Origin of the sequence: Vagococcus penaei, from assembly GCF_001998885.1 — a bacterium.
GTDB lineage: Bacteria > Bacillota > Bacilli > Lactobacillales > Vagococcaceae > Vagococcus > Vagococcus penaei.
The window spans coordinates 1095758-1326443 of the sequence record NZ_CP019609.1; the positions used below are offsets into that span (position 1 = coordinate 1095758).

The following is a 230686-nucleotide window of genomic DNA, read 5'->3' on the forward strand; positions in this document are numbered from 1 at the left end:
ACCTCCTTTTGATTTTCACACGTTTCTAGTTCAACCCGAACAATTTGGTCTTCTTCACTAAAAGTGATTGTTTTAACATTTGTCATGATGACATGATGCCCTGGTGTTCGGCGTAAAGAATGACTTTTAGGATACAAACTAATCGTTACCTCTTCATAAAAATCTGCTCCCTGTTTAGCTTTTCTAAATTTTAAGTATTTCTGATCAACGTCAATGAGTGGCATTGATTGAATCAAACGCTGTAACTGAACCTTACCTAAACGATAATCAATATTAGCTTGAGCATTTACACGATTATTTAATTTCGGTAATTGTTTAATTAATGGCGATATAAATAGTAACAAGCTTATTAAAACTAGTAAGGCTATTAAACACTCAATTAACGTAAACCCTTGATTATTCTTCATAAATTAACAACTCGCCATACATATTTTTTACTTCTAAATAACTGGTTTCACTCTTTAAATAAATAACCTGGTATCTTTTTTGCTCTTCCTTTAACCAATTATTATACTTAGAAGACTGATTCATCCTTTGCCAGTCATAACCAAAATTAGTTAATTCAGCTAAATGCTTAACTCGATCCTCCTGCTTAACTTGCTGTAAAACAGTCAAACTTAATAACGCTAAACAAGTCATTAATACACCAAATGTCACAAGACTTTCCAGTAATATATATCCATCATGATTTTCCATCGACTCGTACCAACTTTCCACTCCCAATCTGGACTTGATATGTGATTAAACGGACTGGGGTTTGTGTGCGATCTTGAAAGTTTAATTGACAAATTTTTGTTAGACTACCACTTTCTAAAAACATGACCATCTGATTATTTAACAATCGTAAATCGGCTGGTAATGTTAATTTCTTCGTGTGTGTTTGCTGATTTTGATAATAAGTAAAAATAATTTCTTGTTTTAAATCACTAAATTCAATTTTCGTTTGACGCTTAGTTAAAACGGCGCTTTGCTGTGTCCGGTGATAGTAACGTTCAAATTGATTCAAACAATGAGTCACTTGAGTCCCTTTTTGCCACTTTGAAAGAATGACAACTGGACAAATCGTAAAAAAGGACAACACCATAAGTACCAACAACATTTCAATTAAAGTAAAACCTTGGTGATTTCTCATACACTCACCACTACTTATCTATTTGAGGGATTTTTAGTTCCATAATTTTATACTTTTCCGCTTTTTTGACTTGTTCTTCTGAAAGATAACCATGTGAGCTTAAAGTCGCAATATCAGAGGGATAACTTCCATTTTCTAAATAATACATTTCAACCTGCGTTTCAATCACTTTCGTTAAACCGGCTTTTTCTTTTTCACTAATCATACTACGTTGCTTGGTAACATTCGGAATAAATAAAATAATCAAGACTGTAACAATTAGTAGCACCACTAGCATTTCTAATAAAGTAAACCCTTGATTCTTTTGCTTAATTATCATTTTTTTTGATGTTTCAATCATATAAATTCCTCCATTCCTTGATAAATTGGCAACAATAAACCTGCATAGATAGATACAATTAAAAGCGCAATCAATAAAAATGCCAATGGTTGTAAGTAGACAACGCCCTTGTCAATACGTTCCAAATAGCGTTGCCACTCTGTTTGTCCATAGATGACGAGCTCTGCCCCTAATTCGCCTTTCATTTCGCCATGTTGAATAATCACTGCTAGTTCAGGAGCTAAAAATTGCCATGTTACTAATGGCTTTTTCAACGAATACCCTTGCTCCAATCTGACTTGGATTTGACTCGCCATCGCTTGCATGAGCGGGGTATATCCGGTGTCCGTCATAATTAAAATAATGTCACGAAATTCCATTCCCATTAGGAGCAATTGTCCCCATTCTGTAGCAAAAAGGGATGTGTAATAATCTCTCAAAAACCCTTTAACTACTGGAATCCGACATAATTGATTCGCGCAACGAATAGGTGGTGATTTACTTAAATAGTAGCGTCCCAATAGATAACTGAGACTACCAAAAACTAAAAGACCTAATATTAAATAGGGAAAATTTTGGATAAAGCGTAAGCTAAAATTAGCCGGTTGCTGATTAGTGTATAAATCAGCTAATTGTGGCAAAACGAACCAGCGCATCCCAAACAACATACCTAATAAAAAAAGTAATAAGAGTAGCGGATAGGCCAACGTTTTTTTTAGCTTGTCACGTTGTTTCCTACGATCCTCTAAGTGATGTGCCATTCTCTTCAGTGTGGTATCAAAATCACCATGAATTTCAGCAAATTGTAACTGTGCTACCTCACGAGCCTGAAAACCTAGGTCTTTTAAACATAAACTCAATGGACGCCCATGAATAAGACCAGTATCAATTTGCTTGAGCTTCCCAGTCCATTCAGGGTGCATTTGACTTAAAAAAGTCAAACTATGTTGTAACGTAAAGCCTGCTTCAAGTGCATCACTCAATAAGCGAATAAACGTTAACTTTTCTTTAGTTGTAAACTGTCTGTGTCGCTTACAAATACCGACTTTTAATTTTTTCGGTAATCGTCCCGTTTTGCCAACTTTTTTGTAAACTTTTTTCCCACGTACTGACATCCTTTCCACTTAACGTCATATCATATAACACACCGTAATGACCAGAGACACACGGTAGCAAACGTTGATAAATAACTCCCTCAAGGCATTCATTCAACTCCGGTTCTGCCACTCCCAAATCTAATAATCGTTGACGAACACTTTGTTTACTTCGGGCATGAATACTTGAAAACACTAGATGCCCTGTCAAAGCGGCTCGAATCGCCATTGTGGCTGTCAGTTGATCACGAATCTCACCAACTATCAACAAATCAGGCCGATGTCTCAAACACACTTTTATTAATTCATCGTACGTTAATTGGATTGCTTCATTAATTTGACACTGTAAAAAACTCGTGTCAGTAATTTCCACTGGATCTTCAATTGTAATGACTTGCTTACCATGTGTTTGTTGTAGATATTTAGCTAATAAATACATGGTTGTTGATTTTCCAGCACCTGTTGGCCCTGAAAATAGATATAGACCAGTTTCTCTAGTCATCGATTTCAAGGTCTCCCACTGCTCTGGTAATACATGACTAATATTGTCTGTTTCACTAGCATCATAAAGTAAACGGATAACTAAGGTTTCTAAATTCATAAAATTAGCCACCGTAGATAACCGGATCCGACAGACTTTACGTTGTGATAGGCGAATCACGCCACTCCCAACTTGGACTTTTCTTTTTTCTGATACATCCATGCCACCTAGATATTTAAAATACAAAATTAAGCGTTCGCCCTCCTCAAATGTTAGTCGTCTTTGATCTGTAATCTGGTCATGACGACGAAAAGATAATTGATAATATGTCGTACCAAATGGCAATATATAGACATCACTGACATGCTGAGCCATTCCATTTCGTAATAACTCACGAGCTAGTTGTTTAATCGACACCTCAAATTCACCTCTTTCTAACTCCAAGATTCGAAAAAATGATCTAATATTTTTAAGTCCTTCCTTTTTTCAAGATTTACCTTAAAAAATAAAAAAGAGCATCCTTTTAAATAAGGATACTCTTTTAGAAAATTAGCTATATTTACATGTTCGCTGAAGTGAATACTTCAGATACATCATCATCTTCTTCTAATGCATCAATAATCGCTTCAAGTTGCGTTTGTTCATCATCTGCCACGTCAATTAATGTTTGGGGTACCATCGTTAATTCAGCTTGAGCCAAAGTTAGTCCCGCTTCTTCTAACGCATCACGGACATCAGTAAACTCATGTGGTTCAGTATAAACTTCAAACACTTCGTCCGATATTTCCAAATCTTCACCACCAGCGTCTAAGACTGTCATCAACATTGTGTCTTCATCCATATCTAAACCTTCACGTTCAATAGCAATGTAACCTTTACGATCAAACAGATAAGCCACTGAACCAGACTCGCCCATTGTTCCTCCATTTTTTCTAAATGCTACGCGAACATTGGTTGACGTACGATTACGATTATCTGTTAATGTATGAACTAAAATTGCCACACCAGCTGGTCCATACCCTTCATAAACGACTTCATCATAGTTTTCGCCTTCATTTGATGATGTCGCTTTTTTAATTGCTCGTTGAACATTATCATTCGGCATATTAGCTGATTTTGCTTTATCTAAGACTAAACGTAAGGCAGGGTTAGTTGACGGATCAGGACCACCACTTTTTGCTGCCATATAAATTTCACGTGATAACTTTTGAAATACCTTGCCACGTTTTGCATCTTGTGCGCCTTTGCGCCCTTTAATGTTGTTCCATTTTGAATGTCCCGCCATTCTAAATCCCTTCTTTCTTCTAATCTATCTCTCTTAAATTCTAGCATAGATTAACAAATAAAGTAACTCCAACTACCGACGCTGTCCTTTTTTTCCCGATTTTAACCATGTGATTAACACAATAAGCACACACGCTGTCAAAGCACCAATACTATCAAGAGCAACATCTTGAAATAATGGCGTCCGACCACCTGTCAACATTTGATGGAACTCATCGAGCGCAGCATAGCCAGTCGCACTTAACCAACCAAATAGTCCAGCTAAAAATAGACGCTTTGTTTGATAGTAAAGCACAAAATAGAAAGCTCCACCTAAAACAAAAAACGTAAAAAAATGTGCCGCTTTACGAATAAAAAATTCAATAAATTTAAAATAGCCATCTGCCTCGATACTGACTGGTGATCCACCGTAAGTAAAGACAATTTTAGATAGAGACTCTTTAAATGGTTCATTTTTTAATAAACGTTCTAACAATGACACTTGGGATTGCTGTTCATATGTTTGAGCCGAACTAAAGAATAAAATCAGCATTACACCAATAGCTACTAGTAAAAATAATTTTTCTTTTGGAATATTTTTCATCGAGTCACTCCTTATAATAGTCTAATCTTACCTTTTCAATGCAATTATTTCAATAATGCGCACAGATTAAAAAAAATCATGTATAATGATAACTATATTAGAAAGGGGTTATATATTCATGACATATTCAATTACTTGGGATTTAGACTCATTATTTGATGGTGGTGTCGATTCTCCTGCTTTAGCTGAGCGTTTAACTTTATTAGACACACAAGTCGCTGATTTTTCACGATTAGTGTCTACATGGCAACCAGAAGCTGATGCACCTGACTTTGTTCACTTTACAAATTTAATGACTGTCAAAGAGCAAGCTCAAAATGGCTTTTCACAAATCATTAGCTTTGTAAATGCCATTCAATCAGCCGATGTAACGAATAAAAAAGCCGGCACGTTATTAGCAAGTGTCTACAATAAATTAACTGACTACAATAATATTGGAGTCATTCTAACAAAAAAATTAACAGCTATGCCTGAAGTAACTTGGGACGCACTCCTAGCCACTCCATTGTTACAAGAACAAGGAGTTGCCTTTAATTTAGAAGAAATCCGCACACAAGGAAAACGCTTATTAAGTGAGGCCGAAGAAGCAATCATCAATCAATTAGCCAATGATGGTTTAACTGGGTGGAGTACACACTACGATACTATTGTTGCCCAATTGACGATTCCTTTTACTGAAGAAGATGGCACAGAATTTGAATTATCAGCAGGCCAAGCTTTTAACCGCATGATGGGTGATGCTAATCCTACTGTTCGTAAAGAATTATTCGAAAAATGGGAAGCCGCTTGGGCAAAACAAGCGCCAATTTTCGCGGATACTTTAAACCACTTAGATGGCTTCCGTTTAACAGCCAACAAAATCCATGGCATTACGAATCATTTAGAGATTCCTTTAGAGTATAATCGGATGTCACAAGAAACACTCGATGCTATGTGGGGAACAATTGCTAAAAACAAGCAACCATTTGTTGATTTCTTAACGCGTAAAGCCAACTTATTTGGGAAAGAAAAAATGGAATGGCAAGACCAAGATGCACCAGTCTTAATTGGTGATTTTGAAGAAAGACGGTATACATTTGATCAAGCAGCCGACTTTATTATTACTAACTTTGCCGATTTTAGTCCGAAAATGGCCGATTTCGCTAAAGCGGCATTTGAAAAATCTTGGATTGAGGCAGAAGACCGACCAGGAAAACGTCCAGGTGGCTACTGTACTGGTTTACCTGAAAGTGAAGAATCACGTATTTTCATGACTTATGGTGAATCAATCAATGAAGTGGCAACATTAGCGCATGAACTAGGCCATGCTTTCCACTCGCATGTGATGTGGGACTTACCAGCAATTAGCCAAGATTACGCAATGAATGTTGCCGAAACAGCTAGTACATTTGCTGAATTAATCGTTGCAGATGCAACTCTTCAACAAGCAACGTCAACGGAAGAAAAAGTTAACTTACTTGATATCAAAATTCAAAACGCAATTGCAATGTTTATGAATATTCATGCCCGTTTTATTTTTGAAAATAACTTCCACAATAAGCGCAAAGATCATTTATTAACAGATGAAGAAATATCGGAATTAATGATTGCTGCACAAAAAGAATCTTACTGTGATTCACTAGCCACTTACCACCCTCATTTCTGGGCTAGCAAATTACACTTCTACATTGATTCTGTGCCTTTCTACAACTTCCCATACACATTTGGTTACCTATTCAGTTTAGGTATCTATGCCTTTGCGAAAAAACAAGGCACTAACTTTGAGGATGATTATATTGCCTTATTACGTGACACAGCATCTATGCCAACAGAAGAATTAGCGAAAAAACATTTAGGTGTTGACTTAACACAAGCTGACTTCTGGCAAGCAGGTATCGATATGATTAAGCAGGATGTTGAAGAATTTATTGCTTTAACTGACTCACACGTTAAATAAAAAAGTTTTTGGCTCTATAATTTAAAGGACTGATGAATCAAAATTTGATTCATCAGTCCTTTCAGATTGAAGACAAACCAGTTGCTCATAAAGGGTAATTGGTTTGTTTTTTTGTATCTTATCATTATTTTTGATAAAATTCCCAAAATAGATAAAAAAATAGAGCCCTTCAGGTCTCTTAATTTAAGCATTTTTGCTAATTTTTTAATGTTAAGGCATGCGAAAGTGAGCCCAATTTTCATGTGCATTTTTTCTTTCCCAATTAAATTAGTGTAACGTAAGCCATGAAATTCTTTTGCCGTTCCAAATAATCGCTCAATTGTTTGTTTTCGATTATTATATATAGCTTTCATTCCAAGGGAATGACGTATGTCTTCACAACGTTCCATATCATTTTCCCATAAATGTCGTTGAATTAATTTCCTCTTTTCTTTTGACTCAGTACAATAGGCAATCAAAGGGCATTGACTACAATCAGACGTATTACTTTTGTATTCACGATATCCGTCTCTGTTAGTTGTTGTATAGCTTAAAATTTTCACATTAGGGCAGATATATTGATCGTAGTATTCATCGTAAACATAATCATGTTTTTTATAAAATCCTTTTTTGGTCATAGGTCTTTTATATGGAAAAATAGGTGTTAAATTATTTTGAAATAATAAATGGGCTATACCAGGTGTTTTGTATCCAGCGTCCATTACTAATTTATCTAAGGTAAAGTGACTTTGTAATTTATTATAGATATCGATGAATGTCCGACTATCATGTTGATTACCAGGATGAGTTGTATATCCTAAAACCCAACCATTCTTGTCACATGCTACTTGTGCAGCATAAGCAAAAACCTGTTTATGCTCTCCTTTATGGAACCAACCACTCTCATCATCTGTTTTACTAATTTTTTTATGTTTTACCTGATTTTCACTTTCCTCTCTTCTTTTTAAGGGCTTTTTTAATCTTTTTTCTCTATCTATTTCAACTTCTTTTTGTAGTGATTCCACATAAAAAAGAGTTTCTTCAGTAACTTCGTTACTTTCATATTTTTTATTATTTGCATGTGCTTTTATATGAGTACCATCAATAAATACTTCAGAAGTATCCACTAATTCAGCTTCAATACACTGTTCTAATATGCCGTAAAATATTTGTTCAAAGATATCTGTACCACGAAATCTTCTAGAATAATTTTTGCCAAAGGTTGAGAAGTGAGGAACAGCATCTTCGATATCCAAACCTAAAAACCAGCGATAAGCCATGTTAACCTCAACATCTTTAATAGTTTGTCTCATACTTTTTATACCATAAAGATACTGAATCAACGGAAGTTTAATTAATAGAACCGGATCTATACTAGGGCGGCCATTTGATTCATCGTATTTATCTTCAACTAACTTATAAATAAAATTAAAATCTACATATTTATCAATATCTCTTAATAGATGTTCCTTGGGAACTAAATCTTCTAGAGAATAAAAACCAATTTGATTACGTTTGCTCATATCTTGTTTTTTTAGCATGGAAGCAACTCCTTTTCTCTATTTTACCAAGAAAAAAAGACAAAGTATCAAATTTTTGATACTTTGTCTACAGTCTGAAAGGACTGATGAATCAAAATTTGATTCATCAGTCCTTTTTAGTTTATTTTATTTAATCAATTTTAAGTAGCAAGGCATTTATAGCTACAATGACTGTACTAAGTGACATGAATACCGCTCCGACTGCCGGGCTTAAGATAATTCCGACTGGTGCGAGAATTCCGGCAGCAAGTGGAATAGCAATAATATTATAACCGGCTCCCCACCAAAGATTTTGTTTCATTTTTCGTGATGTCCGCTTAGCAAGTGTAAAGAATTTAACAATATCTAACGGATTACTTTTAACCAAGATGACATCCGCTGAATCAATCGCCACGTCAGTTCCAGCACCGATAGCCATTCCCACATTAGCACGTGCTAAAGCTGGTGCATCATTAATACCATCTCCAACCATCATTACTTGCTGACCTTTATCGCGGTAATCTCGAATCATGGATTCTTTATCTTGGGGTAACAATTCCGCATGGAACGTTGTAATACCTAATTCTTTAGCAACAGCTTGAGCAGTTTGTTGATTATCTCCCGTTAACATAATCGGTTCAATCCCCAACTCTTTTAGCTGCTGAACTAATTGCTTAGACTCTGGCTTAATTTGATCGCCTTGTGCAATCAATCCAACATTTTTTTGGTTCACTAATAGATAACTTACAGTATTTCCTTGAGACGATAAATCGTCAAATTGCTTCGTATCATAATCAATCTGATGTTCCTTTAAATAACGCGGGTTGACGATTTGAACTGTTTTTTGTTGAATAGTGCCTTGTGGACCAACCCCTGAAACAGTCGTAACATCATCGATTGATTGTAACTGAATATTTTGCTCCTTAGCATAAGCCACAACACTAGCAGCTAATGGATGATTGGAATGTGTTTCAATTGATGCAAAGTATCCAAGTATCTCTTGATCCGTGTAATCTTGTGTCAGTGATTGGTAATGATTCACTTTAAAGTGACCTTCTGTCAAAGTCCCAGTCTTATCCATCATGACACAATCAATGTGTTGAGCAGTTTCTAAGGCTTGGCGATTTTTAACGAGTAAACCGTTTTGAGCGCCTAAAGACGTTGAACGTGCTGTAACTAAAGGAATAGCTAACCCTAAAGCATGTGGACACGCAATAATTAAGACCGTTACCATTCGTTCTAAAGCAGTTCCAAATGATTTTGTGATGAGAATCCAAACAATAAAAGCAATTACACCCACGCTAACAGCTACATAGAATAACCATTTAGCAACTTTATCGGATAAACTCTCAACACGTGATTTTTCTTGTTGAGCTTGACTCACTAAATTCATGACTTGTGACAGATAACCTGACTCACCTGTCCCGGTGACTTTTATCGTAATTGTCCCATCACCATTTGATGAGCCCCCGATAACCGAATCACCAACTTTTTTTTGGACAGCTTGAGCTTCACCAGTTACCATCGACTCATTAACTGATGTTTGACCTTTTATAATCACACCATCTGTTGGGATATTTTCACCTGATTTAACCAATACTTTTTGTCCTTCGCGAACTTCTTGGAGTGACATGGTCATTGTTTGACCATTATCCATCACAACAGTTGCCTGATTAGGTAATAACTCTGCCATTTTTTGCATCGCATTACCAGCATTACTGACAGCGCTCATTTCAATCCAATGACCTAGCAACATAATTAAAATTAACGTATCTAATTCCCAAAAGAAATCCATCGCTTGATTTGATGGGTTGATTAAATTTAAAACAAAAGCATACAAACTATAAAAATAAGCAACTGAAATCCCCAAAGAAATCAGAGTCATCATTGCTGGATTTTTTTGTTTTAGTTCACTTTTAGCACCCATCAAAAAAGGCTTACCACCATAAAAATAAATAATTGTTGCAAAAATTAAGACTATCCAGTTAGATCCAGGAAAATTTACTTGAAAAGGTAAGGCCATTCCCATCATTGGTGATAAAGCAATAATCGGAATGGAAAAAATTACCGACCACCAAAAACGTTTTTTAAAATTCATCATGTGCCCAGAATGTTGATGTGACTGATTATGGTCATGATGTGTCATGTGCTCCATGTTATGTTCGTCCATACTACATTCCCCTTTATTTTTTTGACTTCTACAATTACAACATATCACAAACAACGATTTAATGCACGATTTAAACGCTATTAGTATTTTAAATAACAAAAAACACACCTTATGAATTTCGGCTCTATAATTTAAAGGACTGATGAATCAAAATTTGATTCATCAGTCCTTTTTTAGTTTATTTAAATATAAAACATGTCGTCTATCTAGTAAAATTTAAGTACCACCAAAAATCTAAGATAGAAAGGACGACATGTCGTGAATAATCATATCAAAAAAATGCTACGAATTACAGATGAACATTTATATTTAACAAATACGGAGGAAGCTAAAGTTAAAGGAAAGAACTCTTTAATTATCTTTGGCATCTATTCTCCCATGCCTTCGGCTTGTAAATCCTGTGGGTCAACTGTTGTTGATAATGAAGGAAAAAGTGTGGTTGTTAGGAATGGAAAAAAAGAAGTAACTATTCGATTAGATTCTTATCAAAATATGCCTACTGTTTTAAAACTAAAGAAACAACGATTCCATTGTAAAAACTGTTCTCACAATTGGACCGCACAGTGTTCTATTGTTGAAAAAAATTGTCATATCAGTAAATTTATTACTTTGAAGATTTTAGAATTATTAACTGAGAAAATCTCTATGACAGTTATATCTAAACAATGCCAAGTTTCTTTAACTACAGTTTTAAGAGTTCTTAAGTCCGTTGAATCACAGCTCCCACAACAACTTAAACCTCGATCTTTTCCAGAAGTTTTAATGGTAGATGAGTTTAGATCTCACGCTAGTTATGAAGATAAAATGAACTTCATATGTGCTGATGGGAAAACAGGTGAATTAGTGGACGTTTTACCTAGTAGGAAATTAGAGAAAATCATTCCTTACTTTAATCGCTCTTCATTGGAGGAACGGAGAAAAGTTAAATTTTTAGTAACAGATATGAATGCAGCTTACTTTCAATTGACTAAAACAGTCTTTCCTACTGCTAAGCTAGTCATTGATCGATTTCATATTGTAAAGCATTTGAACACTGCTTTTAATGATTTGAGAGTACGAGAAATGAAGACATTAGTTGCCAACAAGAAAAATTCAGAAGCCAATAAATTAAAATCAAACTGGAAATGTCTTCTGAAAAATCAAACAACTATTTCCATTTCAGAATTCAAAACCTGGAGAAGCTTTCCTTCTCCAAAGCATCCTCTTTTAACGGAATCTATGATGATTGATCGACTACTTTCATTCTCTTCTAATCTAAAAGAAGCTTATGATATCTTTCATTTACTAATGTATCACTTTAGAAACAAAGATGACCAGTCATTTTTCGAACTATTGAAAGATTTACCCGATAGCTTGGATAGACAATTTAGAAATAAAATAGACAATCTGATTTCCTACGAGGAAGGTATTCGAAATGCCCTAAAATATAATTTTTCCAATGGAAAAATCGAAGCTAAGAACACTCATATAAAAACTCTTAAAAGAGTTTCCTACGGGTTCAACTCCTTTACGAATATGCGCATAAGAATTTTCTTGATAAACGGCCTTATTAAAATTAAATAACTAAAAAAGATGATAAATCTGAGAATAATCTCAAATTTATCATCTCATATATCCGACTCATCAGTCCGATTTGACAAAGAGCCTGAATTTCTAACTCAAAGTCATAAGATGTGTCGATTTGATTTTTTTATTGGTGTGCACTTAGTTCTTCAAGATGACGACTTAATAACGCATAAGCTTTCACGCGATTATAAACATCTTCATCCATTTTATACTTCCTTGATAAGAAACGTGGAGGTTTAACAGAACTATCTAAATCACGATAAAAACGACCAAAGCGTTTCATTTTCGGCTCAGCCCACTTTTTAAAGGCTAATTGATCTGATGTTGTCCATTTCGCCTGCTTCCAACGTTTCGATAGGGCTTCTAACTGGTCTTCACATGCTTCATACTCAGCACGAGGAATTTTAATTTTCTTGCTACTATAGGTATCATCAAAGTAGTCATCAATATCCTCTTGAGCTGTTTCTGGATCGTAGTCAATCAAGTCATCATCTTCATCTTCATCTTCATCGTAAGAGTAATAACTATCATCATAACTATCATCGTAATAATAATCATCATCATAACTATAGTCCTCTTCATAATAATCATCACCATAATCATGGTCTTCAGCTGATGGTACCGTTTCTGGCGTGACAGTTCCTTGAGCCATCTCAGGGATTGGTGCCATAACTGGAATAGTTGCTGTTCCTTGATTTTCAGAAATTGCAGCATTCGCACTGGCTTCTTCCGCTTCGTTTAGTTTCATCATCAACTCGTCATTCATCTGACGCAAGTTAGTGAGTTCTTCTTCGTATTGGCGAGCCAAAGCTTGTGATTCTGTTACCTCTTCTTCAAGCTTAACAGTATGACTGGTTTCATCATTTGAATAAGACGGTGTAGGCATGACTGGACTTGTCTCAAAATTAGGCATACTAGTCAAACTACTTGATTGATAAGCTGGATAATCCATACCCGTCAGTGGTATCGATGAATTTGAACTAGATAGTTGAGATACTAGTGTTTGATTTTCTTGACGTAAGCGAGCTAGTTCGTTCTCGTAATCTGTTGTTTGCGACCGAACTTGACGATAGCTCTCTTCTAATTGTTGATAATGTGCACGCCAACTTTCTTGCGTTTCTTGTTGGGTAGACATCATACGATCAACCAAGCCTTGTTGCATACTTAAACGCTCGTTTAATTGATTGATTTCAGTTTCTTTCTCTTGACTATATAAGCGTTTCTTATTATCAACATCTGAACGTAACCGCTGACGTTCAGTTTCTAATAAATCAACGCGTTCTTCCCACGTTTTATTCAATGCTTCTTTTTCTAAATTTGATTCTCGTAAATCATTTTCAAGCGATAGAATTTGATTACGTAATTGAATTAATTCATTTTGACGGTCTTGATTTACTTGATAATTTCTTTCAATTTCAGCACGTAATTGTTCTTTTTCTTGAATAACAGTATGGTATTTAACTTCCCATTCTTTAACTATAGACTCTTTATCTAAGCTTAATTGTTGGATTTGATTTTTTAAAGATAATACTTCCGCTTGTAGCGACTGTTTTTCTTGGCTTGTACGTAATTCCGTTGCCTGATAACTGACTAAATCGTTTTTTAGTGCATCATTTTCTTGAATAAGTTGCTTAATTTGATCTTGGTTGTTACTACTTGTCCGCTCAAAATCAGTTTTTAAATCTTGGACATAGCGATCATGATTGGATACTTTAACTTCTAACTGTTGAATTTCATTTTGCTTTGTTAGCAACTCTTGCTCTTTTGTTTGTAAAGAAAAAGATAATTGATTAATTTTATCTTGTAGTACTTTCATACTATCATCTCGATTACCAAAACTTGGAGTAGCATTTGTTGTTGCATCTAAACGGTCTTGTTGTTGAGTCACTTGAGAACGCAATTGATTCAATTCACGTTGGTAAGTTAATTCATCTGCCTTACTTTGCTGTAGTTTAAAGTACAAATCACTATTTTCTAATTGTAGCTGATTAAGTCGTTCTTGCCAGGTTGATTCCATATCCTCCAAACTCCTTTACTTCACCATTCATTTTGCTATTGCATACTATAAATTAAGCAAGCCGGTGTATCTGATAGCACAACAACTTAATATTGTCACCAAAATGACATCAATACCAGATGACAACCTTTAACACTTAATTTTTCCATATCCAGATTAACTAACAAAAATGAACTTTTCTTTTATTTTCGTCAGATATTTATATAGCTAAGTTAATAGTACCTTGTTCATTTATTGATGTAAAGTTTTTTAATGAAAAATAATCCCGAATCGCAGATTTAATTAATCTTTTATTTCTCATTTGTGCAATAAATTGTATTAATTAATTTTAAACAGCTATTTTTATCATTTCAAGTCTAAGTCGTTAGTAATTATTCATACGTATCAAGAGCAATTAATTGTTGATAATATGGACTGGTCTGTTTTAACTCTTTTGGTGAACCATCCATTTGAATCTGACCATCTTGTAAAAAGATGACACGATTTGCATGATGAATTCCTACCAAGTGATGTGTAATCCAGATAACGGTTTTCCCTTTCAATGTCTCAAAAACCGTCGTTAGTAATTGTTTCTCAGTTCGAGGGTCTAATCCGATAGTCGGCTCATCGATGATAATAATTGGAACGTCCTGTAATAAGATACGTGCTAACGCAATTCTTTGTTGTTCGCCACCAGAAAATCGTTTTCCACCTTCTTCAACAACAGTCTCCATTCCTTGAGGTAACTGATCAATCACGGGTTTTAAGCCTGCACGATATGCTGCTTCTAAAACTTCCTCATCTGTGGCTTTAATATTGCCAAGTCGAATATTGTTCGCCATTGTCGTATTAAATAAATGCGGACTTTGATTTAACACACCAATGTAATCCGATTGATGACCAATAAATTCAGCAATCGGATAACCACCAATTGTCAGTTGACCAGCGGTAGCGGTTAAATCACCACGAATTAATTTAGAAAGTGTCGTTTTTCCCGTTCCGCTACGCCCTAAAACCGCAATAACCTCACCTTCTGGAATAGTTAATGAAAAGTTATCAAGTAATAAACGTTTAGCATTAGGATAATGAAAAGACACATCTGTCAATTGAATCGACGTCTCAGTTAAGCAGATTTCTTTAGATACTGTTTCCTTATCAAAGACTACCCCATCTTCAGCATGAGGTAACTCATCCAACCGACGAACTGTATCCTCATATAGTGGTAATTCACGAATTGAATCACTCACTGGGGCAAAAGCATCAATTAGAGGAAAGAACGCTAGGACAAAAGCTGCAATCCAGTTTAACGCCTCTGTCGATCCAATCTGACCAAAATAATTTCCAGCCCATATAAATAGAGCGATGACGATAATACCAAATAAAATCTGCTTAGCTAATCCTTCGTAGCGAGTGTACTGATTCATCTTCGCATCTTGTTCACGCACACCTTTTTCAGCGTGATTGTAACGGTTTAAAAATTCTTGGTAGCGACCGCTATATTGCCAGTCACCAACACCTAAAACCGCATCTGTTAATTCATTGTAAAGCACATGGCGTTTTTCTTTTTGTTTATAAATCCGAGCATTATTGACCAATATTGATAATAGTGGCATCACAATTAAAAATGATCCCATTAGTAAAAACATTAATAAAGCAAAAGGAATGGAGAAAACACCCAATGCAATAATAATAAAAATATAGAGTAAAACGGAAATAAACGCTGGGAAAATTGTTCGTAAGTAAAGATTTTGAATATGATCGATGTCTTCCGCTAACATTCCCAGTAGACTACCACTTTGATAGGTTTGTTTAGCTGTCGCCGCACGTGTTTCCAGTGAGCGGTATAATTTCAACCGAATATCCGAAGTCATTTTTAACACCCAATTATGACTACCTAAGCGTTCCACATAACGGAAAGTTGGTCTAGCGATCCCAAAAGCACGAGTCATTACAATTGGCACGTAAACCATCAAAATATTTTCTGGATGTGTCGCTGACTTACTAATCAAGTAACCCGATGTAAACATCAAAGCGCCCGCTGAAAAAAATGTTAGTACACCAAGAAATAAAACAAGTGCGAGTAATTTTTTATATTTCTTAAAGTAGGGTCTAACCCAAGTATCTTGTTTTGAAAGTAATAAATACGACTTTTTCATATTACTCTCCTTTCAATTCATTAACAAATGCACTATATGCGCCTTGTTTAGCACGTAGGTCACTATACGTTCCTTGTTCCACAATCCGACCTTGTTCCATGACAATGATATAATCCATCTCTCGCATCCAATGCAACCGGTGTGTAGCGAAAAAGACTAAACGATTATCAAAGAGTGGCAGCATCATTTGTTTCAAATCTTCTTCTGTTTCAACATCTAGATGGGCAGTTGGCTCATCAAACAATAAAATACTGCGTTCATCATCTAAGAACGCACGGGCAATCGCTACCCGCTGAAATTGGCCACCACTTAACGTATGACCACCTTCACCAATAATTGTCTCTAAGCCATTTGGCAATTCAGCTAATAAATCGCTCAATCCAGCCTGTTCCACCGCAGATAATACAGCTTCTTTGCTCGCATCAGGTTGATAAAACGCAATATTTTCACGTAAACTTGCATGGAAAATATATGGATCTTGTGGAACATAAACTAATTTATCTTGCCAGTTACGGACATGCAGATTAGAAACTGCTTCACCATTAACTTTGATACTATCATCAGTTGCTTCTAAAAAACCACCGAGTAACTTAATCAAAGTCGATTTTCCTGAACCTGATAGTCCGACTACCCCAATCCGTCCAGTACCAGACCATTTAAAATCAATCTGTTCTAGCGTGTTCCATTCACTCGCATCATCGTATTTAACATTCACGTTATCCAAGACTAAGTGGTCGGTCGAACGCCATTGATCAGCAACCGGCAAAGCCTTAACTGATGCTAATTCTTTTTTATCTAAAATGGAGAAAATTGATTTTAATGTATTACCTCCATCAAGCGTGGCATGATAATCATTTGAAAAGTCACGCAAAGGTAAAAAGAAATCCGGCGCCAAAATTAAGACCGTCATGGCAGGCCATAAAGCGAGTTGGTCATTCATTAGTTTAAAACCTAAGAAGACTGCGACAATTGCCACAGATAATGTCGTGAAAAAATCTAACGCAAAAGTTGATAAAATCGCTACCTTTAAGGTACTCATGGTTGCTTTACGGTAGTCTTCACTAATTTCATAGACATTTTTTTCATAGCGTTTACCTAAGCCTAAGAAATTCAAGGTTTCTAACCCACGTAAAGAATCAAGAAAATGATTACTTAACAGTTGGTAGCCTTCATACTGGCGATCGGCTTTCGCACGAGCAGCATACCCTAAAATAATCATGAAAATGATAATAATCGGGAAAACTAATAGTAAAATAATGCCCGAACGAATATCTAAATAAAAGACAAATAGTAAAATCACCCAGGGAATAATCATCATGTTGGTCAATTTAGGCAAAATCAATGTAAAGTAATTTTCAATTTGAGAAATCCCTTCAATTGCCATTGTCACCATGTTACCAGTACCTTCTTTTTGAACAAAATTAGGTCCTAAACGAAAGACTTTGTCGAGTAATTCTTGACGCAATTTTTTAGATTGCTCATAAGCATACGTATCTAATACTTTATCTCGAATAAATAGTAAAACCTGTCTCAAGAAAAAACAGGTAAAAAAAATAGCTAGTGGTTTGACTTGTGACGTCACTGACGCCCCATCCCACAAAGCACTAATTCCTGAGGCTAAAAAATAAGCCTGTCCAATAATTAATAAAGCTTGCAAGAATGCGATTCCTGCAAGCCCAATTAAGATTGGCCTAATTTTATCAATTCGAAATAATTTCTTATCAATCAATTAGGTCATCTCCTTATCTGTTAATATGAATACGTTTTGAGAAGACGTAGTAACTCCAACTTTGATAGGCTAAAACAAATGGTAAAATACAAACTGTTACAATCGTCATTGTTTTAAGCGTATAGGCTGAGTTAGCTGAATTTTCAATTAGCATGTGTAATGATGGATCATTTGCAATCATCACACGTGGGAATAATCCGTTAAAGATAAAGACCACAATCCCTACCAACATCAAACCGGTTGCTAAAAATGACATTAACTCTTTGTTTACGTGTGAACCATAAGCTGAGATAATTGCCAAAATCACAATTACGGCCAATAAGCCAAAAGATGTCACTGGTTTTTCAGTAAAGAAGTCTGTCTTCAAATAAGCTAGAACTGCGAAGACAACTAACCCAACAAATAATACTGGATATAATTTACGCGTGTAATCATGAGCACGTTCACGAATTTTACCTGCTGTTTTCAGACGGATATAATTCAACCCATGTAAGAAACAAATCAATGTAACTGCCACGCCACCGACAATTGAGAACAAGTTGACATAATCGCCAAAACCAGCTTCCATAATATTTTTATCGGCTGCAATTGGCATACCTTGAATCACATCAATAAACATCATCCCAAACAAGAATGGCGGCATGATACTACCGATAAACATTGTCCATTCCCAAATATTACGTTCTCTTGCTGAATGTGAATGTGCACGGAATTCAAATGATACCCCACGTAAAATCAAACCAACAAGAATCAATAATAGAATAATGTAGAAACCACTAAATAGTGTCGCATACCACTCCGGGAAAGAAGCAAACATCGCCCCACCAGCAGTAATTAACCAAACCTCATTACCATCCCATACTGGTCCAATAGTTTCGATGACTTGGTCACGTTCACGTTTGTTACGCGCTAGTAACTTGACTGCCATCCCGACACCAAAGTCAAATCCTTCTAAGAAGAAGAAACCGCTAAATAATACACCAATTAAAATAAACCAAATCAATTCTAATGTTGTCATAATTAGAAGACCTCCTTAGCAAATGGGTCAATGCCATCTTTTTTCGCTTCTGACTCATCAACATAATAAGGTCCTTTAGCAATTTCACGTTTTGCCATAGCTACCATGACGAAACCTAACACTAAGAATAATGAGAAGTAAATGATATTACTGAATAACAAGTTACCCCAAGTAACACTTGGTGACACACTATCCGCAATCGTAAATAATCCATAAACAGTCCATGGCGCACGGCCTAATTCCGTAATCAACCAACCAAATGTGTTGGAAATGAATGGGAATGTAATCCCTACCGTTAACAATAATAAGAACCATTTCATTTTTAGAATACGATTATTTTTAAGTAAGTAAAGACCGATTACAGCCATTAGCGCTAACAATGTTCCGAAACCAGCCATAAAACGGAAGCCCCAGAATAACGTCTTGACAGGTACAAAGTAATCCATGTCCTCACCAAATTGGGCATCATGTTGCTCATGAAGTTGTTTATTTGCTTCATCCATCCCAATATATTGTTGCTCCCCACCTAATAGAGTTAATAGGTACGGCACTTCAATTGACCAATCCGTTTTTTTCTCTTTCGTATCAATTCCAGAAATTAATGACCATGGTGCTGGAGCAGTGGTATCTTCATAAATACCTTCCATCGCAGCAAATTTCATTGGTTGATCTTTTGCTACATAAATCATTTGTTGGTGACCTGCACCAATAGTTAAAATTGATCCAACTAATCCCATTACTAAACCAAACTTCAATGAACGTCTAAAGAATGGTAACTCTTCTTTGTTCTTTTTCTTCATCATCATCCATGCAGAAGATCCTGCGATGACAAAACCACCAGTTACGATTGTTCCAAAAATAACGTGTGGAAATTGTAACCACAATTGTGGGTTTTTAAGCAATCCGACAAAACTAGTTAACTCCGCACGATTCGTTGCTTCATTAATATGATAAGCCACTGGGTTTTGCATAAATGAGTTAGCAGCTAAAATCCATAGTGCTGATAACATTGAACCAATTGCCACTAGCCAAATACATAATAAGTGCAATTTTTTGTTGAATTTATCCCAACCGAACATCCAAAGCCCAATAAATGTTGACTCTAGGAAAAAGGCTAGGAGTGCTTCAACAGCTAAAGGTGCACCAAAAATGTCACCCATAAAACGTGAATACTCAGACCAGTTCATCCCAAATTGGAATTCTTGAATGATTCCGGTAACAACCCCAACTGCAAACCCTAGTAAAAAGAGCTTACTCCAAAATTTTGTCATATCTTTATACATTTCATCTTTTTTAACAACGTATAATGTTTGCATAATTGCGATGGCAAAGCCTAAACCAATAGACAATGGAACGAAAAAAAAGTGAAATACCGTGGTCATTCCGAACTGGAAGCGAGCCAATGATAATACATCCATGTAAAATCCTCCTTATTATTTTTTACACTCTAATTATACCTTATAACACTTTGACTTTCAAAAACTATTAAGTAATTATTAGATGACAATCTTTCTAATCTAGAACTTAATTAACGCATAGTCACAAATTCTTCGGCACTAGTTGGATGGATGGCTACGGTATTATCAAAATCCGCTTTTGTCGCACCCATTTTAATCGCCACACTAAATCCTTGAAGCATTTCATCCATACCTAACCCAATTCCATGAAGACCAACGATTTTTTCATTTTCACCAACACAAACAAGTTTCATATGTGTTTTTTCTTTTTTCTCAGTTATAGCATACATCATAGGTGTAAAAGTTGATGTATAGACTTTTACAGAATCACCATAAATGTCACGTGCTTCCATTTCTGTCAAACCAATAGTGCCAATAGTTGGATGTGAAAAGACAACAGTTGGTACATTCGTATAATCTAATTTCAACCCCGTTTGACCATTAAATAAACGTTCTGATAAACGACGTCCAGCAGCAATCGCCACAGGTGTCAAATTAATTTTATCAATAACATCACCTAGAGCATAAATCCCAGGTTGCGTTGTGTTTTGATAATCGTCCACTTTGATAGCCCCAGATTCCGTCAACTCGACATCCGTTACTTGGATATTTAAACCTTCAAGACGTGGTTGACGACCGACTGCCCAAATCAATTCTTCTGCTTCAAGTGTCTGACCATTCTCAAATGTTACTTGATAGCCTGATTCAGTTTGCTTAACTTCGGTTGGAACAGAATTAGCATGCATTTGGATTCCTTGATTTTGGTAACTTTCAACTAACGCTTCTGACACCATTGTATCAAAATGACGTAACACCGTATGACGACGATAGGCTAAATGCGTACTTTCTACACCAAGTCCGTGTAACACACCAGCGATTTCAACCGCAATGTAACCTGCACCAATCACAAGTACCGATTTTGGTAACGCCGTTAATTCAAAAAAGCCATTTGAATCAATGCCTAATTCGCTACCTGGAATATTAGGGCGTACAATTTCGCCACCTGTGGCAATCAAGATATGTGGTGCGGTATAACGCTCACCTAGTACTTCAATAACCTGTTTATCGACAAACTTAGCATATCCATGGATAAACGTCACATCATTTGACGCTAAACCTTGCATATATAAACCATGTAATCGGTCAATATAAGCATCTCGCCTTGCGACAAATTCATCAAAATTTTCTGACATAATTTCAACATCATAACCATACTCTTTAGCTGCATGTTGCATATTTTGACGTAAATCTGATGCCGTCCACATCACTTTTTTAGGCACACAACCGATATTGACACATGTGCCACCAATATCTTGGCCCTCAATAAGTAAAACTTTCGCTCCATGCATTCCAGCGCGGTTAGCAGAAGCAATCCCTCCACTACCGCCACCAATTACAATATAATCAAATTGTTCCATCTATCCTATGACCTCCTACTTTTTCTTGCGCAGCATGTCACCAGGTCGAACGGGTTGATCAACTGGCATTTTGACAATCATCATAGCATTTGGTGCTTTATCAATTGCCTCACCCTCTTCATTCCACATCTGAGTAATTGTCTGATGGAAATGATTAAACCCTGGACCATAAAACTCGACTGCATCATTTAACCTAAAATGATTCCGTTGTTGTACCGTTGCAATTTTTGTTGTTTCGTCATACGCTAAAACTTCACCAATAAATTTGTGGACAGGAATTTTTCGACGTTTACCAAATAACTGCTCGTCTTCTGACGGTGTGCCATAGTAAAAACCAGTGGCTAATTCGCGTTGTGCGACTTTCCATAATTCGTCAATCCATTCTTGTTTACACTCATAATTTTCTGGATCTGCCATGTAGCTATCAACAGCTGCTTTATACACATTAGATACTGTCGACACGTAGTGAATCGATTTCATGCGTCCCTCGATTTTTAGACTATCAACCCCATTTTGAATTAAATCAGGAATATGTTCAATCATTGACATATCAACCGCACTCATTGAAAAAGGCTCCACAACTTCGCCACTTTCCGTTAAACTTTGACGTTCATTCACAAAAGGCATATCAAATAAGTCATACTTCCAACGACATGACTGTGAACAACCGCCACGATTTGCGTCACGATGCGACATATGATTGGATAAGGTGCAACGTCCCGAATAGGAAATACACATTGCGCCATGAATAAATGCCTCAATTTCAACATCTGTATGCTCACGAATTTTAGCAACTTCATCCATTGAAACTTCACGCGCTAAAACGACACGTTCTAGTCCCTCATTTTTCCAAAATTCAAGCGTTTCGTAATTTGTTGCTGAAGACTGTGTTGATAAATGAACAGGTAAACCTGGTGCTTCAGTAATACAAATTTCGATTAATGCCGGATCAGACACAATGACGGCATTAATACCGACATCACGAAGTTCCCGAAAAAATTCTCCTGCTCCTTCTGCATCAAATTCATGTGTCACCATATTCGCAGCCACATAGACTTTAGCATTGTGCTCTTTAGCAAATTGAACTCCTTCAGCCATTTCTTCATATGTGAAGTTCCCTGCGCGACTTCTTAAACCAAACGCATTACCACCAATATAGACGGCATCTGCTCCATAACGAATAGCGACTTTTAATTTTTCTAAAGTACCCGCCGGTGCTAAAACTTCTGGTCGTTTTAATGTTGTCATTTTCCATTACTCCTATCTAATATCATCTGGGTCTAAATAATAAAAACCTTCGTCTAAACCACGATTATTAGGATGAGCAGCCACTACTAACCCATTTAACCGCGTTGCCTCTTGTTCTGTCCACTGATTTGCCTCGATTAAATGTTTTGCTTCAATAAAATAATCAACAATCGTGACAAATTGATTACCTGGTGTATAAATTCCATCTAATTTCCATGAAGTTAGTTGTGCCTCAGCCAATTCTCCAACTTCTTTCATTAAATTGACATCATTAGTATTAAAAATGTGTGTACCATGTTGATCCTCATAAATGGAATAGTGTGTCGTTTCTTCTTTGGGTTCGGCAATAAACAAGCCACGCTCTTTACTAGTGTCTTCATTTGATTGAATAAAATGAAAATAATTTTCTAACAAGGGGCGTTTCGATTGATGAATACAGGTTGCACCATAAACTAGGATTTCTCCAGGAACCATTAATTCTTGGCGTAATTGTTTTAATTCCGTAAAAGGAATTTCTCGAGCTAAAACAGCCCCTTGTGCACCTTTTTTCGCCCAAAAATTAATTTGTCGTGAACTAGTCACCATTGTCGCTGCATCATAAATAAAGGGTAAATCATATCCATCACGTGCTAAAACATAAATAACACCCGGATCACCTACTACAATATCATCGACACCAATCTCTTGTAAAAAGGTAAGATAATCCCCAATTTTTTCCATGCGTTCTGGATGCATAATCGCATTAACCGCGACACGGATTTTTTTACCTTTTTCATGTGCCAATATCGTCAATTCTTGTAATTCAGAACGTGAAAAATGTTTTGGCAAGCGTAAGCCAAACTCTGCATCACCTGTATATAAATAATCAATATCACGGTCAACCAAAACTTTTGCTTGTGAAATTGATTCCACAGTTACACTGATTTCTATCATCGTACTACCTCCTAATTATCTACACTATCCTAACACATACCTAATTAATTTGAAAGAATATCACAAAGAACTTACACTTATTTGTTGTTTTTATCACAGACGGAACATTGAAAAAGATGATACAGCATCTTTACTTGTATCACCTTTTATTGGTTTAACTATTTTTTTGGCGTTATTCCATATTTCGAGCCTTACGATGGGCGAACACTGCATTCGTGATAAAATTTAAGAAAAATAGCACACTGATAATTTTGGCTACGGTCCCATCTTGTAGAATAAAAACGATTGCTACGATAAAACTCATAATGGCAAAATAAAATTGATACGTCTTAAATAGATTGGCAATCATTCCTAGCCCTCCTTTGCTTAGTCTATTATAGCAGATTTTATGAACAAACGAGACGTAAATAGTCAACTGACCAACAAATTAAATTTATCTATTCTCTCCTAAAAATTAATTAAAAAACCTTCTAACATTTTTTTGCTAGAAGGTCGTATCCGCTTTTTGACGATAAAAAGCTTTTAATTTAACTAAATCAGGTATCGGTAAATACTTTAGTACAATATCTTCCGAGCCAGATCCACACTTTAACCAAAACGTTAACTGACCAACACCTTTAGGAAAGAGCCACTTGGATGTTGCTAGTTCAATCGATTGAATTCGCCGACGCTCAAAAAACGTCAGCTCACAAGTTACACCTTTATAGCACTGCGTACATAGTCTAGTCCGATTTTGAATAGCATAGCTTTGATTTTTTGCTTTTAACCAAGCCAATATAAACGTGATAATTGCTGCCATTAAACCTCCAACTAGCACCCAACGATTAAAATAGGTACCTATTCCTGTCACAATAATGCTCGCTAACAACCACCAACGCCAAAAATACCAGACACGATGTTTTGGTAGATAGTGTAAATCAGGTGTTTCAATCTGCCATTCCGGCAATAAATAAGCTAGTTCTGTGTACACTTTTTTATGGGCAATAATTGGTAATAAATATAATTTATGATCATCTTGGGTATCATCCTGACCGCTAGCTAGAAGTAATTCAACTGAAACAAGTCCAAACAAACGGCGCAGTACTTGTTGACGTAAACGAACTCCTTGAATTTTGTGCAAAGGAATTTTTTGTGTACCACGCTCAAATAAGCCACTTTCAATAATTAACGCGTCTTTGTCACGTTGCACAATAAAACGATAGTACACGATAAATTGTCTGATAACCGATATTGCTGCTAAAACAATAACTAGCACAAAAATCAGCCCAATGAAAAATACCCAACCAACTTTGACTAAATCACTCGAGATATCCGTTACCTTTTCTAGCCAATTATGAGGTAGAAAGTCATCAATAAAAAAGAATATCGCAAAAGCCACAGTAAAAATACCTAAGTCGGTTACACCAAAAACAAGTATGTCGCGGTTAGATACTTGATAATGCGGCTCAGATTTGGTAACAGTTGCTAACTCATTTTCTACTAGTTGAGTGACTAATACATCATCCACATCGTCACGACACTCTGAACGGTCTTCTTCACTCGTTGCAACAGCAACAGTTTCATTACGTCGATGTCGCTCAATAATGTCAAGCAATTCTTGACTAACAGCAGGCATACTGGCTTCTGGCTCAGCACCACCGCCACCTGTTTCGATTAATAATTCAACAATGCCAAAAGGTTGTAAAAAGAACCACTGCTTTTGCTTCATCGTCTGAATACGCTCGTAAGGAATCACGATTTCTTTTTTAAAAAAGATGCCACGATATAAAACCATCTCATACGACCGAATAACGTAAGTCTCTGTTACGTATTTCCAAATAGCTGATAAGACTATCAACCCAATAATCGCACTAATTGCCAATGTTTTTTTCAAAGAAGTATCAAAAAAATAAGACGAAACAGCAATCATAATGATTAATACAAATGAATTTTTTAAACCTTTAAACAAATGCAATGCTAGCGCTAGCGGATGATATCTCCGTCGCTCAGACATCTTCTTTCGCCACCTTTACTAGCTCAATAATATGCTCACGCATAGTAGTTGCTGATTCAACTGTTAAGCCTGAAATTTTATGACGAGTCGCTGCTGTCTGAATCACAAGCTCCATTAAGCCCTCGTGACGTAACAGCGGTCCCTGTGTCGTTTCAATATGTTGGATTCGATTAATTGGCACATAAGTTATGTGGCGGAAAAAATAACCATCTTGGAAGGCTAGATCATCCGAGCTAACCTCGTAGCGATGAAACGCGTAACGATATGGCACCAACAATGCACTACCAATTCCTAAAAGAATAATCACGATAAAATAGCCGAGCGCAAGCCAAAACCATAATGGACTCCACCAGTTAAAAAGATGTAAGCCGATAACTAATGTAACACCGACAACTAGCATAATGACCGTCCCAATGAGATTACTTAAATGCCAGACCTTTTTAATTGTTATGGGTAATTTATTCACTAATAGCGGATAATCTTTCACTTAACGACTCCTCCGTTCATGCCATTCTTGGCGTGTTAATTTTGTAAAGTGCTCTTTCCTTGTAACACCTAAAAAGGGTACGTCAGATTCATTAAGAGTATAGGCATATTGAAACCCGCATTTCTTTTGTACGTGAGATGATTGTTGGTTGCCTTCATAAGAACCACACCATAAAGTTTCTAACTGTAAATTGGAAAAACTATGGTCTATTAGAGCATCAACTGCTTCTGGCATATACCCCTTACCCCAAAAAGGAACTGCTAACCAATAGCCAATCTCTGCTTCATTAACCGCACCTTCTCGAGATTTAAGTCCGATACTTCCAATGATATGATTTGGCTCATCAATTAGACAAATTGCATACGATTCTTTAACCTGTAAAACATTGAGAATAACTTCTTGACTCATTTCAATGCTAGTATGTACTGGCCAACCAGCACGTGGACCAATCCGCTCATCAGATGCATAACGATACAAGTCTTTTGCATCTGATAGTCGCCAAGGTCTTAAAGATAAGCGTTTGGTAAGTAAAATTTTGCTTTCTATCATTAACTTCCACTCTCCTCTTAATTTTATTTAGCTAACGCCAGACCATTATCGACCAAATGACGCATAAACAATAACAAACAATACTATTAAAACAAGTAAACATAGGTTGAAAAGCAACATTAAATTAGATTTCAGCCGTCTCGTTTCTGGTCGTAAATACTTTTGTTGTCGCTTTGTTGCTGGCTTTCTTGTCGTAAAATTATAACCACACCCTTCGCAAAATGGATCCTGAGTAGCCGTTTGTTTTTTACAATAAGGGCAACGATAAAAAGTTGCGCTCTCTTCTTGACTAGCTATTGACACTAATACATTACCACAATTAATACAAAAAGTAGTTGTTCGACCATTTTTATTGCCACATTGTCGACAATACATCAATCCTCACCTCTTCCTTACAATCCTCGAAACCAAAAAGGCGTTAATAAGGCTGATATACCAACCGCACGATACGTTTTACAGTGGTGCATCATCTGATAATACAAAGTAATTAAGGATTCTGGCACTTTCCCATCTTCCCACAATTCATATTCCAGTTGCCGACATAGTTGACTAGCTAACGCTTGAGGATGGCTAGCCGTCTGTAGCTGCTGACGTGCTTGAGTTAAATAGCCTAAAATTTTTTGATAAGATTGCATTTCTGGATCTTCACAAACAATGTTGAGTTGTTTAAGCATCTGAATCGTTAATTGGGGCTTTTTTTGGGCAAACAATTTTATTCACCTTCCGTTTTTAAGTCTATTAAACAATTCTAACAGATTACTTATTACATAAATTGTACTGTTTTCACTTTTTAAACAGAATAAATTCACATTTTTTTCACATTTTAATGCTATTATTTAAATATACCAACAAACAACCCTAACAAACTTTTTCATTTTATTTACTCCTCCAAAGTAAATAAAGCAACTCCTTTTTGCTCCTGACCACTAGAATGGTCAGGAGTTTTTTTCTATTACCGTTTATTTTACCTATTCCCGTAACTAAAAACAATCGATTCTCCAATTATTCTGCTAATTTAAAGTACAATATTAAAAAAAGACTCTTTATTAAGCCCTGAAGCTAACTACTGTTTTGAGATAGTTAATAAAAATAAAAAGCCTTTGCTCGTTAAAATTGGCAAAGGAAAAAAATTTATTTAAGTGTGACACCTATTCCATTAGTAATTGGTACCTCCATGAACCCATCCGTCAGAGTGAATTCCTCATTAATAATATCTTGCTTAAAATAATGTGCACTCGTTGCTAGATCACCTGGAAATGGTAACCCTGATTGTGATGAAAATTGAAGATTAAACGCACGACCAATACCCGTTTCATACATACCACCTATCCAAACTAACATATCATGATTATGACAAAATTTGATAATCTTCAAAGCCTCAGTAATACCTCCCACACGTGGTAATTTCAAATTAATACTTTGACAACTTCCTAGTTCGTAAGCTAACTGACAATCTGCTACTTGACGGATATTTTCATCCAAACAAATCCGTGTATTGATTTGCCGTTGTAGTACGGCATGGTCGAGAAAGTCATACGTACCGAATGGCTGCTCAATCATAACTACCCCTAAGTCTGCTAATGTCTGTAGTTGTGTGAGATGTTCTAAGCGATAACTTGAGTTAGCATCCACCATTAAAGGTAAATCAGGAAAAGCGTCACGAATAGCTTTAACTGGTACGATATCCCACTGTGGATTAACTTTTAATTTGATACGTTGGTAACCTTGATACTGATAGTCAGCCACACGCGCCAAAAGATTTGGCAACTCTCTTTCCATACCTAGACTAATGCCAACAGGGATTTGCTCTTTAGTACCACCTATTAAGTCCATTAGACGCTTTTCATGGCGTTTCGCATAAAGATCCCATACTGCCATCTCTAAGCTTGCTTTAGCCATATAATGCCCTTTAACCGGAGCGAATAGGTCACTTACCTGCTCTGGATGGTCAAGGATCACTCCTTGTAATAGTGGTTGCAAAAATTGTTGGCTGATTATTCGCTCTGTTGCTAAAGTTTCTTCAATATAGGTCGGTTCATCAAGCGCTGTTAATTCCCCGTACCCTTGATTTCCTAATTCGTCTGTAATAATGATAATGTCCGCATATTTATGGGTTAAACAACCATAACTCGTTTGAATAGGTGTTACAAATGGTAATGCAACTGATTTGATCGTTATTTGTTCAATTTTCATGCTAAACTATTCCCTCCATTAACTGAGTCACCAGATACGCAATTTGGTCAGGTCGTTCTAAATGAACGCAATGACCGGCATCTGGAACACAGATGATTTGACTAGTTGGTAGTTGGTGATGGATGGCATCAGCAATTCTACAAAATTTCGTGTCTCGTTCGCCAACAATAATCGCAACTGGCACTATTTTTAGGCTGGCTAATCGGGGCCAATAGTTAGGCATACTACCAGTCCCCATAAAACGTAAACTATTAGCTAGACCTTGAGCTGACTGACTTAAACGCTCTAAACGTACACGGTCACGAACCCTTTTAGGCAAGTTTTTTTGCGTATCAAATAGCGGTAAATTTCCCCAAAAATCCACAAAAGCAGGAACCCCTTCTGTCAAAATCCGTTCAGCTAAACGTTCGTCACTTTGACGTCTTGTTTGTCGTTCAGTTGATGTCTTCAATCCTGGTGTGCCACTTTCGATGATTAGCCGACTGACACGTTCTGGGTAGCTAATGGTAAAACCTATCGCCACACGCGCTCCCATCGAATAACCTAAAATAGCGACCTGTGCTAAACCTAACTGATCAAGTAATTGAGCGATAACTTTTAAAACCATTTGATAAGTATATGGAGCTGCCATAGCCGGTGAATCACTCTTACCATGACCAATTAAATCAAATGCTAGAAGATTATAACCTGCCATCTCGGCAGATTGAGTCAAAAAAGCAAACGTTTGATGCGTACTAGTAAAACCATGTAAACAGACTAACGTTGGTTGCTGATGCTTGTAAGATGTCAACCACTTAGCATGATAGCTAACGTCATCAACGACTAACTGCATGTGACTGCCTCTTTAATTGCTTCTTTCACATGATTAAAAGCTAAAACATTATGTGGTCGACTAGTTTTGACTTCGATAACTCGAAATCCTGGAGTTGCATTGGCTAGTGTCAACATGTCACGCAACTCTGTCACTGTCGTTGCTTCTTGATAATCAGCCCCATATAATTGAGCCATTGTCCGGCCATCCAAATCAATGGGTGTCCCAAATAATGGTTCAAATTCTTCTTCTGTCAATGATTGTTGGGATAGATAAGAAAAAATACCACCGCCATTATTATTAACTAAGACAATCGTTAAAGGAATTGAATAATGTTTCGCCCACATTAATCCATTCATATCATGGTACATTGCCAAGTCACCAATTAATAACAAATTACTATGATTAGGATTCATGAGTGCCATTCCCATAGCAGTCGATACGACACCATCAATGCCATTGACCCCTCGATTACCAAAAATTTTATAGGCTTGTTCTCTTGGAGACGTAAAACGGTCAAGATGACGAATCGCCATACTATTTGAGACAAAAAGCTGACCAAAATCGGCCATAGTCTCATGAATCGTCAGGGCAACGGCAGGTTCTGTTAAATCTGTTGCAATAGCATGCTCAGCAATAACCGTTTTTGTTACCTTTTGCCAATTCTTCCATTCTGCTAACCAGTTAGTGTCTGTTGGAACAAGTGTTGTTGCCAAAAGTTTTTGGACAAACCACTGTTCAGATGCTTGAATAATTACCTGACTCCGTTTTAATTGGTCTTCCCAGCCACCTAGTTCATCGACTAAATACATTGGTGTATCAACTAAAGTCAGTTGATCCAACCATAACATGACTTCTTTTGAGATTGGTAACTTACCAAAACGTAAAACAACCTCTGGCTTACTCTGTGTGACATATGGAATAAACAAATCGCTATGACTCATGATACAGTCACTAACATGACCACAACTCACTAAATTAGTTAGTGGATCTCCAATGATGGGCCACTGCAACGCATCAGCTAATGCGACTAGTTCCGCTGCTGCGCTCAGTGTCTTCTCACCCCCGACAACAATGACACCTTTTTTACTTTGCAACTGGTCGCAAATATCGGAAATCGTCGCATCACTCAAAATTGCTTCACCACCAATAACTGCTAAGTTAGGCATAGGGACCGGTTGACGCTCTAAATCAGGTAACAATGGTTCACGTAAAGGGAAATTAATTTGCACAGGCCCCTTAGGTAATTGCATCGCAACATCTGTCAAACGCGCAACTTGCCAAAAAGCATAGTCCAACATAACTTCCGTATTATCTGGCAAACTCATATCAATAAATGCCTTTGTGTGCTCACCAAATAAATCAGTTTGATTCATCGTTTGCGGTGCCCCGACATGCCGTAACTCATGTGGACGATCAGTAGTTAAAACAATTAATGGAACATGACTAGCCATAGCTTCACAAATAGCTGGATAGTAATTAGCTGCGGCTGTCCCCGATGTACAAAGTAAGGCAACTGGCTGTTGACTTGATTTACTTAAGCCTAATGCTAAAAAGGCTGATGAGCGTTCATCCACACCAATAAAAGTCTCAATGTCTTCGGATTGGTGTAGCAATAATGCTAATGGGGTTGACCGAGAACCTGGACTAATTACCACTTGATTCACGCCACGATTTAATAACCCATTGATGGCTGACCGTAAAAAATCGGTCAATTGTTCTTGATAACTCATTGTTCCATTCCTCCTATTCCTCGGCGCATTGGTTGAAACTTCACGCGTGTCTCTTGACGTTCTAGTTCTGGTTCTGATTCTGCGACAATACCACAGCCAGCATAGAGGACACTTTTTTCCCCATCAATTAGTGCTGAGCGAATACCGACGACAAATTCGCCAATATCTTGTCCTAGACCATACCAACCGATTGGTGCCCCATACAACCCCCGCTGAAACGGTTCATATTGAGCTAAGAAAGCCAGAGCCTTATCTTTCGGCTCGCCACCCAATGCTGGAGTTGGATGCAAAGCGATAATCCCATCAAGTAAAGAGGTATCAGTCGCTCGACTCGCTTCAATGGGCAAGAATAAGTGCTGAATATCTCGATTTTTCAAAAGACTTGGCTTAGCTAATTGGATTGGCGTCCCTGACAAGTTTTCTAAATCTGCGACAATTCGATCAACAACAATTCGGTGTTCTCCGCGATTTTTCATATCATTTAACAACTGTTGACCTAAACGACTATCTTCTTCTTGTGTCACTCCCCGAGGCGTTGAACCAGCAACACTTGCAGTCATAAAGGTCTCATCTGTCGCTTTTAATAAACGTTCCGGAGTCGCACCAACAAATCCTTTAGTTCCATAAGTTAAAGCAAAGACATAAATATTCGGCTGTTGCTCTCTCAGTTGCGTTACCACTGTTGGTATTGATAGTATCTCGGCTGTTTCCAGTTCTAGCGTCCTAGCTACAACGACTTTGTCTAACCCCTCATGACTCTTAATCGTTGAAACACCACGCTCAACTAACTCTAACCAATCTGTGACGCCAACTTCACGCTCATTAATCACAGTCACTGTTTGATTAACAAAATGTTGTGCGGTTTGCTCTAGCTTGTGTAACAAGGCTAATCGTTCTTGAGCTACTTGGTCTAAAGATAGTTTATCTTCTTGAGAAAAATTAATCACGTTGATTAGCTTATCAGCTAATTGCATCACTTGAATGCTCGGAACAAAGAAATAACCGCGACTAAGTTCACCCCAAATCTCATCTTCTTCAGCATATGGCATAAATGATAATGCACCAACTAGTTGTGGCATAGCGACCGGCTGATGCTCAATAGGAATCGTCACTACACGCTGTTTTTGGCCCCATAAACGGATTGCATCAGCCTGTGCGTCACCTCCCGTCAAAGTCTTAACTGACCCAAATCCTGCGTAAGCTGACTGGCGGTCTGGTGTTTCAAAATACCAACGCTCAGGTATGTTATGCGTGTCACTACCTTGAAAATATGCCAATGGAGTAAGACTTTGTTTAGACTCTGAAACAACTAAGCTAACATAATCTTGACCATCCTCTAACAAAGCCTTCACTTTATCTAATTCTGTGACTTCCATAAATATTCGTCTCTCTCTTTCGTTAATAACCGATGCTTTGCTAACTTGCCACTTGCTGTTCGGGGTAAGTTGTGACACCGATAAATTGCCACGGGCCATTTGTATTTGGCGAGGCGTGAACTTAAATAATCTTCCATCTCAGCTTTAGTCAAATGCCCAACAATATAAGCAACCGGTACAGCTCCCCATTTAGGATGTGACTCACCAACAACTGCAACCTCTTGTACACTAGATATCTGTTGCAAAACTTGCTCGACTTCTGTTGGGTAAACATTTTCCCCTCCAGAAATAATTAGCTCACTTAAACGACTCACCAAATATAAATAACCATCTTCCGTTAAATACCCCATATCCCCTGTGCGAAACCAACCATCAGTCGTCCATTTAGTATCATGCCATGTTGTATCATGCAAATAATTCGTGACGATATTAGGACCTTTTAACCAAATTTCACCGGTAACTAAGGCTGGAACTTCTTGATTTAATGCATCAACTATTTTGATTACCATATTAGCTAACGGTTTTCCCACAGACCCTAAATGCGTTAGGGCATCTGCAAAAGAAAGGGCTACGACTTGCGAACACGTTTCTGTCATTCCGTAAGACTGAATAACCGGTAATTCTAGCTTTTGACATGTCTCAAGCGTCGCCACACTGACAGGGCCACCACCTAATAAGAAGAACCGAAAACAATCATGATAGCCCGTAGGTGGATAAGCCTTTAACAAGTCATTAAGCATTAGAGTCACAACCGACATCACACTACCCTTACCGGCTACTAAATCACGAGTCACTTCAGTCGCAGAGAATTTACGGTATAAACGAATACTGCACCCTAATATCAGTTGACGACAAATCAATGACAGGCCACTAATATGAAATAATGGCACTGCACATAACCAACAGTCATCTGCTGTAATAGAAACATTCTGCGCGGTCCCCTTAGCACTCGCTAAATGTTGAGCAAAGCGTTGGACAACACCTTTTGGACGTCCGGTTGTTCCTGATGTGTACATAATTGTCGCAACATCATCCAGACCCATATCTTGCCACGGACTATCTGAAAAATGTTTCTGTGGTAAACTCATTGGAATCACCATTAAACCGGTTAATTGAGTGAGCTTTTTTTGACTAAATTCATCCACAATGACAAAAGAGACTTGAGCATCATCTAACTGATACTCAAGCTCCTCTGGTTGTAGATGGGTATTCAAGCAGACAACTTCTTTGCCTAATGACCATAGTGCCACAATTGTAAAGTAATGGGCACTTGAATTATGGCTTAAGACAGCCACACGCTTGGTAGTTTCTGGTACGATTGTTGAAAAATAGCCCATCCACTGTTGTACGTTGCGACCAATAGCCGCAAACGTCCACACCGTATCGTCAACATATAAGGCCGGATGATTGGGACGTTCGTTGATTTGTTTCACTAACCAATTCATCTTTTCTGACCTCCAGATTGTTTAAGGGAATTTAGGAAATTGATCAAAATCCGGTTCGCGTTTTTCTTTAAATGAATCGCGCCCTTCTTGAGCTTCTTCCATTGTGTAATACAATAATGTTGCATCACCAGCAAGTTGTTGGATACCAGCTAAACCATCTGTATCAGCATTCATTGAGGCTTTAATCATACGTAAAGCTAATGGACTGTGTTGTAACATTTGATGTGCCCATGCCATCGTTTCTTCTTCGACATCTGCTAATGGGACCACCGTGTTAATCCAACCCATGTCTAATGCTTCTTGAGCTGTATACTGACGGCACATAAACCAGACTTCTTTCGCTTTTTTATGACCCACCACACGTGCTAAATAACCAGAACCATAACCACCATCAAAGCTACCAACTTTAGGTCCTGTTTGACCGAAAATTGCATTATCGGCTGCAATTGTAATATCACATACTAACTGCAAGACATTACCACCACCAATTGAGTACCCTTTAACCATTGCGATAACAGGTTTTGGCATCACACGAATTAAGCGTTGTAAATCTAGAACATTTAAACGAGGAATATTGTCAGAACCAACATAACCACCGTTTCCACGAACTTTTTGGTCACCACCAGAACAGAATGCTAAATCACCAGCACCGGTTAAAATAATCACGCCAACATCTTCACGGTCACGACAAATATTAAACGCATCAATCATCTCAAAAACGGTCTTAGGGGTAAACGCGTTCCGAACATGAGGACGATTAATCGTAATTTTTGCAACTTTACCTTCTTGTTCAAATAATATTTCTTCATATGTTTTGACTGTTTGCCATTCTCTCACTGTAAGAGACCTCCTTATACTTTCTAACTGTTTCATTATACACAAAGTTAGACCATTTAGGGTGTAAATTGTTTGTGAGTCTCTCACACATGCTATAATCAAGCCAACGAAAACATAAAGGAGCGTGCTATATGTCATTACTCGAACATCTTGCCATCACTACTAAATCTGTCACACCCGAACAAGTTATTTTAACAATGCCTGTTACCAAACAACACCAACAACCCTTTGGCGTCCTTCACGGCGGCCTAAACGCTGTCCTAATTGAAACAGCTTGTAGCTTGGGAGCCAATCAACAACTAACTGAGCCAAATACCCATGCTGTTGGCGTTGATTTACAAGTCAATCATCTTAAAGCAGTTACATCCGGCATCGTCACTTGTATTGCCAAACCGAATCATATCGGTCGGACTTTGCAGGTCTGGGAAGCTAGCATTTATAATGACCGTCATGAATTGACTAGTATTGGTCGTTGCACACTAACTCGTATCTCAACTAAAAAATAATAATAAATAGGGACGTTACTCTAGCTACCGAGTGACGTCCCTGTTGTTTGATAATTATTTATTTGGCATCCGTTAGATTGAACGTAATCACTGATTGATATTTTTCTCCAGCAAGCCCTTGATTAGAGTTCACCTTCAACTGAATGTCATTTTGTTGATTGAGATTAAATGAATAATCTCCTCGATTGGCATTTTGTTGGTGACTGCGTAAATGGCGTTGCTGAAACAAAAATCTCCCATGGTATTGCAACAGTCGGACGACAGTCTCTTACCGTCGTATTCAAGTCTGTCGGAGTTTTTGAATAGGCCTCATCATTCCGCTTCACTTGAAAATTAACCTCGCTCTCCAAGTCAACATATCGGCAATTAAAAGTTCACTTGGTCTTGTCGCAGAGACGTGGCATTACTACATGAACAGGCTCTCCATTCTAATACACGATATTTTCAAAGACCAGTTCCTATTTTGGTCTGGATGGATCATATAGAACTGTATCTGACTGTTGTTTATTAGAAAAATCCCCGTTGCTCAACAGAAACAGATACTTTAAAAATGGGAATAACAGAGACAGTAGCATTTAAGTTAAATTATGCTTAATTTCAGCTGATGTTTTTTTCAAATTTAACTTAGTTTCACTGGTTTCTTCCATCAATGAAAAAGTATTTTATTGATGAACGGTTCTAGAAAGTGAATCCAGCCATTTTTCTTTACGTTCCGAAATATAAGGTAATTCAATAGTGTTTGTTGACAATATTTCTCCCTTTATTATTTAAAAATAACTCAAGAAAATACCCATTAGTATTTTTCACGCATACATAACTCCTTCTCCAATTACTTAATACTATCTTTATAGCATTTCTGCTCTAAGAAAGCGCAAACTAACTAAAACGTTATTTAATTGTAGCAAACAATCATTTTTTTTGCCTATTTTTTAATAATCATATTGATGGCTTGCTGAACTCTCTCAAGTTGGGCTTGCTCATCTTCTAAAGGATGCTCAAAGCACTGTGTCAGATTTTCTGCAACAACCATGCCCATAATTCGGTCAATACTCGACCGAACGGCACTTAACTGTGTCACAACATCCATACAGCCCTTTTCTTCTTCAATCATTTTTTGAATGCCTCGAACTTGACCTTCTGCACGTTTTAAACGATTAATTAATTGCTTATTGCATGGTTTTTGCTCCATCTTAACAGATTGCTCCTTTCCAACTCATCATTCCACCAGCGACGTTAATTGCTTTGTAACCTTGCATTGCTAGTAATTCGCCAGCCATTGCTGAGCGTCCCCCTGATTGACACACTAAATAATACGTTTCCTCTTTTGACAACTCACCCATCCGTTGCGTTAGCACACTAAGAGGTAAGTTAGGTACCTCTGGAATATGACCCATTTGATACTCATCGACTTCACGAACGTCAAGTGCTTGAACTTTTCCTTCAGTCATTAATTGTTGAAACTCTTCATTACTGATTGCTGCCATCTCTTACGATCTCCTCTGCTTTAACAACATGATATAAAGCAAATCCCCCATCTAAGTTTGTTACATTATATCCTAATTGTTTTAATAATCTTTCCCCAATATAGCTACGTTGTCCACTATGACAACTAATAATATAGGCTTGATTTTTATCTAATTCCGACGCACGTTGCCGTAAATCATTCAATGGAATATGGATTGCGTCCTTAAAGCGCCCTTGTTTTAATTCATCATCTGTTCGTACATCTAATAATACCGCTCCTTCGGCTAACTTTCCAGATAATTCATGCCATTGAATAGAATCACTGACACCTTCTATTAAGTTAATCGCAGCATAACCGCTCATATTCACTGGATCTTTAGCTGAACCGAATGGTGGGGCATACGTAAATTCTAGTTCTGGTAAGTCGAACATCGTTAGGTCACCTTTAGTCGCTGTCGCAATAATATCGATGCGCTTGTCGACGCCCTTTTCGCCCACACTTTGCGCACCATAGATCTTACCTGTTGTCGGATTGAAAATAACTTTTAAAACTAATTGTGTCGCACCTGGATAGTAGCCAGCATGACTCTTGCCAAAAATGTGAATCACTTCAACATCTAGACCAGATTGACGAGCCACACGTTCACTTAATCCGGTTGAAGCAGCACTTAAGTCAAAGACTCGAACAATTGCTGTCCCGATACTCCCTTTATTTAATCGTTGTTGTCCGGCAATAATATCTGCTACTTGGCGACCTTGACGATTTGCTGGTGAAGCCAAGGCAATCATCGCTTCAGTATCGGTAATTTGTTGGTTAACGATAATCGCATCCCCTACAGCATAAATATCAGGGACGCTTGTTTGGTAGTACTCATCGACTAAAATACCACCACGCATACCTAATTCAACACCAGCTGCCTGAGCTAGACTACTCTCTGGTTGTACCCCAACTGATAAAATCGTTAAATCAGTTGCAATCGTTGACCCGTCTTCTAAGACAATTGTCTTACCAGCATCTCTAAATTCAGCTGCCGATTGACCTGTAATTACTTTTACATGATTGCGTTCTAACTCTTGTTGAACAAAAATTGCCATATCTTCATCAAGTGGTGGCAAGACATGTGGCGCTTTCTCAATAATCGTTACTGTCATACCAAGTTTTTGTAAATTCTCTGCCATTTCTAATCCAATAAAGCCTGCTCCAATGACAACTGCTTGTTTGGGTTTATTTGCTTCAAGTGATGTCATAATTTGATCCAAATCTGGTACATTACGTAAACTAAAAACATCTTTCGCTTCATTCAATCCTTTAATCGGTGGAATAAACGGTTTAGCTCCTGGTGATAAAATTAATTTGTCATACGTTTCATCAAATTCGGTTGCTCCATGTTTAATGGTTACTGTTTTCTTTTCCGGATTGATTGCAATGACTTCATGATTTGGTCGAACATCTAAATTAAAACGACTCTTTAATGATTCTGGTGTCTGAACTAATAAATCACTACGCTCACTAATTTCTCCCGATACGTAGTAGGGTAAGCCACAGTTGGCAAATGATACATAAGGCCCTTTTTCAATAATAATCACTTCAGCCGTTTCATCTAAACGTCGTAATCGCGTAGCTGCTGACATACCACCAGCTACTCCACCTATAATTAATACTTTTTGTCCCATTGATTATCTTCCTCTCTTTGTTGTACCAGCCCAATGGCTCATTCCGCCACGAACATTGATGACATCGAATCCTTTATTTTTTAATACCTTACTCGCTTTTTTACTTCGCATACCTGACTGACATATCACATAAACTGGACCACTACTCTTAGGCTCATAAGACCCAATGCGATTTAATGGCACATTTTTCGCTTGAGGGATATGTCCATTTTGAAACTCTGCTGCAGTACGAACGTCCAATAATAGTGTTTGTTTCGTTAATTTATTGGCAAGTTCATTTGTTGTAATACTAGGAATCCTTTGAAATAAGCCAAACATAGTTGTTCTCCTTTAATTATTTAATATACCTATAGGGGTATATTAACCTATTATTAGTCAATGGTCAAAACAGTTGCTTACAAAAAACAAAAAAAGTTTTCTCTAGATACTACTCTCTAGAGAAAACTTTTAACTAACGCGCTATCCTTGATAAGCAAAGACTTTCTTTTCATCATACCATTTTAATACATGTCCAAAGACAAAACGTGTTACTAATGCTGTCGCAATTGGAATCACAAACCAGACGATGAAAGCTGTAATAAGACTAATACTTGCGTCTCCTACATCCATTGAACGTAGTGGGCCTACTAGACCAACAAGACCAAAGCCAGCTGAACTTGGTGTACCGGAAACTTGAAGTAATGCGACAGGAATCGATGAGACGATTGCAGTCACTAAAGCTGGTAAAAGAATAATCGGATACTTAAATAGATTAGGCATCATCATTTTCATTGCACCTAAGGCAATGGCAATCGTCACACCAGATTTATTAGTTTTCCAAGAATGGACCACTAATACAACCGTTGTTGCTGCAACACCCATTGCGGCAGCACCTGCTGATACACCATTTAATTGAATCGCTAACCCAATTGCCACTGTTGAGATTGGTGAGATAATCAAAATTGCAAAGAAACAGGCAATTAACGCACTCATTAAAATTGGTTGTAATGATGTAAATGAATTAATCATTGCCCCAATCGCTGTGGTGATTCCCGATACATAAGGTAAGGTCAACATACCTATGGCACCACTACCACCACCGATTATAATTGGTGCTAAGACAATTTTCACTGAACCTAATCGCTCGCCAATCCAATAAGTTAATAGCACTGCTAGACTAGCAGTAATCATCGTATTAATTAAATCACCAGTACCTGCTGAAATATACATTCCTTGAACATCGGTCACAGGATTAACTGCTAGTGAATTAAAGCGTGTCACCCCTGATCCAACATAAGCTGCTCCAGCGACAATCGCCATATCTAAAGGTGCAAATTTAAATTGTAAAGCAATCAGTGCACCAATTAATAATGGTGTCGCAACTTGGAAAATAACGACACTTTGTGTGATAAATGCTGCGACGGGGTGATCCCCAAATAAATTTAAAATCGCTGCCAAAACTGCATTAGGAATCAATCCAACAATAATACCTGTAGCCGTACCTGCTAGGACACGATTAAAAAAACTTTTGCTGTTACCTTTTCGTACATCTTGTAATTCCCCCAAAATAAATTTATTTAAAAAAGTTAGTCTAAGCTTAAATCCACTACATCATATATTTTCCCCACTAACAAATTAATCTAAAATGAAAAAATTTCTTTTTTTATGAATTATTTTTAATGAAAAAAATGCTATTTTATAAGGATTATGACACTGTTAACGAAAAAAATAAATGACTAGTATTGTTAAGCTTAAAAAAACTTATTTAGTACTTATGATATTGTCATAGTTTAACATAAAAAAAATGCCAGTTAAACTGACATTGTAGCTAAAATAATGATTTATTCATTAACCATTTAGGTTGATAATATTGTCCAACAGCTACTAAAAAGAATGGTAGATACAAGAAAATCAAGTTAAGACGTTGCCATAAACCACGTGTCTCACTCATAGAAGCATCGGAAATGTTTAACGGGAAATTGGGTAACATATAAATGAACATACTCCCAATTGATAACATCAGTACTAAGACCAAGACAAATAAAATTTCTTTTTTACGTTCTAGATAATAAAGACAGACTAAAAAGATTGTCCCGACTAAAAACGCACCAAAACCAATTCCAGATGCATAATTATGAATTATATCAATCGTGGTCGGTTCTGCGTGACCTGTTTTACTAAAAATACCAGTCATTACACAATCACCTACAGCATAAAGAAAAATCATGAAACACATTCCCCGTGTTAACCATAGTGATGTCCCTTTAAAGCGTTGATAAAAAGCTGGGATTGCAAAAATAAATAGCAGACCATCAATAATTTGCCACCAATCAAATACCAGTTTGACGGGACTTTTGTCCTCACCAAAACTGCTAATCAACATTGTCGTATGGTTGTAATCCTGATAAAATAACCCAAAAACCAATGGACCAACAATTTCACTGATTACCGCAGTAATCATTAAATAAAAACCATATTTACGGAAAAATTGCACATAAACACCTCGTCTCCATAAAAATACCTAGTTTAATCATAAACTTTTTAGAATACATTATCAACAAAACCTCACACAAAAAAACTTGTAGCTATCATAATCAGATAGCCACAAGTTAACATTTTATATATCATTTAAGCAAAAGATGTAATACGATCACCAGGTAAACGTACGGAAGCATATCCTGGCTCTGTCGCTTTACCAATAGATACAATCATTACTGGCACATAACGTTCTTTATCTAAACCAAAAGCTTCCGCCAGTAAATCATCCTCAAACCCACCAATTGGATTTGTTTCATATCCGTGAGCACGAGCAACCAACATGAATTGCATTGCCATTAGACTAGCATCAATTTTAACAACGTCATTCATTTTTTCTTTTGAAAAACTTTCATAATGTGGAATAATTGCTGCTAATTGTTGGTCACGAACATCAGCAGGCATTTTCCCAGCACTCACTGCTTGATTGTAAATTTCTTCTCCTAAATCGTGGCAACGTAAATCACCAAAAATCAAGACCATTGCTGAAGACTCAGCATTTTGTTTTGTATTAAAACGAATTAATGGCTTTAATTTTTCTTTTCCTTCATCACTTTCAACAATCACAAAGCGCCAAGGCTGTAAGTTAACTGAAGATGGTGCTGTAGCTGCCTCGTCAATCATTTCTAACATTTCTTCATGGCTGATTTTATACTCAGAATCGTAGCCTCGAACTGATTTACGTCCAAAAACGATATCTGAAAAGTTATTTGTTTTAAATTCTGTCATAGTAATAGCTCCCTTATTTTTCATTTATTGAGTGTAAGGCTTCTGTCAATGTCTTTAATAAATCAGACAAAGTGGTTAAGTCCGTCGCTGTCATATACGAATCCAGTAAAGCCTCAAATCGTTGATGTTTCCCCAAACATGCAACAAGTTCTGTCTGTGCTTTTTCTGTTAATTCGACAAAAACTTCACGATTATTATCAGGATTACGATATCTGGTCACGTAGCCTTCTGTTTCTAAAATTTTCAGATGACGGGTAATGGCCCCTTGATCAATTTTCATTGCCGCCTGGATATCTGCATGAAGACACGGTCCTTCTTTTTGTAAGACTAAAAGTAATTTATAGCGACTAAGACTCAAACCAACTTTTTCTTCAAATACTTTATTAATCTGTTGTTCAAGTAATTTCACCTGATAGAACAAGTGACTAACTTCATTAAACGACATAGCTAAATCCCCCTTCCCCACCAACTGTTGACTTGTCAACTGTTGACCAATCAACTATAAAACAATTTGACTTTTTTTGCAACTAGTTTGACTCAAAAAAAATCAAACAAACTAGTATTTAATGATTTCATCTAGTTTGTTTGATTTTTTTTGTGTCGATGTGTACGAAAAAAAACACTAAGTGTCATCATGAATAATAAGAGACTGCTAGCTAGTAATTGCTTCATCACTACTAAAACTACTACAACGACGACAATTAACTGTGCTACATTTAGCTTTTTAAGACGTAAACCCATCCAAGCTGTTTTTAAAGGGGCTACGCCACCAATTAAAATCGCTAGCACGTAACAAGCAATCGAAAAACCACCATAAATATCATCATTACTAAATAAATAACCAGCCACAATCAAGCAAAATGAACTAATAATAACCGCCCAATCATTTGGTAACCCACTAGGCATGACTGACTCATTGTCCGTAAATTCATTTACCTTAGATTGCTGTTTTTTATTTTTTTTACTCATATTTGTCTCCTTTCAATCAAAGTTTTAACTATTACCCGTAAATCTACCGAAATAGAATACATGGTTGGATAGTATCATATTAACAAGCGTAAAAACAACAAATTTTAAATAATTTTTAATTTTCAGATCATAAATCAAAGAGCAGATAGCTTTTCATAGACTACCTGCTCTAACTTAACCAGTTACTCTTTCAAAAGTCGTTGTATTGCTTCTGATTGAAACCTTTTTGCGGCGTCTTGACTAACTTTTTCACGCTCGGTTTCACTTAAATTAGGATTTTTTTGCATTGCTGAAGTCAGTTCTTCAGCGACATATTTTTTAGCTTCTTGCTCTAACAGATTTTTTTGACTAGTCAACTTAGTCTCAAGTGTCTTCGCTTCATCAACTGTTAAAACTAGCCAATCATTTGGCACATGAAACTCATTTGTCACCTCAACTAACTCATGAGCATTTCCTGCAATTCCAAACATCCATTCAGCAAATTTATGTTGATATTCCCAATGAACTTCGTGTTGTACTAACTCAGCTTTTTGACTATTTGTCACCAACTGATTGGTCGTATGGTCAGTTCCAGTCGCTGTTGGTTTCTTTTGAGAGGTTGACGTTTGATACAAATAGATTTTTTCCGTCCCATTACCTAATGGTTTATAGAATAAAATATCCGGAGTATCTTGCCCACTTGTTGAAACGAGTGGTAGCGTTTTGGTTGTTGTGACTTTTGTCATACCAAAGTGAGTCGTGACATTTAAGACAATCAAAACTAGTGACAAGGAAAAAATCGCTCCAAAAACAAGTGATAGTACTGTTTGCCACCTTGTCTTAGCAAAGACATTTGTGACCATAAATAAAGCGACACTCACAATTATGAGTACTAAAATCATCCTTTAGTCACCTCCTCTGAAACCTCATGGTGAATAACAGGGCTTTTTTTCAGAAAGAGCGCAATTACTAAACCAATCACACCAAACATAATAGCGACAAAAAAGGCTGCGTGGTAACCAGACAAGGTTGCTGTCAACGCATGATCTTTGTAGGCTAAAGGTGTCGCTTTTAATTCTGATTTAGCTGGCAAATTATTTGTGGTGACATTTGTCAAGACGCTAATTAAAACCGCCGTTCCAATTGAACTAGCAATTTGACGGAATGTGTTATTAACCGCCGTCCCGTGTGTAATTAATTTTGTTGGTAAAGCATTCATCCCTGATGTTGTTACTGGCATCATTACCATTGAAATCCCAAACATCCGGATGGCATATAATGTGACAATATAAGCAACAGGAGTAGTTGCCGTTAAAAAGGCAAAAGGAGCCGTCGCTGCTGTCAGAATAAACATTCCAGTAATTGCTAGTCGTCTGGCACCATGCTTATCAAAAATAATACCAGTAATAGGCATCATCGCTCCCATTACTAATGCACCAGGTAATAACATGAGACCAGAATGAAAAGCTGATTCTCCGCGAATATTTTGGATATAAAGAGGGATAACCATTTCCGCACCAATCATTGCCATATTAGTCACACCAGCTAAAATAGCAGCAATGGTAAATACAGAAGACTTAAAGACACGTAGTTCTAAAAATGGGTTCTCTAAATGTAACTGTCGTCTAGCAAAAACCGCAATAACAATGACACCAATGACAAGTGTCGATATCACCGTGGCACTACCCCAGCCATCATTTCCTACACTAGAGAAGCCGTAAAGTAAGCTACCAAAACCAATTGTTGATAAGATCACTGATGGCATATCAATTTTAGGATTTGATAAAGGAATGACACTTTTCATCCAGAAAAAGGCTAGAAAAACTACAACTAACACAATCGGAATAATCATCCCAAATAAATCACGCCAATGATAATGGTCAATAATCCAACCTGATAACGTTGGTCCAAGTGCGGGCGCCAAACCAATGACAATTCCAGTCATTCCCATAGCCGCTCCCCGCTTCTCTGGTGGAAAAATTGTCAGCATAATTGTTTGTAGCAAAGGCATCGATACACCCACACCAATCGCTTGAATTAATCGTCCAATCAATAATAAATTAAAATTAGGTGCCAAATAACATTGGATAGTACCTAATAAAAAAGTAATCATGGCAAATAAATATAATTTTTTGACGAAAATTTATTCATCATCCAAGCAGTAATTGGAATCATAATACCATTAACTAACATAAATCCAGTCGTCAACCATTGGACAGTCGAAGCTGAAATATCAAAGTCTTTCATCAACGTTGGAAAAGCTGTTGCTAAAAGTGTTTGATTTAAAATTGTACAAAAAGAACCGATTAACAGTACCGCAATCAGTAAATTACGATGATACGGTTTTCCATAAATATCGACTGTTTGTTTTGTCTCACTCACGCTATAATACACTCCTTATTTAAAAAATCGAAAACATAGTCCATTGTATGTTTTTATATTAAACATGTCAAACTAATTAACATTAAAGTTTATAAGGTTTTTTTATTCATAATAAAATAACATAGAAACACACTATTCTAACTACTGTATTTTTTATAAAATAGTTATTTCCTAATATTTTTAGATTGACTAGCTAGCATTGCTTAATAAAATGACAAAACAACCCATAAGCAAAATTAACCCTGATAGTCTAATAAACTATTAGGGTTAATTAATTATTCACTTAGATAATTTATTTCAAAAAATCTTTTTCCATATATGCTGGATTTGGATAGTTGTAAAAGCCTTCTCCAGTTTGAATACCTAACTTACCTTGATCAATATAATGTTCTTTCAAGTAGTTAGCTAGTTTTTTAGAAGTAGCTGTGTTTTCACTTAATGCAATATTATATGCTGTTTTCAAGCCCACCATATCTAAAATAGCAAATGGGCCTCTTGGGGATTTAGTTGCAATCATCCAAGTCCGGTCAATCGTTTCTGGTTGTGCAACGCCGTCTAACATTAAATCTTCTGCGGCACGTAATAAAGGAACTAACAATGAATTTAAAATATAACCAGGATGTTCTTTTTTAAGCGGTAGTGCAATCATACCAATTTCTTTCGCAAAAGCCACAACGCTCTCAAAAACGTCAGGACTAGTTTGGCTAGACCCTTGAATTTCCGCTGTATTATTTAACCAGATTTGATTGGCAAAATGTAAAGCAATAAATTTATCTGGACGGCCAGTCGCTGCAGCAAAATCACTTGGTAAAAAGGTTGATGTGTTGGTCGCAAATACGGTATGACTTGGAGCAACTTGAGCGAGTTTTTGATAAAGTGCTTCTTTCATCTCTTTCACTTCAGGGATTGCTTCAATCACAAGGTCTGCTCCTTTAACAGCTTCTGCTAAATTTGAGTTATAAGAAATTCGTGCGAGGGTTGCCTCCATCTCAGCATCAGTTACATGTAAATCATGTTCATAACTTGCTGTTAGACCGCTCATTTTTTGTTTGGCACGTGCTAATGCGTCATCACTAATATCATTGACCACAACATTAATACCAGAATAGGCAACTTGAAACGCAATTTGACTACCTAGAACCCCACTACCTATGACTGTTACATTATTAAATGTCATCATATTAAAAGCCTCTTTTCTGTTTTTTAACATCTAGAATAAAACACTTTAAAAACTTTTAAACCTAATATTGTTAACAAATAATCTCTACATGTGTTATTGTAACGCGCTAACTTATTTTAATCAATCTTTAAATGAACAAAAAATAACCTTTCTTATTTTTTTCATAAAAAAAACACAAGTCGTGATAATTCGACTTGTGTTTAAGCATTATTTACGTTTTTTCTTAGACGATGAGCCACTGCTCTTACGTGACTTACCACTTGATTTACTGCTTGACTTACCACTGCCTTTTTTACTTGATGAAGATTTACGTGATTTCGTATTTTTCTTATTTTTAGCATTGCGAATAACAATAATAATAATCACAATAACCAGTAAAATTAATACGCCAATTAAAATGTAGACCCAAATTGGTAAACCTTCTGGTTCAGCTAAGTCAACAGCATCTTTATTTAATTTATCACTCTCATCACGAGAAATAGTAAAATCTTTCGTAAACGGCCATGTTTTGCTACCCGATGTTGCCGTTAATTTCAACGTATAATCACCTGGTTCTAGTCGTTGATTATTCCACATAATCGGATAATCGAAGTTAGAGTTAGGCGCCATTTCTAGTCCTTCTTTAACTTCTTTTTTGATGACTTCAGTTGAGCCTTTTTTAGTGACTTCAGCATCAACCTTCATTTTACCAAACATTTCTGGCTCAACGTTTTGGAGGTTAGCCGTCACAGCTGTACGATATCCTACCAACGCTGGTTTGACATCATTCATTTTTAGCTCTGGCGCAACTTTTTCATCACTCTCACGAAGCATGACAGCTTTGACAACTTGGAATTTATTGACAATCTTAACCCCTTCAGTTTTTTCATTTTTCTGATCAACATCTGGTAAATCTGCCACAAATCCGCCTAAAATTAACCCTTTAAATGCTTCACTTGGGGTTTTTACTTTAAACGTCACTTCTTTTGATTTACCCCCATCGATTTCAACCGTTTGCTCGCCACCATCAACCAGTGACGTGAATGGGAATTTTAATGTTGAATCTGGCTTATAATCTTTTCCCGGAATCGAATAATCAATGACCCCATTTTGGTTGGTTTGTGCATTCGTTGGTGTTACACGAATTTTCTTCTTGTCATTTCCAGTATTTGAGACATTGATTTTTAAATCTAATGTTTCATTGGGTTTTACCTTTAAATCAAAGTAAGACGTTTTCTTATCTTTTTGACTATCCGGTGGGACGATATTCATCTTAAAACTTAAAGCCTCATCTTTTTGCTCTGCTGCAAAATTAGCAGTAGGTACAGCGACTAATGTCGCAAAAAATAAAAAAAAATTAATGTTATTTTGCGTTTTTTTTTGGACTATTTGTTCCATGTTTACACTCCTAATCGAATTATGACATCTTTGTATTCATTATATCGGATTTTTGACCATTTTTAAACTAAATAACGATATTATTGAAAATATCACAATTTTGCGTCAGCATTTCCTAAAAAACCGTCATCACAGCATTCTTAGAGGCCGGTTTCTTTAATAATTTCAGTTGTCAAATTAAACTAGACAAAATATCATTATCACGATAATTCAAAAATACTTCTGATGATGTTTATCAATTATAGTTTTATTTGGCAATATTTCAATGAATAAATAGTAATGATAATTTGGGTTCTGTTCAAAGTTGAAAAATAAGAAGTTCTAGTCCTCTTTTGTTTGATTTTTATGCAGAACCCATTAATAATTGATTTCATAAACGACTGAAAAGCCAAAGAGATTTCCGTCTCTTTGGCTTATTTTGTATAAAGCCATGCACTATTTCAATCCCTTTAATCGTGGCTGAAGCAGTCCTTAAGGACTGCTCAGATTGAAGACAAACCAGTTGCTCATAAAGGGTAATTGGTTTGTTTTTTTGTATCTTATCATTATTTTTGATAAAATTCCCAAAATAGATAAAAAAATAGAGCCCTTCAGGTCTCTTAATTTAAGCATTTTTGCTAATTTTTTAATGTTAAGGCATGCGAAAGTGAGCCCAATTTTCATGTGCATTTTTTCTTTCCCAATTAAATTAGTGTAACGTAAGCCATGAAATTCTTTTGCCGTTCCAAATAATCGCTCAATTGTTTGTTTTCGATTATTATATATAGCTTTCATTCCAAGGGAATGACGTATGTCTTCACAACGTTCCATATCATTTTCCCATAAATGTCGTTGAATTAATTTCCTCTTTTCTTTTGACTCAGTACAATAGGCAATCAAAGGGCATTGACTACAATCAGACGTATTACTTTTGTATTCACGATATCCGTCTCTGTTAGTTGTTGTATAGCTTAAAATTTTCACATTAGGGCAGATATATTGATCGTAGTATTCATCGTAAACATAATCATGTTTTTTATAAAATCCTTTTTTGGTCATAGGTCTTTTATATGGAAAAATAGGTGTTAAATTATTTTGAAATAATAAATGGGCTATACCAGGTGTTTTGTATCCAGCGTCCATTACTAATTTATCTAAGGTAAAGTGACTTTGTAATTTATTATAGATATCGATGAATGTCCGACTATCATGTTGATTACCAGGATGAGTTGTATATCCTAAAACCCAACCATTCTTGTCACATGCTACTTGTGCAGCATAAGCAAAAACCTGTTTATGCTCTCCTTTATGGAACCAACCACTCTCATCATCTGTTTTACTAATTTTTTTATGTTTTACCTGATTTTCACTTTCCTCTCTTCTTTTTAAGGGCTTTTTTAATCTTTTTTCTCTATCTATTTCAACTTCTTTTTGTAGTGATTCCACATAAAAAAGAGTTTCTTCAGTAACTTCGTTACTTTCATATTTTTTATTATTTGCATGTGCTTTTATATGAGTACCATCAATAAATACTTCAGAAGTATCCACTAATTCAGCTTCAATACACTGTTCTAATATGCCGTAAAATATTTGTTCAAAGATATCTGTACCACGAAATCTTCTAGAATAATTTTTGCCAAAGGTTGAGAAGTGAGGAACAGCATCTTCGATATCCAAACCTAAAAACCAGCGATAAGCCATGTTAACCTCAACATCTTTAATAGTTTGTCTCATACTTTTTATACCATAAAGATACTGAATCAACGGAAGTTTAATTAATAGAACCGGATCTATACTAGGGCGGCCATTTGATTCATCGTATTTATCTTCAACTAACTTATAAATAAAATTAAAATCTACATATTTATCAATATCTCTTAATAGATGTTCCTTGGGAACTAAATCTTCTAGAGAATAAAAACCAATTTGATTACGTTTGCTCATATCTTGTTTTTTTAGCATGGAAGCAACTCCTTTTCTCTATTTTACCAAGAAAAAAAGACAAAGTATCAAATTTTTGATACTTTGTCTACAGTCTGAGCAGTCCTTAAGGACTGCTATAATTTATGTCTTTTTTTGATTGATCGATGATTCTGTTCAATAATATTATTCAAGTATTTACTTGTTCTATGAATTGTTGAGATAAAAAAACTTTCTGATTTAAGTCGCTTAAAAGAACAAGACAGTGAAGGAAATTTATCCATCACAAGAACTCTAGGTTCTCCAAATTGTTTAATTAATCGTTTAAAGAACGCATAAAAGCTTGATTATTAAGATTTTATCGTAACTATATATCTAATGTTAATCCTGCAGAGTCGATGGCACGATACAAATAATTGAATAGGTTACACTTAGTTGAACAAAAAAGATAAGGTGTCTATACTTAATAAAAAACAGATTAGGAGCTTATCTCATGACAACTAACAGAAAACCGAGACGGACCTTTAAAGAATCATTTAAGAAACAAATGGTGGAACTCCATAAATCAGGAAAACCTAGAAAAGATATTTTAAGAGAATATGATCTAACGCCATCAACTTTTGACAAATGGGTCAAACAGTACAATCAGTCAGGATCATTCAAAGAGAAAGATAATTTGACGCCAGAAGAAAAAGAGTTGCGTGAATTACGTAAACTAAATAAAGAATTGATGATGGAGAATGATATTTTAAAGCAAGCAGCGCTGATATTCGGACGAAAGTAGAAGTTGTTAGAAAAAATAAAAAGAAGTACAGTGTATCAGCGATGTGTCGAAAATTAGAAATTTCTCGTGGGGCTTATTACTATGAAGTTAAAAGAAAAAAATCAGAAGCTATTGTTGAAAAAGCAGTCATTGAGTCCTTCACAAATAGCCGTAACTCCTACGGAGCAAGAAGAATTAAAGATGATTTAAACGATCAAGAATTAATTGTTTCAAGAAGAAGGATACGACGAATCATGAATAAGTTCAATTTCATTTCAAGCTACACAACACTGAAATTTAAGCCACAGGCAACGAGTAAAAATGAACAGAAAATCGCTAATGTTTTATCACGTCAATTTGATAGAATGCAACCTATGGAAGCTTTAGTGACAGATTTAACCTATGTTAAAGTAGGTCAAAAGTGGCATTATGTCTGCTTTATTCTTGATTTATTCAATCGAGAAATAGTTGGCTATTCTAGTGGTCCTAACAAATCTGTGGACCTTGTGTTACAGGCAATCGGAACGATTGAACAGCCATTAGATGATGTTGAAATTTTTCATACAGACCGAGGAAAAGAATTTGATAATCAAAGTATTGATGAATTATTAGCTGCGTTTCAGATACAGCGTTCTTTATCACGCCCTGGTTGTCCCTATGATAACGCCGTGGCAGAAGCAACTTATCGAGCATTTAAGATTGAGTTTATTTATCAACAATCTTTTGAATCATTGTTCGAACTGCAATATGAGTTAATGGATTATGTCAATTGGTGGAACAAGTTTAGAAAACATGGCAAGCTTGGGTATCAATCTCCGATTAATTACCGTTTAGATTGGGAGTTGAAACAGGCTATTTAGCGGGACATAATATAACTATCAAAAGAAAATAAAGACCTTATAATTTTTGTACAGAAAAGTGTTGCCAATTCAAATGCCACCAACCTTTTACTTTAATATAAGTTTCATCCATTCACCAAGAATCACTCACAGATTTATTGCGTTTCTTCCATAGACAGTAGATAATCTGTCTATACCATTATATCCACCGATAGATGGTTGTATGATAAACGTTAATTCCGCGATCACTCATAATTTCAAAAACTTCTCGATATCTCAAATAATAGCCAACGGCTATGGTAATAATATCTTTTTGAAGTTTCTTCACTTTAAAGTGAGCCATCTGAAACCTCTAAGCTTCTTTTTCTACTTACTTTTACATTAAATTAGAATAATTGAAAAACTTTGCAACAGAACCGTTTTAGGTGATAATTCTTATACATAAATAGCACTACTTTTTAATTTAGTTTCAACACTTGAATTCTAAAGGATAGTGCGATTTTTTACCTAAAAAAGACAAACAAGATCCAATTAGCATGTAACTAGCTAATTGGATTCTATTTTTTACATATTTATTAACGGACTTAACTGATTTTCGTAACTAATAAATAGACGTTTCATCGCTCGTGATGCTATTGTGTACAATAATTTTTGGTCACGTTGGTTCATATAATGTCCCTTAGATACATGGTAAATAAAGACATTATCAAACTCTAACCCTTTACATAACGTAATCGGGTAGATTTTTACTCGTGACAAGACATCAGGTACCAACCATTCTTTCACGCGTCTCGCTTCAGAAGCATCTTTTGTAATAATCGTCAACGGTTCATCTTGTAGTGTTACCAGTACATCTTGAACCAAACGACAAAAATCTTCCGATGTTTGATATGCAAGATAACTTGGTTTTTCCCCTTCTTCACGAATTGGTACAATCGACATACTGTGATCAATCGTTGATAAGTGACCAAAAAATGCCGTAATAGCACCTGTTGACCGATAGCTACTTAACAAATTATAAGGATGACAAGAGCGCTGGCGTTGCGCGAAGTCTGCTTCAATCGCAGCAAAAGGAATCGACGCATTGAAAATCGACTGATTCTCATCACCTACCATAGTAAACTTGGCATTAGGAAATAAATCTAGCAATAAACTCATTTGAGCTGGTGTATAATCTTGCACCTCATCAATAAAAATAAACCGCATAGCTGAAACATCTAATCGCTCGACTAAATGATGTTGCAACGTTAAAAAGACCACTGCTTCGTCAACGTTATAGGCCTCATCACTGCTCCACTCGTAGGCTGAGCCGGTATAAGTCGTATAGATTTTTTGGAACAAATAATCAAGGTCTAGCCAATCATTCTGTTCAATACCTTTTGTAATGGCTCGATATTGGCGTTTTAGTAATTTTTTAGCATAAGGGTATACATTTTTTTCAGCTTTCTCAGTTAAGAGACTACCAAAAATCTTTTCCTGTAACTCCTCAGATAGCGATAACACTTGGTCTTGTACTTTATTAGAGCGGGCTTGTTTCGTTAGACGCTCTTCCCATGAGCGACGTAATAATTGTTTGGTCGCTTGTAGGCGATCAATCAAGCTTGATTCTTTGGGTGTTGATTGGAATAATTCCCAAATGTGTTGCTTGGAAATAATCTCTTGATTCTTACGCATTAAACCCTGAAACATCTGCTCATCTTGACTAAATAAATGTCCCGATTTTGTCACAAATGTAACAAAATCTTTCTCACGCAAGACCTGTGTTTCCGGAGTAATAGACTGAGCACTCACCCGTTCAAAATGCATCGCTTCATCAACTAATTGTAGATTAAAATGTTGCTTCACAAATTGTAACAACGTCAAATTTAACGGATTTTTCTCACCTAAAGAAGGTAAGACATTTGCAATGTAATCAATAAATTTATTATTTGGGGACAAAATCATCAGATTATCTGATGTTAAATACTCACGGTATTGGAAGAGTAAGTAGGCAATCCGCTGCATAATCGTTGACGTCTTACCACTACCAGCTACCCCATTGACTAAAATATTTGGATGTGTCGTATCTCGAATGATGACATTCTGCTCTTTTTGAATAGTGGAAGTAATATCACGCATGTGGCGTGTTGCATTACTACCCAGTGCATCTAATAGAACATCATCTTGAATGGAAATAGCAGTATCAAAATAATTTAATAAATGGTTGGCCTCTACAATAAATTGTCGACGTTGTGTAATCGCCACATCAATCCGATTTTTATTCACCGTATAAAAGGAAGATCCCATCTCATTATTATAGAATAATTCTGCAATGGGTGATCGCCAGTCATAAACTAGATAATCCCCGGCATCGTTCGCAAATCCATTAATACCAATATAAAAAGGTTCTTCTGGTTCATCATCTAAAAAATCAACCGTAATTTTCCCGAAATAAGGGGCGGCTAATAAGCGGTCCACCTTAGTTAAAAATTCTTCGGCCGATTTTAACTTAATATTTAATTGATCAATTTCGCGGTTCTTCATCTCTAGTGCCGCAAACGTATCGAGATTATCTGTGATGTTAGAAAAATTAATCCGCACATCACCCATCATTTTCTGTAAATCACTGATTCCTTCTGTCCGAACAGTCGCTAATAATTGTTCGAGTTGCTCTTTACGTGCTAGAAGTTGATTGTAGACATCTTCTAAATAATTTACTTCTAATTGATACTCTGGTTGACTCATTCCATGTCCTCCTTGATTGTTACGTGACTTAACAGAATACCATTTTTTACGACCTTCCGTCAATCAAAAGGCGCCAATATCCTGGCGTTAATCAATCGTCATGTAAGTTGTATCAGATGACACAACCCGAGCACCAAATGGCATTAAGGCTAACTTGGCTAACTTAAATGATTGTAGCCCAAATGGAATACCAATGATGGTGACACATAAAATCATGCCACTCATCAAGTGCCCTAATGCGAGTGGCAACCCACTAACGATTAACCAAATAATATTCACAAGCAGTGATACGCCACTTTGACGGTAAACAACACGCTTGCCAAATGGCCATAAACTTAAGCCGGCTAATTTGAAACATTGGCGGCCAATCGGTATGCCAATAATCGTTATACTCCATAAAATACCAGCAAGAAACCAACCGACTGCACCTATTAGCCCACCAAAAATAAACCAAATAATGTTACCAATTAACCCCATAATTCCCCACACTTCTTTCTATATAAATCTGTTACTTTACTATAGCAAACTCATCAATACTTAACGAGGGACTTTAGTTGGAATTTAACCGCTCATCACACATAAAAACGGCTAACTCGTATGAATTAGCCGTATCTATCCTCTTGATTAAACATGTGCTACTTAATCTTTTGCAACCAATACTATTTTTTTCGCTTTTTGTTTCACAACGACTTGAGTCGATAGTGACCGTTTTACCACCAAGCGTTTTTTATCTGAGCGCTTGACAGTAAAAAACACTAAAATGTCATTGGGAGCTCCCTTCATCGCGACACGATAACTACCCCCAGGCAGTGCTGAAAAATGTACGCGCCCTTTTTTATGACTAATGGCTAGCAACTCTTGACCATTGCGTTTCAATAATTTTTTCCCACGCTTTGGGTAGATGATAAAGGTGACACCTTCGATCCCATGATTTCTCTTATCTACATAATAAAAAACCAAATCATACTTTTTTTCGCTAAACGCCAAGCAAATAGTGTTTTAATCAGTAGAAAACTTAATAGTGCAAGGACACAAGCGATAATTAATAGTAGGCCTACCTCTTTCGTTTTTAAGTTTTTTTCACTTGTGTCTTTTGCTTTAGCTAATTCCTTCGTCACTGGCACGCGCTTTCCGGTGACAATTAACCGATGGGTATTAATCATATATGGTGTGCACGTTAGTAGAGACACAAGGTCTTGTCCTGTTTGTAGCTTAATAACCTCAATCTCTTCTGGCAACACAACAGCAACATCATTCACTTGATAGGCTAGCGTGTCACCTAAAACGTCAATTAAAAAATAATCACCTGTCTTTAATTTATCTAGCTCTCGAAATAAAACACGTTCCGCCAAGCCACGATGAGCAGAAATAACAGAGTGCGTACTGTCCCCTCCAACAGGTAAAGACGTGCCTGGCAACACCCCGGCTCCCTCTTCCAATATATCATTGTTAATCGTATCGTAAATTGGAACGGTCACATCAAGGGTAGGAATCGTAATTGCACCAATCAAATGACTAGCCAATTTCTTTCCACCATCTGTTCGATTGACCTGACTATCATTAAAGGGATCATGATCAACAACGAGTCCATCGACTTTTATTTGATTATTTTTTTCAACTAATTTTTTTCGGCGTTCGGCCAATTTAGTTTCTTGTTGCTCATTGTAGGTTGCCATACGTTTCTGATCAATTAAGTAATTAATCCCGTTCACATAAAAGGGATACGTAAATAATAAAATACCCGCTAAGAACAGACTGATAATAATAAATTTATTACGAAATTTTTTGCTCATCTTAGTCTGTCCCTCGATTCTTAATTCGATAACTCTTTACTTTTTTCCGTCCTTTAATCTTAAAGTACTTACTACGGTAACGCGTCACATAAAGCATTATATCTCCTGGAAGTAACTTCTTATTTAATGGTATTAACAGATATTTTTTCCCTGGCAAACGACTAATTTGAATGCGACCTTTACTATCTGACACTAAAATAACCGGTTGATTGTTTTTAAGACAAGGTTTTCTACGAATGTATTCAACTAACTGAAACGATTCATAAGCAAGGGGGTGTTTAGGATCAAATAACCTAAAATCAACTTTATAGTTTTGATGGCTCGTACGATAAAGTCTTACTTGACGCCAAATAACACTCACGAAAAATAAAACAAGTAAGGCAATCAGTAATAAATACCCAACTAATTGGCGCGAATTTTTCTGAATTATTTCTTTTTGTGCCTTTTCTAGCTTTTGTTTAGGTAACGCAACACGATGTCCTCGCACTAACAAACGATGAGTATTTACCATATACGGTGTGCATGTGACTAACGTCAGTAAATCTTCTCCAGGTACCATAACTATATCATCTAAATTAGTCGGTAAGACCGTCTTAATTTGGTCTACTTGATACGCACTTTTTTTCCCAAGCACACTTAAATAAATAACATCTCCAGCAACTAATTTATCTAAATTAGTAAAGAGTAATTTTTCCGATAATCCTGTATGTCCTGTAATGACTGAGTGCGTACTGTCTCCACCTATAGGTAAGGAGGTGCCTGGCAAGACTGTCGCTCCTTCTTGCAGAAAGTCAGCCGTTGTTTTGTCAAACACCGGCAGTTGCACATCAATTTTAGGTATTTGAATAACACCTATCAGATGCTCTTTCACGACCTCGTCAGATAATCGTTGGTTCTTGCCCACATCATTGAACACATCTTCGGATAACCCAGCACTAATACCATCTGCTGTCAATTTCTCTTGTTTCTTTTTCAACTGCTCACGCTGTTTTTCGAGTTCTTGTTCACTTTTTTGTTGATACTTTTGAACCCGTTGGTAATCAAACTGATTATTAATGACATTTGATACGAAAGGATATAAGAACAATAAAGCCCCCATAACAAACATACTAACCATGATGATTTTTAGTCCCATTGATAAGTATGTCTCTTTCATGACTTCACCCCTTTGATCACTAGATAAAAAAGTTGAGACATCTATTATGTCTCAACTTCCCTTAAATTAAACTTCTGCTTCAGCTCTAGAACGACGGTACCAAACAATAGCTCCTGCCATTAAAACAGTCCCTGCTGCTAAGAACATGTAGATTCCGTTACCACCTGTTGATGGTAATAATCCTTTTTTGATATTCTCAATTGATAATGTTTGTGTCGCATAATCATCTTTGATAACATCAAATTTAACTGGTTTCGTTAATAACGCATAGCCTTCAGGTGCTTCAAACTCGACTAAAGCATATGATATTCCACCTGTTAATTTAGCTGAATATTCTAACCCTTTTATTTCAAACAAGCCTTCTGCATTTGATTCAAACGCTGTTGCTGTTGCTTCATCATTTGCCCAAGTGTATTTTCCATCTTTCAATGTTGCATAAGCAATCACTTTATTATCGGCATCCACACGAGCTAATTTAAATTTTGCTCCAGCTAATGTTTGTCCACTTTTTAGATCAACTTTTTTAAATTTCTTTGCACCAGTAAATACTTCTGGTCCTGTAACTGGTTTATCTGGTGTTCCAGGATCTGTTGGATCTGTTGGTTTATCTGGGATTTCTGGATTCGTTGGATCAGTTGGTTTGTCGGGATAATCTGTTGGTGGTGTCACTGGCCATTTTGGTTTATCTTCTGGACGTGTCACTGTTCCTAACTCAACATAAGCCGAGTTATTAATACCTAAATCAATTTGAGCATCTGATGATAAGATTACATCATAAGTAATTGATACACGCTTACCTGCTAACGCTAGAACTGCTGGCGATTCAACATTAAAGTCAATGATATAGCCACGTTTTGACGCATCTGTATAAATAATATAATCTGTACCTTTTGTTAAACTAGCTACTTTAACCGTATCTTTAATAACTGACATTCCAGCATCTGGCGTATCTGTAAGACGGTAGTAATGTTTATCTTTGATATTCCATGGTAAGCCTGCTGTAATCCCATATGAGAATGGTTTACCAATTTCAACGTTAAAGAAATCTTGCCCGTTAATAGTTGTCTTTAACGCTGCTTTTGTTTCATCTGTTAAATCCTTGTCAATTAATTTTTGTTTTTCATTTTTAGGGTACAAGTGAATCATTGTATTCACTGTCTCCGTATTACCTTTATAGACTGGTAATGTTAACACAATTGGTGCGGCTTTTTCGGAAACGTTTGATGGTGAATTTGTTTCAACGAATAAATACGATGCGTACCCACCATCTTTTTTCATTGGTAAGTCAGTAAAGGTGGCAACACCCTCACCAGCTGTTACGACTTTATCCCCAACTTTTGTTGCATAGCTAGGTGCATAACTAGCCGCTTTTGCATCAGCAACAATTTTTGCTGTTGCTTGCTTGTCATCATTAGTTGCTAATAATTTTGTGTATTCAGACGACACATCATACACTTCAAATGTCACACCATTTAGCGGTTTTCCACCAAAATCGGCCATCTCTTCTCCCGTATTTTGTTTTGGATACGGTGTTTTCAGAGACTCACCATTTTCAAATACCCGTTTGTGTAAATTAACGGTAACCGTTTCTTCTGCTGCTTGAGCTGTTACTCCTGCTGTTAGTGTAACCAACATCGGAAACAGTAAAACTAATACTGAAATAATTTTTCCAAGTGTCTTATTCATTCTTCTCTCTCCTTTTGCTTAATAAAATCAATGCACCTGACATTAACAGACACGCTCCTAATGCCGCTACAATTGTTTTTTGTTCATTAGTTTGTGGTAATTTGCCAGTCGAACTTGTTAATCGTGGCTGATTTTTACCGGGAACTGCCTCTTTAGTTGGTGGCGTTCCATCTAACGACTGATTGACAATACTTGGTTCTAATTGCTCAACCACCTGTTTTGATAAGTGATTAGCTTGAAACTTAGTTAGCCGTTGTTGATTAACATAAATTACCTGATTTTGTTGTGCATCTTCACCATCACGCGTTAAGTTAATCGCTATTTTTTTGGCCTGCTCCGTTATTTCGTAGCCATCGGGTGCTTTGACTTCTTCCATATAATAATGGCCAGTTTCAAACGTTCTCGTAGGTACTCGAACTAAACCGGTAGTATCAGATACAAACAGCGTTGCTTGGTCTTTCTTATCTCCCCATTTCATTGGGCTAGACGACACCAGGTAATCTTTAGCCCCTTGTTCTGTTAGACGATAAATGACAAATTCTGCCCCCTCTAAAGGTATCTTAGTTTCTGACACTTTAAAAAAGTAAATATCCCCATCAATCGGTACTAACTTGCCTTGAATCGTTGGTGATTCTGAGGCTAAATTAACTGGTGTTAGTAAGATTGGGTATAGACGATTTTCCTCCCCCGAAGTCGAGACACTATCTACCTCTTGCATAATTAAATAGTAGGCTAGACTATCTGTTTGCTGATATGTTAATGGTAGAGTCAATGGAATGACCTGTTTAGAATTCAAGGTTTGTTCCATTAATTTAGTTAATTTATGCTCTTTAATAAAGTTAGTCGCTTCAGTGACATCGGCTGTAATCTTTTTTTGTTCAGCCTCTTGATACTCTTCTTTAGTTAATGAATAAACCGACAAAACTGGATTTGTTATCAATTGTTCAGAAATTGGATAAAATAAATCCAGCGTAACCATCTGTTGTGTTGTCGCATGCGCCACTCGAGGGGTGATGATTAAAAAAAGTAAGAGACAAACAATGCGCTTAATAACTGTCCTCATTTTTTTCTCAACCCCTTTCGTTGCCAAACCAGATAACTACAGCCAGATAGACCAGATAAACCGACTAACGTGATCGCTGTCCATTTGTTTCCTGGGTTGCCAAAACCACCAGTAGCCGGTAAAATACCTCTACGAACAATTGGTTTCGGAGGGATAACCCTAGGTGTATTCGATACGACATTACTTTGATTGAACGTTAATGTGGCTTGGTTTGGAATACCACCATTTTTTATATAGTTCTCAATAGCAGTTGGCGCAGTATCGGCTTTAATTTTAGTTGGTATGATAATGGTATAGGTTTCCCCAGCTAAATACGCGTAACTACCATTGATTTTATTTAGACTAAATTGAACTGTATTATTACTTTTATTGACTAGCAAGCTTCCTTGATTTTTAATATCTTTCCATTGGCTATCATAGACTTTTATGTCTTTTTCTTGAATATCCAATATAGGCTCTAACTTGTCAGTTATTGTTACTGACTCCCAAGAACTAGCATCTTGACTAAATGTTGGCTTAATTTCCCAATTAAAAATATCCTCTTTATTCGTCAGTGTAATCTTCTCTTGGCTATTGACCTTTTTAGAAATAACAGGTTTATCTTTTGGTTCCATGACCACACCTACTCGAAGGGGCTCAACAACTTGTAAGTCATTCAACGCTAAAGCGAACGAATTCCATGCGGCACGCTCATTTTCATTGATAGCAGTGTTTAATAACTTAGGATTCGTGATATCTTTCGCTTCTGGTGCTTTCATTCTGAATGATAACGTGATATTTTCTCCAGGATTCAACGTAACATCCTTATTTAAGGCGACTTTGAAACTGCGTATTGTTGACCAATTTCCTATTTGTGAAGCAGTTAGCCAATTTGGCTCTGCCGAATTTGTTGGATTCGTCATCTTCACCACATTATCCGGATACTTAACATTCGCCATCAAATCATCACGTTTAGGATTCGCTGTTGAACTGTACAGAACAGTTACTTTACCGTTCCAGTCATTCGGTATTGCTATTGGACCTGTCAGAGTTGGTGTGAATTGACTATTTCTTGGTAGATTATCTGTAATACCTAAATCACCGACTGACGGCAATACATCTAGCATTGTCAATTTACGAATTTTATCTTGTCCAGAATTAGTTAATCTGAGTTGATAATCGATTATTCCCCCTGGAATAGTATGTCCCATTAAAGAATAATTGTTATCCCTCTCTCCTTTGACTAATTTCTCTGTCTTAACACTATTTTTTCTTAGTATTTGATATTGATTGTCTGTGTGTACACGATAATGGTATTGTCCAAGATTTGGATTCATAAATTCATAATTATACTCTACTTTATTTTTTATAATTGGAGAGTCATTATTACTACCAACCTTTAGCGTCGTACTCTTTTCTGCATAACTATAAACTCCAATGTCCAATACATCCAACGCATCTTTTGTAATGTTGACATCTACTTCTGCTGTCAAATTCTCATCACGATTTAGTGAAGTAATGTTATTATCCCACGATAATTCGACTAAGTGTCGTTTAGAATTTTGAAAGTTATCTAACGTTTTCCGATACGTACCATTCGCAAACCTTCCTGAATTTTGTGTCAACACAACTCCTTCAGGTAACAGAACATATGATTTGAATGGACCATTTAGATACATTAACGAGCCAGCATCATTTTTAAAAGATACTTCTACCTTATTTGGCCCTTCTTTGACAATATTTCCGTCACTTGTAACAAATGCAACATCTGTTTGGGCTAAAGGATACGATGTTGAGGGTGGAGGAACTACTTTCGCTTGTCTAGGTCCTAAATATTTATTTTCATCTGTCACATTATAAAAATAGTAATTACTTTTAGCATCAATCACTTTTTGAGAAACTTTATTTATAACATCCCCTGTAGAATTAGGCTTGATGCTAAATTCTACAAACAATCGACCAACAGTAGTTTCCGGAGGTGGATTAATCATTTTGAATTCAATTTGAGACACATCATCCGTTGGTAATAACCCTAATAACTCTCTAGTATAAACAAGTTTGCCATCAATAATTTGGTTGCTCAAATTAGACCAATTAACTTGTCTACCTACAAGTTGGCCATTAACAACTAAAGTAAGAGTTGATTGTGGTAACTCGTTTAAAGCAGCAATTCGATTATTATAAGCACCCATTTGAGGTAAAGTAATTTTCAAATTTTGTAATGTCAACTTATTATCAATTATATATGTCGTACTAAATTCCTTATTATTTCCAGTGGCTAAACTTTTCTGCAAGTTAGTAGCTGTCGCTTGATCTAAGAGTGGTCTACCATTTTGCGTAATACCAGCAAATCCATTGATCATGCCATAATGCATCGTCCAACTAAAACCTAGTCTTGCTGATTCATAAACAGTTGGCATCTTCATATTATACGTATATGTATCACTTATAGTCCCTTCTCCATCTGTCGGGCCAAAGTGAGCTGGTGAAAATAAACTACCTGGAGTCGTAGGAACACTATCTTTCCCTGTAGCAGTTGTAACATCGGCACTTGCTGAACTATTAACTGTCACCCCATCTAACCCCACAGCTGAAATGGTTGCCTGATTAATTATCTTAGTATAATTAGGGATATTAGCGGAAAATCTAGTACGAACTTGAAATTCCCGTTGAAACAGATAATCTGACATGGCTGTTTGACTTTCAATACTAGGTGCTACAATATTCCAAGTTACTGTTTTATTACTACTGTTGTACTGATAACCCGTTGTAGTCGTAAAATCCATAAACTCTAAATATTCAGGAATCTTTTCTGTGATACTAATAATTGTCCCAGGTTTAATAAATAGCTGACCTTGCTTTTTTTCGGGAATAGTCGCCGTTATTTTCCAAATTCCATAATCACCTGATATTGGCGGTTTTGTATTATCTTTTCCGAGTGTCTGATCATAAGTTTTATCAATGGATACTTCAAATGATGAATTCACTGTCATTTCTGCCGTATCTGTCACTCTTGAAAAATCATTTGCCTCAATAGAAGCATTTGCCTGTAATTTCGTTCCATTAAGCAATGAACCGTTTACTGTGTCCAACTCAACAAACGTTCGATAGGTTTGACCTGTTTTCATGAGCGGTATATTGTACACTAAACGATGGTTTCCTGAATCATAGTACGGGGTCACATCCGCTATTTGTAGTTCTTGTAAGTTTTGATTCATCTTTGTATCTTTTGGTAAATTCACGATAAGCTGAGCATTATTATAATTCTTAAGTGCTCCAGTAACTTTTAATTCTAGCTTAAACACCGCTTTTGCCCCAGCATCAATTTTAGGCGTTGCTGGATTTAACGACAAAGCAACATTATAAAGGGTTGAAGCGGATGCCTGTACCCAAGATTTTTTTGCTGTTTTAGGAACAATATTTATAGGGGATTTCTTTAAAAAAGACATTGACTGATCATTTTGTTTTTTATTATCTTTTGATTTGGTCCTTTCTTCGAGTAGATTTTTTTCAACTTTAGTATCAGGTATGATACCAAGAGTGACCTCATTTAAGCTATTATCCTCATTATCTAAATCGATAGCCGTTAAATAACTAGCGTCTTTTATAGGAGGTAAAACAATTTTTTGATCAGTTGCTTTATCAGGCTTTCTATCCCATTCAATAATTATCTCATTCTCATTTACAACAATTAATTGACTCTTTACTTCTTCATCAAATTGAGAAAAATCTACTTCCATACTCTCAGGAAAAATAATTTTTGATTTTATACCTCCCTCTGATTTCATGTGGTAAGTCACTTCTGATTCTTCACCTAATTGGATATTTTCAATCGGTTTATCATCACTTGTTTTACTGAAAAAGCTCTCTTTCTCATTTTTTTCAGGAGATATCACCGAAACTGAAATAGCCGGTATGATAACTTGTATAACTAACAACAAAAATATAACTATGCCTATTTTTTTGTTTTTCACGAACTCCATCACCTCCTTATGGGTCATTATTCCATTATGTATTCTTCAATAATTATCATCCCCTTTATAAATAAGGTATTTATCTCATACACAAAATATAACATGTACTAAATAATAATAATTATCATAATTTTCCTTATTTCTGAAAAAAAAATAAGATATTTTTAATAATGTACGTTTTTAAATGATCATTTTATTAAAAAAAATCTAAAAAACAAAAAAATAACCAAATAAAGAAACTTTTTATGAAAATACCTCCTTTATTCAGTTGTTTACCTATATGACTAAAAAGCTTTATATATAAGCTTTTTATATTTTAATTACACACTGTTTTATATATTTGTATTTTTACAGAACGATAAAAACATGCTATTATCCTATTTATAAGTTGTGCACAATAGGTTGATTACTTTTAGAAAAAATTCACACTTTGTTTGTGAAAAAAATTCATGAAATAAAATAAGGGAGCAAATTAAGATGAAAAGAATTTTAGACAAGTATCATTATCGACAACTTTTTATTTTAGACAGATTACACGAAAGTGATAGCTGGGTTACCTCAAAAGAATTATCGCAAGAACTTAATGTATCCAAACGTACCATCACAGAAGATTTTGTTAAAATCAACCAACTTTGGGGGCATAAGCTTTCGCTCGAATGTTCTAAATACTTGGGTTATAAGTTAGACAACTTGCCTAGAAGCACAGAATTTATTATCAAATCTGATATTTTACTTGATACTGTTCCAATTCAATTTATCGAACTACTATTTTTCAAGCCAAATAAAAATATAACATTCTATGCTGATAAATTGCATATTAGTGCATCTACGCTGTATCGTTATCTAACTTTAATTAATGACAGTATGAAGGACTATAATTTAGAAATTCGGAATCATCTGACAACTTACTACTTATTTTCTTATAATGAATTATCACTGAGAGCATTTATGACAAACTTCTTTGAACATGTCTACGGCTTTGACTCAAGTAGATTTATAGACAATTCTGAGTCTTTATTTATTAAAAAACGGATTGATTATCTTTTGCAAAAAAATAAGCTTACTGTCGCTAAAAACCATTTTACCCACTATCACGTTTTTTATTTTGTTTCTTTAATTAGACAATCACAGAATTTTACTATATTGCCAATTGAGCATTATAAAGGAAAAGAACTAACACTAAAGAAAACTGATTTAGAGTTTATTGAACATCATTTTCCAAAATTAGATTTCGATACTATTTTAGAAATTGAAAAATCGATTTTAATTCATCATGTAAAAACATCCACAATTATTGCTAAAACTGAGGTACTGTATGTAATTAAAGGGATTGTTACCAGCACTTTTAGTCAATTAATTCAAAAAGAACGTAAAGAAAATGAGCTTAGTCTACTTGTAACCTATTTACAAAATGTTTATTTGATGGGTACTTTATATCCCGATTCAAAATGTCTGTTTTACACTCCTTATCATTCTTTTTCATTACAGATAAAAAAACGCTATCCTACACTGTATTACCAGGCACAAGCCAGTCTATTAGAACTGTCAAAAGAAACTGACTACCCGTTTACCAATCATTTTGACGAATTATTATTTATTATTATCTTAAAACTACCTTCTGTTTTAAACGTACCTCATGTTTTTGATGATAAACCAACGAATAATGTGTTAATTGTTAGTTCATATTCCGAAAAACATGCCTATTTTCTAAAAAAAATCATCTCTGAACAACTTAGTAGTGAAGCAAATCGTCATACTTACTTTGAATGTAAAACTACATATAATATGGAAGAAATAAATTTACTCAATTACTCTCTAGTCATCAGTTGTTCCAGTAAAATCGAACTTACTGAAAAGACCATTTTGATCAATGATTTTCCTTCACCTTACGATATCGAAAGAATAGAATTGAGTTTAACAAACTAATCATAACGACACTTTAAAGTAATTAATTAAACACAAAAAAACGGCTAACTCTTGCGAATTAGCCGTTTGATAAAAATCGGCTCTATAATTTAAAGGACTGATGAATCAAAATTTGATTCATCAGTCCTTTTTTAGTTTATTTAAATATAAAACATGTCGTCTATCTAGTAAAATTTAAGTACCACCAAAAATCTAAGATAGAAAGGACGACATGTCGTGAATAATCATATCAAAAAAATGCTACGAATTACAGATGAACATTTATATTTAACAAATACGGAGGAAGCTAAAGTTAAAGGAAAGAACTCTTTAATTATCTTTGGCATCTATTCTCCCATGCCTTCGGCTTGTAAATCCTGTGGGTCAACTGTTGTTGATAATGAAGGAAAAAGTGTGGTTGTTAGGAATGGAAAAAAAGAAGTAACTATTCGATTAGATTCTTATCAAAATATGCCTACTGTTTTAAAACTAAAGAAACAACGATTCCATTGTAAAAACTGTTCTCACAATTGGACCGCACAGTGTTCTATTGTTGAAAAAAATTGTCATATCAGTAAATTTATTACTTTGAAGATTTTAGAATTATTAACTGAGAAAATCTCTATGACAGTTATATCTAAACAATGCCAAGTTTCTTTAACTACAGTTTTAAGAGTTCTTAAGTCCGTTGAATCACAGCTCCCACAACAACTTAAACCTCGATCTTTTCCAGAAGTTTTAATGGTAGATGAGTTTAGATCTCACGCTAGTTATGAAGATAAAATGAACTTCATATGTGCTGATGGGAAAACAGGTGAATTAGTGGACGTTTTACCTAGTAGGAAATTAGAGAAAATCATTCCTTACTTTAATCGCTCTTCATTGGAGGAACGGAGAAAAGTTAAATTTTTAGTAACAGATATGAATGCAGCTTACTTTCAATTGACTAAAACAGTCTTTCCTACTGCTAAGCTAGTCATTGATCGATTTCATATTGTAAAGCATTTGAACACTGCTTTTAATGATTTGAGAGTACGAGAAATGAAGACATTAGTTGCCAACAAGAAAAATTCAGAAGCCAATAAATTAAAATCAAACTGGAAATGTCTTCTGAAAAATCAAACAACTATTTCCATTTCAGAATTCAAAACCTGGAGAAGCTTTCCTTCTCCAAAGCATCCTCTTTTAACGGAATCTATGATGATTGATCGACTACTTTCATTCTCTTCTAATCTAAAAGAAGCTTATGATATCTTTCATTTACTAATGTATCACTTTAGAAACAAAGATGACCAGTCATTTTTCGAACTATTGAAAGATTTACCCGATAGCTTGGATAGACAATTTAGAAATAAAATAGACAATCTGATTTCCTACGAGGAAGGTATTCGAAATGCCCTAAAATATAATTTTTCCAATGGAAAAATCGAAGCTAAGAACACTCATATAAAAACTCTTAAAAGAGTTTCCTACGGGTTCAACTCCTTTACGAATATGCGCATAAGAATTTTCTTGATAAACGGCCTTATTAAAATTAAATAACTAAAAAAGATGATAAATCTGAGAATAATCTCAAATTTATCATCTCATATATCCGACTCATCAGTCCGATTTGACAAAGAGCCTAAAAATCGTTATTACTGATTAATTAACGTGTCTTTTTCTATAGACCACGTAGGCAATAGCAACTAATAATATACCCAAACCAATTACTAACACAGACGATGCTTGTTCACCTGTTTTAGGTAATTGTTTCCCTTTAGGCTTATCATTCGTGTCTTTCATTGATGAACTGGTTAGCGACTGAGATGAGCTTGACGGTGCTTTATCTGTTGATCCAGGTGTCACAATCAATGACTCAGTATCAGTTGTTGTACTACTTGTCGACTCACTTGTACTGGTTGTGTCGGTTGTCGTACTGCTTGTACTGTCCGTTGTTTCTGGACTGACAGTGATTGACTCAGTATCAGTCGTTGTACTACTTGTTGACTCACTTGTACTGGTTGTATCGGTCGTCGTACTACTTGTTGACTCACTTGTACTGGTTGTGTCTGTTGTTGTACTACTTGTCGACTCGCTTGTACTGGTTGTGTCTGTTGTTGTACTACTTGTCGACTCACTTGTACTGGTTGTATCCGTCGTTGTACTGTTTGTTGACTCACTTGTACTGGTTGTATCCGTTGTACTTGGTGTCGTTGGTTTTAGGTGATTTATTACATCACCTGCATAGACACTAGCTACCTGACCAGCTTGCTCTGCTTCAATTGTGAAGTACTTGTACTCCGGATTTAACTGGTAGCCATTTGGAGCTTTTGTTTCCACAAACGCATACTTCCCAGGAGCTAATCCCTCAATACTCGCGACACCTGCACGGTCGGTCACTAAACGTTTATCCGTGATTTCTTTGACTGTGTTATTAGCCACCGATACAACCGCAAATTCTGCCCCTTTTAATGGACGATTTGCTGCATCTGTTTTCATCACCCAGGCAGAGCCTTGGTAATTCATCATTGATAACTCTTGAGTAAGTTTATCTTTTGTTACATTGACTGTCAATGGAGATGTATTACGAATATAGCCTGTTGGGGCACTCACTTCTTCTAATTGATATGTCCCAATAATGAGCTGATCAAACTGAATGCGACCTGATTTGTCAGTCGTTTGATGGTCACCCACTTGCTTGCCATCTTTAGTTAATTTAAATGTAGCATTCGCTAATGGTTTGCCTGCTGCATCAGTTTTCACTAATGCTACAGACCCTAAAATTAATGTGTTGGTAATATTGAAACCATCAACTTGTGCGTTATAGCCTGTCACGTCTTCTTCTGTGACAGTATACGTAATTTCTTTGCCTTTTTCATATTTAGGTTGAGCACCAAAATCATACGCCCAATTCGTTTTATCGGTGACTTTCATTGACAAGTAGTCAATCCCATTTTTTTGCATCGTCACAATAATAAACTCTGGACGGATACCATGTTGATTGTCCTCGTCTTGCCAAGTTTTCGCGCCTTTGATGGTCACTTCTTCTGGTTTATGCGTGTTTACCAACTGAATGTTTGATGCATCTAAGCGATTCACTACTGGTGCATCATAATGCGCTACCTGTTCTTCCCTCACACTATACTTGATTGGTTTACCTGGTTTGGTATGCAAGTCTAAATCGGTCCACGTGTGTGTCCATTTGTTGGCTTCACTTAACACCACTTGTTTATCGGTTGGTTGATTACCTTTTACTAAGGTTACCGTGATGTTTTCTGGACGTTTGCCATCTTGATTTGCTGCATCGTCCCAAACTTTTGTTACTGTTACTGATGTTTTATCTGGGGCATCTACATTGGTAATTGTAAAGGACTGATTATCAATGCCGCCTGTCGCAATCGTATAACCTGCGACAGCTTCTTCAGCAATCGTGTAGCTAATGTCCTCACCAGCTTGGTTTTTCATCGGGACATTTTTAAATGTGCCGGTCCACTTCTCTACATCATCACTACCCGTTAACGTAATGGAATCAATCGCTTTGCCATCTGCTAGCAAGTGGAAAATGACCTCTTTTGGTCGCGTGCCATCTTGATTCATGTGATCGTCCCAAACTTTTGTCACCGGAATTTCTTTAGTTTTCAACGTATTAGTAATCGTTGTCCCAGTTACTTTAGATTCATAACCTGCTGGAACGTTGATTTCTTTCACACTATAACTAATTTTTTCCTTATTATAATACACAGGTAAGTTAGAGAACTCATGTGACCACCTATTAGCTTCTGATAGTGTAATTTTTTCCGTTTTAATCTCTTCTTTACTAACTGTAGCAATTAATTCTGCTTGAATCGTCGTTGGACGAGTTGGGAATTTTTCTTGTTGATCTTCCCATTTTTTAGTCACAGTTAGACTAGTAGTTTCTGGCACATAGGTATTCGTTACTGTCATACCATCAACACTTGACGTATAGCCTGTTGGAACGGCTACTTCTTCTAATGTGTAGGTAATGGCTTTGCCGTTCTTATTTTTGGGTAATTTTTTACTTGTTGCTTCCCAACTTGGCCCTGTCACTGTTAATGTATCCACGACCTCACTGCCGTCTTTTACATTAATTGTAACCTCATTTGGACGTTTACCGTCTTGGTCATTCTTATCTTCCCATTTCTTTACTGCTTTAACTGTCGTTGTTTCTGGTGTATAGGTATTCGTCACTGTCATACCATCAACACTTGACGTATAGCCTGTTGGAACGGCTACTTCTTCTAATGTGTAGGTAATGGCTTTGCCGTTCTTATTTTTAGGTAATTTTTTACTTGTTGCTTCCCAACTTGGCCCTGTCACTGTTAATGTATCCACGACCTCACTGCCGTCTTTTACATTAATTGTAACCTCATTTGGACGTTTGCCATCTTGGTCATTCTTATCTTCCCATTTCTTTACTGCTTTAACTGTCGTTGTTTCTGGTGTATAGGTATTCGTCACTGTCATACCATCAACACTTGACGTATAGCCTGTTGGAACATTCACTTCTTCTAGTGTATAAGTAATGGCTTGACCGTTCTTATTTTTGGGTAATTCTTTACTTGTTGCTTCCCATTGTGGCGCTAGTACAGTTAATGTATCCACGACCTCACTGCCGTCTTTTACATTAATTGTAACCTCATTTGGACGTTTACCGTCTTGGTCATTCTTATCTTCCCATTTCTTTACTGCTTTAACTGTCGTTGTTTCTGGTGTATAGGTATTCGTCACTGTCATACCATCAACACTTGACGTATAGCCTGTTGGAACATTCACTTCTTCTAGCGTATACATAATAGGTTGAGCATTATTATCATATTTAGGTAACGCTTTACTTGTCGCTTTCCATTGCGGCGCTAGCACTGTTAGTGTATCTACAACTGTTTGACCATCTTTTACATTAATTGTGACAGTATTTGGACGTTTGCCATCTCGGTTATTATTGCCTTCCCATTTCTTTGTTGCTGTCAAATTAGTTGTTTCTGGCACATAAGTGTTAGTGACAGTATTACCTTCTACGGTAGCTGTATAATTTGGTACTAAATCTTCATTGATTCTGTAATTAATTTCTTTACCATTTTCATCTAAAATTGGTAAGTCTTTAAATTCAACAGTCCATGTATTTCCTTGCCCCGAAAATGTTTTTCTATCAATTTCACGTTCATTAGCAAGCAAGTTAAAGGTGATTTCTTGCGGACGTTTTTGATGAATATTATTCAAATCGGCCCAAATTTTTGTAGCAGTAATTGACGTTGTTTTAGGTGTCTCTTTTTCATTTTCTACTTTGATTTCTTTTGACGTATTGCTTACACCTGTTGTAATACTTTGAATTTCTGGATTTAGTGTATATCCAGTCGGTGCTTTCACTTCTTTAATATAATATGTTGTATTTTCTTTTAAACCAGAAAATTTAATTTTGCCTTCACTGTCTGAGACTTTCTTTGATGAGTCAAAAAAGTCAGATTTATCTTTACTGATTAAAAACTCTGCACCGCCTAAACCCTGGTCAGTTCCTTTTTCCACTTTGACTAATTCAATATTAGCCGAACCTTCACCTGATACCCAGCCTCCAGCCCAAGAAAAGTCTGCAGATACATTATTACTATTGGATACAGGTTTATCATCAATTGCTGTTGTTACTTTCAGTTCGTTATCCAATTTAAATGATGAATCTAACTTATAAATCACTTTTGTCTTATACTTCATAGTCAATCGATTCTCACTAGCAGCTAATTTAGGTACACTTCCACTAATAGTATCCGTTCCATTAAAATTTAGATTTGCACCTGTTGCGTCATTGAATGCTTTAAAACTTGTGTACGTTTTTCTACCTAAAGTAATAGTTAACGTTGATTCATCAAATACTTGCTTTTCAGGTGCCTCACTAATGACATCAGTAAACGTTAAGTCGTTAGTTAACGCTGACATAGTATAGTTAATATCGACCATCCAATCAACAGCGTCTAATGTGTTTTGTTTACCGTTTTTAAAACTTAAATCAGTATTAGTACCATTAGACTCACCACGACCAGATGTTGTAATCGCAACAATCGCGCTTTCTTTTCCAGAAGAAATCGTTACTTCTTCTGTAGACGCTTCTTTAGAAGTATTACTTCCAGTAGCACCAATATTAAAACCACCTTTAATTGTATTCGGCTCCCAAGTTGCTACAACATCAGTAAAAGTTAACACAGCTCCTGTTTCACTAATGGTTAACTTAGCACCAACAGAACCTTTAATCAAGATATCCATTGTCCCCATAATCGGTTTAATAGAGCCATTTGTTGAGTGATTCCAATTCACTTTAATTGTATCGCCTGGAACAATTCGGTTATTTTCTTGAGCTAGTAAAGCATCATTAAATGCCACATTTATCTCAAATTTCCCACCATCTTGGACGTTTTCAGGTTTTAGAACGACAGAGGTCACAGCGATATCTGATATATCTTTAGGTGCACGCATGTCGTCTGTACTTTCAGCCCGAGTTGCCTGAAGTGGTGCAACTTCAATCGCTGGCAAGTTAGTATCTTCTAGGTCGTCTTCATCACTACCTGCATTCGTAATCTGATTTGCTGGCGTTGTCTGTTCTTGTGTCTCTACCACATTTGCCTCAGTAACAGGCGCTGTTGGCTCAATTGGTTCTAAACCTTGTTGTGCTAGAGCATCACCCGTTGTAGGTACTAGTTCTGACTGATTCGGTTGGCTAATTAAGCCTTGACTATCCGCTACGAGATTACTCTCTGGTGTTAACGCGCCATCAGCAATAACAACTGCTGGTTCAATAAAAAATGGCAAAACAATCCCCATGATTGCCATTAAAATGACTTGCTTCTTAAAAAAATGTTTCATATATGTTGCTCCCCTATTTTAAATTATTATTCCCCGTTAATGCTATACAAAAACTTATTGATAAAACCGTTTACTAATTTAGTCTATCTAAACCCTAATGCTGTCAATTGTTCAAAATAATAGCTATACGCCATAAGTCGACTGTCAACAATACTTTGACGCCATGATCCACCGTTATCAAAAAAGCGAGTCGCTCTTTGTGGCGTCAATGGATAAGATAGTTTAATTTGTTTAAAAGCTAGTGTTCCATGACTAATTGGTAAATCAACCGTACGTCCATCTAGCAAAAATGTCACACTTGGTAAGTCAGAGCTTAATTGCTTGATTTGGGTTGTTGCCTTTAAATGGATTGTTGCTTTGCCCGTAATAACCTTCGTCACATGAATTTGAACTTTTTCATTTTTAACACTAACTTCGCCAACTGCATTCCCTAACTCATCAAGCATTGTACAAGTTCCCTCATTCAATCCAAAAGTTACATATTTTGGATTATATGCGTAAGCAATAGTTAATTGCTCGCCTTTAACAATTTGCTTTTGAGATGTCTTAGTGGCATCAATGGTCAATTGCAATTGACCATTAGCTAGGGCCTGTGCATTAAACTCAATCGCTTCCACTATATTTGGTATTGATTGATCAATTTCTTTAGTCAGTTTGCCTTGTTGGTTGTTAGTCCCTTGCTTATGGCTACCCACTTTTTTGATTACTGCCGTGTTACTCACTTCCACTGGTGTTGCGACTCCTGTCGCTTCCTCTGTTACATTGACTCCATTTTCTTCGGTTACCTGAGGTGTCGACTGTTGTGAGGGCTGACTGCTTTTTACTTCTTTGGCGCGTTCAACGGTTGTCGTGTCTTGCCGCTCACCACCTGTTACAATGACCGGATCTTTTTGACCACGTTCATGAATAACTGCTGGCTGTGAGACGTCTAATTCTTCATAAAATCCGTCACTATTCTCATTTGTTTTTGCCTTATTCTCATTTATTTGAGACGTTTCCTCGGCTGATACTAGAATTGGTTGGGCGAAAATCATCGAACTCATTAATAACGTAGCTACCACCGACATCGTTTTTCTCGCTGACTTTTTCACTGTTACAATCTCCTATTTCATATTTTTTATATACATATCTTGACTTGCGACGCATTAATTAATTGTAATCCTACTTTTGAAAATTGTTTGTACATTTCTTATCAAAAAAAGGGTCCATTTAAAGAATTCTAACTATTTGTCATTATATAATGAATTTTATGAAAAGAAACTTCTATTTTTGCGTATCGATATGTAAACGATACACAATTATAGTTAAAATGATTATCAACTGTTCATTTTTAAAAAATGAACAGCCTTTCATTACTTTCACGTTTTTTAAAATTATTATCACTTACGAGTAAGGACTAAAAGGTAATCTTGCCTTTCAAACATAATGCTTTACTATCCTTTCAGCTGATACCGTATCCGGTGTTTTTGCTGTTTGACTTTAGGTTGCTGACTTTGACCTTTGCGCATATAACCAGTAAAGTATAAGTCTTTTAAGCGACGAACTTTTAAATACGTATGGTACGTTGATTGACGATTAACCGTCAAATGAAGCTGATAGCGTCGACCGATAACTTTGGGAATAGTAGCACGGCCTTTTTCATCAGTGTGAACAATTAGTGGTACACCATCTCGGTAAACTGGCTTTTCGCGATAACGAGTGACTAAAGCACAACTAACATTCGCTAAAGGTACGCCTTTTCTATCGACCACTTTAAGCCGAATATCTAACCGTTTTCTCTGAATTAGATAGCGCCTAATTAAAAAGTAAATCAGCATCGTTAGACCAATAGAGAGAGTACAAACTAATAAAACAGCTAATAGCCGTTGCCAGTGCTTATGCTGATTGACATCAGTCATACTTGCCTTGTCCTTCTCTGTATAAGGAACTTTATGTCCCCGAACCAATAAGCGATGGCTATTAATCATGTATGGCGTACACGTCAATAACGTCACTAACTCTTTATTGGGATTAATGTGTAAATCATCTGTTTCATGTGGTTCAACCACTTTTATTTGATCAACTTCATATGCCTGAGTTTTATCAGCTAATGTGATTAAAAATCGGTCACCCTTTTTTAATTTTGGTAAGTCAGTAAATAATTTTGCCTTTGCTAGGCCCCGATGTGCAGAGATAACTGAATGTGTCCCTTTTTCTCCTGTAGGAAAACTTGTTCCTTCCAAAATCGACGCTCCTTTTTGCAGCAAAACTTCCGTTGTTTCGTCGAAAATTGGCATGCGGGTATCAATTTTGGGAATAGTCAATACACCGACTGTATGCTTCACATAATAGCTTTTTTGTTCCGTTGAGAGTGTCTTTTGATTGTCTTCAGACACAGCAGCATTGAAACTTGCTAAACCGGGATTTGCCCCTTTCTCACGTAATTCCTGATTCCTTTCAGCCATTTTTTGTTGTTCTTTTTGCTTTTGTTGATAATCAGCATTAGCTTTTTTCTGATAACTTCTTAATATTTGTTGATCAATCGCGTCACTGATTGTATTACTAACAAACGGATAGCTTACAGCCACAAGTCCGATAATCAAAACGATGACCATCAACAAATCCAACCATAAGCGCTTGCTACGGACCATACACTCTCCTCACTTTCCTCTAAGTTAAAAAGAAGATAGCCTTTATGTCAGACCATCTTCTTCTGTTTTGATAGATATCGTTACCCTTCGATACGTTTTCTTCCTTTAGTAAAGTAGAACCCTACGCCACCAATCAATACGCTTCCACCAACTAATAAGAAAATAATACCTTTACCACCAGTTGCCGGTAAGAAACCTTTCTCACGATTGGTAATAGTTTTCTCTGATTTTTTTTCGTGACTCTTATCACTAATTGTAAACGCTGTTGGTTGATTATCTAAAATAAAACCTTGTGGTGCTTTTACCTCAATTAACTCGTACTCACCATCGGCTAAACCGACCACACTAAATTCACCCTTATCATCTGATTGAATGATTGTCGCATTTTCTTTCGTTCCCCATGAGACTGCGTCAGTTGTCGTTGCTACTTTAAGGTATGACTCACTACCTTTCTTACGAACCTTAAATTCTGCACCTGCTAATGTTTCAGTTTCATTTGCACCATTCACTTTGATAAACGAGTGACTACCTGTACGGATAGAGATAGAATCTTCTGCCGTAGGAATATTTGTACTTGGTTGACCGTCATAATTTAAAGGAATCACACTAGCCTTTGCCTTATTAAAAAATACGCCCTGTGTCGCATTATTATTTAATTTCAGTGTATAGTTAAGAGTCAGTTGTTTTGCACTAGAATCTAATTTAGCTACGTCAATACTAATCGTATCTTTTTCATCACTTGAACCATCATTATCTACTAAAATTTGTTTATCGTAGCTATTTTTAGCATCATCTTCAATACTTAAACTATTCGCAACATAAGTTAACTTTGTTTTATCGTGGACATCTTCTAATTTAATTTCTTGATAAAAAGCTTTACCATTTGAATACTTTCCATGAATATTTTCTGGCAAATCAATTGTCACTGTGTAACGTACTTCTTCTCCAGCATCATAGCTAACTTTATTACTTTCCTTTTTAACTTTAATAACATCTGGTACTGTTTTTGGATAAATATTAACATTTGTTAGTAACTCATCTGTTGCAGCTTTGTAGACTGGAAAAGCGACAACCATTGGTTCAGCACGTGGTCCCGTAATAACGTAAACGGCATCTTTATTATCAGATTTTGCTGGTAAATCGACACTTGCTTTGCCATCTTCAGTTGTTGGTCCCACTGTGATTTCTTTTTTTGTTAGAGGTATCGATGCTTCAATTACTAATTTGATGATTTCTTGCGTAGCAACTTCTTTTGATTGTGTTTCACGAATTTTCGTAAACTCATCTGTCATATCATACGCCTTAAAGAGTGATCCTTTAATTTTTTTCCAGTAAAACTTGGCATTTCTTCCCCAGTGTTTTGAGTCTTGTTAATACCTTCCACATGATGAATGATTACTTTATAATTTTCTGGTTCAGCTGCGTTCATAGATTGTGTGCCGATGAAACCTGCAAATCCAATCATTAGAATCCCTATTATATACTTTACTATGTTTTTATACTGTGTCATTTCTTTCTAGCTCCCTTTTTTATGTAGTGACTTATCAGTAGGCCCAAGAACAATAGTCCAAATAAACTAACTAAACCTGTCACTCTCTCATTTAATTGTGGTAATAATCCTAGATGGCGTTTCTTTTGTGCTTTATTAACAATCTTGTGTGGTGTTGTCTGCTTGGTATCTGCTGTGATTTGAAAGTCAATCGGTTCATGCGTTAATACATAACCAGAAGGCGCTTGAACTTCAACTAATTTGTAGTGTCCCACTTTTAAGCCACTAACTGTCAAATCACCCATCTCATCAGAAATAAACTGTTGTACCTGTGAGGTTTCTTGCTGTGACCAGGCATAACCTTCTGATGTTTGTATTAGCCAATCCCCATCCGAGTTTTGCACTTGGAAAATAGCACCCTGCAATCCCACATCTTGCTCCCGATAATCAACTTTTTTAAACTGATATGCATTAGCTTTGACTTTAACCGGGGCATCATAACTCACTCCATCAACTAACAGCGTTCCTGTATTCAATGCTTGATTACTCTCTTGATTTCCCTCAAACATCATTTGATAAGTCACCGTCAACCGATTTTGACCGTCTGCTAAAATAGCTTGTGGTACATGAAACTGAAATCCGTGTTTAGTCAATTCAATCTTGCATAACGCTGTAATATTTTGATGATTAAGTAATAATTGAACCGAGGATTTTTTTAATACCAGCTGAGTATCCGCTTGATCAATAATTTGAAGCGTTGTTGCTTGATAGGTTCGCGTATCAAGTGTCATCTCAAGTTGAAAATCAATCGGTTTCCCCAAAGCATAACTTGTTTGTTGCTCTTTGACAGTCTTCTCAAATGAAATACCTTCTGGCAGGTCTTTTTTAGCCACAACTTGTAAGTGTGACACATTCCCAGGCAACGGGTACTTCATCACTAAATCTTGAAAAATACGTTGTTTAGTGCCTCGTTCATATCCTCTAAACAAGTAAGCTGCATCACGACCACCAGATTGTTTAGGCAACTGAAAAACTACTTGCCCTTGTGATGCGACTTGATGCTGACCATTTGGTAATTCCTGACGCTGACTCAGTGTGTCTTTGATATCCATCGCAGATAAGCCTTTTTGGCCGAGTCGTTCATACTCCTGTGTGACATCGTAGGCTACATAGTCGATGCTGTCTGACGTGTTTGTATCAATTAAGATAGTCAAATCATCTTGTACGGTTGCTTGCACAACAACACTTAACATGGAAACTCGCACGATAGTACTAAATAAAACTAGCCCGAAGAAAACTGTTAACAAATAACGTTGTTTCATCCGTTCACCTGCCATTCTCGTCGATACACGTATAGTAGATAGCCCCCGACACTAATTAATAAGAAACTACCGCCACCAATTAATAGACCGAAACTGTTACCTCCAGTCATTGGCAACACTCCTTTCTCATCATTCGTAATCGTAATGGCTGTCTGATTAATGCTCTCACCTGGCACCATCTCAAAATTGTAGGTTGTTTCATCACCATTTGGAGACACATACGTCACTACAGTTTCGAGCGTATCAACATCAACCGATTTATCACTATTTATTTTATTCTTAATGATTAGTCTAAAGTAACCAGGCAACTGGCGATATTCATCTGGCGTTGTGATTTCTTTCAAATAATAAGTTGTGTTAGCTTGTAATGAATAGGACGATGTATCAAAAACAATCTGCCCTAAATCATTGGTTGTTCCCGTAGCTTTCGGTTCAACATTGGAACCATTTAATTTTTGACCCAACGAAAACGTCACACCTTTTATCGGTTTTTTCGTCCGTGCATCTTGTTTAAACAACGTTAAGTTCGTTGGTAAAACATCATTGTATTTAGCTAAAAGTAATCTTGTCGGTACTTTTTCCAGACGATAAAATCCATCTTCCGTTGGTCGTTTAGTCGTTGTGATGTCCTGAGAATTTTCGGTCAAAAAACGACCATCTTCCGTAACTTGAAAACGAATGGGTGTGCTATCCAGATGGTAACCCAGACTGGCTTTTGTTTCTTGTACATCATAATAACCAGGAACAAGCATAACTTTAGCAAAATCATTCGTAATCGTGTCTTCATTGCCTAATACTTTTTGTAACTGAAATTGCGTATCCTCTGTTTGCCACTTATCTTGATACCGACGGACATGAAATTCAAATCCTTTTGGACGTGTCAATACTGGTGCACCATGTTGAAATTTTTTGACAACTAGATGTGTATCAAGGGCATAATCATTAGGTATCGTTACAGTGACCGTTTGCTGGTTAATCTGACTAGCTAACTGTTGGCCTGACTGGTCCTTAATTGTAATTGTTCCCGTGCTATCGACACTGATATCCCACGGCCCTGACTTTTTATAGTTGTCTGGAGCTTTTATTTCTTTTAGCACATATGTCTGATTTTTCGATAGTTGAAGTTCTGTGTTTGTATACTGACCATCTATTTCCTGCAGCTTGACCACTTTAGTTAAATCACCACCGCTAACTTCAAATTCTGCACCATTTAATTGTTTCGTTGTGTCATAACTTGCGACTTTATTAATTGTTAGATGAAGTGGTTTATAAATTTGTCGATTGGTAATTGTAAATGAATTATCCTGATGATTAGTTATACTTCCTTCTTCATATCCATCAACAGGTGTTTCCTTTAACACTTGATAGGCTAATTTTTGCCCTTGGTTATCAAATTTAGGAAAATAATTTTTTTTTCCGTCAGATGTCGTAACAAACTCAATATTTTGTTCCCACGTATCATCTTCTGGTTTTCCTGTTAGTTCCGTTTGACCTAATTTACTGTTATTTCGCCCAATCGTTAACTCTATATGTTTTGGTCTCTTAGCAAATTGATTGAATTCATCCCATTTTTTCGTGATTTTCAACGTAACAAATTGCTCTTTTGCTAATTTTCCTGATGGCACACCAAAATCAACTGGTTGCTCTACTGCATCTTTTGTTGGTGCAAAAGTTGTTTTCCCATTCATTGGATACCAATAATCTGGCTGACTCGTTTCCGTTTTTAAACGGACACGATAAGTCACCGAAACCTCTTGGTCTTTCCCTAAATTCATTTGATTCACGGTTACTTGATTGTTGGTCTTTGTCGCAATCGGCAGCTGTGAATCAGCAATATTTTTCCCAGTCACTTTAGGCGGGCTACTCTCATCGTATAGATATTGTTCCCCTAAAGGATCAGTAATTGTTCCACCTGCAACCGTATTAAATTGGGTTAGCACATCTTCCGTTTGTTCTAATAAATAGGCACTTATAGAGTCAGTAAACTGAAGATTAATTTTTTCAGCTTGTTCTAAATCACTACTTCCATCTGGTGAAAAAATCGAATCATCTATTTTTTTAGGTTTTGGTGTCACTTGATATTCATACTTACCTTGGTCATTTTTTGTAGTTAACCGCTGTAATCGAGCATGATTTCCACCATAAGTTTCTTGGTTAGCAAACATTTTAGAGTTAGCACTTTGTCTGACGTCTATTCCCAAAGCCTTGATAGTAATTCCTTTTGACTGAATAAGTCTTGCTTCACCTAATGTTGCTACCCACGTATTAGTGACCTTTTCTTGGTTAGCCTGATAGTAGTAATTACCGTGGTCATCAGTTAAATTAAATGGCTTTAGTCTATCATAATAATTGACGTCTTCAAGACTAGCAAAACCGCGCTTTTCCAAAAAGTAAGGCGTATCTATTCGTGTAGAAACATCAATTAAATTATAATTAATAGCAGATGCATAAATTAATTGCATCGGCTTATATTCAGCCATTCCCTCTCCATCATTTAAATAATTACCACTGAAAACCGGGATATTTTCTTCATCCAATACTGCTTCCTCCACATGGTAACTATGTGTTGGCAAACCATCTGTTAATAAAATCATCATCTTTTGATGGTTTTTATTCATATCAGACTCAAGCATTTCTGCTCCTCGCCTTAATCCATCTTGAATAAATGTATTTCCGTAAAAAACTGGGGCTAAAGAATCATTTATATGCGCTTGATTATTTTTGACTGATCTAATAGGAATAGTTGTTCTATTATTAGGATCTGAAAACCCTACTAGACCAATATTTACATAATCCCCTAATCCACTATTGACAATAGCGTCCAAAAAATTAGCAACACCTGTTCTTATTTGTCCTGCTTTATTATTCGTCTCCATACTACCCGACATATCGACAACTAATACAATATCAATCGGCTTTACTTTTTCTCTCGTTTGTCCCTTCACTTTTAACGTGATATCAAAAAGACCTGGACTAACTTCCTTAGCTAGTTTCTGAATTTCATAATCCGGGCGGTCAGGGTTATTTCCGTACTGAATATAACCGTCAGTAGCATCTATTGTCCCATTTTTATAGCCAGCATAATTTTTGACGTTTGGTTGGTTGTCGTTAATTAGTGTTTCTTTTGGTATCTTACCATGGTCATTTTCTGTATAACTTGGTCGAAATTCAACTTCAGCACTATAAAATAAAGGACTGAAATAAGCCAAACTAGTTATTAAAATAAGCACACTCAAAAGCATCAACTTAAATATTTTTTTCACAAAGTTCATAAAGAGCTTCCCTCCTTTCAAAACTTACTTATTTACTGAATTTTATACCGTTCGAAGCGATTATTTAACACCTATTTACTGAACTTCTAGTATTAAAATAAATGCTTACTTATATGTAAAGCTTCTTAGTTAAGAATTATACTTGTTCATTTATGGTATGTCTGTTCAGTATAATAGCATATTTTTCTAGCAAAAAGGGCACCAATTTTTACATATCGATAAGCACAAATTAAATAAATATATTCTAAAAAACCAAAAATGTTTATTTAATTGTTTTTTTAATGATTAGTTTTTCGAATACATCACTTTATGACATTAAAAAAAACCAAAAAAAATAGATATCAATTACTAAAAACAAATATCAATCAAATTAATTGACTTTTCAATCATATTATTAAATAAAAAGCTAAGTATACTTTTTAAATGATGTCACTTAAAAGTATACTTAGCTTTATTTCTTCAGCCATTTACAACGACCTTTAACAACTTTAATAAAATCCTTTTGTTTCCTACTAGGCAATAACACCATGAACTTACCCGATTGTCTCGTCATACCAAACTTCACACGTGATGCTCGATTTTTTCCACTTTGCAAGTAATAATAACCGCCTGGTATATCTTTCAACACCACTTTACCAGATGAATTAGGTTGCAAACGAATTACATCATCCCCCCGGACTAGCGGGGTCTGATCCAGCTTCGACACAAATACTTGAAAATAATTCTCCTTACCAAGCACCTTTTTTTCGGTACATCATAGAAAACTAATGTGAATTTTCGACGACTCATCCGATACAACCATATTTGACGCCATAGACTAGCTATTAAAATGACTATCCCAATCAAAACGCCAACAAATAAAAGTATCTGTTTTAGGTAACTTTTTTGTTTTGCGGCATCTTTCGTTTTAGTTAGTGTAGTGTCCCAAGGGATTCGCTCACCAGTAACGAGTAAACGATGCGTATTTACCATGTATGGAGTACATGTTAGTAATGTAACCAAATCCCGATTTTCTTCCATCTTTAAAACTTCCGTATCTTCCGGTAAAACTGTATCTAGATGGATTACTTGATACGCCAATGTCTCTCCTAAAATCGTTAAAATAAAAACGTCCCCTTTTTTCAACTGATTTAAGTCGCGAAATAATTCACGTTCAGCTAAACCGCGATGAGCAGAAATAACCGAGTGTGAATTTCTCCCTCCAGTTGGCTGAGAGGTTCCAGGAATAACCCCTGCACCATTCTCTAAAATTTGATTCGTAATGGTATCAAAAACAGGCATAGTAGCAGATAATTTTGGAATTGTCAGTTCACCAATTAAATGCTCATTCAACACAACTTCATCAAATGTAGCATCTTCTTTGAACGGATCATACTGCACATTCAATCCTTTTCTTTCCATCTCTTCATTCGTTTTACGTAATGTGTCTAAGCGGGTTTTTTGCTCTATTTGACTTTTTTTAGCAAATTGTCGTAAGCGAATATCATCTGTCACATGATTAAAAATACCAGCATAAAGTGGATAACAAATTACTAAGGTTCCGATTAAAAAAATGAGCCTTCCAATTATTTGACGCATCGCTTTCCCCTCTCTTAAACGTTTAATAACTGCCTTCCGATAATGACTGCACTTCCCAAACTAATAATCACGGTTATCATACCATAAAACAGTAGGTGTCTCGTATGCTTACGGTTAATGTGTGCGACCGAAGTCTCCACCTGTTTCTCTGTAACTGGAATTCGATGAGCCCTTACTAATAATCGATGACTATTAATTTGGATCGGTGTACATGTCACTAAAGTCAATAAATCTTGACCCTCAACACACTCTAAATCAGTTAAATCATCTGGTAAAACAATTTTGACTTGTTCTACTTGATAAGCTAAATCTTGATCTAACGCACGTACATAGATGGTATCACCAATCGTTAATTGATTAATTGGTGTAAATAACGTTTTATTGGGTAAACCAGTATGACCCGTAATCACCGTGTGACGTCCCTTCCCACCGGTTGGTTGAGATGTGCCTTGTAAAAGAGTGACACCTTCCTGTAATAAGGTTTCTGTCGTTTCATCAAATAAAGGGACGTCAATAGCTACTTTAGGTATGACAACACGCCCCAAACTATGGGCTTGAAACATCTCTTTGGTCAAACCTGAATGCCCATCAGTCTGTTCGCCCGTAATCAACTCCTCAATAGGCGCTCCTAAAGGGAGTGTTTGTTGCTCCTGATTCTTTTCCTCTAATAGTTGCTTTTTTTTTTGTAATACTTTGTTTTTTTGTCTCAACTCTTCATCAAATCGCTCCATTGTTCGAAAATCATAGTAAGTATTGATTGCTTTGGTCACCAAAGGGAACGTCAATATCAAAAAACCGATTAAAAATAGCCCTACAATGCCGATTCTCAACCATTTAGTTGATTGATTCCCTGAAGTGTGTCTAGATTTTTTAGAGACTCGTTTGCTAACCCGACGTGCCTGTTGACCTTTTTTTTTTACGCTTACGTTGACGTTTTATCACAATGATGTCCCCTTCCTTATGACTCATTCCGAAAAAAAAGAGCGCTGCCTATCTGGCGACACACTCTTTTTATTAATCACTAACTATTTATCACTAAATACGACGTACTTTTTTCGGTCCACGACGAAGCCATAAGTATGCTCCTACCATTAGGGTTCCACCAATTAAAACAAATAACAGAACTCCTAAACCACCAGTCGATGGTAAAATACCTTTTTTTAACATTCTCAACATCAAAAATAGTCTTATCATTTGGTTTGCCTTTGATGATTTCAAACTCATATGGTGATTTCAATAAAGAATATCCTTCTGGCGCTTTCGTCTCAATTAATGAGTAAGTCACATCTTCTGGTAATTTACTTGAATAATTAAGTCCAGTAACAAAAAATGCACCTTTATCATCTGATGTATATTTAGTCGCTTGGTCCTGTTCTGCTATCCAACTTACCGTGCCGTCTTCAGCAATTTTTGCATATTCTACAATTTCTAATGTATCTTTTTTCGTTTTTGCTAGAACAAACTCTGCGCCTGATAAGGCTTTTTTACTTTCGTCACTGATTTTATTAAATCGTTGACCACCAGTATAAATATCTGGTCCTGTTACAGGATTTTCTGGCGTTCCTGGTTCATTTTCAGTCGGTGTATCTGGTTTTTCAACTTGTTTGCCATCTTGTTCCACAATTGTACCTACTTCAACAAAAGCCTTATTATTAATCGCAACATCAAACGCAGCATCTTTTGTTAATGAGGCTTGATAATTAATCACGACAGGTTTACCAGCTAACTCTTTTACCTTTTGACTAGCTAAATTAAACGTGACAATAAAACCATTGTCATCTTTTGGTGTTACAGTGTAATCATTGTTTACATCTAGATTACCAATTTTAATCGTATCAGGATAAGTTTTCATACCGGTATTTGGTGTGTCTGTCACACGGTAATAATCTTTATCTTTTAAATTCCAAGGCAGATTTAAACTGATATTGTATCCAAATTTTTGACCTATTTGAGCATTGTTCACGCCATTAGTCACTAACGCTTTTTTAGCTGCATCATCTAAGTCTTTATTAATCATCTTAGACGCAGCGTTTTTTGGGTATAAATGAATATCGGTATTTATTTCATCAGTTGCGTTAACTTGGTAAATTGGGAAATTAATAATTAATGGTGTAGCTTTTTGTGTCACGTTAGTTGGTGAATTTGTTTCAACAAATGCATAAGTAGCATACTCAATATGCTGACCGTTATGAATTAATTGCAATTTACTAAAGACTGCTTCACCTGAATCATTTGTCGTTACCGTTTTAAGTGGTTGACCTAGTTGCGCTTGCAAATCTTTAACTGTTGCTTGTTCATTAATATCATTAATTAATTGCTTAATTGCATCTTCTTGCGAAACTTCTTTCGATTTATCTTGTACTAATTCTAGATAACGTTCTGTCACATCAAAAACTTGAAATTCAACGCCTTTTAGTGGCTTACCAGCAAAATCCATTTTTTCACCAGTATTACTAATTTCTGTTGGTAACTTATCATCAAATAATTGTTTATGCAGTGTAACATCTACTGTTTCCGGATCATTCGGATCTTTTGTCTGTGCCTGACTAACTGTGCTAACCCCTACTAGTAAAGCTAATAACGCCACTACTAGACTCATTATTCCTTGTTTCATTTTATTTAACATCTTATAAACTCCTCTTCATTTTTATATAACTTCCAATCCCCATTAAAACCAGCCCAATAGCAACTAATCCAATTGAGATTTGTTCATTTGTTTGTGGGAAAACCCCTTGTTTTTTTGATGGCTTTTGAGGCCCATCTGTTGGTATTAACGGCTGTGATTGCCCACTACCCGTTTGGATGATATCAATATTGCCAGAATCACCAGGCTTGTTCGGTGGTCGTTCAATAAAGCCTTCATCAATCTCAAGTGTTTCTTGAGTAGCTAAATTATACAATCGTGGCATTTGACGGGTGTATACAGCTAAGTCTGTTACATACTTTGGTAAATCGGCTAGCGTATAACCACCGACTAGTATCTTTGGTAAATCACGTATTGCCTCTTGTGGAATTATCAGCATAATTTGTTGACTATCTTGCGTCATTTGGTAACCATTAGGTGCTTGCACTTCTTGAATCACGTATTCACCAGGTGGCAACTTAACATGGCGTAAACTAACGAGCCCCGTATCATCTGACTGTAACTTACCGACCGAACTATCTGTTAACGGTTGATCACTTTGGACCCACTCAACTGCATGATTGTTAGCAACTGTTGCTTTTAAATACTCTTTTTGTCCTTGTTCTTTCGTACGATACAAGACAAATTCTGCCTTGGCTAACGGTTTCTCTAATAAATTTACCGACTCAGATGAGGGCTCAATTTTACCAAATTTATAAAAGTAAGGTACTTGCTCGTATTCACGAAATTTAGGAACTCGTGTAAGCATCTCTTGCCAATCTTCGGCAGGAGTCTTTAATAAAAAAGGCAACGCACGCTCATAAGATGATTGATTCGTCTCATATAACTCACCAAGGCGAGTTTGGACAACTAAATAATTAACAATATCTGAATTTGTCAATAGCACGACCTGACCTTTACCTGTCTGATTTAAGCTCAATTGATTCGTAGCTATTAATTTCTCATTTTGAATAAATAGGTCACTTAAGTAATTGACTTCATATAATTTATCTTGAATGATTTTTTTTTCTTGTGAAGCTGTTAGCGGATAGAACACAAAATCTGCCCCTGCAAAATAAGTAACATTTTCTGATAAATCCACAGTGACACTGACAGAATTTTTAGGTAGTTCTGCTGCTAAATGGGCATCTCCTAAGAAAAAAATAGGTGCGATAATTAACAATAAACAATATATGTAACGGCACATTTTATCTCGTCCTCCTTTTTGGAGTTTTGAGTAAATAAATGATAATTAACACTGCACTAACAATTAATGAGCCCAATCCAAGTAAATAATACAGTGGATGATTAGTTCCACCGGTTTGAGGGAGTTGCCCTTTAGCATAATTACCGATAATAAGTTCGATAGTTTGCTTCGATTGATCAAAATTCACTTTGACCAATGTGTCCTCAGAGACTTGAACAGTTCCGTTATTGTCAATATTTAACTTAATCGGCTGTTTTAATTTTTGATACCCTTCCGGTGCTGTCATTTCTGTTAGTGTATAGTTTTGACCGAGTATTAATTCAATTGCTTCTTTTTGATTGCCAATGACTTTTTGTGTTTTACCACTATATTTTAATTCAAATTTTCCATTATCAATTTCTCGTTTACTCTTAGCATCGATTTTTTTAATCGTTAAGTTGACACGTTTTTTATCATTGATAATCATGGGGGACTCACTATTAGTCAGCATTAATTGACTATTGTTAGCCGTATTCACCGAGACTGTGAAGGTTTTTGGTGTTTCGTTTACTTGGAAACCAATAGGTGCTTTTTCTTCAATCAAGTGGTACTCACCAAGAACTAAATTTGGTAGCTTGAGCCTTCCCTGTGAATCACTAACAATTTTTTCTTCCAATTTTTCCCATTTCCCTGAAACAGAAGACTGTCTTTCTAAACGAAACTCAGCTCCAACTAACTTATTTTTATCCCTATCTATTTTATAGAAAACAAAATTTTGTAATGTTAAAAGTTTGTTATTCAACTGTACTTGGGCATTTTCTGTTAATTTATCTACACTAGTCGTTGATTTAGCTTGTATATAACCTTTAGGTAAGTGTTCAACTATCCGGTAAGCCACCGCTTGTCCCTTTTTATAGACCGGTAATTTAGAAAAACTAGTTTGCCAATCTTTATTTTTGGTTAGTTCAATAGACTGCTTAATTTTTCTCCATGCTCCATCCATTTTTTCTTCTAAATCAACGGTTAACTTGTAAGGACGCAAGTTATAGTAATTATTGAAATCATCCCATTTTTTCATTACCGTTAAATCCCCAGTTTTTTGATAGGCAACCGATGGTAAGGCAACGTTTAAAACTTGCTCCCAATGTTTGTCACTTAAATAGGTTTCTTTGTTTGTTGGATAGAAGTAACCATCTTGGTAAGCTTCTTTTAATTGAACGCGGTACGTCAAACGATAGCCTTCACGCTTTGTTCCATCACCGGACAAAGTAAGGTCATCTCGCTCAAGCTTCTCAGGTGTAATAGTTAAGTCATCATCTCGACCATTTTCTTTTGCTTCAATCGACCCATTCTTTAACGTAAGCTGGTGTGATTTAACTGATTTTGTGTCTAATGTAACAAATTCGCTCATCGGATCGACTAAGTCAGCGTCATTTACAAATATATTACTGGATGTAATTTGCTGTTTAATCTCATCTAGCATCGTATTTATCTGAGTTGAGGATTGCGCATTATAAGACCCATTTGGCCCTAGCTGTTTTAATACTTCGTTTGCTAATTGATCATTCTTTAAAGCTAGACCCAATGAATATCTTTGAATAGTCTTATTTTGGTTATAAAGATCTTTGATAAACGGCTTGGTAGTCTTCCAAGCGGAATCAATCGCGTCCTTACCGCCATTCCCAACGTAATTATCCCCATTTAGTCCAACAGAATTGTAATAATTCATATAACTATTTATATCCATTGTTGGGTAACGTGTAGATGGCCCATATGTTGGCAATCCATCAGTCAGAATAATCATAATTTTTTTAGCATTATTTCTTGTACCAAAATAGTTATTTGTTAACAATCTTTGGCCTGTATCAACTCCTAAGAAAGTTGGAGTACCGCTATTTTGAGGTGCCCAATCTGAATTTAAAATGGGCGATTGAGTTAGTTCCCTAACGTTGTTGGTAAAGTAATCTCGATTGTCAAATTGACTAATCTCCGAAAAAATATTATAGCCATATCGATAATCTTGTGGGTATTTTGGTACTGATCCAAAACTAACCATCCCATAACGAATATCGAATACTTTCTCAGAACTTAGATTCCTTGTGAACGAATTAATCGCTTGTTTTAATATATGCCATCGGTATCCACCAGAGATAGTTTCATTCATACTAGAGGATTTATCAACAACAAATACTACGTCTAAAGGTTGACGGGTTTCCTTTTTCCCTCCAAAGACGTCTAATTGAACGTCAAATTTAGTTGGATCATTAACAACCGGTTTAACAATTTTTTTCATTAACACATTGGCACCAGAGCTTTCATCTATAAATGAATGATAGCCAGATTCAAATGATTGCTGACGTTTGATCCATTCGGTGTTTTTCAACGATGTCTCAAATGGATAGTTTTTAACAGCCGGACTAGCTACTGAATCAGTATAAAGACTCGTACCATTTACTAAAGATTGATTACCAGTGACGCCATCATCATTTGTTTCATACTTATAATCTCCCATCGATAAATATGACACAGGCGTATTCGCACGAAACATGGTAGCATCTTGTAACGGTGAATCAGTTGGTGAAAAATCTGTCATAGATAATGAATGATTACGAGTAAATGATTCAGATTGGTCATTATCTGGAATTGACTTGTTTAATTTTTCGTTCATTAAACGAAACGTATGTGTTGGTGCAACGCTTAACTGACTTTTTCCACGGTCATCATACAGTGCCATCTGTAAACTCAATTCATTTAAAGAGGCGTCCGTTTCGAATACAAGCAGCTCTTCCAAATCAATAGATGGATTAACTTCTTGTAAACCATCATTAGATTGTTTAAATTTACTTGTGGCTGAAGGTTTCACTAATTGGCCCAGAGCATCGGTTAATCTGATTGAGAGAATTGTTTTCTTCCTAGCCCATTTCTTATTGAACATTATAGACCAAGACAGCCTATGATTATCTTCTTTCACAACAGTATAAGTTACGTTCAAGCGCTCATCATCTAACAAAATGATGTCTTTTTTGTCACTTAATGAAGTCGCCTGAACAATTGACTGGCCAATAGATATGACAATAGCCATAATTATCAGACAACCAAACAAACGATTTGTTACATTTCTTAAAATATCTGCCACATCTCCTTTCATTTTGATAACATGTGTTTTTAACTACATAAAATTTTAGCACATCTGTTTTTTTTATGTCTTTCTAAATTTTCTTATAGTTAGGTAAATTTAGAAAAAAAGAGACATATTTTACATATAAAGATTATTAATCGTTTATTTAATAGTTATATTTTACTTAATTTTATTTTTATTACATAGAAATAATCATTCTAATAACCCACTTTTAAGGTAGTATTTTTGATTTTCTTGACATAACTAATTTTTATTGTTATAGTGCGGTCTTTTTATGAAACAAAAAACAAAAAAGCATCTCTCGTAAAAACAAAAGATACTTTTAGCTAATCTATTGTAATAATTCAACCATTGCTTGGTAACCTTTTTGCTGAGCATAATCTAAGGCGGTTCGACCAGAATTATCTGCTAAATTAGCATCTGCTCCGGCATTTAGCAATTCACGCACGATATTCTGATAAACTAGCGACCCATCCCTTAGTGCAACAGCTTCAATTAACGCTGTATAGCCATAGTTATTCTGATGGTTGATATTTTCTCGTCCATCTGCGAGCAAGACTTTTACCGTGTCTAAGTGCCCCTTTTCTGCTGCCGGAATTAAGGCATTACCACCAAAACGGTTGACACGCTGATAGTCAGGTGTAGCATTTTTTAACATATAACTTAAAATGTCGGTCCGCCCTTCTGCTCCAGCGTATAGATAGGGACTATCTTGAATCGCATCTTGCTGATTTATATCAGCTCCAGCATCAATTAATAACGGCGTTTCTTTTTTCGCATTGACTTCATTAATTGGGTAATTGCCTTGAACTAAAATATCTGTTACTTGCTGTGTGTTCTTTTGTTCAACCGCTTGCAGTAAACTACCTGATTGATAGACTTTTTTTTGAGTGTCTTTCATCATTGTTTGTGTCGTAGAAACCTGTTCCTGATTAGATAATACCTGAAGACTTGTAACCTTTGTTGATTGACTTGTGGTTTCTGTTGACTTCGCCTGATTACTGCAGCCTGCTAAACCAATTAAACCAATTGTTACTAAAGAAACTTTTAAACATTTATTCATTGTATTTCCCCCTTAAATTATAAAATGACACACTTAAAGTCTTACTTTCCCCTAAAAGTATTTGGCTTGACCTTAGTTTTTTATTGTATTATGTATGTTTAACGAACAGAATAATCCGTTAGACTACCTATTGCGTCTAACACTAAACTGATAATTTTTGCATGATTTTTTTCTGAATAAATTGACTAAGATGGTTCCACCGTGACATATTATTGAAATCAAAAAAGTAAAACGTGTCTTCTTCGTTAAAATCCTCTAACACGACATCTGTTACAACAACATCTGCCGAGGCTAAATCATTACATATTGTCACTACTTTATCGCTATATGCGGTTAAGATTGAATTAATCACAATTCGACTATCTGCTGACCAATAATAAAACATTACATAAATTTTTAATTGCTTGTGAGGGCAAGGTCGGTAATGAGCATAACTTAATTCCATAGCTCGAAAGGCAAATACCGATGCAAATTGAGATGGTTCAAAGGATAATGTCGCAATAAGGGCCTCATATAAAGAGAACTGGTAAGGTCTAAAATCACTTAAGTACGTAGACACATCTAATAACTTCCAAAAGCCAAAATCTTTGTAAACAAGATAGTGTAGAGTTAAATCATACATGATTGATGTATTATCCTCAAACATCGTGCTTTCACTTTCACGCATCACATTTTTCATGCTATCTATCATCTGTCTAATTTTTAGTAATCTGGAGTTTGTCTTAGCCATTTCCCACAACTGCTGGCCAATTATTTGAATATCGGATTTAGATACTAGCTCAGGTACGATAAATACCGTCATCACACATAAAAAGATACTGTCATTATCTATTCTATCTGAATCTATTTCAGGAATACGAGCGGCTATTAATTGAAAAAACAACCGGGTTTCAGGCGTTATTTTCAAAATACTACCTCTTGTTAACTGACTAGACTGACAAATATCACTTAACATCAAATATTTTTGGCTAGAGCTAGGATCTAGCCGTCGCTGAAAGTGATGAGAGCATTGCTCTGGTAACTGGCTTATTTGTGTCAAAACAATTGGCTGGGATATTTGATGAAGTAAGTAATCTAGCAGACGTAATTCTGCCTCGTCTCCGACAATAGACCATTCTCCTTTTTCACGTTTAATTTTGGCTTGCAAATTGATTATCTTAAAAAAACGGGTCAAATCTTCGGCAATTTTGTACGTATAAGATTGGCTCAAATTCAACGCTTTAGAAATCATCGCAGACGTAGTTTCGCCATTTGATAACAAGTACATTATTAATAGATAGCGATTTGATTGTTTATAATACATCGTTTCTAATTTTTTTAATGTAATTAGATAGGCCTTGTCACTCAATGGCTGACTAAACATAAGCACTGGCCGATGATACAAAATACGTGTATCAACTGATATACAAGCTAAATCTGTTGATAAATCGTCAAGAATCGACATTAATTTTCTTTCTGTTACGGCATACTTATTCATGACCGTTTCTCTTGTAACAACTTCTTCTTGAAATACACACATGAACAACGCAAGTTTTAAACGCTCTCTTTCTGTAATTAATAGCTGACCAATATGTTTCATGTCGTAATTCCTCCATCCGTGTGTGCTCACAAAAAAATAAGGTGTCACTGGTTAGTGATACCTTAATCATACAGTATAGATAGCTATTTAACTATCATTGTTTTTATAATAAAGACACAACAAGTGACAAAGAATCAGTTTAGTGTCCTCTCCGTACCCATCATCCCCAATTAACGGATACAGCATAGGACCGGTAACTGATTTGGCACATCTTGTTAAAAAATGACTCCCCCAAGTCACTTTCATCAAAACTGACCGCAATTACTTTTTTCAACAAAGTTACGGTTACCAAATTGACTATACTAGTTATAACATGTTTTAAGTCTATAATTCAAGATTGATTTTATAAAAAAAATTGTGAAAAAAATATCTAATTTAGGTTGAAATAAATTTAAATACAAACATATAAATATTACAAATAATTAAATATTTCACTATTATAAATAACCGTTAGATTTTAACCAAATAAAAATAAGACGAAATAGCTAATAGTCGTCACATTATGTGTTTTCATTTACCGGAAAAAACTTTTTTCTCTGGTAACGGATAGTTAGCAATTGATTCACCATCTGTTTCCAACGCTTCATGAAAATCAGCAATACACAAATCAAGTTTACGTGACAAATCAAATACTAAGTGTAAGACGTCATGGAAATACATCGTATTTCCTTGTTCAAAGTATTCTTTAAACTCACGAGACGTGTTATTATGGCCAGTTTCAGCTTCAAATTTATTAGCTTCTTCCACATAGTAATGGAAGTAATCAGTCGTATACGCTGCAAATTCATTAAAAATATTAATAGCTAACACTAAGTCATGATGCCAAGTATCATAACTTTTTTTCGCCAAACCGCCTTGAACTTCAATCAAGCTAAAACTATTATTACGCAAATATTGTGTCATCAGCATTTCCATATTTAAACTAATACCTGTATAGGAAATATCCTCAAAATCGTATTGTTTTAATGCTTCTAGTTCTTTCAATAAGCTTTCTGGGGTAAATTGACGATTTTCTAAACTTTTATACACTTTTTTTTGTTCAAACATAATCTTTTTCCTCCAATGCCTAAGTTAATTGTTTTACCTATTTAGTATAAACGATTTTTTTATTTCTGACTATCACTAACCTCCTAATTATGTAAGCGATTCAACTTAATCTTTCATAATTTTATTACGATTACCCTTACTTTGAGATAATGGATATTTTTCAGCATTTTTAATTAATTTTTTTTGGATAATCTCATCAATATCAAAGCCTAAATTATCCGCCATCATATAAGAATAAATTAACACGTCTGCTAGTTCTTCAGCTAATCGTTCTGGATTTAACTTGGCTTCAGTTGAACTACGCCACTGAAACAACTCAAGTAATTCATTGGCTTCTAATGAAATCGATATAGCTAAATCTTTTTCATCATGGAACTGGCGCCACTCTCGCTCATCACGAAATTGATTGACTAAATCCATTGAATTTGTCACACAAACACCTCTTTTAACTTTTTAATAAATTTCTTCCTTCTCTATGTAGTGTAACATAATTGTGACTAGCAATAAAAAAACGATTATCTTCTATGTAGAGGATAATCGTTCAGAGTTTACTTTTTAAAGGCAGCCCAATCCTTCAGAAAAGCCTCAATACCTTGATCAGTTAATGGATGAGACCACAACTTAGAGAATAAATTACTAGGGATAGTTGCAATATGAGACCCTAGACACGCGACCGTTTCTACATGCTCTAGATTACGAATGCTTGCAGCAATAATTTCCGTATCAAATCCATAAATATCAATAATTTGACGTAATTCTTCAACTAGTTTATAACCATCAACACCAATATCATCTAAGCGTCCGATAAACGGACTAATGAAATTTGCTCCAGCTTTCATAGCGAGTAGCCCTTGAGCAACAGTGAAAATTAACGTCACATTTGTCTCAATACCCTCAGCTGATAGAATACGTACTGCTTTTAGTCCCGCTTCTGTCATCGGTATTTTCACAACCACATTATCAGCCCATTTTGCTAAGATACGTGCTTCTGAAACCATCTCTTCTGTTGTCAATCCGATGACTTCTGCACTAACAGGTCCTGGAACAATCGCGCAGATTTCTTTAATCACTTCCTCAAAATCCCGACCTTCTTTAAAAATAATCGACGGATTTGTTGTGACTCCATCCACTACACCTAATTCATTTAATCGTTTAATCTCAGCAACATTGGCTGTATCTAAGAAAAATTTCATCTCGTCATCCCTTTCATATGTGCCTTTAGCTTCTAGCAGAATAGTAAACGCTTACTAAAATACTGTAGCACTATAAAAATAAGATAACAAGTTTTCTGTTTTCTCATTTTACTTTCATTCGGCTTGTAGTGCTGCCATCGTGATGTAATTATACGGTTGATTAAAATGAGGTAGGAAAAAGATATCTAGCAATTTTAATTCATCAATTGTCACTTGTTTTGCGATTGCTAATGAGAATAGATGAATTCCCATTGAAATATCTTGTTTCGAACTCATTTGGCACCCAGTATTCGTCTGGTTGTTTTATCGTACACAATTCTTAAACTTACTTGAGCATTATCCGCCATAAAACCAGGTTTCTGCCAATCAGTATAATCAGTTGCTAGAGCTGTGAAGCCTTGTTTTTCAGCCTGTTTAAGCGTTAAACCTGTTGAGACCATATGTTGGCCAAAAATCGAAATGCCATTTGAACCTTGTACACCTGGACTATCAACTACTTGCCCTGCAATGTTATGGGCTGCTACAATGCCACTCCGCACAGCATTACTAGCTAAAGCAATATAAGTATCAGCATGAAGTGCATTTGAATAAATTGTAGCGCAATCACCAACGGCGTAAACACGTGGTGATGACGTCTTTTGATGACGGTCAACGCAGTAAGCACCAGTGGCAGTTGTTTCTAAATAGTCACGACCTAAATCAGAATTAGGTTTAAATCCAATTGCATTAATAACAAGATCAATTGGATACTCACCTTTTTCAGTAACAATGGCGCATACACGTTCGTCTACATGTGTAAAAGTTTTTTCTAACTCACTAATCAACGGTTTTAAAGAATCTGGTGCATCGACCTGTTGCAAATACTCAACAAAAGATGTTGATTTACTCGTTCCAACATAACCTGTTACAGGTTCATTGAGATGAAGCTCGATTCCATTTTCTGCTAAAACTTGCCCCATTTGGTCCGCAAAAGCTGAATCATAATAAGTAGAAAGAACCTTATCCGTAACATCAAATAAGAGTGTTTCTTTGCCACGTCGCTTAAGTGCTTCAACCATCTCAACGCCTATATAACCCGCACCAACAACAGCAACTCGTTGCACATGACTAGAATTTAATAATTCATCCACAACAACACTTTCATCAAAACTTTTCATTACGTGAATACCAGTCAATTGACTACCAGGTAAATCTGGTACAATCGGTTTAGAACCTGTAGCTAAAATTAAGTGGTCATAGCTTTCGATAAATTCTTGGTTAGTCGTGAGTCTCCGGCAATAAACCTTACGATTACGATAATCCACACGTTCCACTACGGTTTCCATGTGAATGGTTGCTCCTTTAGCTGTGAAATCTGCAGCAGTAGCATAAAATAACTCATCATACCCCACAATTTGTTTCCCTACCCAAAGTGCAGTCCCACAACCTAAATAACTCAAATAATGATTGCGCTCAATCATGACAACTTCTTGATTATCGTACTGATCCAGTAAAGTATTTGCTGCTGCAATTCCTGCATGATTTGATCCAATAATGACCGTCTTTGCCATCTAAAATCATCCTTTCACTTTCAGTTAAATAAAGACGAGAGAAAACAAACCTTTCTCTCGTCTAAAACAGTCTATTTTCTAATTTCAGTTAATACTAGTCACGGTTAGTTGTTGGTAAAATAGCTTCCACTTCTGAATGTGGACGTGGAATTACGTGAACTGAAAGTAACTCGCCAACACGTTCGGCAGCTGCAGCTCCAGCATCTGTAGCTGCTTTAACCGCACCAACATCACCGCGTACCATTACTGTAATAATACCCCCACCAACTTTTTCTTTTCCAACTAATGTTACATTAGCTGCTTTAACCATCGCATCTGCTGCCTCGATTGAACCGATTAATCCTCTTGTTTCTACCATTCCTAATGCATCTGATTTCATGTGTTTATCCTCCTAAAATTTAGTTGTTTGTTTTATTTTTTAAAATGCCAATTGTTGTACCTGGCTTAATCCCTAATGCATTTGCCTCTTCGGTATCAATATGACACTCTAAGCCTGCTTGATTTGTCGCACGAATAACGACATTATTTAATACTCCACCACGTGTACCATTAAACTTAATCGATACTGATTCACCATCAGTAACACCGATTGCTTGTGCTTCTTCTGGTAACATATGGATGTGACGTTGTGCTACAATGACTCCTTGTTGTAACTGAACAGACCCTTTCGGACCACACAGTGTGACACCAGGTGTCTCATTTAAGTCACCTGATAAACGGACGACACCAGGGACACCTAATTTAAATGTATCGCTTTGTAAAATCTCAACTTGCGTATCCGGCCTAACAGGACCTAAAACACGGACGTGTTCAATGACACCTTTTGGACCACATAATGTCACACATTCTTGACAGGCATACTGACCTGGTTGAGATAAATCTTTTAATTTTTTTAACTCATACCCCGTACCAAACAATTTTTCTAACTCGGATTGTGCTAAATGTACATGCCGATTAGAAATACCAATTGGAATTGTCAATGTCTCTGATTCCTCAACCGGGGTCACTTGTGGGTAAGATTTTACCGATGGGGCATCAGATAGTTTCCCTTCAACAAGGGTAGCTAACACACGCTCTAAAATTTCTTCATAGTGCTCCATTATCGTCACTCTCTCTTGTTTATTTATTCATTTCTAAAATAAGTTGGCGCACAATCTCTGTTAAATCATCAGCCGTTACCGATTCTTCAACTTGTTCTAAAGAGACAGTTGTTTGTTTTTGTAATTCAGATGGACTAACGTTTAAAACACTATGACAGTCACTTGACTGACACTCAGTTTGATTTAGCTCTGGATGCATCTTAGTAAAAGTCTCATCATCTGAAACAATTGTTGTCACATTTTTCAAACCATAAGCCACTTTTTTAATATTTAGTAAGTGTTTTGGACTAACATTTTCAGAAACTGAACTACCACCAAAAGTACCACATCCTAAGGTAAATGAAATTGGAAGTCCGGTACTAATACCTGTTCCACCTTGACTACCCCCAGTATTTACTAAAATACGTGATGCTGGTTTAGCTGCAAATTTAAGTACAATATCACGATCATTAGTATGGATACTCATGGTATGACCTATACCATTTTGTAATAAATCAATACTTAAGTGACAGGCTTCTTCCCAATCTTTTACAACATAAAAACCTAAAACTGTCGTTAATTTTTCAAACGATAACGGGTTTCCTGCACCCACACCTGTTTGACGTCCAATTAATACTTTTGTTCCTTCAGGAATAGTGATACCTGCTGCTTCAGCAATAACATCAGCTGAACGACCAACAAATTGTGCGTTCATCGCATGTCCATTTTTAAAGAGTAATTGACAAACTTTCGTTGTTTCTGCTTCCGTCATAAAGTAGCCACCTTGAGCTTTAAACTCATCCACGACTGCTTTTTCATTGACTTCTTCACAGATAATGGATTGTTCAGATGCACAAATTGTCCCGTTATCAAATGTTTTACTTGCCATGATTTGTGATACTGCATCTTTGATATCAGCTGTGCGTTCAATATAGGCCGGTGAATTACCTGCACCCACACCGATGGCTGGTTTTCCTGAACTATAGGCAGCTTTTACCATTCCTGGTCCACCAGTTGCAATAATCAAAGCTACTTCTGGACAATGGAGTAATTCATTCGTTGCAGCCATCGTAGGCGTCGTAACACATCCAATAATGCCACTTGGTGCACCTGCTTCAATAGCAGCCTCTAACATAATAGATGCAGCTTTTACCGTACACTCTTTAGCAGCTGGATGTGGCGCAAAAACAATAGCATTACGTGATTTTAATGCAATCATAGCTTTAAACATTACAGTCGATGTTGGATTAGTCGATGGAATAATTCCTAATACCAGTCCGACTGGTTCTGCGACATCAAATGTGTTATGTTCATGATCTTCATGAATAATTCCAATTGTTTGTTGGTTTTTTATTTCTTCATACAATAGCGTTGAAGCTGCATGATTTTTATAGGCTTTATCAGCAACTTTACCAAAACCCGTTTCGGCAACTGCCATCTCTGCTAAACAAACCGCATGTTTCTCAGCAGCTCGGGTCATGCTTTCTAATATTCTTTCAATTTGTTCTTCCGTAAATGTTGCGATTTCTCGTGAGGCTTGATAACCGGCTCTAGCCAAATCACGCGCTTCTTGAATCGAACATAAATCTTTATCAAATGTCATCATTTAGTCTACTCCTCTTTTTCATCCGCTTTGCTTAAATAAGTGATAATCGTCTCGACTAATGTTCGCTTACTAACATGATGGACTTCTTTTTTACTTAATGGGAAATTCAGCCAACTCTTAGCAAATACTCTTAGTTCAGACACTTTTTTCGCCATCAACCAATCTTTTGCTTGCTGCTGATTACCATCAGTTATAAATGTCATCAGCTGTTCTTTCACTGAATTTTTTTTAGGTTGTTCATTACTTGGACTCGACTGAATATCTTCAATATCTATTGGCTGTTCATCTTCAGTAATAACTAATTCAACCTCTTCTAATTCAGTATTGTTATTACCTAATTCATCTATTACAGTCATATCTATTAACACTTCTTCTGCCAAGACATTTTCTTGTTGCTCATTTGCGTTGACCGGTAATATATCTGCTAGGCTATTATCAGGACGAGGGATGACGTGTGTTGAAAGTAAACAATTTTGACATAAACGAGTGACAGCTGAACTGCCTGCATCGACTGCCGTTTTAACTGCACCAACATCTCCTTCGATCATTACGGTAACTAGGCCTCCACCAACTATCTCTTTTCCAATTAGTTGGACATTTGCCGATTTCAGCATGACATCGCATGCTTCAACAGCACCAATCAGACCAGTCGTTTCAATTAAACCTAATGCTTGTTTCATAGTCGACTCCTTTCAAGCTATCAATGGTTCTTTTTTAATCCTTATACTCTAGATACGTCAGCTTCGTGTCGTCTAAGGCTGTTAATAAAAAGCCTTTTTCTTTTGGTAGAAAAATAGTGTCGCCTGAAATTAGATGAAACACGTTCTGGTTGTCCGTTGTTACTGTTAACTCCCCATCTAATACATCAATTTGATAATCAGTGACTTCTTTCCAAGAATAATTTGTTTGAACAAGTTGCATACGGCCAGTCACAACTGATTGGCGTTTGCTTAATTCTTGATAACACAATTTTTGTCCATAACAGTCAATTTTTTCATGCAATAATTGAATTGTCTTACCTTTAATTTGTGTTAATCCAGATTCATGGGTAAGCGACTGAAATGGAATCTGCTCTGTCAAAATTCCAGGTGTCTGTAACAGAACTTTGAGTAAAGCGACTAATTGGTCTTGATTGATTTGATTTAAATCGAGCATCGGCTCAACACAAGCTGTTTCCTGTTGTTGGATAGAAATACCGTATTCTTCGGCTAAATCTTTAGCTAAAGATGTTACGATTGACTTTGAATCAACAACTAATGTGTGCAAACCTTGCTCATGACACTGCTCAATATCTTTTGCACAGATAAGCTTTTTCATTGAAACACTTCTTTCCATTTTATAAATTAAATCGTGCCACAACTCTCATCCACAATTCCGACAACCGCAGCATCAACTGGGATTAAATCATCTGCAAGCATTTTTCGTGCTGCTGAGCCAGTTGCAATAATCACACGGTCACCAATTCCTGCTCCAATAACATCACAGACGACCATTCGTTCACCTTGGCGCACACCATCTGTTATCTCAGCAAGCATTAATTTTAAGCCATTTAATTTTTCTGATTTGCGTGTTGCCCACACATTATCTACTAACGTTGCGATTACCATTGGCGTATTTTCTCCCTTTTTTGGATTTCTTCAATTGCAGCTGTGACAGAAGCTGTATCACCAAAAATAGCCAACATAATCATATTTTGGGGACAAATACCTTTGATGTCTTCTACCACCACACCAGCTGCTTTTTCAGCAACATCGGCTGCACAAATCATTTCAATCAGTTTTCCTTGAACTAAACCGACAGCATCTGAATCGATAATTAACTCTTTTGGACCAGAACCCTTACGACGATTCAGAATCGACAAAGTATTTTTTCCTGGTGACTTAATGATTCGACAATCCATACAAGTTGTCCTCCTTATTCTAAAATAGTTGTTGTACAACTTTTGGCAATACCTAGTGGTGTCACGAACATCGGATTACTAGGTTTAAATGTTGGTACATTAATGATTTTTTCAATAATTGTTTCGATGCCAGTAAAACATGCGGAACCACCCACAAGATAAACTTGTTCAACATCATAGCCCGCAATTTGTTGATTAATAATCGATCCAATTTTTTCAATCACTGGCTTTAAAGTGGTAACTAATAGTTGATGGTTGGCTTCATCGCGTTTAAACAGTTCGGCTTCTTGAAAGGATACCTTCTTAGCTCCTGCAACAACTAATGAAAAATGTGTCCCACCAGTTGCTTCGTCATCTACTTTTATGACCTCACCATTTTTCAAAATCGAAATACCTGTTGTTCCACCACCAATATCCACCACAGCACCATTTTTAATACCTAAAACTTCATTAGCAGCAGTTGGTTCATCAAGTAATGCAGTTAACTCAAAACCAGCGCTTTGAACGACGTTCTTAATCGCACCTGAATCTAGTGCATCCGTTCCTGGTGGAATAGCAGCAGCAGCATAATATAATTCTGCATCCAATTCCTCTTCTAACTGATGTTTTAATTCACGAACAATATTAACTGCTCCAATGTAATCAACAATCATGCCATCTCGAACTACGTCAGCATAGCGATAAGCACCTGCAACTGGTTCATAATTTTCATCAAGTACACAGAGCACGATACAAGCCGTCCCTAGGTCAACACCAGTATAATAAACGGCTGATTTAGTTATAATTGGTTGAGCAATTACTTTTTCGAATTGTTTAATGAGTTGGTCATATTGAGTTATTTCTGCCGTACTTTTCACCATTACTTCACTCCTAAAAGCTGATAGATTATTTGTAAACACGTCTGTCTAATATTGATTAAGTGATTGCGATACTCTTCGTCAATCTGCGTTGTTAGATAGGCTAAGGACGTGACTATCCGCTCTAACGCCAGTAGAAGCGGGCCTTTATTGCTCAAAATATATAGCATTCGTAGCTGATAAGTTGACTCGGTGAACGGATTCACCTCTACATTATTCTGTTTATCAACAATGCTATCTGCTAGTTCAAATAATGTTTCACAAAGTTGGTAGTCACAGTCATAAGCTAAACGAGCTGCAGCTAATAAATCCAACTGACAATTTTTTAGTAATAATTCAGTATAGTCAGCACTAATTGCTTGAGTATCCATACTAGATGAATCCTCAAGTACTTCAGTCCCAGGTTTGATTAATAAAATTTGACGATCAGCTAAAAATTGACGTGCTTCCGGGGTTAAACGATCATTCGATGATAAACGGTATTCAGTAAAAACTTGTTGTCGGTAACGATATCTTAATTCCGTTTCAGTGACAAAATGCATTTAACGGCCCCCTTTAGACAACTTTAAATAGATACCTTTCAAATCTTCAAGACTCGGTTGACGTGGATTAGTCAGCGTACATTTATCCGCCAAAGCATTTTCTGCCATATCTGAAACGGCTGTTCGATACTCGGTAGTATCTAGACCATATTCTTCAATCGTTTTAGGAATTTCTAGTTGATTTAACTGTCTATTTAAACTAGAAATGAGCCCTCTGACTGTTGCCTTAGGGGTGCCACATTTAATTCCTAAAACATGAGCCAGTGCTTCATAACGTTTTAAAGCTGGCGTTTCCTCAGCTAAATCTAAACCGGCATTGTAGCTAATCACATGTGGTAACAACATCGCGTTTACTCGACCATGTGGCATATGGAATCTACCACCTAATGCGTGAGCTAAACTATGACAAATTCCTAAAGAAGCTTCACTAAAAGCGATGCCAGCCAAACATGATGCATTGTGCATTTTTTCGCGTGCATAGGCATTATCGCCATGCTTGACTACTGGTACTAATTGTTCCCAGACCATCTTCATACCTTTTTCCGCACACGCATCGGTAAAGTCAGATGCGTGTGTTGACGCAAATGCTTCAAAGCAATGAGTTAAAACATCTAATCCAGTGTCTGCAGTAATAGTTGCTGGAACACTGCTAGTAAGTGTTGGATCCAAAATCGCTATATCTGGTACCATGTCATCACTAACTAAAGCATATTTTGCTTGTGTTTGTTTATCTGTAATAACAGAAAAAGCCGTCACTTCACTCCCAGTCCCACTAGTTGTTGGTATACAAATCAATTTGACAGTTGCTGGTTGACTAAGTGTTGTCTGGTAGATTTTACGAATTGCTTTAGCTGCATCCATCGCTGATCCACCGCCCAAAGCGATAATTGTCTGAGGTTGAACAGCTAGAGTGACTGCAACACCTTGGCTAACAACTTCAATTGTGGGATCAGGAATAATCTCTGAAAACAAGGCGTAATCAGTCTTAGTTGCCTCCAACCTCTCTGTCACCTGTTTGACCATTCCAGATGTTTTCATGAACGGGTCACAGATAATCAAAACCGTTCCCAATGTCATAGCTGTTAATTGCTCCAAAGCTTGTTGACCAAAATAAATGGCAGTTGGCATTTTAAAACTTTCCATTTATTAACTCCTCCCTTCTCTCTAAAATAAACTGTGCAACAGTTTTTAATTGCGCCTGATCGTCTAATGACCAAACTATATATGGTTGCTTAACCCCCATGGATTGTAGATTTTTTTCTCCCAAGTCTAGAGTTTCTTTTGATATTGTCGCTTCCTGACTACTAATCATTCCAATCACAGGTTTCGTAAAAGCTTTTGCAAATTGTGGTGGATATATTTTACGTGTTTGTTGGTCGGTCCATATCATAACAACTAAATTTACACTCTGTTGTAATGAAATAATATGTTTATGCATCCATGGACTAGCTAGGTAAGTTTCTGGCACAATAATTGTTTCTTTTCCGTAAACCAAACTAGCTCGATTTTTAACCTCAGTCATCTCACAGTTAAGTTGACTAGCTAAACGAGCCTTGCCACTATTATCCGTACCAATAAGTAAAATTCGTTTTTTTATCATGTCCTTGTTAATCCTTCAACACTGAAACCTAAATTATCATGTAGGATTCTTAGAACATCTTCTAGCGCAATCGCAACGCTCTGAACATCGCCCTGAATAACAACAGATCCAGTAAAACGGTCTAAAAATCCAATCGTCACATCTGCAGCTTTACTAGCAATATCAGCTGCTATCATCGCTGTTTCAAATGGTGATAAAGTTAGAATCCCAATAGCTCCTATTGGCTCAACACCTAAAGATTCATAAATATCATTAGCTGGTGAAGCAATTAAGTGTGCCAATGTTACTTGTTTGCCCGGTACTGACTCTTGGATGACTCTTTGAATATCTTGATTCTTCATAGTGCACCCTCCTAATGTCTAACGACTTGGACAGGAAAATCATAAGCTTTAATCCAACCTTCAATTTGATCTAATTCATCACGACTAAGACTAGGATCGCCATCAACCGGATAATCTAATCCTAATTGCCCGTACTTATTTACACCTAATTTATGATACGGTAATAAATCAATTCCCTGAAAATTCGGTAAATCTTTATAAGGTAATAAAAACTCAATAATAGCTTTAATTTCCGTTTCACTTGAATTGATTCCTTTAAGCATCGGCATCCGTACATGAACATTATGTCCTAATCGCAACAACTCTTTTAAGTTGGCTAGAATCCGTTCATTACTGACACCAGTTAATTCATTATGGCGAACTGGATCCATGTGTTTTAAATCAAATAAAAACCAGTCAACATACTCTGCTATTTTAAAAAGTCGGTCCATACGTGTATAACCACACGTTTCAATTGCTGTATTAACCCCATCTTCTTTGCAGGCTTTTAACAATGCCAACGCTGCTTCAGGCTGAGCTGTACACTCACCACCACTTAACGTTACACCACCACCTGACATTTCATAAAAAGCATCATCTTCATGAATAATCTCCATCAATTCTGAAATGGTTCTTATTTCACCTGAAATATTCAACGCTGTCATCGGACAAACGTCCACACATTTACGACAACCGTTACAAATTTTTTCACGGTCCACTTGGTGCTCGCCATTATCATCCATATAGTGGATGCCTAGTGGACAAACGTCCACACAGGCACCACAATCGGAACATAAACTTTGTTTATACATCACTTGATATTTATGTGAAATTCCTTCTGGGTTTGAACACCACTGACAACGTAGCGGGCATCCTTTTAAAAATACAAGCGTCCGTATGCCAGGACCATCATGTACATTATATTTTTGCACATTAAAAACCATTGCTTGGCGTTCAACACTACTATTTGATTGACTTGTCATTTGTGCTCATCTCCTAAAAAATCATTTTACAGTTGCTCAAGCATTGTTCGACTAATAATTTCATCTTGAACGTCTTTACATAACTCAACAAAGAATGCACTATAACCAGCAACCCGAACAATTAAATCACGGTATTGCTCAGGATTCTTTTGAGCCGCAATCAACGTATCGTTATCTAAATAGTTAAATTGCATTTCACCGTTACCCAAATGGCAAGATGTACGTAGTAACGTAATTAAACTTTCTTCACCTTGCGGTGTATCTAATAATCCTGACATAATCTTAAAGTTATGAACCATACCAATATTCATGCTATCATTTGACATTTTAGAAACCGATTTAATAATCGCTGTTGGTCCTTTAAAGTCAGCACCTTGTGTTGGGCTGATTCCGTCAGATAACGGTGTCCATGCACGACGACCATTAGCAGTTGCTCCAGTTAATTGACCAAATGGTGTGTTGTTTGAAATTGATAATGTTCCATGACTTAATACTGAATATAATGTGCGATATTTACGATGTTCTGCTTCAGTAAAGTTAACTAAATCTGCAGCAATTAAATCAGCATAATCGTCATCATTTCCATATTTCGGTGCATTTAAGCAGTCAATTCGAATCTGTTCATAGCCTTCAAAGTCAGCTTTTAATGCTTCATTTAATTCTGCTAATGTATATTTTTTATCATCAAAGACTAATTTTTTGATTGCTGCCATTGAATCAGCATAAGTTGCTAAACCAGACCAGATGACACCAGGTCCAAAGTTATACATTGCACCACCAGCTGAAACGTCACGACCTTTTTCCATACAACCTTCGTACATTACTGACATCAACGGTTTCGGTGCTAAATCACGGTGAATTCTTTGTGAAATAACAGTCGCAACACTTGTCCATTTAGTAATGTATTTAATTTGTTCTTTAACAGCTTCTTCAAATTGTTCATAGGTCTTGAAGCTAGACAAGTCACCTGTATTTGGACAAACTTGTTTTCCATAAGATAATGGAACACCTTGATTTAAAACAAGTTCAATACAGATTGGCCATTGAGTATAACCCGTGGATGTCCATTGATATAGACGACCTGATTTTTGTGGTTCCACACAGCCCATTAAACAATAGTCACGTGCATCTTCAATTGATACACCTTTAGCTAACATCATCTTGATGTGTGTATCATCAAAGTGACAAGCTGGGAATCCCATACCGGCACGAACCACATCGACAATTTTTTTCAAATATTCACGTGGTGATTTATTATGAATTCGACAAGCTAATGATGGTTGATAAATTTTCACATGACGAACAGCATCCATTAATAAATACGTTAAGTCATTCGTTGCATCACGTCCATCACGTGTTACCCCACCAACGCACATGTTGACAAATGGCTGATAACCCGCAAAGAATTTTGAACCACCCTCACTAGTAATCCACATCATCTCTGACATCTTAATCAGCATACAACCCGCTAATTCAAATGCTTCAAATTGATTTAAGCGACCCGCTTTCATGTCTGCTTCGTAATATGGATACATGTATTGATCGACACGTCCAATTGACATTCCAGTTTGATTTTCTTCTACTACTAATAGTGATTCAATTGTCCAAACAGCTTGAATTGCTTCCCAGAATGTTTCTGGTTTATGTTTCGGTACACGTGCATTGATTTCAGAAATTTTTTCTAATTCTGCTTTGCGCTTTGGATTGGTTTCTTTACGTGCTAATTCGGCAGCATAATCAGATAAACGTTGCGCATAAATCATGACACCTTCTGTTGTATCAATAATTGATTTGTAGAAATAAATTTTTTCAATATCTTCTGGGTTTTCATAATCTAACGTTTTTAAATGCTCTTTTGCTTCATTTTGAATATCAAGCATCCCTTTTTTCATTAGGATAACGTCATAACCCGGGTTAGAGTCACCACCACCATTGATTTGGTGATATGAACAGTCAGAAACAAATGATTCACCAGATAACTCCCAAACACCAGCTTCACGATACTGGTCTTCACAGTACTCATCTACTGATTTACCTTCCCAGTAAGGGAATAATTCTTCACGCATGATCCGTTTATCTTCATCTGAAATATAAAATGGGTCTTGTGAGCGACTATCAATCGTATCAATTTCATCAACCATCCAACGCCAAGCAATATCTGGAGAGAAAGCACCCGCACGTGGCGCACCATTTGGAGCACCAACGATTAATTCATTGTCTTGAATAACTAGTGGAGCTGTCTCACAGCAATATTTAAAACATTTTGCTCGTAAAACGCTTTTTGGCATACCAGGATTTTCTTTAGCAATTTTCGTAATCGCACGAGCCCGGTGAGTCGTAATTGACGGGACATGTGTCAAGTAAATATCTTTCAAAGCTTTTAAACGTGGCGTAATCCCATCAGGAATGTCCACTGGATCACTACTTGTTTTAACGCTGATTGTGCCTTTTTCTTCGCCTTCAATTTCTTTGGTTACTGAGCTAAACATTTTCATTAATGTTGCTCTTTCTTCAGGACTTAACTCCTTTGTTGCTTCTGCTAACTTATCTGAAAACTCTCTTAAATCCATTTAACTCCCTCACTTTATCTTCTCGTTTTATTTTGCTAATTCTTTTAACATTTTAATTAGACCATCGATTGTTGGTTCTTGGGGTATAGTTGTTGAAGCTGATTTTGTTGTCACATTTGGTGCTGCTTTCTCATAACCAATTTGACGGATATACGTCAACTCTTTTGGTGTGATATTTTTAGCTGTCACCCCGTGACCGATAGTCAAGCCACCTAAAATGACGGTCATATTTAAGTTTGAACCCAATCCCATACTGGCAAATGTCGCTGGAGCATTAACTAAAACGCGAGCAACCGGTTTCTTAAGAGCAAACTCTTCGATGACATCCTCATTTTTTGAGTGAATAACCAGGCTATGGCCATTGCGCTTTTCTTTTAGTAATTCCAAGCACTTTTCACAAGCTCTGAGCCAATCGGGTTCTAAATAGAATACTAAAATCGGAAATTTTAATTCATCAGTATAAGGATTTTCGGTTAGGATATAATTTTGCTCTGATACTAAAAGCTTTGTTGTTGCTGGGACAGTCATACCTGCGCGAAAAGCCAAATTTACTGCTGATTGACCAACAACTTCTGAACAACCTTCTGTGCCATAAGGCTTCATCAGTTCTAACAACTTAACCTCATCTTCTTGAGTCATGAAGTAAGCGCCCTGCCTAATTAATTCTTCTTTAACTTGTTGAGCAATCAGGGCTTCAGTAATCAAATATTGCTCAGCTCCTGCTAAAATCCCGTTATCAAAAGAACGACTAGTCACGATTTGCTGGCAAGCTTGCTGTATGTTCGCTGTTTTTTCAATAAACACCGGTGTTGATCCTGTACCGCCATAAAATATTGGTTTACTGTTTTTAAGGGGTGTGTCAGTATAATTTAAATTTCCAATATTGATCACAGCAGCTGTTTGAGGATGATCTAATAATGTTAAAACACCTTCGTCGGATAAGTGCGACACACAACTTACACTACCTCTAGGTAAGCCGTTTTCTTCTACCAGTCTTTCCAAATAACTTAAAATATCTTGCGTAGCCGATAAAGCCCGTTTATGTGGAACGACAACACACGCATTCCCTGTTTTTAGACAGGTTAAAATTGAAAATATAGCGTTTACAATCGTATTCTCAGCTGGTAATAAGATAACTGTTATACCTAGTGGGACACCAATTTCTAATACCTTGCCATCTGTGCCATATGTTAAAATACCAACATACGTTTCTGGTAAATAATCTTCTGAAAAGCTTGTCAATACACGGTTTAACAATGTACTTTCATCTATTAGATTGCCATACTTTGATTCTTGTACTGCTTTCTCTAAAAAAGTTGGCCCTATTTTTGTTAGTTCCTGAATAGCAACTCCGGTCACACGATCTAATAGTGACTGAGGATATTCTAGTAACATCGTTTGAGCCACACTGGCTTGTTCAATTAAAATTCTAGCTTCTTGAATGGATTGTAAATCCTTGTCGATAAACGACATCTATATCACTTCCTCCTCGTTTGGCAACAAGACATCTAATGAATAGCGACCCACAACTTTGCTTAAATCTTCATGTGGACTAGCAATCACAACTGAGCTATACACTTCAGCACCCATCGCTTCAACAGCTTTCACACCTGCGTCAACAGCTGCCTGACAAGCAGCGACATCGCCACGTACAATAACTGAAATATAACCCGATGCAACATTTTCATAACCCAAAACTTCAACATCTGCAGATTTACACATAGCATCTGCGGCTTCTAGTACAAAGACTAATCCAAAGGTTTCGATTGCTCCAATTGCTTCGTATCTTTCCATGACTTTTCTCTCCTCATTCCTCTTTTATAAGTCAATATCGTGAACAGATACAATATTTCCAACAGCAGCGATAGGTCGCGGCATAACATTGAATGCTGTTACTTTTCCAATTTTTTCTGCAGCTAAAACACCAGCTTCTACTGACGATTTTACGGCTGCAACGTCGCCTTTAATCATAATTGTTACTAATGTCGAACCGACATTTTCATAAGATATTAATTCCACATTAGCAGCTTTTAACATCTCATCAGCTGCTTTGAGTGCAGGTACTAATCCTAATGTTTCAACAAGACCTAACGCTTCATTTCCATGATATCTCATCTCTTAACCTCCATTACGCCATTCTGAATTTTGATGGCACATATTTTTCAACTGCTACTTGACCATCTTCTGTAATTTCATATGTTAAAACTAAATTATCTGCTTGATCAACTTCATACTTTAATAAAGAAACGTAACCATTTGCCTCTAAAGCCATTAAATGGTCTAAATATAATGGATATGTAAATTGAGCCTCTGAACCATAATCAGGACGTAAGTAATCCATCACTTCATTAACACTTGCACAATCTACTTGGCTCATATAATTCAATACTGCCATACGACTTGGTAATAACATGGTTTACTCTCCTTTCTTCAGTAAATCAAGTGGATTCATGGTTACAATAATTGCACCACATACAATTACAATTGAGCCAATTACAATTGTTGCAGTCAACGTTTGACCTAAGAATAAAACACTAAATAGAACGCCCCAGAAAGCATAAGTAACATTCAGTGACATACCAATCGCACAACCAACCATTGAATTTGCTTTATACCAACTAACAAATGAAACTGCTGCACTTAAACCTGATAAAGCCAACCAAATTAATGGATTAACAGCTGAAATTGTTTCTGTGAATAATGGAAACTGTTTAAATAAAACAATAATAATTAATAATGTCACAACACCTGAAATAAGTTCACGTAAATTTACAGCAACGTCAGTATCAATCATTGCGCCACCAAAGCTTGAAAATACACCTTCTAGTCCCCAGCCAACAGCAGCAATCAAGGCACAAATAATCCCTAACGTGAAGTTTGGTGCGCCTTCTGGTTTCACAAAATTAATGACAATCGCGCCCATCACACACAATACCATTCCGAATACTACGCGTTTAGTTGGTTTTTGTTTTAGAAAAATCCAAGCAAACAAGGCACCAAACAGACTACAGGTTGCCGAAATTGGAATCGCATAGGCCCCAGCTAAAGCTAACCCAATTAAATAAGCCCCATTGGCGATTGGTCCACCTAGTAAAAATCCAATAACTAACATCTGACCTGGCTTGGTTTGCAGTGTTCGTCCTAATTCTTTTAGACGACCCTTCTTCCAGTTATAGGCCAACAACCAGATACCAGCAAATAAATCGTTAAATCCTGAACATATAAATGGAGCTGATAAAATTCCAATCGCGCTAACTAAGGGATTGTATCCACTCGCAACAACCACTAACGTTGAATAAATTCCATAAGTTAAACCAGACATCAGTCCATTGGTAATACCAACCGCTTTGAACTTTTTGGTTACCGCTTTCATTTTAGAGTCGGCTGAACTTAAAGGTACTGATTGATTTGATACAACTGATTTTTGACTATCCATAATGATGCTCCTTTACTTAGCTTTTGGCAAAATTGTTTCCACTTCGCTATGTGGTCTTGGAATAACGTGAACTGATAATAATTCTCCTACGCGTTCTGCAGCAGCAGCACCAGCATCCGTTGCTGCTTTAACGGCTCCAACATCTCCACGTACCATTACTGTGACTAGTCCGCCACCAATCATTTCTTTTCCAACTAAAGTAACATTTGCAGCTTTGACCATAGCATCTGCGGCTTCAACTGAACCAATTAAACCTCTTGTTTCTACCATTCCAAGTGCATCGTATTTCATCATTTTTTCCTCCTAAAAATTATTATTCAGTTTTTTATCAATTGATAGTTCAACTACAAATAAATCATAATCCCTTACCTTAAAGTCAAGGTCAACTAATTTTTGAAAAATTGTTATTAATATCACAACTAAAAAAATCATTATCATTTAGCACTTGATAATGATTCTCAATTTTTTATTTAAAGTCAAACTATATTAACTTTAGTCGAATTCTTCACAAATCAATTTACAGTAGTTATTAATTAATACCACTTACTGTTATAGTACAGATAAGTGTTTAGTTTATTTTTACATAATCAAATACCATTTAAATGTTTATTAGATTACTAAGTTAATCCTATTTTAGCAATTAAAGCTTGCTATTCATGGTTTTTATTGTAAAATACCAACCTTCACCTTATGGGAAGGGTTAGTTAAAACCTCCAAACTGTTCTATAACAAAAAAAGTATTAGATCCTAAGATCTAATACTTTTTTTCCAGATTATTTGCTTTAATTGGTATTAAAATTTCTGTGACAAAATCATTCGTCTCTTGTGTTGCCCAGTAGTCAATAACATAGCGTTCATATGATTCTTCACCACGTTCATAGCCACACTGATCCATCCATGCCAGTATTTTACTGTAAGTTTGATGTAACGTACAATGAGGACCAACATGATAAGCACTAGCTACCATGTATCCACCAAATTCCCAACGTGGAATTTCAAAGCTTGTCGTTCCGATTGGTTCTTGCATAATACTTACATGTTTTACGCAATCATCAAGTTTATCTTGATATGAAGGAAACCTTAAATAGACGGCACCAGTGATACAGGCGTCATGACTTTCCAAATAATTGACCCAAGGCACATTGATTACCGACTTTTTATAATCATAGGAAAACTCTTGATCTTGATAATAAAAACTTTTTCTATCAAGGTATTTAATACTAACGTGTTCGATTTTATTTTCAGATACCATGGACCCTTCACGAATCAGTTTTAGCCAATCTTGCACAGCAATATGACAATTTCTAATACGGCGCTCTTCTTCAGCTAATTCATCAAGTTTGGTAACGAAATTTTTTTCGTGATAAAAACACGTCCCTTTTTCTCCGACACCTGTCATTTCCTGTAATTTAAAACCCATTTGCTTATAGTATTTAATAATCGGAATTAACATCATTGTGTCATGGTTATAATATCGGTAACCGGTTTCAGGACAAACTCTGTCGGGCTTAATGATACCTAGTTCTTCATAGAAACGTAGCGCTTTTCTTGAAACGCCACAAAACTTAGCAACTTGACCAATTGTAAACAAACTCTCTTTACATGCGCTCACAGGACTTTTTTCCATCATAATCCCTCCACGACACACCCAAGTTCATTATGATGCTAAAATAGGCATTTTGTCAATGCTTTCACAATTATTTCACTTAACAAATCAGACCACTTAATTTATTCTAAACATTAATATAGAGTGGCGCATAGTCCAAATGAGTCAAAACACGTTGGAACTCTTTAAAAGGCATGATTACAGTTTTTATATTAACATTCGGATGAAAACCAACCGTATTATTTTGGTCAATTGTCCGATCGATAACTACTGTAATTTTTTTGTCATAATCATTAGGCAGAGCGAGCGGCGTCACTGTTCCCGCAGGAACATTTAAAGCTTGTAACAGTGAGTCTTCAGAAAGAAATGATAAACGTTTTTCATTTAAGATAGCAGCAAGGTGCTTTAAATCGGCTTGTTTTTCATCTGGCAAAATGACTAAGTAAATTCGTTGTCCCTTTTTTGATTTTAAAACTAAATTTTTCACTTGAGGACCCGGCAACTCAAAAGGCACATCTATAACAGATGTAATTGCCGGATGCTCCACTGTCTGATAAGTCACATCTAGTTTAGTCAATAAATCGTACGCTTCTCGTTCCGTTGCGACCATATTATACCTACTTCCTTTCCTAAATGTTATAAACGAATATAAATCGGTTCATAATCGAGATAGTCTAAAATACGCAATAGTTCTTTAAATGGCATAATCAATGTAGCCGTGTTTACGTTAGGGTGAAAACCTACAGTATCTTCTTGGTCAATATCGCGGTCAATTACAACAGTCAATTGATGATTAGTGTCATTAGGTAAAGCAAGTGGGGTGACCGTTCCTGCTGGTACATTTAATAATTCTAGCAATGCATCCTCAGCTAAAAAAGATAGTCGTTTTTCATCTAAAAGTGTTGCCAATTTTTTTAAGTCAGCCTGTTTTTCACGTGGAAGAATAACTAAATAGATATTTTTCCCTTTTTTAGCTTTTAAAACTAAATTTTTCACTAGAGGGCTATTAAATTCATACGGCATTTCTTTGACTGATGTAATCGGTGGATGCTCAAAGGCTTTAAATTCAATCTCTAACTTGTTAATTAAATCATAGGCTTCTTGTTCTGTAGCTACCATTATTTAACGCTCCTTTTAAAATAGTTAATTGTCTTTATCATAATATATGGCTAACAAAAAAACTAGCCAAAAACTGGCTAGTTTGTCTAATTATCACTTACAAAATTGAAACTTTTTACTATTATAAATTTAAACAGTTGGTTTCTCAGCAAAAAAATCCGCTAAAATCTGTCGTGCTTCGTCAGTTGACTTAGTCATCATTAATTTAACACGTAAATCACTCGCACCAGGGAAACCCTTAACATAAATTTTGAAGAAACGATGTAAACCAACAATCGACCGCGGTACTTGTTCAGCATACTTATCTTGTAAATCAAGTTGTAAACGTAATAATCCCAGTAATTCTTGCGACGAATGCTCGCGTGGATTTTTTTCAAAAGCATAAGGGTTTTTAAAAATCCCACGTCCAATCATGATACCATCAACACCATACTGTTCGGCTAATTTTAAGCCTGTCGTACGATCAGGTATATCACCATTAATCGTGAGTAATGTCTGAGGAGCAAGTTGATCCCTTAAAGCCACAACTTCAGGAATTAATTCCCAATGAGCATCGACTTTACTCATTTCTTCACGCGTTCTTAGATGAATCGACAAATTGGCAATATCTTGTGCAAAGACATGAGTTAACCAATCCGTCATTTCCGCAAGATCGTAAAATCCAAGTCGTGTTTTCACACTGACTGGTAATCCCCCAGCTTTTGCCGCTTGAATCAGTTCAGCTGCCACTTCTGGGCGTAAGATTAGACCACTACCTTTACCACGATTGGCCACATTTGGTACTGGACAGCCCATATTGATATCAATTCCTTTGAAGCCCATTTCCGCTAAACCGATACTCATCTGACGGAAAAACTCCGGATTGTCGCCCCAAATATGCGCGACCATTGGCTGTTCATCTTCCGTAAAGACTAATCGTCCTCGAACACTTTCAATTCCTTCTGGATGGCAGTAACTATCAGAATTAGTAAATTCAGTAAAAAAAACATCTGGTGCACCTGCTTCTTTGACTACATGACGAAAGACAACATCAGTCACATCTTCCATGGGTGCTAAAATAAAAAAGGGCTTGGGTAGATCAGCCCAAAAATTAGTGGTTGTCATTATATTTTCTCCAATCTATTGAACGATTAAACAGTCGTAAAATGTCTAATCAATTATACTAATAATTTTCTCAAGAAGCAAAATATGATGATTCATCCAACGCTTGCTCACTAATTGATGGATTTAACTCACTATAAAAAGTGACTATAATAACTTTTTTCTTAACTATTATCGGTTACTTTAATGACTATAATGTTTTTTATACATTTAAAACCTTTATTATAGAGGTTTTAAATGTATAAGTGGATTATCTTTAAAACTTTTCATATACTGAAAACTCTTAATAATTTACATACATCACAAATGAAATGCACAAGTTAAGGAAATATAGCACATAATATTTGCGGTTTTAAAAAACTGATGTTATACTAAAGCTAGTTTAGAATTATTCTAAACTACTTACAATTAATCAGAGGAGGCTTTATTAATGAAAAAAACAAAAGTTATCATTGTCGGTGCATCACATGGTGGTCATCAATCAATTTTAGAATTACTGTCACGATACGGGGAAAACGTTGATATTACATTATTTGAAGCTGGCGATTTTGTGTCATTTATGTCTTGTGGGATGGAATTGTACTTGGAAGACCAAGTGACAGATGTCACAGATGTACGCAACTTTAGACCAGAAAATTTCCCACAATCAAATGTATCTATTATGAATAATCATGAAGTGACAGCCATTCACCCAGCTGTTAAAAAAGTGACTGTGAAACGTACCGTAGATAACACAACAGAAGAGTACTCTTACGATAAACTTATTTTGAGCTCTGGCGTTACACCAAACTCTTTACCAGTTCCAGGAACTGATCTAGAAAACGTTTATTTAATGCGTGGTTACGACTGGGCAACAAAAATTAAAGATAAATTAAATGACCCTGCAGTAAAAAATATTGCCGTAGTCGGAACTGGTTACATCGGAATTGAAGCAGCTGAAGTCAGCCGTAAAGCTGGAAAAAATGTGACAATTCTGGATGTCATTGATCGTCCTTTAGGTACTTACCTAGATGCTGAATTAACAGATATTCTAGAAGCACATCTAAAAGAAAATGGTATCAATGTGATGACGAGTGCAACTATTACTGAATTTGTTGGGACTGATAAAGTCGAAGGGATTAAAACAAGTACCGATTTAGTACCTGCTGACTTAGTTATTCAAGCAGCTGGGGTCAAAGCTAATACTGAATGGTTACAAGGCGTAGTCGACCTAGATGAACGTGGTTGGATTAAGACAAATGAATACCTACAAACAAATCTACCAGATGTTTATGCTATTGGGGATGCAACGTTAGCTTATTCTATCCCTGCACAATCTCACATGCCAATTGCTTTAGCAACTGTCGCACGTCGCGAAGCTCGTTACGTCGTTCAACACTTATTTGAAGAAATCCCTTCACGTCCATTCGCTGGTGTCGTTGGTTCTTCAGCTTTAAGTGTCTTTGATTATCATTTTGCTGCAAGTGGCTTAAATAGTACAACTGCTGAAAAAGCTGGTGTGACTGTTAGTACATCTTATTATGAAGATACGCTACGACCAAAATATGTCCCTGAAAAATTTGGTAATACGACAGTCTTTACTCAATTAATTTTTGATCCAATCACACACCAAGTATTAGGTGGCGCGGTATTATCTAAACACGATATAACTGCTCAAGGTAACGTCTTAGCTTTAGCAATCCAACATAAATTAACCTTGGAAGATTTATCAGAAGCTGACTTCTTCTTCCAACCTGGTTTTGACCGTCAATGGAGCTTACTAAATTTAGCGGCTCAACATGCATTAGGCGAAGAACCATTCGTTGAATAATAACTAATAAAAAGTCTCACATATCCCCTTAATCGGATACTTGTGGGGCTTTTTTATATGTTGGTTGATTCATTACTTAAGTTATGCGTTGCTCCTTTTTATTAAAGGTGCTATTATTATAAAAAACGTTCCAGAAAGAGGTTTTTAATATGAAAAACTATGGTGTCATTGTCGGTTCACTTCGCAAAAATTCATTCTCACAAGCTGTTGCCAATGCCATTGTTGCTGGACTACCAACTAATGCAACAGTCACGTTTATTGATATCAGTGATCTGCCGCTCTACAACCAAGATTATGACGTACAATCACCTGCTGCTTACACTCGTTTTAGACAAGAAGTTGCTCAACAAGATGCCATCATTTTTGTTACACCTGAACACAACCGTAGTATTCCAGCTGCCTTAAAAAATGCACTAGATGTTGGGACTCGACCATGGGGGCAAAATGTTTGGGCAGGAAAACCTGCTTTAGTCGCTTCACAATCCGTTTCAGGTATGGCTGGTGTCTTGGCCAATCATGTATTACGGCAGTCACTTGTTTATTTAGATATGCCAACCATGCAACAACCAGAAGTTTATATTGGACATTCACAAAAGCTATTTAATGAGCAACTTGATTTAACCAATGAATCCACTAAAGAATTTTTACAGGGCGTTGGTGCACAGTTTGCAACTTTCGCGAATCGATTTGCATAATTGTCTGTAATCAATCTATTTAATTTAAAAAAAGTGCTAACTAGCGAGTAAATTATCGTTAGTTAGCACTTTTTATCATATTTTTCATTATTTTCTATTTGGACTACTCTGATATAATACATGTTCTTTCAATCCTGATTCTTCAGACACTTTCGGGTGTTTGAAGTAACCAACTTTTTTCATACCAATCCGCTTCATGACTGCTTCAGACGGCTGATTCACTATTGCAGTGAACGCATAAATTGTTGGTAAGTTTAGCACACCAAAGCCATAATTCATTAAGGCCTCAGCACCTTCTGCCGCATAACCTTGACCCCAATAGTCTGGTAGTAAGCGCCAGCCAATTTCAACGGCTAATTCTTGCTTATCAATCACGTCTGTTGTCAATAAGCCCATTACACCAATAAAATCACCGGTCTCTTTCAAACAAACGGCATAATTAGAAAAGCCATAGCGTTCATAGTGAGCAAGACTTTTTTCATAATAAGCTTTAGTCTCTACTTCTGTGAATGGAGCTGGAAAATAGCGCATCACACGTGAATTACTATTTAAACGCATTAAATCTGGTAAGTCGATTACTGTTAAAGGTCTAAAAATTAAGCGCTCTGATATAAATAAATCGTCCATAGTCTCACCCTTCTATTGGCATTGTTTAAGGTATTATGCGTTTAGTGTACCATATCTAGTACTAAAAGTTATGCTCAATCAATTGCTTTAAAATGATACCGCCATGATACGAAGTCCTCTTGACGACTGACTTGATAAAAACCTAAAGACATCAATTCATCGCCACCTACAATCTCATTCGTGGCTAAATTTTGATACTCCCTCTTTGGATCAAGTCCCGCTAATTTAATTAATGAAATTGTTGGTTGCGCACTACTCAGCACTTGGAAAGTAAAGACTAGACATTCTGAACGGTCAGGCGTAACAAACTCCCAAGCACACGTATTACCGTCAAAAGGGCTTGCCAAACGAATAAAGTCACCAAATTGGACTAACCGGCGGATGGTTTTATAGGTCGCTACTTGTTGTTTGACTGATAATTTCTCTGATTCCGTTAATGTAGTTAAATCTAATTCATAACCAAAAACCGAACTCATTGCGACATTTCCTCGCATCTCAAGCGACGTCGTTCGACCTGTTTGATGATTCGGGACTGCCGATACGTGTGACGTAAACGTTGCTGGCGGATAAATATATGATGTGCCGTATTGAATTTTCAAGCGATCAACAGCATCGGTATTATCGCTAGTCCAAGATTGAGGCATATAATACGCTAGACCAGTATCTAAGCGTCCGCCACCACCGGAACACCCTTCAAATAAAATATTTGGATATTCTGTGGTTAGCCTTTCTAATAAGGCATACAGACCTAATGTGTAACGATGCGCCACCTCACCTTGACGCTCTTTCGGTAGCGCATATGAAAAAACATCTGATAAGTGACGGTTCATATCCCACTTAAGATAATCAATAAAACCTTCATCCAATAAGGATTTTAATTGTTGATACACGTTTTCTTGCACCTCATCCCTACTAAGGTCTAAGACGTATTGACTCCGACTTGGTGAAGGCTCACGGTTAGGCAAGGCCAGTACATAATCAGGATGTGTCTGATATAACTTAGAGGCAAATGAAATCATCTCGGGTTCTACCCACAAGCCAAACTGTAAACCTTTTTCATGGACATAATCAGCAAATGCTTTTAAACCATTAGGAAATTTTCGAGCATTGACTTGCCAATCGCCTAAAGATGTTGTATCGTCATCCCGTTGTCCAAACCAGCCATCATCTAACACAAACATTTCAATTCCGAGGGCGGCTGCTTCATCCACAATTGGACGCAAGATTGATTCAGTAAAATCAAAATAAGTTGCTTCCCAATTATTTACCAAAATTGGACGCTCTCGATATTGGTGTACTCCTCTGACAATTCGCTCACGAATAAACTGGTGAAACGTTCGACTCATGCCATTCAATCCTTGATTAGAAAAAGTCATCACGGCTTCTGGGCTTTGGAATGTCTCACTTGGTGATAACAGCCAATTAAAGTTCTCATCATTAATTCCTATTGTTATACGGAGTTGATTGACCTGCCCACGCTCGATGTCTATTGCAAAATTACCCGAATACACTAAATTAAAACCGTAAACTTCTCCTTGATTTTCAGTAGTTTGTGGAGTCGCTAACATAATAGAATTAGTCATATGATGACTAGTTGTCCCTCTCCGACTAGCTAGCCGTTTACAGCCATACGCTATGGATTCACATTGAAGTTGTCGCTCATTAACATGCGCTCCATGAAACGATAACAGCTCATAGTCGGCCGAGGGTAAATCAAGTTGGAGGGAAGCTACTTTATGTAACTCAATAGCCGATTGACCATGATTTAACACTTTAACTGAGCGTGTGACAACATCACGATCACGATAAATCGTATAAAATAATTGAACAACTAGTTGACTAACCGAGTCTTCCAGTGTCAATATCAATGTCTGCGCTTCAGTCTCATCTAGAACATAAGCTTGCGGTAAACCCACTAATTTAGGTTTACCATTCATGATGTCATACTTTGAAAATGTCAAATGAGTTAGACGACTACCATCAGCGTGGTAACCAATGAATGCGGGCGTCCGATAATCACCATCACCACTAAAACTATAATCACGGGGGAGTGTATCTGGTGAATAGCCTCTTTCAAGGCATCCTGGTAAGTTTCCCGAAAATCCTCGATCAATTCGAGGGTATTTTCTTTGTCCATGATACTCACGAATTGCCTGTCCAAAATAGACCTGTGCAACTAAACCATAGTCTTCAATTTCTAATAAGTAGCTAATCCGGCCATTAGTTAAATGAAAGTATGTTTGTTCTTGATTTACTAATATTAATTTTTCCATTGTCATCACCTTTGCGATCGTTTTCTTGTAGTTAGTCTAGCACTCCAAACTTAGAATAAACATAGTTAAATATGCTATAATCATGTCATAATCAGTTAAAGACATTTTGACATAGAAAGAAGTGAAAATACTTTGACATCAGAATATAAAAAAATTCGTACCGGTCATTTTGACTGTCAGTTAATCTTTTTTGGGCATGAAAAAGTCAGTCCAAATTACGTTTTTTCAGGAAATAACGTCCGAGACTGCTTTGTCTTACATGTCATCACAAAAGGTAAAGGTCGCTTTGCTAGTGCAGGCAAACAAATGATAACGTTACAAGCTGGCGATGCTTTTTTATTACCGCAATCAATCCCTTGCTTTTACCAAGCTGATAGTGATGATCCGTGGGAATATTCATGGATTGGTTTGACTGGGAGTAGTGTACCTGAATTGATATCCCAAAGTCAGTTTCATAAAAAATACTACTTAAAACAGATTCAGCATTCTAACTTTGCAACCTCTTTTGACCAATTAATGACTGTTCTTAATCACACACAATCATTGGTTACGCAATTACAAATTGAAAGTTTCTTTTTCAACACTATGGCACAACTGTTACTTGATTTTCCTGGAGAAACTCAAAAAGCTGGAAGCAATAGTTATACACAATTTAAATATGCTAAAAAACGAATGCTTGCGGAATTAGCTACTGGAGCGAATGTATCGGATATTTGCGCGTCATTGCATTTATCACGTAGCTACTTCTATACATTATTTAAAAAGTATACTGGAATGAGTCCTAAAGTCTATCTCGCACATCTTCGAATTACTCAAGCACAGGAATTATTGACGCGTTCATCTCAGTCATTAGCAACAATCGCTAATTTAGTCGGCTATAAAGACCCTTTCACTTTTTCCAAAGCCTTTAAACGGGAAACAGGAATAAGTCCCAGTACTTACCGCAACCAAGCGTTAGAAAATGATCCTATGAGTTAATAAAATAAACGCCTAAAGAAAGAAATTTTCTACTAGACGTTTATTTACATTATTTTTTGATTTAATTCACTATTATAACATCCATTATTACTTAAGCAAAACGGGTAGCCAATTCAAGTAAACGCGTGGCAATTGCTTGTTCAATATTTGGTGTCATATCAAGTGTTTCACTGGCTAAGGAAGTCAATGATTCATGTGTCCCAATTCTTACAGCGTGAGTTGCCTGTTCAAATAATGGTAAATCATTAATGTCATTACCAAAGACCGCAAAAGGTTGTTTACCAATAATAGTTTCGAGCGCTGAGAGCTTATTAACTCCTAATGGACTGATGTCAATAACTGCTTCTTGATGATGTAAGTTTAGATAAATGGGCAAGTCACCTAACCGCTTTTCAAGTTCGATCATGTCAGTTGCCGTTAAAACAAGTATTTTCACGACGATATCTAATTCGTCAGCCTGTACATCTTGTGCTAACTGATTGGGATCGACAACTGCTCGAAAAGGATGATTTTTTGGTGCTGTGCAAGTGTAATTCCACTGACTATCCATCTGGTAAGTTGCCTGAAATTCGACCATTAATTGATTGAGCTTAATTAATGTTTCAGGTATAAATGGATAGTAGCGAATCACACGACCGTCTTGAGCAATCAATGCACCGTTAGCGCCAATCATCGGGTAATCATGATAGGCAGACGCAATCACTGGTAACATATCGCGAATCGGTCTCGCCGATGCAAAAAATGACATCATGCCCTTGTACGGTAACCGTCTCGATAGCACTTAAAATAGTTTGCGATACGGGCTGACCATTAAAACAAATTGTTCCATCTAAATCAAAAACAAACTGCATTCTTTTCCACCTACTTTTAAAGTTTTTATAACTAACCCATTGATTTAATCTAACGTCATCGTACCTTAACTAACAATCAAACACTACTAAAATTAGACTAATGTTTGATAATTTTTTAAGCCAGGTAAAGTCAGCATCACAATTAAACTAATTAAGTAAATGACAGATAAGAACATTACAACAACGGTTAAATTATAATTATCCATTAAGAAACCTATCACAACAGAAGAAAATCCACCAATCGCGCGACCAACATTCATAATAAAATTATTCGCCGTTGCCCTAATCTCTGTTGGATATAAACGACTAATAATTGCACCATATCCGCCGTACATTCCATTAATAAAATAGCCCACAATGACAGCTGCGATTAACAATGACCACTGACCTTTAGCGAAAGTTAGCAGATAAACAGATAAGGCTGATGCAACGAGAAATATGCCAAAAGAACGACGTGGTCCTAATTTGTCCATAACTGTCCCAAATGTCATCATCCCGAGTGACATACCCACAATCGTGCTAACCATCCACAATGAAGACCCGGAAACTGATAAACCTAGTTGATCTTGCATAATTTTAGGTAACCAGTTCATTAACCCGAAATATCCTGCAATTTGTACAGTCACCATCGTTGATAAGCCAATCGTTTGCCAAGTGGTAGCCCCATTTTTGAATAATAAACCAAATCGCGGTGTTTGTTGCGTCGTTTGGGTTTCCTTAAATGCAACTGGTTCCTTGATATCGCGACGAATCCATAACACTAGTAAGACTGGTAGGACGCCAATCACATATAGCATTTTCCAACCAAATAATGGAATAATTAATGACGCTAATACTGCTGCCAATATGGCTCCTACTTGAGCACCGATGGCTACTACAGAAGTCGCTTTACCTAATTTCTTTTTATCAAATGTTTCTGATACTAATGACATACATGCCCCGTACTCACCACCAGCTCCAAGCCCTGCAATAAAACGAAACAGATAAACCAAGTAAATATTCGATGCAAAAAACATAAAGAGAGACGCAACTGAAAAGACAATGACCGTATAGGAAAAGACCTTCACACGACCGATTCTATCCGCCATTAGGCCAAAAAAAATACCCCCTACCAACATTCCTAAATTAGTTACTGTGGCAATTAACCCAGCTTCTGTCGAACTAATTTGAAACGTTTGAATGATTGAGGACAGCGAAAACGCTAAAAACATAATATCCATATTTTCTAATGCAATACCTGCCGACGTGGCATATAAAACCTTTTTTTGTTCTTTAGACACGAACATTCAACTCCCTTTTTACTCATTTTTACTATTAAATCATAAAGAGAGAGTTTTGGAAAGAGGGAAAAGGATATTTAATTAAAATGGGAGGGTTATTTGAATATTATTTATTTTAATTGCACTAAACACAAAATATCTAGATGTATCATAAACAAAAAAGCTCGAAAATTGACTATGTATCAATTTTCGGGCTTTTTATCTAAACTTACCAACAATTAACACTATACTTAAAGATTAGTTGATTATTCATCATAAGTTGCTTCACGGAAGAATTCTTGGTCAAGACCAACTTTTTGTTCTTCAGGTGTCGTTTCAATACGTGTCATTTTAGAAATAATGATTAAAATTAAACGTGTAACAACAAAGGCATAAAAGGCAACAAATCCGCCACCCCAAACCCTATGACATATTAGGCAGTAAATCAATAAATTGGCTAACTAGCCCACATTTCACATCAAGAAATAATCTACTAGCTTATCAACTCCTCAGCAAATGACGGCAGGCCTATTTATACTAACCCATTTAGTTACTCGTCAAGCAGGCGATTCCTACATTGACTCATCTAAAAAACTAGTTGCTGCACGTTATGCTGACCTCTTTGAAAGCCTGGATTTACCTCAAGATAATAGTCATGAAAATGCAGAATACTGTGCCAATTATCAGGAATCTATCTAATTAATAATAAAATAAGCACAGTTAAAAGTCATATCGCTCAACTTTTAACTGTGCTTATTACTTTTCTTTAATCAATTTGCGCCAATTCTATTTTCATCAAAATACCTGTAGGATCAGTAACTGTCAAGGTTGATGTCATTTCATCCCATTTATAGGGATAATTTTGTTCGTCCAGGCGCTGACGCATCTCACTCAGACGTTCTTGCTGTGTCACAAGCAAAGTATAATACGCTAAGCCAAGTGCTCCAGATAACGGAAACTCTGCTGTATCTGTCCCAAGCCAAGTATTCGCTGCAATATGGTGATGGTAACCTTCTGTTGCAAAAAATAACGCTTGACCACCTAAATTAAGCGTAATATCTAAATTTAATACATCATGATAAAAATGCGCTGTCTCTTTTAAATCAGCTACTGCCAGATGTACATGTCCTAAATAACTAGTCGATGGTAACCCGTTAAAATGTGATTGTGCTATCTTTAGAACACCTGCAATATCCATCTGCTCAGTCACACCAATAATTTGTCCATCTGGTTGAATATCCCACTCAGAGGTTGGTTTATCCCAATAAATTTCAATCCCATTACCTTCTGGATCATTTAAGTAAATCGCCTCACTATAACCATGATCACTCGCTCCAGTCAATGGATAAGTCGTATCGATTAAATGTTGTAACATTGTACCTAGAGCCTCTCTAGTTGGTAATAATAAAGCCAAGTGGAATAGTCCATGTGTTTGTCGGCCTAAATGGTCAGAAGTTGCTTGTTGCAAAACAATTAATCCTTGAGAATTATTTTTAGCACCTAAAACGACAGCCTCTGAATTCTGGGTAATCACCTCCATACCAATTATTTTTTGATAAAATTGTGTCATTTGAACTAAATCTTTGACTGTTAAAACGACTTTTCCAATATGTCTTTTTTGCGTTAATTCGGTCATTTATTCTTTCTTCCTTTCTAATACTTGTTTTAAACTTACTTTTTGTAAGTATATAAAATAAACGCCTATTTAACAAGTAAAATGACTTACTTTAAATAAGCAATTTTACTTAACTGGCTTTCTTGCTTAATTGCTATTGGTTCATTCGTCTTTTTCGTTGAAACTGTTTATAATGAAAGTAATCTATATAAAGGATGGTGATACTCATGACTCAACGCATTCGTTCATGTACAACATTTTTAGTCGGTAAACACGCTTCTATTGATGGCTCAGCTATGATTGCCCGCAATGAAGATGGTGGAGATACACCCAATCCCCAAAAATTTGTCGTAGTTCATCCCGACGAACAACCCACAGAATTTAAAGCAGCTGCAACTGGCACATTAATTTCTTTACCTGATAAACCCTTAAAATATACATCCACACCAGATGCTGATAAGCGCTTTGGTGTTTGGGGAGCAGCTGGGATTAATCAAGCAAATGTTGCAATGACTGCCACAGAAACAATTACAACCAATCCTCGAATTTTAGGTCTTGATCCCTTAGTTCCAGAAGGTATTGGAGAAGCTGATATTCTAAGCTTAGTATTACCTTACATCCATACAGCGAAAGAAGGTGTGCTTAGATTGGGGCAGTTACTTGCAACTTACGGAACCAATGAATCAAACGGCATAGCTTTTTCAGATCAAGAAGACGTCTGGTATATGGAAACCCTTGGTGGTCATCGGTGGGCAGCTATTCGCATTCCTGATGATGCTTATGTTATTGCAACTAATCGACTAAATATTGATTTGTTTGATTTTGACTCAGACGATACTTTATATTCCGCTGATCTACCAGAATTTATTCAATCACATCAATTGAATCCGGATGCTAAAGTTATAAATTTACGACATATTTTTGGTAGCTCAAGTAGTAAAGATACTTGCTACAATAATCCCCGTGCTTGGTATGTCCAACGCTATTTTAATCCCGAAATAGAACAAGTACCTACTGATCATGAGTTACCTTTTATTTGTCGACCTGCAAAAAAAATTAGCATTGAAGACGTGAAATATGTTTTAAGTTCTCATTACCAACACACGCCATTCGATCCATATGGAACAACGAATGACGCAACCCGTAAGCAGTTCCGTCCTATCGGAATTAATCGCAATCTAGAAACACATATTTTACAAATTCGCTCCAATATGCCAACTGATATTATAGGTATCCACTGGTTAGCCTTTGGACCAAATACTTTTAATGCACTCGTCCCTTTTTACGCTTCTGTTAACCAAACCCCTGCTTGTTATCGTGAGACACCCACAATATTTAATCCAAACTATATGTTTTGGTTAAGCACACTCACAGCAGTTCTTGGTGATAGTCACTATGACTCATATAAGAATCTAGCAACGGACACAGAACAACAGGTACTCGCCGCTTGCCGTTATATTCAATATCAAACCGATCAAGAGTATCTCAATCATGATAAAACCTTACCTAATTTAGAAGCGGTGAATCAAAAAATGGCTGACTTAGCCTTCGCACACGCCAATACACTGTTAGGAAAAATGACGGAGAAAGGCTTTGGTGAAATGACCTTAAGCTTTCCCCTCGCAGATTAAACGTTAAGACATTCAAAAACACACATAAATTGACCCTCTAGTTTAGATGAATAAGTCTATCACTCATACCTTGATTACAACAAAAATAGTCCCTATAATTGACTTACAAGGAGGTGCGTCATATGCTTGAAACCAAGACCCAAAACCAAGGAAAATCAGTTGTCATCACACTCCCAAACGCTGAAAATATCGAACTAGTCGCTGGGAAAAAATATCTCGTGACTTATCATGAAAATGGAACTATTATGCTAACCCCAAAAATTGATAACCCCTTTAAAGATATAGACGAAGGAAGCTTTTATGAGGCTGATTTATGGGAAGAAATGACTGCTCGTGGAGGCGAAATAATCGATGACTAAACCACATATTCCGCATAAAGGAGATATTGTTTGGATTGACTTTGACCCTTCAACGGGTGTAGAAATAAAAAAACGTCGTCCTGCCTTAGTTGTGTCCAACTACGACTTTAATTTATCAACTAAATTTGCGATTGTCTGTCCCATCACATCAACTGAAAAAAACTACCCAACACGTTATAATCTAGCAAAAGACTACCAAACGAAAGGACAAGTCGTAATCTCGCAAATCAAATCACTCGACTACACCCAGCGTCATGTTGAATTTATTGAAAGAATTCATGCCTCTGACTTAACCATGATTGATCAAATTATGGCATATATTTTTTAATCGAACTAGTTTAAAAGCTAGCAAGTCAACTGTTATCAAACAACAGTCAACTTGCTAGCTTTTCAAATTTGGATACCAAGCACTTAAGAGTTTTCCCAAACTTGTACTAACTCATGTAAAGACTTAATTGCCAGAGGCATATCCTGTGGTGAAAGTCTCGCTAAATTAATCCGACAGGCTTGCCGACTATCTGTCATTAGAAAACTAGGCATGACAAAAAATGAACACGTCAACATCTGACGCCAATCTGTCACAGTCAACGGTCTCCCTAAATACGTCACCCACAAATAATACCCACCTGTAATTGGTTGACAAACAAATTTGTGACCTAATTCTCGTATTAGCTGAGTTGTAAACTGTTGGGCCCGTTTTTCAAGTCCTTGACGTAACTGCTTTAATTGCTCTGAAAAATTATCCTGTAGCGCATGAGTTGCTATCACTTGCGAATAACTATTCACATCAAGCTCCCAAGCATCACGGACTTGCGTCAATTGTTTCAGCAGATAACTTGGTGCGACAAGCCACCCGATTTGAAGCGTCGGACCCAAGACTTTTGTTAATGAGCCAATATACAACACACGCTCAGGCGCTAACTCATAGAGTAATGGCACACGTACTGTTTCAGGAAAACGTAATAAGCCAAAAACATCATCTTCTACAATCAATACTTGGTATATTTGACACAACTTGATAACAGCCTGCCGATTAGCCAGGCTCATTGTCACACCAGTTGGATTTTGAAACGATGAATTAATAAATAGGCATTTAATCGTCTGATTTTGACAAGCCAACTCAAACGCTCCTAAATCCAAACCATCTCGAGTCAAAGGAATCCCTACAGTTTTAATACCCAAAACTTTAAACATCGGTAGTGAATAAAAAAATGACGGTGTACCAACTGCAACAGTATCCCCTTGACGTAGTAGTGCATGAAGCAGTAAAAAAATGGCCTGTTGACCTCCATAAGTTACCATAACTTGATTAACATCCAAGCTGACACCCATCTCATCACTCATCATCGCTACAATTGCTTGACGCAAAGCTAAAACACCAAGTGCTTCTTGTTGACGGCTTTTTTGAATCAAGTCATGCCAACTCATATTTGGAATAGTCAACTCTGGAATTAAAGCCAATGGTAAATCTGACGAATAACCATCAATAATTGTCGATTCATTGTTTTCAAGTAAGGCATTTACTTGTGCTTGGAACTGGCCCTTTGTCCCCTGTCGCCCCTGTTTAATATAATGACGCCACGTTAAACCAAGACCCAAATCAACCTCTTTGGGTAGATTAGCAATATGAGTCCCACTGCCTCGACGTCGTTCCAAGATACCAGTTGCCGTTAACTCATCAAACGCACGAATAACCGTTGAACGATTGACACTAAGCCAATTTGCTAATTGTCGCTCAGACGGTAATTTATCACCAGAGACCAGGTCTCCTCGCTCAATCTTTATTTGTATTAGTTGAATTATCTGTTGATACAGCGGTTGGGTAGACTGTTTATCTAATTGCCACATGCATTCACCTCATTAAAAATTGGAGGGGTCCAATTTAGCTAAATTGGTCGTTACCTCCACACGCTTTTTCATTTACACTAACTATAGCATAATGCTACCACGTAAACGAAGGAGATTTTTACATGATTCCAAAGATACTCACAATCGCCGGCTCTGATGCTGGTGGAGGGGCTGGCATTCAAGCAGACCTCAAAACCTTTCAAGAATTTAACGCATTTGGTATTAGCGCGATCACCAGTGTGGTGACCTTTAATCCAGATACGCTTGGTAGCGATGTTTTCTTAATGCCATCCGAAAGTGTCGATAAACAACTAATAACAGGCTTTTCTGCCGACCATCTAGCTGCCATTAAAATTGGGATGTTAGGTCAAACAGAAAATATTGCTCAGGTGGCATATTATTTACAAAAACATAAACCAGCTCACTTAGTTATCGATCCCGTTATGGCAGTCAAAAGTACAACTGACTTGTTTCAATCACGAAATGTCGCTGATCTTGTCCGACGGCTCTTTCCTCTTGCGACTGTTGTGACACCAAATTTAATCGAAGCCCAGGTCTTAGCCCAAATGCCGGCATTTAATACATTAGACCAACTAAAACGTGCAGCCAAAACGATTCACGACTTAGGTCCTAAATATGTTGTCATCAAAGGCGGGAGTCGCTTTCCAGGTGACCAAGCACTTGACCTACTCTATGATGGTACAAACTTTACCATGCTGACATCACCCAAACTCGATACCGATACGACACATGGTGCGGGCTGTTCTTTTGCTGCCACAATTACTGCCGGATTAGCTAATGGGTTGACTGTAAAACAAGCCACCTACCAAGCCAAAGACTATGTCCATGTAGGCATCCAACAAGGCGTCTATCTCAATAAGCACGTCGGCTATCTATGGCACGGTGCCTATCGTAACCAATTATTAAAAAAGGAGACTGAATCACATGACGAATACTAATTTTTCTACACGTAAAATCGTTGCAATTGCGCTCTTTGCAGCATTAGTTACCATTGCAACGACTATCCGTATTCCACTGCCTGCATTAGTTGGACAACCATTTATCCATTTAGGAAGCAGTGTTTTTATTTTAGCTGTGTTGTTACTTGGCGTTCTTCCGGGTGCCATTGCTGGTAGTCTAGGTTTTGTCATTTTTGATGTCTTGAATGGTTTTGCTGCTGAAGCACCATATTTTATTTTAGAATGCTTTATCATTGCTGGTATCCTAAGCCTAGTTCTTAGAAGCACACAGTTCGCCAAGCAACCAACAACACCTAAGCTAATTTTACTAACAGTAGTAGCTGGTATTGCTAAGTTAGGAATGACCTTCTTAAAAAATACCGTTATGGCACTTGTACTCGGTGCAACGGTACCTGTCGCTGTCACAAGTAGTATCTCTGCTTTATATATCACACTAATCAATGCCATTGCCGCAGTCATTATTGTGAGTTTACTTTATTTCCCATTACGGACTATCCTAGATCGGACGTTGGGAAAGTAAACTATTATAAAAAATAATAAACACGTCATATGGTCAGTTAATTGACCACGTGACGTGTTATTTTAATTGGATATGTTGAGAGTACCGGTAAGAAACTCATACATTACCGCATCTTCTCCAACTGCTCACGGTCATGCCCTTCCAATACTAATAAATCAATTTTCCGGTCGATACCACCCGCATAGCCGGTCAAGCGACCACTACTCCCAATCACCCGATGGCATGGAATAATTATAGCGAGCGGATTATGTCCTACTGCACCACCTATCGCACGTGCAGCTGTCTTGGGACCTGTTTCTGCTAAACAATCAGCTAACCATTGATAAGTCACTGTCTCACCGTAAGGCACCATTTGTAAACACGCCAAGACACGTCGACGAAAGGCCGTTACATTTGGTGCTAAGGATAACCCATCTAAACTCGGTTGTTGACCTGAAAAATATACATCTAACCATCGAATTGTTTGCATGATAATCGGTGTCGTTTGTACCGGAATTGCTTGAAGATCATATCCAACTCCCTCATACATTTGTCCCTCAAACCAGATACCAACTAATGCATCGTCTGAGCACACTAATCGTAACCTACCAAGTGATGATTCATACCATTGTTGATAGTACATTGTCATCCTCCTATTTAGAGATAAATCAATTAGATTATTCGTCACTCATCTATCTCATCAATTTGTCCTTTCAGTATAACAGATGAAACTAAAGATGGTCGAGGCACACGCATCCGTTTTGCATCTCGCTGTTTCCGCATCAAATACCACAAACAGCCTATCCACCAACCAATGACACCTAATAATAGATAATTAAAAAAATGCGTTTTAGGATAATCAAGTTCTAACCAGTTTTCTCCTTGACTACTTTGAACCGTTGGCACACCAATGTCGCTTAAAATTACTCGGCTTTTATCCAACTCTTTTCCGTTTAAATTCACTCTAGTCCCTGCATAGACAATCACTGGAACTGAAACCTGCTCCCCAAAATTTGATTTCCAAGAGACCCGCAATTTTCCTGACACCACTTTTTTATCAAATCCAACGCATTCAATCACTTCTTCGCGATACTGTTGATACTTATTCTTTGTCGTTTCAGCATAGATTGGCAGATAATCTGGCGTCGATTTATTCAGTTGATTAAATAAATCAGATAAATTGCGAGAATGTAAACTCTGGATCAAAGAGTCTGAACTAGTCGCTGTCAACCGGACATGTTTTCCTAATGTCGCTGAATTAAGCAGTTGTTGACGATTATCGGACAATCCCCATGCACTCGTAATTATCGTTTGAATCAAAGCTAAGATAATGGAATGGCAACACTTTTTTTGACAAATATTATAAGGTGTCAAAACATTGGTACTGTTATCCGATTACCCTTGACCATGAGCCTCTCAAACTGTGACTCTTTCGCGGTGTGTTGACTTATAAAAATCAACCCGCTATCTCACACGTATCACAGTTTGACTCATCCTCAAGGGAAGCTATCGCTAATCTCTGAGCTCTGATACTAAGCGGAGTGACATAATTCAATGCTCCGTGTATTCTGAAATGATTCCACCAATGAACATAGTCATAAAGAGCCACAGATAATTCTTTTAGTGTCTCAAACTGATTGGGATAAACGAACTCTGCTTTAAAGGATTTATAAGTTGACTCGGCGACGGCATTATCCCAGGGATTTCCTTTTCTACTCAACGATCGCTTGATATTAAATGTATTTAGTATGGTATCAATCACTTGGTTATCAAATTCTTTTCCTCTATCAGTATGAAACAACTGAATGTTTGTTAAGGCGTACGGAATCGTATAAAATGCCTGTTTAACTAATTCGGCATCTTTTGATGCCCCACAACTAAATCCAATGATTTCTCGATTAAATAAATCAAGAATTAAACAGACATAGTGCCAACGATTGCCAACCTTGACATAAGTTAAATCGGCGACAACTTTTTCTAATGGCATAACGGAGTTAAAATGACGTTTTAATTGATTGGTTATTTTAGACTCATTCACATTAGAAGATACCACCTTAAAATAAGCTTTCGTATACACAGAAACGAGGTTTCTGTGTCGCATAATCCTTCTAATTTTTCTTCTACTGAGAATGATGCCTTCTAAACTAAGTGCTTTTTTTATTTTACGAGCGCCATAAGCTTTTTTATTTTGGCGAAAAATCATTTCCACAATTTCTTCTAGTTCACTTTCTAGTAATGGCTTCTTTTCCTGATAATAGTAAGTTTGTCTTGATATTTTAAGGACTCGGCACATCGCTGATATAGAATATTTATGTTTGTTGGCTTTAATTACTTGCCTTTTCGTCCGAATATCAGCGCCGCTTGCTTTAAAATATCATTTTCCATTTCAAGCATTTTAAGTTCTTTTCTGAGTTTGATTAATTCCTTTTGTTCAGGTGTTAAATTATCTTTTTCTTTGAATGAACCTGTGGTTGTTCCTTGTTTTACCCACCTATCAAAAGTTGAAGGAGTTAACTCATAGTCACGAATAATATCTATTCTAGGTTTTCCTGATTGGTAAAGATCTACCATTTGTTGTTTAAATTCTTTGGTAAAAGTTCTTCTTGGTTTACGTTCTAACATGACATTTCCTCCAGTGTGTTTTCTTATTCTCATCACACCTTATTTTTTCTGTCTAGTCAAGTGTAGCCTATCCAAACAATTGAAATGTTAAGGAAATGGAAGAAAGAACAGGCTTTAGAACTACTACAATTTGGGATAAATACTAAAAGAAAAGATCAGTTAATTTTCACTTATATAAATGCTGATGGAAAAATAAATCAACCCCTGCACGCTGACTATTCAAATAACATCATGCGTAAATTAGAAAAGAAATATCAATTTAAACATGTAACAATTCACGGATTACGACATACACATGCTACTTTACTTTTAGAAGGTGGGGCTAGCATTAAAGAAACACAAGATAGACTAGGTCATAAAAATGCCGAAACAACGCTAAACACATATTCTCATGTAACTGAGAAAGCACAACGAAATGCAGTTGATAAATTCATTTCGTACACTGGATTATAGCTACAAAATAAGTCCGTCATTACCTTTTTCATTACCTCAACAAAAAAAGACACCTTCCAAATACTTGGAAAGTGTCTTGAAACGTTGATATAACAACGATTAACGTTTTGAGAATTGACTTGCTTTTCTTGCTTTTTTCAAGCCTGGTTTCTTACGTTCGACCATACGTGCGTCCCGAGTAAGTAAACCAGCGCGTTTAAGAGCTAGACGGAAATCCTTATATATCAACGTTTACAATGGTTTTTCCCACCATTTATTCCCCCTTTAGAATACAGTCTCAAATTCTTCAATTTACCTCAAATTTTCAAAATCCAGACCCAAAAATAAAATGAAGTTTAGCCACATTTATCAAGGGATTGGATAACATTTCAAAAATAAAATAGACCCAATTTATTAGAATATGGAAAGTTTTTACACTATACCCAGTAGAAATAGAAAATAGTCAGTAGTTATATGTTTATTAAATAAATTTCCGCTTTTCCTTAGGGATTAAATCTATAAATAAAACTGCTGAAGGATAATGCTTTTGCATAAATTCTACCGCACCTAACTCATGTGAATCTTCAGAAGCATACAATTCGTCCTTTAATTGCCCCATATCTATTACAATACTTCCACTTAGAAAATCAACTGCATCCTTAAATTCTTTATTTTCGTGATAAGTATCATAAAAATCGGCAAGTTGTTTACAAGTAACTACCCCATCTGTAATAAAATTTAACAGAGATTTCTTGATGTCCATATCATTCTCCTTTTTCAATTCTTTGTTTATTGAATAAGTCAAAAAGACTTTTGGTACATATATATAGCTCATTATTACTTCGAGTTAAAGCTACATATAATTTATTTACTTCAGCTTGACTAGTGTTCTTAGGAATTATATAATTTTCCTCACTAAATTTTTTATATGGTTCTGTTAATATTACTAAAACTTTTGAATAAGTATCTCCTTTACAATAACTCCAATTGATAGCAGGTTGATATGGAAAAGCTGAAGCTTTTCGATAAACTAATTTCACGCATCCTTCATCAATTAAAAGTTGTTCTAATTCATCAATATCAATAATATACTTAAAGCTTCCTTTTTGCTCATTACAAGATAGTATATCTATACCTAACTTCTTTTCAATAGCTGAACAAATATTGCTTGGAACTCTTCTGCTTTTCTTTAATACTTCTCTATCAAATTCTAATGATTTAGGTAGTGATAAACAAAACTCTTCCTCAGTAAGAAATACTTTTTGTTTTTTATAAGGTTTACCACTTTTAGAAGATGTCATAGCAACAGAGTGTTGATAAAAATCTCCTACAGCAACTGTATAAACTTTTTTTGATTTCATCAATAACATTAATAAATCAAAATCTTCCCCTTTAAAATCTTGAAACTCATCAATATATATTGTGTCAACAAGCAATGATAATCTTTCTTCAATCAAAGGTTTTAGTATCTTTTTATTTTTTATTATCAACTTCGATAGTCGACTAGCATAGTATCTATTATTAGCTGGATTTAAGTAGTGTCCAATCTTATCATCTTTAATATATCCTTTTGTTGGTGGGTTTGTATGAGGAACTGGTTCTTTAAAAATATCTACACCTCTACTTCTGATATTTTCAAATGGTAGAACTGCCTCTAACGGACTAATAATCCATGAATATAAGAAGCTAGTATATGTGATTACTTCAATATTGTTGGGAATAATATTATTAAATCTCTGCCTAATTTCTTTTTTTATATTCGCCACGTTTTGATTGGTGAAAGTAATAAACAAAACTGATTTTTTCTCATCAAATGCATTAGCAATATGATACGTTTTCCCCGAACCTGCTCTTGCAAGGATTATTTTACCTGATTTAGCCATTCCAATCCCTCTCTTATATATATTGGAACTTTTAAGTTATCAATAAATTCAGAATTTGTTGTTATCTCAATAGCAGAATCGGCTTTATTTTTCAACATATATGCTAATGCTTTGCTTCCTAATTCTTCTTTTTTATAAATAGTAGACACGTTTGAATTTTTTTTATAATCAGTTAATATTTCGATATTCTCATTAAATAAAACTCTCTCAAAAGTAGAATTCTGTATACTCCCATCACATTTTATTAATATATTGTATCCATCTGCTTTTAGGCAATTATTCAATGCCTCAATAGTCGTTATTCTATCAGCATCTCCATCATTATCCGTAATAACTAAAAGTGGTTTTTGAATTTTTTTAGCAATTTCAATATAGTTTTTATAAGTAATTCCTGACATCGATATTATATGCACACCAGATTCATCTATACCTTTTCCACAAACAGTCTGATAAAAGTTAGGAATATAAATATATTCTGTTGCACCTTCTACTAAAATTACTTTTTGGGATAAGATGAACTCTAGTAGGCTAGCATTATCTGATTTCTCAAAGAATTTAGCTACCTTTTTATCTACATCATTCAATTTTACTGCTTTTGCATTTGGAGTTATCCATATAGTCTTTTGAATATTTAATCTAGACGTTATTAGAGGATTATGGGTAGTAATAATTATTTAGGAATTATCTGACTCTACTTTTATTTTTTCAATTAATTTTTTTGTCATTGAATGACTTAAATGATTTTCTGGTTCTTCAACTAAAATAAGACTTGAATCTATTTGCAATGCAACCTCAGTCTTAATAAAATTCTCTTTACCTTTCCCCATATTTTGTATAGATATATTGTTTTCTCGGATATCAATTATTTTAGTAATACCAGATTTCTTCTCGTCAATAGAGATAGACTGTTCGCCTATTTTTAGTGATTCTGATTCTGAAGCTACGAAATCAGAAATATGTGTTTTTAGCTTCATAGACAATTTTCTTCGGATATCATTTGGTATCTTATTTTCAAAAACTTGTTTGGCATAAGAGCCATACAAATCATTCTTTACAGATGAATTATCAATAAAAAGAGATTTTATTGGATTTTTCAATCTTTTATAGCTACTCCCTTGAAATGTAAGCCATTCAAATTTATAAAATTCTATAGGTATGTTGGGGTTTTCAGAAAAATTTATTTTAAAAAATTCTTGTTCAAAATCATTATCAAAATGATACCAAAATTTTATACCTGTTTTTTCTTCCTTCAATATTTTCCCATTCGTATAATCCAATCCCATAAAGTGTTGTTTACTTATTGAAATCTCTGAATCCATATTTAAATATACTTCTATTAGAATTTCAGGTAACCGAGAAAATTCGGGTTTATTCTTGAATTGTTTAATATTATCTGCGTTAAATAATTGTTCATTATTTCCATCTATCAACCCGTATATTTTTTGGTTTAAGGCTAAATTTATCGCTTCTAAAATTGTACTTTTTCCCGCTTCATTCTCACCAACTAAAACATTCATATCTTTATTGAACACAATTTCAAAATCTTTAAATTTTTTTAAACCTTGGATTAATATTTTTTCAATATAGCTCATTGTCACACCCCAATCTTCATAATAATTATGTTACGAAATTCACATTACAGTACGATATCATTACAATAAAAAGCCTAGTTAAAGGCTTTTTATTTAAAATTCGTTATTTAATCATTTTTTACAAGTAAAATGCTGTTAGCTATTACTATAAAAATATTTAGTTTAAACATATTTAAATTGACTTGTATAATATATATAAATAAATATCAGTTATTTATTAAATTCAATACAAGTTATAACTCAATTGACCAAAATACTAGTTGCTAATGATTTGATTTCAAACTATTGTGATGCTTACATAGCATTTGTAGATTGCTTCGTTCAGTTTTACCACCTTTACTCCATGGTATTATGTGGTCTCCTGCCATCTCTTTGTATTTCCAAATATGTGTAGTGTGTTCGTATTGTAAATCAGTATTACAAATGGGACAGTTAGAGATAGTATTCATTTCTGCCTCATTAGTTTGTTCTCTGTATTTTGATTTTCTGTCTGTTTCTGAGAATGCACGAATAGATAGTAGTTTAATAAATTCTGTTTTTTCACCACTTAGTACATATTCAAAAATCCCAGATTTTTTCATTACATCACTATCTGCATATAATTTTGAGATTTTCTTTTCAACTTCAGTTGGATTATAGGAGATATTATGGTATGTTTCATACAATCTTCCCCACTCTAATCCACGCATTTCAGATTCAACGCTAGTAAAAACACTAGATACCCAATCTATAACTGTATTAAAATATGTTTTTAATTCATTAATATTCGTATCATTTCGATGCTTTGACATATAATTATCAATTTTGCCTTTACTTACCCAATTTAAAGCTTCTTGTAAAATCTCTTGCCTATTAGCAACTCCCTTAATATAACTTTGCCATTTTTGTTGATTTGCATTTCCTGAATTTGAAAATTCCTTTTTCGCTTCTGATACAAAAGGACCAGAATAAATTGCATTTCTCAGTTCTTGTTCATTAAGCGGTACTCCTGAAATATTAATCGTTTTAAACCATGCCTTGATTTCACTTTCGCTTCCTTCACATTCATAAACCAAAAGTTGGTAATTCATAATTTTTTCCTGTTGGTCTGTACTAAGCCCTGAAAAGAAATTTCTATTTCCGTTAAAATCCAAAACAGCAAATTTTCCTGCCACAAAACGTCCAATTGATGTAATTCGTTGCTGTCCATCTAATACCTCAAATGAATTATTCTTGGTCTTATTAAAATATATTAATCCCAAAGGATAACCTTTAAGAATAGACTCAATGCAAGCCACGTCTCTTTTTCCATCAGCATATATATAGTTCCGTTGATACTCAGGTTGAATGATTAACTTTCCAGACAAACCAAAAAGACCCTTGCCCTCGAAATCATTATAAATAAATCCGTCAACTATTTCTGAAACTGTGTATTGCTTTAGTGTTGTTATCATATATTATTCGACCGCCTTAATAAATATCCGTTTATATACTTTTTTACCGTTCACATAAGGTTCGTTATGTTTTTTAAAATGGGGTAGTTTGTATTTTTCATGAATAGCACCATTGTCACTAGCTCCAATAATTTCAAATTGTTCAGGATTATATTTATCTAAAAATGAAATTGGAACACCCATAACCCCTTTATAATCACTTGGAATTGCATCCGTGAAGGGAACTTCAATCGCGTCATAATTATCATAAATAGCATAATCTTTTCCTTTAACACTTTTATGTTTACTGAACTTCTTATTATCCTCCATTGTCATTAACGATAATGGTTGATGCCTTTTCCCATGGTCTAAATTAGTTAACCATAGTGCATTATTTGTCGCTACAATCCTCTGTCCCTTTTCTATTCTAGCTTCTGTTCCATATAATTCATACTTATCAGGTACAATAAAACCTGAAATCCATCTTCCCATTCCTGTTCCTAGCCAAATTTTATTGTCCTTTATTAATGGAAAAACTTCTTTGTAGGTAATCGCATTCATGTTTCCAATAATCAAAAATTGTTTCTCAATAGGATTTATCCAACCTAAAAACTCCCGAAACAACGAGAAAGGTGGATTAGTAATAATAATATCTGCTTCTTCTCTAAGTTCCGATACTTCTTGACTACGAAAATCTCCTGCTGAAAATCTTTCAATACTATCAGGATTGGTGTCACCTTCTAAATAAGATAGAATACTACTTTCTCCACCAGAATCAATTTTTTCTTTTTCTTTTTTCAATCTAGTAATTACATCATTAATATTTACTGCACCCATACCATCTTCATCTACTACTTCTGTTAGTTCTATCTTATAAGCTTCTTTGAAATATTTATTTCGTCCACTACCAATTTCTTTTTCAGGTACTAATTCGGGTAGCAATGTAAGTTGAGTATTAACAATCGGGCTTGGTGCATATGACGTTGAAATTAATTTTTTAATTCCAAATTCATTAAATTTTGTAGCAAAAAACTTAAAAAAATTACTCTCGAATGGGTCATCTGCTGGCAAGAGAATTGTTTTCTCTTTAAAAACATTTGGATTATATTCTATATAAGCATTTATCTCTTTTTCTATATCTGACCACTGAGTATAAAACTCATCATTCTTACTCTTTTTGGCTTTTGTTAAGTACTTTTGACGTGAGTTTGCCATTCCACATAACTCCTTCGTAAAATATTCAATTTAATTATAACAGTTTTCTATTTGATTTTGGATAAATAAAAACTAAAACTGGAAAGGTAGTTTTGATATGAACTTCTCAGAAAAATATACTTTAATAAAAAAAGACAAGCAGAATAAATCTACTTGCCCAAAAGGAAAGAGAACAGTGGACTAGACTGTTCTCTTAATTTAAATATGACTTTTTTGTTTCGCATCTCTATAAATAAGATAACATCCTATTTCTATAATTGCAAATTTGTAGAACATTTTTTAACCTGCAGGTGTAGGTGTAGGTGTAGATTTATAATTCAAGCTTGCTCCTGCATCAGTTGTTGCTTTACTGAATATTTCAGCTAACTTAGGTTGTAATGTCTCACGGAATAGGATATAAGCGATTAATACAAAAATACCAAAAATTACCACCGCTACGATTACGAAAAGTCCTTGTGAAGCTCCATCTGTCATGAAAAATGACCTCCTTTAATATAAAATTTTATACAAGAATAATGAATATTCATGTTATATTTTTATAGTATCATCGTCATTTTTAAATTGCAATTTTAACTGTCGTATCAACACTTCACATCTAACTTTACTTATTTATATAAATCTAATTATTTGTTATATTTAATAAAAAAGTAAAGGGTATTTTATTGCTTTAAAACAAACGTATATTAATTAATTCCTAACAGAAATTCATCTGATATAATAAAAGAAAATCACTTGGAGGACATTATGAATATCATACCCACTAAAAAAGCATTGCCTCTATTTTCAAACCTATTGAAATTAAAAAGTATTTTCTAAAAGCTGGTAGATTGGAAATTTCTTCAAATTATAATCGTTCGATTATTAGTATCAACCATAATATGATTCAACATTATCAATTCTTTACTGAAGAAATTGATTTCCAAACAAATCTGCAACCGACTATTATATGAAAGTATTAGCAAATACTCCTTATCGAAGCAAACACCAGAATATTTTATCAGCACTGAAATTGTTGCAACCGAATTAAAGAAATTAATCTAAATGGACTATTCATAATTATGATTTTTTTATCTCAAATTTTATGATAAAAACCACTTAAAAAATGACACTTGAAAAAGTCAATAAAACCAAGGGTTTTCTCTTTGTTGACAAAATCAATAGATTATTGTTAAATCAAGCTTTTAAAGGACTATTTTTCAAAAAATACCTCTCAGATGACACGAAGAAAAATTTGTGGGTAATTCTATGCTTAAAGTTATCTGAAAGGTGTTTTTTGTATCAAAAATTTTCCTAAACTATACTTAAACGTATATATATCAATGTTTACATATAGTTTTTCAAATTTTAAAACTGGTACAAGTAAAATTTTTATCTTTCCATCAGATTATGATTTACTATTCACAAAGTCATTTTACTATTTAAAAGTTTCAAAATATTTTATAGATTTCTACAATCGATTCTACGCTGCTTATTTTGCGTTTTAAGACGTTTTAAATTTTTATGTATAATTTTATCGAAAATATTTTCTAACACTCTCTAGAGATATTATGTGCTGTTTAAAATATATTTAGAGTTATTTTATCATCCCGAAACTTCATTGATTCATTTTATATAATATTATGTATATTATTGTTAGATAGAGGTTCATATAAATTTTCCAAGTACTTTTATATAATAAATCAAAAAGAGATAAACATAGAATTTCGTTATATATAAAAATACATAATCACTGATAGAGAGCAAATTTTAGCTATTTTACTAAACATAAGCACATCTATTAAGTAAGCAAGATGTAATCTTGCTTGAACTCAAAAATACAAACACTGATATATCAACGTTTCAAAGCTATTTATATCACACTATTTTTTAGTGTAAATAAGTTTTTGCGTATTTATATATGTGAAAACAGGTAGTTTGCCCCTAGTTATATTGACTTTTATTAACCTCATCGTTTGATACCTCTAGAGGGGATATAAAAATTGCGTATTGACCTTAGAAAAAACACGTAGTTTACTATTGATTTTATTGGCTTTTATAAGCCTCCTCATTAGATACCTCTAGAGGGAATATTCCTTATAGAGGTATCTAATGATTTCTATTAATTTCGTCAGTATTTCTAGGGGTAAACGACAAGGATTTTCTTAGTTCAATACGCAATTTTGAATTGATATAAAAAGAGATAATATTCTTAATACATAGAAATAATCCTTTATTATCAATGATTTCTAATAGAAAAGACAGATAGAGACACTACCTGTCTAATATGCTAATTCACTTTATATATAACATTCTTAGATGAATACTTCTCCTTAATTCCTAACTGATTATACAATTCTTTAGTTAATCTACACGTATTCAAATCATATTTGTTATATATGTCCACTCGAATTTTCTGGAACTTTTTCTTAGTATCGTTTATTTTCAATCTTCTCGCCTTAGCCAACTTAGAAATAACATCTTTTTCGTATACATAACCCTTTTTTTCTATCTCATTCATGATAATTTTAACAGCTGTTTTTTCTAACTTCTCACTTGCTTGACTTATATTACTATTGGTTTTACTCATTTTAATCATTTTTCGTTGAATAAGTGGTTCATATGATTGTGGAAAATCTTGATACGCTTTTTCCTCTCCAAATAATCTATATACCAACTCGTAACTTAGACTACCGACCGTTACTTTATTTTCCCTCAAAATTTTAGCTATTCCTTCGCTATTACCTTTATTTTCATCAGTTAAGTTCGTTGGTTCATAAATATTACTAGTCCTTAATTTATTACTGTCTTTCTTTTGTTCCAATATCAAATTACTAAATATGTTTTCAGGAATTTCTGATTCTGGTTTCTTTTTAACCACTTCAGTTACAATCATGTGATAAAGAATTTGTCTTGTCCTATCAATACTTATTTTCTTTTTATTGGTAGCTCTAGCTAATTGCTTAGCTAAATTGTTAATACTATAATAATTTAAATACCGTAACTCTCCATTCTCGTCAGTATATACATAGTCATACATAAAATCTAAAATAATAGGAATTTCTACTTGGTATCTACTAAAGTATTTATATAATTCAGGATAGTTTTCTTCTAATTCTCCTGATTGTAATTCTTTTTTAAATTTTTGGGCGTTAAATTTACTTTGTCCTAATTTCGATGTATTTGTTACTTTTGAACTACTAATTTCTACTAGTAAGTTAACTACTTCAATTGAAGATATTTTTAAATAACGTTCCAGTAAAGAAATAATATTCCCACAATAAGGATGACTTTCACTAAAACATTTATATAAGAATATCCCATATTTTTCAGCATAAAATACTGATGCACTAGGTTCTGTTTCTTCATGAAAAATATCATAAAACGGATTTTCATCAGGTAATTCAAGAAATCCCCTCATATCTAACGATTTAAAGTAGTTCATTGCGTTATAATCATCAGGAAATTCTTGTTTATAATTATCCCCTAACTTCTCTTTCACAATATCAAATCTACCTAATTTTAATAATTCATAATTCGGTATAGAATCATCAATCATTTCACCACTTATAGCTTTGACCTCTTTAGAAATATCTGTATTTCTTACCTCTACTAATTTTGTAGTATCCAATCTATTATCCCAATCAATCACTTCATAGCCACTATTACTTCCAAAAAATAGTCTACTGGTTTGTCCAACAGATGAATCTGCTTGTGGATATTTTTTAAATAAGGATTGATAAATTGCTTCTATCTCTTTAGTTGAAGTAACCACCCTATCTAATCGAAAAACTACTCTAAATTTATCTACTTCTGAATTTCTATCACTAAATGTTCGATAGATAAAGCAGGCATTGTCTAACATAAATTCATCTGCTTCTAAAGCATCAATCGTATAGATATTGTTCATATCTTTATTATCAAAATCAAGCATAACTAATTCTTGTCCGATAATTGCTGTTTGTTTAGATAATTTAGGCTCTGTTAATTCTGCTAACACTGCTGTTTTTCCATTCTCTGTTAGTTCTTTGGCAAATTCTTCCATAGAAATATCTACTAATTCTTCTAAAATAGTTGCTGAAATAGCTTTAACTAGGATATTTTTAGGTTTTTCTGTATTTTCAATACTACTTAAATATAACCGCATAATCTGCCTCCTCTAAATCCAATAATTTTCCATATTTTAGCACCAGATACTTTTCCAACAAAAACGTTTTTTCTTCACTCAAGCCTCTTTTATTTTTTCTAAAATTATGTAAGTTTTGGGCGTGAATACCAATCGCTTTAGCAATCATTGTCATTTTTACATAATAAACTTTATCTAATACCATCAGCCATTCTTTTATTTTTTGCTGAACTTGCTCTAAATCTTCATATTTACCTATTTCTTTCTCCATGTCATACTCCTCCATATAAAATTAAATTATTAATCACGGATGGACCATACCATCATCTGAAACTGAAGTAAAGATAATGTATCATTTATTTTAGACAAAAAATCTATTCTTTTACCTACTAACTTTAGAAAGAATCAAACTAATTAAAAACATTGATTTATCAACGTTTTATTTAATTATTCTCATTTCTATATACAAAAAAACACTTCAAATTGAATACGAAGTGGATAATTCTCCACAAAAATTTTTTCACGTTCAATTTAAGGTATTTTTTGAAAAATAGTGCTTTAAAAGCTTGATATAACAACAATCTATTAATTTTGTCAATAATATAAAAACCCCTATAAAATCAAGGTTTTAAAGAGGTCATTTTTTAAGTGGTTTTTGACAATAATTTCGAGATAAAACTTTTTACAAAAAAAGAGACATGATTTTACTCATATCTCTTTCAATAATTCTTTTTCTTTAGTCGCTACATGTTTATCCCAAAGTAATTTTACCATCTCATCAGAACCCAATAAATATTTCTGCTCTTTCTCTAAACATTTCTCATATTCTTTATATAATTCATTAGCTACACTATTTACAACTAGCTGTGAAATTGTCACATTTGCTTTATAAAGAGTATTTTTTACTTTATGAAGGACATATTTTTTCTGAATTAGTTTATCCATTAACTTTCAACACACCTAGATTTCCATTTGCTTCTTCTCGATAACTTGCTAGATTATCATTAGTTAACTGTGATATATAAATATATTCTGTTTCTTCTAATATATTTCCTTTTTCATTAATGATACTATATTTCCCATCTTCAGATACTGTCATTGCTGATAATCCATTGTCGTTATATTGCTGAATAGTATGGGCAAATGGTTCTTTGATAATTTCACCAGTATTTACGTTAATCAGTCCATACTTGCCATCTTTTTCTAATTTATAAGGAGCAATTCCATTAACATTAGGCTTCTTAATTTCAAAGGCAAACGGTTCTTTTATTACTGTTCCATCGGATGAAATAATCCCTTTTTTTCTTGATGTAAAATCAATACTAGATGGGGTCGAGCCATCAGGTGTTACTTTTTCATTTAAATCTTCAAAAACATAGTTTTCTGCTTCACCAATATCTCCTAAAAATTCTCCATCACCAATTGGTTTCTCAATGCCATAGTCAACAAATTTAACAATTTCTATGTTTGATGGATAATTGTAACTTGTATCAGAATCCAAATCATAAAATGTCCAAATAGCAGGGTCATCAACTAAACCAGTTGTATACTGCCTGATAAATAGACGATTTTTATCGTTTATATTTGTTGCGGTATCTAATTTGACTGTATTGATTGTTTTAGTGGCTATATCTTTTTCACCGCTACTGTTATCACCACTATCTTTTAATTTCGCATCATAAATCTGAACAGAAGTATCATTAACTGTCTTGCTATCATTCATTTGTTCAAGAAGTGTTAAATAGCCATTTTTATTTATATCGCCTGACATACTACCATGTGCTGTTGAAAATCTTTTTTCTCTATAATCATTTGCTAAATAATCAACAGTAACTCTTGAAGAAAAACGATAGGGAAATATTCCATATTTTCCAGAAGTTAGTGTATTAAGAGATGCAGGATTATCAACTGTTCGTTCTCCTAACCGAATCCCTTTCAAATCACCATTTTCATCTAAATAAGTAGATAATATTTCATTTTCATCTTCTATTGGAACTTCTTTTCCTAAAATTACATCCATTTCAGTTTTCAATGAATGTGCTAGTTCATTTCTTTCCATATCAGCATTTAAAATAGAATTTTTTTCATTTAATGATGTATCATAAATTGTCCAATTATATGAACTGTAATCCCCAGTTTGTGCAATAACTAAATCATTTTGAACATAAATACTATCATAATCTGTATCTGTTTTTGATTGAATAATTGATTCTTTCTCTTCAGTATGTGCTGTTGATTCAAGCGTTGATGATTGAATATCAACTTCACTATCATTAGTATTTTGTTCTTTCCCACAAGCACCTAACACACTAAATGATAACAAGACAAGACTTGTCACTTTTACCCATTGTTTCATTTTCTTCACCTCTTCTGTTACTTTTTATTAAATAAACTAATCACAAATATTATTCCCACAATAAACAAAAAAGAAATAAACAGATGTTGAAAAATAAAATCTAATACATGTATCGCAATTGTAATGATAATTACTGCAAAAATTATCCAAGCAATGCATCCACATCCTTTTTCCTTCTCGTCAGGTACTTCTATCATTTCCTGAAAAATACGACCGCCTTTTAGTGCCATTTTCTCAATCCTTTCTCTTCTTTTGCTGCGTGAATCAAACGTTCGTTTGTTACCGATGAAGCACAAAAAAATGTAAATACATAGAAGAGTTGATAAATCTGAATTTTTGGCTCTTTGTCAAATCGGACTGATGAGTCGGATATATGAGATGATAAATTTGAGATTATTCTCAGATTTATCATCTTTTTTAGTTATTTAATTTTAATAAGGCCGTTTATCAAGAAAATTCTTATGCGCATATTCGTAAAGGAGTTGAACCCGTAGGAAACTCTTTTAAGAGTTTTTATATGAGTGTTCTTAGCTTCGATTTTTCCATTGGAAAAATTATATTTTAGGGCATTTCGAATACCTTCCTCGTAGGAAATCAGATTGTCTATTTTATTTCTAAATTGTCTATCCAAGCTATCGGGTAAATCTTTCAATAGTTCGAAAAATGACTGGTCATCTTTGTTTCTAAAGTGATACATTAGTAAATGAAAGATATCATAAGCTTCTTTTAGATTAGAAGAGAATGAAAGTAGTCGATCAATCATCATAGATTCCGTTAAAAGAGGATGCTTTGGAGAAGGAAAGCTTCTCCAGGTTTTGAATTCTGAAATGGAAATAGTTGTTTGATTTTTCAGAAGACATTTCCAGTTTGATTTTAATTTATTGGCTTCTGAATTTTTCTTGTTGGCAACTAATGTCTTCATTTCTCGTACTCTCAAATCATTAAAAGCAGTGTTCAAATGCTTTACAATATGAAATCGATCAATGACTAGCTTAGCAGTAGGAAAGACTGTTTTAGTCAATTGAAAGTAAGCTGCATTCATATCTGTTACTAAAAATTTAACTTTTCTCCGTTCCTCCAATGAAGAGCGATTAAAGTAAGGAATGATTTTCTCTAATTTCCTACTAGGTAAAACGTCCACTAATTCACCTGTTTTCCCATCAGCACATATGAAGTTCATTTTATCTTCATAACTAGCGTGAGATCTAAACTCATCTACCATTAAAACTTCTGGAAAAGATCGAGGTTTAAGTTGTTGTGGGAGCTGTGATTCAACGGACTTAAGAACTCTTAAAACTGTAGTTAAAGAAACTTGGCATTGTTTAGATATAACTGTCATAGAGATTTTCTCAGTTAATAATTCTAAAATCTTCAAAGTAATAAATTTACTGATATGACAATTTTTTTCAACAATAGAACACTGTGCGGTCCAATTGTGAGAACAGTTTTTACAATGGAATCGTTGTTTCTTTAGTTTTAAAACAGTAGGCATATTTTGATAAGAATCTAATCGAATAGTTACTTCTTTTTTTCCATTCCTAACAACCACACTTTTTCCTTCATTATCAACAACAGTTGACCCACAGGATTTACAAGCCGAAGGCATGGGAGAATAGATGCCAAAGATAATTAAAGAGTTCTTTCCTTTAACTTTAGCTTCCTCCGTATTTGTTAAATATAAATGTTCATCTGTAATTCGTAGCATTTTTTTGATATGATTATTCACGACATGTCGTCCTTTCTATCTTAGATTTTTGGTGGTACTTAAATTTTACTAGATAGACGACATGTTTTATATTTAAATAAACTAAAAAAGGACTGATGAATCAAATTTTGATTCATCAGTCCTTTAAATTATAGAGCCGAATTTTTGTATTCGGAAATATCAGCTTTTTTTATTGGTTTTAAACGAACGTTCATTACCGGCAATTATTATACCAGATTATATATAATCAGTTATCATCTGGTTAAATGATACCGTTTCTTTATATTATATACTGTTTTAATACAAACATCACATTTTTCTGCAATTTCTTTTTGCGTTAAATCTGTTTCTACATACAACTTTTTAATTTTATTGATAGTTCGCTCATCTAATCCTTTGTTTCCTAGCTGAACACCATTTTCTTTTAAAATTGCCAATGCTTCTTTGGTTCGTTCAGATATATAATCTGCCTCAAGTTCTGCAATCGCTGAAAGTATTGTAAAAATAACCTTTCCCATCGGTGTTGATGTATCAATATTTTCTTTAATACTGATTAAATTAATACCTCTTTCTTGTAATTCACTCATGATATTGACCAGCTGTTTAGTAGAACGCCCTAGACGGTCAATTTTATAAATCACTAATGTATCTCCCTTTTCTAATACTTCTAACGCTTTATTCAGTTCTTTTCGATTTTCTTTTCTTCCAGATACCTGTTCAATAAAAAAACAATCAATTTTATATCGATTCAAGGCTTCTTTTTGAACCTCCACACCTAAATTTTGATTATTCTTACTGGTCCGAATATAGCCAATTGTTTTTGTCATAATAGTTTCCTCCCTTCTTTTATAAATTTCAGTTTATTTTAAAATAATGTGTTTAACTAAAAAAATATCCTAACATTGAAAGCATGTTAGGATATTTGAAACTCATTTAAATATAGAGGTTATTTAAGATGGTTGTTGTCAAGGTACTTATATTATTACATTGAATAGGTTACACTTAGTTGAACAAAAAAGATAAGGTGTCTATACTTAATAAAAAACAGATTAGGAGCTTATCTCATGACAACTAACAGAAAACCGAGACGGACCTTTAAAGAATCATTTAAGAAACAAATGGTGGAACTCCATAAATCAGGAAAACCTAGAAAAGATATTTTAAGAGAATATGATCTAACGCCATCAACTTTTGACAAATGGGTCAAACAGTACAATCAGTCAGGATCATTCAAAGAGAAAGATAATTTGACGCCAGAAGAAAAAGAGTTGCGTGAATTACGTAAACTAAATAAAGAATTGATGATGGAGAATGATATTTTAAAGCAAGCAGCGCTGATATTCGGACGAAAGTAGAAGTTGTTAGAAAAAATAAAAAGAAGTACAGTGTATCAGCGATGTGTCGAAAATTAGAAATTTCTCGTGGGGCTTATTACTATGAAGTTAAAAGAAAAAAATCAGAAGCTATTGTTGAAAAAGCAGTCATTGAGTCCTTCGCAAATAGCCGTAACTCCTACGGAGCAAGAAGAATTAAAGATGATTTAAACGATCAAGAATTAATTGTTTCAAGAAGAAGGATACGACGAATCATGAATAAGTTCAATTTCATTTCAAGCTACACAACACTGAAATTTAAGCCACAGGCAACGAGTAAAAATGAACAGAAAATCGCTAATGTTTTATCACGTCAATTTGATAGAATGCAACCTATGGAAGCTTTAGTGACAGATTTAACCTATGTTAAAGTAGGTCAAAAGTGGCATTATGTCTGCTTTATTCTTGATTTATTCAATCGAGAAATAGTTGGCTATTCTAGTGGTCCTAACAAATCTGTGGACCTTGTGTTACAGGCAATCGGAACGATTGAACAGCCATTAGATGATGTTGAAATTTTTCATACAGACCGAGGAAAAGAATTTGATAATCAAAGTATTGATGAATTATTAGCTGCGTTTCAGATACAGCGTTCTTTATCACGCCCTGGTTGTCCCTATGATAACGCCGTGGCAGAAGCAACTTATCGAGCATTTAAGATTGAGTTTATTTATCAACAATCTTTTGAATCATTGTTCGAACTGCAATATGAGTTAATGGATTATGTCAATTGGTGGAACAAGTTTAGAAAACATGGCAAGCTTGGGTATCAATCTCCGATTAATTACCGTTTAGATTGGGAGTTGAAACAGGCTATTTAGCGGGACATAATATAACTATCAAAAGAAAATAAAGACCTTATAATTTTTGTACAGAAAAGTGTTGCCAATTCAAAAAAGCAATCCTCGCTTTGAATATAGATTAAGATATCATCCCGAATAAATTCTGTATTATTCTTCACTCGATACATATTGAAATCTTTCAATTTTTCTCTAATAATAGGTAGTTGTTGTTTAGTAGGAATTGCAATAACATCTAAAGCATCTAAAGAATGCGTATGAATTGGTTGATTTTTATCATAAATACTAGAAAATTGAATAGGTAATTCAACATGTTGATGGTTTATAAATTTTGAAAATAATTCTTTGTTTTCGTTAGATAAGCATTGATTAAACAATTGAAAAGCTTGGGGTTTTTGGCTAAAATTTTTATGCGTATATATTTTCTTTACAGCACTATGAAATGAAGCCGTCACTTGTTTTGGGTGATTACTTATTGATATTTTATTGGTTCTAAATCCCAGTGCTAACATTTTTTGTAAGGCATCAGCTTGTAAGTCAAAATGTTTTAAATTATCTAAATCAAACTTTTTAGCATAGTAGAAGTGCTTAGATAACTTCTTTTTACAAATCCATTTATGCTTTTCTAACGTGTTTAAACGAGCTTCTAAGCTAATTCTGTTGCATTGTAGTAGTTTCTCTAGGGTGGATTCATAAATCCCATTAGATGCTATAATTAAGTGTAATAATTCATCACTATCAATTGCTCTTTTGTTTACAATATATTTTTTCAAATTCACTCCCTCCAATAATTTTTTTACATATTTTTTCAGTAATTTCCATTCTCAAAAGTATCCATTTTTACATAGTCAAGAAAGGTTGAAATACTCCAATTCTATGACCCTTACATAGCAGGGAATCCCTCTTTCAAATTTTATAAAAATTTTCAGGTAGCTGCTGTTTTGAAAAATTCACGGAGGTTTCCATTCAAAATTTCTAAAATTTTATCAAAAATGACCGAGTTTTAAAAAAGTTCGCATGAAAGTTCTCGAAAAGTTCTCGTTTACAATATTAAAAAAGTACATTATGTAGGGTTGCTGTAGGGGCTATGTAGGGTACGAAAGATGCAAGTGTAGGGATAATGTAGGGGTAGAAATTTAAGAGAAAAAACAGAGAAATTTCTCGTAATTATCCATCTCGTAACTATCCATTTTCAACTGACTTTATAATTAAATTATACCATCAGAAAAAATGATATGGAAATTTGAACGTTGTCTCTAAAATAGTTTACAAAAAGAAAACCAACAGAATTTTTCTATTGGTTTTCTTTTTAAATATTGGCAATAGGTTTTATTTTAAATTTAAAAGTTGATTTACCTCCGAATTTGTTTTCAAAAGTAAAAGTAAATTCATTTACTTTGATTTTAAAAGGATTTGCTGTCTGGGGATTATAAAAAACTCTCCCTTGAATATCTGCAACCCCCCAGCTATATCTACTTTTTGTAAAATTACTTGAAAAAGACACCTTATATTGTCTGTCAGAATAGCTTGTTGGAAATCCAGCATCTAAGTATTTTTGTTTAGTAGTAAATTTAGTCAAAGTAAACGCTAAACCATCAAAAGAGCTTCCTGTTACTCTAGAAAGATATCCATCGTTATCTATTTGAGAAAGAATATCAGGAGAAGTTATATTGAATTCGACAATATCATTTATAGTCTCTTTTGTTATTCTTGACAGCTCTCTAGAGCTACTACTTGATGTGTTTATATCAAGTATAAATTCAAAATTGGAATGTTTATCTAAACTGTTTGTGAACTTTTCATCAATGCAATTATCGGTGTCAATTTCAGATATCTCTGTCTGTTCATTGACTTGTTCAAATGCGTCACAATAAATAGTTGATAGACTAGGTTTTAAAGTGTCTCTAAATAGTAAATAGCTAATGAAAACGAAAATACCGAAAATTATAATTGCAACCACTATAAATAGCCCTTGACTTGTTCCATTTGTCATAAAAAATTACCTGATTTTTGTTATTTTATTATAGTGTAAATTATAGCAATTCCTATTAGATTTACAAATTTATAGAGTGTTTTTAATTTTGCTTATTCCTTTATTATAAGAGTTTTCGTGGTGTTTTCTGAATAATAATAGAAAAGTAAAGGCACAAGTGATTTACTCGACAGCTTCTTATTATGATGTGAATTGGCAACACTTTTCTGTACAAAAATTATAAGGTCTTTATTTTCTTTTGATAGTTATATTATGTCCCGCTAAATAGCCTGTTTCAACTCCCAATCTAAACGGTAATTAATCGGAGATTGATACCCAAGCTTGCCATGTTTTCTAAACTTGTTCCACCAATTGACATAATCCATTAACTCATATTGCAGTTCGAACAATGATTCAAAAGATTGTTGATAAATAAACTCAATCTTAAATGCTCGATAAGTTGCTTCTGCCACGGCGTTATCATAGGGACAACCAGGGCGTGATAAAGAACGCTGTATCTGAAACGCAGCTAATAATTCATCAATACTTTGATTATCAAATTCTTTTCCTCGGTCTGTATGAAAAATTTCAACATCATCTAATGGCTGTTCAATCGTTCCGATTGCCTGTAACACAAGGTCCACAGATTTGTTAGGACCACTAGAATAGCCAACTATTTCTCGATTGAATAAATCAAGAATAAAGCAGACATAATGCCACTTTTGACCTACTTTAACATAGGTTAAATCTGTCACTAAAGCTTCCATAGGTTGCATTCTATCAAATTGACGTGATAAAACATTAGCGATTTTCTGTTCATTTTTACTCGTTGCCTGTGGCTTAAATTTCAGTGTTGTGTAGCTTGAAATGAAATTGAACTTATTCATGATTCGTCGTATCCTTCTTCTTGAAACAATTAATTCTTGATCGTTTAAATCATCTTTAATTCTTCTTGCTCCGTAGGAGTTACGGCTATTTGCGAAGGACTCAATGACTGCTTTTTCAACAATAGCTTCTGATTTTTTTCTTTTAACTTCATAGTAATAAGCCCCACGAGAAATTTCTAATTTTCGACACATCGCTGATACACTGTACTTCTTTTTATTTTTTCTAACAACTTCTACTTTCGTCCGAATATCAGCGCTGCTTGCTTTAAAATATCATTCTCCATCATCAATTCTTTATTTAGTTTACGTAATTCACGCAACTCTTTTTCTTCTGGCGTCAAATTATCTTTCTCTTTGAATGATCCTGACTGATTGTACTGTTTGACCCATTTGTCAAAAGTTGATGGCGTTAGATCATATTCTCTTAAAATATCTTTTCTAGGTTTTCCTGATTTATGGAGTTCCACCATTTGTTTCTTAAATGATTCTTTAAAGGTCCGTCTCGGTTTTCTGTTAGTTGTCATGAGATAAGCTCCTAATCTGTTTTTTATTAAGTATAGACACCTTATCTTTTTTGTTCAACTAAGTGTAACCTATTCATTTTTTCTATAGTAAAAATGAACAACGCCAATGGATTTTATATAAAGTTGATAGCCTATTTGAATTTATTTATTATTTAGCTAATTATTTTAAATCTTCTAAACAACTGACTTTTTCAAATGACAAAGAAAAATATAAGGCATTAGAAGCACTCTATACAAAAAGCAGTGAAAATAGAAAACAATATAATACAATAGCTAAAAAGAAAGCAAAAAAATAAGCACAGTCTTAGTTGATTGTGCTTCTTAATTTTCAACACTATTATTTTCCGAATAATTCTTTGCTATTATTTCTAAATCTTTATAATCAAGGCATCTAGTAGATACTCTATCTTCAGGAAATTGGTATTTCCGCTTATATAATTTTATTGCCATTTCTTCAATTCTTAATTCTCTAATTTTTTCTATTTGCTTATTTAATAAATCTATATATCTAGATTTTTCAATCTCACTATCAAAATCTCTATACGTATCCATTTTAGAATTATCTATCTTTTCAATTAGTTCTTTAGGAACTGGAAACATATAATTTAAATTAACAACAGCATAGAAGTCTCCTATACCACCAGTTTTTTCATTGTCTGGTTTAAAAACCTTTATAAAATCAGCACTATTACGCAATCTTAAATGTCTTTGTTGTGGATGAGATACTTGGGTAACATATACTAAGTCATTCATTTCAAATAATGGAGAAAAAAATGGTTTTAGTAGTTTTCTCCCTCTTGCATCATAATATTCAGAATTTGGAATTCTCGGTTCTTTTACTCTCAAGAAATCTAAATAGTTTTTATCAACTTTTATCCATTCCAACATACTCTTATCTCCCTATAAAAATAGACCTACAAAATGTAGGTCTAACTATTAAAACAGTTTTGGTAGGCTCTGTAACCTCTATTAAAACAATTTTGGTAGGATTTGTAACCTCTATTAAAACAGTTTTGATAGGCTCTGTAACCTCTATTAACTACTTATATAGTATCATAGAATTTTATTGACTACAAGTAGTCAGACTTAATAAATATGACCCTACTATAAAATTATCACTACCTAGATACTTTTATAGTTCTTCTAGATATTATTGAAACGGATTAAAATTATCTAGGCTAGATTGAAGTTCCTCTTCTTCGATTCCGATATACCGCAGAGTCACGCTTTGGGAACTATGGTTTAAAATCTTCATTAAGCTTGATAAATCTTTCGTTTTCTTATAATAAGTATAGCCAAATGTTTTTCGCAAGCTATGCGTCCCAATGTAATCTAAATCGAGCGATTCAGCAGTCTTTTGCATGATTTTATAATATTGATGGGTAGCTAAAGGCTTTTTTGAATCTCTTGGACTAGGGAACAGCCACTCGCTTTCTTCATCGTGTTCCTCGTTTAGGTATTTAATGATTTGATTGGTCAATTGCATTAAATTAAGTGTTCTCTTTTTTCCTGTTTTTTTCTCTACAATATCAGTTTTTAATTTCCCTTTCACATCATCAACTTTCAGATTCAATATATCTGATATTCTTAATCCTGTAAAAATACCAAAAACAAATATTGTGTAATCTCTTTGTCCATGTTTATTTTTTAGTAATTCTGAAGCAAACTGGTTCAAGACTTCTTTATCCTTAATCGGTTTTACATTAATCATTTTTTGTGTCATTTTCCTCCCTCCATAATAAATAATTTATGGATACTTTCTATCTTTCATAATATAAATCTATCCATCTTTACTAAATGACAATCTTAGGTATTGATAGAATAGGGTTTATGATGGATAGAAATGTAAAAAGTATCCATTACAAGGACCTTTATAGCATCATTAATAAAGGAGGGCAAATTTGTAGAGCATTCTAGATATCCTTCCTGAAACGAGGTATAATCGCTGCACACTTCTGAAGAATTGGAGCGATTATATTGGCTAGAGTAGACAAATATATCAAGAAAAATGGAGAAACTGCTTATAAATTCAGAATTTTCCTTGGCTTAGATTATAATGGAAAACAAAAATATATTAAAAAGTCTGGATTTTCAACAAAAAAACAAGCATTAGAAAAATTAGCAGAAATCGAAGGGAAAATAGAATCTGAACAAAAATACATTCAAATTTCATTCCAAGATATGTATAACGAATGGATAATCGATTATAAAGATTCTGTCCGATTGGTTACATACAATAGAACAATTGACTTATTTCGATTAAAAATATTGCCGTTTTTTGGCAAAAAATATGTTGATGAGATAACTACTGAATATTGTCAGCAAATACTCAATAAGTGGGCAAAGGAGTATTATAAATATAAAGCTTTAAAGGGTTACACCCAACAAATTCTTGATTTAGCAATAAAAAAAGATTTAATTCAAAAAAATCCTATGCGATTATGTACAATGCCAAAGATAAATAAATCTCGAATGAATATTGTTAATACTGTCGAATTAACAAGTGATAATACCGAAAATTACTATGATAAGAATGAATTGAATAAATTTTTGGATACATTAGAACAAAATTATGATTATATGTGGTTTACAGCTTTTCGATTATTGGCTTTTACGGGAATGAGAAAAGGCGAACTGATGGCTTTAAGATGGTCTGATATACGAGCTGACAGTATTATCGTAAATAAATCAATGACGATGATTAAACGCATTGCTTACGTATCAGACACTAAAAATGAAAATAGCAATAGAGTAATAAGCATCGACCCTTCCACTTATAATATTTTAATGACTTGGAAAGAAAAACAACAGTCACGCTATATTAATGTTAGGGACAATCATTTAGTATTTACAAGAGATATCCCACTGAAGAATGAAAAAGACCAACCTTTTGACCCAGATTACCTTAATAGATGTATGAAAACTGTTGTTAAAGAAAATAAAGAAATAAGAGAAATTACAATTCATGGGTTTCGGCATACTCATTGTTCATTGTTATTCGAGGCAGGAGCAACATTGAAAGAAGTCCAAGACAGATTAGGACATGCTAATAGTGATATAACCTTAAAAATCTACACTCATGTTACAACTCATGCAAAACGAGAAACAGCAAATAAACTTGCTTTATATTTAGATAACTAAGAAGCTAGTTCATACGAATTAGTTTCTTTTTTAGTTCAACAAAAATAAATTCTCCGTTCACCTATTAAAGACTTACTATACATGCTAAATCAACGTAAGACACATAAAATACCATGGTTTTACGTCCCAAAACCAAAATCCATTATTGTATAACAAATTTATGCAGACACATTACCTAACACTGCTAAAAACATAGTAAACATTAGAATTAAATAAAATTTAAAAATAACAGATTTTTCCAAGTCTCGAAAACAGTTTATATAGAAAAGGGTCTGTAAAATAGACCCATTTTTTAAGAAATTTAGCTAAAAAAAGACACCATCCAAATAGATGATGTCTTGAAATCCTTGATATAATAAGGATTAACGTTTTGAAAATTGAGATGCTTTACGAGCTTTTTTAAGACCTGGTTAAACAAAAGAGATTTTCGCATAAATAAATATAGTTACATATCAAGCTTTAATTAGTGAATTTCAAAAATAAAGTTATATTGAATTACACACACTTATATAACTTCATTACCACGAATCATTACCTTAACTTGGCGAGTTGGCTGATTGAGCAATACTATATTTAAAACATCTATTTTTAACTACTATTAATTTTATAGTATACTTAAATATAATCTAATTATAAACGAGGTATCTTATGACAAATTCAAATAAAAATAGTTATATTTGTGTTGAAGTCGATCAAAAATTAAAACAAGACGTAGAAAAGCTTTTTAACAACTTAGAGTTAGATATGACTACCGCTATTACAATATTTTTAAAACAAAGCCTTCGAGATCAAGGTCTACCTTTTCGTCCAAGTCTAAGAAAATAGTAAGCTATCTAACTCAATTGACTCATAATATTCTCTCGCCACCCAAGGTCAAAATTCATTTCAAGCTTATCAAATGAATCACCTATTTCTTTAATAATGCTTGTTGCATTAACATTGTTCTCTAAAATATTAACTAGCTCTAAATTTTTAATTGGCATTATCTTTACATTTTCAGCAAACTTTCCTTCATTTTCTACTTCTCTAGATGAAATCAAAGGTACTGTTGCAACAGCTCTCCATATATTGATAGTATTCGCATCAAGTTCATCTGCTACAAATATTGTAGTTACTTGCTTTGGTGATTCATCTATAGTTAGATTAGTGGCATGTCTTAGTACTGGCTCCCATTCACCTCTTTTTTGTGCTTGCTTATTCATTAAAGTTACTTCTAACATTACAATTTCATCCTCATATACTGCTATTATATCCCCATCACCACCACCTGCATGTGTTTCAGGAATAAAATCAGCATTCATTGATAACTTAAAACTTGAAAACAAATCATATTTTCGATCACTTATATAATACCAAGCTATTCCTGTGATATATTCAAATATTGTAGGTACCGACGCCGACGATTCTGTCTCTTCTTTGATTTTCTTATCATTTGTTCTATCTGAAAACATGGAAAGAATTTCAATTACTTTTTCTTTTGGATATTTTTCTTTAATAAATTTTTCAAACTCATCATTCACCATATTAACAAGTTTTTCTTTAACTTCTTTTTTACTAGAAACACCTAATTTTTCAACTGTATTTTGTATTGTTATTTCTTGATTATTCTTTGTTATATCAAAGATAGCATCAACACTTATGTTTTTGAAAAAATCAGATAACAAATTTTCTTCATAGGTTGTATATTCTTCTACACTACTTTTCATAAAAATATTTTCTTCAAGTGCAACTTCTTTAAAAAATGCTTCCCACAATCCCTTATATTTTAATTGAGCTATTCCATTTTTAAAACTTACAATGCCTGTAGCTTTAATTATCCGAGTAAATGTATCTCCATACTCTTGTATTGTGTCATGCCTTTTAGAACCATTGAACTCTGAATAAATAGTAGTATTAATATTTTTTGATTGAAAATAAACAGAGTCATTATTATCATCAATAAATTTATTCAAATTTTTATAGTTTGAGAAATTTAATACATCTTTTCCATACCCAAACGCTTTATTTATTTTTTCTTTAGCGCTATAGAATACCTTATATAAATCATCTAAATTTTCGGAAGACATATCTTCTAAGAATATAACTAACGATTCATAAAAGTCATAATACTCAGGTACCTTACCTGATTTTCGATTTTTAAATATTTTTTCAAAATATGTTTTTTCCATAGGAACTATTTGATTCTTAACATTTTTATACTCTCCGTCTTCACTAAAATCAATATATCTAGACTCAATTTCTTCCATAGAGGTTTGTTCAAAATCAGTAATAAATTTTTCAACATCCACAGGTATATATGGATTGATCATTTGAACTAATCCTCTCAAATCACTCTCGCTAACTCTTGGCACTTCGAGTAAAATATATATACACAACAACATTGGATTGTAAAAGAATGTCTTTTCAGAAGTATAAACTCTTAGTTTTAGTAATTGTCTTAAAAAAATTAAGTTAGTATCATCGATAGGTAATAAATTTTCAAACTCACTTCTCGTTACCTTTCTATTTTCAACAAAGGTTTTACCAACTGGTGTAATCACTCTCTTTTGATCAACAAAACCCAATTTTACTAAGTTGCTTGTATAATGACGAGCTCTGTCTTCAATACCATTATCCAAAACTTTAAGCAGTGATTCGCCTTTTGGTAAATTTTCTATTTTTTCAATATCCCTTTCTTGAAATGCTCTAGCTAATTCTTCATTATTATTTAACTCTTTTATAAAATTATCAAATTTAGGATGTTGTTTAAACACTTCTGGCGATCTCTCTATAGCCCTTTTATAAAATTCAAATTGTTTCAAACTATATGGGTATCTTTCAAAATCTAATTCTCCTGATTCTTCATATAACTCGTTTAGTATCTCCATATATATAGTATATGCATTGATGACATCGCTCCGTCGCCCATTAGTGTTCATTAAATTAAAAACTTGATATTTATCAGATACCCTCATTTCCATTCTCCTTTATATGTACTCTTCATATTCCTCACCAATCATGTGTCGATTACTATCAAAATCGCTATACACATTTTCCCACCAATTTTCATTTCTCACTTGTCTAGGCTTTTCTTCTAAATACTCTTTAGCCTCTTCAGAACTATTTTCTAATAATTTCAACCATTTTACTAAGTCATCAAAGCCATTTAATAAATATCCTATATCTGAAACTATTTTCTTATCTTCTGTTGAATAATCTATTACTTTTATTACTGATATTTCCTTATCTTTATCTGTTCCATCATTACTATAATTTACCAGAAACAGCTCTCCATCAATTCTATTTCTAGCGTTCCACAAAGAAGTAAATTTCTGATAATTCCAAGGATAACGTGCTGGATGAGCTTTTTTATTATCTAGATATTCAGAATCTCTTTTTAGAAATTCAATAATACTTTTAGATTCTGTTTCAAATAAATCAAAGTCAAATCCAGTCGTAACATTTCCTGATAACGTTTTTTTCGTTAACTCTATTCCATTATCATCATTTCTGAAATCAAACTCGCCATTGACTCTATTTAATATATTTTGAACATATTTATCTCCTTCTGATGTCAAAGGTTTTGAACGAGAACTACTTCCATTAATTTCACAAAACCATTTCTTAAATTCATTAAAATTCATTTTTGTATCTTGCTTTTCTTTGGTTAAATTATCGTATTTTATTACCCTAAATTTTTTAAATTTATTTTTATGGGCAATAAAATAGCAAACATCAAATAGTTCTACATTTTTTAAATACTCCATTTTCATTTTTATATAGCTTTTATACTCTTCATCTTTTTCAATATCATAAAATTCAAAAACTATGAATTTTTCATCTTTAAATTGAACTCTATCTGTTGTAAAAATCATTCTATTCCTCCTAAATGACATTTACACCATTGTATCAAGTTAACATTTAATAGACAATAATTGCGAGAAATATAAAAAACCTTAGAATTAATCTAAGGTTTAATTTTATATTTTAATAATTAGTTATTAACACTTCTGTAGTTATATTTTTCTTAGCTTTAGATTGATAGTTAGAATTATTATAATTATGATTAAGTATATGCACATTGTATTTTTTTGACCACTCAATTAGTAAATCGTTAGTTATACCTTTATGCTCTACTACATTAGATAGTGCAAAACGAATACCTCTATCATTTAATCCATCTAATGCAACTAACAGGTCTTTCTCATCTTTATAACTCCAACCATTATTTTCATTGTAACTTGCTGTTGATATCAGATATGGAGGATCTAAGTATACAAAATCATCTACATTGGTTACAGTTGATAGAACTTTTCTAAAATCTTTATTTGTGAATTTAATATTCATTCTATCTAATGTATTTTTAAATTGTTTGAGCTTACTCTCCATGTTTTTATTGAAATCTCTTTTACCTGTTGGCATATTAAAATATCCTGATCCATTAAATCTTATTTGATTATTAAAACCATATACTAATAAGACATAGAAAACAAGTGCTCTTGAATCACTATCTATCTTCCCTTCATTGAAATCTCTTCTTAACATTTCATAGTTGTTTTTATTTATATTTTTTAACCCAATTGAAGAATTAACTTTATAATACTCATATCCATATTTTTTAGTGTTAGACAAATTGTATTGATCAATTACTCTATTTATTTCTTCCAGTAATAATGGGTACTTAGTAACTTGAATATATTGAAATAAATCAATCAAATGATTCTCTATATCATTAATTATAATTGCATTCGCTTGGTTTACGTTGATTCCTACATTAGCTCCTCCACCAAATACATCATAAAAAGTATTTATGTTAGCTGGAAATAAAGGCATAATCTGAGGTAATAACTTATGTTTCCCTCCTGTATAATTTATTGGAGACTTTACAAATTCAGTTTTCTTTATTTCTATTTCTCCTTTTATTTCACATAGATACAATAATTCTTTATGATTTTCGAGGTTAGTCTTCCCAGTAGTAAAATACTGAAAGTCCGTTTCAAACACTTGAACATTACCTCTTTTTCTTAGTGTTTTTAAAATATCCTCATTAGAAATTTTTGCATTTGAACGCGCATTACCTTTTTTAGCCATGTTATTATACGACACCAGAATATATTTAGAGTCGATATTACTAATTAAATCATCAAATGCTTCAGGTGCTTTCCTTAAAGAATAATCGGACTTTATATGTGATCTGTCTACCATTTTTTTGCAACTCCAACAACACTTGGTTTCTGCCAGTCCATAATATTTTCCAACAAGTGATATGCATCACCGTACTGTCTCGAATTATATGGTGTATCTATATAAACTAAATCAGCCTTAATTTTTTTTACTAACTCATTAGCATCTTCACAATATACCTCATTATTGAAGTTCATATTAAATTCAGGAACTAATAATTTTATTGGTTGTAAACTATCCATATTTTTTCTATACGCATCATAATGTCCAACAGTATTTGCAACTTTATCCATTGCATAAAGAAGTGAAGTTAATAAAAAATCTTTTTCTCTTTTATTCAATTCAAATGTTTCTATTTCTTCCCTGATTGCTCCTATTTTTCTAGCATTTTTCATTGAAAAATATTTATCGCCAAAATTTTCTGATACATAGTTTTCTTCTGTTGGGTTTAAGCTATTTAAAAATTCTATTTTTTTCTCTATTTTTTTCATATTTATGTCTTGATTACCAAACCAAGTATTGTAGGAAATATAGTTTGAATGTAAAATGTCATTTACTATTATCCTTTTCCCTTTAGCTCTAAATAATTCTGATACTATTCCTGTACCTCCAAATACGTCTGCAACCACCTCAATATCCTTAGTATTGTTCTCTACTACTTCCTCAATAAAATAAAGTAGTTTTTGTTTTGATCCCAAGTATCTTCTGTTGGATATTTTTAATTTTACTTCTTGATTCTTTGGTATATTATTTTTACTCGATTTACGTTTAATTATTTCTTCCAAATTCTTTTCATTTTCCGTATTCCAAATGAACCAATTTCTAAAATCTTTTTGAGGTTTTAATAATAAACCTTCATTTATCCAATTATGTAGAGTCTGTCTACTTACCCCATACTCTACCTCTATCTGTTTTGTTGTTTTCGGCACTCAAATCTCCCCTAAATGCATCTAAGCATCTTGATTACTTTACAAGTAAATATAGCACAAAAATAATGTATATTCAACGTTTTTAATACTATACTTTTTTTATGTTAATATTAAATTATATATTTAAATTATTAAAAAGGAGGTTAATAAATGAAGAAAAAAATTACTAATAGATATGCTTGGTCAATTGGTACGACAACCTTCCGACAAAGTAATCTATCAACAAAATTGGAATTGGCTTTACAAGCATTAAACAATACTAGAGAATTAAAACCAAAAGCTAAATGGCCTACTTTGTATTCAACATTTATGTCTGAATTAACAAAATTTAATATTATTAACAACCACACTAAGTATACAGATAAAGATGCCCGTGCAATAACTTCCTCATTGCAACAAATTGGTTTATGTACAATGGATAGACAGGTTACTAATTCAGGAACAGTCTTATTAGATATTACAAACAATTCTCGTGATATGACAAACGTTTTTAATCTATCTCCTTTTTCTTATTTTTACTTTTTACAACTTTTTAAAAAGAGGGAATTTCTATTTTGTATGTATATATTGATAAATGTTGACAATAGAGTAAACATTGATGAATTTACCACATTCGTTATGACTTTAGCACCTGATTCAGATTTAGAAGAAATAGAGAATGTAATACAAACTATTATCCATTACAGAAGTCTAGAAACAGAATTAGAAAAAACAGCTTATAAAGATTCATATATATTTAATAAATTGATGATAAATAATAAATTAAAAAAAGCACACAATGATTTTGTTATTCAAAATCGAATTAAAATAAAAGACCTAGATAAAATATTTTTAAATAGGAAAGGTAATTCATACAACCAACCACTAAAAGAGTTGTATATATTACTGTTAGGAATTAAAAAAAACAATCAGTCACCTAACTTTGATGTAATGAATCGATTATTAAATAGTTCAGATAATCTAAAAAAATGGAAAAAAATAATTTTTTCAGATGTTACAACAACAAAAGAAAAAAATGCATATTTTTTAAATACATTTATTCCTGACATAAAATCAAGATCAGATAAAAATTTTAGAGAATGGTTCTTTTCTAATTTTCATCTAATCAAAGCTAAAGCTTTACTGGAAATTGATTATTTTGATCTCAATAAAAGAATGTTTTCAATGACTGGAGTTATCAAATTTGAACAAAATCAAATTACAGTTACTCCATTTTTAAAAATCGTTTTACTTTTAAATAAAAAAAATATAAAGCAAATTTTAAATGACAAACTAAATAGTGACATTGAAGAGTTTCAATTATTTGAAGAGTTATATAACAGTAGTCTTGAACTTGATTTAGATAAAGTTTACGCTGGTCTATCTGAAGAGTTTCAAACAGATGTTAACAAAACAAACATCAATGACATTTTAATAAATTATCAAAATGATATTTTTGAACAATTTATTGAAACAAACTTTGATGAAATTCATTTAGTAAAAATATTTAAAAAAATAGTAGATCAATACTCCACTAGTAGTACAGTTATAGCTAAAAATACTGCTGATCAAATTAGACGTTTATGTAAAATTAAAGATGCTGATACCCCAACAATATTTGAATACCTCACTGCAATTTCTTGGTACTATATTTCTGAAAAAAATATACGGCCATTAGAATCACTTAACTTAGAGTTGAACGCAGATAATCTTCCTATTTCTCACGCATCTGGTGGACAGGCTGATTTATTAATAAAATATGAAGATTTCGATGATATAAAAGATCATAATTTAATGATTGAAGTTACATTAACTAAAGACAGCAACCAAAGGCGTGCCGAAATGGAACCTGTAAGTAGGCATCTTGGAGAATACAAAATTAAAAATAAAAATACTGATACATATTGTGTGTTCTTAACACATAAACTTGACACTAATACAATTGTCCACTTTAGACAACAAAAAATCACGCCTTACTATTACAACAAAGAATGGACTGAAGGAAGTAAAATTATTCCATTGGATATAAATAATCTAAACTATATACTGGAAAATAAAGTTACATATTCTAGATTATACAATTTATTTGAAGAGGCATATAATTCTGATACTGATGTAAAAAATTGGTGGGAAGAAGACATTAATAAAAAAATAACTTCCTTAAAATAAATAAAAAGAGCAACAGAAATTATTGAAAATTTTCTGTTGTTCTTTTATTATTGCTCACTTATGAGAACAACAATTTAGTATAGGTATACCTTTTTCTAATAGATAATTTCCTAAATCTTTTTCAAAATGAGCAGCATCTTCTGATAGTTCAGGTGATATCGGTATCACCCACGCTGTCTTATAATAATTTGCTAAAATACTATCTATGTCATTTCCATAAAGTGTCCTTAAAATAATTTTTTCCGTTCCTACTAATCGACTCGTATTCAACTCTCTAAATAGGTCTCCACCTTCCTCTATCTTGTCTCCGTTTTTAATAAATGATGACTTACCAACAACTACTACCATTCCATCATTCCTATGAACAACATAAATATATTCAGCAGATTCATATTCTATTCCTATCATATTTATCATACTATTTATTACTTCTTCTATATACTCATTTAAATTTTTATTAGTAGCAATTATCCTTTTCATATCCACTTCTATAATCTTAGTTTTAATATTATTATTAGCTACATTCAAAGCAGAAAAAACTTTTCCTCCTTCTTCTGTTCTATACCATTCCAATATCTCTAAAAAGGTGATCTTAAGATGATAGCCTATCGTATATTCTTCAATAAGAAATCTATTAATGTTTAAAGGAGAGTGATTTGTAAAACTCATATCGTTAATAAATTTTCTGATTATTTTTTTATCTTTTTGTATAAAATTTTCAAATTTTTCTTTAAATATTTCATCTATCTTCTTAAAATGTTGCTCTTGTTCTTTAGCTGCTTCTCCTCGTTTATCCCACTCATTTTGATTAATATTTTTTATGTCACATTTTTCAATAAACTTCGGAACTTCACTTAACAACCATAACTCATCTAATTCATCACTTGTCATCTTTCTCACCTTCTAAAACCTCCACTCTTTCTGTTTATTAAAAGTATATCAGTATTTTAATATTTAGGAGCATATCTCCCAGCATAACTACAAAATAGTTTACAAAAAGATAGTACCAAATTAGTAACATCTCTTTTTTAGTAAGTAACAGAAAGATAACTTCTCTAAAAAAGTGTAACAAAAAGGTAGATAATTACTTTTTACACTCTAAATTGATGTTACAAAAGTGTTATATCACTATTTTTTTCAGAATGATTTTAATCTCTTTAAAACACTGTAGGCACAGCCTACAGACGACTTTGTGTTAAGAGATTGTGGACAATCTCTCTTATGCTCTTTGAACTACTGATTAAATGCATCTAGGTATTTCATAATAAATAACACGAAAAAATTCACTCATAGTACTAAAAAACTAAGAAATATAGAATTGATTAATTATTCTTCCCGGTTAAAAAGAAAAAATATACTATGATGGATGTTACCTAAGAATACAAAAAAAGAACGAAAGGACTCTCTTCATTATGAAAAAAATCCTCTTGTTCTTTTTAATTAATTTTACTTACCATTTTTCATTACCAACTGGCTCAAACTCAATTAATTTACTTTGAAAAGGTTCACCTTTATAATCCTCAAACACTTTTTCGATAGTAAGTTCTTCCACAACTTCAACAGACAAATCAGTAGCAGAAGATTTTACTGAATTTTGAATTTTTATATCTCGATTTGAAATATTAAATTTTCTATTCTTCATCATTTCGCCTCCAAATTCTAACTCAACTAATAAGTGTAATCACTTTATTAAATACTAATTTTAACTTTAAATTTATAAACTCAAAATTCTATGTTGGGAGTCTTTTTTTCATTATCTCATTTATCTGTATAGATCTTCAACTATTTAATTCTCTTAAAAGTTTTTTATAATCATACCTTGATTCTGAAAGTGGAGTAACTTCCTTTTTCTTTTCATAGAATGTACCCACTCTCTTTTTAGATTGCTCTTCTAAAATTGAATTTTGCTCTCTTTGAGTTACTTTCTCAGCATATGATTTAGCAAATTTAATCCCACTTAGTTTATTATAAGATTCTTCAAAAATTTCATAACTATCTACTCTTTCATTAATATTTAAACTACGAGTAGATAACCCTGCAATATGATGCATCGCAATAATATAATTTAATTTATACATGATATCTGTTAACTCTAACTTCAGATTATTTTTTTCTTCTTTATCCTCAACTTCTAAACTATCCTTTAAGGCTTTTAACATATAATTAGTTGCTGATATGCCCTTAGATTTTGCCTTTAATTTAATTTGTTTCATCAAAATATTAAACTCTTCATCTGAATAATCAGTACTAACAAATGCAACTGTTCTTCTTTTCATGCCTAAAATCCTTTCAGAATTTTATATAGTGATCTGTTAATTTCAATATCTTCTAAAATATTTTTTCTTAATTTATAAATTTGTTTTTCAACATCTTCACTAAAATCATTTTGTAGTTCTTTTGACAAACGATTGTCTATCATTTCATCTATTAACTCAGAAGTACTTTTCTCTTCTTTTTTTGAAATAGCTAATAATCTTGTGTAAGTATCTGCTTTAAGTTTTGAACTAACAAATTTTTCTTTACTCACTTAACAATCCACGCTCCTTTAATTCGATTGCTAAAAGTACAGTATTTTGTTCTAAGAGATCATCTATTGTTTCCTGAAGCCTATCTATTTTTTTTGCCATTTTCTGATAATCTTTTTCTATTTCTAATCTTGTATTTTCGTTAAATGGACTTGTCTTCGTTTCAATATCTCTATTTATTATTTCTTCAATGATGTCTTTTCGATTATAAAAACTATGCTTTCTACCTGAATTCTTAATTCTAACTAATTCATCTACATAATCTAACAACCTATTATCAAATGAACGCAGTCTAAGCTCATTATATTTATTCTTCATTCTTCTAATTCTCCATAAACAGCTTTAAAAAGTGCTTCTCTTGCATTTTTATCCCCGCTCATAATCAATCCCTTATAATATTCCATAAGCTCTGTATCGAGTTCTAAAAGGTCTTGTCGCTGTTGTTCAATTAAATATGTTACTCCATAACGCTTTTCCATCAATAAAACTGCTTCCCAAAAATTCTGCATGGTTTTAAACCAATAACCTTCTAGTTTTTCGATTGGTTTATCCCTAGTTTGATATTCTTTCATTTTAAATAAGAATTTTTTCACTTGATTTTCTATCTGCTCAGACCATATATCACCGTAAATACGATATTCTACACCAGTATCACTTCTATTTTCTTTGTTTTGGTAATTCTCGACTTTTTTCTTAGATTGAAATATAATATCTAAAAATTTTTTAGTTATCATTGTGTCGCCAAAGTTTAAAAGTAGTTGTATCGTTTTTTCTGTTAAAAATTGTCTATCATAAAAAGATAAAAATGACTCTTGAAATGAATCCTCTAAACCGTTCTGTGTATCTTTAATTGTATCTTTAATTATTTTCTCAGTATCACTATACTCAGTATCATTAGATTCCATTTTATGGCTATCTAGAATTCCATTCTGTGGAATTCCATGGAATGGAATTAAAGCATTATCAAGATTTTCAGGTACTTCATTTACCTTTAACAGATAAATTCTATTTGGCTCTTTCAAACCCTGTCTTACTTCCTCAATTAAGTTAAACTTTTTTAATTCTTTTTTTATTTTAATTACATAAGTATGACTACGATTAAAAAGTTTTTTCATTGTTTCAATAGAGAAATAAAAATAGATATTTCCATCTTTATCTACCCATTTATTTTTTAAACTTAATTCAAAACGATCTCTAAAAATAGCATAGTATAATTTAGCTTCATTACTCATATCATTGTAAATCGGGTTTTTGAATAAAGCTTTTGGTACTCTATAAAATTTCTCTCCATCCCAAAAATCTTCAAGATTATAACGATTAGAAGGCATAATGAACACTCCTAATATATGTTATACTATTATTAAGATATGCTTTTATTAGTATATTCTTTAGGAGATTTAGCTTACGTCCGCCAAGATGATTAGCTAAATCTTTTTTTCGTGTTTTTATCATGCTCTTACCTCTTGTTCTAGAATCCAGTTCATTACTGATTCTTTCGAATATAATTCCATTCCACTACTTCCAGTATTTAAAACAATAGTTGGTAATCCCTGTTTCTTCAACTTTAAGAAAGTTCCCCAAGAAATTCCTAGAAACTCACATAGTTGTTTTCCTTTTAAAAATGGTTGTTGCTCATTTTGATTTATAATCTTTCCTTCAACTAAATTAAATATTTGTTCAGCATAAACCTGTAACAATAAGTTTTTATCATCGTTGATAGATATTGTAAATTCATTGTTTTTCATTTCTATTATCCTTTCTAATTCATCAATCAGCCAACTCGCCAAAATTTGCTAATTTTCTGTTATTAACCACTCCATTACCTTTTGATACGTTTTAGAATTTATTTTGCCTTCTCCTTTTTCAATTTTTCTCAAAGTTATCGGTGAAAGTTCTAGCAATTCACTTACGTGTTCTCTGGTTAAAAAAAGAATAGCTCTCTTTTTTCTAAATTCTACAGATAAATTCTTATCGATAGTAAACATATCTTGCCCCCCCTTTCTGTCAAATTCAGAATTAACTGAATATAAGTATATTAATTACTGCACTTATATCCAATAAATATAATATATCACATACAATTAAAAATGGCACAATAATATTTAAAATTGCTAACAATATACCAAAAAACATCTATTTTACATACTTTAATTTGTTTTGTAGATGCTTTATAATACTTATTATAGAAGGAGTGAAAGCAATGCCTATTATAGATAATGAAGCTGTAGGCTCGAGAATTCATAATATAAGATTATCTATGGTTTCAAAAACTTCGAAAAGAAAAATGTCTTTAGAAGAGTTTGGAAAGTTACTAGAACCACCTGCTAGCAAAAGTGTTATACGCGCATGGGAAAAAGGATTTCATCTTCCACAACGGGACAAACTAGAACAATTAGCAAATATTGGAAATGTAAGTGTTGATTTTTTACTTTATGGAAAAGTACTTGCTGGTTATGGAGAAAAGATAAGAGAAATCAGAGAAAAAATTACTGAAGATAATTTAGAGCTTTTTGGAAAATTATTTACTCCACCAGTATCTTCAAGCGTGGTTGAATCCTGGGAATTAGAAAATAGTTTACCAAACTGGGAACAAATAGAAAAACTAACAACCTTGAGTGGAAAAAGTTATAAACAAATTATATTTGGCATGGATCCAATGTATAGTGACCGTAGAAATATGAATACATCTATTACTTTTGAAAAAACAGAAAAACTTTTAGAAGCTTCACTTGAAACGATAGAAGACTTTTTTCAAGCAGATTTTCTATTTTTCTACTTGGATGTATTTAGAAGAACTCAAGTTAAAGATGAAAAACATTTTAAACCAATATACATTATTTGTGATCATCTAACTTGGCTTACAGGAGACCTACCTAAGCCATCTTATAAATACAATGACTCTTCTAAATCTATTAAACAATATAACAACATTGAAGAAGAAATCGAATCTAGTATCCAAGAAATCAATAAACAACTTGAAATAATGAAACAAAATCTATTAGATAAATACAAAGAAAACTAATTCCTCAATCAGCCAACTCGCCAAGTTATTAGATTGGAGAGATTAGTTATGTCGATTAATAAATACAAAACAAAAAGCGGACTGCGCTATGCAGTTCGCTTATACATTCGTAAAGATGAACAAGGAAAACAAGAATATTATGTAAAAAAAGGCTTTAAAACTGAAAAAGAAGCAAAGTTACATGAAGCAAGAAAAAAACTTGAGATTGCTGATGGAACTTATCAAAAATTATCTGATGATATTTTTAATACGATTTTTATAGATTGGTTACCAACCTATAAAAATCGTGTTCAAGAAACTACTTATCAACGTACAGAAGATATTTTTAGATTACATATTCTGCCAGTGTTTGGAGAAAAAAGTATTTCTAAAATTACTCCTGTACAATGTCAAAATGCTATCAATAAATGGGCAGAAACCTATACAAATATTAAGCAATTAAAATCCTATACTTCTCAAATTTTTGAGCATGCTATTTTTGCTGAATTCTTACAAAGAAACCCTATGCTAAATGTTAAATTACCTAAAAAAGAAAAGAAAGAATCTGATAATTTCTTTTCACTAGATGAACTTAAATATTTTATAGAGATACTTCATAAAGAAGAATCTTTAAAACATATATTAATCTTCCAACTCTTAATTACTACTGGAGTTAGAAAAGGAGAACTTTCTGCACTACGTTGGTCAGATATAGATTTTGACGAACATTTACTCTACATTGGTAAAAGCTATGCAACTGTTAGAAATAAAGATAGCTCTTCCAAAAGAAAAACAGTCAGAGTTCAAAAAGATACTAAAAATATTACATCAAAACGAATTCTTCCTATTGATTCTCAAACAATTGAAATGTTAAAGAAATGGAAGAAAGAACAGGCTTTAGAACTACTACAATTTGGGATAAATACTAAAAGAAAAGATCAGTTAATTTTCACTTATATAAATGCTGATGGAAAAATAAATCAACCCCTGCACGCTGACTATTCAAATAACATCATGCGTAAATTAGAAAAGAAATATCAATTTAAACATGTAACAATTCACGGATTACGACATACACATGCTACTTTACTTTTAGAAGGTGGGGCTAGCATTAAAGAAACACAAGATAGACTAGGTCATAAAAATGCCGAAACAACGCTAAACACATATTCTCATGTAACTGAGAAAGCACAACGAAATGCAGTTGATAAATTCATTTCGTACACTGGATTATAGCTACAAAATAAGTCCGTCATTACCTTTTTCATTACCTCAACAAAAAAAGACACCTTCCAAATACTTGGAAAGTGTCTTGAAACGTTGATATAACAACGATTAACGTTTTGAGAACTGACTAGCTTTACGAGCTTTTTTAAGACCTGGTTTTTTACGTTCAACCATACGAGCGTCACGAGTTAATAAACCAGCGCGTTTTAATACAGGACGGAAGTCTGGGTCTACTTGTAGTAACGCACGAGCGATACCATGACGAGTTGCTCCAGATTGTCCAGCATATCCACCACCGTTAACGTTAACTAAAACGTCATAAGCACCTTTAGTTTCTGTTGCTACTAATGGTTGCATGATTACTTCGCGTAAATCAGCGTGTGGAATGTATTCTTCAATGTCTTTTTTGTTAATGATTACTTTACCTGTACCTGGTACTAAGCGTACGCGTGCTACAGATGTTTTACGACGGCCTGTGCCTAAATATTGTACTTTAGCCAATGGGTTTCCCTCCTTAAATTAGGTTTGTAATATCCAATACTTCTGGTTGTTGTGCTTGATGATTATGTTCGCTTCCACCATAAACAAATAATTTAGAGCCTTGTTTACGACCTAAAGTATTTTTTGGTAACATACCTTTGATAGAAGTTTCGATTAAACGACGTGAGTTCTTTTCACGTAATTCACCAGCAGATACAGATTTCAAACCACCTGGGTGTTGGCTATGACGGTGATACATTTTGTCACTTGCTTTTTGTCCTGTTAATTTTACTTGGTCTGCATTAATAACAATCACATAGTCACCAGTGTCTACGTGTGGTGTGAATGTTGGTTTATTTTTTCCTCGTAGGATAGATGCTACGACAGCAGATAAACGACCTAAAGAAATGTCCGTTGCATCTACTACATACCATTTACGCTCTACTTCGCCAGCTTTGGCCATATATGTTGTACGCATGGTTTTTTTTCCTCCAATTTTCTTCTGTTGTTTGACGATACACAATAAGATTCCGGGGCTCATCGTGGGGCAAACAATACCATTTACCATATTATCGGTATTTCATTGATATGTCAATCTTTTTTGCCCTTAAATTTCATTTTTTTCTTCATCATAACGAACCTCTACCAGAAACAACCCCTCCGGATGTGCCGTGGGACCTATTATTTTTTTATCCTGGGTTTTTAAGGCTGTTTGAATTGTATCGATTGGTAGTTTTCCTGCACCAATTCTGAGTAGTGTTCCCATCAATAGTCGCACCATTTTATAAAGAAAGCCATTGCCTCGAAAGACAAAACGCAGCTCAGTTGGGCTTAATTCTTCAATGACTACTTCATGAACGGTCCGTGTTTTGTCTTCAACTGGACTCCCAACGGCACAAAAAACCGTAAAGTCATGAGTTCCAACGATATCTTGAGCTGCCTGACGCATTTTATCTAAGTCTAAGGTAAATGTGTAGTGTGCAGAATAAAGTCTCTTAAACGGGCTCCTATAGACTGAGGTATCTACATAGTAGTGATAGGTTTTCTCCGTAGCGAGGTATCTCGCATGGAAAGTGTCTGAGACAGATTCAACTTGGCTCACGCTAATGTCGCTTGGACATTGTGTATCAAGTGCAAATCGCAATTTTTCAGTATCACGTGCTTGAGGTAAATCAAAGTGAATGACCTGACCTAATGCGTGGACACCTGAGTCCGTACGACCCGATGGATGAATCACAACGGATTGACCACCATTTAGGCGAGTTAGGACCGTCTCAATCGTTTCTTGAATACTTCGTGCATTAGTTTGACGTTGAAACCCTGCATAGTTAGTTCCATCGTATTGAATAGTTGCTTTGTATCTTGGCATGACACTCTTTCTCTCCTCTTCCGGACAAAAACAGTTCCCATTAGCTAATGTGCTATTAGGGAACTGTTTGATTATTTTTGTGTTATGAACGAATCCAAACAAGTGCAACAGTCAATAAAGCAAAAATAAAGATGACTAGGGTATCTTGACGACTCCAAGCTAAAACACGGTACTTTGTCCGTACATCGCCACCTTGATAGCCACGAGCTTCCATGGCTGTTGCCAAATCTTCTGCTCGGTTAAAACTACTCACAAAGAGTGGAATTAGCAGTGGGACAATAGCTTTCATTTTTTGCATTAAATTCCCTTCACCAAAATCGACACCACGTGCACGTTGGGCGTTCATGATTTTTTCTGTCTCATCCATTAATGTCGGCACAAAACGTAGTGCAATAGATAGCATCAATGAGACTTCATGTGCCGGAAACTTTACGGCCTTCAATGGACGCAAGATGTATTCAATCGCGTCAGCTAAGGACAACGGTGGAGTCGTTAGTGTTAGTAATGTTGACATAAAAATAATTAAAACAAATCGTAAAAAGATATAGGCTCCATTAGTTAGGCCAAATTGGCTAATCGTAATAAACCCCCAATGGAAGTAAACATCGCCACCTTGAGTAAAGAGTACTTGAAGGATGACCGTAAATAGGATTAACCAGATTAATGGTTTCACACCATTAATAAAGAATTTCAGACTAATTTTTGATGCATAAATGGCGATTAGTGTGAAAATAAACATTACACCAAATGATGGAAAATTATTACACAGAAAGATAATCCCAATAAAATAAAAGCTCATCAATAATTTAGCTCGCGGATCGAGTCGATGAATAAACGACTCACCTGGAATATAACGACCTAAGATTAATTTATTCATCATGAGGACTGACCTCCTTGTAAATCAGTCATTAATTCATCCGCTAATTCTTCAGCCGTCAACGGCAATTGGCTAAATTCAAAGCCTTTTTCCATTAGATCAAAAGCAAAAGCTGTCGCGGTTGGAACACCCAATTGCTTGGTCTCAAGCCACTTAATATCACTAAAAATATCGCGAGGATGGCCTTTTTTTTGGACCTTCCCTTTTTCTAAAACAACCATAAAGTCCGCATATTCAGCGACATCATCCATCAAATGTGTCACAAGAATGATACTGATACCTTTTTCTTTATGCAGACGGTGAAACATTTCCATGATTTCTTTACGTCCTTGAGGATCAAGTCCAGCCGTTGGTTCATCTAAAATTACCACTTCTGGTTCCATAGCAAGTACTCCAGCAATTGCGACACGTCGCATTTGTCCTCCAGATAAATCGAACGGTGAACGTTCTAAATAAGTTGCATCTAAACCAACTAATTCAATCATTTCACGAGCTAATCGTTTACTTTCTTCCTCAGATACGCCAAAATTCTTTGGACCAAAAGCAATATCACGTTCAACTGTTTCCTCAAAGAGTTGTGACTCAGGGAATTGAAAGACAATGCCTACTTTTTTTCGAATCGGCTTTAAATTCTTATTATCAGTTGTCGGGGTAATCACACGATCACCTAACGTGACAGTCCCTTTTGTTGGTTTTAATAAGGCATTTAGATGTTGTAAGAGTGTTGATTTTCCACTACCGGTATGACCAACAATTGCAGTATAAGTTTGACTAGGAATTGCTAAATTAATATCAAACAAGACCCGTTGTTCGAAAGGACTATTGGGTTGGTAAGTAAAATCTACTTGTTCAAACGTGATGTCCATAACCAATCAACCATCCCTTCTTCAGTTAAATAATCTTTTGGTACGTCTAGGCCTCGTTGCTTGAGTGATGCTTTCAGTTTTTCAGGAAAGGGAATATCTAAGCCTAATTGAATTAGCTTCTCTCCTTCTGAGAAAATATCTGCAGGAGTTCCTTCTTGAATAATCTCACCTTGGCGCATGACAAGTACACGATTGGCATAAGCTGCCTCGTCAATATCATGAGTAATGGAAATAACCGTTAAGTTCGATTCCTCTTTAATTTGGCGGATTGTCGAAATAACTTCTTCACGCCCTTGAGGGTCTAACATAGATGTTGCTTCATCCAAAATAATAACATCGGGGCGTAGTGCAATCACACCAGCAATCGCCACGCGTTGTTTTTGACCACCGGATAAGCGGGCAGGTTCCTTTGCAGCAAAATCTGACATACGTACGCGTTCTAAAGCATCGTGCACGCGTGTTAACATATCTTCACGTACGATTCCTTGGTTTTCTAGACCGAAGGCTACATCATCTTCGACTGTTGAGCCAACAAATTGATTATCAGGATTTTGAAAAACCATCCCTATCATGCGACGAATATCCCAGATATTTTTTTCTGAGACTTCTTCACCTTTGACATGAATACGGCCAGATGTCGGCTGAATTAACCCGTTAATCGTCTTAGCTAATGTTGATTTACCAGAACCATTATGGCCAATGAGTGCCACCCATTCTCCTGGGTAAATATTTAACGACACATCATTTAACGCTGCACGGCTTTCTTCATCTTGTGTATAGTATTTAAATGTTATGTTATCTAATGTAATTAAAGGATTCGTCATTGACATCGTTCCCATCATTTTTTTCTTTAAAAAAAAGCTTCATTCTATTTTTAATAAATCGATTATTAAAAATACAAGGAAACATTCTACTGTCTAGTATTCGGTTGGTCGAGACAATGTACATAACTTTATCAAATAAAGCGTTATTATTCAATCTATAAAAAAAGCACTTTATATGATGAGAGCTTACCCTCTGATTCAACAACCAGAGGGTAAGCACCGAGCTAGACTCGGAGAATAATCTCCAACATCATAACACTCTAAAAGAATCATCTATAAAGTGATGCATAACAAAATGTATTAAACTAATTCAATGATAACCATTGGGGCAGCGTCTCCACGGCGTTGTCCTTTTTTAAGGATGCGTGTGTATCCACCTTGACGGTCAGCATAGCGAGGTGCTAAGTCACTGAATAATTTTTGTAAAGCTGTCTCTTGGACGATAGTTTCTCCATCTTCCGCTAAGCGAGCTTCTGTTAATTCATTACGAACAAAAGTAGCTGCTTGACGACGAGCATGAAGATCTCCGCGTTTACCTAAAGTAATCATTTTCTCTGTTGTCGAACGAATTTCCTTAGCACGAGCTTCAGTTGTTTCAATGCGTTCGTTGATAATTAAATCAGTTGTTAAATCACGAAGTAAAGCTTTTCTTTGGCTACTTGTGCGACCTAATTTACGATAACTCACGTCGTATTCCTCCTTTAATCAGGTAATTATAATGATTAATCTTCTTGGCGTAGGCCAATTCCTAAATCAGCTAGTTTAGCTTTCACTTCTTCTAGTGATTTACGGCCTAAGTTACGAACCTTAATCATTTCGGCTTCAGATTTATTTGTTAATTCCTGTAACGTGTTGATCCCAGCACGTTTTAGACAGTTGTATGAACGAACAGATAAGTCTAATTCCTCGATTGTTGTTTCCAACATCTTTTCTTTTTGTGTTTCTTCTTTTTCGATCATGATTTCAGCATTTTTCGCTTCATCTGTTAGATTAACAAAGATATCTAAATGCTCAGTCAAGATTTTAGCAGCTAAACTAATAGCTTCTTGAGGAGCAATTGATCCGTCAGTCCAAACATCTAAAGTTAATTTGTCAAAATCATCACGACGACCTACACGTGTATTTTCTACTTGGTAGTTCACGCGATTTACTGGAGTGTAGATAGAATCCACCGGTAATACACCAATTGGCATATCTTCCGATTTGTTTTCGTCAGCTTGAACATATCCACGACCAGGTTTAACTGTTAAACTAGCACGGAATGTTGAGCCTTCAGCTACACTACAAATAAATAAATCTTTATTCATAATTTCAACATCACTATCAGTAATGATATCGCCCGCTGTTACTTCAGCCGGACCAGTAATATCGATTTCTAAAGTTTTCACTTCTTCTGTGTAAAGTTTTAATGCTAACCCTTTAATATTTAATATTATTTGAGTCACATCTTCACGTACACCTGGAACAGTTGAAAATTCGTGTAAGACACCATCTATCTGTAGATTGGTGATTGCAGCACCTGGAAGAGATGACAATAAAATACGGCGTAAGGAATTTCCTAAAGTCGTTCCATAGCCTCTTTCAAGTGGTTCGATGACGAACTTGCCATAATCTCGGTCTTCATCAATCTTTGTGATTCTTGGTTTCTCAAATTCAATCATTCTTATCTATACCCCTTTCAAAACGAAAAGTGTCCTGCTCAATGTCGCTAAGTATCCTAACAAAGGAAATAATCTCTCTCATTAAACACGACGGCGTTTTGGAGGGCGACATCCATTGTGAGGAACTGGAGTAACGTCACGAATTGCTGTCACTTCTAATCCTGTTGCTTGTAATGAACGAATTGCTGCCTCACGACCAGAACCAGGTCCCTTAACAGTTACGTCAACAGTTTTTAAGCCATGTTCCATTGCTACTTTAGCTGCAGTTTCTGCTGCCATTTGAGCTGCAAATGGAGTTGCTTTTTTACTACCTCTAAATCCTAATGCACCAGCTGATGACCAAGAAATAGCATTTCCATGTACATCTGTTAGCATCACAATTGTATTATTGAATGTAGAATGGATATGAGCCACACCTGATTCAATATTCTTTTTAACTCGACGTTTACGAGTAACTTTTTTTGCTACCATGAAGCTTTAAACCTCCTTCACTCTAATGATTATTTTTTCTTACCAGCGATTGAACGAGCTGGGCCTTTTCTAGTACGTGCATTATTTTTCGTGTTTTGTCCACGAGTTGGTAATCCACGACGATGACGCATACCTCTGTATGAACCAATTTCCATCAAGCGTTTGATGTTTAAGTTCGTTTCACGACGTAAGTCACCTTCAACTTTTAATTTATCAATTGCTGCACGGATAGCATCAGTTTGATCATTTGTTAGATCACGGACACGAATGTCTTCTGATACACCAGCTTCAGCTAAAATGTCTTGTGCTGTATGTTTTCCGATACCATAAATATAAGTAAGCGAAATAACTACACGTTTATCACGAGGAATATCTACACCTGCAATACGAGCCATTATTCGTTACACCTCCCTTTATCCTTGACGTTGTTTATGTTTTGGGTTTTCACAGATAACCATAACTCGACCTTTACGACGAATTACTTTACATTTTTCACAAATGGGTTTTACTGATGGTCTTACTTTCATGATTATACCTCCTTGATTTTACGGAGTACAATTATTTAAAGCGATAAGTAATACGGCCACGAGTTAAATCGTATGGAGATAACTCAACAGTCACCTTGTCTCCTGGTAAAATACGAATGTAATGCATTCTAATTTTACCTGAAACATGTGCCAAAATGACATGTCCATTTTCCAATTCAACTTTAAACATTGCATTCGGCAAAGTTTCGACGACTGTACCTTCTATTTCGATCATTTCTTCTTTCGCCACAACTAGTACCTCCTTATTACATTGTTTTGCATCAATAATGCTGACAAACGGAACAATAGAACTAATTTTTCTTTCCAACCCGACTATTATAACATAAGTCATTAGATATAGAAAGTTGACTGTAAGATTTTAACATAGTTCCAATCATCCAGTCAAGAAAATTAAGTTCCACATCAATAGTTAGATAACTAGAATGACTTAGTTGTTAGAATCGATAAGTTGTTTAATATCAACAAACACATCTTGAATATCACGATTACCGTCAATAGCGTGTAACACACCTTGGTTTTCGTAGTAATCTAAAATTGGTTTAGTATTTTTAATGTTAACAGCTAAACGGTTTTTAACTGTCTCTGGCTTATCATCTTCGCGTTGGTAAAAATCATGTCCACCACAACGATCACAAGTTCCATCCACTTTTGGTGGGTTATAAACTTTATGATACGTAGCGCCACAAGTACGACAGATAAAACGACCAGCTAAACGTTCAATTAGAACTTCTTCTTCGACATGAATATTTAGTACATCATCAATCTTTTTGCCTAATCCATCTAAAATTTTATCTAATTCTTCTGCTTGAGCCAGTGTACGTGGAAATCCGTCTAATAAAAATCCTTTTTCCGTATCAGCTTGTGCTAAACGATCTCTAACAATCCCATTAGTCACTTCATCAGGAACTAATTCACCATTATCAATAAAAGCTTTTGCTTTTACGCCTAAAGGTGTTTCGTTCTTCATAGCATCACGGAACATATCTCCAGTCGAAATATGTGGAATTCCATAAGTGTCAATAATTCTTTCAGCTTGTGTTCCTTTTCCTGCTCCTGGCAACCCCATTAAAATGAGATTCATACGTCTTCCTCCTTAAGTTCGAGAAAAGTGCTGAGGCACAAACCTCAACACACCACTCTTACTCTCTGATAAAACCAGTGTACTGACGTTTTAACAGTAATCCTTCTAGCTGCTTGTTTGTATCAAGAGCCACACTGATAACAATCAGTAAACTAGTACCACCAAGACCGATTGAAGGAGGTAAATCCCACAAATTGCCGGCAATAATAGGAAGAATTGCTACTAAACCTAAGAAAATTGAACCAACTGTACTTAACTTCATAAGAAGTTTAGAAATGAAGGTTTCGGTTTCTTTACCAGGTCGTACACTTGGAATATAACTTCCTTGCTTTTGTAAGTTCTCAGCAACTTTCTCAGGATTAACCTGAACAAAGGCATAGAAGAATGTAAAAGCAATAATCAGAATCGTATAGACTATCCCGCCTGGAATAGTTGTATAATTAAAAATTTGCGTAAGCACTTCATACCAGCCTTCGCCGCTATAAGAACGTTCTAAAGGTGTCAAGAAGGCTTGCGGTGTTGCAATTAACGAACTAGCAAAGATTACTGGAATAACTCCAGCCGCATTCACTTTTAATGGTAAATAACTACTTTGCGGTGCGCCTGCAACGCGTTTTGTATATTGAATAGGGATTTTGCGTTCAGCTTGTTGAACGTAAGTTACTAAGGTTACCACAACTAAAACCGCGATAACTAATGCAACAAACAAAGCAATCGACTGAGCTAAATGTCCAGACTCAACATTTACAAATAATGCCTCATAAATTTCTCTAACGTTGCTTGGGAACCGTGCAATGATACCCGCGAAGATAATCATTGAGACCCCATTACCAATACCGTATTCAGATATTTGTTCACCCATCCAGGTAACAAACATTGTACCAGCTGTTAGAATGACTCCAATTGTGACATACGTCCCAACAGTTGGAGATTTAACTAAACCTGCTCCAGTAAAGTAGTTAAATCCAGCCGTAATAGCAATAGACTGGAAAAAACCTAATACTAGAGTCAAATACCGGGTCCATTGGTTCAGCTTACGCCGACCAACTTCACCTTGCTTTGACCACTCAACAAATTTAGGAACAATATCCATTTGCAATAACTGGATAATGATTGATGCGGTAATATAAGGGGAAACTCCCATTGCAAAGATAGAAAAGTTTTCCATTGCATTACCACTTACTGTATTAAACATAGCTACAAGAGCTAAATTATTTAATTCAAGCACTGCTTTTGCATCAACGCCTGGGACAGTAATATGGGCTCCTACTCTAAACGCGAAGAGAATGAATAGCGTAAAAAATATCTTATTACGGATATTTTTTACCTTAAACGAATCCTTCAACAGTTTAAACATTAGATCACCTCAATTGATCCACCAGCTGCTTCAATTGCAGATTGAGCTGATTTAGAGAATTTAGCTGCTTTAACAGATAATTTTTTAGATAATTCGCCATTACCTAAAACTTTGATTCCTGCTTTAGCATCTTTTACAATCCCTGCTTCAATTAAAGTAGTTGGTGTAACTTCTGCACCATCTTCAAAACGATTTAATACATCAATATTAACAACAGCGTAATCTTTACGGTTGATATTAGTAAATCCACGTTTTGGTAAACGACGGAATAAAGGTGTTTGACCCCCTTCAAATCCTAGACGTACTTTACCACCTGAACGTGATTTTTGACCTTTTTGACCACGACCTGATGTTTTACCATTTCCAGATGATGATCCACGACCTACACGATTACGTACATGTCTTGATCCCTCTGCCGGATGTAACTCATGAAGTTTCATTAACTCGGCACCTCCTTAAAGTAGTTTCTTGAAATTATAAATCTAAATTTCTTCTACGTCCACTAAATGTGAAACTGTATTAACCATACCTTTGATGGCTTCGTTGTTAGGTTTAACAACAGTTGAATTAGTTTTTTTCAAACCTAATGCTTTTACAGTATCACGTTGGTTTTGAGGACGTCCAATGACACTACGTCTTAACGTAATTTTTAATTCACTCATTTTTAGTCCCCCTATCCGATTAATTCATTCACAGAAACGCCTCTTAATGCGGCAACTTCTTCTGCTTTCTTCAATCTATTTAATCCTTCAAGCGTTGCGCGAACAACGTTTACAGGTGTGTTTGAACCTAGTGATTTACTTGTAATATCTGAAATACCTGCTAATTCAAGTACGGCACGAACTGGTCCACCAGCTGCAACTCCAGAACCGGCAACAGCAGGTTTCATTAAGATGCGTCCACCACAGAATGATCCAATTACTTCGTGAGGAATTGTAGATCCAACCATAGGTACTTCAATTAAGTTTTTCTTAGCGTCTTCAACGGCTTTGCGGATTGCTTCTGGTACTTCTTGAGCTTTACCAGTTCCGAATCCAACATGACCATTTCTATCACCAACTACGACTAAAGCAGCAAAACGTAAACGACGTCCACCTTTAACAACTTTAGAAACGCGATTAATACCAACAACGCGGTCTTCAAGATCGAATTGTCTAGCGTCAATATTACTCATGAATGGTGTTCCTCCTTTTCCTAAAATTCTAGTCCATTTTCACGTGCTGCTTCGGCTAAAGCTGCTACACGGCCATGGTAAAGGTATCCACCACGGTCAAAGACTACTTTTTTAATACCTTTTTCTGTTGCTTTTTTAGCGATTGCTGTACCAACAGCTTTCGCATCTTCAGTTTTATTTTCTGCTGTAATATCTTTATCTACAGTAGAGGCACTTGCAAGCGTCACACCCGCTACGTCATCAATTAATTGAGCGTAGATGTTTTTGTTTGAACGAAAAACGTTTAAGCGTGGGCACTCAGCAGTACCAGAGATTTTGTTACGTACGCGCTGATGTCTCTTGCGACGCACTTTGTTTTTATCTGGTTTTGTAATCACAATTGTCACCTCTTTTTATTTTCTATTTACCTGTTTTACCTTCTTTACGTCTTACATGTTCGCCTACGTAGCGAATACCTTTACCTTTATATGGCTCAGGAGGACGTACTCCACGGATATTAGCCGCTAATTCTCCAACAACTTCTTTGTTAGATCCTTTAACGATAATTGACGTGTTAGAAGGAACTTCGATTGTTACACCTTCTGGAGCGTCAAAATCAACTGGATGTGAATATCCTACGTTCAATACAAGTTTTTGACCTTGTAATTGTGCACGGTATCCAACCCCGATTAATTCTAATGCTTTTTCAAAACCTTCACTAACACCAACAACCATGTTGTTTAGGTTAGCACGCATTGTTCCATGCATAGTTTTGTTTTCTTTGCTATCGTTCGGACGGCTTAATGTTACAACGCCTTCTTCGATATTTAAAGTAATACTAGGTGCAAACTCACGAGTTAACTCACCTTTAGGTCCTTTTACAGTTACTGTTGTTCCATTTTGTGTTACTGTAACACCTGCTGGAATAACAACTGGTTTATTTCCAATACGACTCACTCAAGACACCTCCTTAATTCTTTTGATTTTTACCAAACGTATGCTAATACTTCTCCGCCAATGTTACGCTCTCTAGCTTCTTTATCAGTTAAGATTCCTTCTGAAGTTGAGATAATTGCTATACCTAAACCATTTAGTACTTTTGGTACATCATCTGATTTAACATAGACACGTAAACCTGGTTTTGAGATACGTTTTAAGTTAGTAATAACGCGTTCTTCGTTTTTACCATATTTTAAGAAAACACGGATGATGCCTTGTTTGTCATCTTCAATGTGTTCTACTTCACGCACAAAACCTTCACGTTGTAAGATTTTTGCGATTTCAAGTTTGATTTTTGATGCAGGTAATTCTAATGATTCGTGTTTCACGATGTTCGCGTTACGAATACGAGTTAAGAAATCTGCAATTGGATCTGTCATCACCATTGAATCATTTACCTCCTTTTACGGTTTACTATTTTTACCAGCTTGCTTTCTTCACGCCGGGAATTTGTCCTTTATAGGCAAGTTCACGGAAGCAAATACGGCAAAGTTTAAATTTACGATAAACTGAATGTGGACGTCCACAACGTTCGCAACGAGTGTATTCTTGTACCGCAAATTTTGCAGGACGTTTGTTTTTAGCAATCATTGATTTTTTAGCCACGTAGTTCGCCTCCTTTAATTATTTTTGGAATGGCATTCCAAGTTGAGCTAATAACTCACGAGATTCTTCGTCAGTGTTAGCTGTTGTAACGACAACAATATCCATGCCTCGAACTTTATCAACTAAATCAAAGTCAACTTCTGGGAAAATTAATTGTTCTTTAATACCTAAAGTATAATTTCCACGTCCATCGAAAGATTTTTTGCTGATTCCGTGGAAGTCACGGACACGAGGTAAAGAAACTGTTACTAATTTATCTAAAAATTCGTACATTCTTTCACCACGTAAAGTTACTTTACAGCCGATTGGCATACCTTCACGCAAACGGAAACCAGCGATTGATTTCTTCGCTTTCGTAATGATTGGTTTTTGTCCAGAGATTAAAGCTAATTCTTCAACAGCTTTATCTAAGTTTTTACTATTTGAAACTGCATCACCCACACCCATGTTAATAACGATTTTATCAACTTTTGGTGTTTGCATTACAGAAGAATAGTTAAATTTTTCCATCAATGATGGAGTTACTTCATTAAGATATTTTTCTTTTAGGCGGTTCATCTAATTAGGTCCTCCTTCCACTATTACTTATTTATCTAAAACTTCACCAGTTTTTTTAGAAACACGGACTTTTTTGCCGTCAACGACTTTGTATCCAACGCGTGTTGGTTCTCCATTAGATGGATCAACCACCATTACATTAGAAACATGAATAGACGCTTCCGTTTCGATAATTCCTCCCTGAGGAGCAGCTGCGCTAGGTTTTTGGTGTTTTTTCATCATGTTGACACCTTCAACGATAACACGGTCTTTTTTAGGAAATGCTTGAAGCACAATTCCTTCTTTGTTTTTATCTTTACCTGTGATAACTTTTACTTTATCGCCTGTTTTAACGAACATCTTGTTTCGCACCTCCTTTAAACATGAGTATGTATTATAACACTTCTGGTGCTAGTGAGACTATCTTCATGAAGTTGTTATCGCGTAATTCACGAGCAACTGGTCCAAAGATACGTGTTCCACGTGGACTCTTATCGTCACGAATAATCACACATGCATTTTCATCAAATTTAATATATGAACCATCAGCACGACGAGCGCCTGATTTAGTACGTACAATAACAGCTTTTACTACTTCGCCTTTTTTGACAACTCCACCTGGTGTTGCGTTTTTAACCGTACAAACAACGATATCACCGATGTTAGCAGTTTTACGACCCGAACCACCAAGTACTTTGATAGTTAACACTTCACGAGCGCCTGAGTTATCGGCAACTTTCATACGAGATTCTTGTTGGATCACTTCAGTATCCTCCTTTCAAACTTTCAGCTTTATCTTTAGGAAAATTCGAATTAAATAATTACTGCTTCTTCAACAACTTCTAATAAGCGGAAGCGTTTTGTCGCAGATAATGGACGAGTTTCCATAATTTTAACGATGTCTCCCATTTTCGCAACGTTGTTTTCATCATGAGCTTTATATTTTTTAGAATATTTAACTCGTTTACCATAAATTTTATGAGTTTTTTTCGTTTCTACAACAACTGTGATAGTTTTATCCATTTTGTCTGAAACCACACGTCCTGTGTAGACTTTACGTTCATTTCTCTCTTGAGTCATCTATAAATGGCCTCCTTCCACTATTACTTAGCAGCTTCTTGTTCACGCAAAACTGTTTTAATGCGTGCAATCGATTTACGAACTTCAGAAACTCGCGCTGTATTTTCTAATTGACCTGTTGCTAATTGGAAACGTAGATTGAATAATTCTTCTCTAAATTCTTTTTCTTTAGCGATCATTTCGGTAGTGGTTAACTCTCTGATATCTTTAACCTTCATTCGATTCACCACCCATTTCTTCACGTTTTACAATTTTAGTTCTAATAGGTAATTTGTGTGATGCTAATCGTAAAGCTTCACGAGCAACTTCTTCTGGTACGCCAGCGATTTCAAACATGATTTTTCCACGTTTAACTGGTGACACCCATCCTTCAGGAGCCCCTTTACCAGAACCCATACGAACACCAATTGCTTTTGATGTATATGATTTGTGAGGGAAAATTTTAATCCATACTTTCCCACCACGTTTCATGTAACGAGTCATAGCAATACGGGCAGCTTCGATTTGACGGTTTGTAATCCAGTGTGAATCAACAGCTTGTAAGCCGTATTCACCAAAAGTTACTTCCTTACCACCTTTAGCTTCACCACGCATTTTACCTCTAAATTCACGACGGTGTTTTACACGTTTAGGTACTAACATGATTATTTCCCTCCTTTCTCAGTGTTTTTCTTAGTTGGAAGAATTTCTCCACGACAAATCCACACTTTAACTCCTAGTTTTCCGTATGTAGTATCGGCTTCTTCCCAAGCATAATCGATGTCTGCGCGGATAGTATGTAATGGAACTGTTCCTTCAGAGTAACCTTCAGAACGAGCCATATCGGCACCATTCAAACGTCCAGAAACCAAAGTTTTAATTCCTTGAGCGCCTGATCTCATTGTACGTTGGATTGCTTGTTTTTGTGCACGACGGAAAGCAACACGGTTTTCTAATTGACGTGCAATTCCCTCTGCAACTAATTTAGCATCTAAATCTGGTTTTTTGATTTCCACGATGTTGATGTGTACTTTCTTACCAGTTAATTTGTTTAACTCTTTACGTAGAGCTTCAACTTCAGAACCACCTTTACCAATAACCATACCTGGTTTAGCAGTATGGATAGACACGTTCACGCGGTTTGCAGCGCGTTCGATATCCACGGTAGAAACAGAAGCATCAGCTAATCTAGTAGCGATAAACTTACGAATGTTTAAATCTTCATGTAAGTAATCAGCATATTCTTTTTCAGCATACCATTTAGCGGTCCAGTCACGGATAACGCCGATACGCATTCCAATTGGATTTACTTTTTGACCCACTGATTAATCCCTCCTTATTTTTCTGATACTACTACTGTAATGTGACTTGTGCGTTTGTTGATTGGTGAAGCAGATCCTTTAGCACGTGGACGGAAGCGTTTCATAGTTGGTCCTTCGTTCACAAATACTTCTGATACTACTAAATTTTCAACATCTAAGTCAAAGTTATTTTCTGCATTTGCAATTGCTGACATAAGCACTTTTTCAACAATACCTGCTGCTTTGTTAGGTGAGAATTTCAAAGTTGAAATAGCCTCTCCTACGTGTTTACCTCTGATTAGGTCAACAACAAGTCTTGTTTTACGAGGTGAAGTGCGAACTGTTTTAGCAGTTGCCTTAGCTGAAGTAATTCTTTCTGACATGTTCGGTTCCTCCCCTCAATTAGCGTTTAGTTTTCTTATCGTCATTGCCATGCCCACGGTAAGTTCTTGTTGGTGCGAATTCACCTAATTTATGGCCTACCATATCTTCTTGAATATAAACTGGAACGTGTTTTCTTCCATCATATACTGCGATAGTGTACCCAATAAAGTTAGGGAAAATAGTCGAACGGCGTGACCATGTTTTAATAACTTTTTTCTTTGTTTCGCCTTTTTGTGCTTCCACTTTTTTCATCAAGTGGTCGTCGACAAAAGGTCCTTTTTTTAAGCTGCGGCCCATCGTGATCCTCCTCTCGAATCTTCATAATGATTTCTAAATAACAAATTATTTAGATTTACGACGACGTACGATAAATTTATCTGATTTAGCTTTTTTACTACGAGTTTTGTATCCAAGTGTTGGTTTGCCCCATGGACTCATTGGAGATGGACGTCCAATTGGTGCTTTACCTTCACCACCACCGTGTGGGTGATCGTTAGGGTTCATTACGCTACCACGTACAGTCGGACGTTTACCCATCCAACGGCTACGACCAGCTTTACCGATGTTAATTAATTCGTGTTGTTCGTTACCTACAGTACCGATTGTTGCACGACAAGTACCTAAGATCATGCGAACTTCTCCTGAGTTAAGACGAACTAATACGTATTTACCTTCTTTACCAAGTACTTGAGCACTTGTTCCAGCAGAACGGATTAATTGTCCACCTTTACCAGGTTTTAATTCGATGTTATGTACAACAGTACCTACAGGAATATTTACTAATGGTAATGCATTACCGATTTTAATATCAGCATTCTCACCAGAAGAAATTTGTGTTCCTACAGTTAATCCTTTAGGTGCTAAAATGTAAGTTTTAACCCCGTCAGTATAGTGAACTAATGCAATATTAGCTGATCTATTTGGATCGTACTCAATTGTTTTAATAGTACCAACCACATTATCTTTATTACGTTTAAAGTCAATTAAACGGTATTGGCGTTTGTGTCCGCCGGCTTGATGACGTACAGTAATTTTACCTTGGTTGTTACGTCCAGCGTTTTTCTTTAAAGGCTGTAATAACGTTTTTTCTGGCGTCGAAGTCGTGATTTCAGCAAAGTCTGAACCAGTCATGTTACGACGGCCATTAGTGGTAGGTTTATACTTTTTAATCGCCACGTGATTTCCCTCCTACTTAAAATTTGATGTTTAATTACTCAGCATCAAAAATTTGAATGTCTTTTGATTCTTCAGTTAATTGTACGATAGCTTTACGACGTTTTTTAGTATATCCAGCGTGTTTACCCATTCTTTTGAATTTTGGTTTCACGTTCATGATATTTACTTTTTTAACTTTTACGCCGAAAACAGCTTCTACAGCTTGCTTAACTAATGTCTTGTTGGCTCTTACGTCAACTTCAAACGTGTATTTTTTGTCGTCCATAGCTGCTACAGACATTTCTGTAATAACTGGGCGTTTGATTACATCGATTAATTCCATTATGCAAGCACCTCCTCTACCTGAGTCAGAGCTGTTTTAGTGATTAATAATTTGTCAGCAGATACTACATCAAGTACGCTTACGTTATCAGATTCTACAATAGAAACATTTGGTAAGTTACGTCCAGATAAAGCTGCAAAATCATTGCCACTTTCTAAAACAACTAATACTTTTGTGTCAACACTTAAGTTTGTTAACATTTGTTTGAATTCTTTTGTTTTTGGAGCATCGAAAGCTAAGCCTTCAACTACTACAAATTTGTTTTCAGCAACTTTTGCAGATAATACTGATTTAATTGCTAAGCGACGAACTTTTTTAGGAAGTTTGTAGCTATAAGAACGTGGTGTTGGTCCAAAGACAACTCCACCTCCACGCCATTGTGGTGAGCGGATAGATCCTTGACGCGCACGACCTGTTCCTTTTTGACGCCATGGTTTACGTCCACCACCGCGAACCGCACTACGGTTTTTCACAGCGTGTGTTCCTTGTCTTAATGAAGCACGTTGCATAATAATTGCATCGAAAACAACATTTTCATTTGGTTCAATGCCAAAAATCGCTTCGTTTAAAGTGATTTCGCCATTTTGAGTTCCATCTTGTTTAAATAATGCTACAGATGTCATTCTTTAGTTCCTCCTCTCCCACAGTTATTTAGCAGCCTTAACTGCTGTTTTAATTTCGATTAATGATTTTTTAGATCCAGGTACATTACCTTTAACTAAAATAACATTTTTATCTGTATCTACTCTAACGATCTCTAAGTTTTGAATCGTCACACGATCTCCACCCATACGACCAGCTAATTTTTTACCTTTTAATACGTGGTTAGGATCAACAGGACCCATTGAACCAGGACGACGGTGGTAACGAGAACCGTGAGACATAGGTCCACGACTTTGTCCATGACGTTTGATAACCCCTTGGAATCCTTTACCTTTTGTTGTACCTGTTACATCAACGATGTCTCCAGCTTGGAACACATCCACTGTAATTTCTTTTCCTACTTCGTATTCTCCAAGCTCAACATTGCGTAATTCTTTAATGAAGCGCTTAGGAGCAGTATTTGCTTTCGCAACATGACCTTTAGCAGGTTTGTTTGACAATACTTCACGTTTGTCTTGGTATCCAATTTGAATCGCTTCATAGCCATCCGTCTCTACAGTTTTAACTTGTAAAACAACGTTTGGTGTTGCTTCGATAACAGTAACTGGAATTAATTCACCATTTTCCGTGAAAACTTGTGTCATTCCTACCTTTTTACCTAAGATTCCTTTAGTCATGAGTACACCTCCATGATCTTATTTTTTATAATTTAATTTCAATGTTTACACCACTTGGTAAGTCTAGCTTCATTAAAGCGTCAACTGTTTTTGGTGTAGGACTTACGATGTCGATTAGACGTTTATGAGTTCTCATTTCGAACTGCTCGCGTGAATCTTTGTATTTGTGTGTTGCACGAATAACTGTATAAACTGAACGTTCTGTTGGTAATGGAATTGGTCCAGAAACCTCAGCACCTGTTCTTTTTGCTGTTTCTACAATTTTTTCTGCAGATTGATCTAATACACGATGTTCATACGCTTTTAAACGGATACGAATCTTTTGTTTTGCCATCTTGTTTCCCTCCTTCGCCTATTTTAAAAGTAGACATAGCTCCACGAAAATTTTTCCAACACGCCTCCATGGCAATGCTCCCTGGCGTGTCGCAACCTCTCGTTTCGACGCCACAATTATTTCCTTTGGATACTGAATACTCTTTTGTTCAGCACCTGTAAAATTATACTAAATAAATACCGATATATCAAGCACTTTTGAGAAGTTTTTCAAAAAAAATTTATTCTTATAAAAAAAGGTTGAAAACCGAAGTTTCCAACCTTACGTCCGAACAGGTAAAACTTATTTAATTTGGATTAATTATCCAACGATTGTAGTTACAACGCCTGAACCAACAGTACGTCCGCCTTCACGAATTGAGAAACGAGTTCCTTCTTCGATAGCGATTGGGTGAATTAAAGTTACGTCCATAGCTACGTTATCACCAGGCATTACCATTTCAGTTCCTTCTGGTAAATCTACAACACCTGTAACGTCAGTTGTACGGAAGTAAAATTGTGGGCGGTAGTTTGTAAAGAATGGAGTATGACGTCCACCTTCTTCTTTAGATAAAACATAAACTTCCGCTTTAAATTTTGTATGTGGAGTGATTGTTCCAGGAGCAGCTAATACTTGTCCACGTTCGATATCATCACGAGATACCCCACGTAATAAAGCACCAATGTTATCTCCAGCTTCAGCGTAATCTAATAATTTACGGAACATTTCAACACCAGTAACTGTTGTTTTCTTAGTATCTTCAGCGATACCAACGATTTCTACTTCGTCTCCAACGCGAACTTGTCCACGTTCAACACGTCCAGTAGCAACTGTACCACGTCCAGTAATTGAGAATACGTCCTCAACTGGCATCATGAATGGTTTGTCAGTGTCACGTTCTGGAGTTGGGATGTACTCGTCAACTGCAGCCATTAATTCTAAGATTTTTGCTTCGTATTCTTCTTCGCCTTCTAAAGCTTTTAATGCAGAACCAGCAACGATTGGAGTATCGTCTCCTGGGAAGTCGTATTCAGTTAATAAGTCACGAACTTCCATTTCTACTAATTCTAATAATTCTTCGTCATCAACCATATCCATTTTGTTTAAGAATACAACGATGTAAGGAACACCTACGTTACGAGATAATAGAATGTGTTCACGAGTTTGTGGCATTGGGCCATCAGCAGCAGATACTACTAAGATAGCGCCGTCCATTTGAGCAGCTCCAGTAATCATGTTTTTAACATAATCCGCGTGTCCTGGGCAGTCTACGTGAGCGTAGTGACGAGCTTCTGTTTCATACTCGATGTGAGACGTGTTAATTGTAATTCCACGTTCTTTTTCTTCTGGAGCGTTATCGATATCAGCATAGTTTTGAGCTTCACCGAAACCGTTTTTAGCTAAAACTGTAGCGATTGCTGCAGATAATGTTGTTTTACCGTGGTCAACGTGTCCGATTGTACCGATGTTAACATGGGCTTTCGAACGATCAAATTTTTCTTTTGCCATTTTTCTAATTCCTCCTAATATTTAAAGGTCATTTATAATAATATATTGAGGAAGGAATAAAAGCAACTCCTATTCCTTCTACCAATATATTTTACATGATAATGTTCGCTTTTCCTAGTCTAAACTAGTTAGCAGAACCACCATTTTTCTTAATAATTTCTTCTTGAATAGATTTAGGAACGTCTTCATAATGATCAAATACCATCATGAATGTACCACGACCTTGTGTTGCAGAACGTAATGTAGTCGCATAACCGAACATTTCAGCTAATGGCACAATCGCGTTAACGATTTGTGAATTTCCATGAGCTTCCATACCTTCAACACGTCCACGACGAGCTGTAACGTGACCCATGATATCACCTAAGTATTCTTCAGGAACAGTAATCGTTACTTTCATCATTGGCTCTAAAATAACTGGATTTGCTTTTTTAGCAGCAGCTTTTAATGCCATAGACGCAGCCACACGGAATGCTGTCTCATTTGAATCGACATCATGGTAAGAACCATCATAAAGTTTTGCTTTAATATCCACTAATGGATAGCCAGCTAATACCCCAGAGTTCATTGAGTCGCTTAAACCTTTTTCAACTGCAGGAATGTATTCACGTGGAACCACACCACCGACAATTGCATTTTCAAACTCGAAGCCTTTTCCTTCTTCATTTGGTGTGAATTCAACCCATACGTGACCGTATTGACCTTTACCACCAGATTGACGAACGAATTTACCTTCAGCTTGACAGCCAGCTCTGAATGTTTCACGATATGACACTTGTGGCGCACCAACGTTAGCTTCAACGCGGAACTCACGGCGCATACGGTCAACTAATACATCTAAGTGAAGCTCACCCATACCAGAGATAACTGTTTCACCAGTTTCTACGTTAGTTTCAACGCGGAATGATGGATCTTCTTCAGCAAGCTTTTGAAGAGCCACACCCATTTTATCTTGGTCAGCTTTTGATTTTGGTTCAACAGCGACTTGGATAACTGGTTCTGGGAATTCGATTGATTCAAGGATAACTGGTGCATCTAAAGCACATAATGTGTCTCCAGTTGTTGTATCTTTAAGACCAACAGCTGCAGCAATATCACCAGAGTAAACTTGGTCAATTTCTAAACGTGTATTCGCGTGCATTTGTAGAATACGACCAATACGTTCTTTTTTGCCTTTAGAAGCATTTAAAACGTATGAACCACTTTCTAATACACCAGAATAAACACGGAAGAATGTTAGACGACCTACGAATGGGTCAGTCATAACTTTAAAGGCTAATGATGAGAAAGGAGCGCTATCGTCAGCTGGACGAGTTACTTCTTCTTCAGTTTTTGTATCGATACCTTTAATAGCTTCAACATCAGTTGGTGCTGGTAAGTAATCTAAAACAGCGTCTAGCATTAACTGAACACCTTTGTTTTTGAAAGCTGAACCAGCCATTACAGGGAAGAATTCAACATTGATAGTCGCACGACGAATACCAGCTTTTAATTCTTCGATTGTAATTTCTTCACCATCTAAATATTTCATCATTAATTCTTCATCAGTTTCAGCTACTGCTTCAACTAATTTTTCACGCCATTCAGTTGCTAAATCCATATATTCTTCAGGAATTTCAGTTTCTTGAATGTCAGTACCTAAATCGTTTGTATAGATTTCTGCTTTCATCGTAATCAAATCAATAATTCCAGTGAAGTTCTCTTCAGAACCGATTGGTAATTGAATTGGATGAGCATTTGCTTGCAAACGATCGTGAATTGTTTTTACAGAATATAAGAAGTCTGCACCGATTTTATCCATTTTATTACAGAATACGATACGTGGAACTTTATATTCAGTTGCTTGACGCCATACTGTTTCAGTTTGAGGTTCTACTCCAGATTGTGAGTCTAGTACTGTTACCGCACCATCCAATACACGTAAAGAACGTTGTACTTCAATTGTGAAGTCCACGTGTCCTGGTGTATCAATAATGTTTACTCGGTAACCTTTCCACTGAGCAGTTGTCGCAGCAGAAGTAATTGTGATACCACGTTCTTGTTCTTGTTCCATCCAGTCCATTTGTGATGCACCTTCGTGCGTTTCACCAAGTTTATGGATTTTACCAGTGTAATACAAGATACGTTCAGTTGTTGTTGTTTTACCAGCATCAACGTGAGCCATGATACCAATATTACGAGTTTTTTCTAGTGAAAACTCTCTTGCCATTCTTTGTTACTCCTCTCTCTACTTAAGTTCATTTAAATTGTACTTTTTTTAGCGAGACACTAAAAAAGAGGATTCTACCAACGATAATGCGCGAATGCACGGTTAGCTTCAGCCATTTTATGCACGTCTTCACGTTTTTTAACAGATGAGCCAGTATTATTAGCAGCATCCATAATTTCTTTAGCTAGACGTTGCTCCATAGTGTGCTCTCCACGTAGACGAGAATAGTTTACGATCCAACGTAATCCTAATGTAGAACGGCGATCTGGACGTACTTCAACGGGTACTTGGTAGTTAGAACCACCAACACGACGAGCTTTAACTTCTAAAACAGGCATAACATTTTCCATTGCTTGTTCGAAAACTTCTAATGGATCATTCCCTGTAGATTCTTTAATAATATCGAAAGCATCATAAATAATGCTTGAAGCAACACCACGCTTACCGTCGATCATTACACGGTTGATTAAGCGAGTTACTAATTTTGAGTTATACATCGGATCTGGTAATACATCGCGTTTTGTAACAGGACCTTTACGAGGCATGTGTACTCCTCCTTCCAAAAATTTGTTTTATTTATCTTTTATGTTGACTATTTTTTAGGGCGTTTTGTTCCGTATTTAGAACGACTTTGTTTACGATCAGTTACACCAGCAGTATCTAACGCACCACGAACGATATGGTAACGTACCCCTGGTAAATCCTTAACACGTCCTCCACGGATTAAAACAACACTATGTTCTTGTAAGTTATGGCCAATCCCTGGGATATAAGCTGTAACTTCAATCAAGTTTGATAAACGAACACGGGCATATTTACGTAACGCAGAGTTAGGTTTTTTAGGTGTCATCGTACCCACACGTGTACATACACCACGTTTTTGTGGAGAGTTCACATTTGTTTGAGATTTTTTGAAACTATTATAACTCTTACCTAAAGCTGGAGAGTTAGATTTTGTTATTTTAGATTTACGAGACTTGCGTACTAATTGATTAATTGTAGGCATGGTAATTCCTCCTTCCTGAAAAACATTTGTAGACCCACACATCCAGGTGGTTCTTTTTTTTAGTTAAAAAATTAATGCAAGAACTGCTTGCATAAAATTATGCGTCAGTCATCATGTCTCACATGAGACCTGTGTTTCAAGCACCTTCGTAACTATAACATACATAAATTAAAATAGTCAACACAAAAAAACAAAAAAATTTTATTTCTTTTTACTTTGAATATGCTTACAATAGATATGGCAACAAAATACAAATACGATAACTAATTTTGGAGGGTATGCAAGCATGAATTTAAAGCAAGCAGTCGGGATTGAATCAGCAAAATATATCAAGGATGGGATGGTTGTCGGTCTAGGAACCGGTTCAACTGCCTACTATATGGTGGAAGAAATTGGGCGTCGTGTCAAAGAAGAAAATTTACAAATCATTGGCGTTACCACATCTAAAGCCACAGAGACTCAAGCATTAGCTTTAGGTATTCCTTTACGAAGTATTGATGAAGTTGAGCACGTTGATATTACAATCGATGGAGCTGATGAAATCTCAACAGACTTTCACGGTATTAAAGGCGGTGGCGCAGCATTACTATTTGAAAAAATTGTCGCAACGTATTCTGATAAAGTTATTTGGATTGTTGATGAATCAAAAATGGTCGAACATTTAGGTAAATTCCCACTACCAGTTGAAGTCATTCCATATGGTAGTCAACAATTATTAAAAAAATTCCAAGAAAAAAACTTAAATCCTAAGATTCGTCTAACATCTGATGAAAAACCATTGCTAACTGACAGTAAAAATTATATCATTGATTTGTACTTAGAAAAAATCAGTAATCCAACAGAATTAGCTGAATGGCTCGATCATCAAGTTGGTGTTGTGGAGCATGGCTTATTCTTGGATATCACGACATGCGTCATCGTTGGATCTGAATCTGAAGGTGTCAAAACTATCAACGTGTCGCGTTAACCTAGAAAGGGATGGTTATTTATGAAAAAATTAGTCTTTGTACGTCATGGTTTAAGCGAATGGAATGCGTTAAACTTGTTTACAGGTTGGGAAGATGTCGATTTAAGTGCTGATGGTGTGAAAGAAGCCAAAGAAGCCGGTCGTAAAATCAAAGAAGCGAATATCCGATTTGATATTGCTTATACCTCTTACCTTAAACGTGCCATTAAAACCTGTCACTATGTGCTAGAAGAATGTGACCAAATGTGGTTACCTGAAGTCAAATCTTGGCGTTTAAATGAACGGCATTATGGGGCACTTCAAGGACTAAATAAACAAGAGACTGCGGATAAATATGGTGAGGATCAAGTACATCAATGGCGTCGTTCTTACGATACATTACCTCCACTAATTTCACCAGATGATCCAAAATCTGCAATAAATGACCCTAAATATGCTTTGCTTGATAAAAAAGTAATTCCTGGTGGTGAAAACCTCAAAGTAACATTAGAACGTGCCCTACCATTTTGGGAAGATCATATTGCACCGTCATTAATTAAAGGTGACACAGTACTCGTTGCTGCTCACGGTAATTCACTTAGAGCATTAGCAAAACACATTGAAAATATTTCTGATGATGATATTATGGGTCTAGAAATCCCTACAGGGCAACCACTTGTTTATGAACTAAATGATGATTTAACACTATATCGCAAATATTACTTATAATAAATAAAAGTCTACCAACGAAATAACTTTCGTTGGTAGACTTTTTTAAGCATCTTTTTTAAGTTGATAGTGACTAATAATTAAACCAACTAATAAACCAAGACAAGCAAATGGCACCCAACTTAAACCTAAACGAAACAACGGTAAATAATGATCCGCAAAAGACAGGATATTCATTAATATCGGGTACCTTTGAATAAATGTTTTGGGCAGTGCATTAATACAATCGATACTCGATGCGACCAACGTAAAAAGTGTTACTGTACGATAGATTACAGGACGTCTATCAAAAATATGAGCTCCAAGTGACATTAAAATTAGTGTCATTGCTAAAGGATAAATAAACATCAGAACAGGAATAGAAATTGCAATAAGTCGCGTTAAACCAAAATTAGAAATAATAAATGAACTGGTTAAAGCAATAACTACAAATGTGACATAATTCACTTTCGGATATAATAAGTCAAATGTTTTAGCAAATGCTGTAGATAAACCGATAGCAGTTTTAACACAAGCGATCAAAACAATAATCGCTAATAAAAAACTACCAAAATTGCCTAAATAATAGTGTGAGATTTGGGCTAGCGTAATACCTCCATTAGCATTAACAGAAAATTCACCTAAACTCATGGTTCCAGTTAATGATAACAATGTATAAAGAACCCCCATGATGACAATACCAATCATTCCTGCTTTTGATAACTCGAGAGCAATATATTTAGGTTGCTTAATACCCAATGATTTCATGCTATCAACAATAATCGTACCAAAAGCTAGTGCTGCTAAGGCATCAAGTGTATTGTACCCAGCTGTAAAGCCAGTTAAAAATGCATGATTTTGATATCCGCCTTGTATACTAGCATGAGTGATGGATCCCATTGGTTTGAGAAAAGCAAATAAAAGAATAATAGCTAACAAAATTAAAAATAACGGGGTTAAAAATTTACCAATATAATCCAAAATTCTACTAGGTTTACGTGAAAAAAACCAAACAACGCTAAAGAAAATTAATGTAAAAGCCAATAAACTAATGATTTGATAATCTGATTTAACGAATGGTGCGAAACCGACCTCAAAAGATGTAGTTGCTAGTCTAGGTAGCGCAAATAATGGACCAATAATTAAATAGAGAATTGTGGTTAATATCTTAGCATAGCGAGGTCCAACACGATTACCTAAATCCATTAAACTTTCGCTATCTGACGTTCCAAATGCTACGATTCCTAAAAATGGTAAGCCAATACCAGTAACCAAAAATCCCATGTTCGCTAACAAGACATTTGCCCCAGCCTCTTGACCAATTTGAATCGGAAAAATGAGGTTACCTGCTCCAAAAAATAAACCAAATACCATCATACCGATGTACAGTCGTTCTTTCATTGTTAATTTTAGTTTCACGTATTACAACCTCCTAATGAAATATAAAAAAAATAAGCTCAAAATTGATTTACACAATTTTGAGCTTATATGACCCGTACGGGAATCGAACCCGTGTTACCGCCGTGAAAGGGCGGTGTCTTAACCGCTTGACCAACGGGCCTAGATAAAAAATATTTTATTATTAATAGAGAAAACTTAATATGGAGAAGGAGGGATTTGAACCCTCGCGCCAGTTTCCCGACCTACACCCTTAGCAGGGGCGCCTCTTCAGCCACTTGAGTACTTCTCCATCCTTAAAATAATGGGCCTAAATGGACTCGAACCATCGACCTCACGCTTATCAGGCGTGCGCTCTAACCAGCTGAGCTATAGGCCCTAATTTTTAAAGAAAAGCGGGTGACGAGAATCGAACTCGCGACAACAGCTTGGAAGGCTGTAGTTTTACCACTAAACTACACCCGCTTAATGGATTTGGATGGCGCAGGACAGAATCGAACTGCCGACACACGGAGCTTCAATCCGTTGCTCTACCAACTGAGCTACTGCGCCTAAAACGGTCCCGACGGGATTTGAACCCGCGATCTCCTGCGTGACAGGCAGGCATGTTAACCCCTACACCACGGAACCTAATTGCGGAGGCAGGATTTGAACCTACGACCTTCGGGTTATGAGCCCGACGAGCTACCAGACTGCTCCACTCCGCGATATTTTTAAAAGGAGGATAAGGGATTCGAACCCTTGCGTGCTTTTACACACCTGACGGTTTTCAAGACCGTTCCCTTCAGCCGGACTTGGGTAATCCTCCGAAATGCTAATGACCCGTACGGGAATCGAACCCGTGTTACCGCCGTGAAAGGGCGGTGTCTTAACCGCTTGACCAACGGGCCAGACTGAATAAATTAAGTTAAATTAATGATATAAATCATTATGGAGAAGGAGGGATTTGAACCCTCGCGCCAGTTTCCCGACCTACACCCTTAGCAGGGGCGCCTCTTCAGCCACTTGAGTACTTCTCCATCCTTAAAATAATGGGCCTAAATGGACTCGAACCATCGACCTCACGCTTATCAGGCGTGCGCTCTAACCAGCTGAGCTATAGGCCCTAATTTTTAAAGAAAAGCGGGTGACGAGAATCGAACTCGCGACAACAGCTTGGAAGGCTGTAGTTTTACCACTAAACTACACCCGCTTAAACGGTCCCGACGGGATTTGAACCCGCGATCTCCTGCGTGACAGGCAGGCATGTTAACCCCTACACCACGGAACCTAATTGCGGAGGCAGGATTTGAACCTACGACCTTCGGGTTATGAGCCCGACGAGCTACCAGACTGCTCCACTCCGCGATATTTTTAAAAGGAGGATAAGGGATTCGAACCCTTGCGTGCTTTTACACACCTGACGGTTTTCAAGACCGTTCCCTTCAGCCGGACTTGGGTAATCCTCCATAATATTAGCAAAAACCATACAATTCCATAACAATGGACCTTGTAGGACTCGAACCTACGACCGCCCGGTTATGAGCCGGGAGCTCTAACCAACTGAGCTAAAGGTCCAAGTTATAAATTATCGCGGCGGAGGGGATCGAACCCCCGACCTCCCGGGTATGAACCGGACGCTCTAGCCAGCTGAGCTACACCGCGTAATTAAAATCGGGAAGACAGGATTCGAACCTGCGACCCCTTGGTCCCAAACCAAGTGCTCTACCAAGCTGAGCTACTTCCCGTAAAAAAGGTGACGCACCCAAGAGGAGTCGAACCCCTAACCTTCTGATCCGTAGTCAGACACTCTATCCAATTGAGCTATGGGTGCTTAAAAAGCAATGCCGAGGACCGGAATCGAACCGGTACGGTGATCACTCACCGCAGGATTTTAAGTCCTGTGCGTCTGCCAGTTCCGCCACCCCGGCTGGAACATAAAAGCGGAAGACGGGGTTCGAACCCGCGACCCCCACCTTGGCAAGGTGATGTTCTACCACTGAACTACTTCCGCTTAGAAATAGAATGCCGGCTAAAGGACTTGAACCCTCGACCCTCTGATTACAAATCAGATGCTCTACCAACTGAGCTAAGCCGGCTGTAACTTCTTATGCGGGTGAAGGGACTTGAACCCCCACGCCGTAAGGCGCTAGATCCTAAATCTAGTGCGTCTGCCAATTCCGCCACACCCGCAAAAATGACCCGTACTGGGCTCGAACCAGTGACCCTCTGATTAAAAGTCAGATGCTCTACCAACTGAGCTAACGAGTCTAATTTAAAATGGAGGTTGACGGGATCGAACCGCCGACCCCCTGCTTGTAAGGCAGGTGCTCTCCCAGCTGAGCTAAACCTCCAAAAAAAATACTTATAAATGCGTGGCAACGTCCTACTCTCACAAAGAGAAACCCTTCACTACCCTCGGCGCTAAGAAGCTTAACTGCTGTGTTCGGCATGGTTACAGGTGTATCCTTCTTGCCATCGCCACCACACTTCTATAAGTGTTCTATTTAATTAAGTGATTGCTCACTCAAAACTGGATTTGAAGTTATCATTAACATAAGTGACACCGTTTATTTGGTTAAGTCCTCGATCGATTAGTACTAGTCCGCTCCATACATCACTGTACTTCCACTCCTAGCCTATCTACCTGATCATCTCTCAGGGATCTTACTTTCTTAAAGAAATGGGAAATCTCATCTTGAGGGGGGCTTCACGCTTAGATGCTTTCAGCGTTTATCCCGTCCATACATAGCTACCCAGCAATGCCCTTGGCAGAACAACTGGTACACCAGAGGTATGTCCATCCCGGTCCTCTCGTACTAAGGACAGCTCCTCTCAAATTTCCAACGCCCGCGACGGATAGGGACCGAACTGTCTCACGACGTTCTGAACCCAGCTCGCGTGCCGCTTTAATGGGCGAACAGCCCAACCCTTGGGACCGACTACAGCCCCAGGATGCGACGAGCCGACATCGAGGTGCCAAACCTCCCCGTCGATGTGAACTCTTGGGGGAGATAAGCCTGTTATCCCCAGGGTAGCTTTTATCCGTTGAGCGATGGCCCTTCCATGCGGAACCACCGGATCACTAAGCCCGACTTTCGTCCCTGCTCGAGTTGTAACTCTCGCAGTCAAGCTCCCTTTTGCCTTTACACTCTTCGAATGATTTCCAACCATTCTGAGGGAACCTTTGGGCGCCTCCGTTACATTTTAGGAGGCGACCGCCCCAGTCAAACTGTCCATCTGACACTGTCTCCCGCCACGATAAGTGGCGCGGGTTAGACTGGTCATAACACAAGGGTAGTATCCCACCAATGCCTCCCTCGAAACTAGCGTTCCGAGTTCAACGGCTCCTACCTATCCTGTACATGTGTCACAAACAGTCAATATCAAACTACAGTAAAGCTCCATGGGGTCTTTCCGTCCTGTCGCGGGTAACCTGCATCTTCACAGGTACTAAAATTTCACCGAGTCTCTTGTTGAGACAGTGCCCAAATCGTTACGCCTTTCGTGCGGGTCGGAACTTACCCGACAAGGAATTTCGCTACCTTAGGACCGTTATAGTTACGGCCGCCGTTTACTGGGGCTTCAATTCTGAGCTTCGCTATTGCTAACCCATCCTCTTAACCTTCCAGCACCGGGCAGGCGTCAGCCCCTATACGTCATCTTTCGATTTTGCAGAGACCTGTGTTTTTGATAAACAGTCGCTTGGGCCTATTCACTGCGGCTAAACTTGCGTTTAGCACCCCTTCTCCCGAAGTTACGGGGTCATTTTGCCGAGTTCCTTAACAAGAGTTCTCTCGCTCACCTTAGGATTCTCTCCTCGACTACCTGTGTCGGTTTGCGGTACGGGTCGTTTGCTTCTAACTAGAAGATTTTCTTGACAGTGTGATATTGGAACTTCGGTACTAAATTTCCCTCCACATCACAACTCGTCCTTAGAGGTGTAAGCATTTGACTCACACCAAGACTTGTTGCTTATACGCACATATCCAACAGTGCGCTTCCGTAACCTCCTGTGTCCCTCCATTGTTCAAACAAAACAAACGAGTACAGGAATCTCAACCTGTTGTCCATCGCCTACGCCTATCGGCCTCGGCTTAGGTCCCGACTAACCCTGGGAGGACGAGCCTTCCCCAGGAAACCTTAGTCATTCGGTGGACAGGATTCTCACCTGTCTTTCGCTACTCATACCGGCATTCTCACTTCTAAGCGCTCCACTAGTCCTCACGATCTAGCTTCAACGCCCTTAGAACGCTCTCCTACCATAGAACCAAAGGTTCTATCCACAGTTTCGGTAATATGTTTAGCCCCGGTACATTTTCGGCGCAAGGGCACTCGACTAGTGAGCTATTACGCACTCTTTAAATGGTGGCTGCTTCTAAGCCAACATCCTAGTTGTTTGTGCACCCTCACATCCTTTTCCACTTAACATATATTTTGGGACCTTAACTGGTGGTCTGGGCTGTTTCCCTTTCGACAATGGATCTTATCACTCACTGTCTGACTCCCGGATATAAATGAATGGCATTCGGAGTTTATCTGAATTCGGTAACCCAAGACGGGCCCCTAGTCCAAACAGTGCTCTACCTCCATCATTCTTAATTCCGAGGCTAGCCCTAAAGCTATTTCGGAGAGAACCAGCTATCTCCAAGTTCGATTGGAATTTCTCCGCTACCCACACCTCATCCCCGCACTTTTCAACGTACGTGGGTTCGGTCCTCCAGTGCGTTTTACCGCACCTTCAACCTGGACATGGGTAGGTCACATGGTTTCGGGTCTACAACTACATACTACGTCGCCCTATTCAGACTCGCTTTCGCTACGGCTCCGCTTCTTCAGCTTAACCTCGCATGCAATCGTAACTCGCCGGTTCATTCTGCAAAAGGCACGCCATCACCCATTAACGGGCTTTGACTTTTTGTAGGCACACGGTTTCAGGTTCTATTTCACTCCCCTTCCGGGGTGCTTTTCACCTTTCCCTCACGGTACTGGTTCACTATCGGTCACTAGAGAGTATTTAGCCTTGGGAGATGGTCCTCCCGGATTCCGACGGAATTTCTCGTGTTCCGCCGTACTCAGGATACTCATAGGTGTGTTGTCAATTTCGTCTACGGGGCTTTTACCCGCTCCGGCTGACCTTTCCAGGTCGATTTGACTATTCACAACAGCTACCACAGCTGAGTCCTACAACCCCAATGAGCAAGCTCATTGGTTTGGGCTGTTTCCGTTTCGCTCGCCGCTACTAAGGAAATCGATTTTTCTTTCTCTTCCTGCAGGTACTTAGATGTTTCAGTTCTCTGCGTCTACCTTCTATTAGCTATGTATTCACTAATAGATAATACCCTATAAAAGGTATTGGGTTCCCCCATTCGGAAATCTCCGGATCAAAGCTTACTTACAGCTCCCCGAAGCATATCGGCGTTAGTCCCGTCCTTCATCGGCTTCTAGTGCCAAGGCATCCACCGTGCGCCCTTATTCACTTAACCTTTTCTAACCTAATGGTTAGATCTTTTTTGTTTGTATCAAACAGCGATATCTGATACAAACAACGCTTCACAACTTACGTTGTGTCACGCAGTGTACTTAATTTATGTTGATGTCTAACTTCAACTATCCAGTTTTCAATGAACAAATCAATAATGTTTGAGAGTAAACCTCTCAAAACTGAACAAAGTAAATTCAACCAATGTGTTTCCGTAATTATCCTTAGAAAGGAGGTGATCCAGCCGCACCTTCCGATACGGCTACCTTGTTACGACTTCACCCCAATCATCTATCCCACCTTAGGCGGCTGGCTCCCGAAGGTTACCTCACCGACTTTGGGTGTTACAAACTCTCGTGGTGTGACGGGCGGTGTGTACAAGGCCCGGGAACGTATTCACCGTGGCATGCTGATCCACGATTACTAGCGATTCCGGCTTCATGTAGGCGAGTTGCAGCCTACAATCCGAACTGAGAACAGCTTTAAGAGATTAGCTAAACCTCGCGGTCTCGCAACTCATTGTACTGTCCATTGTAGCACGTGTGTAGCCCAGGTCATAAGGGGCATGATGATTTGACGTCATCCCCACCTTCCTCCGGTTTGTCACCGGCAGTCTTGCTAGAGTGCCCAACTAAATGATGGCAACTAACAATAAGGGTTGCGCTCGTTGCGGGACTTAACCCAACATCTCACGACACGAGCTGACGACAACCATGCACCACCTGTCACTTTGTCCCCGAAGGGAAATCTCTATCTCTAGAGTGGTCAAAGGATGTCAAGACCTGGTAAGGTTCTTCGCGTTGCTTCGAATTAAACCACATGCTCCACCGCTTGTGCGGGCCCCCGTCAATTCCTTTGAGTTTCAGCCTTGCGGCCGTACTCCCCAGGCGGAGTGCTTAATGCGTTAGCTGCGGCACTGAAGGGCGGAAACCCTCCAACACCTAGCACTCATCGTTTACGGCGTGGACTACCAGGGTATCTAATCCTGTTTGCTCCCCACGCTTTCGAGCCTCAGTGTCAGTTACAGACCAGAGAGTCGCCTTCGCCACTGGTGTTCCTCCATATATCTACGCATTTCACCGCTACACATGGAATTCCACTCTCCTCTTCTGCACTCAAGTCCTCCAGTTTCCAATGACCTTCCTCGGTTGAGCCGAGGGCTTTCACATCAGACTTAAAAGACCACCTGCGCTCGCTTTACGCCCAATAAATCCGGACAACGCTTGCCACCTACGTATTACCGCGGCTGCTGGCACGTAGTTAGCCGTGGCTTTCTGGTTAGATACCGTCAAGGTGAGAACAGTTACTCTCTCACTTGTTCTTCTCTAACAACAGAGTTTTACGATCCGAAAACCTTCTTCACTCACGCGGCGTTGCTCGGTCAGACTTTCGTCCATTGCCGAAGATTCCCTACTGCTGCCTCCCGTAGGAGTCTGGGCCGTGTCTCAGTCCCAGTGTGGCCGATCACCCTCTCAGGTCGGCTATGCATCATGGTCTTGGTAGGCCGTTACCTCACCAACTAACTAATGCACCGCGGGCCCATCCACCAGTGACACCGAAGCGTCTTTTATCCTGTCGCCATGCGGCAATAGGAATTATGCGGTATTAGCACCTGTTTCCAAGTGTTATCCCCCTCTGATGGGCAGGTTGCCCACGTGTTACTCACCCGTCCGCCACTCACTTTTCTCGGTGGAGCAAGCTCCGGTGAGAAAAGTGCGTTCGACTTGCATGTATTAGGCACGCCGCCAGCGTTCGTCCTGAGCCAGGATCAAACTCTCAATAAAAGTATGATAACATCTTGCGATGTTTAGCTCATTTAAAAATTTTGCTAGCGAATGTTTCTATTCACTTTAAATATGGTTTGTTTTTACTATTGTAAAAACGCCCTACACATTTGGTTTGTCTTACTTTGTTCAGTTTTCAAAGGTCTAAACTTTTTTAATATTTGTTGTCGTAACAACTTTTATATCATATCAACTTTAAAACATATTGTCAATACTTTTTTTATTTTTTTATTTTGTCGCTTTATTTATTAATTAGTGCGACTAGAAGATAATACCATGATTACAACATATTCGTCAACACTTTTTTTAAATATTTTTTTGAAGCTGTTTTTTTAATCGTTTCAAAATTAGCAACGTGATTAATATACTATGATTTGCCAACAATGTAAATACAAAATTTTATTTTTTTCTATTTACCACGTTTTTTTGATACAATTAAGTTAGTTTTATAACTAATTTTAGACCAAACATAGAAAATTGGAGGAAACGGTATGAAAATCTTAGTAGTTGATGATGATAAAGAAATTGTAGAATTACTTAGTATTTATATACAAAATGAAGGGTACGAAGTGGTAAAAGCTTACAATGGAAAAGATGCTTTAAGCAAGATTATTACTAGCTCTGATATTGATTTAATGATTTTAGATATTATGATGCCAAAAATGGATGGTATGGAGGTTGTAAAGGAACTAAGAAAAGAATCGCAAATTCCAATTATTATGCTAACTGCCAAAACTACTGATATGGATAAGATCCAAGGACTAATTGCGGGTGCAGATGACTATGTAACAAAACCATTCAATCCTTTAGAAATAATGGCCCGTGTTAAATCCTTACTACGTCGTTCTAACATGCAAGTCAAATCTGATGAACCTGATGTTCTCGAAGTTGGTTCTTTAATCATTAAGAAAGATTCACACGAAGTTGAAACCGATAGCGGAAAAAAAATTCAATTAACTGCTTTAGAATTTGGTATTCTATACTTATTAGCTAGTCACCCAAATCGTGTCTTTAGTGCGGATGAAATTTTTGAACGCGTATGGCAGCAAGAAAGTCTAGTTTCAGCAAAAACCGTTATGGTTCATGTTAGTCATCTACGTGATAAAATCGAAGAAGCAACGAATGGCGAGAAAGTAATTCAGACAGTTTGGGGAGTTGGCTACAAAATTGAAGGATAATACAAATAGAATAAAAAATAAAATTACTCTGACTTCTAAAGAAAAAAGTGAGCTTCTTATAGAAGGAATTGTAACAATTATTCTATTGATTCTTTTAAACTTAGCTGTCTATATGTTGGTTATTCAGTTTGCAGAAACAAACCAGCCTATTGAAGCAATGCTGTTTAACATTAAAGAATCCATTTACAATACCTTCTATATTGATCATCCTTATTCACTTAAACTCCTAATTATTTCATTTATGGGTTTAATTGATGTCTTTGTTTTATTTTGGCGCCTGATTCGGCGTTATAAACAAATGCAACAAGCTCATATTATTAGTGAATTGCATTATATTTCAAGTGGTCACTACAATCATCGGATTCCATTTCAATTAAATGGTGACTTAGGTCGCTTAATCAATAGCATTAATGCCTTAGTTGATAGTACCGTCAAAGCTATTGAAGATGAACGTTTGATTGAACAATCCAAAGATGAATTAATTACAAATGTCAGTCATGACATACGGACACCGCTGACATCCATTATTGGCTATCTTGGCTTAATTGAAGATGGCCAATATCAATCAACTGATGACTTACTAAAATATACTCATACGGCTTATTTAAAATCCAAACAAATGAAACTTTTAGTTGACGATCTTTTTGAATATACGAAAGTCAGGCAAGCCGATACACCACTGAACACTATGACATTCAATATGAGTCAATTACTTGAACAACTAGTCATAGAATACGAATTAGAGTCAACAAAAAATCAAATCCCAATCGAATTAACGATTGAATCACCTAATTTGATAATGGAAGGTGATACGGAAAAACTTGTTCGAGTGTTTGATAATCTACTATCCAATGCTTTCAAATATGGTTTAGATGGCTCTAAAATTGTTATTATGGCTAAAAAAGTAGATCAGATGCTTATTATAGAAGTCAAAAACAATGGTCAAGAAATTCCACAGGAAGCATTGGAACACTTGTTCGATCGTTTTTATCGTGTAGAAGAGTCACGTTCACTCCAAACAGGTGGGTCTGGACTAGGTCTAGCTATTGCTCAAAGTATTGTCGAACTACACCACGGTGAAATCTACGCGACTTCTGCCAATGGTTGGACGTCCTTTATCATTAAGTTACCCTTAAAAAACTGGTAAATTACAACTAAAAAAAACCTAAATTATATCAAATTTAGGTTTTTTTTGCTATATTACCTTATGTAACTTAACAGAAAGGACGAATTTATTAAATGACTTTTTTAAAGAAATCTGTCCACCTATTATTAGCTATTGTGTTATTGACTACTTTCATACTTATTCCATCTTCTTCTAGTTTAGCTAAAACAAATACCAATCAAGCTGAACCCGTTACTATTTATGCTAAAGCAGCTATGGTCACTGACATAGAAACAGGAAAAATCCTCTACGCTAAAAATATTGACGAAGCGCTTGGTATTGCATCTATGACCAAATTAATTACCGCCTATTTAGTTTATGAGTCAGTCGCTAATGGACAAATCAATTGGACCGATCAAGTCAAGATTAGTGATAGTCTCATTAAAACGACTGAGAATCCTGAATTATCCAATGTTCCACTTTACAAAAATCAAACTTATACCGTTCAAGATTTATTATACGCATCATTAATTAGCTCGGCGAATGCTGCAACCTCTGCCCTTGCTGAATTTATTAGCGGTTCCGAACCAAAATTTGTGGATCAAATGCGTGCAAAAATGACAGAATGGGGAATTACCGATTCATTTTTAATTAGCTCATCTGGTCTTGGGACAATGTTTTTAGAAAATGGAAAGTATCCGGGCTCTCATGATGATGACGAAAATCGATTATCTGCTCGAGATATGACAATCGTTGCTGAACATTTACTAGCTGATTATCCAGATGTGTTGGCCATTACCAAATTATCAGAATACATATTGTTTAATGGAACTAAAAATCAAACGCTACTCACCAATTCAAACTATATGTTACCTAATATGCCTTACTACTATGCAGGTGTTGATGGCCTAAAAACTGGTACAACTGATTTAGCAGGTGCCTGTTTCATTGGAACCATTGAAAAAGATGGTAGACGCTATATTTCAGTCGTGATGGGAGTAGATGAGGAGCATAATCGCTTTATTGAAACACAAAAAATGTTAGATTATGTTTTCCAAACTTGGGTTTACCAACCTGTTGTGACTCAAGGTCAATCAGCTGTCGAACCTACTATGCCTGTCAATCTAGGTAAAGAAGCAACGGTTCCATTAAAAACCGATCAAACGGTTAGTGCTTGGGTTAACACGAATCAGGCAGAAGCATCAGTTGATGTCAGTTTCGAACCAAAATCAAGCTACACTAATGGCTTAAATGCTCCGGTCAAAGAAAATAAATTGGTTGGCTATGAACGAATTCAATCTGCTGACCGATTGGGATTCCTACACCCTCAACAAAATAAAGTAACTCATGTTCCTGTCAAAACAGCGCAATCTATCGAAAAAGTAAACTTTTTTGTCGAAGTTTGGCACAAGGTACGCAACTTCTTTCACTAATTCAATACGAATAAACTGATACTTAAGGTAGGTAAATACTATATGACCAATAATTCTCGTGTCGATTATGATAAATTAAAGAAGAAATACAAACGTCGTCGCTTTTTTTCGCTTATAGTTGGGTTGATTTTCGGCTTAATTATTGCCTTTAATATTTATTATTGGCTGCCATTAATCCAAAAAAAAATTGATATACCTGCCATTCCACAAGCTGTCATCGCAACTAGTTCAAGCGAAAAAACTAAACAAAGCTCTAGTACAATTGACTCATCAATGACGAATAAGCAAGAAACAGAAACAACAACTAGCACCTCTTATGAACCGAGATTAAACACCAAAAACACGCAAATCTCGGCTTTTTATAAGCCTTTATCGGAATCAATAGATAACCAATTAACTGAGGCAAATATTTCTGGAACATTTCTTGGTGTTAAGAACAACCAAATTGTGCTCTATAAATCCTATGGAGAAGCAGCTAAACAACAAGCTAATCCGCTAGAAAGTTCTTATATGATTGCTTCATTACAGAAATCTGTCACTGCTGTTTTGATTATGTCGCTGATTCAAGAGAATAAATTAAAATTGGATACGCCTCTATCTGAATTTTATCCAGATATTCCAAGTAGTAATCAGATTACCATTGACTCAATGCTGTCAATGACTTCTGGACTAGAACTAGACGATGATAATCGACCAAATTCTCAAAATTCTAGTGATATACTTGATTTTGCCATAAAAAATGTGACACATGAACCACAAAATAAATGGTCCTATTCCTATGTTAACTACACTTTACTAGCAGGAATAGTCGAAATTTTATCGCATAAACCTTATGAAGAATACACACAAGAAAAAATTATCTCACCGTTGAATCTTAAACATTCTTTCTTCTATAATACTCAATCAAAAGAACAAACATTGATTGATACTTATAGTAAAGATAATAATGGAAAACTAAGCAAAAATAATATAAAAAAATCTGCCTACATCAATGAGCTAGGAACCGGTAATCTCGCTATGTCGGCTGAAGATTTTTTAATCTTTATTCAAGCAGTTATTGATGGGACACTATTGGATAGTAATGAAGTCATTGCAATGTGGACGCCAAATCCAACAACTTTTAACTATACTTACAAGAGTGGCTTTTATCATAAAGATAATTATCTATATGGTCATGGCTTATTTCATGGCTATGAACCGACTGTCTATATAAGTGAAGATGGCAGTGATGCCGTTATCTTTTTCGCTAATATGTATCAACCAGATAAATTAAATACTAACTTAGTCCAAGATATTTACCAACAGATAATTGCTCCCTACACTGGTCCTACAGCACAATAACACTAATTGACACATCAGATAAAAGGCTATATACTAATGTGTAAGTAAATAGACTAACTATTTGAGAGATTAGTACTTTTCATTCGGTGACTTTTAGAAAGTTGGCGGTCGATGCAAGCCAACAGTCACCCAAAAGGAATCCACTCTCTAGCAATGCATAACGAAAATTTGTTTAGCAAATCAAAAGTTATGACGGTTTGACCCGTTAACAATCTAACGAAGATACACGCTATTGTGTAAATTTGGGTGGCACCGCGACGTTCAACCTCTCGCCCCATAAATAATCATTGGATTATTGTGGGGTTGAGAGGTTTTTTTATATCATAATAATAAGGAGGAAATAAATATGTTAGACATTAAATTTATGCGTCAAAACTTCAATACTGTCAAAGAAAAATTATTAACACGAGGTGTCAACGATAGTCTGTTGACAGAATTTTTAGACTTAGATCAAGAACGCCGTAATCATTTAGTTGAGGTGGAAACACTTAAAAAACTACGTAACGATGTGTCTCAAGAGATTGCCCAACTGAAACGCAACAAAGAAAATGCTGACGAAAAAATCAAAGAAATGAAAGAAGTCGGTGAAAAAATTAAAGTTTTAGATGGTGACGTAACAGATATTGATAACCGTCTCCAAGAAATTTCTTATACTCTGCCAAACTTGCCTCATGATGATGTTCCCGTTGGAGCTGATGAAGAAGAAAATATCGAAGTACGTCGCTGGGAAACACCTCGTCAATTTGATTTTGAGCCAAAACCTCACTGGGAAATTGCTGAAAATCTAGGCATTTTAGATTTCGAACGTGGTGCTAAGGTAACTGGTAGCCGGTTCTTATTTTATAAAGGACTAGGTGCTCGCTTAGAACGCGCGATTTATAACTTTATGTTAGATACACACGTCTATGAACATGGCTATACAGAAATGATTCCGCCGTATATGGTGAACGATCAATCAATGTTCGGTACTGGACAATTTCCGAAGTTTAAAGAAGATGTTTTCCAATTAGCAGATACCCATTACACGCTGATTCCAACTGCAGAAGTTCCTTTAACTAACTACTACCGTGATGAAATTCTTAATGAATCTGATTTACCTGTTTACTTTACGGCTCTTAGTCCTTCATTCCGTTCTGAAGCTGGTAGTGCTGGACGTGATACTCGTGGATTAATTCGTCTGCATCAATTTAATAAAGTCGAGATGGTAAAACTAGCGAAACCAGAAAACTCTTATGAAGAATTAGAAAAAATGACTAGCAATGCAGAAACGATTCTCCAAAAATTAAACTTGCCTTATCGTGTTATTACTTTATGTACTGGAGACATGGGCTTTTCTGCTGCAAAAACTTATGACTTAGAAGTTTGGATTCCAGCCCAAGATACTTACCGTGAGATTAGTTCATGTTCAAACTGTGAAAGCTTCCAAGCAAGACGTGCGAAAATTCGCTACCGTGATGAAGATGGTAAAGTCAACTTAGTCCATACTTTAAATGGCTCTGGGCTAGCCGTTGGTCGAACAGTAGCTGCTATCTTAGAAAATTACCAGAATGAAGATGGTAGTGTCACAATTCCTGAAGTACTCCGTCCTTATATGGGTGGCTTAGATATGATTACTAAATAAAAAAAAATCCGACGATAGTTGACTATCGTCGGATTTTTTATAAACATTTTTAAGATTCAATTGAATAGTTTGGTGCTTCTTTCGTAATTTGTACATCATGAGGATGAGATTCTCTAAGTCCAGCACCACTCATTTGAATAAATTGCGCATTATCACGTAACTCTTGTAAATTACCTGCACCTACATAGCCCATACCTGCACGTAGTCCACCAAGCATTTGGAAAATAATATCTTGAACGCTACCTTTATAAGCAACACGTCCTTCAATGCCTTCTGGTACTAACTTATTAGCTTCATTGACACCTGTTTGGAAATAACGGTCACTTGACCCTTTTTCCATGGCACCTAATGAGCCCATACCTCGATATGTTTTAAAACGACGACCTTGATAAATTTCAAATTCACCAGGTGATTCATCTGTACCTGCTAACATTGAGCCTAACATAACGACATAACCACCAGCTGCTAAGGCTTTGACGATATCGCCAGAGTATTTAATTCCACCATCGGCAATAATCGTTTTCCCATATTCTCTAGCAACAGAAGCTGCATCGTAAATCGCAGTTAATTGTGGAACACCTACACCCGCAACCACACGAGTCGTACAAATTGATCCAGGTCCAATCCCGACTTTAACAACATCAACACCAACATCATATAAAGCACGTGTTGCTTCAGCAGTCGCTACGTTTCCAGCAATTAATATAGTTGTTGGGAACGTTTCACGGATTTCTTTAATTTTACGAATAACGCCAGCACTATGACCGTGCGCTGTATCGATAACAATTGCATCAACACCAGCATCAATCAAGGCTTTCGCACGATCAAATGTGTCACTTGTTACACCAACAGCGGCTGCAACTAATAAACGACCATGTACATCTTTCGCTGCATTTGGGAACTCAATGACTTTCTCGATATCCTTAATTGTAATTAAACCACTTAAACGTCCAGCGTCATCAACAATTGGTAATTTTTCAATTTTATGTTGTTGCAACGTTTTTTCGGCATCTTTCAATGATGTACCGACTGGTGCAGTAACTAAATTATCTTTAGTCATAACATCATCAATGGCTAACTGATGATCTGTCACAAAACGTAAATCACGATTAGTTAAAATACCAACTAATTTGCGGTTAGCTAATGTATCAACAATTGGGACACCACTAATCCGATACTTCGCCATCAAAGCTTCAGCTTCAGCCACCCGGTGACTCGGTGTTAAGAAAAATGGATCAATGATGACACCACTCTCAGAACGTTTGACTTTTTTAACTTCATCCCGCTGTTGCTCAATAGTCATATTTTTGTGAATAACCCCTAATCCACCTTGACGCGCCATAGCAATTGCCATTTTACTGTCTGTTACAGTATCCATGCTAGCACTCATGATAGGAATATTTAATTTTAGATTAGGTGCTAATTCAACCGATAAATCCACATCATGTGGCAAGACATGACTTGCAGCTGGAACTAATAAAACGTCATCAAAAGTATATCCTTTTTTTGAAAATTTCGTTTCCCAATTTGACATTAGTTGTACGCACTCCTTTGATTATTTTTAACTACAAAGTTACCAAAAATACTAGGCTTAGTCAATTAGAAGTGACTAAAAAAAGATAAATCTAATGTAGATAGCTACATCAGATTTATCTTTTAATGATATTTTAATAACGGCGCATAAATAGGCTACCTTGAATATTAAATTTTTTCTTCAATAGATAATGGATACCATAAGCTGCAACTCCTAAAACAATCGTTAAAATTGGGTCAAGTGATGGGTTGATTGATTTTGGAATTAATGATGCTCCCGAGAATAGTAACACCCATGGGATAAAGCAAAGCGCAATAATTCCACCTGACTTCAATGCACCAGGACGTTTACTTTGGTCTGCGCCTGGCAAATCAAAGCGATAAACAAATTTATAAATAAAGTAAAATGACAGACCACCTGAAATCCCACCAATTAAGATACTAATAATCCCTTGAGTCGCTTGTGGCGTTTTAGAAATCATTGAAAAAGCACCTGTGATAACGGCTAAGAAAGCAAATAATAATAACGAATTATCTAACCAAACTTTACCGAATGTCATATCTGGAGCAGGTTCTGGTTTCGTTGCAATGTTAGCTGCTGCTTCACTTGGTGTACCATAAAGTTGCTTGGCTGTCGTTCCCGTTTTTTGACCGGCAATTAACTCTTTTAACATATCATTTAATGCTTCGACTTTTCGCTCTTCACTCAAACTACGCTGTTCCAAAGCTTTTTTTAAATCAAAAATAAATTGGTCATTTTTTTTGGTTAGTTTTTTTTCTAGTTCACGATTTTCGGTTACTTTTTGACGTAACTCTTCAACTGTTGTTTTTTCTGCCACGATTGTCTCTCCCACTTTCTAAACGTTAAAACGGAACAACATAACGTCTCCATCTTGCACGATATATTCCTTACCTTCTAGGCGGACACGTCCAGCTTCTTTTGCTTGTGCCATACTACCATAAGCTTTTAAATCCTCAAATGACACAGTTTCTGCCCGAATAAAGCCGCGTTCAAAGTCTGTATGAATAATCCCTGCACATTGTGGAGCTTTCATCCCATTTTTAAATGTCCAAGCACGTACTTCTTGCTCACCTGCTGTGAAATAAGTTGCTAAGCCTAATAAATCATAAGCTGCTCTAATTAATTTATCTAGACCAGATTCCTCGATACCTAAAGCTTCTAAAAAGTCTGCTTTGTCATCATCATCAAGCTCAGCTATTTCTTCTTCTGCACGTGCACACACTGTAATCACTTCAGCGTTTTCTGTCGCAGCAAAATCTGTTACTTGTTTCACATAGTCGTTAGTTTCAGCCGTTGCAACGTCATCTTCTGCAACGTTCGCAACATACAATACAGGTTTCGTTGTTAATAAAAATAGCCCTTTAACAATTGGTAACTCTTCCGGTGTAAACTCGACCGAACGAGCTGATTGACCTGCCTCTAAAACTGGTTTAATTTTTTCTAACACTGCTAATTCAGCGACCGCTTCTTTGTCTTTGGTCTTCGCAATTTTAGCAACTCGTGCATAACGTTTTTCAACTGACTCTAAGTCAGCTAAGACAAGCTCTAAATTAATTGTTTCAATATCTGCTAGTGGATCAACACGTCCTTCAACGTGCGTGATGTTATCATCATCAAAACAACGCACTACATGACAAATCGCATCTACTTGGCGAATGTTACTTAAAAATTTATTTCCTAACCCTTCACCCTTACTAGCACCCTTAACAATTCCAGCAATATCAGTAAATTCAAATGTTGCGGGAACCGTTTTTTTAGGCTTAACTAATTGAGTTAATTCATCTAAGCGATAATCCGGTACCTCTACCATACCGACATTAGGGTCGATTGTTGCAAATGGATAATTTGCTGCCTCTGCCCCAGCTTTTGTAATTGCATTAAATAGTGTTGATTTTCCAACGTTGGGTAATCCAACAATTCCTGCTGTTAACGCCATTTTTTTCACTCTTTCCTTTATTCATTAGATTCTTCATTAGATTCTTTTTTAACTAAAACTTTTTTCATCTTTTTCGCAAACTCACGACGTGGCATCATCACGATGTGTTGACAATTTAAACATTTAATTTTAATATCCATGCCCATACGAACAATTTCCCAGCGGTTTGTTTGGCAGGCATGAGGTTTTTTCATTTCAACAATATCACCAAGTTCATACATCTAGTTCTACCTCCATCTATTTCATTTTTCTTGAAAAAGAATACATGCTATATAGTACCATATAACCGGATACTCTTGGTTGCTTTTTCAGATAAATTTATCTCTTTAGCTGTTTTTACTCATCGTCAAATTGAATTCCTAGAATATCTAAAATTCGAGTTAAATCCTCTGGAGATAGATATTCAATCTCAATTTTCCCTTTACCTTCTTTATCTTGAACCACCACTGATGTACCAAATTTATCAGTTAATAATTCCTCACTTGTCACGACATAATATGGTTTAGGTGACACAAGTTTTTTGACTTTTTTCGTATCAGGTTGTTCAGCATTCATATCAGAAACAATTTGTTCCAACTGACGAACGGTTAGATTTTCTTTCAACACACGGTTAGCTAGTGGGATAATCGCTTTGGTATTTTTCAAACCTAATAACGTTCTTGCTTGACCCATTGATAGTGACTCATTTTGAACTAAATCTTTGACCACTTTAGGTAATGTTAATAACCGTAAGTAGTTAGCGATATAAGAACGACTCTTTCCTAATTGCTGTGACAATTCATTTTGAGTTAATTTTAAATTCTTCATTAACATATCATAGGCTTCGGCTTCTTCCATTGGACTTAAATCTTCACGCTGTAAATTTTCTAAAACAGCAATTTGCATCATTTGTGCTTCATCAAATTCTCGAATGATTGCCGGTATGGTTTCTTTACCAGCTAGTTTTGATGCTCTAAATCGTCGTTCACCAGCAATAATTTCATAGCCTTTAACAGATGACTGACGCACAATAATTGGTTGAAACACACCAGATTGTTTAATTGATTTTGCTAATTCTTCTAACGCTTGATCATCAAAAACTTTTCGTGGTTGGTAGGGATTAGGGCGCAACTCTGAAAGGGGAATATTTTGAACTTCCTCTAATTTCACATCAACTTCTTCTAACGTTGACATATCTTGAAATAGCGCATTTATCCCGCGTCCTAAACTATTTTTATTCATCTTCGTCACGATTCATCACTTCCTTCGCTAATGCTTGGTAGACTTCGGCACCTTTAGAACGTGGATCATAATCAATAATCGCTTTCCCATGACTTGGAGCCTCTGATAAGCGGACATTTCTTGGAATAATCGTATCATATACTCGTTCTCTAAAATACGTCCGGACTTCTTCGACTACTTCCGAACCTAAATTAGTCCGTGCATCATACATCGTCAGTAACACCCCTTCAATTCTCAACTCAGGATTAAAGTGTTTTTGTACTAAACGGACAGTATTTAATAATTGACTTAGTCCTTCAAGCGCATAATACTCGCACTGAACAGGAATTAAAATCGAATCACTTGCAGAAAAAGAATTAATTGTTAAATGACCTAATGATGGTGGACAATCAATTAGAATGTAATCATAATTTTTCTTGATGTCTTGTAACGCTAATTTTAAGCGTGACTCTCTCGCCATCATAGAGGTTAATTCAATTTCAGCACCAGACAATTGAATCGTCGCAGGGGCAATATCTAAATTTTCACGATTCGTTGATAAGATGACTGTTTCAATTGGCACTTCATTGACTAAAACATCATAAATATCCTGCGTTACATCTGGCTTACGAATGCCAATACCACTTGTTGCATTACCTTGTGCGTCCATATCAACTAATAATACTTTATTTCCCGCATATGCTAAGCAGGCTCCTAGATTGACCGTTGTGGTCGTTTTACCAACGCCACCCTTTTGATTTGCAACAGAAATAATCCGTGTCATACGTCTTCCTCCTTCACATTGATTTCTCTACTAATTAAATCAATGGTTTCTTATTCGGTGTCCCTGGTTTTCGCGGATACTTGTTTGGTGTTTCTTTAGTTTTTTTAATATCAATAATAAACCGTTGATCATCTGTAAATGGTAATGAGACTGCTTTTTCTTCAACAAACTTGCCACCTAATAGCGCAATTGATTTCTTCGCTTCGGCCAGTTCTTCATCACTTTTTGCTGCTTTTAACGCTAAAAAATGACCGCCTTTTTTAACAAGTGGTAGACATAATTCATTTAATACTGCTAATCTTGCCACCGCTCGTGCAGTCACAAAATCAAATTGTTCTCTAAATTTAGGATTTTGGCCAAATGTTTCGGCACGATCATGGTAAAGTGAAACATTATCCAGTTCTAAAGCTGTTACTAACTCAGTTAAAAATTTAATACGTTTGTTTAAAGAATCAACAATAGTAATAGCTAATTGCGGAAAAACAATTTTCAAGGGAATACTTGGAAATCCAGCACCCGAACCTACATCACATAAATGATACTTTTCAACTGAAAAATCCTCTGCAAAAGCTAACGTAATTGAATCAAAAAAATGTTTTAAATAAACCTCTTCACAATCAGTGATTGCTGTTAAATTAATCTTTTCATTCCATTCAACTAGCATTTCAAAGTAGGTAGCAAATTGCTGCATCTGCTTTTCTGTTAAGCTAATTCCATACTTTTCAAGCTCTAATTTAAATACTTCTGGCTTCATACTAACTCTCCTTTTCGTGAAACATTGGATGTTTCACAACTAGTTCTACTTTAGCTTATCTCAGAAAAAAGTTCAATTAATTCCTTTGAATTCTTCCGAATAATTATATTAAAATGTTTCACGTGAAACATTAAAAATAAAAAAACAAAGTAAAAAACTAACTAAAAATAAAATAACATAAAAAAATAATGTTATTTAAACTCTTATAGCCATATGTTTTAAAACAATATTTAATTTTATTTTGTTTTTTTATTTTATTTTAGATTTTTTCAAGAAAATAGTGACGTGTTTACTCAATTTGTTCTACTTTTTCAACTCATCAAACTAATTATCAATCAGTACATGTACAAAGGTCTACCTTAATTGAGAAAATCACTTGTCCACAACGATTTTAAAATGCACTTACATCTAATTATGTGGATAACTTTTTCAAATAAAAAAGAATAGCCATCTGTGGATAAATTATCCTAATGGCTATTCTAAATTGAGATCAAAATCACTAAAACTTAACACTTAATTACATTAATATGTCTTTCGTGTAGGAAGAATGCTCTCAATCATTTATCATTAAGGTCGCTTATACCAAATAACTGGTTGAGGTTTATCAGGATTCGGTAATGATTCAACTATTTCCTTGGATATATTGAGATGGTCAGCAACCATTTGAATTGGCGATGTTCCTAACCATTTATTCAACGAAATATCTGAATAAACTGGCTGTTTAAAAATTTCGACAAACCGTAGTGGTTCATCTCCAATATTTTGGATATAATGACCAGCAACAATTGGAACTATACCCACATCTCCTGCTTGATAATTAAATGTGCGTGCTAACCCAGATGAATTAAAGACCGTCATTCTCGCCTTACCTTGCAGATAGTACTGCCACTCAGCAGCTTTTGGGTGCCAATGTAGTTCACGCATACCTCCTGGCTCTACCTCGACAAATGCAGCTGAAATTGTTTCTGCTGTTGGAAAAACTTTTTGATCAATAATCCGGACATTACCAGCCTCTGACTGAATGACTTCAGACCGACTTATATGATAAGTAAATGGAGATGGTACTGATCCTTGACTGCTAGAGCGATTAACTTCAGTAATTGGTCCCGGTACTTGTCCCTTAAAAATATATTTTTCAGCTTTCGGTAGCGAAGATAAGTTTTCTTCTGTTTGTTTAAAATTAGCAGCGACAACATCTAATGGTGTATGCAGTAACCAATCCGATAAAAGAAATGTATTATTTTCTGAAAAATCTGCTTCACTAAACACTAATAAAAATTCACAGCCTTGGTCTAGAGCTTGAATTGAATGCGGAATACCAGCCTCAAAGTTCCATAAATCTCCAGCAACCACATCATCAATAAAACTTCGACCCGATTCATCAATTGCTGTCACACGAGCGTTGCCATAAAGCATTAACCCCCACTCAGCTTCCTTATGCCAATGCATTTCCCGATAAGCCCCAGGTTCCAAACTCATATTTACACCAGCTACATCTTTTGACGCAGGTAACTCACGATTCGTTATCTCGCGCGTCCAACCACCTTCTTCTAGCCGTTGATGAGCGTCTGAATAACTAAAGCGTAGATTTTCTACCGTCCCATGATCTGTTTCAGGTGGCACTAAAATATCAGGATTTTCTTGGTCACGTTGTCGATTTCTGGGACCATGATCAATCCAACCCTTGCCATCTTTTTTTCTATAAGGTTCCAATTTATTCTTTAGCATTTAACCTCATCCTTTACCATTCTATTTTTAATTAGTTATTCATCGTGATTAGCAAAAATCCAATTTTAAAAATTGATTGTATGAACAGTGATAGTTCTAAATACCGAGACAAATTATTACTTAAATGACATAAAACTTATTCATGTTTACTTATTATATCAAAAATGGTGGCTCTCGCCAATTAAAGCCTATGACTACTTTTGTCTTATCATATTTTTTGAGTAAAGATATAATAATATGTATCCTCTTTCTATGATGATACCCAAATGTTTCACATGAAACATTGGGGTGAAAAATTAGTTGGCTAACTATATATTAACTTGCTAAAAGTACTATCGATATATACAAATCAATAAAGTTTTATGAGGTTTTATAAAAAATGGATGCTAGCGTTTTTTATGATCAATTAAAAGAATTGTATGCAGACAAAAATTATTGAAAAATCAGCTAAAATACTACTCATCAATATGTCGCATGACGCTTGTATGGATAACATGACTACTTTTTCAGAGATGATTCCTCAAAAAATTCTCGCTTTATTTTATACTACCCAACCTGACATTACTAAAAATTATAGGCTTAATTTAAATTTGATTGAAAAAACAATTCGATTTCCTAACATATCTATTTTAAAACAATTTATATAACATTTATGAAATTCATAAAACATACGACTTACAAAAATTAATTCCTAATTTTACGTATGTTTATCGTATTTATGGACATATATTAAATAACGTTTTTTTAAATGCTTATAGACGATGAATCGGTATGCTCGCATTCGCTCTGTTGTATAAAAAAACAAAAAAGACTTATCACTAAGCCTTTTCCTCATCTCTTTTCGCTATTTTTCCTTGTTCGATATAGACCATTAAAATACTAATATCTGACGGATTCACACCACTTATCCGACTGGCTTGAGCAATCGTTTCAGGACGAATTTTTTCTAATTTTTGGACAGCTTCTGTAGCTAAACTATTAATCGCATGGTAATCAATATTATCTGGAATTTTTTTAGCTTCCATACGTTTTAATTTTGCCACTTTGTCTTCTGCTTTTTTAATATAACCAGCATACTTAATTTGAATTTCAACCTGTTCAATAACATATCTTGGTAATTCTTGTTCACACTCTAAGAATGGTAACAAATCAAGATACTTCAATTCTGGACGTCTTAAAAGTTCACTTGCTAAAATACCATCTCGTAACTCAGCTGAATTTTTAGAGACTAAGAAGGCTTGCAACTCAGCTGTTGGGCGTAAGCGTAATTTCTCTAGTCGGGCTAATTCAGATTGAATTAGTTCTTTTTTTTCTAAAAAGGTTTGGTAGGATTGATCAGTTACTAAACCAACCTCATGGCCAATATCCGTTAAACGCAAGTCCGCATTGTCATGACGCAAGAGTAAACGATATTCAGCACGTGAAGTTAATAGCCGATAGGGCTCAGTTGTCCCTTTTGTAACCAAGTCATCAATTAAGACCCCAATATACGCATCACTGCGTTTTAAAATCAATGGGTCTTTACCTTGAATTTTTAATGCCGCATTAATACCAGCCATTAAACCTTGACAAGCAGCTTCTTCATAACCAGATGTCCCATTTGTTTGACCTGCAGTGTATAAACCAGCAATTTTCATCGTTTCTAATGTTGGACGTAATTGATGTGGAACCACAATATCATACTCAATTGCATAACCACTACGCATAATTTCAGCATTCTCTAATCCTTCAACACTCCGTACCATCTCGTTTTGAACATCTTCAGGTAAAGACGTCGATAGACCCTGTACGTAAACCTCTTCATTATTACGGCCTTCTGGTTCTAAGAAAATTTGGTGGCGCGGCTTGTCACTAAAACGAACGACCTTATCCTCAATTGATGGACAATAACGAGCCCCGACCCCTTCAACAATCCCTGTAAACATCGGTGCACGATGTAAATTTCGACGAATAATTTCATGGGTCTCTAAATTCGTGTAAGTTAGCCAACAAGATAATTGGTCGGTTAGATACATCGAATCTGGTGTACTAAAGCTAAAGTGATTTGGTGTCTCATCGCCAGGTTGTTCTTCAGTCACAGAATAGTCGATGGTACTTGATTTCACTCGTGGTGGTGTACCTGTTTTAAAGCGTTCGATTTCTAATCCTAACTCTTTTAAATGATCGGCTAGCCCAATCGCTGGTAATGAATTATTAGGACCTGATGAATACTTTAATTCCCCAATAATAATTTCTCCACGTAACGCTGTTCCAGCGGTAATAATAACGGCTTGACTGTAATACTCTGTCCCAGTACTGACAACCACACCTTGACATGCACCGTCTTTAACAATCAATCGTTCAACAATACCTTGTTTGACAGTTAAATTATCTTCTAATTCTAATGCATGCTTCATTGCGCTATGGTATTGGTGTTTGTCGGCTTGGGCACGTAAGGCTCTCACAGCAGGTCCTTTACCAGTATTTAGCATCCGCATTTGGACATATGTCTTATCAATATTACGTCCCATTTCGCCACCAAGAGCGTCAATTTCACGGACGACTACACCTTTTGCCGGACCACCTAGAGATGGATTACAAGGCATAAAACCAATCATATCTAAATTTAATGTAATCAGTAAGGTTTTCATACCCATACGTGCCGCTGCAAGACTTGCTTCAGAACCTGCATGACCACCACCAACAACAATCACATCATATGTATTTTCTTGCGTCATTTTTTCGCTCCCCTTTATTTTCCTAAACAGAATTGACTAAATAATTGTGTAATTAATTCATCTTGGACACTTTCACCAATAATCTCACCTAATAAGTCCCAAGCACGCGTCATATCAATTTGAACTAAGTCGACAGGCATTCCCATATCCAGTGCTGATAAAACCTCTTGTAAGGCTTCCTGAGCTTGTTCTAGGAGCGCCACATGACGTGTATTTGAAATATAGGTTGCATCACGTCCATCACTCGAGGCTGCAAAGAAGGTATCTTTAATCGTTTGTTCAAGTTGATCAATACCTTGACTTGACATGACAGAGATAGATAGAATCTCATCATCAGCAACAAACTGGGCTAAGTCTTCACGATTTAACTGTGAAGGTAAATCCATTTTATTCAATAAAATAATCCGGTGCATGCCTTCTGTTAATCGCAATAATTCTTGGTCCATCTCTGTTAAACTTTCGCTTTGATTTAATACTAATAGAATTAAATCGGCGTCTTGCAAAGCTTGACGACTACGTTCTACTCCGATTTTTTCCACGATGTCTTCTGTTTCACGAATACCAGCTGTATCAACTAATTTTAATGGTACCCCACGTACATTGACATACTCCTCAATCACATCTCGAGTCGTACCAGCAATTTCCGTAACAATCGCTTTATCTTCACGCAATAAGTAATTTAATAAGCTTGATTTACCAACATTTGGGCGACCAATAATTGCGGTTGATAGACCTTCACGTAAAATTTTTCCTTGTGTTGCGGTTTGTAGTAAATGAGTAATACGTTCACTCACCTCTTCGGCACGGTCGTGTAAGACTTGGGACGTCAGTTCTTCAACATCATCATATTCTGGGTAATCAATGTTCACTTCCACTTGTGCTAAGCCATCTAAGATTGTTTGTCTTAAGTCTCTAATTAGCTGTGATAAACGACCATCTAATTGTTTAACTGCCAATGCCATCGATTCATCCGTTTTCGCTTGAATTAAATCCATTACAGCTTCAGCTTGTGATAGGTCCATTCGACCATTTAAAAAGGCTCTTTTAGTAAATTCACCTGGTTCAGCTAATCGTGCACCCTGACGCAATAGTAATTGTAAAATTTGATTCGCAACGACCATTCCACCATGACAGTTAATTTCAACGATATCTTCTTTGGTGAAAGTTTTAGGCTCACGCATAACCGAAAACATAACCTCATCTAGTACTTGATTAGTTTTAGGATCTTTAACGTGACCATAGTGAATCGTGTGACTTGGAACATCGACTAGTGATTTTTTTTGATAATTACTCACTTGAGCGGCAATTTGAATAGCCTCAGATCCAGATAAACGGACAATACTGATAGCTCCCTCACCAGGTGGTGTCGAAATCGCAGCAATCGTATCAAATTCTTTGGTGATGTTCATGAAATCTACCCTCTTTCATTAAATTTTTCCATATAAAAAAGTGCCCACTCCACCCCTTAGCGACATGCCGAAACATGACTAAACGGTAGATAAGCACTTTGACTGCTAATCATTAGTTAATTCATAAGCATAATAGCACAAAGCAACCAAATTGACAATTTTAAATTCCTCAACAAAAAAAGCAACCAATTAACTGGTTGCTTACTCAATTATTGATCTAATTCAACGACTAAATAACGATGTGGCTCTTTGCCTTCAGAATGAGTCCTCAAATCTGTATCTTTTGATAATAAATGATGGACCATTTTACGTTCAAAGGCAGGCATTGGTTCTAAGAAAACTGGTTGTCCTGTTTCTCGTACCTCATGAGCTGTCCGTTTGGCTAAGCGTTCCAAAATAGCTTCGCGACGTTCACGATAATCACCGACATTTACTGTTACCGTTAAACGGTTTTTAGCAATTCGATGCATATGAACTTGCACTAAATATTGAATGGCATTTAGAACCTTACCATGCTTGCCAATCAACAAACCTTTTTTATCTGTTTCTAAATGGAAAATAAGATGGGAGTTGTGTTGCTCAATCTCGACGACAGCTGGAGCATCCATAGCTGATGTAATATCAGTCAAGAAAATGGCAATCTCTGTTATCGCATCATCATCGGTTAAATTAACTAACTCGTGGGTTTGACTATCAGACACAAGGTCTTCAGTAATCTGTTCATGCGTTGTTTCCGTCACATTGGTAGATGTTAGTGTCATTGCAGTATCATCTACCACTACAGCTGTACCCTCTTTTTCTAGTGGTTCCTTCGGCATTTCAACTACTGACTCATTCACCTGCAAAGATACCTCAGCTAGTTTCTTACCAATTCCTAGAAAACCTTTTTTTCCTTCAGTTAAAATATCCACTGATACATCTGAACGCTTGACCTTTAATGCTCTCAAACCTGATTCAATTGCTTGCTCTACTGTGTCGCCTGTAAATTTTGGCATATCACAAACCTCCTCATAGTTGACTTATTTCCGTTTCTTTTTAGGCATATTTGCTTTGCGTAATGCACGCTCAATATCACGTAAGCGTTGTGCTTCTTTTTCACGTTCTTGGCGTAATTTAAATGGATTATTAATTAGTAATGTTTGACCTACTTGGAAAGCATTTGATACTACCCAGTAAAGTGATAGCCCACTAGCTAATTGCCAACCCATAAATAGAATTAAGACAGGCATTAAATACGTCATAGCTTTCATTGCGCCTTGTGTATCTGGCTGTCCCATAGCATTTAACTTCGTACTAATAAATGTGAAAATTGCTGCTAAAATAGGCAAGATGTAATATGGATCTGGTTTTCCTAACTCAACCCATAAGAACGTTCCAGTCGTTAATGATGGAATCCGAGAAATTGATTGCCATAGTGCCATCATAATTGGTAACTGAATTACTAATGGTAAACAACCTGATAACGGATTAACATTGTGTTCACTATATAAGCGCTGTTGTTCTTCTTGTAACTTTCTTACCGTATCTGGATCTTTTGATGCATATTTTTCTTGTAATGCTTTTAATTTTGGTTGTAACTCTTGGGTTTTTCGCATACTTTTGGTTTGATAATGCATCAAAGGCATTAAAATAATCCGAATGATAATAGTAAATAGAATAATCCCAATTCCCGGATTGCCAAATGATAAAGCTTCAATTGCTTGACCAAAATAATAAACGATATAACGATCCCACACGCCCGAACTGCTCTGACTTACTTCACTCGTACCACAGCCAGTTAAAACAACAACTAATGCTAACATACTCACTACTAAAAGCCATTTTTTCTTATTTCTCACTCATTCAAACCTCACTTTATTAAATTCGCTAATCCTAACACATGTTCAATGTTTGACTTAACATCTTGTTGAGATAACCCAACTACATTAGGCCTAGCAATAATAATGATATCTTGGTCAGGTTCAATTCGCATTTTTAAATCAAACAATGACTGCCTTATCAGACGTTTAACGCGATTTCTTGTAACAGCGTTACCAATTTTTTTCCCGACTGAAATTCCCACTCGAAAATGTGGATTTTCAGAGTTATTTAAATGGTACACAACAAAGTTACGATTCGCATAAGATTGCTTGGCGTGAATGATAGTTTGAAATTCTTTTTCCTTTTTAATTCGATAGGATTTTTTCATCGTTTCATCCCTTTAATTTCTAATCTAGTTGATGTTAAACAACACCTTAATAATAGCATAAACTCACTTCATTTAATGAATTTTTTTATAAAAAAAAATCACTGACTTATAAATTCAGTGATTTATGCTGCTAAAACTTTTCTACCTTTACGACGTCGGCTAGCTAACACACGACGACCATTTTTTGTGCTCATACGTTTACGGAAACCGTGAACTTTTTGACGTTTACGTTTCTTTGGTTGATATGTTCTTTTCATGTAACTGCACCTCCCATAGCATAGTCTATTACTCTAATTACATTAGACATACTATAGCATTATACAAAGACTTTACTCTTTTTGTCAATAGTTCTTGCAAAAGAAGTCAATAAAAGACGTCCACAAATAAAAAAAAGATATGCACACCACTGTTTACGAGCCTCAATTAAAATTTAGTTAACCTTAGCTTTTTCCACTAGTTATCAACAAGTTAACAGGGTGTTAATTATTATCCACAGGACTAAAAAAATTGTTAATATCTATCTTTAAGCACTGTCATATTAACCTCTTGATCTGTTGATAACTTTGTTGATTAGTGATTTTTTATAAAATTACCCACAATTTATTAATTGCTTGTGGATAACCTAAAGTGGATACTGTTATTTTGTTATCCACATCTTAGAAAGCAGTGGAAAACTTTTTTAATTAATGCTAGAATAAACAAGCAAACTAATTTAAAGGAGGATAGATATGCTCAACATTGATTATATATGGAAGGAACTCGAAGATGATTATCGCAAGTTATTAACACCTCCCAGTTTTAACGCTTGGATTGAACAAGCCACACCGTTAAGCCTAGAAAATAATACCTTGACGATTGAAGTCCCTTCGTCTTTACATAAGGAGTACTGGGAAAAAAACTTAGCATCAAAAATTGTTGAAACAGGGTTCAAATTAACTGGAACAGAAATTACACCAATCTTCATTATTCAAAACGATCAAATGTTACCAGAAAAAAAAGAGTACAATCGTGAAGTCAATATTCCTGATATCGTTTTTGAAAATGGCAAAAAAGCTCTACTAAATTCTAAATACACCTTTGACACTTTCGTTATCGGTAAAGGTAATCAAATGGCGCACGCTGCAGCATTAGTTGTTGCAGAAGATCCTGGTGCAACCTATAATCCACTGTTTTTTTATGGAGGAGTGGGCTTAGGAAAGACCCATTTAATGCATGCTATCGGCCATCAAATGTTGACTAATCAACCAAATGCCCGAATAAAATATGTCACTAGTGAATCATTTGCTAACGATTTTATTAACTCGATTCAAAATCGAACATCTGAAGCTTTTCGACAAGAATATCGTAATGTAGATTTACTCTTAGTTGATGATATTCAATTTTTTGCTGATAAAGAGGGGACACAAGAAGAATTTTTCCATACATTCAATACTCTCTATAATGATGGTCGACAAATTGTTCTGACTAGTGATCGTCTACCAAATGAAATTCCAAAATTACAAGAACGCTTAGTATCGCGCTTTGCTTGGGGCCTATCCGTAGATATTACTCCTCCAGACTTAGAAACGCGAATTGCTATTTTACGTAAAAAGGCCAATGCTGAAGGTCTCGAAATTCCAGATGATACACTCAGTTATATTGCTGGTCAAATTGATTCCAATATTCGAGAACTTGAAGGAGCATTGGTTCGTGTTCAAGCTTTTGCAACAATGAATGGTAATGATATTACGACTAGTTTAGCGGCTGATGCGTTGAAAACCTTAAAACCTGCTAGTAAGAAAAAAGAATTGTCTATCTTGTTAATTCAAGAAGAAGTTTGCTCTTACTACCATTTAAAATTAAAAGATTTAAAAGGAAAAAAACGCGTTAAATCAATTGTTGTACCAAGACAAATTGCTATGTATTTATCACGTGAACTAACTGATAATTCTTTACCAAAAATAGGGGCAGAATTTGGTGGAAAAGACCATACCACAGTGATTCATGCCCATGAAAAAATTCAACAACTACTTAAAACCGATCCAACCACTCAAAAAGAAGTGGCCGAAATTAAAAATATCCTAACTAATTAGCATGTGGAAAACTTTCAGAATGACCCTTGAGTTATCCACATGTTATTAACATGTCTAAAGACTTTAGTTTTTTTGGCTTTTAAGACTTATCCACAGTACTAACAAGCCCTACTACTATTACTATATTATTTATATTAATTTATAAGGAGATATCACAATGAAAGTAACTTTAAATCGAGCAGCCTTTCTAGAAGAATTAGCCACCGTTCAACGCGCTATTTCAGGAAAAACAACTATCCCTATTTTAACCGGGGTTAAATTAAAATTAACTGAAGCTGGCTTAACATTAACAGGAAGTAACGCTGATATATCCATCGAAACTTTTTTAAGTGTCGCTGACGAAAAAGCCAATATGATTATTGAAAGTACAGGTGCAATCGTCTTACAAGCACGCTTTTTCAATGAAATTGTCCGTAAATTACCTGAAGCAACTTTAACGTTAGAATTAACTGACAACAATCAAGTCATTATTACATCAGGACAAGCACTGTTTAATGTGAATGGATCAAATGCCGACAATTATCCTCATTTACCGGTTATTGATAATCAACCATCATTCGAATTATCAGCACGTGTCTTAAATAAATTAATTAGTGAAACAGGTTTTGCAGTCTCTTTACATGAAAGTCGTCCAATTTTAACTGGTGTTCATTTTGTTTTAAGTGACAATCGTTTACTTGCTGTTGCGACAGATAGCCATCGTCTAAGTCAACGAACTATTGAACTTGAAGGGGACAATCAGGATTTTAATGTTGTTATTCCTGGTAAAAGTTTACAAGAACTATCAAAAACGTTTAAAGATGAAGATGCGAAAGTCGCTATTTCAATGATGGATAATCAAGTGTTATTCAAAACTGAAAATATGTTATTTTATTCTCGGTTGTTAGAAGGAAATTATCCTGACACAAATCGTCTAATACCAACAACTTTTAATACAGAAATTAAATTTAATGTACCAGAGTTTCTTTCGGCAATTGATCGTGCATCTTTATTGTCACATGAAGGTCGGAATAATATTGTTAAATTAGCGATTACACCTGATAACGTAACAATTTATGGTAATTCACCGGAAATCGGGAATGTACAAGAATCATTGAGCTATTTATCTGTTAGTGGAGAGGCTATTGATATTTCGTTCAACCCAGATTATATGAAAGATTCTTTGAAATCTTTCGGAAACATTGATGTAATTATCAAGTTTATTTCACCAATACGACCATTTACTTTACAACCGGCCGATGGTGATATTGATTTCATTCAATTAATTACACCTGTACGAACAAATTAAAAATAAATGAGCTGGTAGAAATTATCAGCTTATTTTTTTTGATTTCAGCAAAAAATCAAATATTTTACGTTCTAATTGATTTATATCTAAAATGGCAAAATCTATCTAATTGATAGTGGGGTGCTTTAAATGTCATTATATGAAAGATTATTTGTTTTTAAGGAATAAAAAAGGTATAATAGACTAGTGTATAAAATGAAAAGAATAGGTGAAAAATTGTGAAAAAAACTTTTTTATTAACTGCGGACTATATTACTTTGGGCCAATTATTAAAAGAAGTTGATGTCATTTCTAGTGGTGGTATGGCTAAGTGGTATTTACAGGAACATGCTGTTTATGTTGATGGTGAATTAGAAAACCGTCGTGGCCGTAAATTGTACGCTGAGATGATGATTGATATACCTGGGGTGGGTACTTTTTTTATGGCTAAAAATCCAGAAGAAACGGATTAATTATGTATCTAAAACAAATCTCTTTAAAAAATTATCGTAACTATGATGAGTTAGATTTACCGTTTTCTAAAAAGCTCACCATTTTTTTGGGTGAAAATGCTCAAGGAAAGACCAATTTATTAGAGAGTATTTACGTCTTAGCTTTAGCAAGAAGTCATCGGTCAACGAATGATAAAGAGCTAATCGGTTGGGGTGAAGAATTTGCACGAATTGAGGGTACAGTTGAAAAAAAATTAGGCCCAGTTGATTTAACAATGATTATTTCGACTAAAGGTAAAAAAACGAAAATTAACGGTTTAGAACAACCACGATTAAGTGATTATATTGGACAACTAAACGTCATCCTTTTTGCACCAGAAGATCTATCTTTGGTTAAAGGAGCTCCTCAAGTTCGTCGGAAATTTTTAGATATGGAAATTGGCCAAATTAATCCGCAATATCTTCACAATTTGAGTATCTATCAATCAGTCTTAAAACAAAGAAATCAATACTTAAAAAAAATCGCCATGTCGCACACTAAAGATACGATTTATCTGGATGTTTTATCTGAACAACTGGCTCAAGCGGGT

General features: G+C 35.6%; 222 protein-coding genes, 25 tRNA genes, 3 rRNA genes, 7 pseudogenes and 1 other annotated feature (2 of these 258 cut by a window edge). Of the genes and pseudogenes, 33 read left to right on the forward strand and 224 right to left on the reverse strand.

The window, feature by feature from the left end; all coding sequences use genetic code 11:
- The 8 genes from BW732_RS05105 to BW732_RS05140 form a co-directional block, all read right to left on the reverse strand.
- Positions 1–407, reverse strand: partial view of a prepilin-type N-terminal cleavage/methylation domain-containing protein gene (locus tag BW732_RS05105; protein WP_077275772.1) — the 5' portion only. 25 nt of this gene lie to the left of the window's left edge; the window shows 407 of its 432 coding nt (coding positions 1–407); its start codon is at positions 405–407; its stop codon lies beyond the left edge, outside the window.
- Positions 397–696 carry a hypothetical protein gene (locus BW732_RS05110; protein WP_077275773.1) on the reverse strand — a complete coding sequence of 100 codons (300 nt, stop codon included), beginning with the start codon at positions 694–696 and terminating at the stop codon, positions 397–399. Before BW732_RS05110 ends, BW732_RS05105 begins: the two co-directional genes overlap by 11 nt.
- Positions 683–1132, reverse strand: a complete 450-nt coding sequence (gene comGD, locus BW732_RS05115) for a competence type IV pilus minor pilin ComGD (protein ID WP_077275774.1) — start codon at positions 1130–1132, stop codon at positions 683–685. Before comGD ends, BW732_RS05110 begins: the two co-directional genes overlap by 14 nt.
- A gap of 10 nt (positions 1133–1142) precedes the next feature.
- Positions 1143–1472, reverse strand: a complete 330-nt coding sequence (gene comGC, locus BW732_RS05120) for a competence type IV pilus major pilin ComGC (RefSeq protein ID WP_077275775.1) — start codon at positions 1470–1472, stop codon at positions 1143–1145.
- Positions 1469–2566, reverse strand: a complete 1098-nt coding sequence (gene comGB, locus BW732_RS05125; protein WP_077275776.1) for a competence type IV pilus assembly protein ComGB — start codon at positions 2564–2566, stop codon at positions 1469–1471. Before comGB ends, comGC begins: the two co-directional genes overlap by 4 nt.
- Positions 2484–3443, reverse strand: coding sequence for a competence type IV pilus ATPase ComGA (gene comGA / locus BW732_RS05130; protein WP_077275777.1), 960 nt, complete (start codon positions 3441–3443; stop codon positions 2484–2486). The genes comGB and comGA overlap by 83 nt, the downstream gene beginning before the upstream one ends.
- A 142-nt stretch (positions 3444–3585) precedes the next feature.
- Complete coding sequence (locus BW732_RS05135; RefSeq protein ID WP_077275778.1) at positions 3586–4311, reverse strand: YebC/PmpR family DNA-binding transcriptional regulator; 726 nt, start codon at positions 4309–4311, stop codon at positions 3586–3588.
- A 72-nt stretch (positions 4312–4383) separates the two neighbouring features.
- On the reverse strand, positions 4384–4893 hold the full coding sequence (locus BW732_RS05140; RefSeq protein WP_077275779.1) for a VanZ family protein: 510 nt from the start codon (positions 4891–4893) through the stop codon (positions 4384–4386).
- 118 nt (positions 4894–5011) lie between these two features.
- Between BW732_RS05140 and BW732_RS05145 the strand changes: the two genes are divergently transcribed.
- Positions 5012–6829 carry a M3 family oligoendopeptidase gene (locus BW732_RS05145; RefSeq protein ID WP_077275780.1) on the forward strand — a complete coding sequence of 606 codons (1818 nt, stop codon included), beginning with the start codon at positions 5012–5014 and terminating at the stop codon, positions 6827–6829.
- A gap of 14 nt (positions 6830–6843) precedes the next feature.
- On the opposite strand, the gene BW732_RS05150 is transcribed toward BW732_RS05145, so the two are convergent.
- Positions 6844–8349, reverse strand: a complete 1506-nt coding sequence (locus BW732_RS05150) for an IS1182 family transposase (protein ID WP_169834150.1) — start codon at positions 8347–8349, stop codon at positions 6844–6846.
- A 130-nt stretch (positions 8350–8479) separates the two neighbouring features.
- Complete coding sequence (locus BW732_RS05155) at positions 8480–10498, reverse strand: heavy metal translocating P-type ATPase (RefSeq protein WP_077275781.1); 2019 nt, start codon at positions 10496–10498, stop codon at positions 8480–8482.
- A gap of 258 nt (positions 10499–10756) precedes the next feature.
- Here BW732_RS05155 and BW732_RS05160 point away from each other — a divergent pair, with 258 nt between their 5' ends.
- Positions 10757–12061: an ISL3 family transposase gene (locus BW732_RS05160; protein ID WP_077274886.1), complete on the forward strand. Its 1305-nt coding sequence runs from the start codon at positions 10757–10759 to the stop codon at positions 12059–12061.
- Positions 12062–12188: 127 nt separating this feature from the next.
- On the opposite strand, the gene BW732_RS05165 is transcribed toward BW732_RS05160, so the two are convergent.
- The 20 genes from BW732_RS05165 to menB form a co-directional block, all read right to left on the reverse strand.
- Positions 12189–14081, reverse strand: coding sequence for a coiled-coil domain-containing protein (locus BW732_RS05165; RefSeq protein WP_077275782.1), 1893 nt, complete (start codon positions 14079–14081; stop codon positions 12189–12191).
- Positions 14082–14452: 371 nt separating this feature from the next.
- Positions 14453–16216 carry a thiol reductant ABC exporter subunit CydC gene (cydC, locus tag BW732_RS05170; RefSeq protein ID WP_077275783.1) on the reverse strand — a complete coding sequence of 588 codons (1764 nt, stop codon included), beginning with the start codon at positions 16214–16216 and terminating at the stop codon, positions 14453–14455.
- Position 16217: 1 nt separating this feature from the next.
- Positions 16218–17945, reverse strand: a complete 1728-nt coding sequence (gene cydD / locus BW732_RS05175; RefSeq protein ID WP_077275784.1) for a thiol reductant ABC exporter subunit CydD — start codon at positions 17943–17945, stop codon at positions 16218–16220.
- Between the two features lie 13 nt (positions 17946–17958).
- A complete protein-coding gene (gene cydB / locus BW732_RS05180) occupies positions 17959–18963 on the reverse strand; it encodes a cytochrome d ubiquinol oxidase subunit II (RefSeq protein WP_077275785.1) in 1005 nt (334 codons plus the stop codon).
- Positions 18964–18965: 2 nt separating this feature from the next.
- Positions 18966–20381: a cytochrome ubiquinol oxidase subunit I gene (locus tag BW732_RS05185; protein ID WP_077275786.1), complete on the reverse strand. Its 1416-nt coding sequence runs from the start codon at positions 20379–20381 to the stop codon at positions 18966–18968.
- A 110-nt stretch (positions 20382–20491) separates the two neighbouring features.
- Positions 20492–21838 (reverse strand): glutathione-disulfide reductase, encoded by a 1347-nt coding sequence (gor, locus tag BW732_RS05190; RefSeq protein ID WP_077275787.1) that lies wholly within the window; start codon positions 21836–21838, stop codon positions 20492–20494.
- 15 nt (positions 21839–21853) lie between these two features.
- Positions 21854–23086, reverse strand: coding sequence for a peptidase U32 family protein (locus BW732_RS05195; RefSeq protein ID WP_077275788.1), 1233 nt, complete (start codon positions 23084–23086; stop codon positions 21854–21856).
- A 12-nt stretch (positions 23087–23098) separates the two neighbouring features.
- Complete coding sequence (locus BW732_RS05200; protein WP_077275789.1) at positions 23099–24019, reverse strand: peptidase U32 family protein; 921 nt, start codon at positions 24017–24019, stop codon at positions 23099–23101.
- Positions 24020–24191: 172 nt separating this feature from the next.
- Complete coding sequence (locus BW732_RS11400) at positions 24192–24368, reverse strand: hypothetical protein (protein WP_161485522.1); 177 nt, start codon at positions 24366–24368, stop codon at positions 24192–24194.
- A gap of 135 nt (positions 24369–24503) precedes the next feature.
- Positions 24504–26012, reverse strand: a complete 1509-nt coding sequence (locus BW732_RS05205; RefSeq protein WP_077275790.1) for a PH domain-containing protein — start codon at positions 26010–26012, stop codon at positions 24504–24506.
- A complete protein-coding gene (locus tag BW732_RS05210; RefSeq protein WP_228414981.1) occupies positions 26005–26499 on the reverse strand; it encodes a PH domain-containing protein in 495 nt (164 codons plus the stop codon). Before BW732_RS05210 ends, BW732_RS05205 begins: the two co-directional genes overlap by 8 nt.
- The gene (locus BW732_RS05215; protein ID WP_077275791.1) at positions 26500–27048 is read right to left on the reverse strand and encodes a GNAT family N-acetyltransferase; all 549 of its coding nucleotides are present in this window, start codon (positions 27046–27048) and stop codon (positions 26500–26502) included.
- A gap of 45 nt (positions 27049–27093) precedes the next feature.
- Positions 27094–27423 carry a double zinc ribbon domain-containing protein gene (locus BW732_RS05220; protein WP_077275792.1) on the reverse strand — a complete coding sequence of 110 codons (330 nt, stop codon included), beginning with the start codon at positions 27421–27423 and terminating at the stop codon, positions 27094–27096.
- Positions 27424–27440: 17 nt separating this feature from the next.
- A complete protein-coding gene (locus BW732_RS05225) occupies positions 27441–27758 on the reverse strand; it encodes a bacteriocin immunity protein (protein WP_077275793.1) in 318 nt (105 codons plus the stop codon).
- A gap of 421 nt (positions 27759–28179) precedes the next feature.
- On the reverse strand, positions 28180–29241 hold the full coding sequence (gene menC / locus BW732_RS05230) for an o-succinylbenzoate synthase (protein ID WP_077275794.1): 1062 nt from the start codon (positions 29239–29241) through the stop codon (positions 28180–28182).
- Between the two features lies 1 nt (position 29242).
- Positions 29243–30073: a 2-succinyl-6-hydroxy-2,4-cyclohexadiene-1-carboxylate synthase gene (menH, locus tag BW732_RS05235; protein ID WP_077275795.1), complete on the reverse strand. Its 831-nt coding sequence runs from the start codon at positions 30071–30073 to the stop codon at positions 29243–29245.
- Entirely contained in the window at positions 30064–31785 is a 1722-nt protein-coding gene (gene menD / locus BW732_RS05240) for a 2-succinyl-5-enolpyruvyl-6-hydroxy-3-cyclohexene-1-carboxylic-acid synthase (RefSeq protein ID WP_077275796.1), read from the reverse strand. Before menD ends, menH begins: the two co-directional genes overlap by 10 nt.
- Positions 31782–33161, reverse strand: a complete 1380-nt coding sequence (locus BW732_RS05245; RefSeq protein WP_161485523.1) for an isochorismate synthase — start codon at positions 33159–33161, stop codon at positions 31782–31784. Before BW732_RS05245 ends, menD begins: the two co-directional genes overlap by 4 nt.
- Entirely contained in the window at positions 33143–34606 is a 1464-nt protein-coding gene (locus tag BW732_RS05250) for an o-succinylbenzoate--CoA ligase (protein WP_077275798.1), read from the reverse strand. Before BW732_RS05250 ends, BW732_RS05245 begins: the two co-directional genes overlap by 19 nt.
- Before the next feature lie 21 nt (positions 34607–34627).
- A complete protein-coding gene (gene menB / locus BW732_RS05255) occupies positions 34628–35443 on the reverse strand; it encodes a 1,4-dihydroxy-2-naphthoyl-CoA synthase (RefSeq protein ID WP_077275799.1) in 816 nt (271 codons plus the stop codon).
- 131 nt (positions 35444–35574) lie between these two features.
- On the opposite strand from menB, the gene BW732_RS05260 reads away from it, so the two are divergent.
- The gene (locus BW732_RS05260) at positions 35575–35949 is read left to right on the forward strand and encodes a PaaI family thioesterase (RefSeq protein ID WP_077275800.1); all 375 of its coding nucleotides are present in this window, start codon (positions 35575–35577) and stop codon (positions 35947–35949) included.
- Positions 35950–36007: 58 nt separating this feature from the next.
- On the opposite strand, the gene BW732_RS11405 is transcribed toward BW732_RS05260, so the two are convergent.
- The 17 genes and pseudogenes from BW732_RS11405 to BW732_RS05335 form a co-directional block, all read right to left on the reverse strand.
- Positions 36008–36178 carry a WxL domain-containing protein gene (locus tag BW732_RS11405; protein ID WP_161485524.1) on the reverse strand — a complete coding sequence of 57 codons (171 nt, stop codon included), beginning with the start codon at positions 36176–36178 and terminating at the stop codon, positions 36008–36010.
- A 693-nt stretch (positions 36179–36871) separates the two neighbouring features.
- A complete protein-coding gene (locus BW732_RS05265) occupies positions 36872–37138 on the reverse strand; it encodes a metal-sensitive transcriptional regulator (protein WP_077275801.1) in 267 nt (88 codons plus the stop codon).
- Position 37139: 1 nt separating this feature from the next.
- Entirely contained in the window at positions 37140–37433 is a 294-nt protein-coding gene (locus BW732_RS05270) for a rhodanese-like domain-containing protein (protein ID WP_077275802.1), read from the reverse strand.
- On the reverse strand, positions 37417–39087 hold the full coding sequence (locus tag BW732_RS05275; RefSeq protein WP_077275803.1) for an FAD-dependent oxidoreductase: 1671 nt from the start codon (positions 39085–39087) through the stop codon (positions 37417–37419). The genes BW732_RS05270 and BW732_RS05275 overlap by 17 nt, the downstream gene beginning before the upstream one ends.
- Before the next feature lie 3 nt (positions 39088–39090).
- Positions 39091–39405: a rhodanese-like domain-containing protein gene (locus tag BW732_RS05280; RefSeq protein ID WP_077275804.1), complete on the reverse strand. Its 315-nt coding sequence runs from the start codon at positions 39403–39405 to the stop codon at positions 39091–39093.
- A gap of 141 nt (positions 39406–39546) precedes the next feature.
- Positions 39547–40632 (reverse strand): PTS sugar transporter subunit IIC, encoded by a 1086-nt coding sequence (locus BW732_RS05285; RefSeq protein WP_077275805.1) that lies wholly within the window; start codon positions 40630–40632, stop codon positions 39547–39549.
- A gap of 262 nt (positions 40633–40894) precedes the next feature.
- Positions 40895–41560, reverse strand: coding sequence for a DUF998 domain-containing protein (locus BW732_RS05290; protein WP_077275806.1), 666 nt, complete (start codon positions 41558–41560; stop codon positions 40895–40897).
- A 134-nt stretch (positions 41561–41694) separates the two neighbouring features.
- Positions 41695–42330, reverse strand: coding sequence for a nitroreductase family protein (locus BW732_RS05295; protein WP_077276868.1), 636 nt, complete (start codon positions 42328–42330; stop codon positions 41695–41697).
- 13 nt (positions 42331–42343) lie between these two features.
- Positions 42344–42775, reverse strand: coding sequence for a MarR family winged helix-turn-helix transcriptional regulator (locus tag BW732_RS05300; RefSeq protein WP_077275807.1), 432 nt, complete (start codon positions 42773–42775; stop codon positions 42344–42346).
- Between the two features lie 131 nt (positions 42776–42906).
- Complete coding sequence (locus tag BW732_RS05305; protein ID WP_077275808.1) at positions 42907–43299, reverse strand: hypothetical protein; 393 nt, start codon at positions 43297–43299, stop codon at positions 42907–42909.
- A gap of 182 nt (positions 43300–43481) precedes the next feature.
- On the reverse strand, positions 43482–44180 hold the full coding sequence (locus BW732_RS05310) for a DUF4811 domain-containing protein (protein ID WP_077275809.1): 699 nt from the start codon (positions 44178–44180) through the stop codon (positions 43482–43484).
- Positions 44177–45660 (reverse strand): annotated as a pseudogene (locus BW732_RS05315) (MDR family MFS transporter). The gene BW732_RS05310 and the pseudogene BW732_RS05315 overlap by 4 nt, the downstream one beginning before the upstream one ends.
- A 292-nt stretch (positions 45661–45952) precedes the next feature.
- A complete protein-coding gene (locus tag BW732_RS05320) occupies positions 45953–46837 on the reverse strand; it encodes a 3-hydroxyacyl-CoA dehydrogenase (protein WP_077276869.1) in 885 nt (294 codons plus the stop codon).
- 210 nt (positions 46838–47047) lie between these two features.
- Positions 47048–48217: a WxLIP family cell surface protein gene (locus tag BW732_RS05325; RefSeq protein ID WP_077275810.1), complete on the reverse strand. Its 1170-nt coding sequence runs from the start codon at positions 48215–48217 to the stop codon at positions 47048–47050.
- A 357-nt stretch (positions 48218–48574) separates the two neighbouring features.
- Positions 48575–48698, reverse strand: a pseudogene (locus BW732_RS11485) (IS6 family transposase); the annotation flags it as partial.
- A complete protein-coding gene (locus BW732_RS05330; protein WP_077275811.1) occupies positions 48689–50158 on the reverse strand; it encodes an IS1182 family transposase in 1470 nt (489 codons plus the stop codon). The pseudogene BW732_RS11485 and the gene BW732_RS05330, both read right to left, overlap by 10 nt.
- A 98-nt stretch (positions 50159–50256) precedes the next feature.
- Positions 50257–50537: pseudogene (locus BW732_RS05335) on the reverse strand (DDE-type integrase/transposase/recombinase); the annotation flags it as partial.
- Positions 50538–50609: 72 nt separating this feature from the next.
- Here BW732_RS05335 and BW732_RS05340 point away from each other — a divergent pair.
- A protein-coding gene (locus tag BW732_RS05340; protein WP_126844579.1) for an IS3 family transposase occupies positions 50610–51739 on the forward strand; the annotation gives its coding sequence in 2 pieces (ribosomal slippage) (positions 50610–50898 and positions 50898–51739; 1131 coding nt in all).
- 115 nt (positions 51740–51854) lie between these two features.
- On the opposite strand, the pseudogene BW732_RS11410 reads toward BW732_RS05340, so the two are convergent.
- The 9 genes and pseudogenes from BW732_RS11410 to BW732_RS05385 all read right to left on the reverse strand — a co-directional run.
- Positions 51855–52061 (reverse strand): annotated as a pseudogene (locus tag BW732_RS11410) (IS6 family transposase); the annotation flags it as partial.
- A 221-nt stretch (positions 52062–52282) separates the two neighbouring features.
- Positions 52283–54442, reverse strand: a complete 2160-nt coding sequence (locus BW732_RS05350; protein ID WP_077275812.1) for a HelD family protein — start codon at positions 54440–54442, stop codon at positions 52283–52285.
- 87 nt (positions 54443–54529) lie between these two features.
- The gene (locus BW732_RS05355) at positions 54530–54919 is read right to left on the reverse strand and encodes a YccF domain-containing protein (protein WP_077275813.1); all 390 of its coding nucleotides are present in this window, start codon (positions 54917–54919) and stop codon (positions 54530–54532) included.
- A 162-nt stretch (positions 54920–55081) separates the two neighbouring features.
- Complete coding sequence (locus BW732_RS05360; RefSeq protein ID WP_418369026.1) at positions 55082–55429, reverse strand: SpaA isopeptide-forming pilin-related protein; 348 nt, start codon at positions 55427–55429, stop codon at positions 55082–55084.
- Positions 55384–56235 (reverse strand): class C sortase, encoded by an 852-nt coding sequence (locus BW732_RS05365; RefSeq protein ID WP_077275815.1) that lies wholly within the window; start codon positions 56233–56235, stop codon positions 55384–55386. The genes BW732_RS05360 and BW732_RS05365 overlap by 46 nt, the downstream gene beginning before the upstream one ends.
- 1 nt (position 56236) lies before the next feature.
- Positions 56237–57391: a class C sortase gene (locus BW732_RS05370; RefSeq protein ID WP_077275816.1), complete on the reverse strand. Its 1155-nt coding sequence runs from the start codon at positions 57389–57391 to the stop codon at positions 56237–56239.
- 66 nt (positions 57392–57457) lie between these two features.
- On the reverse strand, positions 57458–59077 hold the full coding sequence (locus BW732_RS05375; RefSeq protein ID WP_077275817.1) for a SpaH/EbpB family LPXTG-anchored major pilin: 1620 nt from the start codon (positions 59075–59077) through the stop codon (positions 57458–57460).
- Positions 59070–60140 carry a SpaA isopeptide-forming pilin-related protein gene (locus BW732_RS05380; RefSeq protein WP_077275818.1) on the reverse strand — a complete coding sequence of 357 codons (1071 nt, stop codon included), beginning with the start codon at positions 60138–60140 and terminating at the stop codon, positions 59070–59072. The genes BW732_RS05375 and BW732_RS05380 overlap by 8 nt, the downstream gene beginning before the upstream one ends.
- Positions 60137–64093, reverse strand: a complete 3957-nt coding sequence (locus tag BW732_RS05385) for an isopeptide-forming domain-containing fimbrial protein (RefSeq protein WP_161485525.1) — start codon at positions 64091–64093, stop codon at positions 60137–60139. The genes BW732_RS05380 and BW732_RS05385 overlap by 4 nt, the downstream gene beginning before the upstream one ends.
- Positions 64094–64570: 477 nt before the next feature.
- On the opposite strand from BW732_RS05385, the gene BW732_RS05390 reads away from it, so the two are divergent.
- On the forward strand, positions 64571–66019 hold the full coding sequence (locus tag BW732_RS05390) for an HTH domain-containing protein (RefSeq protein WP_077275820.1): 1449 nt from the start codon (positions 64571–64573) through the stop codon (positions 66017–66019).
- Between the two features lie 216 nt (positions 66020–66235).
- Positions 66236–67540 (forward strand): ISL3 family transposase, encoded by a 1305-nt coding sequence (locus tag BW732_RS05395; protein ID WP_077274886.1) that lies wholly within the window; start codon positions 66236–66238, stop codon positions 67538–67540.
- A gap of 102 nt (positions 67541–67642) precedes the next feature.
- On the opposite strand, the gene BW732_RS05400 is transcribed toward BW732_RS05395, so the two are convergent.
- The 43 genes and pseudogenes from BW732_RS05400 to BW732_RS05610 form a co-directional block, all read right to left on the reverse strand.
- Positions 67643–72847, reverse strand: coding sequence for a Cna B-type domain-containing protein (locus BW732_RS05400; protein ID WP_077275821.1), 5205 nt, complete (start codon positions 72845–72847; stop codon positions 67643–67645).
- Between the two features lie 83 nt (positions 72848–72930).
- On the reverse strand, positions 72931–73938 hold the full coding sequence (locus BW732_RS05405) for a hypothetical protein (protein ID WP_077275822.1): 1008 nt from the start codon (positions 73936–73938) through the stop codon (positions 72931–72933).
- Positions 73939–74280: 342 nt separating this feature from the next.
- Positions 74281–75477 (reverse strand): class C sortase, encoded by a 1197-nt coding sequence (locus BW732_RS05410; RefSeq protein ID WP_077275823.1) that lies wholly within the window; start codon positions 75475–75477, stop codon positions 74281–74283.
- 80 nt (positions 75478–75557) lie between these two features.
- Entirely contained in the window at positions 75558–76769 is a 1212-nt protein-coding gene (locus tag BW732_RS05415; protein ID WP_077275824.1) for a SpaH/EbpB family LPXTG-anchored major pilin, read from the reverse strand.
- On the reverse strand, positions 76766–76987 hold the full coding sequence (locus BW732_RS05420) for a hypothetical protein (protein WP_077275825.1): 222 nt from the start codon (positions 76985–76987) through the stop codon (positions 76766–76768). The genes BW732_RS05415 and BW732_RS05420 overlap by 4 nt, the downstream gene beginning before the upstream one ends.
- Positions 76984–78288, reverse strand: a complete 1305-nt coding sequence (locus BW732_RS05425) for a SpaA isopeptide-forming pilin-related protein (protein WP_077275826.1) — start codon at positions 78286–78288, stop codon at positions 76984–76986. The genes BW732_RS05420 and BW732_RS05425 overlap by 4 nt, the downstream gene beginning before the upstream one ends.
- A complete protein-coding gene (locus BW732_RS05430) occupies positions 78285–81560 on the reverse strand; it encodes a SpaA isopeptide-forming pilin-related protein (RefSeq protein ID WP_077275827.1) in 3276 nt (1091 codons plus the stop codon). Before BW732_RS05430 ends, BW732_RS05425 begins: the two co-directional genes overlap by 4 nt.
- A gap of 451 nt (positions 81561–82011) precedes the next feature.
- A complete protein-coding gene (locus BW732_RS05435; protein WP_077275828.1) occupies positions 82012–82215 on the reverse strand; it encodes a hypothetical protein in 204 nt (67 codons plus the stop codon).
- A 23-nt stretch (positions 82216–82238) separates the two neighbouring features.
- Complete coding sequence (locus tag BW732_RS05440; RefSeq protein WP_077275829.1) at positions 82239–83138, reverse strand: class C sortase; 900 nt, start codon at positions 83136–83138, stop codon at positions 82239–82241.
- Between the two features lie 14 nt (positions 83139–83152).
- Positions 83153–83908 (reverse strand): class C sortase, encoded by a 756-nt coding sequence (locus tag BW732_RS05445; RefSeq protein WP_237301601.1) that lies wholly within the window; start codon positions 83906–83908, stop codon positions 83153–83155.
- Between the two features lie 251 nt (positions 83909–84159).
- Positions 84160–85764, reverse strand: a complete 1605-nt coding sequence (locus BW732_RS05450; RefSeq protein WP_077275831.1) for a SpaH/EbpB family LPXTG-anchored major pilin — start codon at positions 85762–85764, stop codon at positions 84160–84162.
- Between the two features lies 1 nt (position 85765).
- Positions 85766–86968 (reverse strand): prealbumin-like fold domain-containing protein, encoded by a 1203-nt coding sequence (locus tag BW732_RS05455; protein WP_077275832.1) that lies wholly within the window; start codon positions 86966–86968, stop codon positions 85766–85768.
- A 1-nt stretch (position 86969) separates the two neighbouring features.
- The gene (locus tag BW732_RS05460; protein WP_161485527.1) at positions 86970–90083 is read right to left on the reverse strand and encodes a vWA domain-containing protein; all 3114 of its coding nucleotides are present in this window, start codon (positions 90081–90083) and stop codon (positions 86970–86972) included.
- A gap of 334 nt (positions 90084–90417) precedes the next feature.
- A complete protein-coding gene (locus BW732_RS05465; protein ID WP_077275834.1) occupies positions 90418–91149 on the reverse strand; it encodes an ankyrin repeat domain-containing protein in 732 nt (243 codons plus the stop codon).
- A gap of 142 nt (positions 91150–91291) precedes the next feature.
- On the reverse strand, positions 91292–92728 hold the full coding sequence (locus BW732_RS05470) for a helix-turn-helix domain-containing protein (protein ID WP_077275835.1): 1437 nt from the start codon (positions 92726–92728) through the stop codon (positions 91292–91294).
- A gap of 510 nt (positions 92729–93238) precedes the next feature.
- Complete coding sequence (locus BW732_RS05475; RefSeq protein WP_077275836.1) at positions 93239–93775, reverse strand: hypothetical protein; 537 nt, start codon at positions 93773–93775, stop codon at positions 93239–93241.
- A gap of 105 nt (positions 93776–93880) precedes the next feature.
- Positions 93881–94195: a nucleotide pyrophosphohydrolase gene (locus BW732_RS05480; RefSeq protein WP_077276870.1), complete on the reverse strand. Its 315-nt coding sequence runs from the start codon at positions 94193–94195 to the stop codon at positions 93881–93883.
- A gap of 128 nt (positions 94196–94323) precedes the next feature.
- A complete protein-coding gene (gene fsa, locus BW732_RS05485; RefSeq protein WP_077275837.1) occupies positions 94324–94968 on the reverse strand; it encodes a fructose-6-phosphate aldolase in 645 nt (214 codons plus the stop codon).
- Positions 94969–95082: 114 nt separating this feature from the next.
- Positions 95083–96518, reverse strand: a pseudogene (locus BW732_RS05490) (FAD-dependent oxidoreductase).
- A 94-nt stretch (positions 96519–96612) separates the two neighbouring features.
- Positions 96613–96897: a BMC domain-containing protein gene (locus tag BW732_RS05495; RefSeq protein WP_077275838.1), complete on the reverse strand. Its 285-nt coding sequence runs from the start codon at positions 96895–96897 to the stop codon at positions 96613–96615.
- A gap of 19 nt (positions 96898–96916) precedes the next feature.
- Positions 96917–97618: a phosphate propanoyltransferase gene (pduL, locus tag BW732_RS05500; protein ID WP_077275839.1), complete on the reverse strand. Its 702-nt coding sequence runs from the start codon at positions 97616–97618 to the stop codon at positions 96917–96919.
- Positions 97619–97637: 19 nt separating this feature from the next.
- On the reverse strand, positions 97638–99203 hold the full coding sequence (locus tag BW732_RS05505) for an acetaldehyde dehydrogenase (acetylating) (protein ID WP_077275840.1): 1566 nt from the start codon (positions 99201–99203) through the stop codon (positions 97638–97640).
- A 5-nt stretch (positions 99204–99208) separates the two neighbouring features.
- Positions 99209–99883 (reverse strand): BMC domain-containing protein, encoded by a 675-nt coding sequence (locus BW732_RS11730; protein ID WP_077275841.1) that lies wholly within the window; start codon positions 99881–99883, stop codon positions 99209–99211.
- A gap of 34 nt (positions 99884–99917) precedes the next feature.
- Complete coding sequence (locus BW732_RS05515) at positions 99918–100520, reverse strand: cupin domain-containing protein (protein WP_077275842.1); 603 nt, start codon at positions 100518–100520, stop codon at positions 99918–99920.
- Positions 100521–100546: 26 nt separating this feature from the next.
- On the reverse strand, positions 100547–100810 hold the full coding sequence (locus BW732_RS05520; protein ID WP_077275843.1) for a EutN/CcmL family microcompartment protein: 264 nt from the start codon (positions 100808–100810) through the stop codon (positions 100547–100549).
- Positions 100804–101103, reverse strand: coding sequence for a BMC domain-containing protein (locus tag BW732_RS05525; protein WP_077275844.1), 300 nt, complete (start codon positions 101101–101103; stop codon positions 100804–100806). The genes BW732_RS05520 and BW732_RS05525 overlap by 7 nt, the downstream gene beginning before the upstream one ends.
- Before the next feature lie 14 nt (positions 101104–101117).
- On the reverse strand, positions 101118–101963 hold the full coding sequence (gene eutJ, locus BW732_RS05530) for an ethanolamine utilization protein EutJ (RefSeq protein WP_077275845.1): 846 nt from the start codon (positions 101961–101963) through the stop codon (positions 101118–101120).
- The gene (locus BW732_RS05535) at positions 101963–102502 is read right to left on the reverse strand and encodes a hypothetical protein (protein WP_077275846.1); all 540 of its coding nucleotides are present in this window, start codon (positions 102500–102502) and stop codon (positions 101963–101965) included. The genes eutJ and BW732_RS05535 overlap by 1 nt, the downstream gene beginning before the upstream one ends.
- Complete coding sequence (locus BW732_RS05540; protein ID WP_077275847.1) at positions 102503–103645, reverse strand: 1-propanol dehydrogenase PduQ; 1143 nt, start codon at positions 103643–103645, stop codon at positions 102503–102505. It lies immediately after the preceding gene.
- Entirely contained in the window at positions 103632–104102 is a 471-nt protein-coding gene (locus tag BW732_RS05545; protein WP_077275848.1) for a EutP/PduV family microcompartment system protein, read from the reverse strand. Before BW732_RS05545 ends, BW732_RS05540 begins: the two co-directional genes overlap by 14 nt.
- Positions 104099–104443: a BMC domain-containing protein gene (locus BW732_RS05550; protein ID WP_077275849.1), complete on the reverse strand. Its 345-nt coding sequence runs from the start codon at positions 104441–104443 to the stop codon at positions 104099–104101. The genes BW732_RS05545 and BW732_RS05550 overlap by 4 nt, the downstream gene beginning before the upstream one ends.
- A gap of 11 nt (positions 104444–104454) precedes the next feature.
- Positions 104455–105405 (reverse strand): choline TMA-lyase-activating enzyme, encoded by a 951-nt coding sequence (cutD, locus tag BW732_RS05555; RefSeq protein ID WP_077275850.1) that lies wholly within the window; start codon positions 105403–105405, stop codon positions 104455–104457.
- Between the two features lie 26 nt (positions 105406–105431).
- Entirely contained in the window at positions 105432–107975 is a 2544-nt protein-coding gene (cutC, locus tag BW732_RS05560; protein WP_077275851.1) for a choline trimethylamine-lyase, read from the reverse strand.
- 27 nt (positions 107976–108002) lie between these two features.
- The gene (locus tag BW732_RS05565) at positions 108003–109448 is read right to left on the reverse strand and encodes an aldehyde dehydrogenase family protein (protein ID WP_077275852.1); all 1446 of its coding nucleotides are present in this window, start codon (positions 109446–109448) and stop codon (positions 108003–108005) included.
- Positions 109449–109769 carry a BMC domain-containing protein gene (locus tag BW732_RS05570; protein ID WP_077275853.1) on the reverse strand — a complete coding sequence of 107 codons (321 nt, stop codon included), beginning with the start codon at positions 109767–109769 and terminating at the stop codon, positions 109449–109451.
- 24 nt (positions 109770–109793) lie between these two features.
- A complete protein-coding gene (locus BW732_RS05575; protein ID WP_077275854.1) occupies positions 109794–110090 on the reverse strand; it encodes a BMC domain-containing protein in 297 nt (98 codons plus the stop codon).
- Positions 110091–110103: 13 nt separating this feature from the next.
- Positions 110104–110388 carry a helix-turn-helix domain-containing protein gene (locus BW732_RS05580; protein ID WP_077275855.1) on the reverse strand — a complete coding sequence of 95 codons (285 nt, stop codon included), beginning with the start codon at positions 110386–110388 and terminating at the stop codon, positions 110104–110106.
- A 3-nt stretch (positions 110389–110391) separates the two neighbouring features.
- On the reverse strand, positions 110392–111411 hold the full coding sequence (locus tag BW732_RS05585) for a DMT family transporter (RefSeq protein ID WP_077275856.1): 1020 nt from the start codon (positions 111409–111411) through the stop codon (positions 110392–110394).
- 12 nt (positions 111412–111423) lie between these two features.
- Complete coding sequence (locus BW732_RS05590) at positions 111424–111702, reverse strand: BMC domain-containing protein (protein ID WP_077275857.1); 279 nt, start codon at positions 111700–111702, stop codon at positions 111424–111426.
- Positions 111703–112165: 463 nt separating this feature from the next.
- A complete protein-coding gene (locus BW732_RS05595; protein WP_228414912.1) occupies positions 112166–113041 on the reverse strand; it encodes a MerR family transcriptional regulator in 876 nt (291 codons plus the stop codon).
- Between the two features lie 103 nt (positions 113042–113144).
- Complete coding sequence (locus BW732_RS05600) at positions 113145–113627, reverse strand: YbaK/EbsC family protein (RefSeq protein ID WP_077275859.1); 483 nt, start codon at positions 113625–113627, stop codon at positions 113145–113147.
- Between the two features lie 26 nt (positions 113628–113653).
- Positions 113654–114139 carry a YbaK/EbsC family protein gene (locus BW732_RS05605; protein WP_179946113.1) on the reverse strand — a complete coding sequence of 162 codons (486 nt, stop codon included), beginning with the start codon at positions 114137–114139 and terminating at the stop codon, positions 113654–113656.
- Between the two features lie 126 nt (positions 114140–114265).
- A complete protein-coding gene (locus BW732_RS05610) occupies positions 114266–115240 on the reverse strand; it encodes a tRNA dihydrouridine synthase (protein WP_077275861.1) in 975 nt (324 codons plus the stop codon).
- A 427-nt stretch (positions 115241–115667) separates the two neighbouring features.
- Here BW732_RS05610 and BW732_RS05615 point away from each other — a divergent pair, with 427 nt between their 5' ends.
- Together BW732_RS05615 and BW732_RS05620 are read left to right on the forward strand one after the other, a co-directional pair.
- Positions 115668–117047 carry an FAD-dependent oxidoreductase gene (locus tag BW732_RS05615; RefSeq protein ID WP_077275862.1) on the forward strand — a complete coding sequence of 460 codons (1380 nt, stop codon included), beginning with the start codon at positions 115668–115670 and terminating at the stop codon, positions 117045–117047.
- A 149-nt stretch (positions 117048–117196) separates the two neighbouring features.
- Complete coding sequence (locus BW732_RS05620) at positions 117197–117742, forward strand: NADPH-dependent FMN reductase (RefSeq protein ID WP_077275863.1); 546 nt, start codon at positions 117197–117199, stop codon at positions 117740–117742.
- Positions 117743–117829: 87 nt separating this feature from the next.
- Here BW732_RS05620 and BW732_RS05625 read toward each other — a convergent pair whose 3' ends face one another.
- Together BW732_RS05625 and BW732_RS05630 are read right to left on the reverse strand one after the other, a co-directional pair.
- Positions 117830–118369 (reverse strand): GNAT family N-acetyltransferase, encoded by a 540-nt coding sequence (locus BW732_RS05625; protein WP_077275864.1) that lies wholly within the window; start codon positions 118367–118369, stop codon positions 117830–117832.
- A 74-nt stretch (positions 118370–118443) separates the two neighbouring features.
- Positions 118444–120642: an alpha-galactosidase gene (locus BW732_RS05630; RefSeq protein ID WP_077275865.1), complete on the reverse strand. Its 2199-nt coding sequence runs from the start codon at positions 120640–120642 to the stop codon at positions 118444–118446.
- Between the two features lie 132 nt (positions 120643–120774).
- Between BW732_RS05630 and BW732_RS05635 the strand changes: the two genes are divergently transcribed.
- The gene (locus tag BW732_RS05635) at positions 120775–121620 is read left to right on the forward strand and encodes an AraC family transcriptional regulator (protein WP_077275866.1); all 846 of its coding nucleotides are present in this window, start codon (positions 120775–120777) and stop codon (positions 121618–121620) included.
- Positions 121621–121711: 91 nt separating this feature from the next.
- Here the strand turns inward: BW732_RS05635 and BW732_RS05640 are convergent, their stop codons facing one another.
- The 5 genes from BW732_RS05640 to BW732_RS05655 all read right to left on the reverse strand — a co-directional run bounded on the left by BW732_RS05640 (position 121712) and on the right by BW732_RS05655 (position 125366).
- Positions 121712–122371, reverse strand: coding sequence for an HAD hydrolase family protein (locus tag BW732_RS05640; RefSeq protein ID WP_077275867.1), 660 nt, complete (start codon positions 122369–122371; stop codon positions 121712–121714).
- Entirely contained in the window at positions 122301–122471 is a 171-nt protein-coding gene (locus BW732_RS11780; RefSeq protein ID WP_152023777.1) for an HAD hydrolase family protein, read from the reverse strand. Before BW732_RS11780 ends, BW732_RS05640 begins: the two co-directional genes overlap by 71 nt.
- 92 nt (positions 122472–122563) lie before the next feature.
- Complete coding sequence (locus BW732_RS05645; RefSeq protein ID WP_077275868.1) at positions 122564–123751, reverse strand: MFS transporter; 1188 nt, start codon at positions 123749–123751, stop codon at positions 122564–122566.
- Positions 123752–123996: 245 nt separating this feature from the next.
- Positions 123997–124179, reverse strand: a complete 183-nt coding sequence (locus BW732_RS05650; protein WP_077275869.1) for an ammonium transporter — start codon at positions 124177–124179, stop codon at positions 123997–123999.
- 317 nt (positions 124180–124496) lie between these two features.
- Positions 124497–125366 (reverse strand): VOC family protein, encoded by an 870-nt coding sequence (locus tag BW732_RS05655; protein ID WP_077275870.1) that lies wholly within the window; start codon positions 125364–125366, stop codon positions 124497–124499.
- Between the two features lie 206 nt (positions 125367–125572).
- Between BW732_RS05655 and BW732_RS05660 the strand changes: the two genes are divergently transcribed.
- From BW732_RS05660 to BW732_RS05670, 3 genes are all read left to right on the forward strand, one after another.
- Complete coding sequence (locus tag BW732_RS05660; RefSeq protein ID WP_077275871.1) at positions 125573–126976, forward strand: C69 family dipeptidase; 1404 nt, start codon at positions 125573–125575, stop codon at positions 126974–126976.
- Between the two features lie 122 nt (positions 126977–127098).
- Positions 127099–127335: a type II toxin-antitoxin system PemI/MazE family antitoxin gene (gene mazE, locus BW732_RS05665; protein ID WP_077275872.1), complete on the forward strand. Its 237-nt coding sequence runs from the start codon at positions 127099–127101 to the stop codon at positions 127333–127335.
- Positions 127328–127663 (forward strand): type II toxin-antitoxin system PemK/MazF family toxin, encoded by a 336-nt coding sequence (locus tag BW732_RS05670; protein WP_077275873.1) that lies wholly within the window; start codon positions 127328–127330, stop codon positions 127661–127663. The genes mazE and BW732_RS05670 overlap by 8 nt, the downstream gene beginning before the upstream one ends.
- Positions 127664–127746: 83 nt before the next feature.
- On the opposite strand, the gene BW732_RS05675 is transcribed toward BW732_RS05670, so the two are convergent.
- Positions 127747–129183 (reverse strand): aminotransferase-like domain-containing protein, encoded by a 1437-nt coding sequence (locus BW732_RS05675; protein WP_077275874.1) that lies wholly within the window; start codon positions 129181–129183, stop codon positions 127747–127749.
- Positions 129184–129305: 122 nt separating this feature from the next.
- Here BW732_RS05675 and thiD point away from each other — a divergent pair, with 122 nt between their 5' ends.
- On the forward strand, positions 129306–130142 hold the full coding sequence (gene thiD / locus BW732_RS05680) for a bifunctional hydroxymethylpyrimidine kinase/phosphomethylpyrimidine kinase (RefSeq protein WP_179946089.1): 837 nt from the start codon (positions 129306–129308) through the stop codon (positions 130140–130142).
- Entirely contained in the window at positions 130129–130683 is a 555-nt protein-coding gene (locus BW732_RS05685; RefSeq protein WP_077275875.1) for an ECF transporter S component, read from the forward strand. Before thiD ends, BW732_RS05685 begins: the two co-directional genes overlap by 14 nt.
- A 103-nt stretch (positions 130684–130786) precedes the next feature.
- On the opposite strand, the gene BW732_RS05690 is transcribed toward BW732_RS05685, so the two are convergent.
- The 3 genes from BW732_RS05690 to BW732_RS05700 all read right to left on the reverse strand — a co-directional run bounded on the left by BW732_RS05690 (position 130787) and on the right by BW732_RS05700 (position 133284).
- Entirely contained in the window at positions 130787–131305 is a 519-nt protein-coding gene (locus BW732_RS05690) for a methylated-DNA--[protein]-cysteine S-methyltransferase (RefSeq protein ID WP_077275876.1), read from the reverse strand.
- Positions 131306–131346: 41 nt separating this feature from the next.
- Positions 131347–131949 (reverse strand): hypothetical protein, encoded by a 603-nt coding sequence (locus BW732_RS05695; protein ID WP_126844442.1) that lies wholly within the window; start codon positions 131947–131949, stop codon positions 131347–131349.
- A gap of 169 nt (positions 131950–132118) precedes the next feature.
- Positions 132119–133284, reverse strand: a protein-coding gene (locus tag BW732_RS05700) for an IS3 family transposase (protein ID WP_126844577.1) whose coding sequence is annotated in 2 segments (ribosomal slippage) — positions 132119–133005 and positions 133005–133284 — 1167 coding nt in all. Because the reading frame shifts where the segments join, the coding sequence is not laid out codon by codon here.
- 84 nt (positions 133285–133368) lie between these two features.
- Here BW732_RS05700 and BW732_RS05705 point away from each other — a divergent pair.
- Positions 133369–133737: a tyrosine-type recombinase/integrase gene (locus BW732_RS05705; protein WP_077275878.1), complete on the forward strand. Its 369-nt coding sequence runs from the start codon at positions 133369–133371 to the stop codon at positions 133735–133737.
- A gap of 99 nt (positions 133738–133836) precedes the next feature.
- On the opposite strand, the pseudogene rpsI (BW732_RS05710) reads toward BW732_RS05705, so the two are convergent.
- The 15 genes and pseudogenes from rpsI (BW732_RS05710) to BW732_RS05785 all read right to left on the reverse strand — a co-directional run.
- Positions 133837–133953, reverse strand: a pseudogene (gene rpsI / locus BW732_RS05710) (30S ribosomal protein S9); the annotation flags it as partial.
- Positions 133954–134197: 244 nt separating this feature from the next.
- Positions 134198–134479, reverse strand: coding sequence for a hypothetical protein (locus BW732_RS05715; RefSeq protein ID WP_077275879.1), 282 nt, complete (start codon positions 134477–134479; stop codon positions 134198–134200).
- A 1-nt stretch (position 134480) separates the two neighbouring features.
- A complete protein-coding gene (locus tag BW732_RS05720; protein WP_077275880.1) occupies positions 134481–135599 on the reverse strand; it encodes a DEAD/DEAH box helicase family protein in 1119 nt (372 codons plus the stop codon).
- The gene (locus BW732_RS05725; protein ID WP_077275881.1) at positions 135578–136183 is read right to left on the reverse strand and encodes a TOPRIM nucleotidyl transferase/hydrolase domain-containing protein; all 606 of its coding nucleotides are present in this window, start codon (positions 136181–136183) and stop codon (positions 135578–135580) included. The genes BW732_RS05720 and BW732_RS05725 overlap by 22 nt, the downstream gene beginning before the upstream one ends.
- A 90-nt stretch (positions 136184–136273) precedes the next feature.
- Complete coding sequence (locus BW732_RS05730; RefSeq protein ID WP_077275882.1) at positions 136274–137191, reverse strand: AAA family ATPase; 918 nt, start codon at positions 137189–137191, stop codon at positions 136274–136276.
- 263 nt (positions 137192–137454) lie between these two features.
- Complete coding sequence (locus BW732_RS05735) at positions 137455–138624, reverse strand: HNH endonuclease family protein (RefSeq protein ID WP_077275883.1); 1170 nt, start codon at positions 138622–138624, stop codon at positions 137455–137457.
- A gap of 3 nt (positions 138625–138627) precedes the next feature.
- Entirely contained in the window at positions 138628–139818 is a 1191-nt protein-coding gene (locus tag BW732_RS05740; protein ID WP_077275884.1) for an adenine-specific methyltransferase EcoRI family protein, read from the reverse strand.
- A 279-nt stretch (positions 139819–140097) separates the two neighbouring features.
- Complete coding sequence (locus BW732_RS05745; RefSeq protein WP_077275885.1) at positions 140098–140292, reverse strand: hypothetical protein; 195 nt, start codon at positions 140290–140292, stop codon at positions 140098–140100.
- Between the two features lie 1792 nt (positions 140293–142084).
- Positions 142085–143941 carry a hypothetical protein gene (locus BW732_RS05755; protein ID WP_077275887.1) on the reverse strand — a complete coding sequence of 619 codons (1857 nt, stop codon included), beginning with the start codon at positions 143939–143941 and terminating at the stop codon, positions 142085–142087.
- Positions 143922–144191, reverse strand: a complete 270-nt coding sequence (locus BW732_RS05760) for a hypothetical protein (protein ID WP_077275888.1) — start codon at positions 144189–144191, stop codon at positions 143922–143924. Before BW732_RS05760 ends, BW732_RS05755 begins: the two co-directional genes overlap by 20 nt.
- A 437-nt stretch (positions 144192–144628) precedes the next feature.
- The gene (locus tag BW732_RS05765; protein ID WP_077275889.1) at positions 144629–144865 is read right to left on the reverse strand and encodes a hypothetical protein; all 237 of its coding nucleotides are present in this window, start codon (positions 144863–144865) and stop codon (positions 144629–144631) included.
- Complete coding sequence (locus tag BW732_RS05770) at positions 144858–146276, reverse strand: hypothetical protein (protein WP_077275890.1); 1419 nt, start codon at positions 146274–146276, stop codon at positions 144858–144860. Before BW732_RS05770 ends, BW732_RS05765 begins: the two co-directional genes overlap by 8 nt.
- 17 nt (positions 146277–146293) lie before the next feature.
- Positions 146294–146506: a preprotein translocase, SecE subunit domain protein gene (locus BW732_RS05775; protein ID WP_075575472.1), complete on the reverse strand. Its 213-nt coding sequence runs from the start codon at positions 146504–146506 to the stop codon at positions 146294–146296.
- A 191-nt stretch (positions 146507–146697) separates the two neighbouring features.
- Positions 146698–148002: an ISL3 family transposase gene (locus BW732_RS05780; protein WP_077274886.1), complete on the reverse strand. Its 1305-nt coding sequence runs from the start codon at positions 148000–148002 to the stop codon at positions 146698–146700.
- A gap of 233 nt (positions 148003–148235) precedes the next feature.
- On the reverse strand, positions 148236–148808 hold the full coding sequence (locus BW732_RS05785; protein WP_077275891.1) for a recombinase family protein: 573 nt from the start codon (positions 148806–148808) through the stop codon (positions 148236–148238).
- 237 nt (positions 148809–149045) lie between these two features.
- On the opposite strand from BW732_RS05785, the gene BW732_RS05790 reads away from it, so the two are divergent.
- A protein-coding gene (locus BW732_RS05790) for an IS3 family transposase (protein ID WP_152023778.1) occupies positions 149046–150175 on the forward strand; the annotation gives its coding sequence in 2 pieces (ribosomal slippage) (positions 149046–149334 and positions 149334–150175; 1131 coding nt in all).
- Here the strand turns inward: BW732_RS05790 and BW732_RS05795 are convergent.
- The 3 genes from BW732_RS05795 to BW732_RS05805 all read right to left on the reverse strand — a co-directional run bounded on the left by BW732_RS05795 (position 150172) and on the right by BW732_RS05805 (position 153537).
- Positions 150172–150927 carry a hypothetical protein gene (locus BW732_RS05795; protein ID WP_228414913.1) on the reverse strand — a complete coding sequence of 252 codons (756 nt, stop codon included), beginning with the start codon at positions 150925–150927 and terminating at the stop codon, positions 150172–150174. The two genes, BW732_RS05790 and BW732_RS05795, sit on opposite strands and share 4 nt — an antisense overlap.
- Positions 150928–151463: 536 nt before the next feature.
- Complete coding sequence (locus BW732_RS05800; RefSeq protein ID WP_077275892.1) at positions 151464–152147, reverse strand: hypothetical protein; 684 nt, start codon at positions 152145–152147, stop codon at positions 151464–151466.
- A 260-nt stretch (positions 152148–152407) separates the two neighbouring features.
- Positions 152408–153537, reverse strand: a protein-coding gene (locus BW732_RS05805; protein WP_152023778.1) for an IS3 family transposase whose coding sequence is annotated in 2 segments (ribosomal slippage) — positions 152408–153249 and positions 153249–153537 — 1131 coding nt in all. Because the reading frame shifts where the segments join, the coding sequence is not laid out codon by codon here.
- Positions 153538–153614: 77 nt separating this feature from the next.
- Here BW732_RS05805 and BW732_RS11590 point away from each other — a divergent pair.
- Positions 153615–153849, forward strand: a pseudogene (locus BW732_RS11590) (hypothetical protein); the annotation flags it as partial.
- Between the two features lie 9 nt (positions 153850–153858).
- Here the strand turns inward: BW732_RS11590 and BW732_RS05815 are convergent.
- Both BW732_RS05815 and BW732_RS05820 read right to left on the reverse strand, forming a co-directional pair.
- Positions 153859–154425: a type III toxin-antitoxin system ToxN/AbiQ family toxin gene (locus tag BW732_RS05815; protein WP_053108533.1), complete on the reverse strand. Its 567-nt coding sequence runs from the start codon at positions 154423–154425 to the stop codon at positions 153859–153861.
- Positions 154426–154687: 262 nt separating this feature from the next.
- Positions 154688–155260: a site-specific integrase gene (locus tag BW732_RS05820; protein WP_053108531.1), complete on the reverse strand. Its 573-nt coding sequence runs from the start codon at positions 155258–155260 to the stop codon at positions 154688–154690.
- A 254-nt stretch (positions 155261–155514) separates the two neighbouring features.
- On the opposite strand from BW732_RS05820, the gene BW732_RS05825 reads away from it, so the two are divergent.
- Together BW732_RS05825 and BW732_RS05830 are read left to right on the forward strand one after the other, a co-directional pair.
- Entirely contained in the window at positions 155515–156678 is a 1164-nt protein-coding gene (locus BW732_RS05825) for a site-specific integrase (protein ID WP_077275893.1), read from the forward strand.
- A 648-nt stretch (positions 156679–157326) separates the two neighbouring features.
- Positions 157327–157503 carry a type II toxin-antitoxin system RelB/DinJ family antitoxin gene (locus BW732_RS05830; RefSeq protein WP_077275894.1) on the forward strand — a complete coding sequence of 59 codons (177 nt, stop codon included), beginning with the start codon at positions 157327–157329 and terminating at the stop codon, positions 157501–157503.
- A gap of 8 nt (positions 157504–157511) precedes the next feature.
- Here BW732_RS05830 and BW732_RS05835 read toward each other — a convergent pair whose 3' ends face one another.
- The 4 genes from BW732_RS05835 to BW732_RS11600 all read right to left on the reverse strand — a co-directional run bounded on the left by BW732_RS05835 (position 157512) and on the right by BW732_RS11600 (position 162770).
- Positions 157512–159632: an AlwI family type II restriction endonuclease gene (locus tag BW732_RS05835; protein WP_161485528.1), complete on the reverse strand. Its 2121-nt coding sequence runs from the start codon at positions 159630–159632 to the stop codon at positions 157512–157514.
- A 12-nt stretch (positions 159633–159644) separates the two neighbouring features.
- A complete protein-coding gene (locus BW732_RS05840) occupies positions 159645–160532 on the reverse strand; it encodes a hypothetical protein (protein ID WP_077275896.1) in 888 nt (295 codons plus the stop codon).
- Positions 160533–160644: 112 nt separating this feature from the next.
- Positions 160645–161862, reverse strand: coding sequence for a Dam family site-specific DNA-(adenine-N6)-methyltransferase (locus tag BW732_RS11595; protein WP_228414914.1), 1218 nt, complete (start codon positions 161860–161862; stop codon positions 160645–160647).
- Positions 161856–162770, reverse strand: a complete 915-nt coding sequence (locus BW732_RS11600) for a DNA adenine methylase (RefSeq protein WP_228414915.1) — start codon at positions 162768–162770, stop codon at positions 161856–161858. Before BW732_RS11600 ends, BW732_RS11595 begins: the two co-directional genes overlap by 7 nt.
- Before the next feature lie 150 nt (positions 162771–162920).
- Here BW732_RS11600 and BW732_RS05850 point away from each other — a divergent pair, with 150 nt between their 5' ends.
- Positions 162921–164918 carry an AlwI family type II restriction endonuclease gene (locus BW732_RS05850; protein WP_077275897.1) on the forward strand — a complete coding sequence of 666 codons (1998 nt, stop codon included), beginning with the start codon at positions 162921–162923 and terminating at the stop codon, positions 164916–164918.
- 54 nt (positions 164919–164972) lie between these two features.
- Here the strand turns inward: BW732_RS05850 and BW732_RS11605 are convergent, their stop codons facing one another.
- The 8 genes from BW732_RS11605 to BW732_RS05890 form a co-directional block, all read right to left on the reverse strand.
- The gene (locus BW732_RS11605; protein ID WP_228414916.1) at positions 164973–165818 is read right to left on the reverse strand and encodes a hypothetical protein; all 846 of its coding nucleotides are present in this window, start codon (positions 165816–165818) and stop codon (positions 164973–164975) included.
- Positions 165819–166368: 550 nt separating this feature from the next.
- Positions 166369–166563, reverse strand: coding sequence for a hypothetical protein (locus BW732_RS05860; RefSeq protein ID WP_152023779.1), 195 nt, complete (start codon positions 166561–166563; stop codon positions 166369–166371).
- 133 nt (positions 166564–166696) lie between these two features.
- The gene (locus BW732_RS05865) at positions 166697–167194 is read right to left on the reverse strand and encodes a hypothetical protein (RefSeq protein ID WP_077275899.1); all 498 of its coding nucleotides are present in this window, start codon (positions 167192–167194) and stop codon (positions 166697–166699) included.
- Between the two features lie 2 nt (positions 167195–167196).
- Positions 167197–167445, reverse strand: coding sequence for a hypothetical protein (locus tag BW732_RS05870; RefSeq protein ID WP_077275900.1), 249 nt, complete (start codon positions 167443–167445; stop codon positions 167197–167199).
- Entirely contained in the window at positions 167438–167761 is a 324-nt protein-coding gene (locus BW732_RS05875) for a hypothetical protein (protein WP_077275901.1), read from the reverse strand. Before BW732_RS05875 ends, BW732_RS05870 begins: the two co-directional genes overlap by 8 nt.
- Positions 167758–168771: a replication initiator protein A gene (locus tag BW732_RS05880; protein WP_077275902.1), complete on the reverse strand. Its 1014-nt coding sequence runs from the start codon at positions 168769–168771 to the stop codon at positions 167758–167760. Before BW732_RS05880 ends, BW732_RS05875 begins: the two co-directional genes overlap by 4 nt.
- Positions 168772–168891: 120 nt before the next feature.
- Entirely contained in the window at positions 168892–169188 is a 297-nt protein-coding gene (locus BW732_RS05885; RefSeq protein WP_077275903.1) for a hypothetical protein, read from the reverse strand.
- A gap of 48 nt (positions 169189–169236) precedes the next feature.
- Positions 169237–169428, reverse strand: a complete 192-nt coding sequence (locus BW732_RS05890; RefSeq protein ID WP_077275904.1) for a helix-turn-helix domain-containing protein — start codon at positions 169426–169428, stop codon at positions 169237–169239.
- A 215-nt stretch (positions 169429–169643) separates the two neighbouring features.
- On the opposite strand from BW732_RS05890, the gene BW732_RS05895 reads away from it, so the two are divergent.
- Together BW732_RS05895 and BW732_RS05900 are read left to right on the forward strand one after the other, a co-directional pair.
- Complete coding sequence (locus tag BW732_RS05895; RefSeq protein WP_077275905.1) at positions 169644–170465, forward strand: helix-turn-helix domain-containing protein; 822 nt, start codon at positions 169644–169646, stop codon at positions 170463–170465.
- Between the two features lie 48 nt (positions 170466–170513).
- Positions 170514–171680 (forward strand): site-specific integrase, encoded by a 1167-nt coding sequence (locus tag BW732_RS05900; RefSeq protein WP_077275906.1) that lies wholly within the window; start codon positions 170514–170516, stop codon positions 171678–171680.
- 99 nt (positions 171681–171779) lie between these two features.
- On the opposite strand, the gene rpsI (BW732_RS05905) is transcribed toward BW732_RS05900, so the two are convergent.
- The 39 genes from rpsI (BW732_RS05905) to rpsL all read right to left on the reverse strand — a co-directional run bounded on the left by rpsI (BW732_RS05905) (position 171780) and on the right by rpsL (position 195059).
- On the reverse strand, positions 171780–172172 hold the full coding sequence (gene rpsI / locus BW732_RS05905; RefSeq protein WP_077275907.1) for a 30S ribosomal protein S9: 393 nt from the start codon (positions 172170–172172) through the stop codon (positions 171780–171782).
- Positions 172173–172185: 13 nt separating this feature from the next.
- A complete protein-coding gene (gene rplM, locus BW732_RS05910) occupies positions 172186–172629 on the reverse strand; it encodes a 50S ribosomal protein L13 (RefSeq protein ID WP_077275908.1) in 444 nt (147 codons plus the stop codon).
- A 129-nt stretch (positions 172630–172758) separates the two neighbouring features.
- The gene (gene truA, locus BW732_RS05915; protein WP_077275909.1) at positions 172759–173520 is read right to left on the reverse strand and encodes a tRNA pseudouridine(38-40) synthase TruA; all 762 of its coding nucleotides are present in this window, start codon (positions 173518–173520) and stop codon (positions 172759–172761) included.
- Positions 173521–173602: 82 nt separating this feature from the next.
- Positions 173603–174400, reverse strand: a complete 798-nt coding sequence (locus tag BW732_RS05920) for an energy-coupling factor transporter transmembrane component T family protein (protein ID WP_077275910.1) — start codon at positions 174398–174400, stop codon at positions 173603–173605.
- The gene (locus BW732_RS05925; RefSeq protein ID WP_077276874.1) at positions 174397–175263 is read right to left on the reverse strand and encodes an energy-coupling factor ABC transporter ATP-binding protein; all 867 of its coding nucleotides are present in this window, start codon (positions 175261–175263) and stop codon (positions 174397–174399) included. The genes BW732_RS05920 and BW732_RS05925 overlap by 4 nt, the downstream gene beginning before the upstream one ends.
- Positions 175239–176087 carry an energy-coupling factor ABC transporter ATP-binding protein gene (locus BW732_RS05930; protein ID WP_077276873.1) on the reverse strand — a complete coding sequence of 283 codons (849 nt, stop codon included), beginning with the start codon at positions 176085–176087 and terminating at the stop codon, positions 175239–175241. Before BW732_RS05930 ends, BW732_RS05925 begins: the two co-directional genes overlap by 25 nt.
- Before the next feature lie 300 nt (positions 176088–176387).
- Positions 176388–176774 (reverse strand): 50S ribosomal protein L17, encoded by a 387-nt coding sequence (gene rplQ / locus BW732_RS05935; RefSeq protein ID WP_077275911.1) that lies wholly within the window; start codon positions 176772–176774, stop codon positions 176388–176390.
- Between the two features lie 35 nt (positions 176775–176809).
- Complete coding sequence (locus tag BW732_RS05940; RefSeq protein ID WP_077275912.1) at positions 176810–177748, reverse strand: DNA-directed RNA polymerase subunit alpha; 939 nt, start codon at positions 177746–177748, stop codon at positions 176810–176812.
- Between the two features lie 81 nt (positions 177749–177829).
- The gene (gene rpsK / locus BW732_RS05945) at positions 177830–178219 is read right to left on the reverse strand and encodes a 30S ribosomal protein S11 (RefSeq protein ID WP_077275913.1); all 390 of its coding nucleotides are present in this window, start codon (positions 178217–178219) and stop codon (positions 177830–177832) included.
- A gap of 29 nt (positions 178220–178248) precedes the next feature.
- Positions 178249–178614 (reverse strand): 30S ribosomal protein S13, encoded by a 366-nt coding sequence (gene rpsM, locus BW732_RS05950; protein WP_077275914.1) that lies wholly within the window; start codon positions 178612–178614, stop codon positions 178249–178251.
- 18 nt (positions 178615–178632) lie between these two features.
- Positions 178633–178746, reverse strand: a complete 114-nt coding sequence (gene rpmJ / locus BW732_RS05955; protein ID WP_009488082.1) for a 50S ribosomal protein L36 — start codon at positions 178744–178746, stop codon at positions 178633–178635.
- A gap of 31 nt (positions 178747–178777) precedes the next feature.
- Complete coding sequence (infA, locus tag BW732_RS05960; RefSeq protein WP_077275915.1) at positions 178778–178996, reverse strand: translation initiation factor IF-1; 219 nt, start codon at positions 178994–178996, stop codon at positions 178778–178780.
- 198 nt (positions 178997–179194) lie between these two features.
- A complete protein-coding gene (locus BW732_RS05965; RefSeq protein ID WP_077275916.1) occupies positions 179195–179848 on the reverse strand; it encodes an adenylate kinase in 654 nt (217 codons plus the stop codon).
- 58 nt (positions 179849–179906) lie between these two features.
- Positions 179907–181205, reverse strand: a complete 1299-nt coding sequence (secY, locus tag BW732_RS05970; RefSeq protein WP_077275917.1) for a preprotein translocase subunit SecY — start codon at positions 181203–181205, stop codon at positions 179907–179909.
- Entirely contained in the window at positions 181205–181645 is a 441-nt protein-coding gene (gene rplO, locus BW732_RS05975; RefSeq protein WP_077275918.1) for a 50S ribosomal protein L15, read from the reverse strand. The genes secY and rplO overlap by 1 nt, the downstream gene beginning before the upstream one ends.
- 42 nt (positions 181646–181687) lie before the next feature.
- Positions 181688–181867 carry a 50S ribosomal protein L30 gene (rpmD, locus tag BW732_RS05980; protein ID WP_077275919.1) on the reverse strand — a complete coding sequence of 60 codons (180 nt, stop codon included), beginning with the start codon at positions 181865–181867 and terminating at the stop codon, positions 181688–181690.
- Positions 181868–181878: 11 nt separating this feature from the next.
- Positions 181879–182379: a 30S ribosomal protein S5 gene (gene rpsE / locus BW732_RS05985; protein WP_077275920.1), complete on the reverse strand. Its 501-nt coding sequence runs from the start codon at positions 182377–182379 to the stop codon at positions 181879–181881.
- 20 nt (positions 182380–182399) lie between these two features.
- Positions 182400–182756 (reverse strand): 50S ribosomal protein L18, encoded by a 357-nt coding sequence (rplR, locus tag BW732_RS05990; RefSeq protein WP_077275921.1) that lies wholly within the window; start codon positions 182754–182756, stop codon positions 182400–182402.
- Between the two features lie 22 nt (positions 182757–182778).
- A complete protein-coding gene (gene rplF / locus BW732_RS05995; RefSeq protein ID WP_077275922.1) occupies positions 182779–183315 on the reverse strand; it encodes a 50S ribosomal protein L6 in 537 nt (178 codons plus the stop codon).
- A gap of 29 nt (positions 183316–183344) precedes the next feature.
- On the reverse strand, positions 183345–183743 hold the full coding sequence (rpsH, locus tag BW732_RS06000; RefSeq protein ID WP_077275923.1) for a 30S ribosomal protein S8: 399 nt from the start codon (positions 183741–183743) through the stop codon (positions 183345–183347).
- A gap of 34 nt (positions 183744–183777) precedes the next feature.
- The gene (locus BW732_RS06005; protein ID WP_077275924.1) at positions 183778–183963 is read right to left on the reverse strand and encodes a type Z 30S ribosomal protein S14; all 186 of its coding nucleotides are present in this window, start codon (positions 183961–183963) and stop codon (positions 183778–183780) included.
- 18 nt (positions 183964–183981) lie between these two features.
- The gene (gene rplE, locus BW732_RS06010; RefSeq protein WP_077275925.1) at positions 183982–184521 is read right to left on the reverse strand and encodes a 50S ribosomal protein L5; all 540 of its coding nucleotides are present in this window, start codon (positions 184519–184521) and stop codon (positions 183982–183984) included.
- A gap of 27 nt (positions 184522–184548) precedes the next feature.
- Entirely contained in the window at positions 184549–184860 is a 312-nt protein-coding gene (gene rplX, locus BW732_RS06015; protein ID WP_077275926.1) for a 50S ribosomal protein L24, read from the reverse strand.
- Positions 184861–184894: 34 nt separating this feature from the next.
- Positions 184895–185263, reverse strand: coding sequence for a 50S ribosomal protein L14 (gene rplN, locus BW732_RS06020; RefSeq protein ID WP_077275927.1), 369 nt, complete (start codon positions 185261–185263; stop codon positions 184895–184897).
- A 50-nt stretch (positions 185264–185313) separates the two neighbouring features.
- Positions 185314–185580 (reverse strand): 30S ribosomal protein S17, encoded by a 267-nt coding sequence (gene rpsQ, locus BW732_RS06025; protein WP_077275928.1) that lies wholly within the window; start codon positions 185578–185580, stop codon positions 185314–185316.
- Between the two features lie 23 nt (positions 185581–185603).
- Positions 185604–185798, reverse strand: a complete 195-nt coding sequence (gene rpmC / locus BW732_RS06030; RefSeq protein ID WP_077275929.1) for a 50S ribosomal protein L29 — start codon at positions 185796–185798, stop codon at positions 185604–185606.
- Complete coding sequence (gene rplP / locus BW732_RS06035; RefSeq protein ID WP_077275930.1) at positions 185788–186222, reverse strand: 50S ribosomal protein L16; 435 nt, start codon at positions 186220–186222, stop codon at positions 185788–185790. Before rplP ends, rpmC begins: the two co-directional genes overlap by 11 nt.
- 2 nt (positions 186223–186224) lie before the next feature.
- Positions 186225–186881 (reverse strand): 30S ribosomal protein S3, encoded by a 657-nt coding sequence (gene rpsC / locus BW732_RS06040; protein ID WP_077275931.1) that lies wholly within the window; start codon positions 186879–186881, stop codon positions 186225–186227.
- Between the two features lie 14 nt (positions 186882–186895).
- Entirely contained in the window at positions 186896–187243 is a 348-nt protein-coding gene (gene rplV, locus BW732_RS06045) for a 50S ribosomal protein L22 (RefSeq protein ID WP_077275932.1), read from the reverse strand.
- A gap of 19 nt (positions 187244–187262) precedes the next feature.
- Positions 187263–187541 (reverse strand): 30S ribosomal protein S19, encoded by a 279-nt coding sequence (rpsS, locus tag BW732_RS06050; protein ID WP_077275933.1) that lies wholly within the window; start codon positions 187539–187541, stop codon positions 187263–187265.
- A 45-nt stretch (positions 187542–187586) separates the two neighbouring features.
- The gene (rplB, locus tag BW732_RS06055; protein WP_077275934.1) at positions 187587–188420 is read right to left on the reverse strand and encodes a 50S ribosomal protein L2; all 834 of its coding nucleotides are present in this window, start codon (positions 188418–188420) and stop codon (positions 187587–187589) included.
- Positions 188421–188454: 34 nt separating this feature from the next.
- The gene (gene rplW, locus BW732_RS06060; protein WP_077275935.1) at positions 188455–188742 is read right to left on the reverse strand and encodes a 50S ribosomal protein L23; all 288 of its coding nucleotides are present in this window, start codon (positions 188740–188742) and stop codon (positions 188455–188457) included.
- Complete coding sequence (gene rplD, locus BW732_RS06065) at positions 188742–189365, reverse strand: 50S ribosomal protein L4 (protein WP_077275936.1); 624 nt, start codon at positions 189363–189365, stop codon at positions 188742–188744. Before rplD ends, rplW begins: the two co-directional genes overlap by 1 nt.
- Before the next feature lie 24 nt (positions 189366–189389).
- Positions 189390–190022, reverse strand: a complete 633-nt coding sequence (gene rplC, locus BW732_RS06070) for a 50S ribosomal protein L3 (RefSeq protein WP_077275937.1) — start codon at positions 190020–190022, stop codon at positions 189390–189392.
- Positions 190023–190047: 25 nt separating this feature from the next.
- Positions 190048–190356 (reverse strand): 30S ribosomal protein S10, encoded by a 309-nt coding sequence (rpsJ, locus tag BW732_RS06075; protein WP_077275938.1) that lies wholly within the window; start codon positions 190354–190356, stop codon positions 190048–190050.
- Positions 190357–190656: 300 nt separating this feature from the next.
- Positions 190657–191844, reverse strand: a complete 1188-nt coding sequence (gene tuf / locus BW732_RS06080; RefSeq protein ID WP_077275939.1) for an elongation factor Tu — start codon at positions 191842–191844, stop codon at positions 190657–190659.
- A gap of 124 nt (positions 191845–191968) precedes the next feature.
- Positions 191969–194053, reverse strand: a complete 2085-nt coding sequence (fusA, locus tag BW732_RS06085) for an elongation factor G (RefSeq protein ID WP_077275940.1) — start codon at positions 194051–194053, stop codon at positions 191969–191971.
- A gap of 74 nt (positions 194054–194127) precedes the next feature.
- Positions 194128–194598, reverse strand: coding sequence for a 30S ribosomal protein S7 (rpsG, locus tag BW732_RS06090; RefSeq protein ID WP_077275941.1), 471 nt, complete (start codon positions 194596–194598; stop codon positions 194128–194130).
- Positions 194599–194645: 47 nt separating this feature from the next.
- Positions 194646–195059 carry a 30S ribosomal protein S12 gene (rpsL, locus tag BW732_RS06095; protein WP_077275942.1) on the reverse strand — a complete coding sequence of 138 codons (414 nt, stop codon included), beginning with the start codon at positions 195057–195059 and terminating at the stop codon, positions 194646–194648.
- Positions 195060–195345: 286 nt separating this feature from the next.
- On the opposite strand from rpsL, the gene rpiA reads away from it, so the two are divergent.
- Both rpiA and gpmA read left to right on the forward strand, forming a co-directional pair.
- Positions 195346–196026, forward strand: coding sequence for a ribose-5-phosphate isomerase RpiA (rpiA, locus tag BW732_RS06100; protein ID WP_077275943.1), 681 nt, complete (start codon positions 195346–195348; stop codon positions 196024–196026).
- A 21-nt stretch (positions 196027–196047) separates the two neighbouring features.
- Positions 196048–196734, forward strand: a complete 687-nt coding sequence (gene gpmA / locus BW732_RS06105) for a 2,3-diphosphoglycerate-dependent phosphoglycerate mutase (protein ID WP_077275944.1) — start codon at positions 196048–196050, stop codon at positions 196732–196734.
- 45 nt (positions 196735–196779) lie between these two features.
- Here gpmA and brnQ read toward each other — a convergent pair whose 3' ends face one another.
- From brnQ to BW732_RS06250, 29 genes are all read right to left on the reverse strand, one after another.
- Positions 196780–198132 (reverse strand): branched-chain amino acid transport system II carrier protein, encoded by a 1353-nt coding sequence (brnQ, locus tag BW732_RS06110; protein ID WP_126844507.1) that lies wholly within the window; start codon positions 198130–198132, stop codon positions 196780–196782.
- A 70-nt stretch (positions 198133–198202) separates the two neighbouring features.
- A tRNA-Glu gene (locus BW732_RS06115) sits at positions 198203–198274 on the reverse strand.
- A 41-nt stretch (positions 198275–198315) separates the two neighbouring features.
- Positions 198316–198403, reverse strand: a tRNA-Ser gene (locus BW732_RS06120).
- 13 nt (positions 198404–198416) lie between these two features.
- A tRNA-Ile gene (locus BW732_RS06125) sits at positions 198417–198490 on the reverse strand.
- A gap of 15 nt (positions 198491–198505) precedes the next feature.
- Positions 198506–198576, reverse strand: a tRNA-Gly gene (locus tag BW732_RS06130).
- Positions 198577–198590: 14 nt separating this feature from the next.
- Positions 198591–198663, reverse strand: a tRNA-Phe gene (locus BW732_RS06135).
- Between the two features lie 5 nt (positions 198664–198668).
- Positions 198669–198741 (reverse strand) — tRNA-Asp (locus BW732_RS06140).
- A 3-nt stretch (positions 198742–198744) separates the two neighbouring features.
- Positions 198745–198818: transfer RNA gene (locus tag BW732_RS06145), tRNA-Met, on the reverse strand.
- 11 nt (positions 198819–198829) lie between these two features.
- Positions 198830–198919, reverse strand: a tRNA-Ser gene (locus BW732_RS06150).
- A gap of 10 nt (positions 198920–198929) precedes the next feature.
- Positions 198930–199001, reverse strand: a tRNA-Glu gene (locus BW732_RS06155).
- 41 nt (positions 199002–199042) lie between these two features.
- Positions 199043–199130, reverse strand: a tRNA-Ser gene (locus tag BW732_RS06160).
- A gap of 13 nt (positions 199131–199143) precedes the next feature.
- Positions 199144–199217, reverse strand: a tRNA-Ile gene (locus BW732_RS06165).
- A 15-nt stretch (positions 199218–199232) separates the two neighbouring features.
- Positions 199233–199303 (reverse strand) — tRNA-Gly (locus BW732_RS06170).
- A 5-nt stretch (positions 199304–199308) separates the two neighbouring features.
- Positions 199309–199381: transfer RNA gene (locus tag BW732_RS06175), tRNA-Asp, on the reverse strand.
- A gap of 3 nt (positions 199382–199384) precedes the next feature.
- Positions 199385–199458 (reverse strand) — tRNA-Met (locus BW732_RS06180).
- Between the two features lie 11 nt (positions 199459–199469).
- Positions 199470–199559: transfer RNA gene (locus BW732_RS06185), tRNA-Ser, on the reverse strand.
- A gap of 35 nt (positions 199560–199594) precedes the next feature.
- Positions 199595–199668: transfer RNA gene (locus BW732_RS06190), tRNA-Ile, on the reverse strand.
- Positions 199669–199681: 13 nt separating this feature from the next.
- Positions 199682–199755 (reverse strand) — tRNA-Met (locus BW732_RS06195).
- A gap of 9 nt (positions 199756–199764) precedes the next feature.
- Positions 199765–199838, reverse strand: a tRNA-Pro gene (locus BW732_RS06200).
- Between the two features lie 12 nt (positions 199839–199850).
- Positions 199851–199924 (reverse strand) — tRNA-Arg (locus BW732_RS06205).
- Between the two features lie 11 nt (positions 199925–199935).
- A tRNA-Leu gene (locus BW732_RS06210) sits at positions 199936–200021 on the reverse strand.
- An 11-nt stretch (positions 200022–200032) separates the two neighbouring features.
- Positions 200033–200104 (reverse strand) — tRNA-Gly (locus BW732_RS06215).
- A gap of 12 nt (positions 200105–200116) precedes the next feature.
- Positions 200117–200189, reverse strand: a tRNA-Thr gene (locus BW732_RS06220).
- 12 nt (positions 200190–200201) lie between these two features.
- A tRNA-Leu gene (locus BW732_RS06225) sits at positions 200202–200283 on the reverse strand.
- A 5-nt stretch (positions 200284–200288) separates the two neighbouring features.
- Positions 200289–200361: transfer RNA gene (locus BW732_RS06230), tRNA-Lys, on the reverse strand.
- Between the two features lie 10 nt (positions 200362–200371).
- Positions 200372–200444: transfer RNA gene (locus tag BW732_RS06235), tRNA-Val, on the reverse strand.
- Positions 200445–200463: 19 nt separating this feature from the next.
- A 5S ribosomal RNA gene (gene rrf / locus BW732_RS06240) occupies positions 200464–200579 on the reverse strand.
- Between the two features lie 85 nt (positions 200580–200664).
- Positions 200665–203576, reverse strand: a 23S ribosomal RNA gene (locus BW732_RS06245).
- A gap of 224 nt (positions 203577–203800) precedes the next feature.
- Positions 203801–205356: ribosomal RNA gene (locus BW732_RS06250) — 16S ribosomal RNA — on the reverse strand.
- Together the 16S, 23S and 5S rRNA genes with 25 tRNA genes alongside form the textbook arrangement of a ribosomal RNA operon.
- 491 nt (positions 205357–205847) lie before the next feature.
- Here BW732_RS06250 and croR point away from each other — a divergent pair.
- The 5 genes from croR to serS all read left to right on the forward strand — a co-directional run bounded on the left by croR (position 205848) and on the right by serS (position 212034).
- The gene (gene croR / locus BW732_RS06255) at positions 205848–206534 is read left to right on the forward strand and encodes a response regulator transcription factor CroR (RefSeq protein WP_077275945.1); all 687 of its coding nucleotides are present in this window, start codon (positions 205848–205850) and stop codon (positions 206532–206534) included.
- A complete protein-coding gene (locus BW732_RS06260) occupies positions 206524–207681 on the forward strand; it encodes a sensor histidine kinase (RefSeq protein WP_077275946.1) in 1158 nt (385 codons plus the stop codon). Before croR ends, BW732_RS06260 begins: the two co-directional genes overlap by 11 nt.
- A gap of 92 nt (positions 207682–207773) precedes the next feature.
- Positions 207774–209072 (forward strand): serine hydrolase, encoded by a 1299-nt coding sequence (locus tag BW732_RS06265; protein ID WP_077275947.1) that lies wholly within the window; start codon positions 207774–207776, stop codon positions 209070–209072.
- A gap of 42 nt (positions 209073–209114) precedes the next feature.
- Positions 209115–210413 carry a serine hydrolase domain-containing protein gene (locus BW732_RS06270; protein ID WP_077275948.1) on the forward strand — a complete coding sequence of 433 codons (1299 nt, stop codon included), beginning with the start codon at positions 209115–209117 and terminating at the stop codon, positions 210411–210413.
- A gap of 50 nt (positions 210414–210463) precedes the next feature.
- Positions 210464–210693 (forward strand) — a binding site (T-box leader).
- 66 nt (positions 210694–210759) lie between these two features.
- Positions 210760–212034, forward strand: a complete 1275-nt coding sequence (gene serS / locus BW732_RS06275) for a serine--tRNA ligase (protein ID WP_077275949.1) — start codon at positions 210760–210762, stop codon at positions 212032–212034.
- A gap of 49 nt (positions 212035–212083) precedes the next feature.
- Here serS and guaB read toward each other — a convergent pair whose 3' ends face one another.
- From guaB to rpmH, 14 genes are all read right to left on the reverse strand, one after another.
- Positions 212084–213568: an IMP dehydrogenase gene (gene guaB / locus BW732_RS06280; RefSeq protein WP_077275950.1), complete on the reverse strand. Its 1485-nt coding sequence runs from the start codon at positions 213566–213568 to the stop codon at positions 212084–212086.
- A 133-nt stretch (positions 213569–213701) separates the two neighbouring features.
- Positions 213702–214406 carry a DUF1129 domain-containing protein gene (locus BW732_RS06285; RefSeq protein ID WP_161485529.1) on the reverse strand — a complete coding sequence of 235 codons (705 nt, stop codon included), beginning with the start codon at positions 214404–214406 and terminating at the stop codon, positions 213702–213704.
- Positions 214407–214424: 18 nt separating this feature from the next.
- Positions 214425–215525, reverse strand: a complete 1101-nt coding sequence (gene ychF / locus BW732_RS06290; protein ID WP_077275952.1) for a redox-regulated ATPase YchF — start codon at positions 215523–215525, stop codon at positions 214425–214427.
- A gap of 17 nt (positions 215526–215542) precedes the next feature.
- On the reverse strand, positions 215543–215746 hold the full coding sequence (locus BW732_RS06295; RefSeq protein WP_077275953.1) for a DUF951 domain-containing protein: 204 nt from the start codon (positions 215744–215746) through the stop codon (positions 215543–215545).
- Between the two features lie 115 nt (positions 215747–215861).
- Positions 215862–216746 carry a ParB/RepB/Spo0J family partition protein gene (locus BW732_RS06300; RefSeq protein WP_077276876.1) on the reverse strand — a complete coding sequence of 295 codons (885 nt, stop codon included), beginning with the start codon at positions 216744–216746 and terminating at the stop codon, positions 215862–215864.
- The gene (locus BW732_RS06305) at positions 216739–217509 is read right to left on the reverse strand and encodes a ParA family protein (RefSeq protein WP_077275954.1); all 771 of its coding nucleotides are present in this window, start codon (positions 217507–217509) and stop codon (positions 216739–216741) included. The genes BW732_RS06300 and BW732_RS06305 overlap by 8 nt, the downstream gene beginning before the upstream one ends.
- Before the next feature lie 34 nt (positions 217510–217543).
- Complete coding sequence (gene rsmG / locus BW732_RS06310) at positions 217544–218263, reverse strand: 16S rRNA (guanine(527)-N(7))-methyltransferase RsmG (protein WP_077275955.1); 720 nt, start codon at positions 218261–218263, stop codon at positions 217544–217546.
- A gap of 567 nt (positions 218264–218830) precedes the next feature.
- On the reverse strand, positions 218831–219991 hold the full coding sequence (locus tag BW732_RS06315) for an oxalate decarboxylase family bicupin (RefSeq protein ID WP_077275956.1): 1161 nt from the start codon (positions 219989–219991) through the stop codon (positions 218831–218833).
- A gap of 818 nt (positions 219992–220809) precedes the next feature.
- Positions 220810–222708, reverse strand: a complete 1899-nt coding sequence (mnmG, locus tag BW732_RS06325; protein WP_077275958.1) for a tRNA uridine-5-carboxymethylaminomethyl(34) synthesis enzyme MnmG — start codon at positions 222706–222708, stop codon at positions 220810–220812.
- Positions 222709–222722: 14 nt separating this feature from the next.
- Positions 222723–224117 carry a tRNA uridine-5-carboxymethylaminomethyl(34) synthesis GTPase MnmE gene (gene mnmE, locus BW732_RS06330; RefSeq protein WP_077275959.1) on the reverse strand — a complete coding sequence of 465 codons (1395 nt, stop codon included), beginning with the start codon at positions 224115–224117 and terminating at the stop codon, positions 222723–222725.
- A 209-nt stretch (positions 224118–224326) separates the two neighbouring features.
- On the reverse strand, positions 224327–225112 hold the full coding sequence (jag, locus tag BW732_RS06335; RefSeq protein ID WP_077275960.1) for an RNA-binding cell elongation regulator Jag/EloR: 786 nt from the start codon (positions 225110–225112) through the stop codon (positions 224327–224329).
- 24 nt (positions 225113–225136) lie between these two features.
- Entirely contained in the window at positions 225137–225919 is a 783-nt protein-coding gene (locus BW732_RS06340) for a YidC/Oxa1 family membrane protein insertase (protein WP_418369033.1), read from the reverse strand.
- A gap of 47 nt (positions 225920–225966) precedes the next feature.
- Complete coding sequence (rnpA, locus tag BW732_RS06345) at positions 225967–226305, reverse strand: ribonuclease P protein component (protein ID WP_077275962.1); 339 nt, start codon at positions 226303–226305, stop codon at positions 225967–225969.
- A 122-nt stretch (positions 226306–226427) separates the two neighbouring features.
- Positions 226428–226562 (reverse strand): 50S ribosomal protein L34, encoded by a 135-nt coding sequence (rpmH, locus tag BW732_RS06350; RefSeq protein WP_071457793.1) that lies wholly within the window; start codon positions 226560–226562, stop codon positions 226428–226430.
- A 471-nt stretch (positions 226563–227033) separates the two neighbouring features.
- Between rpmH and dnaA the strand changes: the two genes are divergently transcribed.
- The 4 genes from dnaA to recF all read left to right on the forward strand — a co-directional run.
- Positions 227034–228377 carry a chromosomal replication initiator protein DnaA gene (dnaA, locus tag BW732_RS06355; RefSeq protein ID WP_077275963.1) on the forward strand — a complete coding sequence of 448 codons (1344 nt, stop codon included), beginning with the start codon at positions 227034–227036 and terminating at the stop codon, positions 228375–228377.
- A 157-nt stretch (positions 228378–228534) separates the two neighbouring features.
- A complete protein-coding gene (dnaN, locus tag BW732_RS06360; RefSeq protein WP_077275964.1) occupies positions 228535–229665 on the forward strand; it encodes a DNA polymerase III subunit beta in 1131 nt (376 codons plus the stop codon).
- A gap of 218 nt (positions 229666–229883) precedes the next feature.
- Positions 229884–230117: a S4 domain-containing protein YaaA gene (gene yaaA / locus BW732_RS06365; protein WP_077275965.1), complete on the forward strand. Its 234-nt coding sequence runs from the start codon at positions 229884–229886 to the stop codon at positions 230115–230117.
- 2 nt (positions 230118–230119) lie between these two features.
- Positions 230120–230686: the 5' portion of a DNA replication/repair protein RecF gene (recF, locus tag BW732_RS06370; protein WP_077275966.1), read on the forward strand. The gene runs 558 nt beyond the window's last position; only the first 567 of its 1125 coding nucleotides appear in the window; the start codon lies at positions 230120–230122; its stop codon lies off the right edge, out of view.

Bases quoted from the DNA above. Each gene is read 5' to 3' on its own strand.
- BW732_RS11595 (WP_228414914.1), bottom strand. From the start codon at position 161,862: ATGGTAGACAGATCACATATAAAGTCCGATTATTCTTTAAGGAAAGCA.
- BW732_RS05450 (WP_077275831.1), bottom strand. From the start codon at position 85,764: ATGTTAAATAAAATGAAACAAGGAATAATGAGTCTAGTAGTGGCGTTA.
- BW732_RS05200 (WP_077275789.1), bottom strand. From the start codon at position 24,019: ATGATAGAAATCAGTGTAACTGTGGAATCAATTTCACAAGCAAAAGTT.
- rpsH (WP_077275923.1), bottom strand. From the start codon at position 183,743: ATGGTGATGACAGATCCAATTGCAGATTTCTTAACTCGTATTCGTAAC.
- BW732_RS05550 (WP_077275849.1), bottom strand. From the start codon at position 104,443: ATGAAGAATCAAGATATTCAAAGAGTCATCCAAGAGTCAGTACCGGGC.
- BW732_RS05165 (WP_077275782.1), bottom strand. From the start codon at position 14,081: ATGGAATCAACCTGGCAAGAACGACTTAATCAGCTACAATTAGAAAAT.
- cutC (WP_077275851.1), bottom strand. From the start codon at position 107,975: ATGGATTTAAGAGAGTTTTCAGATAAGTTAGCAGAAGCAACAAAGGAG.
- menH (WP_077275795.1), bottom strand. From the start codon at position 30,073: ATGCAGTTAGTCGTTGATGACGTTAGCTATCATGCTAAGTGGTTGACA.
- rplE (WP_077275925.1), bottom strand. From the start codon at position 184,521: ATGAACCGCCTAAAAGAAAAATATCTTAATGAAGTAACTCCATCATTG.
- rplC (WP_077275937.1), bottom strand. From the start codon at position 190,022: ATGACTAAAGGAATCTTAGGTAAAAAGGTAGGAATGACACAAGTTTTC.
- BW732_RS05630 (WP_077275865.1), bottom strand. From the start codon at position 120,642: ATGGAAAAATTAATATTAGTAAATCAAGAACAAACATACTTTCATTTA.
- BW732_RS05655 (WP_077275870.1), bottom strand. From the start codon at position 125,366: ATGACCGAATTAACGCAAAAAAGACATATTGGAAAAGTCGTTTTAACA.
- BW732_RS05585 (WP_077275856.1), bottom strand. From the start codon at position 111,411: ATGGATAGTCAAAAATCAGTTGTATCAAATCAATCAGTACCTTTAAGT.
- BW732_RS05705 (WP_077275878.1), top strand. From the start codon at position 133,369: ATGTTAAGGAAATGGAAGAAAGAACAGGCTTTAGAACTACTACAATTT.
- BW732_RS11400 (WP_161485522.1), bottom strand. From the start codon at position 24,368: ATGATTGCCAATCTATTTAAGACGTATCAATTTTATTTTGCCATTATG.
- gpmA (WP_077275944.1), top strand. From the start codon at position 196,048: ATGAAAAAATTAGTCTTTGTACGTCATGGTTTAAGCGAATGGAATGCG.
- BW732_RS05575 (WP_077275854.1), bottom strand. From the start codon at position 110,090: ATGAGATATCATGGAAATGAAGCGTTAGGTCTTGTTGAAACATTAGGA.
- BW732_RS05565 (WP_077275852.1), bottom strand. From the start codon at position 109,448: ATGTCGTTTATCGACAAGGATTTACAATCCATTCAAGAAGCTAGAATT.
- serS (WP_077275949.1), top strand. From the start codon at position 210,760: ATGTTAGACATTAAATTTATGCGTCAAAACTTCAATACTGTCAAAGAA.
- cydC (WP_077275783.1), bottom strand. From the start codon at position 16,216: ATGAAAAAGTCGTATTTATTACTTTCAAAACAAGATACTTGGGTTAGA.
- BW732_RS05965 (WP_077275916.1), bottom strand. From the start codon at position 179,848: ATGAATCTCATTTTAATGGGGTTGCCAGGAGCAGGAAAAGGAACACAA.
- BW732_RS05495 (WP_077275838.1), bottom strand. From the start codon at position 96,897: ATGAAATCAGATGCATTAGGAATGGTAGAAACAAGAGGATTAATCGGT.
- BW732_RS05900 (WP_077275906.1), top strand. From the start codon at position 170,514: ATGTCGATTAATAAATACAAAACAAAAAGCGGACTGCGCTATGCAGTT.
- BW732_RS05875 (WP_077275901.1), bottom strand. From the start codon at position 167,761: ATGAAGAATAAATATAATGAGCTTAGACTGCGTTCATTTGATAATAGG.
- rplD (WP_077275936.1), bottom strand. From the start codon at position 189,365: ATGACATCTGTAGCATTATTTAAACAAGATGGAACTCAAAATGGCGAA.
- rsmG (WP_077275955.1), bottom strand. From the start codon at position 218,263: ATGAAGCCAGAAGTATTTAAATTAGAGCTTGAAAAGTATGGAATTAGC.
- BW732_RS05830 (WP_077275894.1), top strand. From the start codon at position 157,327: ATGACAAATTCAAATAAAAATAGTTATATTTGTGTTGAAGTCGATCAA.
- BW732_RS05400 (WP_077275821.1), bottom strand. From the start codon at position 72,847: ATGAAACATTTTTTTAAGAAGCAAGTCATTTTAATGGCAATCATGGGG.
- BW732_RS05215 (WP_077275791.1), bottom strand. From the start codon at position 27,048: ATGATAGAAAGCAAAATTTTACTTACCAAACGCTTATCTTTAAGACCT.
- rpiA (WP_077275943.1), top strand. From the start codon at position 195,346: ATGAATTTAAAGCAAGCAGTCGGGATTGAATCAGCAAAATATATCAAG.
- BW732_RS05595 (WP_228414912.1), bottom strand. From the start codon at position 113,041: ATGATGGAAAAAAGTCCTGTGAGCGCATGTAAAGAGAGTTTGTTTACA.
- BW732_RS05880 (WP_077275902.1), bottom strand. From the start codon at position 168,771: ATGCCTTCTAATCGTTATAATCTTGAAGATTTTTGGGATGGAGAGAAA.
- BW732_RS05245 (WP_161485523.1), bottom strand. From the start codon at position 33,161: ATGGAAGTCACAGAATTAGATAAAGTGAAGGCTTTGTTAGAGGATGGT.
- croR (WP_077275945.1), top strand. From the start codon at position 205,848: ATGAAAATCTTAGTAGTTGATGATGATAAAGAAATTGTAGAATTACTT.
- BW732_RS05740 (WP_077275884.1), bottom strand. From the start codon at position 139,818: ATGGCAAACTCACGTCAAAAGTACTTAACAAAAGCCAAAAAGAGTAAG.
- BW732_RS05415 (WP_077275824.1), bottom strand. From the start codon at position 76,769: ATGACAGATGAGTTTACGAAAATTCGTGAAACACAATCAAAAGAAGTT.
- BW732_RS05265 (WP_077275801.1), bottom strand. From the start codon at position 37,138: ATGGAGCAAAAACCATGCAATAAGCAATTAATTAATCGTTTAAAACGT.
- BW732_RS05195 (WP_077275788.1), bottom strand. From the start codon at position 23,086: ATGACAACATTAAAACGACCAGAAGTTTTAGCACCGGCGGGTACTTTA.
- BW732_RS05835 (WP_161485528.1), bottom strand. From the start codon at position 159,632: ATGAGGGTATCTGATAAATATCAAGTTTTTAATTTAATGAACACTAAT.
- BW732_RS05865 (WP_077275899.1), bottom strand. From the start codon at position 167,194: ATGAAAAGAAGAACAGTTGCATTTGTTAGTACTGATTATTCAGATGAA.
- cutD (WP_077275850.1), bottom strand. From the start codon at position 105,405: ATGACAAGTCAATCAAATAGTAGTGTTGAACGCCAAGCAATGGTTTTT.
- BW732_RS05540 (WP_077275847.1), bottom strand. From the start codon at position 103,645: ATGGAAAGTTTTAAAATGCCAACTGCCATTTATTTTGGTCAACAAGCT.
- truA (WP_077275909.1), bottom strand. From the start codon at position 173,520: ATGCCAAGATACAAAGCAACTATTCAATACGATGGAACTAACTATGCA.
- BW732_RS05480 (WP_077276870.1), bottom strand. From the start codon at position 94,195: ATGGATTTAGTCAATCAATTTCGTGATGAGCGAGAGTGGCGCCAGTTC.
- BW732_RS06340 (WP_418369033.1), bottom strand. From the start codon at position 225,919: ATGTTAGCATTAGTTGTTGTTTTAACTGGCTGTGGTACGAGTGAAGTA.
- comGC (WP_077275775.1), bottom strand. From the start codon at position 1,472: ATGATTGAAACATCAAAAAAAATGATAATTAAGCAAAAGAATCAAGGG.
- BW732_RS05730 (WP_077275882.1), bottom strand. From the start codon at position 137,191: ATGAGCTATATTGAAAAAATATTAATCCAAGGTTTAAAAAAATTTAAA.
- BW732_RS05770 (WP_077275890.1), bottom strand. From the start codon at position 146,276: ATGAAACAATGGGTAAAAGTGACAAGTCTTGTCTTGTTATCATTTAGT.
- BW732_RS05590 (WP_077275857.1), bottom strand. From the start codon at position 111,702: ATGAAATACGATGCACTTGGAATGGTAGAAACAAGAGGTTTAATTGGT.
- BW732_RS05455 (WP_077275832.1), bottom strand. From the start codon at position 86,968: ATGTGCCGTTACATATATTGTTTATTGTTAATTATCGCACCTATTTTT.
- BW732_RS06270 (WP_077275948.1), top strand. From the start codon at position 209,115: ATGACCAATAATTCTCGTGTCGATTATGATAAATTAAAGAAGAAATAC.
- BW732_RS11780 (WP_152023777.1), bottom strand. From the start codon at position 122,471: ATGCAGTTTGTTTTTGATTTAGATGGAACAATTTGTTTTAATGGTCAG.
- BW732_RS05815 (WP_053108533.1), bottom strand. From the start codon at position 154,425: ATGTTGGAATGGATAAAAGTTGATAAAAACTATTTAGATTTCTTGAGA.
- BW732_RS05390 (WP_077275820.1), top strand. From the start codon at position 64,571: ATGAAAAGAATTTTAGACAAGTATCATTATCGACAACTTTTTATTTTA.
- rplP (WP_077275930.1), bottom strand. From the start codon at position 186,222: ATGTTAGTACCTAAACGTGTAAAACACCGTCGTGAATTTAGAGGTAAA.
- rplV (WP_077275932.1), bottom strand. From the start codon at position 187,243: ATGTCAGAAAGAATTACTTCAGCTAAGGCAACTGCTAAAACAGTTCGC.
- BW732_RS05375 (WP_077275817.1), bottom strand. From the start codon at position 59,077: ATGAATAAGACACTTGGAAAAATTATTTCAGTATTAGTTTTACTGTTT.
- BW732_RS05600 (WP_077275859.1), bottom strand. From the start codon at position 113,627: ATGGTCGCAACGGAACGAGAAGCGTACGATTTATTGACTAAACTAGAT.
- rpmD (WP_077275919.1), bottom strand. From the start codon at position 181,867: ATGAGTGAATTAAAAATTACGTTAAGACGTAGTGTCATTGGACGTCCT.
- BW732_RS05505 (WP_077275840.1), bottom strand. From the start codon at position 99,203: ATGATGACATTTGATAAAGATTTATGTTCGATTCAAGAAGCGCGTGAT.
- BW732_RS05260 (WP_077275800.1), top strand. From the start codon at position 35,575: ATGTCATTACTCGAACATCTTGCCATCACTACTAAATCTGTCACACCC.
- BW732_RS05220 (WP_077275792.1), bottom strand. From the start codon at position 27,423: ATGTATTGTCGACAATGTGGCAATAAAAATGGTCGAACAACTACTTTT.
- BW732_RS05250 (WP_077275798.1), bottom strand. From the start codon at position 34,606: ATGAATTGGTTAGTGAAACAAATCAACGAACGTCCCAATCATCCGGCC.
- pduL (WP_077275839.1), bottom strand. From the start codon at position 97,618: ATGGAGCACTATGAAGAAATTTTAGAGCGTGTGTTAGCTACCCTTGTT.
- BW732_RS05885 (WP_077275903.1), bottom strand. From the start codon at position 169,188: ATGAAAAACAATGAATTTACAATATCTATCAACGATGATAAAAACTTA.
- BW732_RS05620 (WP_077275863.1), top strand. From the start codon at position 117,197: ATGAAAAACTATGGTGTCATTGTCGGTTCACTTCGCAAAAATTCATTC.
- BW732_RS05110 (WP_077275773.1), bottom strand. From the start codon at position 696: ATGGAAAATCATGATGGATATATATTACTGGAAAGTCTTGTGACATTT.
- BW732_RS05755 (WP_077275887.1), bottom strand. From the start codon at position 143,941: ATGCGGTTATATTTAAGTAGTATTGAAAATACAGAAAAACCTAAAAAT.
- BW732_RS05685 (WP_077275875.1), top strand. From the start codon at position 130,129: ATGACGAATACTAATTTTTCTACACGTAAAATCGTTGCAATTGCGCTC.
- BW732_RS05465 (WP_077275834.1), bottom strand. From the start codon at position 91,149: ATGAATAAATGTTTAAAAGTTTCTTTAGTAACAATTGGTTTAATTGGT.
- cydB (WP_077275785.1), bottom strand. From the start codon at position 18,963: ATGACAACATTAGAATTGATTTGGTTTATTTTAATTGGTGTATTATTT.
- BW732_RS05800 (WP_077275892.1), bottom strand. From the start codon at position 152,147: ATGACAAATGGAACAAGTCAAGGGCTATTTATAGTGGTTGCAATTATA.
- BW732_RS06265 (WP_077275947.1), top strand. From the start codon at position 207,774: ATGACTTTTTTAAAGAAATCTGTCCACCTATTATTAGCTATTGTGTTA.
- BW732_RS05475 (WP_077275836.1), bottom strand. From the start codon at position 93,775: ATGTTTGAACAAAAAAAAGTGTATAAAAGTTTAGAAAATCGTCAATTT.
- BW732_RS05320 (WP_077276869.1), bottom strand. From the start codon at position 46,837: ATGACATTTAATAATGTAACAGTCATAGGTAGTGGGGTTCTAGGTAGT.
- menC (WP_077275794.1), bottom strand. From the start codon at position 29,241: ATGAAAATTGAACAAATAACGATCAAATCAGTTGCATTACCATTTGTA.
- BW732_RS05205 (WP_077275790.1), bottom strand. From the start codon at position 26,012: ATGTCTGAGCGACGGAGATATCATCCGCTAGCGCTAGCATTGCATTTG.
- BW732_RS05185 (WP_077275786.1), bottom strand. From the start codon at position 20,381: ATGGATGTATTATCATTGGCTCGCTTCCAGTTCGGAATGACCACGGTA.
- BW732_RS05280 (WP_077275804.1), bottom strand. From the start codon at position 39,405: ATGTTTGGCTTATTTCAAAGGATTCCTAGTATTACAACAAATGAACTT.
- BW732_RS05310 (WP_077275809.1), bottom strand. From the start codon at position 44,180: ATGATTTTAGTACTCATAATTGTGAGTGTCGCTTTATTTATGGTCACA.
- BW732_RS05925 (WP_077276874.1), bottom strand. From the start codon at position 175,263: ATGGACATCACGTTTGAACAAGTAGATTTTACTTACCAACCCAATAGT.
- BW732_RS05610 (WP_077275861.1), bottom strand. From the start codon at position 115,240: ATGACAACCACTAATTTTTGGGCTGATCTACCCAAGCCCTTTTTTATT.
- BW732_RS05135 (WP_077275778.1), bottom strand. From the start codon at position 4,311: ATGGCGGGACATTCAAAATGGAACAACATTAAAGGGCGCAAAGGCGCA.
- BW732_RS05145 (WP_077275780.1), top strand. From the start codon at position 5,012: ATGACATATTCAATTACTTGGGATTTAGACTCATTATTTGATGGTGGT.
- BW732_RS06295 (WP_077275953.1), bottom strand. From the start codon at position 215,746: ATGTATGAACTTGGTGATATTGTTGAAATGAAAAAACCTCATGCCTGC.
- rplX (WP_077275926.1), bottom strand. From the start codon at position 184,860: ATGTTCGTTAAAACAGGCGATAAAGTAAAAGTTATCACAGGTAAAGAT.
- BW732_RS05670 (WP_077275873.1), top strand. From the start codon at position 127,328: ATGACTAAACCACATATTCCGCATAAAGGAGATATTGTTTGGATTGAC.
- BW732_RS05545 (WP_077275848.1), bottom strand. From the start codon at position 104,102: ATGATAAAAAAACGAATTTTACTTATTGGTACGGATAATAGTGGCAAG.
- rpsK (WP_077275913.1), bottom strand. From the start codon at position 178,219: ATGGTAGCAAAAAAAGTTACTCGTAAACGTCGAGTTAAAAAGAATATT.
- BW732_RS05675 (WP_077275874.1), bottom strand. From the start codon at position 129,183: ATGTGGCAATTAGATAAACAGTCTACCCAACCGCTGTATCAACAGATA.
- BW732_RS05295 (WP_077276868.1), bottom strand. From the start codon at position 42,330: ATGACAGAATTTAAAACAAATAACTTTTCAGATATCGTTTTTGGACGT.
- BW732_RS06315 (WP_077275956.1), bottom strand. From the start codon at position 219,991: ATGCTAAAGAATAAATTGGAACCTTATAGAAAAAAAGATGGCAAGGGT.
- dnaA (WP_077275963.1), top strand. From the start codon at position 227,034: ATGCTCAACATTGATTATATATGGAAGGAACTCGAAGATGATTATCGC.
- BW732_RS05625 (WP_077275864.1), bottom strand. From the start codon at position 118,369: ATGGACGATTTATTTATATCAGAGCGCTTAATTTTTAGACCTTTAACA.
- BW732_RS05150 (WP_169834150.1), bottom strand. From the start codon at position 8,349: ATGCTAAAAAAACAAGATATGAGCAAACGTAATCAAATTGGTTTTTAT.
- BW732_RS05760 (WP_077275888.1), bottom strand. From the start codon at position 144,191: ATGGAGAAAGAAATAGGTAAATATGAAGATTTAGAGCAAGTTCAGCAA.
- rpsJ (WP_077275938.1), bottom strand. From the start codon at position 190,356: ATGGCAAAACAAAAGATTCGTATCCGTTTAAAAGCGTATGAACATCGT.
- BW732_RS05895 (WP_077275905.1), top strand. From the start codon at position 169,644: ATGCCTATTATAGATAATGAAGCTGTAGGCTCGAGAATTCATAATATA.
- secY (WP_077275917.1), bottom strand. From the start codon at position 181,205: ATGTTTAAACTGTTGAAGGATTCGTTTAAGGTAAAAAATATCCGTAAT.
- BW732_RS05380 (WP_077275818.1), bottom strand. From the start codon at position 60,140: ATGAGGACAGTTATTAAGCGCATTGTTTGTCTCTTACTTTTTTTAATC.
- rnpA (WP_077275962.1), bottom strand. From the start codon at position 226,305: ATGAAAAAATCCTATCGAATTAAAAAGGAAAAAGAATTTCAAACTATC.
- BW732_RS05640 (WP_077275867.1), bottom strand. From the start codon at position 122,371: ATGATGTCATTTTTTGCATCGGCGAGACCGATTCGCGATATGTTACCA.
- BW732_RS06300 (WP_077276876.1), bottom strand. From the start codon at position 216,746: ATGAATAAAAATAGTTTAGGACGCGGGATAAATGCGCTATTTCAAGAT.
- BW732_RS05370 (WP_077275816.1), bottom strand. From the start codon at position 57,391: ATGAAAGAGACATACTTATCAATGGGACTAAAAATCATCATGGTTAGT.
- BW732_RS05155 (WP_077275781.1), bottom strand. From the start codon at position 10,498: ATGGACGAACATAACATGGAGCACATGACACATCATGACCATAATCAG.
- BW732_RS05840 (WP_077275896.1), bottom strand. From the start codon at position 160,532: ATGATTTTTACAACAGATAGAGTTCAATTTAAAGATGAAAAATTCATA.
- BW732_RS05350 (WP_077275812.1), bottom strand. From the start codon at position 54,442: ATGAGTCAACCAGAGTATCAATTAGAAGTAAATTATTTAGAAGATGTC.
- mnmE (WP_077275959.1), bottom strand. From the start codon at position 224,117: ATGAACATCACCAAAGAATTTGATACGATTGCTGCGATTTCGACACCA.
- rpmH (WP_071457793.1), bottom strand. From the start codon at position 226,562: ATGAAAAGAACATATCAACCAAAGAAACGTAAACGTCAAAAAGTTCAC.
- BW732_RS05820 (WP_053108531.1), bottom strand. From the start codon at position 155,260: ATGACACAAAAAATGATTAATGTAAAACCGATTAAGGATAAAGAAGTC.
- BW732_RS05765 (WP_077275889.1), bottom strand. From the start codon at position 144,865: ATGGATAAACTAATTCAGAAAAAATATGTCCTTCATAAAGTAAAAAAT.
- BW732_RS05515 (WP_077275842.1), bottom strand. From the start codon at position 100,520: ATGAAAAAGCTTATCTGTGCAAAAGATATTGAGCAGTGTCATGAGCAA.
- rpsG (WP_077275941.1), bottom strand. From the start codon at position 194,598: ATGCCTCGTAAAGGTCCTGTTACAAAACGCGATGTATTACCAGATCCG.
- rpsL (WP_077275942.1), bottom strand. From the start codon at position 195,059: ATGCCTACAATTAATCAATTAGTACGCAAGTCTCGTAAATCTAAAATA.
- BW732_RS05580 (WP_077275855.1), bottom strand. From the start codon at position 110,388: ATGTTATTACCAAGTCGTATGGCAGTATTGAATTATATGAGCCAAGTA.
- rplW (WP_077275935.1), bottom strand. From the start codon at position 188,742: ATGGAATTAATCGATGTAATCAAACGCCCAGTTATTACAGAAATGTCT.
- mnmG (WP_077275958.1), bottom strand. From the start codon at position 222,708: ATGACGCAAGAAAATACATATGATGTGATTGTTGTTGGTGGTGGTCAT.
- menD (WP_077275796.1), bottom strand. From the start codon at position 31,785: ATGAGTTATCAAGAACAATTGACCGATTTTTTACGGTCAGCCATCAAT.
- BW732_RS05275 (WP_077275803.1), bottom strand. From the start codon at position 39,087: ATGGGACAAAAAGTATTAATTATAGGTGGAGTAGCTGGTGGTATGTCA.
- rpmC (WP_077275929.1), bottom strand. From the start codon at position 185,798: ATGAAGGTTAAAGATATCAGAGAGTTAACCACTACCGAAATGATCGCT.
- BW732_RS05570 (WP_077275853.1), bottom strand. From the start codon at position 109,769: ATGGAAAGATACGAAGCAATTGGAGCAATCGAAACCTTTGGATTAGTC.
- dnaN (WP_077275964.1), top strand. From the start codon at position 228,535: ATGAAAGTAACTTTAAATCGAGCAGCCTTTCTAGAAGAATTAGCCACC.
- BW732_RS05850 (WP_077275897.1), top strand. From the start codon at position 162,921: ATGAAGAAAAAAATTACTAATAGATATGCTTGGTCAATTGGTACGACA.
- BW732_RS05715 (WP_077275879.1), bottom strand. From the start codon at position 134,479: ATGGACATCAAGAAATCTCTGTTAAATTTTATTACAGATGGGGTAGTT.
- rpmJ (WP_009488082.1), bottom strand. From the start codon at position 178,746: ATGAAAGTAAGACCATCAGTAAAACCCATTTGTGAAAAATGTAAAGTA.
- BW732_RS05420 (WP_077275825.1), bottom strand. From the start codon at position 76,987: ATGACACAGTATAAAAACATAGTAAAGTATATAATAGGGATTCTAATG.
- rpsE (WP_077275920.1), bottom strand. From the start codon at position 182,379: ATGAGTAATATTGACGCTAGACAATTCGATCTTGAAGACCGCGTTGTT.
- BW732_RS05355 (WP_077275813.1), bottom strand. From the start codon at position 54,919: ATGGGGTTAATTGGTAACATTATTTGGTTTATTTTTGGTGGGCTAATA.
- rplO (WP_077275918.1), bottom strand. From the start codon at position 181,645: ATGAAACTTCATGAGTTACATCCGGCAGAGGGATCAAGACATGTACGT.
- BW732_RS05470 (WP_077275835.1), bottom strand. From the start codon at position 92,728: ATGAAACATATTGGTCAGCTATTAATTACAGAAAGAGAGCGTTTAAAA.
- BW732_RS05615 (WP_077275862.1), top strand. From the start codon at position 115,668: ATGAAAAAAACAAAAGTTATCATTGTCGGTGCATCACATGGTGGTCAT.
- BW732_RS05745 (WP_077275885.1), bottom strand. From the start codon at position 140,292: ATGACAGATGGAGCTTCACAAGGACTTTTCGTAATCGTAGCGGTGGTA.
- BW732_RS05365 (WP_077275815.1), bottom strand. From the start codon at position 56,235: ATGAGCAAAAAATTTCGTAATAAATTTATTATTATCAGTCTGTTCTTA.
- tuf (WP_077275939.1), bottom strand. From the start codon at position 191,844: ATGGCAAAAGAAAAATTTGATCGTTCGAAAGCCCATGTTAACATCGGT.
- BW732_RS05440 (WP_077275829.1), bottom strand. From the start codon at position 83,138: ATGCGTCAAATAATTGGAAGGCTCATTTTTTTAATCGGAACCTTAGTA.
- BW732_RS05660 (WP_077275871.1), top strand. From the start codon at position 125,573: ATGACTCAACGCATTCGTTCATGTACAACATTTTTAGTCGGTAAACAC.
- comGB (WP_077275776.1), bottom strand. From the start codon at position 2,566: ATGTCAGTACGTGGGAAAAAAGTTTACAAAAAAGTTGGCAAAACGGGA.
- BW732_RS05720 (WP_077275880.1), bottom strand. From the start codon at position 135,599: ATGGCTAAATCAGGTAAAATAATCCTTGCAAGAGCAGGTTCGGGGAAA.
- BW732_RS05325 (WP_077275810.1), bottom strand. From the start codon at position 48,217: ATGGAACAAATAGTCCAAAAAAAAACGCAAAATAACATTAATTTTTTT.
- BW732_RS05270 (WP_077275802.1), bottom strand. From the start codon at position 37,433: ATGGCAGCAATCAGTAATGAAGAGTTTCAACAATTAATGACTGAAGGA.
- gor (WP_077275787.1), bottom strand. From the start codon at position 21,838: ATGGAACAATTTGATTATATTGTAATTGGTGGCGGTAGTGGAGGGATT.
- BW732_RS05525 (WP_077275844.1), bottom strand. From the start codon at position 101,103: ATGGATTGTCGAATCATTAAGTCACCAGGAAAAAATACTTTGTCGATT.
- rplM (WP_077275908.1), bottom strand. From the start codon at position 172,629: ATGCGTACAACATATATGGCCAAAGCTGGCGAAGTAGAGCGTAAATGG.
- rpsQ (WP_077275928.1), bottom strand. From the start codon at position 185,580: ATGACTCAAGAGAGAAATGAACGTAAAGTCTACACAGGACGTGTGGTT.
- BW732_RS05330 (WP_077275811.1), bottom strand. From the start codon at position 50,158: ATGCTAAAAAAACAAGATATGAGCAAACGTAATCAAATTGGTTTTTAT.
- BW732_RS05920 (WP_077275910.1), bottom strand. From the start codon at position 174,400: ATGATGAATAAATTAATCTTAGGTCGTTATATTCCAGGTGAGTCGTTT.
- BW732_RS05140 (WP_077275779.1), bottom strand. From the start codon at position 4,893: ATGAAAAATATTCCAAAAGAAAAATTATTTTTACTAGTAGCTATTGGT.
- eutJ (WP_077275845.1), bottom strand. From the start codon at position 101,963: ATGGTGAAAAGTACGGCAGAAATAACTCAATATGACCAACTCATTAAA.
- thiD (WP_179946089.1), top strand. From the start codon at position 129,306: ATGATTCCAAAGATACTCACAATCGCCGGCTCTGATGCTGGTGGAGGG.
- fsa (WP_077275837.1), bottom strand. From the start codon at position 94,968: ATGAAATTTTTCTTAGATACAGCCAATGTTGCTGAGATTAAACGATTA.
- BW732_RS05930 (WP_077276873.1), bottom strand. From the start codon at position 176,087: ATGACGAATCCTTTAATTACATTAGATAACATAACATTTAAATACTAT.
- mazE (WP_077275872.1), top strand. From the start codon at position 127,099: ATGCTTGAAACCAAGACCCAAAACCAAGGAAAATCAGTTGTCATCACA.
- BW732_RS05775 (WP_075575472.1), bottom strand. From the start codon at position 146,506: ATGGCACTAAAAGGCGGTCGTATTTTTCAGGAAATGATAGAAGTACCT.
- BW732_RS11730 (WP_077275841.1), bottom strand. From the start codon at position 99,883: ATGAAACAAGCATTAGGTTTAATTGAAACGACTGGTCTGATTGGTGCT.
- BW732_RS05940 (WP_077275912.1), bottom strand. From the start codon at position 177,748: ATGATTGAATTTGAGAAACCAAGAATCACAAAGATTGATGAAGACCGA.
- BW732_RS05430 (WP_077275827.1), bottom strand. From the start codon at position 81,560: ATGAACTTTGTGAAAAAAATATTTAAGTTGATGCTTTTGAGTGTGCTT.
- BW732_RS05410 (WP_077275823.1), bottom strand. From the start codon at position 75,477: ATGGTCCGTAGCAAGCGCTTATGGTTGGATTTGTTGATGGTCATCGTT.
- BW732_RS05890 (WP_077275904.1), bottom strand. From the start codon at position 169,428: ATGTTTACTATCGATAAGAATTTATCTGTAGAATTTAGAAAAAAGAGA.
- jag (WP_077275960.1), bottom strand. From the start codon at position 225,112: ATGCCAAAATTTACAGGCGACACAGTAGAGCAAGCAATTGAATCAGGT.
- BW732_RS05785 (WP_077275891.1), bottom strand. From the start codon at position 148,808: ATGACAAAAACAATTGGCTATATTCGGACCAGTAAGAATAATCAAAAT.
- BW732_RS05425 (WP_077275826.1), bottom strand. From the start codon at position 78,288: ATGAAACAACGTTATTTGTTAACAGTTTTCTTCGGGCTAGTTTTATTT.
- fusA (WP_077275940.1), bottom strand. From the start codon at position 194,053: ATGGCAAGAGAGTTTTCACTAGAAAAAACTCGTAATATTGGTATCATG.
- comGD (WP_077275774.1), bottom strand. From the start codon at position 1,132: ATGAGAAATCACCAAGGTTTTACTTTAATTGAAATGTTGTTGGTACTT.
- BW732_RS05305 (WP_077275808.1), bottom strand. From the start codon at position 43,299: ATGAGTAAAAAAAATAAAAAACAGCAATCTAAGGTAAATGAATTTACG.
- BW732_RS05535 (WP_077275846.1), bottom strand. From the start codon at position 102,502: ATGCATTTTGTCACTGAAACGGAATTAAGATATCGTTACCGACAACAA.
- BW732_RS05860 (WP_152023779.1), bottom strand. From the start codon at position 166,563: ATGATGAAGAATAGAAAATTTAATATTTCAAATCGAGATATAAAAATT.
- rpsM (WP_077275914.1), bottom strand. From the start codon at position 178,614: ATGGCTCGTATTGCAGGTGTAGATATTCCTCGTGATAAACGTGTAGTT.
- ychF (WP_077275952.1), bottom strand. From the start codon at position 215,525: ATGGCGTTAACAGCAGGAATTGTTGGATTACCCAACGTTGGAAAATCA.
- BW732_RS05520 (WP_077275843.1), bottom strand. From the start codon at position 100,810: ATGGTAATCGCAACGTTAGTAGATAATGTGTGGGCAACACGCAAATCA.
- BW732_RS05735 (WP_077275883.1), bottom strand. From the start codon at position 138,624: ATGATAACAACACTAAAGCAATACACAGTTTCAGAAATAGTTGACGGA.
- BW732_RS06305 (WP_077275954.1), bottom strand. From the start codon at position 217,509: ATGACACGGATTATTTCTGTTGCAAATCAAAAGGGTGGCGTTGGTAAA.
- guaB (WP_077275950.1), bottom strand. From the start codon at position 213,568: ATGTCAAATTGGGAAACGAAATTTTCAAAAAAAGGATATACTTTTGAT.
- BW732_RS05690 (WP_077275876.1), bottom strand. From the start codon at position 131,305: ATGTACTATCAACAATGGTATGAATCATCACTTGGTAGGTTACGATTA.
- BW732_RS05300 (WP_077275807.1), bottom strand. From the start codon at position 42,775: ATGTCGTTTAATGAAGTTAGTCACTTGTTCTATCAGGTGAAATTACTT.
- rpsS (WP_077275933.1), bottom strand. From the start codon at position 187,541: ATGGGCCGCAGCTTAAAAAAAGGACCTTTTGTCGACGACCACTTGATG.